At 65.0% G+C, this 196661-nt stretch carries 190 protein-coding genes, 2 tRNA genes and 1 other RNA gene (1 of these 193 only partly in view); 114 read left to right on the top strand and 79 right to left on the bottom strand.

Annotated features, from left to right (window positions below):
• The 4 genes from EAE28_RS04610 to EAE28_RS04595 form a co-directional block, all read right to left on the bottom strand.
• Positions 1–407 (bottom strand): MBL fold metallo-hydrolase (locus EAE28_RS04610; protein ID WP_484237548.1); only part of this gene is annotated, 407 nt, incomplete at its 3' end.
• A 26-nt stretch (positions 408–433) separates the two neighbouring features.
• Positions 434–1765: a TRAP transporter large permease gene (locus tag EAE28_RS04605; protein WP_127104625.1), complete on the bottom strand. Its 1332-nt coding sequence runs from the start codon at positions 1763–1765 to the stop codon at positions 434–436.
• The gene (locus EAE28_RS04600) at positions 1765–2328 is read right to left on the bottom strand and encodes a TRAP transporter small permease subunit (protein WP_127104624.1); all 564 of its coding nucleotides are present in this window, start codon (positions 2326–2328) and stop codon (positions 1765–1767) included. Before EAE28_RS04600 ends, EAE28_RS04605 begins: the two co-directional genes overlap by 1 nt.
• Positions 2329–2406: 78 nt before the next feature.
• On the bottom strand, positions 2407–3447 hold the full coding sequence (locus EAE28_RS04595) for a TRAP transporter substrate-binding protein (RefSeq protein ID WP_127104623.1): 1041 nt from the start codon (positions 3445–3447) through the stop codon (positions 2407–2409).
• 199 nt (positions 3448–3646) lie between these two features.
• Between EAE28_RS04595 and EAE28_RS04590 the strand changes: the two genes are divergently transcribed.
• From EAE28_RS04590 to EAE28_RS04550, 9 genes are all read left to right on the top strand, one after another.
• Positions 3647–4399: an SDR family NAD(P)-dependent oxidoreductase gene (locus tag EAE28_RS04590; protein WP_127104622.1), complete on the top strand. Its 753-nt coding sequence runs from the start codon at positions 3647–3649 to the stop codon at positions 4397–4399.
• 14 nt (positions 4400–4413) lie between these two features.
• On the top strand, positions 4414–6123 hold the full coding sequence (locus tag EAE28_RS04585) for an FAD-dependent oxidoreductase (RefSeq protein ID WP_127104621.1): 1710 nt from the start codon (positions 4414–4416) through the stop codon (positions 6121–6123).
• Positions 6116–7033, top strand: coding sequence for a DMT family transporter (locus EAE28_RS04580; protein ID WP_127104620.1), 918 nt, complete (start codon positions 6116–6118; stop codon positions 7031–7033). Before EAE28_RS04585 ends, EAE28_RS04580 begins: the two co-directional genes overlap by 8 nt.
• A 19-nt stretch (positions 7034–7052) precedes the next feature.
• Complete coding sequence (locus tag EAE28_RS04575; RefSeq protein ID WP_127104619.1) at positions 7053–7850, top strand: IclR family transcriptional regulator; 798 nt, start codon at positions 7053–7055, stop codon at positions 7848–7850.
• A gap of 36 nt (positions 7851–7886) precedes the next feature.
• Entirely contained in the window at positions 7887–8345 is a 459-nt protein-coding gene (locus tag EAE28_RS04570; RefSeq protein ID WP_127104618.1) for a MaoC family dehydratase, read from the top strand.
• Between the two features lie 185 nt (positions 8346–8530).
• A complete protein-coding gene (locus EAE28_RS04565) occupies positions 8531–9982 on the top strand; it encodes an aminomethyl transferase family protein (protein WP_127104617.1) in 1452 nt (483 codons plus the stop codon).
• A gap of 56 nt (positions 9983–10038) precedes the next feature.
• Positions 10039–11460: a phenylacetate--CoA ligase family protein gene (locus tag EAE28_RS04560; protein ID WP_127104616.1), complete on the top strand. Its 1422-nt coding sequence runs from the start codon at positions 10039–10041 to the stop codon at positions 11458–11460.
• On the top strand, positions 11460–11873 hold the full coding sequence (locus tag EAE28_RS04555) for an acyl-CoA thioesterase (RefSeq protein ID WP_127104615.1): 414 nt from the start codon (positions 11460–11462) through the stop codon (positions 11871–11873). The genes EAE28_RS04560 and EAE28_RS04555 overlap by 1 nt, the downstream gene beginning before the upstream one ends.
• A complete protein-coding gene (locus EAE28_RS04550; protein ID WP_127104614.1) occupies positions 11873–12349 on the top strand; it encodes a GFA family protein in 477 nt (158 codons plus the stop codon). The genes EAE28_RS04555 and EAE28_RS04550 overlap by 1 nt, the downstream gene beginning before the upstream one ends.
• Here the strand turns inward: EAE28_RS04550 and EAE28_RS04545 are convergent.
• From EAE28_RS04545 to EAE28_RS04500, 10 genes are all read right to left on the bottom strand, one after another.
• Complete coding sequence (locus EAE28_RS04545; RefSeq protein ID WP_127104613.1) at positions 12346–12858, bottom strand: MarR family winged helix-turn-helix transcriptional regulator; 513 nt, start codon at positions 12856–12858, stop codon at positions 12346–12348. The two genes, EAE28_RS04550 and EAE28_RS04545, sit on opposite strands and share 4 nt — an antisense overlap.
• Before the next feature lie 41 nt (positions 12859–12899).
• Complete coding sequence (locus EAE28_RS04540; RefSeq protein WP_127104612.1) at positions 12900–13616, bottom strand: ABC transporter ATP-binding protein; 717 nt, start codon at positions 13614–13616, stop codon at positions 12900–12902.
• Positions 13609–14355 (bottom strand): ABC transporter ATP-binding protein, encoded by a 747-nt coding sequence (locus EAE28_RS04535; protein WP_127104611.1) that lies wholly within the window; start codon positions 14353–14355, stop codon positions 13609–13611. Before EAE28_RS04535 ends, EAE28_RS04540 begins: the two co-directional genes overlap by 8 nt.
• Positions 14352–15311 carry a branched-chain amino acid ABC transporter permease gene (locus tag EAE28_RS04530; RefSeq protein WP_127104610.1) on the bottom strand — a complete coding sequence of 320 codons (960 nt, stop codon included), beginning with the start codon at positions 15309–15311 and terminating at the stop codon, positions 14352–14354. The genes EAE28_RS04535 and EAE28_RS04530 overlap by 4 nt, the downstream gene beginning before the upstream one ends.
• Positions 15308–16171 (bottom strand): branched-chain amino acid ABC transporter permease, encoded by an 864-nt coding sequence (locus tag EAE28_RS04525; RefSeq protein WP_127104609.1) that lies wholly within the window; start codon positions 16169–16171, stop codon positions 15308–15310. The genes EAE28_RS04530 and EAE28_RS04525 overlap by 4 nt, the downstream gene beginning before the upstream one ends.
• Positions 16172–16228: 57 nt before the next feature.
• On the bottom strand, positions 16229–17395 hold the full coding sequence (locus EAE28_RS04520; RefSeq protein ID WP_127104608.1) for an ABC transporter substrate-binding protein: 1167 nt from the start codon (positions 17393–17395) through the stop codon (positions 16229–16231).
• A gap of 92 nt (positions 17396–17487) precedes the next feature.
• Positions 17488–18759, bottom strand: coding sequence for an aminomethyltransferase family protein (locus EAE28_RS04515; RefSeq protein ID WP_127104607.1), 1272 nt, complete (start codon positions 18757–18759; stop codon positions 17488–17490).
• A gap of 38 nt (positions 18760–18797) precedes the next feature.
• On the bottom strand, positions 18798–19529 hold the full coding sequence (locus tag EAE28_RS04510) for a GntR family transcriptional regulator (protein ID WP_127104606.1): 732 nt from the start codon (positions 19527–19529) through the stop codon (positions 18798–18800).
• 132 nt (positions 19530–19661) lie between these two features.
• On the bottom strand, positions 19662–20048 hold the full coding sequence (locus tag EAE28_RS04505) for a DUF302 domain-containing protein (RefSeq protein WP_127104605.1): 387 nt from the start codon (positions 20046–20048) through the stop codon (positions 19662–19664).
• Between the two features lie 120 nt (positions 20049–20168).
• On the bottom strand, positions 20169–20498 hold the full coding sequence (locus EAE28_RS04500) for a hypothetical protein (RefSeq protein WP_127104604.1): 330 nt from the start codon (positions 20496–20498) through the stop codon (positions 20169–20171).
• 141 nt (positions 20499–20639) lie between these two features.
• Between EAE28_RS04500 and EAE28_RS04495 the strand changes: the two genes are divergently transcribed.
• Positions 20640–21122, top strand: a complete 483-nt coding sequence (locus EAE28_RS04495) for an REP-associated tyrosine transposase (RefSeq protein ID WP_220443880.1) — start codon at positions 20640–20642, stop codon at positions 21120–21122.
• Positions 21123–21285: 163 nt separating this feature from the next.
• Here the strand turns inward: EAE28_RS04495 and ettA are convergent, their stop codons facing one another.
• Positions 21286–22941, bottom strand: a complete 1656-nt coding sequence (gene ettA, locus EAE28_RS04490) for an energy-dependent translational throttle protein EttA (RefSeq protein WP_127104603.1) — start codon at positions 22939–22941, stop codon at positions 21286–21288.
• A 185-nt stretch (positions 22942–23126) separates the two neighbouring features.
• On the opposite strand from ettA, the gene EAE28_RS04485 reads away from it, so the two are divergent.
• From EAE28_RS04485 to EAE28_RS04475, 3 genes are read left to right on the top strand one after another with little or no spacing between them, the layout of a single operon-like run.
• Entirely contained in the window at positions 23127–24008 is an 882-nt protein-coding gene (locus EAE28_RS04485) for an SPFH domain-containing protein (protein WP_127104602.1), read from the top strand.
• Positions 24008–24295 carry an NfeD family protein gene (locus tag EAE28_RS04480; protein WP_127104601.1) on the top strand — a complete coding sequence of 96 codons (288 nt, stop codon included), beginning with the start codon at positions 24008–24010 and terminating at the stop codon, positions 24293–24295. Before EAE28_RS04485 ends, EAE28_RS04480 begins: the two co-directional genes overlap by 1 nt.
• Before the next feature lie 51 nt (positions 24296–24346).
• On the top strand, positions 24347–24967 hold the full coding sequence (locus EAE28_RS04475) for a LysE family translocator (RefSeq protein ID WP_127104600.1): 621 nt from the start codon (positions 24347–24349) through the stop codon (positions 24965–24967).
• Here the strand turns inward: EAE28_RS04475 and EAE28_RS04470 are convergent.
• The gene (locus EAE28_RS04470) at positions 24964–25569 is read right to left on the bottom strand and encodes a sugar transferase (RefSeq protein WP_127104599.1); all 606 of its coding nucleotides are present in this window, start codon (positions 25567–25569) and stop codon (positions 24964–24966) included. The genes EAE28_RS04475 and EAE28_RS04470 overlap by 4 nt on opposite strands.
• Positions 25566–26387 carry an NAD-dependent epimerase/dehydratase family protein gene (locus EAE28_RS04465; protein ID WP_127104598.1) on the bottom strand — a complete coding sequence of 274 codons (822 nt, stop codon included), beginning with the start codon at positions 26385–26387 and terminating at the stop codon, positions 25566–25568. Before EAE28_RS04465 ends, EAE28_RS04470 begins: the two co-directional genes overlap by 4 nt.
• Before the next feature lie 121 nt (positions 26388–26508).
• Here EAE28_RS04465 and paaG point away from each other — a divergent pair, with 121 nt between their 5' ends.
• The 4 genes from paaG to EAE28_RS04445 all read left to right on the top strand — a co-directional run bounded on the left by paaG (position 26509) and on the right by EAE28_RS04445 (position 29740).
• The gene (gene paaG, locus EAE28_RS04460) at positions 26509–27297 is read left to right on the top strand and encodes a 2-(1,2-epoxy-1,2-dihydrophenyl)acetyl-CoA isomerase PaaG (RefSeq protein WP_127104597.1); all 789 of its coding nucleotides are present in this window, start codon (positions 26509–26511) and stop codon (positions 27295–27297) included.
• On the top strand, positions 27294–27737 hold the full coding sequence (gene paaI, locus EAE28_RS04455) for a hydroxyphenylacetyl-CoA thioesterase PaaI (protein ID WP_127104596.1): 444 nt from the start codon (positions 27294–27296) through the stop codon (positions 27735–27737). The genes paaG and paaI overlap by 4 nt, the downstream gene beginning before the upstream one ends.
• Positions 27738–27740: 3 nt before the next feature.
• Positions 27741–29051: a phenylacetate--CoA ligase PaaK gene (gene paaK / locus EAE28_RS04450; RefSeq protein WP_127104595.1), complete on the top strand. Its 1311-nt coding sequence runs from the start codon at positions 27741–27743 to the stop codon at positions 29049–29051.
• 95 nt (positions 29052–29146) lie between these two features.
• Entirely contained in the window at positions 29147–29740 is a 594-nt protein-coding gene (locus tag EAE28_RS04445) for a TetR-type transcription factor C-terminal domain-containing protein (RefSeq protein ID WP_127104594.1), read from the top strand.
• Between the two features lie 118 nt (positions 29741–29858).
• On the opposite strand, the gene EAE28_RS04440 is transcribed toward EAE28_RS04445, so the two are convergent.
• The 10 genes from EAE28_RS04440 to EAE28_RS04395 all read right to left on the bottom strand — a co-directional run bounded on the left by EAE28_RS04440 (position 29859) and on the right by EAE28_RS04395 (position 39741).
• A complete protein-coding gene (locus tag EAE28_RS04440; protein WP_127104593.1) occupies positions 29859–30548 on the bottom strand; it encodes an ABC transporter ATP-binding protein in 690 nt (229 codons plus the stop codon).
• Positions 30545–31294, bottom strand: coding sequence for an ABC transporter ATP-binding protein (locus EAE28_RS04435; protein ID WP_127104592.1), 750 nt, complete (start codon positions 31292–31294; stop codon positions 30545–30547). Before EAE28_RS04435 ends, EAE28_RS04440 begins: the two co-directional genes overlap by 4 nt.
• Positions 31287–32264, bottom strand: a complete 978-nt coding sequence (locus EAE28_RS04430) for a branched-chain amino acid ABC transporter permease (RefSeq protein ID WP_127104591.1) — start codon at positions 32262–32264, stop codon at positions 31287–31289. Before EAE28_RS04430 ends, EAE28_RS04435 begins: the two co-directional genes overlap by 8 nt.
• A complete protein-coding gene (locus EAE28_RS04425; RefSeq protein ID WP_127104590.1) occupies positions 32257–33174 on the bottom strand; it encodes a branched-chain amino acid ABC transporter permease in 918 nt (305 codons plus the stop codon). The genes EAE28_RS04430 and EAE28_RS04425 overlap by 8 nt, the downstream gene beginning before the upstream one ends.
• Before the next feature lie 66 nt (positions 33175–33240).
• On the bottom strand, positions 33241–34398 hold the full coding sequence (locus tag EAE28_RS04420) for an ABC transporter substrate-binding protein (RefSeq protein WP_127104589.1): 1158 nt from the start codon (positions 34396–34398) through the stop codon (positions 33241–33243).
• A 364-nt stretch (positions 34399–34762) separates the two neighbouring features.
• Complete coding sequence (locus tag EAE28_RS04415) at positions 34763–37213, bottom strand: hypothetical protein (RefSeq protein WP_127104588.1); 2451 nt, start codon at positions 37211–37213, stop codon at positions 34763–34765.
• On the bottom strand, positions 37213–38082 hold the full coding sequence (motA, locus tag EAE28_RS04410) for a flagellar motor stator protein MotA (protein WP_127104587.1): 870 nt from the start codon (positions 38080–38082) through the stop codon (positions 37213–37215). Before motA ends, EAE28_RS04415 begins: the two co-directional genes overlap by 1 nt.
• A 66-nt stretch (positions 38083–38148) precedes the next feature.
• Positions 38149–38733, bottom strand: a complete 585-nt coding sequence (locus tag EAE28_RS04405) for a MotE family protein (RefSeq protein WP_127104586.1) — start codon at positions 38731–38733, stop codon at positions 38149–38151.
• Positions 38733–39164: a DUF6468 domain-containing protein gene (locus EAE28_RS04400; protein WP_127104585.1), complete on the bottom strand. Its 432-nt coding sequence runs from the start codon at positions 39162–39164 to the stop codon at positions 38733–38735. The genes EAE28_RS04405 and EAE28_RS04400 overlap by 1 nt, the downstream gene beginning before the upstream one ends.
• Positions 39165–39174: 10 nt before the next feature.
• Entirely contained in the window at positions 39175–39741 is a 567-nt protein-coding gene (locus EAE28_RS04395; protein WP_127104584.1) for a flagellar basal body-associated FliL family protein, read from the bottom strand.
• A gap of 137 nt (positions 39742–39878) precedes the next feature.
• Between EAE28_RS04395 and fliF the strand changes: the two genes are divergently transcribed.
• The 4 genes from fliF to fliP are packed head-to-tail and all read left to right on the top strand — an operon-like array spanning position 39879 to position 43075.
• Positions 39879–41459 carry a flagellar basal-body MS-ring/collar protein FliF gene (gene fliF, locus EAE28_RS04390; RefSeq protein ID WP_181954475.1) on the top strand — a complete coding sequence of 527 codons (1581 nt, stop codon included), beginning with the start codon at positions 39879–39881 and terminating at the stop codon, positions 41457–41459.
• A complete protein-coding gene (locus EAE28_RS04385) occupies positions 41459–42055 on the top strand; it encodes a hypothetical protein (protein WP_127104582.1) in 597 nt (198 codons plus the stop codon). The genes fliF and EAE28_RS04385 overlap by 1 nt, the downstream gene beginning before the upstream one ends.
• The gene (locus EAE28_RS04380; RefSeq protein WP_127104581.1) at positions 42048–42341 is read left to right on the top strand and encodes a FliM/FliN family flagellar motor switch protein; all 294 of its coding nucleotides are present in this window, start codon (positions 42048–42050) and stop codon (positions 42339–42341) included. The genes EAE28_RS04385 and EAE28_RS04380 overlap by 8 nt, the downstream gene beginning before the upstream one ends.
• Positions 42342–42343: 2 nt before the next feature.
• Complete coding sequence (gene fliP, locus EAE28_RS04375) at positions 42344–43075, top strand: flagellar type III secretion system pore protein FliP (RefSeq protein ID WP_127104580.1); 732 nt, start codon at positions 42344–42346, stop codon at positions 43073–43075.
• A 180-nt stretch (positions 43076–43255) separates the two neighbouring features.
• On the opposite strand, the gene EAE28_RS04370 is transcribed toward fliP, so the two are convergent.
• From EAE28_RS04370 to EAE28_RS04360, 3 genes are read right to left on the bottom strand one after another with little or no spacing between them, the layout of a single operon-like run.
• A complete protein-coding gene (locus EAE28_RS04370) occupies positions 43256–43960 on the bottom strand; it encodes a response regulator transcription factor (RefSeq protein ID WP_181954474.1) in 705 nt (234 codons plus the stop codon).
• A gap of 25 nt (positions 43961–43985) precedes the next feature.
• The gene (locus EAE28_RS04365) at positions 43986–45947 is read right to left on the bottom strand and encodes a hybrid sensor histidine kinase/response regulator (RefSeq protein WP_127104579.1); all 1962 of its coding nucleotides are present in this window, start codon (positions 45945–45947) and stop codon (positions 43986–43988) included.
• Between the two features lie 52 nt (positions 45948–45999).
• Entirely contained in the window at positions 46000–46524 is a 525-nt protein-coding gene (locus EAE28_RS04360; RefSeq protein WP_127104578.1) for an SH3 domain-containing protein, read from the bottom strand.
• 157 nt (positions 46525–46681) lie between these two features.
• Between EAE28_RS04360 and EAE28_RS04355 the strand changes: the two genes are divergently transcribed.
• The 4 genes from EAE28_RS04355 (at position 46682) to rpmG (ending at position 50341) form a co-directional block, all read left to right on the top strand.
• The gene (locus tag EAE28_RS04355; RefSeq protein ID WP_127104577.1) at positions 46682–47668 is read left to right on the top strand and encodes a 2-hydroxyacid dehydrogenase; all 987 of its coding nucleotides are present in this window, start codon (positions 46682–46684) and stop codon (positions 47666–47668) included.
• 279 nt (positions 47669–47947) lie between these two features.
• Positions 47948–48383: RNase P RNA component class A (rnpB, locus tag EAE28_RS04350), an RNA gene on the top strand.
• Positions 48384–48533: 150 nt separating this feature from the next.
• Entirely contained in the window at positions 48534–50063 is a 1530-nt protein-coding gene (locus tag EAE28_RS04345; RefSeq protein ID WP_127104576.1) for an undecaprenyl-phosphate glucose phosphotransferase, read from the top strand.
• 110 nt (positions 50064–50173) lie between these two features.
• Positions 50174–50341 (top strand): 50S ribosomal protein L33, encoded by a 168-nt coding sequence (rpmG, locus tag EAE28_RS04340; RefSeq protein WP_127104575.1) that lies wholly within the window; start codon positions 50174–50176, stop codon positions 50339–50341.
• A gap of 71 nt (positions 50342–50412) precedes the next feature.
• Here rpmG and EAE28_RS04335 read toward each other — a convergent pair whose 3' ends face one another.
• Positions 50413–51330: a DMT family transporter gene (locus EAE28_RS04335; RefSeq protein ID WP_246022264.1), complete on the bottom strand. Its 918-nt coding sequence runs from the start codon at positions 51328–51330 to the stop codon at positions 50413–50415.
• Positions 51331–51456: 126 nt separating this feature from the next.
• On the opposite strand from EAE28_RS04335, the gene EAE28_RS04330 reads away from it, so the two are divergent.
• Both EAE28_RS04330 and EAE28_RS04325 read left to right on the top strand, forming a co-directional pair.
• A complete protein-coding gene (locus tag EAE28_RS04330) occupies positions 51457–52017 on the top strand; it encodes a bifunctional transcriptional activator/DNA repair enzyme AdaA (protein WP_127104574.1) in 561 nt (186 codons plus the stop codon).
• Positions 52014–52496, top strand: coding sequence for a methylated-DNA--[protein]-cysteine S-methyltransferase (locus tag EAE28_RS04325; RefSeq protein WP_127104573.1), 483 nt, complete (start codon positions 52014–52016; stop codon positions 52494–52496). Before EAE28_RS04330 ends, EAE28_RS04325 begins: the two co-directional genes overlap by 4 nt.
• Before the next feature lie 52 nt (positions 52497–52548).
• Here EAE28_RS04325 and EAE28_RS04320 read toward each other — a convergent pair whose 3' ends face one another.
• Together EAE28_RS04320 and EAE28_RS04315 are read right to left on the bottom strand one after the other, a co-directional pair.
• Complete coding sequence (locus EAE28_RS04320; RefSeq protein WP_127104572.1) at positions 52549–53352, bottom strand: Bax inhibitor-1/YccA family protein; 804 nt, start codon at positions 53350–53352, stop codon at positions 52549–52551.
• A gap of 129 nt (positions 53353–53481) precedes the next feature.
• Positions 53482–53706, bottom strand: a complete 225-nt coding sequence (locus EAE28_RS04315; RefSeq protein ID WP_127104571.1) for a DUF1127 domain-containing protein — start codon at positions 53704–53706, stop codon at positions 53482–53484.
• A 156-nt stretch (positions 53707–53862) separates the two neighbouring features.
• On the opposite strand from EAE28_RS04315, the gene EAE28_RS04310 reads away from it, so the two are divergent.
• Positions 53863–54747 carry a LysR family transcriptional regulator gene (locus EAE28_RS04310; RefSeq protein ID WP_127104570.1) on the top strand — a complete coding sequence of 295 codons (885 nt, stop codon included), beginning with the start codon at positions 53863–53865 and terminating at the stop codon, positions 54745–54747.
• Between the two features lie 3 nt (positions 54748–54750).
• Here EAE28_RS04310 and EAE28_RS04305 read toward each other — a convergent pair whose 3' ends face one another.
• Positions 54751–55716 (bottom strand): NADPH:quinone oxidoreductase family protein, encoded by a 966-nt coding sequence (locus EAE28_RS04305; RefSeq protein ID WP_127104569.1) that lies wholly within the window; start codon positions 55714–55716, stop codon positions 54751–54753.
• A 465-nt stretch (positions 55717–56181) separates the two neighbouring features.
• Here EAE28_RS04305 and EAE28_RS04300 point away from each other — a divergent pair, with 465 nt between their 5' ends.
• Together EAE28_RS04300 and hisN are read left to right on the top strand one after the other, a co-directional pair.
• A complete protein-coding gene (locus EAE28_RS04300) occupies positions 56182–56544 on the top strand; it encodes a helix-turn-helix domain-containing protein (RefSeq protein WP_127104568.1) in 363 nt (120 codons plus the stop codon).
• 90 nt (positions 56545–56634) lie between these two features.
• The gene (gene hisN, locus EAE28_RS04295; RefSeq protein ID WP_127104567.1) at positions 56635–57438 is read left to right on the top strand and encodes a histidinol-phosphatase; all 804 of its coding nucleotides are present in this window, start codon (positions 56635–56637) and stop codon (positions 57436–57438) included.
• A 93-nt stretch (positions 57439–57531) separates the two neighbouring features.
• Here the strand turns inward: hisN and guaD are convergent, their stop codons facing one another.
• Positions 57532–58827 carry a guanine deaminase gene (guaD, locus tag EAE28_RS04290; RefSeq protein WP_127104566.1) on the bottom strand — a complete coding sequence of 432 codons (1296 nt, stop codon included), beginning with the start codon at positions 58825–58827 and terminating at the stop codon, positions 57532–57534.
• A gap of 114 nt (positions 58828–58941) precedes the next feature.
• Here guaD and mgtE point away from each other — a divergent pair, with 114 nt between their 5' ends.
• Together mgtE and EAE28_RS04280 are read left to right on the top strand one after the other, a co-directional pair.
• Positions 58942–60372, top strand: a complete 1431-nt coding sequence (gene mgtE / locus EAE28_RS04285; protein WP_127104565.1) for a magnesium transporter — start codon at positions 58942–58944, stop codon at positions 60370–60372.
• A complete protein-coding gene (locus tag EAE28_RS04280; RefSeq protein ID WP_246022263.1) occupies positions 60369–60923 on the top strand; it encodes a 5-formyltetrahydrofolate cyclo-ligase in 555 nt (184 codons plus the stop codon). Before mgtE ends, EAE28_RS04280 begins: the two co-directional genes overlap by 4 nt.
• On the opposite strand, the gene EAE28_RS04275 is transcribed toward EAE28_RS04280, so the two are convergent.
• Positions 60920–61432, bottom strand: a complete 513-nt coding sequence (locus EAE28_RS04275) for a DUF2239 family protein (protein ID WP_127104564.1) — start codon at positions 61430–61432, stop codon at positions 60920–60922. The genes EAE28_RS04280 and EAE28_RS04275 overlap by 4 nt on opposite strands.
• Positions 61433–61531: 99 nt before the next feature.
• Between EAE28_RS04275 and EAE28_RS04270 the strand changes: the two genes are divergently transcribed.
• The 3 genes from EAE28_RS04270 to lepA all read left to right on the top strand — a co-directional run bounded on the left by EAE28_RS04270 (position 61532) and on the right by lepA (position 65014).
• On the top strand, positions 61532–61849 hold the full coding sequence (locus EAE28_RS04270) for a GIY-YIG nuclease family protein (protein WP_127104563.1): 318 nt from the start codon (positions 61532–61534) through the stop codon (positions 61847–61849).
• Positions 61850–61916: 67 nt separating this feature from the next.
• Positions 61917–63068: a mandelate racemase/muconate lactonizing enzyme family protein gene (locus EAE28_RS04265; protein ID WP_127104562.1), complete on the top strand. Its 1152-nt coding sequence runs from the start codon at positions 61917–61919 to the stop codon at positions 63066–63068.
• Between the two features lie 146 nt (positions 63069–63214).
• Complete coding sequence (lepA, locus tag EAE28_RS04260; RefSeq protein WP_127104561.1) at positions 63215–65014, top strand: translation elongation factor 4; 1800 nt, start codon at positions 63215–63217, stop codon at positions 65012–65014.
• 67 nt (positions 65015–65081) lie between these two features.
• Here the strand turns inward: lepA and EAE28_RS04255 are convergent, their stop codons facing one another.
• The 17 genes from EAE28_RS04255 to EAE28_RS04175 form a co-directional block, all read right to left on the bottom strand.
• On the bottom strand, positions 65082–65603 hold the full coding sequence (locus EAE28_RS04255; protein WP_246022262.1) for an REP-associated tyrosine transposase: 522 nt from the start codon (positions 65601–65603) through the stop codon (positions 65082–65084).
• Between the two features lie 182 nt (positions 65604–65785).
• Positions 65786–66949, bottom strand: coding sequence for an AI-2E family transporter (locus EAE28_RS04250; protein ID WP_127104559.1), 1164 nt, complete (start codon positions 66947–66949; stop codon positions 65786–65788).
• Between the two features lie 69 nt (positions 66950–67018).
• Positions 67019–67666, bottom strand: coding sequence for a DUF1638 domain-containing protein (locus tag EAE28_RS04245; protein WP_127104558.1), 648 nt, complete (start codon positions 67664–67666; stop codon positions 67019–67021).
• A 1-nt stretch (position 67667) separates the two neighbouring features.
• Complete coding sequence (locus EAE28_RS04240) at positions 67668–68210, bottom strand: DsbE family thiol:disulfide interchange protein (protein ID WP_127104557.1); 543 nt, start codon at positions 68208–68210, stop codon at positions 67668–67670.
• A 1-nt stretch (position 68211) separates the two neighbouring features.
• The gene (ccmD, locus tag EAE28_RS04235; protein WP_127104556.1) at positions 68212–68364 is read right to left on the bottom strand and encodes a heme exporter protein CcmD; all 153 of its coding nucleotides are present in this window, start codon (positions 68362–68364) and stop codon (positions 68212–68214) included.
• The gene (locus EAE28_RS04230) at positions 68364–69098 is read right to left on the bottom strand and encodes a heme ABC transporter permease (RefSeq protein ID WP_127104555.1); all 735 of its coding nucleotides are present in this window, start codon (positions 69096–69098) and stop codon (positions 68364–68366) included. The genes ccmD and EAE28_RS04230 overlap by 1 nt, the downstream gene beginning before the upstream one ends.
• 52 nt (positions 69099–69150) lie before the next feature.
• Positions 69151–69807 (bottom strand): heme exporter protein CcmB, encoded by a 657-nt coding sequence (ccmB, locus tag EAE28_RS04225; protein WP_127104554.1) that lies wholly within the window; start codon positions 69805–69807, stop codon positions 69151–69153.
• Complete coding sequence (gene ccmA, locus EAE28_RS04220) at positions 69804–70421, bottom strand: heme ABC exporter ATP-binding protein CcmA (RefSeq protein WP_127104553.1); 618 nt, start codon at positions 70419–70421, stop codon at positions 69804–69806. The genes ccmB and ccmA overlap by 4 nt, the downstream gene beginning before the upstream one ends.
• Positions 70422–70606: 185 nt before the next feature.
• Complete coding sequence (locus EAE28_RS04215; RefSeq protein WP_127104552.1) at positions 70607–71968, bottom strand: glutamine synthetase family protein; 1362 nt, start codon at positions 71966–71968, stop codon at positions 70607–70609.
• 23 nt (positions 71969–71991) lie between these two features.
• Positions 71992–72681, bottom strand: coding sequence for a type 1 glutamine amidotransferase (locus EAE28_RS04210; protein WP_127104551.1), 690 nt, complete (start codon positions 72679–72681; stop codon positions 71992–71994).
• Positions 72682–72688: 7 nt separating this feature from the next.
• Positions 72689–74023 (bottom strand): glutamine synthetase family protein, encoded by a 1335-nt coding sequence (locus tag EAE28_RS04205; RefSeq protein WP_127104550.1) that lies wholly within the window; start codon positions 74021–74023, stop codon positions 72689–72691.
• A gap of 3 nt (positions 74024–74026) precedes the next feature.
• Complete coding sequence (locus EAE28_RS04200; protein ID WP_127104549.1) at positions 74027–74878, bottom strand: ABC transporter permease; 852 nt, start codon at positions 74876–74878, stop codon at positions 74027–74029.
• Positions 74875–75756, bottom strand: a complete 882-nt coding sequence (locus tag EAE28_RS04195) for an ABC transporter permease (protein WP_127104548.1) — start codon at positions 75754–75756, stop codon at positions 74875–74877. Before EAE28_RS04195 ends, EAE28_RS04200 begins: the two co-directional genes overlap by 4 nt.
• 53 nt (positions 75757–75809) lie before the next feature.
• Complete coding sequence (locus tag EAE28_RS04190; RefSeq protein ID WP_127104547.1) at positions 75810–76544, bottom strand: transporter substrate-binding domain-containing protein; 735 nt, start codon at positions 76542–76544, stop codon at positions 75810–75812.
• A gap of 37 nt (positions 76545–76581) precedes the next feature.
• Positions 76582–77364 (bottom strand): ABC transporter ATP-binding protein, encoded by a 783-nt coding sequence (locus tag EAE28_RS04185; protein ID WP_127104666.1) that lies wholly within the window; start codon positions 77362–77364, stop codon positions 76582–76584.
• Positions 77365–77487: 123 nt separating this feature from the next.
• A complete protein-coding gene (locus EAE28_RS04180; RefSeq protein ID WP_127104546.1) occupies positions 77488–78156 on the bottom strand; it encodes a rhomboid family intramembrane serine protease in 669 nt (222 codons plus the stop codon).
• Between the two features lie 50 nt (positions 78157–78206).
• The gene (locus EAE28_RS04175) at positions 78207–78974 is read right to left on the bottom strand and encodes a sugar transferase (RefSeq protein ID WP_127104545.1); all 768 of its coding nucleotides are present in this window, start codon (positions 78972–78974) and stop codon (positions 78207–78209) included.
• A 486-nt stretch (positions 78975–79460) separates the two neighbouring features.
• Between EAE28_RS04175 and EAE28_RS04170 the strand changes: the two genes are divergently transcribed.
• From EAE28_RS04170 to EAE28_RS04160, 3 genes are all read left to right on the top strand, one after another.
• The gene (locus EAE28_RS04170) at positions 79461–80306 is read left to right on the top strand and encodes an ExeA family protein (RefSeq protein ID WP_127104544.1); all 846 of its coding nucleotides are present in this window, start codon (positions 79461–79463) and stop codon (positions 80304–80306) included.
• A gap of 77 nt (positions 80307–80383) precedes the next feature.
• A complete protein-coding gene (gene aspS / locus EAE28_RS04165; protein ID WP_127104543.1) occupies positions 80384–82159 on the top strand; it encodes an aspartate--tRNA ligase in 1776 nt (591 codons plus the stop codon).
• A gap of 120 nt (positions 82160–82279) precedes the next feature.
• Entirely contained in the window at positions 82280–82975 is a 696-nt protein-coding gene (locus tag EAE28_RS04160) for a GNAT family N-acetyltransferase (protein ID WP_127104542.1), read from the top strand.
• Here the strand turns inward: EAE28_RS04160 and EAE28_RS04155 are convergent, their stop codons facing one another.
• The gene (locus EAE28_RS04155; RefSeq protein ID WP_127104541.1) at positions 82976–83440 is read right to left on the bottom strand and encodes a disulfide bond formation protein B; all 465 of its coding nucleotides are present in this window, start codon (positions 83438–83440) and stop codon (positions 82976–82978) included.
• Entirely contained in the window at positions 83437–84015 is a 579-nt protein-coding gene (locus tag EAE28_RS04150) for a YqaA family protein (protein ID WP_127104540.1), read from the bottom strand. Before EAE28_RS04150 ends, EAE28_RS04155 begins: the two co-directional genes overlap by 4 nt.
• Positions 84016–84156: 141 nt before the next feature.
• Between EAE28_RS04150 and EAE28_RS04145 the strand changes: the two genes are divergently transcribed.
• Both EAE28_RS04145 and EAE28_RS04140 read left to right on the top strand, forming a co-directional pair.
• Positions 84157–84242 (top strand) — tRNA-Leu (locus EAE28_RS04145).
• 419 nt (positions 84243–84661) lie between these two features.
• Complete coding sequence (locus EAE28_RS04140) at positions 84662–85066, top strand: DUF2852 domain-containing protein (protein ID WP_127104539.1); 405 nt, start codon at positions 84662–84664, stop codon at positions 85064–85066.
• A gap of 125 nt (positions 85067–85191) precedes the next feature.
• On the opposite strand, the gene EAE28_RS04135 is transcribed toward EAE28_RS04140, so the two are convergent.
• A complete protein-coding gene (locus EAE28_RS04135) occupies positions 85192–87228 on the bottom strand; it encodes an NADH:flavin oxidoreductase (RefSeq protein ID WP_127104538.1) in 2037 nt (678 codons plus the stop codon).
• A 233-nt stretch (positions 87229–87461) separates the two neighbouring features.
• On the opposite strand from EAE28_RS04135, the gene EAE28_RS04130 reads away from it, so the two are divergent.
• From EAE28_RS04130 to EAE28_RS04115, 4 genes are all read left to right on the top strand, one after another.
• Complete coding sequence (locus tag EAE28_RS04130; RefSeq protein WP_127104537.1) at positions 87462–88055, top strand: nicotinate-nucleotide adenylyltransferase; 594 nt, start codon at positions 87462–87464, stop codon at positions 88053–88055.
• Between the two features lie 133 nt (positions 88056–88188).
• Complete coding sequence (gene dacB / locus EAE28_RS04125) at positions 88189–89718, top strand: D-alanyl-D-alanine carboxypeptidase/D-alanyl-D-alanine endopeptidase (RefSeq protein ID WP_127104536.1); 1530 nt, start codon at positions 88189–88191, stop codon at positions 89716–89718.
• A gap of 75 nt (positions 89719–89793) precedes the next feature.
• Positions 89794–91245 (top strand): OmpA family protein, encoded by a 1452-nt coding sequence (locus tag EAE28_RS04120; protein WP_127104535.1) that lies wholly within the window; start codon positions 89794–89796, stop codon positions 91243–91245.
• Positions 91246–91258: 13 nt separating this feature from the next.
• On the top strand, positions 91259–91777 hold the full coding sequence (locus EAE28_RS04115; protein WP_127104534.1) for an NADH-quinone oxidoreductase subunit E: 519 nt from the start codon (positions 91259–91261) through the stop codon (positions 91775–91777).
• Here the strand turns inward: EAE28_RS04115 and EAE28_RS04110 are convergent.
• On the bottom strand, positions 91774–92196 hold the full coding sequence (locus EAE28_RS04110) for a tellurite resistance TerB family protein (RefSeq protein WP_127104533.1): 423 nt from the start codon (positions 92194–92196) through the stop codon (positions 91774–91776). The two genes, EAE28_RS04115 and EAE28_RS04110, sit on opposite strands and share 4 nt — an antisense overlap.
• 116 nt (positions 92197–92312) lie before the next feature.
• On the opposite strand from EAE28_RS04110, the gene EAE28_RS04105 reads away from it, so the two are divergent.
• Both EAE28_RS04105 and EAE28_RS04100 read left to right on the top strand, forming a co-directional pair.
• Entirely contained in the window at positions 92313–93893 is a 1581-nt protein-coding gene (locus tag EAE28_RS04105; protein ID WP_127104532.1) for a lysine--tRNA ligase, read from the top strand.
• A gap of 103 nt (positions 93894–93996) precedes the next feature.
• On the top strand, positions 93997–94740 hold the full coding sequence (locus tag EAE28_RS04100) for a DUF4336 domain-containing protein (RefSeq protein ID WP_127104531.1): 744 nt from the start codon (positions 93997–93999) through the stop codon (positions 94738–94740).
• On the opposite strand, the gene EAE28_RS04095 is transcribed toward EAE28_RS04100, so the two are convergent.
• Entirely contained in the window at positions 94737–95438 is a 702-nt protein-coding gene (locus EAE28_RS04095) for a DUF1194 domain-containing protein (RefSeq protein ID WP_127104530.1), read from the bottom strand. The two genes, EAE28_RS04100 and EAE28_RS04095, sit on opposite strands and share 4 nt — an antisense overlap.
• Positions 95439–95545: 107 nt before the next feature.
• Here EAE28_RS04095 and EAE28_RS04090 point away from each other — a divergent pair, with 107 nt between their 5' ends.
• The 11 genes from EAE28_RS04090 to EAE28_RS04040 all read left to right on the top strand — a co-directional run bounded on the left by EAE28_RS04090 (position 95546) and on the right by EAE28_RS04040 (position 109000).
• The gene (locus tag EAE28_RS04090) at positions 95546–95950 is read left to right on the top strand and encodes a DUF4864 domain-containing protein (RefSeq protein ID WP_127104529.1); all 405 of its coding nucleotides are present in this window, start codon (positions 95546–95548) and stop codon (positions 95948–95950) included.
• A 117-nt stretch (positions 95951–96067) separates the two neighbouring features.
• A complete protein-coding gene (locus EAE28_RS04085; protein ID WP_127104528.1) occupies positions 96068–98359 on the top strand; it encodes a glycosyl hydrolase family 28-related protein in 2292 nt (763 codons plus the stop codon).
• A 458-nt stretch (positions 98360–98817) separates the two neighbouring features.
• Positions 98818–100779 (top strand): acetate--CoA ligase, encoded by a 1962-nt coding sequence (acs, locus tag EAE28_RS04080; RefSeq protein ID WP_127104527.1) that lies wholly within the window; start codon positions 98818–98820, stop codon positions 100777–100779.
• 7 nt (positions 100780–100786) lie between these two features.
• On the top strand, positions 100787–101467 hold the full coding sequence (locus EAE28_RS04075) for an adenylate kinase (RefSeq protein ID WP_127104526.1): 681 nt from the start codon (positions 100787–100789) through the stop codon (positions 101465–101467).
• Positions 101468–101564: 97 nt separating this feature from the next.
• Positions 101565–101819 (top strand): DUF4212 domain-containing protein, encoded by a 255-nt coding sequence (locus tag EAE28_RS04070; RefSeq protein ID WP_127104525.1) that lies wholly within the window; start codon positions 101565–101567, stop codon positions 101817–101819.
• A gap of 15 nt (positions 101820–101834) precedes the next feature.
• Complete coding sequence (locus EAE28_RS04065) at positions 101835–103598, top strand: sodium:solute symporter family protein (protein WP_127104524.1); 1764 nt, start codon at positions 101835–101837, stop codon at positions 103596–103598.
• A gap of 70 nt (positions 103599–103668) precedes the next feature.
• Complete coding sequence (locus EAE28_RS04060) at positions 103669–105492, top strand: DUF294 nucleotidyltransferase-like domain-containing protein (RefSeq protein ID WP_127104523.1); 1824 nt, start codon at positions 103669–103671, stop codon at positions 105490–105492.
• Between the two features lie 15 nt (positions 105493–105507).
• Positions 105508–106062 (top strand): hypothetical protein, encoded by a 555-nt coding sequence (locus tag EAE28_RS04055; RefSeq protein WP_127104522.1) that lies wholly within the window; start codon positions 105508–105510, stop codon positions 106060–106062.
• Positions 106037–106468, top strand: a complete 432-nt coding sequence (locus tag EAE28_RS04050) for a response regulator transcription factor (RefSeq protein WP_425466755.1) — start codon at positions 106037–106039, stop codon at positions 106466–106468. The genes EAE28_RS04055 and EAE28_RS04050 overlap by 26 nt, the downstream gene beginning before the upstream one ends.
• Complete coding sequence (locus tag EAE28_RS04045) at positions 106461–108542, top strand: 3'-5' exonuclease (protein WP_127104520.1); 2082 nt, start codon at positions 106461–106463, stop codon at positions 108540–108542. Before EAE28_RS04050 ends, EAE28_RS04045 begins: the two co-directional genes overlap by 8 nt.
• 38 nt (positions 108543–108580) lie before the next feature.
• Entirely contained in the window at positions 108581–109000 is a 420-nt protein-coding gene (locus EAE28_RS04040; protein ID WP_127104519.1) for a DUF1330 domain-containing protein, read from the top strand.
• Positions 109001–109055: 55 nt separating this feature from the next.
• On the opposite strand, the gene phaZ is transcribed toward EAE28_RS04040, so the two are convergent.
• Positions 109056–110345 (bottom strand): polyhydroxyalkanoate depolymerase, encoded by a 1290-nt coding sequence (gene phaZ, locus EAE28_RS04035; protein WP_127104518.1) that lies wholly within the window; start codon positions 110343–110345, stop codon positions 109056–109058.
• Between the two features lie 127 nt (positions 110346–110472).
• On the opposite strand from phaZ, the gene phaC reads away from it, so the two are divergent.
• The 4 genes from phaC (at position 110473) to EAE28_RS04015 (ending at position 114564) form a co-directional block, all read left to right on the top strand.
• The gene (phaC, locus tag EAE28_RS04030; protein WP_127104517.1) at positions 110473–112260 is read left to right on the top strand and encodes a class I poly(R)-hydroxyalkanoic acid synthase; all 1788 of its coding nucleotides are present in this window, start codon (positions 110473–110475) and stop codon (positions 112258–112260) included.
• A gap of 124 nt (positions 112261–112384) precedes the next feature.
• The gene (locus EAE28_RS04025) at positions 112385–112864 is read left to right on the top strand and encodes a phasin family protein (RefSeq protein WP_127104516.1); all 480 of its coding nucleotides are present in this window, start codon (positions 112385–112387) and stop codon (positions 112862–112864) included.
• Between the two features lie 265 nt (positions 112865–113129).
• Positions 113130–113696 carry a polyhydroxyalkanoate synthesis repressor PhaR gene (gene phaR / locus EAE28_RS04020; RefSeq protein WP_127104515.1) on the top strand — a complete coding sequence of 189 codons (567 nt, stop codon included), beginning with the start codon at positions 113130–113132 and terminating at the stop codon, positions 113694–113696.
• A gap of 31 nt (positions 113697–113727) precedes the next feature.
• A complete protein-coding gene (locus EAE28_RS04015; RefSeq protein WP_127104514.1) occupies positions 113728–114564 on the top strand; it encodes a glycosyltransferase family A protein in 837 nt (278 codons plus the stop codon).
• Here EAE28_RS04015 and EAE28_RS04010 read toward each other — a convergent pair whose 3' ends face one another.
• Complete coding sequence (locus EAE28_RS04010; protein WP_127104513.1) at positions 114565–116601, bottom strand: ASKHA domain-containing protein; 2037 nt, start codon at positions 116599–116601, stop codon at positions 114565–114567. It lies immediately after the preceding gene.
• 97 nt (positions 116602–116698) lie between these two features.
• On the bottom strand, positions 116699–117028 hold the full coding sequence (locus EAE28_RS04005) for a DUF6477 family protein (protein WP_246022261.1): 330 nt from the start codon (positions 117026–117028) through the stop codon (positions 116699–116701).
• A 279-nt stretch (positions 117029–117307) separates the two neighbouring features.
• On the opposite strand from EAE28_RS04005, the gene EAE28_RS04000 reads away from it, so the two are divergent.
• Positions 117308–118330 (top strand): DUF6456 domain-containing protein, encoded by a 1023-nt coding sequence (locus EAE28_RS04000; protein ID WP_127104512.1) that lies wholly within the window; start codon positions 117308–117310, stop codon positions 118328–118330.
• 219 nt (positions 118331–118549) lie between these two features.
• Here the strand turns inward: EAE28_RS04000 and trpD are convergent, their stop codons facing one another.
• Positions 118550–119566, bottom strand: coding sequence for an anthranilate phosphoribosyltransferase (gene trpD, locus EAE28_RS03995; protein WP_127104511.1), 1017 nt, complete (start codon positions 119564–119566; stop codon positions 118550–118552).
• Positions 119563–120144, bottom strand: a complete 582-nt coding sequence (locus EAE28_RS03990) for an anthranilate synthase component II (RefSeq protein WP_127104510.1) — start codon at positions 120142–120144, stop codon at positions 119563–119565. The genes trpD and EAE28_RS03990 overlap by 4 nt, the downstream gene beginning before the upstream one ends.
• Positions 120145–120312: 168 nt before the next feature.
• Here EAE28_RS03990 and EAE28_RS03985 point away from each other — a divergent pair, with 168 nt between their 5' ends.
• Positions 120313–122223, top strand: a complete 1911-nt coding sequence (locus EAE28_RS03985) for a divergent polysaccharide deacetylase family protein (RefSeq protein WP_127104509.1) — start codon at positions 120313–120315, stop codon at positions 122221–122223.
• 6 nt (positions 122224–122229) lie between these two features.
• Positions 122230–123903 (top strand): cation:proton antiporter, encoded by a 1674-nt coding sequence (locus EAE28_RS03980; protein WP_127104508.1) that lies wholly within the window; start codon positions 122230–122232, stop codon positions 123901–123903.
• A 56-nt stretch (positions 123904–123959) separates the two neighbouring features.
• Here the strand turns inward: EAE28_RS03980 and gpt are convergent, their stop codons facing one another.
• Genes gpt through fabI form a run of 3 tightly spaced genes read right to left on the bottom strand, consistent with a single transcriptional unit; the run spans position 123960 to position 125932 of the window.
• Positions 123960–124478: a xanthine phosphoribosyltransferase gene (gene gpt / locus EAE28_RS03975; protein ID WP_127104507.1), complete on the bottom strand. Its 519-nt coding sequence runs from the start codon at positions 124476–124478 to the stop codon at positions 123960–123962.
• A 10-nt stretch (positions 124479–124488) separates the two neighbouring features.
• On the bottom strand, positions 124489–125103 hold the full coding sequence (locus EAE28_RS03970; protein WP_127104506.1) for a LysE family translocator: 615 nt from the start codon (positions 125101–125103) through the stop codon (positions 124489–124491).
• A 7-nt stretch (positions 125104–125110) separates the two neighbouring features.
• The gene (gene fabI / locus EAE28_RS03965; protein ID WP_127104505.1) at positions 125111–125932 is read right to left on the bottom strand and encodes an enoyl-ACP reductase FabI; all 822 of its coding nucleotides are present in this window, start codon (positions 125930–125932) and stop codon (positions 125111–125113) included.
• A 144-nt stretch (positions 125933–126076) separates the two neighbouring features.
• Between fabI and pdxH the strand changes: the two genes are divergently transcribed.
• The 5 genes from pdxH (at position 126077) to EAE28_RS03940 (ending at position 128774) form a co-directional block, all read left to right on the top strand.
• A complete protein-coding gene (gene pdxH / locus EAE28_RS03960) occupies positions 126077–126715 on the top strand; it encodes a pyridoxamine 5'-phosphate oxidase (protein WP_127104504.1) in 639 nt (212 codons plus the stop codon).
• Between the two features lie 94 nt (positions 126716–126809).
• Positions 126810–127340 (top strand): cold-shock protein, encoded by a 531-nt coding sequence (locus tag EAE28_RS03955; protein WP_127104503.1) that lies wholly within the window; start codon positions 126810–126812, stop codon positions 127338–127340.
• Positions 127341–127346: 6 nt separating this feature from the next.
• The gene (locus EAE28_RS03950) at positions 127347–127823 is read left to right on the top strand and encodes a DUF192 domain-containing protein (protein ID WP_127104502.1); all 477 of its coding nucleotides are present in this window, start codon (positions 127347–127349) and stop codon (positions 127821–127823) included.
• 43 nt (positions 127824–127866) lie between these two features.
• Positions 127867–127943: transfer RNA gene (locus EAE28_RS03945), tRNA-Pro, on the top strand.
• Positions 127944–128252: 309 nt separating this feature from the next.
• On the top strand, positions 128253–128774 hold the full coding sequence (locus tag EAE28_RS03940; RefSeq protein WP_127104501.1) for a nuclear transport factor 2 family protein: 522 nt from the start codon (positions 128253–128255) through the stop codon (positions 128772–128774).
• 4 nt (positions 128775–128778) lie between these two features.
• On the opposite strand, the gene EAE28_RS03935 is transcribed toward EAE28_RS03940, so the two are convergent.
• Together EAE28_RS03935 and EAE28_RS03930 are read right to left on the bottom strand one after the other, a co-directional pair.
• Positions 128779–129576, bottom strand: coding sequence for a flavin reductase family protein (locus tag EAE28_RS03935; protein ID WP_127104500.1), 798 nt, complete (start codon positions 129574–129576; stop codon positions 128779–128781).
• A gap of 4 nt (positions 129577–129580) precedes the next feature.
• A complete protein-coding gene (locus EAE28_RS03930; RefSeq protein ID WP_127104499.1) occupies positions 129581–130654 on the bottom strand; it encodes an LLM class flavin-dependent oxidoreductase in 1074 nt (357 codons plus the stop codon).
• Positions 130655–130761: 107 nt separating this feature from the next.
• Here EAE28_RS03930 and EAE28_RS03925 point away from each other — a divergent pair, with 107 nt between their 5' ends.
• Together EAE28_RS03925 and EAE28_RS03920 are read left to right on the top strand one after the other, a co-directional pair.
• Positions 130762–131694, top strand: coding sequence for a LysR family transcriptional regulator (locus tag EAE28_RS03925; RefSeq protein WP_127104498.1), 933 nt, complete (start codon positions 130762–130764; stop codon positions 131692–131694).
• A 57-nt stretch (positions 131695–131751) separates the two neighbouring features.
• Positions 131752–132375 carry a TetR/AcrR family transcriptional regulator gene (locus tag EAE28_RS03920; protein WP_127104497.1) on the top strand — a complete coding sequence of 208 codons (624 nt, stop codon included), beginning with the start codon at positions 131752–131754 and terminating at the stop codon, positions 132373–132375.
• A gap of 74 nt (positions 132376–132449) precedes the next feature.
• On the opposite strand, the gene EAE28_RS03915 is transcribed toward EAE28_RS03920, so the two are convergent.
• On the bottom strand, positions 132450–133427 hold the full coding sequence (locus EAE28_RS03915; RefSeq protein WP_246022260.1) for a tripartite tricarboxylate transporter substrate binding protein: 978 nt from the start codon (positions 133425–133427) through the stop codon (positions 132450–132452).
• A 184-nt stretch (positions 133428–133611) separates the two neighbouring features.
• Here EAE28_RS03915 and EAE28_RS03910 point away from each other — a divergent pair, with 184 nt between their 5' ends.
• From EAE28_RS03910 to EAE28_RS03855, 12 genes are read left to right on the top strand one after another with little or no spacing between them, the layout of a single operon-like run.
• On the top strand, positions 133612–134385 hold the full coding sequence (locus EAE28_RS03910) for an enoyl-CoA hydratase/isomerase family protein (RefSeq protein ID WP_127104496.1): 774 nt from the start codon (positions 133612–133614) through the stop codon (positions 134383–134385).
• 7 nt (positions 134386–134392) lie between these two features.
• Positions 134393–136522, top strand: coding sequence for an acetate--CoA ligase family protein (locus EAE28_RS03905; protein WP_127104495.1), 2130 nt, complete (start codon positions 134393–134395; stop codon positions 136520–136522).
• On the top strand, positions 136519–137703 hold the full coding sequence (locus EAE28_RS03900) for an acyl-CoA dehydrogenase family protein (protein ID WP_127104494.1): 1185 nt from the start codon (positions 136519–136521) through the stop codon (positions 137701–137703). The genes EAE28_RS03905 and EAE28_RS03900 overlap by 4 nt, the downstream gene beginning before the upstream one ends.
• Before the next feature lie 3 nt (positions 137704–137706).
• Positions 137707–138708 carry an acyl-CoA dehydrogenase family protein gene (locus tag EAE28_RS03895; RefSeq protein WP_127104493.1) on the top strand — a complete coding sequence of 334 codons (1002 nt, stop codon included), beginning with the start codon at positions 137707–137709 and terminating at the stop codon, positions 138706–138708.
• Complete coding sequence (locus EAE28_RS03890) at positions 138698–139450, top strand: SDR family NAD(P)-dependent oxidoreductase (RefSeq protein ID WP_127104492.1); 753 nt, start codon at positions 138698–138700, stop codon at positions 139448–139450. The genes EAE28_RS03895 and EAE28_RS03890 overlap by 11 nt, the downstream gene beginning before the upstream one ends.
• Before the next feature lie 8 nt (positions 139451–139458).
• Positions 139459–140712: an SDR family oxidoreductase gene (locus tag EAE28_RS24020; protein WP_220443879.1), complete on the top strand. Its 1254-nt coding sequence runs from the start codon at positions 139459–139461 to the stop codon at positions 140710–140712.
• 31 nt (positions 140713–140743) lie between these two features.
• Positions 140744–141190: a tripartite tricarboxylate transporter TctB family protein gene (locus tag EAE28_RS03880; protein ID WP_127104491.1), complete on the top strand. Its 447-nt coding sequence runs from the start codon at positions 140744–140746 to the stop codon at positions 141188–141190.
• Position 141191: 1 nt separating this feature from the next.
• On the top strand, positions 141192–142709 hold the full coding sequence (locus tag EAE28_RS03875) for a tripartite tricarboxylate transporter permease (RefSeq protein ID WP_127104490.1): 1518 nt from the start codon (positions 141192–141194) through the stop codon (positions 142707–142709).
• On the top strand, positions 142702–143619 hold the full coding sequence (locus tag EAE28_RS03870) for an SMP-30/gluconolactonase/LRE family protein (protein ID WP_127104489.1): 918 nt from the start codon (positions 142702–142704) through the stop codon (positions 143617–143619). Before EAE28_RS03875 ends, EAE28_RS03870 begins: the two co-directional genes overlap by 8 nt.
• On the top strand, positions 143616–144824 hold the full coding sequence (locus EAE28_RS03865) for a CaiB/BaiF CoA transferase family protein (RefSeq protein ID WP_127104488.1): 1209 nt from the start codon (positions 143616–143618) through the stop codon (positions 144822–144824). The genes EAE28_RS03870 and EAE28_RS03865 overlap by 4 nt, the downstream gene beginning before the upstream one ends.
• A gap of 10 nt (positions 144825–144834) precedes the next feature.
• Entirely contained in the window at positions 144835–145635 is an 801-nt protein-coding gene (locus tag EAE28_RS03860; protein WP_127104487.1) for an oxepin-CoA hydrolase, alternative type, read from the top strand.
• 3 nt (positions 145636–145638) lie between these two features.
• Positions 145639–146799 carry an acyl-CoA dehydrogenase family protein gene (locus tag EAE28_RS03855; protein ID WP_127104486.1) on the top strand — a complete coding sequence of 387 codons (1161 nt, stop codon included), beginning with the start codon at positions 145639–145641 and terminating at the stop codon, positions 146797–146799.
• Positions 146800–146827: 28 nt separating this feature from the next.
• Here the strand turns inward: EAE28_RS03855 and EAE28_RS03850 are convergent, their stop codons facing one another.
• Complete coding sequence (locus tag EAE28_RS03850) at positions 146828–147382, bottom strand: helix-turn-helix transcriptional regulator (RefSeq protein ID WP_127104485.1); 555 nt, start codon at positions 147380–147382, stop codon at positions 146828–146830.
• A 67-nt stretch (positions 147383–147449) separates the two neighbouring features.
• On the opposite strand from EAE28_RS03850, the gene EAE28_RS03845 reads away from it, so the two are divergent.
• The 10 genes from EAE28_RS03845 to EAE28_RS03800 all read left to right on the top strand — a co-directional run bounded on the left by EAE28_RS03845 (position 147450) and on the right by EAE28_RS03800 (position 159048).
• Complete coding sequence (locus tag EAE28_RS03845) at positions 147450–148760, top strand: acetylornithine deacetylase/succinyl-diaminopimelate desuccinylase family protein (RefSeq protein ID WP_127104484.1); 1311 nt, start codon at positions 147450–147452, stop codon at positions 148758–148760.
• Complete coding sequence (locus EAE28_RS03840; protein ID WP_127104483.1) at positions 148760–150235, top strand: ABC transporter substrate-binding protein; 1476 nt, start codon at positions 148760–148762, stop codon at positions 150233–150235. Before EAE28_RS03845 ends, EAE28_RS03840 begins: the two co-directional genes overlap by 1 nt.
• 114 nt (positions 150236–150349) lie before the next feature.
• On the top strand, positions 150350–151297 hold the full coding sequence (locus EAE28_RS03835) for an ABC transporter permease (RefSeq protein WP_127104482.1): 948 nt from the start codon (positions 150350–150352) through the stop codon (positions 151295–151297).
• Positions 151298–151299: 2 nt separating this feature from the next.
• Positions 151300–152115 (top strand): ABC transporter permease, encoded by an 816-nt coding sequence (locus EAE28_RS03830; protein WP_127104663.1) that lies wholly within the window; start codon positions 151300–151302, stop codon positions 152113–152115.
• Positions 152112–153716 carry an ABC transporter ATP-binding protein gene (locus EAE28_RS03825; RefSeq protein WP_127104481.1) on the top strand — a complete coding sequence of 535 codons (1605 nt, stop codon included), beginning with the start codon at positions 152112–152114 and terminating at the stop codon, positions 153714–153716. The genes EAE28_RS03830 and EAE28_RS03825 overlap by 4 nt, the downstream gene beginning before the upstream one ends.
• On the top strand, positions 153706–155154 hold the full coding sequence (locus EAE28_RS03820) for an aldehyde dehydrogenase family protein (protein WP_127104480.1): 1449 nt from the start codon (positions 153706–153708) through the stop codon (positions 155152–155154). The genes EAE28_RS03825 and EAE28_RS03820 overlap by 11 nt, the downstream gene beginning before the upstream one ends.
• 4 nt (positions 155155–155158) lie before the next feature.
• On the top strand, positions 155159–155896 hold the full coding sequence (locus EAE28_RS03815) for an SDR family oxidoreductase (protein ID WP_127104479.1): 738 nt from the start codon (positions 155159–155161) through the stop codon (positions 155894–155896).
• Positions 155880–156902 (top strand): P1 family peptidase, encoded by a 1023-nt coding sequence (locus tag EAE28_RS03810; RefSeq protein WP_127104478.1) that lies wholly within the window; start codon positions 155880–155882, stop codon positions 156900–156902. Before EAE28_RS03815 ends, EAE28_RS03810 begins: the two co-directional genes overlap by 17 nt.
• Positions 156902–157705, top strand: coding sequence for an alpha/beta fold hydrolase (locus tag EAE28_RS03805; protein WP_127104477.1), 804 nt, complete (start codon positions 156902–156904; stop codon positions 157703–157705). The genes EAE28_RS03810 and EAE28_RS03805 overlap by 1 nt, the downstream gene beginning before the upstream one ends.
• Positions 157702–159048 (top strand): tetratricopeptide repeat protein, encoded by a 1347-nt coding sequence (locus EAE28_RS03800; RefSeq protein ID WP_127104476.1) that lies wholly within the window; start codon positions 157702–157704, stop codon positions 159046–159048. Before EAE28_RS03805 ends, EAE28_RS03800 begins: the two co-directional genes overlap by 4 nt.
• A 4-nt stretch (positions 159049–159052) precedes the next feature.
• Here the strand turns inward: EAE28_RS03800 and EAE28_RS03795 are convergent, their stop codons facing one another.
• Both EAE28_RS03795 and EAE28_RS03790 read right to left on the bottom strand, forming a co-directional pair.
• Positions 159053–161038, bottom strand: coding sequence for a glycosyltransferase 61 family protein (locus EAE28_RS03795; RefSeq protein WP_127104475.1), 1986 nt, complete (start codon positions 161036–161038; stop codon positions 159053–159055).
• Positions 161039–161266: 228 nt separating this feature from the next.
• Positions 161267–162184, bottom strand: a complete 918-nt coding sequence (locus tag EAE28_RS03790; protein WP_127104474.1) for a LysR family transcriptional regulator — start codon at positions 162182–162184, stop codon at positions 161267–161269.
• 160 nt (positions 162185–162344) lie between these two features.
• Here EAE28_RS03790 and chvE point away from each other — a divergent pair, with 160 nt between their 5' ends.
• The 13 genes from chvE to EAE28_RS03725 all read left to right on the top strand — a co-directional run bounded on the left by chvE (position 162345) and on the right by EAE28_RS03725 (position 176395).
• Positions 162345–163394, top strand: a complete 1050-nt coding sequence (gene chvE, locus EAE28_RS03785) for a multiple monosaccharide ABC transporter substrate-binding protein (protein ID WP_127104473.1) — start codon at positions 162345–162347, stop codon at positions 163392–163394.
• A gap of 80 nt (positions 163395–163474) precedes the next feature.
• Positions 163475–165019, top strand: a complete 1545-nt coding sequence (gene mmsA, locus EAE28_RS03780; RefSeq protein ID WP_127104472.1) for a multiple monosaccharide ABC transporter ATP-binding protein — start codon at positions 163475–163477, stop codon at positions 165017–165019.
• A complete protein-coding gene (gene mmsB / locus EAE28_RS03775) occupies positions 165006–166208 on the top strand; it encodes a multiple monosaccharide ABC transporter permease (RefSeq protein ID WP_127104471.1) in 1203 nt (400 codons plus the stop codon). Before mmsA ends, mmsB begins: the two co-directional genes overlap by 14 nt.
• Positions 166209–166236: 28 nt before the next feature.
• Positions 166237–167979 carry an L-arabinonate dehydratase gene (gene araD, locus EAE28_RS03770; RefSeq protein ID WP_127104470.1) on the top strand — a complete coding sequence of 581 codons (1743 nt, stop codon included), beginning with the start codon at positions 166237–166239 and terminating at the stop codon, positions 167977–167979.
• On the top strand, positions 167979–168908 hold the full coding sequence (locus EAE28_RS03765) for a Gfo/Idh/MocA family protein (protein WP_127104469.1): 930 nt from the start codon (positions 167979–167981) through the stop codon (positions 168906–168908). Before araD ends, EAE28_RS03765 begins: the two co-directional genes overlap by 1 nt.
• A gap of 7 nt (positions 168909–168915) precedes the next feature.
• Positions 168916–169950 (top strand): aldose epimerase family protein, encoded by a 1035-nt coding sequence (locus EAE28_RS03760; protein ID WP_127104468.1) that lies wholly within the window; start codon positions 168916–168918, stop codon positions 169948–169950.
• Positions 169947–170864 carry a dihydrodipicolinate synthase family protein gene (locus EAE28_RS03755; RefSeq protein ID WP_127104467.1) on the top strand — a complete coding sequence of 306 codons (918 nt, stop codon included), beginning with the start codon at positions 169947–169949 and terminating at the stop codon, positions 170862–170864. Before EAE28_RS03760 ends, EAE28_RS03755 begins: the two co-directional genes overlap by 4 nt.
• A gap of 5 nt (positions 170865–170869) precedes the next feature.
• On the top strand, positions 170870–172390 hold the full coding sequence (locus EAE28_RS03750; protein WP_425466754.1) for an aldehyde dehydrogenase (NADP(+)): 1521 nt from the start codon (positions 170870–170872) through the stop codon (positions 172388–172390).
• A 3-nt stretch (positions 172391–172393) separates the two neighbouring features.
• Positions 172394–173296: a 2-dehydro-3-deoxygalactonokinase gene (locus tag EAE28_RS03745; protein ID WP_127104465.1), complete on the top strand. Its 903-nt coding sequence runs from the start codon at positions 172394–172396 to the stop codon at positions 173294–173296.
• Complete coding sequence (locus tag EAE28_RS03740) at positions 173293–173898, top strand: 2-dehydro-3-deoxy-6-phosphogalactonate aldolase (RefSeq protein ID WP_127104464.1); 606 nt, start codon at positions 173293–173295, stop codon at positions 173896–173898. Before EAE28_RS03745 ends, EAE28_RS03740 begins: the two co-directional genes overlap by 4 nt.
• A complete protein-coding gene (locus EAE28_RS03735) occupies positions 173895–174740 on the top strand; it encodes an SMP-30/gluconolactonase/LRE family protein (RefSeq protein WP_127104463.1) in 846 nt (281 codons plus the stop codon). The genes EAE28_RS03740 and EAE28_RS03735 overlap by 4 nt, the downstream gene beginning before the upstream one ends.
• A 127-nt stretch (positions 174741–174867) precedes the next feature.
• Complete coding sequence (locus EAE28_RS03730; RefSeq protein ID WP_127104462.1) at positions 174868–175251, top strand: response regulator; 384 nt, start codon at positions 174868–174870, stop codon at positions 175249–175251.
• 205 nt (positions 175252–175456) lie between these two features.
• Entirely contained in the window at positions 175457–176395 is a 939-nt protein-coding gene (locus tag EAE28_RS03725; protein WP_127104461.1) for a response regulator, read from the top strand.
• Between the two features lie 24 nt (positions 176396–176419).
• Here EAE28_RS03725 and EAE28_RS03720 read toward each other — a convergent pair whose 3' ends face one another.
• The gene (locus tag EAE28_RS03720; RefSeq protein WP_164736544.1) at positions 176420–178291 is read right to left on the bottom strand and encodes a PAS domain-containing sensor histidine kinase; all 1872 of its coding nucleotides are present in this window, start codon (positions 178289–178291) and stop codon (positions 176420–176422) included.
• 473 nt (positions 178292–178764) lie between these two features.
• Here EAE28_RS03720 and EAE28_RS03715 point away from each other — a divergent pair, with 473 nt between their 5' ends.
• On the top strand, positions 178765–179766 hold the full coding sequence (locus tag EAE28_RS03715) for a response regulator transcription factor (protein ID WP_127104459.1): 1002 nt from the start codon (positions 178765–178767) through the stop codon (positions 179764–179766).
• A 4-nt stretch (positions 179767–179770) separates the two neighbouring features.
• Positions 179771–180166: an Hpt domain-containing protein gene (locus EAE28_RS03710; RefSeq protein ID WP_127104458.1), complete on the top strand. Its 396-nt coding sequence runs from the start codon at positions 179771–179773 to the stop codon at positions 180164–180166.
• 87 nt (positions 180167–180253) lie between these two features.
• Here the strand turns inward: EAE28_RS03710 and metA are convergent, their stop codons facing one another.
• Genes metA through EAE28_RS03695 form a run of 3 tightly spaced genes read right to left on the bottom strand, consistent with a single transcriptional unit; the run spans position 180254 to position 184621 of the window.
• Positions 180254–181183: a homoserine O-acetyltransferase MetA gene (gene metA, locus EAE28_RS03705; protein ID WP_127104457.1), complete on the bottom strand. Its 930-nt coding sequence runs from the start codon at positions 181181–181183 to the stop codon at positions 180254–180256.
• 38 nt (positions 181184–181221) lie between these two features.
• Entirely contained in the window at positions 181222–182094 is an 873-nt protein-coding gene (locus EAE28_RS03700; RefSeq protein WP_127104456.1) for an ATPase, read from the bottom strand.
• Positions 182095–182131: 37 nt separating this feature from the next.
• On the bottom strand, positions 182132–184621 hold the full coding sequence (locus EAE28_RS03695) for a penicillin acylase family protein (RefSeq protein ID WP_127104455.1): 2490 nt from the start codon (positions 184619–184621) through the stop codon (positions 182132–182134).
• Between the two features lie 99 nt (positions 184622–184720).
• Between EAE28_RS03695 and EAE28_RS03690 the strand changes: the two genes are divergently transcribed.
• Both EAE28_RS03690 and ade read left to right on the top strand, forming a co-directional pair.
• Complete coding sequence (locus EAE28_RS03690; RefSeq protein WP_127104454.1) at positions 184721–185602, top strand: NAD(P)-dependent oxidoreductase; 882 nt, start codon at positions 184721–184723, stop codon at positions 185600–185602.
• Positions 185589–187283 (top strand): adenine deaminase, encoded by a 1695-nt coding sequence (ade, locus tag EAE28_RS03685; RefSeq protein ID WP_127104453.1) that lies wholly within the window; start codon positions 185589–185591, stop codon positions 187281–187283. The genes EAE28_RS03690 and ade overlap by 14 nt, the downstream gene beginning before the upstream one ends.
• 237 nt (positions 187284–187520) lie before the next feature.
• On the opposite strand, the gene EAE28_RS03680 is transcribed toward ade, so the two are convergent.
• Positions 187521–188423 carry a metal ABC transporter solute-binding protein, Zn/Mn family gene (locus EAE28_RS03680; RefSeq protein WP_127104452.1) on the bottom strand — a complete coding sequence of 301 codons (903 nt, stop codon included), beginning with the start codon at positions 188421–188423 and terminating at the stop codon, positions 187521–187523.
• Between the two features lie 156 nt (positions 188424–188579).
• On the opposite strand from EAE28_RS03680, the gene EAE28_RS03675 reads away from it, so the two are divergent.
• From EAE28_RS03675 to EAE28_RS03660, 4 genes are all read left to right on the top strand, one after another.
• The gene (locus EAE28_RS03675) at positions 188580–190997 is read left to right on the top strand and encodes a GcvT family protein (RefSeq protein WP_127104451.1); all 2418 of its coding nucleotides are present in this window, start codon (positions 188580–188582) and stop codon (positions 190995–190997) included.
• 104 nt (positions 190998–191101) lie between these two features.
• Positions 191102–191989, top strand: a complete 888-nt coding sequence (locus EAE28_RS03670; protein WP_246022259.1) for a homocysteine S-methyltransferase family protein — start codon at positions 191102–191104, stop codon at positions 191987–191989.
• Between the two features lie 10 nt (positions 191990–191999).
• On the top strand, positions 192000–194429 hold the full coding sequence (locus EAE28_RS03665; RefSeq protein WP_127104449.1) for a GcvT family protein: 2430 nt from the start codon (positions 192000–192002) through the stop codon (positions 194427–194429).
• Positions 194430–194566: 137 nt separating this feature from the next.
• Positions 194567–196114 carry a trimethylamine methyltransferase family protein gene (locus tag EAE28_RS03660; protein WP_127104448.1) on the top strand — a complete coding sequence of 516 codons (1548 nt, stop codon included), beginning with the start codon at positions 194567–194569 and terminating at the stop codon, positions 196112–196114.
• 6 nt (positions 196115–196120) lie between these two features.
• Here EAE28_RS03660 and EAE28_RS03655 read toward each other — a convergent pair whose 3' ends face one another.
• Both EAE28_RS03655 and EAE28_RS03650 read right to left on the bottom strand, forming a co-directional pair.
• Positions 196121–196531, bottom strand: coding sequence for a universal stress protein (locus EAE28_RS03655; RefSeq protein ID WP_127104447.1), 411 nt, complete (start codon positions 196529–196531; stop codon positions 196121–196123).
• A 30-nt stretch (positions 196532–196561) separates the two neighbouring features.
• Positions 196562–196661, bottom strand: partial view of a Pr6Pr family membrane protein gene (locus tag EAE28_RS03650; protein WP_127104446.1) — the final stretch only. Its footprint extends 542 nt past the window's final position; the window shows 100 of its 642 coding nt (coding positions 543–642); the start codon falls outside the window, past its right edge; the stop codon is at positions 196562–196564.

Raw genomic sequence — 196661 nt, 5'->3', positions numbered from 1 at the left:
CAGGTCAGGCCGGGGATTTCCTCATGGCCCTGAAACAGGCGCGGGAAGCGGCCGAATTCGCTGTCCCAGTCTTCCTGTCCGCGCTCGACGACCATGGCGCGGGCGGTGTCGGACATGATGATTTCGGGCGCGCCATAGGCTGAGGCGCCGAGCACGCGGACGGCGTGGTAGTGGGTCAGCACGAGGTGGCTGATCGGCTTGTCGGTGACCGAGCGGATGCATTCCACCACCTTGCGCGCCAGACGCGGGGTGGCCTGCGCTTCGATCACCATCACCGACTCGTCGCCGATGATGACACCACTGTTGGGATCGCCCTCGGCGGTGAAGGCATAGAGGCCCTCACCCACTTGCGTGAAGGAAATCGCTTTTTCCGCCATGTCGCCGGCAGAGGCAAAGGCTTTGGACATAGGTCAAGTCTCCGGTCTTGAAGGGGTCAGCGCAACGCGATGGGAAGCCAGAGCGCGATGGCAGGGTAGAAGATCACCAGCAACAGCGCGGTGATCTGGATGATTACGAAAGGAATAACGCCACGGTAGATCGTCGAGATCGGCAGATCGGGCGCGACGCCGCGCAGGTAGAACAGCGCATAGCCGAAGGGCGGCGTCAAAAAGCTGGTTTGCAGGTTCACGGCCAGCGCAATGGCGAACCAGATCATCACCTGATCACCCGGCAGCCCGAAATCAAGCTGTGCGACGATCGGGGCGACGATGGGCACCACGACGGCGGTGATTTCCACCCAGTCGAGGAAAAAGCCCAGAATGAACACCAGAAGCATGATCATGAAGAGAACGGCGTGGGGGCTGGTCTCGTGGATGTTGAACAGATCGAGGATCATCGCATCCCCGCCCAGCCGCCGGAATACCACCGAAAAGATCGACGCGCCGATCATCACGAAGACGATCATGGCGGTGGTCTTGGTGGTCTCGTACAGCGCGCCGCCCAGCGTCGGCAGCTTCAAATTGCCAGACAGCAGCGCAAGGATCAGCGCGCCCGCCGCGCCGATGGCAGCGGATTCGGTGGGGGTGGCGACACCGGCGATGATCGTGCCCAGAACGGACAGGATCAGCACAAGAGGGGCCACCAGATCGCGCGTCAGTGCCCAGACCGTCTGGCCAAGGCTGGTCTTTTCGATCCGCTCGGGCGCAGGCACCCGGTGCGGGGCAAAGATCGCCACGCCGCCGATATAGAGGAAATACAGCCCCGACAGCACCAGACCCGGCACGATGGCGGCCATGAACAGATCACCGACCGACACGCGCAGCTGGTCGCCCAGAATGATCAGCATGATCGACGGCGGCAGCAGGATACCCAGCGTGCCGGACGAGGCGATCAACCCGCTGGCCAGCTTCATGTCGTATTTCGCCTCGCGCATGGCGGGCAGGGACATCATCCCCATCATAACCACCGACGCGCCGATGATGCCGGTCGAGGCAGCCATGATCACGCCGATGATCATCACCGAAAACGCATAGCCACCCGGCGTCGAACGAAACAGCGAGGCGAGCGAGCGCATCAGGCGCTCGGCGATGCCCGAGCGTTCCAGCATCAGGCCCATGAACACAAAGAGCGGGATCGCCACCAGCAGCCAGTTCGTCAGCGTGCCCGAATAGATCCGCTGCACGCCCATCGACAGAAACAGGATCGGAATGCCGTTCAGGAACGAAAAGATGATGCCGATGCCTGCCAGCACAAAGGCCACCGGATAGCCGGTGAAAATCCCGGCGATCAGGCCGATGAGCATGAAGGCGGGCCAGATATGTTCCATTAGCGGATATCCTCGGTCAGGTCGCCCTTGGCCAGCTGGATCGCTGTGCCGATGGCGCGGGTCAGCCCCAGCAGGGCGAGCATGCCAAACGACAGCGGCACCACGGCCTTGATCAGCCAGCGGCTGTTGAGTCCGCCCTGGGTCGAAGCCTCGGCGGTACGCCAGGCGACACCGGCAAAGTTCCAGCCATACCAGGCAATGATCACGCAGAAGGGCAGAAGGAAAAACAGATCGCCCAGCATGCGCACCCACAGCCGTTGGCGAGGCGACATCATCAGCGACAGGAAATCGACCGATACGTGACGGTCATCGCGCAGGGCCCAGACCCCGCCAAACAGCACCAGCAGCGCAAAAATGTACCATTGCACGTCAAACAAGCTGTTCACGGTCAGCCCGCGACCCAGCACCGGGATCGGATCATCCCATGCAATCAGCGAGTTCTGGCCCATCTTGGCCAATACCACAGACAGCAGGATCGTCACGATAAGCGGCAGCGTCAGCCAGCTGACCCAGCGCGCGGGCCAGCACAGAACGGCCATCACATGTTTGAAGAATACCGGCATTGCGTCGCCCCCTTTTGACGCCCACGGGCGGCACCTTGGCCGCCCGTGGGTCAGTGTCTTGCGATCAATACACGCTGATCAGCGCGCGGGAAGAGCCTGCAGCGTGCTCCATTCGCCGACGCTGTCCATGTAGGAGCGCAGCGAGGCCAGCGCCTCGGCGAAGATCGGGTCTTGCGCAGCTTGCTCGTCGAGCACTTCGTCCGATGCTTCGCGCAGGGCAACCAGCACTTCATCGGGGAAGCGGCGCACATCGGTGCCGGCTTCGCGGATCGTCGCGATGGCGGCAGCCTGGCTGTTGACCTGATCGCCAAGGTTGTAGGCGATGTTGGCCTGGCAGGCCTCGGTCATGATGTCCTGGGTGCGCTCATCAAGGCCGTTCCAGACGTCCATGTTGATGATGATGCTGTCCCAGCTCGACGGTTGGTGCCAGCCCGGGAAGTAGTAGTACTGCGTCACGCGCTGAAAGCCGAAGCCCACGTCAAGCTGCGGAGCCGAGAACTCAGCCGCGTCGATGCGCCCGGTTTCCAGCGACAGGAAGATCTCGCCAGCCGGAACCAGCTGGGTGTTGGCCCCCAGACGCGCCATGGCCATGCCGCCCAGACCGGCGATGCGCATGTTCAGGCCTTGCAGGTCGGCGGGGGTGTTGATCTCGCGGTTGAACCAGCCGCCCGCTTCAGCGCCGACCAGATGGCAGGGCAGAACCTTGACGTTGAACGGGTCATAGGCGCGCTGGATGATCTCCAGACCGCCGCCCTGGAACATCCAGCCCAGTGCGATATCCGGGGTCGGGCCGAAGGGCATCGAGCCGATCAGGTTGGCGACCGGGATCTGTTGCGCCCAGTAGCCGATCCAGTCGAAGCCCATTTGCAGAGCGCCCGAGCTGACCGCGCCGAACACCTCGAACGGCGGCACGAAATCGCCCGCGCCATGCACGTTGATGGTCACGGCACCGTCGGTCATCTCATTGACGCGCGCGGCCCACAGTTGCGGGCTGGGGCCGATCGACGGCACGTTCAGGCCGAAGACGCTTTGTAGATCAAAGGTTTGCGCGTTGGCAACACCCGATGCCGCGGCAAGCGCGGCTGCTGCCAGAACTGGCAGTTTGGTAAATTTTGACATGTCTGTCCTCCCACAGATTGCGGCCCGCGTGTCGGGCCCTTCCCTCCGGCGTCGCGACGGGTTGCGTCCGGCACTGTCTGGACGTTAGGTATAAACAAATCGGTTTGCAACAAACAAATTTTATGCGAGACGCAGAGAAGAGGGCTCCACTCGATCTTGGGTCGTGTCGGGCCACGTTGGATGCAACGGGAGGATGAGTATGCAAGGAATTCAGGGCACCGTCGCGGTGGTGACAGGGGCCGCGCAGGGCAATGGACGCGCGATTGCGCTGGGTCTGGCCGCTGCGGGCGCGAAGGTTGCGTGCTGCGATGTGCAGGGCGACGCGGTGCGCGAACTGGCCGCCCGAATCATCGCCGAGGGTGGTCAGGCCATCGGCCTGACGCTGGACGTCACCGACCCCGCCTCCTGCGCGGCGGCGGCGCAGGCGGTTGCAGACGGCCTTGGGAACGCGGCGATTCTGGTCAATAACGCGGGCATCATCCGCCGCACCTTGCCCGACGCCGACACCTTCGCCGCCGACTGGGACGCGGTGATCGCGGTCAATGCCACCGGCACGATGCAGATGATCCGCGCCTTTCTGACCCAGTTGCGCGCCACCAACGGGCGTATCGTCAACCTTGGCTCGATCATGTCGGTGACGGCGGGGCCGGGGCTGGCGGCCTATGCCGCGTCCAAGGGCGCGGTGCTGCAACTGACCAAGGTGCTCGCGCATGACCTTGCCCCCGATGGCATCCGCGTCAACGCGATCGCGCCCGGCGTGATCGAAACCCCCATGACCGAAGTGACCCGCGCCGATCCCGACGCGATTGGCCGCTTCATGGCCCATACCCCGTTGCGCCGTCCGGGCCGCCCCGAGGAGCTGGTCGGACCGGTCCTGTTCCTGGCCTCGGACGCTTCGAGCTACATGACGGGCGCGCTGCTGCCCGTCGATGGCGGCTATCTGGCCGCGTGATCAAGGATAAGACGATGAAACGACAAGAGGTTGATGTTCTGGTAATCGGCTCGGGCGCGGGCGGTCTGTCGACGGCGGTGGCCGCGGCGCACCGGCGGCTGGACGTGCTGGTGGTCGAGAAAGAGCCGGTCTTCGGCGGCACCACGGCGCGTTCGGGCGGCTGGATGTGGATCCCCGGCAACGGGCCTGAACTGCGCGCCGGGATTGAGGACAACGCCGAAAAGGCGCGGATCTACCTGCAACACGAGGCGGGCGAGCATTTCGACGCCGAGCGCGTCGATGCGTTTCTGGAGGCTGGTCCCAAGGCGGTGACCTTCTTCGAGGAAAACACCTCGCTGCAGTTCGACCTTGGACCCTTCTTTGCCGACTATCACCCCGATGCCCCCGGCGGCATGGACGGCGGGCGTTCCATCGTCGCGCGTCCCTTTGACGGGCGCGAACTGGGCGACGAGATCAAACGCCTGCGCCCGCCGCTGCAAGAGATCACCTTTCTGGGCATGATGATCGGCTCGGGCAAAGAGCTGCTGCACTTTTTCAACGTGATGCGCTCGCCGGTCTCGGCGTTCTATGTCGCCAAACTGTTCTTCAAGTTCCTGCGCGATATGGCTTTTCACGGCCGACCCATGCGCCTGATGAATGGCAACGCCCTGGCCGGGCGCTTGGCTAAATCTGCCTTTGACAAGAATATCCCGATCTGGACCCATGCCCCCGTCCGCGCCCTGCTGCGCGATGACGCGGGCAATGTGATCGGCGCGCGGGTCGAGCGGCGCGATGGCCCGGTCGAGATCATCGCACGCAAGGGCGTGGTGCTGGCCGCCGGTGGGTTCCCGCAAGACATGCTACGCCGCAAAGAGCTGATGCCGCACGCACCGACGGGCTATGAGCACGTCTCGCCTGCGCCTCCGGGCAACACCGGGGACGGGCTGCGTCTGGGCGAATCGGTGGGCGCGGTGGTCGATACCACGTTGCCGCATGCCGCCGCCTGGGTGCCGATCTCGCGCCCGGTCAAGGCAGACGGCACGCTGGGCACCTTCCCGCATTTCGTCGACCGCTCGAAACCCGGTGTCATTGCCGTGACCCGCTCAGGCCGTCGGTTTGTGAACGAGTCGAACTCGTACCACGACTTCTGTCAGGCGATGGTCAAGCGCTGCGCCGAGGAAGGCCCCGAGGGGGCCGAGCCCGCCGCGTGGTTCATCACCGATCATCGCGCGTTCCGCAAATACGGGCTGGGCTATGCCAAACCCGCGCCGGTGCCGTACAAGGCCTTGATCAAGAACGGCTACCTGCTGCGCGGGCAAACGCTGGCCGAGCTGGCGGCGCAGATCGGTGCCGATCCGGCGCAACTGGAGCAGACGGTCACCGAGTTCAACGGCCCCGCCGCACGCGGCGAAGATCCGGCCTTTGGCAAGGGTACGACCAGCTACAACCGGTCGCTGGGCGATCCCGAGCACGGCCCGAACCCGTGTCTTGCGCCGATCAAGGACGGCCCGTTCTACGCCGTGCGCCTGTATGTCGGCGATCTGGGCACCTTTGCGGGGCTCAAAACCAACGGCAACGCGCAGGTTCTGGACGATGAGGGCAAGCCGATGCGCGGGCTCTATTCGGTCGGCAACGACGCGGCCTCGATCATGGGCGGCAACTATCCCGGCGGCGGCATCACGCTGGGACCGGCCATCACCTTTGGCTATATCGCCGCGCGGCATATGTCGTCGGCGAATGACTGAACCGGCGCGCCATGGCGTCCTGTTCGGGCTGCTCGCGGCGCTCAGCTGGGGTGTCTATAACGTCGGCGCCGAGATCGGACAGGCCAGCGGGTTCCGGCCCGTTGACCTGACCCTTCTGCGCTATGGCGGGGCGGCGGTGCTGATGCTGCCGCTGCTCATTCTGGCCCGCCACCGCCTCCCGCCATTCCGGCAGGTGGCGGTTTTGACGCTGCTGGTCGGGCCGGTTTTTGCGCTGTGTTTCAATCAGGGCTTTCAGTACGCGCCGCTGTCGCATGCGGTGGTGATCGGGCCGGGCATGTCGATGCTGGTGGCCAATCTGCTGGTCCGCTGGCGCGACGGGGTGCGGCTCAGCTGGAACCGGCGCATCGGGATGGGCATCCTGATCTGCGGGCTGCTGACCATCGCCGCCGATGCGCCGCCGCCCCGGCAGGCGGGCGGCTCGGTCCTGCTGGGCGATCTGTTCTTCGTCACCTCGGGCTCGCTCTGGGGGTGCTACGTCTATGTCATGGGCCGCTGGCGCTTGCCGCCGGTTGAGACCACGGCGGCAATCGCCGCGCTGGCGACGGTGGTGTTCTTCCCGCTCTACCTGCTGATCTGGGGTTTTCCCCGCATGGCACCGGGCCTGTGGGCCGAGCAGGTCTTCTATCAGGGCGCGGTCGGTGGCTGTCTGGCTTTCGTCATCTTCGCCGCCACGGTGCAGCGCTTGGGGGCAGGGCGCGCGGCGCTGTTTTCCGCGCTGGTGCCCTCGACCGCCGTGCTGCTGGCGATCCCGCTGACCGGGAACTGGCCCAACGCGCTGCAATGGACGGGCGTTGGCGTCACCACGCTGGGGCTGATCGTGTCGCTGGATCTGCGCCGCTCTGGCGCTGCGCGATTGCCCGAGGCGGGCCAAGGCGCTAGCAGAGGGTAAGTGTTTGGAGGGGGTTGGCGTGGACGCAGCGGGTGAGAAACAGGGCAAGGCGCAACGCGGCATCCGGTCGCTGGAAACGGCAGGCGCGATCCTGCGCGTGATGGCCGAGGCCACCGGCCCGTTGAAACTGCGCGATCTGGCCGAGTCGGTCGATGTCGCCCCCGCCCAGCTGCACCCCTATCTTGTCAGCCTGCGCGCCATGCGCATGGTCGAGCAGACGGACACCGGCCTTTACGGGCTGGGGCCGTTCGCGTTGGAGGTCGGCCTCAGCCGGTTGCGCGCGCAGGACGCCTATCACGAAGCCTTTCTGCGGGTCAGCGCGCTGGCCGAGGATTTGCGCATGATGGTCGCGTTGTCGGTCTGGGGGCTGCACGGCGTGACCATCGTGCATGTCCGCGAAAGCATTGCCCGCATCCATGCCAACGTGCGGGCGGGCGGCGGGTTCGGGCTGACCAACACCGCAACCGGACGGCTGTTCGCCGCCTATCTGCCCGAGGCCGTGACCGCCCCGCAGGTAGAGCGCGAATTGCAAGAGCGCGCCAGTTCCGAGCTGCGCTTCGCCTTTGACCGCGAAGGCTTTCGCAAGTCGCTGGACAGTATCCGCGCACAGGGATTCGAGATCACCATCGACCTGCCGATCCCCGGCATCAGCGCCGTTACCGCGCCAATTTTCGATTATACCGGCGAGATGAAGCTGTCGGTCACGGTGATCGGCCCGACCGAAGCCATCGACCTGCGCCAGTCCGGCCCGGTGGTGCAGGCGACGCTTAACTTTACGCAAAGTCTCTCGGCGGATCTGGGCTATCGCCCGGCCTGACAGGATGGTTTGATCCTTCCCAATAGGGAGGCTGCGATGATTCTGGACGATCTGAAGACCCGTATCGGTCAGGAACTGGGTGTCTCGCGCTGGCATCTGCTCGATCAGTCGCGCATCGACCGCTTTGCCGATGTGACCGAGGATTGGCAGGACATCCACGTCGATCCCGCCGCCGCTGCGCAGTCCGAGTTTGGCGGCACCATTGCGCACGGGTTCCTGTCGCTGTCGATGATCTCGGTGATGCTGTATGACGTCTGGGCCGATCTGGCGATTGCGGATATGGGCACCGGGGTGAATTACGGCTGTGACCGGCTGCGGTTTCTGGCCCCGGTGCGCAGCGGCACCCGGATACGGGGCCGGTTTGTGCTGGCGGATATGGTCGAAAAGCGGCCCGGCCAGTTCCTTTTGCACACTGACATCACAATCGAGGCCGAGGGCCGCGAGCGCCCGGTGCTGGCGGCGCGCTGGCTGAGCCTGATCTACCGCAAGGGTTAAAATCCGGTCTGCAACTTGGCGCGCGAAATGAGTTGACATAACAACACGTATCGGCAACAACAGACGTGTTGACATAACAACTAAACGCGCGTTCCATCACCGTCCGAGGAGGAGCTCTGGTCCCGACCAGACACGGCGATGAGACAAGACCACCGCGCGCACGGCCCCGGAGGAGGATGACCAAGATGACCCAGACCACTGCCCCCAAGTCGCTGAGCGATCTGCTGTTGCAGGTGCCCAGCGTGACCGATCACCTGTTCCGCAACGCCCCCAAGAACGCGCTGACCATCTACACCCAGATGATGCCCGGCGATGGCGTGCGCCCCGAATTCACCACCTGGCGCGACGAGCAATGGGCCTGGCGCAACACCATCGCGGTGCATGACCAGAGCTATCACATGCAGTCGCTGCACGTGCGCGGTCCCGATGCGCTGGCCTTCACGCAATACCTGTCGGTCAACACCTTCAAGAACTTCGGCATCGGGGCGGCCAAGCAGCTCGTCTGCTGCTCGCCCGAAGGCTATCTGATAGGCGACGCGATCCTCTACCGCATGGCTGAGGATGACTACATGGTCGTCGGCAACCCGGCGACGACCGAATGGGTCGAATACAACGCGCAGGCGCTCGATTTCGACGTCACCACCGAGCTGGACGCGATGTGGACGCTCAACCCGGCCAAAAAGCGAGAATTCTACCGCCTACAGGTCGAAGGCCCGCGCGCCTGGGAGCTGCTGGAAGAGCTGAACGGCGGCCCGCTGCCCGAGATCAAGTTCTTCAAATCGGCTGAAATCAACCTTGGCCAGTTCAAGGCGCGCGGCATGCGGCATTCGATGGGGGGCATGCCGGGGCTGGAAATCTATGGCCCCTGGGCGGATTACAAGGACGTCAAACGCCTGCTGCAATCGGCGGGCAAGAAATACGGCCTGCGCATGGTCGGCTCGATCGCCTATTTCACCACCGTGATCGAGAGCGGCTGGTGGGCGGTGCCGGTCTCGGCGGTGTATACCGGCGAGGGGATGAAGGGCTATCGCGACTGGTGCTCGGCCAAGAACGCGGCGATGCGGATGTCGCTGGGCGGCAGCTTCTACAGCCCTGATATTCAGGACTATTACCTGACGCCCTATGACGTGAACTATGGCCATATCATCAAGTTCGACCACGACTATATCGGCCGTGCCGCGCTGGAAGCGATGAAGGATCAGCCGCACCGCAAGAAAGTAACGCTGGTGTGGAACGCCGACGATGTGCTGGCGGTCATGCAGTCGCAGTTCGAAGATGCCGAAGGCGACAAGCCGCTGCCGATCACCCTGCCTTTGGCCGCCGCCGGGCGGATGCACTACGACCGCGTGACCGACACCGAGGGCAAAACCATCGGTCTGGCCACCTATCCGGGCTATACCGCGAATGAGCGGGCGATGATGTCGCTGGCCTCGCTCGACGCCGGGTTCACCGAGCCGGGCACCGAAGTGGTTCTGCTCTGGGGCGAAGATGGCGGCGGCGACCGCAGCGCTGGCAACATCGAGAAGCACAAGCAGGTCAAGATCCGCGCGACGGTGGCACCCAGCCCGATCAGTCAGGCGGCGCAAAGCTACCGCACCGACATCGGCATCAAACGCGGCTCGACGCTGGACGTGTAAGAACAGTGCCCCGCCCGGGGGGAGCCGGGCGGGGCCATCTGCGGGGAGGAGAGATCATGACGCATCCCACAAATCGGGCCGAAGAAACCCGGCGCGCCTGGCATGGCGTGCTGGAGAAATATCTTGAGGACCGATCGACACCGTTGAACGCGCAGTACTGGTCACCGATGGACACCTGGTCGCGCGACCAGATCCGCGCGGTTCAGGATGAGAAAATCGCCTCGGTCGCGCCGTTTCTCTATGAAAACAGCGATTTCTACCGTCGCCGGTTTGACGGGCTGGGGCTGGCCCCGACCGCGCTGAAATCGGTCGATGACCTGATCGCCAAATGGCCGGTGATCACCAAGCAAGAGATGATGGAAGACGCCATCGCCCATCCGCCCTTTGGCACCTATACCGCCTGCGGGCCGGACGAATGGGCCGACCGGGGCTGGATGCATTTCTCGTCCTCAGGCTCGACCGGGGTGCCGCGCGTGTTCCGCTACACCCATTTCGACCGCAAGTTCTGGGAGCAGGCCAACGCCCGCGCGCTCTATTCCGGCGGGCTGCGCAAGGGCGACACGGCGTTCCCGATGGTCGGCTTTGGCCCGCATGTGTTTGCCTGGGGCGTGCAATACACGCTGGCCGCGATGAACCTGCCGGTGATCCCCGGCGGCGGCATGGATGCGAAAGCGCGCGCGACGATCATCGAGCGGTTCAAGCCGACGACGCTGGTCTGCACGCCGTCCTATGCGTTTTACCTCGGCGGGGTGATGCGCGAGATGGGCCTCGATCCGGCTGCCAGCTCGGTCAAATGGCTGGTCACTGGCGGCGAGCCGTTCTCGGGCGTCGCCGGGACGGTTGAGAAACTGCAGGACCTGTGGGGCGCGATGTCGGTCGAGTTCTACGGCTGCACCGAGGTCAGCCCGCATTGCGGCGGCTATTCCTGCCCGGAATACCAGACGGGGGATGAGAACTTCATTCACCTGATGGAGGATATTCAGGTCTGGGAAACCGTCGATCCTGACACGCTTGCCCCGGTGCCGATGGGCGACAAGGGCATCACGGTTTGCACCAACCTCAACAGCGAATCCTCGCCGCAGCTGCGGTTTTTGGTGGGGGATTATACCCGCCTGTCTGATGCCCCCTGCGCCTGCGGGCGCAATCATATCAAGGGCATGGGCTGCCTGACCGGGCGCTCGGACGATCTGATCAACCTGCGCGGCATCAAGTTTTTCCCGGTGCAGATCGAAGAGGCCGTGCGCGCGATCAAGGGCACCGGCGACGAGTTCCAGATCCGCCTGACCACGATGGATGACGGGCTGGACGTGATGACCGTGCTGGTGGAACACACCGACAGCGCCGTCGCCGATGTGGTGGCCAAAGAGATCCGCTCGCGCTGCGAAATCCGCTGCGCGGTCGAGGTGCGCACCCCCAACTCGCTGCCGAAATCGGAAATGAAGGCCAAGCGCGTCTTTGACGAAAGGAACAAGGGCTGATGCTGTCGAGCACCCTCAAACGCCGCGTGGAATGGGGCGATTGCGACCCTGCTGGGATCGTCTTCAACCCGCAGTTCTTTCGCTGGTTCGACCACGGCACGACTATGCTCTATGAGGCCGCAGGCTGGCCCAAGCAGGAAATGCTGGCGCGCTTCAACGCCGCCGGTTGCCCGCTGGTCGATACCCGCGCGATCTTCAAGGCACCCTGCCGCTATGGCGATGATGTCGAGATCACCACCGAGATCGCCGAGATCAAGGACCGCAGTTTTGACATCCGCCACACGCTGACCAAGGACGGCAAGCTGTGTGTCGAGGGGTTCGAGACCCGCGTCTGGACGATCAAGGACGTTGAGCGCGGCTTGAAATCGGCGCCGATCCCGGCTGAACTGGTGGCGCGGTTCAGGGGGGAGTGATGCAGGGACGCTGCCTGTGCGGGGATATCGCCTATGAGGCGGACGGCCAACCGGCAACGGTGACCGTCTGTCACTGCCGGTTTTGCCAGCGGGCGACGGGCGGGGCCTATCTGGTGGACGCGCTGTTCAGGCGCGACCACTTCCGCCTCCTACAGGGCACACCCCGCGTCTATGACCAGCTGTCCGAGGGCAGCGGCAACCTCGTGCATATCCAGTTCTGCGAGCGCTGCGGCACCAAGCTGTGGCTGGAATTCCAACGCTTTCCCAGCCTTGTCGGTATCTTTGCGGGCACGCTGGACGATCCCAACGCCTTTGACCGCAGCCCGGCGCGGACGCATTACATCTTTGCCGATCAGGCGGCGGACTGGACGGTGATGCCCCCCGGCGCGCGGGTCTATCCCGGCGATACGGCGCATCCCGATGGCACCCGCGCGGTGCCGCTGTGTCTGGACGCGGTACGGATCGTTGGCGCTTAGTCCATCTGCGCCAGATTGCCGTGCATCTGGCGCATGACCTTCAGGAAGATTTCCAGATCCTGCGGCTCAACCCCGCTGATCAGCGTATTCTCGCGGTCCAGCGCGACGGCCAGCACGGCATCGTGCAGCGCATAGCCCTTGTCATTCAGCGCCCATGTCCGGCGGCGGATGTCCTGTTCCGAGATCTCGTGATCCAGAATGCCCTGTTCCGACAATTTGCTCAGCGAGCGGCTGGTCGCGGCCTTGTCCAACTCGACAACCTGACAAATCCGCGCAGCGGCGATCCACGGTTCGATCGCCAGCATCGAAATCACCCGCCAGTCAACAATGCCGATCCCGAAACGCTCAAGGTAGAGCTGTGACGCGCCGCGTGACAGCTTGTTGTTCACCGCCGACAGGAAATAGGGCGTGTACTGGTTAATGTCGACGACCGCGCGGCCATTGCGTTCGGTCGTCGGGCTGGAAATCCGCGCCTCGGGGCAGGTTTGGGCCGGGGTCTTGTCGGTCACGGTGCGTCCCTGTCTGGTGCTCAAGGGCCCGTGCCCGGTGTTCAAACCCCGGTCGGCAGCCCGATGCCTACATGGCGTTCGACGATTGTGGGGTCAAGCCGCAACGCAGCGGCGGGACCGCTATGCACCACTGACCCTGCGTCCAGGATCACCACATGCTCGGCAAAGCGCAAGGCCAGGTCGGTGTGCTGCTCGACCAGCAGGATGGTGTGGCGGCCGTCATCGGCCAGATGCTCGAACGTCTCCATCAGCTGATCGCAGATCACCGGGGCCAGCCCTTCGAGCGGTTCGTCCAGCATCAACAGCGACGGGCGGCCCATCAGCGTGCGCGCGATGGCGAGCATCTGCTGCTCGCCGCCCGACAGTTGCCCCCCGCCATTGCGGCGGCGCTCCTTGAGGCGGGGGAAGAGCGTATAGGCTTCCTCCAGCGTTGCATCGCCGCGCATGCCCGCGATCAGGTTTTCTTCCACACTCAGGGACGGGAAAATGTCGCGCGTCTGCGGCACCAGCCCCAGCCCAAGGTGTGAGCGCCGGTGCGGGGGCAGGGCGCGCAGGTCTTGGCCCTGAAAGCGCAGCGAGCCCGCGTGCTGCTTTGTCAGCCCCATGATCGTGGCCAGCAGCGTCGTCTTGCCCACCCCGTTGCGCCCGATGATGGCGACGCGCTGGCCCTTGGGCACGCTGAGCGAGATGCCCTGCAACACCGTCGTGTCGCCATAGCCCGCGATCAGGCCGTCGAGTTCGAGAACCGGCTCAGTCATGATGCGCTCCCAGATACAGGTCGCGGACCTGTTGGTTGGCGGCGATTTCGGGCGGCGTGCCTTGGGTCAGGATCGCGCCATTGACCAGCACGATGATCGAGCGGGCGACCTGAAACACCAGTTTCATGTCATGCTCGATGATCAGCACGGCCAGATCTGCAGGCAGCGCCTCGATCGCGCCGGTGATCAGGTGGCTGTCGGAGGACGGCACACCGGCAGCGGGTTCATCGAGGATCAAAACGCGGGGTTTCAGCGCCAATGTCATCGCCATTTCGACCAGCCGCTGCTGGCCATAGGCCAGGTCCTGCACCGGCCTGTCGGCAAGGCCCAGCAGGTTGAAGGCGCTGAGTTGCGCCTCGATCTCGGCCTCAACCCCTTTGTCGCGGTCCGCCCGATGCCAGAACCGCAGCGCGCGGCGCTCGCGCTCTAAGATCGGCAGGCGGATGTTTTCGCGCACGCTCAGGTGCTTGAACAGCGTGGTGATCTGGAACGTCTTGGCGATCCCGGCGCGCACCCGCGCGGCTTCACCCATGCCGCCAATGTCGCGCCCGTCCAGCAGGATCTGGCCCGAGGTGGGTTTGAGGATGCCGGTGATCAGGTTGGAGAACGTGGTTTTCCCCGCGCCGTTCGGCCCGATCAGCGCCGTGCGGTCGCCCGGTTGCAGGCTCAGCGTGATGTCGCGCGCAACGACCAGCCCGCCGAAGCTTTTGTTCAGCCCCTTGGTTTGCAGCCCCTTCATTTGCCACCCCCGATCAGGCGCTTCAAAGCCGTGGGCACGCCCAGCAACCCTTGCGGGACAAAGAACACCACCCCCAGCACCAGCGCGCCGATAATGAACAGCCAGTTGAACGGATCGACCGAGGCCGCCAGATGGTGCACCACCATGAAGATCACCGTGCCGATGATCGCACCGTAAAGCTTCCCGGCACCGCCAAGGATCAGCATGATCACCGCCTCGGCGCTGTGGGAAAAGTTGAAGACCTCAAGGCTGACCAGCTGCGTGATCTGCGCGGCCAAAGCGCCCGCGATCCCGGCGATTGCTCCGCCCAGCGTGTAGAGGATCAGGCGGCGCTGGTAGACCGGCGCGCCGATGGCGCGCATCCGCGCCGGGCTTTCATGGATGCCGCGCGCCATCAGGCCCAGCGGCGAGGCTTTGAGCACCTTGAGTGCGAAGAGCACCACGAATAGGACGCAACAGACATAGATATACCCGGTCTGCCCGATGAAATCGAAGCGCCACAGCCCAAGGATCGGGTCCATGCGGATACCGCGCATCCCGTCCGCGCCGCCGGTCCAGTCTCGGGCGCGGTTGGCGATCTCTTGCAGCACCAGCGCGACGGCGATGGAGAGCATGATCAGTGTCAGCCCCTCGGCGCGCATCAGCAAAAGGCCCGAGAGGAAGGCAATCGCCGCCCCGGCCAGCATACCCACCGCCAGCCCCAGCAGGGGGTCGCCCGAGATATGGATAGCGAACAGCCCGGCGGCATAAGCGCCCGAGCCATAAAGCGCGGCCTGTCCCAGCGTGACGATTCCGCCAAGGCCAAGGATCAGGTCAATCGACAGCACGAGGATCGCCATGATGACGATACGGGTCAGAAAGGCGAGGTCATAGGGGAAGGCATAGAAGGCCACGACAGCCGCGATGATCAGCAGCGCATCGGCCAGCAGGCCCTTGGTGAGCGGGGTCAGTTTCATGCGTGGCCCCGTCCCATCAGCCCATGCGGGCGCAGTGTCAGCAGCAGCATCATCGCGGCGTAAAAGGCGATGGTGCCGAAATCGGGCACCAGATAGCGCGCGGCGGTGTCCAGAATGCCCAGACCCAGCGCCGCCACGAACGAGCCGGTGATCGAGCCCATGCCGCCCACGGCGACCACGGTCAGGAACAGCACCATGTAGCGAAGGGGGTAATAGGCGTCGATCGGCAGCAACTCGGCCCCCAGCACGCCACCCAAAGCGGCCAACCCCGCGCCCAGCATGAAGGTCAGCGCGTAGATGGCGGCGGTGTTGATGCCCAGAACCGAGGCCGTCGCGCGGTGATCCACGGCGGCGCGCAGGCGGATGCCGAAGCGGGTACGCTCGATCAGCAGGAAGAGCAGGGCGATGACGATCAGCCCGGCGATGATCACGACGATGCGGTGATAGGGCAGGGTGCGGAACCCCAGATCCAGCGCACCGCGCAGCAGCGGCGGGGTCGGGATCGGCAGGATGGTCGACCCCAGCCATAGATTGACCGAGGCGATCATCAGAAAGGCGATGCCGATGGTGGCCAGCACCTGCTGCAGCTCTCCCATCCGGTAGATGCGCTGATAGAGCAGGCGTTCCAGCGGCAGGGCGATCAGCATGGTGCCCGCCACAGCCAGCGCCATGGCCGACCAATAGTCCAGACCCGCCGCGATCAGCCAATGCGCCAGCGCGCCGCCCAGCATGGCAAAGCCGCCATGGGCCAGATTGATCACCCGCATCAGACCCATCGTCACCGACAGCCCGACCGAGATCATGAACAGGATCATGCCGTAAGCAATCCCGTCCACAAGAATGGAAAGAAACGTGTTCATGCAATGCTTCCGCCGGTGAAGGGCCGCCCTTGCGCGGGCGGCCCCGGGGTCAGGGCGTTACTGGCTCAGGCCGAGATCCGGCACGGCCTCGATCGTGGCAATCTCGCGGTTGATCAGGCGACCGTTCTCGTCGTGATCGACTTCGCGGATATAGACGTTCTGGGTGATGTGACGGGTGACGGGGTCAATCGACACCGGCCCGCGCGGGCTTTCCCAGGCATAGCCACGGGCCGCTTCGATCGCCGCGGGGCCATCGCTGCCCGCCACGTCGACCATGTGATAGATCAGCGCGGCGCCGTCATAGGCCCCGACCGAGGCAAGGTTCGCCACGCTGTCAGGATACATCTCGGCCAGCATCGCGGTGAACGCGTGGTTCATCGCCGAGTCATGCGCGGCCGAGTAGTGATAGGCCGTGTGCAGCCCCAGCGCCTGATCGCCAAGCGCGTCGAGCGTGGTCTCGTCGGTCTCGCCGGTGCCAAGGAAAGTGATCCCGGCGCCCTGCAGATCGTTCTCGTTATAGGCGCGGGTGAAGGCATAGGTGGGCGGGCCTGCGGGCAGGAAGCCGAAGACGGCCTGCGGCGACTGATCGCGCACACGCTGCATGAAGGGCGCGAAATCGGTGGTCGAGATCGGCATGCGGATCTGGTCCAGCACGGTGCCGCCACCGGCCTCAAAGGCCGAGCGGAAGGCGTTCTCGGCGTCGATGCCGGGGCCATAATCGGTCACCGCCGTAACCGCCGTGGTGATCCCCTGCTCAAGCGCCCAGTCGGCCATTGGTACCGTCACCTGCCACAGCGTGAAGCCGGTGCGCACGAAATAGTCGGACTGCTGGGTGATGATCGACGTCGCGGCGTTGAAGATCACGCCGGGCGTTTCCGACTGTGTGAGCAGCTCGGCCACGGCCAGAGCGTTGGGTGTAAAGACCAGCCCGCCGATGTAATCGACCTGCTCGCGGATCAGCAATTCCTGCGCCATGGCGCGGCTCTGATCGGGGTTCGGCCCGCCCGAGTCCCGGTACAGGAACTCGATCGTGTGATCGCCGACCTCGGTGCCGTTCTGGGCCTGAAAGACCTCGATGGCTTGCTGGAACTGTTGACCCCAGATCGCGAAGGGGCCGGAAAGCGGGGCGATAACACCGACCCGGATGGTATCTGCCGGTGCGCTGCCTGCCATCAGGGCAAGCAGGATCGGCGCGGCCAGAAGCCGCTTTGATGGTGTGTTCATGAAGTCCTCCCAATGTCTGCGGTCGCTGACCGTTGACGATTTCAGCATGGCGGATCGAGTTGTTTTGTCAACACATATCTTGCCGCTCTGGTTCAGTAGGAAGCGCGCCGGTTGTCTTGCTTGAAAGGGGCCTGCGCGATGGTTGCGCGGATGGCGATCTGGGGTCTGCCGGGCGCGCCCCACAGCACGCTGACCGCGCTGCCGATCTCGGCCTCGCCGACATCGATGGTGGCCAGCGACAGCATTTCGCGGAATGAATACGAATACCCGCGCGAGGTGGTCGCGCCGATGTCCCGCCCTTCGCGCATCACCCGGTCGCAATACATGAACCCGCGCTGATCCCGGGGCATTTCCATCCAGTCGTAGGGCAGGCCGTCCTTTTGGAACAAAGAGGTATAGACCGTCGATACATCCTCGGGATTCCACACCAGCGTGCGGATCACCCGGCGCGGGTTGGCCTTTTCTGCGGCCAGCGCGTCCCGCCCGATAAAGTCGTGACCCAGATGGATGCGGTTGGCCCAGCCCAGCTCGACCGGGCTGCGATACCAGTCGGAAATCCGGTCGCCTTCAAAGCTGCCCGCGACATTGAAGGTCGAGGCGAAGGCGGGCAGGGCTGCGCGGAATTCATCGAGATAGGCCTGCATAGACGGCTCGAAGATTGCGGGCAGATAGTCGGTGACGATGGTGGGAAAACACGCCTCAAGATGGTTGATGAACGCGGTGCGCCCGCCCAGCCGCCGGATACCGAAGTCACGCCCGGCGTCGAGAATCGCCTCATACACCTCGGCGCTGCGGTTGATGTCGCCTTGCAGCTCGAACCCCAGCTCGCCCGCCATGCCCTGCCGCAGCGCCAGCACCTTGCACCCGGCGATGGTGATATGGCCGTTGTGCATGAACTTCACGTCGCGCAGCGACTGGCCGCTGGCCTTTTCCACGACATGGATCGCGTCCGGCCCCTGAACCTGAAAATTGAACCAGTCGTCGGCCTGCGATTGCACGTTGTACGAGCCATGCCGCAGCTTGTGGTCCACCCAGAAAGTGCCGCGCCCGAACAGCATCACCTCATCGTCGCTGAGCCGGGTCAACACACCCTCGGCGATGATCTTGCCGAACTCCTCGGTGTGGATCACGTGCTTGGACTGGTCGATGGCGAAAGTGTCGAAATTGTTGACCGAGACGTCCGAGAACAACTTCAACACATCCGGCCCCCGGAACCGGCGCTCCCACAGGAACGACCAGTCGCCGATGTAACAGCCCTCTTTCCACGACAGACTCTCGTCCTGCCAGTCGGTGTATTCGGGCTGTCCCCAGCGCGTGGTGAAATAGCCTTCGGGCGTGCGCCGAAGGGCCTGCAGGTCAGTCATGACCGCCTCCTTGTTGTCAGACTAGGTTTGGTGCGGCCTTAGCCGTCGGTGCCCGCAGCCACCCAGGGGATCGCGTGATCGCGGGCTTGCAGCAATTCCAGATAGCGCGCGGCGCAGAAGGAATGCTCATGCGCCAGCGCTTGCGCGCGCGCGCCATGGCCCTGTGCAATCGCCTCGACAATGGCGCGGTGCTGCTCTTGCGCCATGATCAGCACCTTTTTGACCGAGGCATGATCCAGCGCCAGCGACTGCACAAAGGCATTGGGCGCGGCGAAGGGCAGCGCCTTGATCCGGTCGAGCGAGCGCGCGACCATCTCGCTGCCCGAAGCCTCGATCAGCAGGCGATGAAATTCGTCGTTCAGGCGGACGTAATCGCTTTGGTCCACATCCGCCGACAGGTTGCCGACCACGTCATCCAGTTCGGCCACACAGGCGCGCATCCGCATCAGCAGCGCCTTGGGCACCGTGCCCTCGGCGGCATAGCGGGCGGCGAGGCCTTCCAGCGTGCCGCGGATCTCGATGGCCTGAAAAATATCCTGCGCGCTATAGGCCTTGACGGCAAAGCCCGAGGTTTCGCGGCGCTCCAGCAGTCCCTCTTCCGCCAGTTGCGCCAAAGCGGCGCGGGCCGGGGTGCGCGAGACGCCGAAACGCTCGACGATCATCGGCTCGGCCACCCGCGCGCCGGGGGCCAGCAAGCCGTCGATGATCAGCCCGCGCAGGCCAAGCACGGCCCGAAGTGTCTGCGACTGGGTGTTGTCCTGGTCCTGCATAGCGGCCTCCTTGTGCTGCACGCTAGGGCGGCACAGGGAGGTCTGTCAACGATTCGTATACGTTTTTGGATTTATTTGCGTCTTATTGCGCTCATTCCGTGATGATCACAAAAAAGCGTATACGTTTCTGACTCAGATCGCCGCGATCGCCTCGGCCAGCATGTCGCGGACCTTGCCGGCGACCGCGTGCAACTCGGGGTTCTCGATCGCCGACATCGAGGCCACCGGGTCAATCGCCGAAACCTCGACCCCGCCCTCGACCTCGCGCAGGATCACATTGCATGGCAGCATCGCGCCGACCTTGGGCTCAAGTCCGATGGCAGCCCAGGCCATGCCGGGGCTGCAAGCCCCCAGGATGCGGTAGCCCGACATGTCCTTGTCCATCTTGGTTTTCATGGTCTGCTTGACGTCGATTTCGGTCAGCACGCCAAACCCTTTGGTTTGCAAGGCCGAGCGGGTGCGGGCGTCGATATCGGAAATGGCGGCGCCGGGGAACAGACGGTCGATGGTATAGGGCATGATGAGCCTCCTCTTCACAGTAGAAGATGGGGGGCGAGGGGGCGCAGCACAAGCCTTGCGCCGAAATGCAAAACGCCGCGCAGGGGTGCTGCGCGGCGGAGACAGTCGAAGGCGACCGACTTATTCGTCGACGATGGTGTAATCGCTCGTCTCGCACAGGTTGATCGAGTCGGTCACTTCCGTCTCGTCCGCGAAAACCGCGCGCAGATCGTAGTCGCAGCCACGGTCGCCCTGTATGGTGACCTCGGCCGACTGACCGGCACCAAGGATGTCGGCACCCAGAATGTCGTCTTCCCAATCGTCAGCCGAGGTCGGCGACGCGTAGAATTCCATCACGTCGGTCGCGGTGGCATTGTTGAGGGTGAAGACGATGTCTTCGGCAAACACCGGAGCGGCAAACGCCGCAAGAATGGCAGCCGCAGTAGCAATACGCATTGAGCGCAGGGACATGGGATAACCTTTTGGAACGAGGGGATAACTCGATTGGCATAGAGCCTGCCGGGCGTTGCCGGAAGAGGGATTCGGCGGCGTCGCAGAAATATCTTCTGGCGCGATAACGCTTTGTTCATTGCGGGCTGAAACGGTGGAGCGATGTCATGCTATCACCGCCCCTTCGCCACCGGCGCCCGTATCTTTTTCACCGTCTCCTTGGCGCAACAGGGGGGCGACCTGCTGCTGCGAGAGGTGGATCGCCTGCGCGCAGCCGTCTTGCAGACACGCAACCAACGGCCCTTTGGCATTGACGCGTTTGTCGTGCTGCCCGACCACCTGCACGCGCTGTGGACGCTGCCGCCGGGGGACGGCGATTACAGCCTGCGCTGGGCAGCGATCAAGACGCGCTTCTCGCGCGGGCTGGCGGTTGGCGCGCAGCGCGCAAGCCATGCGGCGCGGCGGGAAAAGGCGATCTGGCAGCGGCGGTTCTGGGAGCATCACATCAGGGATGAAGCGGATTACGAGCGGCATATGCGCTACTGCTGGGACGATCCGGTCGCGCATGGGCTGGTGGCGCGGGCGGTCGACTGGCCGCTGTCCCTCAGTGCACCGCGACCTGCGGTGCGGCATGGTGCCGCCTGATTGGCTGGTTGCCGGTGAAGGCGGGGTAGGGTGCGCTTCAGCGCACCGTCTGCGCCTGCCGTTCCACGATACGGTGCGCTGAAGCGCACCCTACCCGGATCCCCAAAAGCAAAACGGCCCCGCTGGGATCACACCCGCGGGGCCGTCAAGCCGTCAGCCCAGCTCAGCGCGAGAAGCGCTTGTATTTGGCGCGCTTGGGTTCCAGCGCGTCGGGGCCAAGGCGGCGGATCTTGTCTTGCTCGTAGTCTTCGAAGTTGCCCTCGAACCACTCGACATGCGCGTCGCCCTCGAAGGCGAGGATGTGCGTACACAGACGGTCAAGGAAGAAACGGTCGTGCGAGATGATGATTGCGCAGCCGGCGAATTCGTCGATGGCCGATTCCAGCGCCTGCAGCGTCTCGACGTCCAGATCGTTGGTCGGCTCATCGAGCAGCAGCACGTTGCCGCCCGAGCGCAAGAGCTTGGCCATGTGCACGCGGTTGCGCTCACCGCCTGACAGCAATCCGACCTTCTTCTGCTGGTCGGTGCCCTTGAAGTTGAACGCCCCGGTATAGACCCGGCTGTTCATCTGCATGTCGCCCAGCTGGATGATCTCGGACCCGCCGGACACTTCTTCCCAGACAGTCTTGGCCGGATCGAGCGCATCGCGCGACTGGTCGACATAGGACAGCTGCACCGTGTTGCCCAGTTCGATCGTGCCTTCATCGGGCGCTTCGCCGCCGGTGATCATGCGGAACAGCGTCGATTTCCCGGCGCCGTTCGGGCCGATCACCCCGACGATGGCCCCCGGCGGCACGGTGAAGCTGAGATCTTCGATCAACAGCTTGTCGCCCATGTGCTTTTTCAGGCCGACGACCTCGATCACCTTGTTGCCCAGACGCTCGCCGTTGGGGATGATGATCTGCGCGTTGGTGGCGCGTTCCAGCACGGTCTGACCGGCCATATCGTTGTAGCGCGCGATACGGGCCTTGCCCTTGGCCTGACGGGCCTTGGCACCCGAGCGGATCCACTCGAGTTCCTTCTCCAGCGCTTTTTGCTTGGATTTGTCCTCGCGGGCTTCCTGCTGCATGCGCTTGGCCTTCTGGGCCAGCCACGCGGAATAGTTACCCTCGTAGGGAATGCCGCGCCCGCGATCCAGCTCAAGGATCCACGAGGTGATGTCATCGAGGAAATAGCGGTCGTGGGTGACGATCAGGATCGTGCCTTTGTAGGCGATCAGGTGTTTTTGCAGCCAGGCGATGGATTCCGCGTCAAGGTGGTTGGTCGGCTCATCGAGCAGCAGCATGTCGGGCGCTTCCAGCAGCAGCTTGCACAGCGCCACGCGGCGACGTTCCCCGCCCGAGAGCGACTCGACATCCGCGTCATCCGGCGGGCAGCGCAGCGCGTCCATGGCGACGCCAACGGTGGCTTCCAGCTCCCACAGGTTCTGCGCGTCGATCTCGTCCTGCAGCGTTGCCATCTCGTCGGCGGTCTCGTCCGAGTAGTTCATCGCCAGTTCGTTGTAGCGGTCCAGAATGGCCTGCTGCTTGGCGACGCCCAGCATGACGTTGCCCTTCACGTCCAGCGCCGGGTCCAGATACGGCTCCTGCGCCAGATAGCCGACCTTGGCGCCCTTGGCGGCCCAGGCTTCGCCTTTGAAGTCCTTGTCCATGCCGGCCATGATCTTCAGCAGGGTGGATTTACCCGAGCCGTTGACGCCGACGACACCGATTTTCACACCGGGCAGGAAGTTCAGGTTGATGTCCTCGAAGCACTTCTTGCCGCCGGGATAGGTCTTGGACACACCATCCATGTGATAGACATACTGATACGAGGCCATGACGGTCACTCCAAAAATAACGGGGATTTGCACCGTTCCCTATAGGGACGCGGCCAAACCTGCAAGCGCCGCCTCTTCCCCTTTGCCCCCGCAGCGCCCATACTGCTGCCGTTAAGATCAATTTTGGCCGTGATGTGAAACCAGACGACGTTCCGATCCCACAGCCCTTGACCCCGGAGCCTTTCATGCCCCTCGATTTCATTGGCGGCGGTAGCATTGTGCTGCTCTTGCTCGCGCTCTTCATTATCATTTCGATTTTTCTGGGCGTCCGTATCGTTCCCCAGTCGCAGAAATACGTCGTTGAACGCTTTGGCCGCCTGCGCGCCGTGCTTGGCCCCGGCATCAACCTGATCGTGCCCTTCGTGGACACCGTGGCGCACAAGGTGTCGATCCTTGAGCGTCAGCTGCCCAACCAGCGCCAGGACGCGATCACCACGGACAACGTGCTGGTGCAGGTCGAAACCTCGGTATTCTACCGCATCATGGAGCCGGAAAAGACCGTCTACCGTATCCGCGACGTGGACGCCGCGATCCTGACCACGGTGGCGGGTATCGTCCGTTCCGAGATCGGCACGATGGAGCTGGACGAGGTGCAGTCGAACCGCGCCCGCCTGACGCAGAAGATTGGTGCGGCGATTGCCGATGTGGTTGACGACTGGGGCATCGTCGTCACCCGCGCCGAACTTCTGGACGTGAACCTTGACGAAGCCACCCGCGCCGCAATGCTGCAACAGCTCAACGCCGAACGCGCCCGCCGCGCCGCGGTGACCGAGGCCGAGGGCAAGCGTCGCGCGGTCGAGCTGGCCGCCGATGGTCAGCTCTACGCCGCCGAGCAGGAAGCCAAGGCCAAGCGCGTCACCGCCGATGCCGAGGCTTACGCAACCGGCGTGATCGCCGAGGCGATCGCCAAGAACGGGCTTGAAGCCGCGCAGTATCAGATCGCGCTGGCGCAGGTTGAGGCGATGAAGAAGGTCGCCGAGGGTCAGGGCAAGCAAACCGTGATCCTGCCCGCCGCGCTGATGGATTCCTTTGGCGATGCCTTCAAGATGCTGAAAGGGAAGTTCTGATGCTGGAATCGCTCTGGTGGGTCTGGATCGCTGCCGGTCTGGCGCTGGCGATTCTTGAGGTGCTGGTGCCCGGCTTCCTGTTTGCCGGCTTCGCGGTCGGTGCCGTCGCAACCGGTGCGCTGATCGCGCTGGGCCTGCCCGGCATGGGCTGGCTGTCGGTGTCGCTGATCAACGCACTGCTGGTGTTTGCGGTGATCTCGGTCATCGCCTGGCTGGCGATGCGCGCGCTTCTGGGCGTGCGCAGCGGGCAGCTGAAGAAGATCGACCACGACATCAACGAAGACTGAAACGGGGGCCGAAAGGCCCCTTTTTGCTGACAGGCGCATCGCGGGTTTGACATGCAGCTCGACGCTTTCTTGCTGGCCTTCATTGCCTATCTGTTCGCCGTTGCCAGTCCGGGCCCCAGCACGCTGGCCATCATCAGCACGGCAATGACGCAAGGGCGCATCCCGGCCGTGGTTCTGGCGCTGGGGGTGATGACCGGCAGCATGGTCTGGGCAGGGCTGGCCGCAACAGGGCTATCGGCGCTCCTCACCACCTATGCGCAGGCGCTTGTCGCGATCAAGATCGCCGGCGGGGTTTACCTGCTGTTTCTTGCCTATAAATCGGCGCGCTCGGCACTGTCAGCCAGCGCACCGTCGCAGCTGCCGTCCGCGCGGATGACTGCGGGCGCGTTGTACCGACGGGGCGTGTTGTTGCACCTGTCCAACCCGAAATCCGTTCTGGGATGGGTCGCGATCCTGTCGCTGGGCCTTGGGCCTGCTGCCCCTGCACACAGCGCGCAGATCCTCATCGCGGGCTGTGCGGTTCTGGGTGTCGCGGTCCATGTCGGGTATGCGCTGCTCTTTTCCATGCCGCAGGTGACCCGGGCGTACCGCGCCGCGCGGCGCTGGATCGACGGCGCGCTGGCGCTGCTGTTCGGCCTTGCGGGCCTGCGGCTGCTCGGGGCGCGGGCTTAACGCGCCGACGGGAACAGCGTCTTCCGCACCACGTTGAGATCAAAGCAGAACGTCCAGTTCCGTTGATACATCAAGTCGATGCGTGCTTTGCGCGGCACGCAGTTGCCAGCATATATCGCGTCGGTTTCCTGCGGCGTTTTCGCCCGTGCCAGCAGGTGCTGCTCGTGCTTCGAGTAATAGATCGAGGCCAGCCCGGTCAGCCCCGGACGGCTTTTCAGCACCTCGTTATACACCTCGGGAAACCGCTCGACGTATTCGCGCAGGGGCGGGCGCGGGCCGACCACCGACACATCCCCGACCCACAGGTTCCACAGCTGCGGCAGCTCGTCAAAGCGGCGGCGGCGCAGCCATGCGCCAACCGGGGTGATGCGCCGCGCCTTGTCCCCGCCCGAGACGCCCCGGTCACCCGCATCCACCGTCATCGTGCGGAACTTCCACAGCCGGAAGCCGCGCGTCGGCGTGGTCATCCGCTCACCGCCGTAGAAGATCGGGCGACCGTCCTTGATCAGGATCATCAGCGCAATCACGATCACCATGGGCACGACAAAGGGCGTGATCATGGCAGCGGTCCAGAGGTCGAAGGCGCGTTTGGAGGGGTTCATGCGTCGTCCTTGCAGGCGCGCCACTCGGCGATCATTGCGGGCGCTGTGCTGTCGGTATGTTGCAGCCGGACAAGGGATTCAAGCCGTCCGGTGGCCAGCGTAAGGCGCGCGATCGCTTGGGGCGGTGCAGGCTGACGCGCGACCGGCAGACCCGCCGCCGCCGCCAGATCGGCCATATCCACCGGCTCGGGCGTGCCGATGTTCAGCACCGGCGGCAGGGAAGGGGCCAGCGCCAGCGCCATCAGCACCCGGCCCAGTGTTTGCGGGCCGATGTAGCTGCGCACAGAGCCGCTGCCATCGGCGAACTGGTCCAGTAGCAGCGGGCGACGCGGGTTGGTGAGCAGCGCATCGGCTCCGGCGACATTGCCGATGCGCAGATGCGTCACGTCCGGCCCGGTGCAGGCCTGTTCCATCGCCAGCTTGGCGCGGCCATAGTCGTTGGCGGGGTAGCAGGCGTCGTCCTCATCCCACGGCTCGGCCCGCCCGGATCCATAGACTGCCGACGACGACGCCAGCAGCACCCGCCCGATCCCCGCGTCGCGCGCGGCGCGCAGCGTCGCGATGCCGAGGGCGACATTGTCGTCCAGCCGCGCGTCCGGTCTCGGCGTCACCCCCGCCAGCATGACCAGAGCGCGCGGTCGCCCGTTGGCCGCGCACCAGTCGAGCAGTGGATCAGGGCCGTCCAGCGGCGACCACGCCAGATCATGTCGCGCGCCGCGTCCGGACCAGGCCACCGACGCCAAACCCGCTGCCTGCAACAGCCTTCCGACCCGCCCGTTCGCGCCCGTGATCAACAAGGTTTTGCTTTGCTCACTCATCCCGCCTGATTGCCACGGGCGGAGCGGTAAAACCAGCCGCGACGCCGCGCATAATTCATTGACTGAACGGTCGGTCTATGTAAGTTTTCTGTCGTCGGCCATGCCGTCAAGGGAGGATTCCATGAGCGATTCGGACACCATTCTGGTGAGCCTTTCCGACGGCGTGCTTGAAGTCACGCTCAACCGGCCCGAGCGGCTGAATTCCTTTACCGAAAGCATGCATCTTGCCCTGCGCGCCGCGCTGAACCGTGCGCCGTCCGAGGCGCGCTGCGTGCTGCTGACGGGCGCGGGTCGGGGCTTTTGCGCCGGGCAGGATCTGGGCGACCGCGACCCGCGCACGATGGACGGCCCGCCCGATCTGGGCGACACCGTGCGCCGCCTCTGGGCGCCTCTGGTGCGCCAGATCAAGGCGCTGGAGATGCCGGTGATCTGCGCGGTGAACGGCGTGGCGGCGGGCGCAGGCTCGTCTCTGGCGCTGAACTGCGACCTGACCCTTGCCGCGCAGAGCGCCAAGTTTATCCAGTCATTCTCAAAGGTTGGCCTGATCCCCGACACCGGCGGCAGCTGGCACCTGACCCAGCTGCTGGGCGCGCAGCGCGCCATGGGTCTGGCGCTGACCGCGCAACCCTTGCCCGCGCAACAGGCCGCCGACTGGGGCCTGATCTGGCAATGCCTGCCCGATGACGCGCTGATGACCGAGGCGCGCGCGCTGGCCAAACGCTTCGCCTCCGGCCCGACCTTCGGCTTTGCGCAGACCAAACGCGCCCTGCAGGCCGCCGCCACCAACACGCTGGACGCGCATCTTGAGCTGGAGGCCGAGCTGATGAAAGCCTGCGGCGAAAGCGCCGATTACGCCGAGGGCGTCGGCGCCTTCCTCGACAAACGCCCGGCGGAGTTCACCGGCAAATGACCCTGACCCCGCAAGAGCTTGCACAGGCCTGCGCCGATTCCATGTGGGCGCAGGACGAGGCCACCAACGGGCTGGGCATGGTGCTGCAAAGCGTCGCCCCCGGTCAGGCGGTGATCACCATGAGGGTGATGCGCGACATGACCAACGGGCTGAAGACCTGCCACGGCGGGTTCATGTTCACGCTGGCCGACAGCGCCTTTGCCTTCGCCTGCAACACCTACAACCAGCGCACCGTCGCGCAGATGGCGCAGATCACCTTTCTCGCCCCGGCGTTCGAGGGCGATGTGCTGACTGCCTCAGCCCGCGAGATCTGGAAACAGGGCCGCAGCGGCATCTACGACATTCAGGTCACGAACCAGTCCGGCCAGCCGGTCGCCGAGTTCCGGGGCCATTCGCGTACCGTCAAGGGCACCCATCTGCCCGAATTCTCTGAGGAGTGAGCCATGGAAGACCTCTCGCCCCGCCCCGGTGATCTGGAGCCGATCGAAACCGCCTCGCGCGATGAGATCAGCGGCCTGCAGCTTGAGCGGCTGAAATGGACGCTCACCCATGCCTATGAAAACTCGCCGTTCTACCGCAAGCGCTTTGACGAAAAGGGCGTGCACCCGGATGATCTGAAGACCCTTTCCGATCTGGCGAAGTTCCCGTTCACGGTGAAAACCGACCTGCGCGATACCTATCCGTTCGGCATGTTCGCCGTCCCGCGGGAGAAAATCGCCCGCATCCATGCCTCGTCCGGCACCACCGGCAAACCCACCGTTGTGGGCTACACTGCCAAGGATATCGACACCTGGGCCGGACTGACTGCCCGCTCGATCCGCGCCTCGGGCGGCCGGGCTGGGGACATTTTGCACGTTGCCTATGGCTATGGGCTCTTCACCGGGGGCTTGGGCGCGCATTACGGGGCCGAGAAACTCGGTTGCACCGTGGTGCCGATCTCGGGCGGGATGACCGAGCGGCAGGTGACGCTGATCCAGGACTTCAAGCCGCGCGTGATCATGGTCACACCCAGCTACATGCTGTCGATCCTCGATGAATTCCGCCGCCAGGGGATCGACCCGCGCGAAAGCTCGCTCGCCGTCGGCATCTTCGGCGCCGAACCCTGGACCAACGCCATGCGCCGCGAGATTGAAGAGGCCTTCGATATGCACGCCGTCGATATCTACGGCCTCTCCGAGGTCATGGGGCCGGGTGTGGCCAATGAATGCGTCGAAACCAAGGATGGGCTGCACATCTGGGAGGACCATTTCTACCCCGAGATCATCAACCCCGAAACCGGCGAGCCGGTGGCGGATGGCGAGATGGGCGAGCTGGTGTTTACCACGCTCACCAAAGAGGGCCTGCCGATCATCCGCTACCGCACCCGCGACCTGACGCGCCTGCTGCCGGGCACCGCGCGCTCGATGCGGCGGATGGAAAAGATCACCGGGCGCTCGGATGACATGATCATCCTGCGCGGGGTCAATGTATTCCCGACGCAGATCGAGGAACAGATCCTGAAATGCTCGGGCCTCGCCCCGCATTTCCAGATCGAACTGGTCCGCGCCGACCGGATGGACGCGATGGTCGTGCATTGCGAGGCAACCGAGAGCAGCGCCGGGGCAGAGGCGCGCGCCGCTTCTGCCAAGGAACTGGCGCATCACATCAAATCGGTGGTGGGGGTGTCGACCAAAATCACCGTGCACAACCCCGGCGGCGCCCCGCGCTCGGATGGCAAGGCCAAGCGCGTGGTCGATAACCGGCCCAAAGCCTGAGCCCATCATCTTGTCGGAAATACTCTGGGGGGTGAATGGCCGGAACGGCCAGAGGGGGGCTAGCCCCCCTCCCTCCGCCAGCAAGGAGCCGGACCATGGCCCGTACCCGCGCCCTCGACTTTGAGGACAAGCAACGCGCGATCCTGACCAGCGCCGCGGCGGTGCTGGCCGAGCAGGGCATGGACAAGGCCTCGATGGCGCAGATCGCGGGGCAGGCGGGGGTCTCGAAGGCGCTGCTGTACCACTATTACCCGGGCAAGGACGCGCTGATTTTCGGTATCATCCGCACGCATCTGTCCGAGCTGGACGACGCAGTGAGCGCAGCCGATGACGCAGCCTTGCCGCCCCGCGCGCGGCTCAGGGCGCTGGTTGGCGCGGTGCTGGAAACCTACAGGGACGCCGATAATTTCCACAAGGTTCAGCTGAACGGCACGCCGACCCTCCCGCCGGATCAGAAGGAGCAGATCCACGCCATCGAGCGCCGTATCGTGCGGCGGTTCTCTGAGGTCTTGCGTGCGGTGCGGCCAGAGCTGGAAGCGCCGTTGTTGATGCCGGTGACCATGTCGCTGTTTGGCATGATGAACTGGGTCTACATGTGGTTCCGCGACGGCGGGGCGGTCACGCGCGAGGATTACGCGGATGTCGCGACGGCGCTGGTGCTTGACGGGATCGCAGGGGTGGGCCGGTAGGGGCGGCGCTCGGGGGCATCGAGCCCCCTCGCGCCGCGCCGGGGCCAGCCCCGGCCCCCGCCGGGGGACGCACGCGTCCCCCGGACCCCCCTGTGAGTATTTGAAACAAGGTGAGAGGTCAGAGGCCGAGGTAGCGGTGTTCGATGTCGGGGGTGATCGCGGACGGGGGGCCGGACCAGACGCTTTGGCCGCGTTCCAGAATGACGCAAGCGTCTGCGACGGGTTTGAGTTCGCTCAGGGTTTTGTCGACCACGAGGATGGACAGGCCCTGCGCTTTGAGCGCGCGGATCGCGGCCCAGATTTCCTGACGGATGACGGGGGCGAGGCCCTCGGTCGCCTCATCCAGCACCAGCAGGCGCGGGTTGGTCATCAGGGCGCGCCCGATCGCCAGCATCTGTTGTTCGCCGCCCGACAGCGTGCTGGCCTGTTGACCGGCGCGCTCGGCCAGCCGGGGGAAGAAGCTTTGCACTCGTTCCAGCGTCCACGCGCCGGGGCGGGCGGCGGCGATCAGGTTCTCGGTGACGGTGAGCGTGGCAAAGCAGCGCCGCCCCTCGGGCACCAGCCCGATGCCAAGCCGCGCGGCCTTGTAGCTGGGCAGGGTGGTGATCGTCTGCCCGGCGAACCAGACCTGCCCGCGGTACGCCGTGTGCAGGCGGCACAGCGTGCGGATCGTCGTCGTCTTGCCCATCCCGTTGCGGCCCATCAGGGCGACGGCCTGGCCCTCTTTCACTGTCAGATCGACGCCGAACAGTGCTTGCGAGGCACCGTAGAACACCTCGATCCCCTCGACCCTGAGCAGGTCAGTCATGCCGGGTCTCCCAGATAGGCTTCGCGTACGCGCGGGTCATGGCGGATTTCCTCGACGCTGCCCGAAGCGATGATCTGCCCGTAAACCAGCACCGTGATGCGGTCGGCCAGCGCGAACACTGCGTCCATGTCGTGTTCGACCAGCAGGATCGGTGCCTGTGCTTTGAGGTCTTGCAGGAAGCTGACCAGCTTGCCCACCCCTTCGGTCCCCATGCCTGCCATCGGCTCATCCAGCAGAAAGCACGCCGGTTCCAGCGCCAGCGCCATGGCGATTTCCAAGAGCCTGCGCTCGCCGTGGCTGAGTTCGGCCGAGGGGACGCTGGCGCGGCCTTCCATCCCCACACGGGTCAGGATGGCCTGCGCGCCCGCGATCAGGCCGCGGTCGCGCTGCACGGGTTTAAGAAAGCGGAACGGGTGGCCCTGGCGGGACTGCAGCGCCAGCATCACATTGCGGCGGGCAGAAAATTCCGGGATCAGCGAGGAGATCTGAAAGCTGCGCCCCAGTCCCAGACGCGCGCGCTGGGCGGTGCTCAACTGGGTGACATCGCGGCCGCGAAAGGTGATCGTGCCGCTGTCGGGCGCGATCTTGCCCGCGATCTGGCCGATCAGCGTGGATTTGCCTGCGCCATTTGGGCCAATCAGCGCGTGGATTTCGCCCGGTATCAGCGTCAGCGACACGTCATCGGTCGCCTTGAGCGCGCCGAAGGACTTTTTCAGGTGGGACAGGGTCAGGACCGGCTCAACCATGGCGTTCTTTCCCCGCGATCAGGCCGATCAGACCGCCGCGCGCAAAGAGCACGGCGCCCAGCAGCACGAGGCCCAGCCAGAGTTTCCAATGCTCGGTCATGCCACCGAACGTGACTTCAAACCCGACCAGAATGGCCGCGCCGGCAACCGGGCCGAACAGCCGCCCCGTGCCGCCCAGAATGATGATCACGATCAGCTCGCCTGACATCGGCCAAGCCATCATCGACGGCGAGGTGAAGCGCGTCAGGTCCGCCATCAGCGCGCCCGCCAGGCCGGTGATCATCCCCGAAATCGCGAAGGCAGTGAGTTGGACCCCGTAAGGGTTAATGCCGACGGCCGCTGCGCGTTCGGGATTCTGGCGGATCGCCATCAGAGCCGCACCAAACCGCGAGCCGCGCAGCAGGGCTGAAAACGCCAGCCCAACCATCAGCACACCGAAGGCGACAAGGAACAGATCCCACGGCCGCATGGTGTTAAGGCCGGGGAACTGGTTGCGCACGTAGATCGGCAACCCGTCCTCGCCGCCGTAAGCGGGCCAGGAAATGGCGAAATAGAACACCATTTGCGCGAAGGCGAGGGTGATCATGATGAAGAAAATGCCAGAGGTCCGCAGGCTCAGCGCGCCTATTGCCGTTGCCATAACGCCGGAGATCAGCATGGCAACCGGCCAGATGGTCAGCATCTGATTGCTGCCGGGCAGACCCAGCACCGGGGTGTTCAGAAAAGCGTGTTGCGCAAGGATTCCAGCGACATAAGCGCCGATGCCAAAGTAAGCGGCATGGCCGAAGGATACCATGCCCCCCAGCCCCAGCGCGATGTTCAGGCCAACCCCGGCCAGCGCCAGAATAGCAATCCGGGTCGCCAGCGTGATGGTAAACGGCTCACCGGCCCACAGCGCCCAGAGCGGCACCAGCAGCAGGCCCAGGGCCAGGACCGCGTTGACGGCGTATTCGCGGGATTTTTCAGGCATGTGCGGGGAACAATCCCTTGGGGCGGATGACCAGCACGGCGGCCATCAGCACATAGATCAGCATCGAGGCAAGCGCGGCACCGATGCCGGCGGCCTGGCTTTGCTCCATGAAATGACCAAAGAGCCGGGGCAGCAGGAAGCGACCCATGGTGTCGATCACGCCGACCATCAGCGCCCCGACCATCGCGCCCTTGATCGAGCCGATGCCACCGATCACGATAACCACGAAGGCGAGGATCAGCACTGGTTCGCCCATGCCGACCTGCACCGATTGCACGGCCCCGACCAGCGCTCCGGCCAGACCCGCCAGACCGGCCCCCAGCGCAAAGACCAGCGTGTACAGTGCGCGGATGTTGACGCCGAGCGCCGCGATCATCTCGCGGTCATTCTCACCGGCGCGAATGCGGATACCCAGACGGGTGCGCGCGATCAGCAGCCACAATCCCAGCGCCACCGCCAGGCCAAAACCGATCAGGGCCAGCCGGTACAGGGGGTAATGCGCGATGCCCAGATTGACCGTGCCCGACAGGATCGGCGGCACATCCAGAAACAGCGGAAAGGGTCCGAACCCTATCTTGGTTAATTCCGACAGCACGAGGATCAGCGCAAAGGTGGCCAGCACCTGATCCAGATGGTCGCGGTCATAGAGACGGCGCAGGACGGTGACCTCGATCAGGGCGCCCGCAGCCGCAGCGGCAGCGGTGCCCGCGATTAGGCCCAGCCAGAAATTGCCGCTGGCAGCGGCTGCGGCGGCGCAAAAGAACGCGCCGATCATATAGAGTGAGCCATGCGCCAGATTGATCAGTCCCATCACGCCAAACACCAGCGTCAGGCCGGCGGACATGAGGAACAACATCAGGCCCAGCTGCAGGCCATTCAGCACTTGTTCCAGAAAGAGGGCAGCGGTCACGGCGATCCCTTCGCGGGTCGTTGCAGAGGAGGGGGGCGCGCCGTCGTGCCGCGCGCCCCGGTCAGGTCATTCCATCGCGCAATCGGTGGCGTAGACGTCCTGATGATCCTCGAATGCGGTGCCGACCATGCGGTTGGTCAGGACGCCGTCGACCGAGACGACCTCACGCGCATAGTAGTTCTGGATCGGGTGCTGGTTGTTGCCAAAGCGGAAGGCCCCGCGCACCGAGTCAAAATCCGCCGCGCGCATCGCCGTGCGGAAGGCGGGCAGGTCATTGATATCCGCAGCGGCCAGCGCCGACAGGATCAGGTTGGCCGAGTCGAACGCCTGCGCGGCATAGACCGAGGGCAGACGGCCGTAAGCCTCCTGGAAACCGGCGACAAAGGCCTGGTTGGCGGCGTTGTCCATATCGGGCGACCATTCGGCGGTGTTGATCACGCCCAGAGCGGAATCGCCCACGGCGGGCAGCACGTCTTGCGAGAACGAGAAGGCGGCCGAAATGATCGGCAGGTCGATGCCCGATTGTGCGTATTGGCGCATGAAGCTGATGCCCATGCCGCCCGGCTCGAAGATAAAGATCGAATCCGCGCCCGAAGCCCGGATCTGCGCGATCTCGGCGGCGAAATCGGTCTGGCCCAGTTGCGTGAACAGTTCGCCGGCCAGCGACCCTTCGAAATAGCGTTTGAAGCCGGTCAGCGCGTCGATCCCGGCGGGATAGTTCGGCGCCATGATGAAGGTGTTTTCATAGCCCAGAACATTGGCGTATGCCCCCGACGCTTCGTGCATCGTGTCATTCTGATAGGCTGCGTTGAAATAGTTCGGGGTGCAGCCCGCACCGGCCAGTTGCGAGGGGCCGGCGTTGGGCGAGACGTAGATCACGTCTTGCGCGGTTGCCGAGGGCACCACCGCCATGGCGAGGTTCGACCAGACGATGCCGGTCAGGATCTGCGCGCGCTCGGACTGGATCATGCGGTCGGCGATCTGGACGGCCTGTTCGGGGCGTTGAGCGTCATCCTCGACCACCAGATGGATCGCATCCGACCCGGACATGGAGAGGGCCAGCTGAAAACCGTCGCGGATATCGACGCCCAGACCCGCGCCACCGCCCGACAGCGTGGTGATCAGGCCGACGGTCACGGGGTCCGCCAGGGCGGTGCTGGCGCCGAGGGTGGCGGTCAGGCTCATCGCGGCAAGGCCTGCCGAAAGCGTGGTGCGGATGGTCATGGTGAAACTCCCAGTCTGGTTACCGTCTGACGCGGCGAATAGAGCGGAGGTTAGCAGAGCGTGACCGGCTTGCAATCATTTTAAACTTCAAGCATCCAAGTTATTCACGCTTGAATGTGCAGGGTAATAGCGGTGGTTTCGGGGGTCTTGTGCGGGCTCCATCCGCTGGCTGAGCCGCTGTTGTCGTATGAGTCGATGGCTGAGAGTTCATGCCAGTATGGGGCGTTACAGGCAGCCAAAATCGAACGCGGGGTGGCCGTATGTCGGTTTGCCACGCTCTGACCGTTTCAAGCGTCGTCTCGGTTGACGCGCGGGACAACCCGGGCCGCTTCTTGGGAGCGTAGTGTGTGTGCAGAGCCTTGTTTCAATTGCGTACTTCTACCAGAGGGGTCAGCGCTTCACGCAGACGCTCGCTTTCGGCCAGCAATGTCGAACTGCGCCGAACCAATCCAAACCTGTTGAAAATCGCACCCGGATCGTCGGGGGTCGAGCCCGTTGCCATGTCAGCCACGCTTGAGGGGCCACCGTCGGCGATGGGTGGTGGCTCGGCTATCGGCGTGTCGCCAGTGGGCGCGTCGGAAGCCGCGCGCGCATCGGGCTGTTGCGGCGACAGGCTATGGTCAGCCGTGGCGGGATCCGGGGTTGCGTGTTCTCCGCCCGTGGGCGCCGCGTCTTGCGTCACCGCCTCATGCGCTTGGGGTGCCGATTGATCCGCCTGCGTGCGGGCCACTTCCGCATGGCCGGGCGCACGGCCCAGAATTTGGCCGAGCTCCGCCGCTTCGGCCGTCAATGGAGCCTCTGCGCCGTGCAGGGTTTCCAGCCGTCGCCAATCGCCCGCAAGAATGGCGGCGCGCGCTTCGGCATCGGTCACCCCGAGGGAAGCGAATTCCGCTGCTGCGCCGGCGTAATCGCCGATCTGGCCGAGCGCTGCGGCACGGGTCTGGCGTGCGTCGGTGGTGGGGTCGTCGCCGAGCAGGGCAAGGGCCTGTTCAGGATCGCCTTCAGACACCCAGGCGCGGGCCCGCAGCACGCGCGCGCCGGGATCGTCGAGGGTTCCGACCAGGGTGTGCACCGGCGTCGCGAGGCCAAGATCGAGCAAACGCCTGGCCAGTTTGCGCCGCGTTTGCGGTGTAAGACCTGGCGCGCGCCAGTCTTCACGCGCGAGGACCGTCTCGACGATACCGAAATCGCTGCCCGTTTCGGCCAGCGCGGCCCAGACTTCGTCACGCAGCGTTTCGATCAATCGGCGGTTTTCGCCGGTTTCCTGCACCCAGCTTTCCAGCCGGTCGAGCGCGGCAAACGCGTCCGGGCTGGAACCCGAGCGCGCATGAAGCCGGATCACCGACGCCATGAGTTCCGCGCCTTCGGATTCTGTGCGCGCTGCAGCGGCCAGCGCGGCGGCTCCCTCGAGCGTTTCGGCGTCCAGGCCGTTATGGGTTTGCAAGGCAAGGTCAAGACGGGTCTGAACCGTTTCCGCGTCGCTGCCGCCCTCATGCTCAAGCCGCGCCGCCGCGTCGACAGGGTGGCCGCGGGCGCGATCGAGCAGGGCTTCGGCCAGCGCGACATCCTGCGGCACCGTCCAGGACGAGCGGCGCAGGCTGTCGGCGACGATGCGCGCGGCGTCGAGCGCGCCGACCTCTGCGAGACGCTCGGCAAGGGGCAGGCCGACGCGGGCGCGAAGCGATGGCGAGAGCAGGCTATAGGTGAGGGCGATGGCGTCACCGTTCTGACGCACCGCGTCGGCGTCGGCCCCGGCCAGAACCGCCATGAGCGCCGCTATGCCGCCGCAGTCGATCGCCTGCGCCAGCCGCATGCGCGAGTTGGTGGCGCGGTCCTCCAGCACATCCGCAACACCAAGCGCGAAGTCGCGCCCGGCGACGATGTCCTGACCGTTTACCAACAACGCGTGGGCCTCTGCGCCGAAACCGGCAGAGAGGTAGAGCCCGACCAGGGCCGCGCGCGCGGCGGGATCCGGTTGATCGAATTCGCCATAGAGTGCGCGCGCCAGCCTGCCATGCTCGGCGGAGAAATCTTCGGTGTTCTGGGTTAACAGCGTTTCGAGCCGGTTTGCCCCCTGACAGAACTCTGGCGGTTGGGCCACCGTCAGGGCATCAGGATCCGCGCGATCCATCACCGTGGTGACCCGCATGTTCGCGGGCAGATCGGGGGTGGGCGTGCTGCTGAGCAGCCCAGCGTCAGGGACCGGTGCGTCGATTGCGGCGTCCAGAATCCCCTGACCCAACGCCTGCGCGACCGTGCGGCCGAGATCCTCCGAAAGGGTGGCGAGCCGGGGATCTTCGGCGACAGGCTCCTCGGGCCCGGTTGTCAGAAGCGGCATCGCCCGGGCAAGCTGAGTGCCGGCGCTGCGCGCAGTCGCTATCGGATCGAGGGGCGGCGGGCGACGTGGCGGGCTGGTGGGCAACGCGGGCGGAACCGGGGCGTCTTGGGCGGGTGTTTCGGGAGGCGGATCGCTGATATCGAGCACGATCAGGCCGGGGCGTTCCTCCCACGCGGTGACAGGGCAGGCGCAGTCCATCGTCAGGGTCAGGACCGGCCCTTCGGCGGAGGCATCGGACAAGCGTGTTCGCGGGATGCGGCGAAAGAGCTGCGAAAGGTCGAAGCGGGTGCCTGTGCGCTCAATGGTCAGCGTCCGGCTGCGTCCGTCGGGCGAGAGTCGCCAGCCGGTACCCGCGGCCACAGCCAGAACAAGCCGCGTAAAATCAGCATGTTCGCCCGCCCTTGGGGTGACCACTTGCGCCGAAACCGGCGCGGTGAGCAGGCATAAGGCTGCGACCAGCCGGATTAAGATGCGCATCAGCCCGCCTCTCGTTTGAGGCTGCGCATCGCTTCTTCGAGGTCGCCGTAGCTGGGGCGCAGATGGTGTGGCGTGTTCTGGCGCCCGACCTCGATACACATGTTGGCAGGGTGGTTGTGCAGATTGGCGATCAGAACTTCGCGGATGAGTTTGTAAAAATGCGCATCATCCTGAACCACCGTCCCCATTTTCGACGCGAAAGGGCCGACGAAGCCATAGGCCAGGAACACGCCAAGGAAGGTGCCTACCAGTGCCCCGCCAATCAGCCCGCCGAGCACTTCGGGCGGCTGGTCGATGGCCGCCATTGTCTTGATAACGCCCAGAACCGCCGCCACGATACCCAGCGCAGGAAGCCCGTCGGCCACCGTCTGCATCGCATGGCTGGAATGCATCGCGTGTTCGAACGACGCTTCCATGCGTTTGTCGAGCACCTCTTCGACCTGCATCGGGTCGTCATAGCTGAGGGTCATCGAGCGCAAGGTGTCGCAGATCAGTTCGATCGCTTCATGGTCCTTCTGGATCTTGGGATAGCGGCTGATGATTTCAGAGCTGTCGGGCGCTTCGATATGCTCTTCCAGCGCGACGGGGTTTTGCCGGGCCAGCCGAATCAGTTCAAACAGCAGACAGAGCAAGTCATTGTAGTCTTTGGGTTTCCAGCTGGCCCCCTTGAATACCTTGCCGATGTCTTTGAGCGTATGCTTCACGCCCGCGCCATTGTTGGCGATGAGAAAGGCCCCCACCGCAGCGCCGCCGATCATGGTCATTTCATAGGGCAGGGAGTGCAGGATGATGTCGAAGTGGCCGCCGGCCATGACAAAGCCGCCGAACACCATCACGAAAACCACGACGATGCCGATGATGCCGATCATGAATCGCTCCGTTTCTCTCTGGGTCGAGGCTGACAGGGAGGTCTTAAAAAATGCTTCACCGCAGGGTCATTCACGCGGGACAAGCGCATTGCGCCCGGCAAGAATCGCGCTCAGCCCATAGGCTTGGCGCGGGTCCAGGCCGGCGAGGATGTCGGCGGCCACCTGCGAGTCGAGCCGGGCCAGAAAACCTGCCGCGAATTGTGGGTCCATTTCGGTAAAGACGGCCGCCGCATCCTCGGGCTTCATGACCGCAAACACCGACACCAGTCGGGAGATGTCATCCTCGGCGGCGCGGTCGGCCAGCGCCATGGTCGCGGTCAGGTCGGCTTCGGCCCCTTGCAGCGCTTCGATCTGGGCCTGAACCCGCTCCTGCGCGGCGGCGAGCAGTGCCTCACGCTCGTCAAGTGTGGCCTCGCGTTGCGCAACCTCTTGTTCGCGTTGCCGGATTTCAAGCGACAGTTGCGCGTCGCTCACCGGGCTGGAGCGCAGGGCGCCAGAGGTGCTTGTGGCACCGGCAGGCTCGGGGTCCTGGGCCAACGCCTCACCCATGCCTGAGGCAAGACGCAGCCCTGCGCCCATGAAGAAAGCCAGTGCCAGCAAGGGCAGCACGCGCGCCCGGCGGTTTCGGCGGGGCGGGGCGGGGCGCGCCATCACGACGCCTCGGTCGCTTGTCGCCGCCGCAGGACGCGGGCGCGCGGCGGGGATTCGGGTTCAGCCACGCGGGCCGGGGCGCGCTGCGCCGCCTCGGTCGGCCAGGGCGAGGGCGGGCGCACGCTATGCGGCTGTGCGACGGGCTCGTCGGGAAGATCATGCATCGAGGCGACCAGCAATTGCAGCTTGCGCGCGACGGTTTCGGCCCGCGCGGTCTGCCCCTCCAACTGCGCGCCACTGCGCCCCGCCGTCTCCTGCGCGGCTTTGAGCGAACGCGCCAGATCGTCGACCTGCGCCGAGAGCATGGCAATCGCGCTGCCCATTCCGCCCTCAAGCGAGCCGAGCGCGCTGAGCCGCCGCGACAAGACCACGCAATACAGACCGGCCCCAAGGGCAGCGGCGGCCAACAGCAGATCGGAGAGAAAATTCATCACAAGCCCCTCAATTAAAAACGAATTCGATGACCAGCAGATCATTGACCAGACCCGGCCCGGTGACGATCTGCACCCGGCGCAGCATCTGTGCACGCAGCCGCATCAGGGCGGCGGGCTCTTCCAGCTCATGCGGGTCCAGCGCCCGCAGATAGATGTTGAGCACATCGACGATGCGCGGCATCAGGCGCTGCACCTCAGCCGCCGCACCGCGGCCGACCTCAAGCTGGGCTGAGAACCGCAGATGCCGCGCCTCACCCCGCGTGCCCAGATTGACGGTGATCGGATCGACCGGGACGAAAGCGGTGCTGCCCGCCGCCCCCTCACCATGCCCGCCCTCAGGTGGCGCGCTGGCGCCGTGGCCCTCCGCCGCGGGGGCGCCATGGCCGGTGGCGGGGGCGGCACCATGGCTGTCGGCTGCGGCGGCGTCGCTGCCGCCCAGAAGCGAATCGAGCAGCCCCGAATATGTCGCATAAAAGCCGCCGCCGCCCCCGGCCAGCGCAAGGACCAGCCCAATCAGAAGCGGGAGTTTTGATGTCTTCGCAGGGGGTTGGTCGGTTTCGGCGCTGGTGGCCATGGCAAGGTGCCCTCCGGTTGGGTCGAATCGTGTTCGTCGCATGTTCCGGGGACTGTTTTCGCACCATGTGGCTAACCGATTGTTAATCGAAACAGGGCAAGGATCGATTCAACCGGGCAGAACGTCCGCGAAAGGGAATGGTCTTGGAACAGCTCCTCTCTGTGTGGAACACCTTGGAACCGCGCCGCCGCGTGATCGCCGTTGTGGCCAGTCTGGGCGTCTTTGCCGCCGTGCTCATGCTGGCGCGCGCGGCAACCGCGCCGGGGATGTCACTGCTCTATGCCGGGCTTGAAGGCGCGCAGGCCGGTGAGGTGATTCAGGCGCTCGATCAACGCAATGTCGGCTATGAGGTGCGCGGCGATGCGATCTATGTCGAGGCAACGCAGCGCGATGAAATGCGCATGGCGTTGGCGGCGCAGGGCCTGCCGGCGAATTCCTCGACCGGATACGAATTGCTCGACGGGTTGACCGGCTTTGGCACCACGGCGCAGATGTTCGACGCCGCCTATTGGCGGGCGAAAGAAGGGGAACTGGCGCGCACGATCATGGCCAGCCCGCATATCCGCTTTGCCCGCGTGCATATTTCCCAAGGCGCGACGCAGCCTTTCCGGCGTGACCAGCAGGCCTCGGCCTCGGTCACGGTAACCCCGGCCGGCCCGCCGCTGACACCGGCGCAGGCGCAGGCGCTGCGGTTTCTGGTGGCCTCGGCGGCGGCCGGGCTGCACGCCGAGGATGTCGCGGTGATTGATTCCAATGGCGGGATGATCGTGGCCGATGATACCGGGCCGGGGGCGCAGGCGAACGACCGCGCCGAGCTGATGCGTCATAATGTCGAGCGTCTGCTGGAAGCCCGTGTCGGCCCCGGCCGCGCGGTGGTCGAGGTGAACATCGAGACCGTCACCGACCGCGAAACGATCACCGAGCGGCGAATCGATCCCGAAACCCGCACCGCTGTCAGCCAGGAGACCGAAGAGCGCAACGCGACCTCCAGCGATACCGGCGGGTCGGGCGTGTCAGTGGCGTCGAACCTGCCCGACGGTGCCGCGGCTGCGACCGACGGGCGCTCGGAATCGCGCGAACAGCTCTCGCGTGAGCGCATCGACTGGGAGGTGAGTCAGACCAGCCGCGAATTCGAGCGCGGACCGGGCTCGATCCGCCGCCTGACCGTCGCGGTTCTGGTCGATGGCGTGCGTAGCCTCGACGCCAACGGCGTCGAACAATGGACCGCGCGGCCAGAAGAGGAACTCGAGGCGTTGCGCGCGCTGGTGTCCTCGGCCGTGGGTCTGGATGAGGCGCGCGGCGACGTCATCACGCTGCGCTCGCTGCAGTTCGAGCCGGTTCTCGATCAGAACGGCACGGTTGGCGTGGCCAGCTGGGTATCGCAGCTCGACCTGATGGGCCTGATCCGGCTGGGTGCGCTGAGTGCTGTGGTGCTGTTCCTTGCGCTGTTCGTGCTGCGTCCGTTGCTCAAGGGAGGCGCGGCACGCAGCAGCGGCGGGTTTGATGAGGAAGACAATAATCTGATGTCCGGCTTTGCGCCGATGATCGCCATGAGCCCAAGCCTGACCGGCGAGATCGACAGCGATTTCGGCGGCAGTTCCAGCGATGAAGAGGCCCCCGATCCTGTTGAGCGCATGCGCCAGCTGATCTCCGAGCGCCAGGACGAAACGCTTGAAATCCTGCGCAGCTGGATGGAAGAACCCGAGGAGCCGCGCTGATGCCGCACCCCCTGAAGCTTGAGGTCTTTGAAACTGCCGACACGCCGGAAGGCCCGGCGCTGCTGATGCCCGAAGAGATCGAGGATATTCGCCTCAACGCCTATGAGCGCGGGTATCTGGCGGGATGGGATGATGGCGGTCAGCAGGTGCAAACCGATGAGTCCACCCGCCGGGAGGCCATCGAGCGTCAGGCCGAACAGCTCAATTTCACGTACCATGAGGCGCGTGGCCATGTGCTCAAGGCGCTGCTTCCGATGCTTGAGGGCATGCTGAGTTGTGTGCTGCCGACGCTGGCGCGCGCCTCCATCGTCCCGTTGGCGATCGAACATCTCACGCCGCTGGCCCATGGCGCGGCGGACGCGCCGCTTACCCTGCGCGTCCCGTCAGGCAGCCGCGACGCCTATCTCGCCGCGTTCGAGGGGCTCGTGCTGCCGCCGCTCGATCTGGTCGAGACCGACGATCTGGCCGAAGGACAGGCGCTCTTCGTGCTGGGTGAGGCCGAGACGCATATCGACCTGACCCACGCAGCCGAGGAAATCCGCCGCGCCATCGACCGTTTTTACCTGATCCAGACCGAGGAGAGCCAGCTTGCCTGACACCGAAACCGCCACTCCCGCCGCCAGCCTCGGCAGCGGCGCGTTCACCCAGGTTCCCATCGAGATCGTCGTCGCGGTGGGACGTGCCCGGCCGCTGGTGCGTGATCTGCTGCGCCTGCAACGCGAGTCGGTGCTGCCGCTGGACCGCCGGGTCGAAGACCCGGTCGAGCTTTATGTCGGTGACCGCCTGATCGCGCGCGGCGTGCTTGAGGAGCTCGAGGGCGATCAGGCCGGGCAGATGGCCGTCCGCCTGACCGAGGTCGCCGATCTGTCGAACGGGCTGTGAGCATGGCGGCGCGGGGCATCCTCGCCGTGCTGCTGGCGGCACTGGTGCTGGTCTTGCCCCTCGCGGCCACCGCGCAGGAACTGACGCTCTCGCTGGGCGAGGGGGGCGGTCTGGCCGTGCGCTCGGTGCAGCTGCTGGTGCTGCTCACCCTGCTCAGCCTCGTGCCCGGGCTGCTGATCATGGTGACCTGCTTTCCCTTCATCGTCACCGTGCTGGCGATCCTGCGGCAGGCCATCGGCCTGCAGCAATCGCCACCGGGCATGCTGCTGACCACGCTGGCAATGTTCCTGACCTATTTCGTCATGGAGCCGGTCTTCACTGCCGCCTGGACCGCCGGTGTCGTCCCGCTGGAAGCCGGGCAGATCGGCGTCGAGGAAGCCCTCACCCGGGCCATCGAACCGTTCCGCATCTTCATGGCCGCCCGCGTGGATCCGGGTACCTGGGAGGGGCTGGCGCAGCTGCGCCCCGATGCGCCGCTCTTCTCGCCCGACGGTCCGCTGTCGGTGCTGGTGCCCAGTTTCCTGCTCTCGGAACTGTCGCACGCATTCGAGGTCGGCTTCGTGATCTTCCTGCCGTTCCTGATCATTGATCTGGTGGTCGCGGCAGTGCTGATGTCGATGGGGATGATGATGGTGCCGCCCGCGGTGGTCTCGCTGCCGTTCAAGCTGGCGTTCTTTGTGGTGGCCGACGGCTGGACCCTGGTCAGTGCCTCGCTTGTCCGGGGCTACTTCTGAACGCGCCATCATCTGTCCCCAAATATCCACGGGGGGATTTTCAAGGGGGGCGCGTGCGTCCCCCTTGAAGCGGGTGTGGGTGGCAACCCACCCGGCGCGAGGGGTGAGGAGCGATTAGGCAAATTCCAGTGGAGGTTTGCCCGCGACGCAAGATGCCCCCTCGCGCCGGTCTGCCTTGGCTCAACTCCAGCTTACATCGCCCAGAAAGATATACCCGGCCCCATAGATCGTCTTGATCAGGCGCGGGTTCTTGGGATCTTCCCCCAGCTTGGCCCGCAGCCGCGAGATGCGCACATCCATCGCCCGGTCGAAACTTTCACCCGCCGCGCCGCCCAGCGATTCCTGCATCTGCGTGCGCGAGATCAGGCGTTTGGGCGCTTCCAGAAACATCCGCAGCACCTCGCCCTCGGCGTGGCTGAACGGCGTCTCCACGCCGTCGCCGCCGCGCAGCATGTAGCGGTCGAACTGCGCCTCCCAGCCGTTGAACCGCGCCACCGACCCGGCACTGTCCGGCGTCGGGCGCGATTTGCGCAGACGGGCGCGGATGCGGGCGACGACCTCGGCGGGCTCGAACGGCTTGATGATATAGTCATCCGCCCCCAGCTCGAGCCCCGTCACCCGGTCGTTGATGTTGGCGCGGCCCGAGATGATGATGATCGTCGCACCCGATTCCAGCGCCAGCCGGTGCACCAGCGCCAGACCGTCCCGGTCGGGCAGGCCCAGATCGACCAGACACACATCGGGCGCGGTGCGCTTGAGCGCCGCCTCGAATTCGGTCGCGCGCGAATAGGTCGAGGTGCGAAACCCGGCCTCGCTCAGCGCATCGGCCAGAATGCGGCGGATTTCGGCCTCGTCATCGAGAATGGCGACATGGGGTTGCGACATCAGGCGTCCTTGTGAAACGGGTCGGTCAGGGGCCGCTGACGGCGGGATGGGTAACGCGGCGCAGGAAGTTTTCCAGATCGCCCGGATCGAAGGGTTTGGGCAAGACCCCAACCGAGGCCGCTTGCACATGCAGCGGATGCGCGGGCGGCAACGACGTCATCAGCCCCACGGCCAGCCCCGGTCGCGTGGCCGCCAGCGCCGTTTGCAGGTCAAGCCCGGTCGCACCGCCCTTGAGCTGGATGTCCGACAGCACCAGCCCGACCTCGGGCAGCAGTGCCAGCGCCTCGGCATCGGCGGCGGTTTCGGCCTCGATCACCTGATGCCCCAGCCCCATCAGCATCTCGCGCACATGGGTGCGGATCTCGGGGCTGTCCTCGACCAGCAGCACCAGCCGCGTCTCGGCCGCGCAGGCTTCGGTTGCCGGACGCAGGGGCAGGCGCAACACCACCCGCGCGCCGCCACTGTCGCGGTTGCTCAACCGCACCGACCCGCCCGAGAGCGTCGCCAGATCGAACACCATCGCCAGCCCCAGCCCCGAGCCTTCGCCGCCCTTGGTGGTAAAGAACGGATCGAGCCCGCGTTTGAGCGCCTCGTCGGAAAAGCCCGGGCCGTCATCCTCGACCTCCAGCTCCAGCCAGGTGTCCTGTACCAGACGCGCGCTCAGCCGGATCGCCCCGTGCTCGCTGCGCGTCGCAATCGAATCGCGGGCGTTCAGGATCAGGTTCAGCAGCGCATCCTGTACCGCGCCCGCGTCCAGCATCAGGCGGCCCAGACCGGGCTCCAGATCAATCAGCAGCCGGGTCTGCTCGGGCAGCGAGGGCGAGGCCATCATCTGCAAATCATCGAGCAACGGCTCCAGATCGGTCGGCTCGGCCCGCAAGGTGCGCGCGCCGGATATCTCGCCGATCCGGCGCAGCAGCGTCCCGCCACGCCGGGCGGCGGCCAGCGTGGCGCGCACCAGATCGGCACCCTCGGGCGGCAGGTCAGGCAGGCGGTCCAGCTTGCCCTGCAATCCCAGAATGATGGTCAACAGATTGGCGAAATCATGCGCCAGGCCTGACGTGAGCTGCGCTGCCAGCTCGCGCTTGCGGGTCTGGGTCAGCGCCGCGCGCGCCTGTGTCTCGCCGGTGATGTCGGTCGACAGGATATAAACCCCGCCGCCCGCCTCGCGTCCTGCGGTGTCGCGTCCCGGGTCCGGGGTCAGCGCCACCCGCACCCGGCGTCCGCTGTCTTCGTGGGTGATCTCGCAGACCGCGCTTTCCCCGTCCAGCGCCGTGAGCAGATAGGGCAGGATGCGGCCAAAGGTCACCGGCCCCAGCGCGACCGACGCATGCAACCCCACCACGCTCGAGGGCGTACCCGGCATCACTGACGACAGCCGCCGGTTCGAGTAGGTATAGACCAGACTGCGGTCCACATGCGCGATATGGGCGGGCATCATTTCCGTGACCAGCCGGGTGCGCGCTTCCATCTCGGTCAACTCGCGCTGGGTCTCCTCCAGCATCATGTTGGCCGAGGCAAGCTGCCGGTTGGCCAGACCCAGCCGCTCGGCATGGGCAACAAGCTGGCCCGAGAGTTCCTCGGACCGCGCGCGCAGAAGTTCCTCTTGCAGCTTGATCTCGGTGATATCGGTGTAAACCGTCACCCAGCCACCCTGCGCCAGTGGCGCACCCTCGACCGCGACCCACCGCCCGCTGGCGCGCTGGCGCTCCATGTAATGCGGGCGAAAGTCGCGGGCGATCTCGACGCGTTGGCGGACGGCCTCGTCAGCGTCGTCTTGCGGACCGTATTCGCCCGCATGGACCAGATAATGGATGGTGTCGTGGAAACTGGCACCCGGACGGACCAGCGCATCGGGCAGGCCGAACATCTCCTGATAGCGCTGGTTGCACACCGCCAGACGCAGGTCGCTGTCAAAGATCGACAGGGCCTGCTGGATCAGGTTCAACCCGGCGCGCGTCAGCTTTTCGGTCACGTCATTGTGCATGGCGGCACCGTAGCGGGACGGGGGCAGGGGCGTCCACTGCGCCGTTACGTGATCAGTTCAGAACCTCGCCGGGGTCCACCCCCCAAAGCACCGTGCGATCAACCCAGCCGCGCGTCCCGTCGATCGACACGCGGCACCATAACGGGTCGCATTCCATGATCCGGGCGACAACCCCGGCTTCCAGATAGGCCAGTTCCGGCGCATTCGGCGCCGGGCGAGCACGCATCGGCGTCATGTCCTGCTGGACCAGAACCGTCCGCACGCCGGACAGCAGCGCATAGTTGATCCAGCCGCCTTCGCCTTCGGAATCCTCGACCCGCCGCCAATGCTCGAACTCACCGGTAACGCGCAGCGGCAGGTCGCGGCGGGTATAAACCCAGTCGACACGGTGCGTTTCAGACGGGCCTCGCCGCGCCCGCGCGCGGGACGTCTTGAGCGAGACATAGCGGGGGAGGGGCAAGCCGGTTTCTGAGCCGACAACCTGCGTCGGCGCGGCGGTCGGGGCGTCCTGGGCAAAAGCACTGCCGCAAAGCGCAGCACCTGCCGCCACGGCGATAATACGGAGTGCTGCTCGCATCCTGTCCTGCCCGGCCCGCTTGCGGCGGGTCTGTCTGTGCCGTCCGCTCCCGGGTAATTTTATTTCGTCTCGGGTTGCGCGGAGAGCTTGTGCCTCGGTTCGCTCTGAGCCACTTTGCCAGCAAGTGGCCTGATTTGAAAGACCCAAGGAGGTTTCCATGCCCCTCAAACGCCTGTGTGTTGTCGTGACGCGACGCCTGCCCGATCCCGTCGAGACCCGGCTCAAGGAATTGTTCGACGCCGAGCTGCGCGACGACGAGACGCCGATGACCCGCGACGAGCTGATCGCGGCGATGGAGCGCGCCGATGTGCTGGTGCCGACGCTGACCGACCATATCGACGCCAGCATGCTGGCCCGCGCGGGCGAGAAGCTGAAACTGATCGCGAATTATGGTGCCGGTATCGACCATATCGACGTGCAATCGGCCCGCCAGCGCGGGATCCTGGTGTCGAATACGCCCGGTGTGGTGACCGAGGATACCGCCGATATGACCATGGCGCTGATGCTGTCGGTGACCCGGCGCATCCCCGAAGGGCTGGCGCTGATGCAGGCGGGGGACTGGCCGGGCTGGTCGCCGATGGCCAATCTGGGCAGCCGGATCGGTGGAAAACGGCTGGGCATTCTGGGCATGGGGCGCATCGGTCAGGCGGTAGCGCGGCGCGCGCAGGCCTTCGGGATGCAGATCCACTATCACAACCGCAAGCGCCTGCGCCCTGAGGTCGAAGCGCCGCTCGAGGCGACCTATTGGGAAAGCCTCGACCAGATGGTCGCGCGGATGGATGTCATCTCGATCAACTGCCCGCATACGCCCTCGACCTTCCATCTGATGAACGCGCGGCGCCTGAAGCTGATGAAACCGACCTCGGTGATCGTGAACACCTCACGTGGCGAGGTTGTGGACGAAAACGCCCTGACCCGCATGCTGCGCGCCGGTGAGATCGCCGGGGCCGGGCTCGACGTGTTCGAACGCGGCCACGAGGTGAACCCGCGCCTGCGCGAGCTGCCGAATGTGGTGTTGTTGCCGCATATGGGCTCGGCCACGCTGGAGGGCCGGGTCGAGATGGGCGAGAAGGTGATCCTGAACATCAAGACCTTCGCCGACGGCCACCGCCCGCCCGATCAGGTGTTGCCAGGAATGCTGTGAGGGAGCGGCGGCGCTCGGCCCCCGTTGAGGGGGCCTCGCGCCGCTCTGGGCTGCCGCCCAGACCCGCCCGGGAGGATTTTCCATCCTCCCGGACCCTCCTGGAGGATATTTGAGGCATAAAGTTGGGGCTTAACCCTTCGTTAACCCTGCAACTTTATGCCTCAAATATCCTCGGGGGGTGAATTTGGCGTAAGCCAAAGAGGGGGGCTGAAGGCCCCCCTTGCCCGGCTACGCAACGGGCGTTGACGGTTGGCAAGCGCGCGCGTAGGAGAAGCGGGTGCGGATGGCTGGACGGCCGCGGGTCTTGCGATCCGAGGAAAGTCCGGACTCCATGAGACAACGGTGCCGGGTAACGCCCGGCCGGGGCAACCCGAGGGAAAGCGCCACAGAGAACAGACCGCCCCCGCCCGCCGAACCAGAGGTTCGCTTTTGGCGCGGCAGACGTGGGTAAGGGTGAAACGGTGGGGTAAGAGCCCACCGCGGGACGGGCAACCGGACCGGCAAGGCAAGCCCCACCAGGAGCAATGCCGAATAGGGGCCTCGCGCGGGCATGATCGACCCGGTCTTCGGATCGGGACCGATATCGCCGCAGGGACGTCTCAGCCCAGAGGCCCGGGTTGGCAGCTTGACCCCTCCGGTAACGGATGGGGCAGAGGAATGGTCGTCGCCGGGGGCAACCCCGGTACAAAATCCGGCTTACAGGCCATCCGCGCACTTTCAAATCGCCACATTTGCGCCTCATCGCGCCGCTAGCGTCTGGCTCGAAGAAGGGCCCGCCGGATCGCGCGGGTCCGACGTGTTGATATCTGCGGAACGCGCCGGGTGGCCCGGCGCGTGTGTCCGCGACGGAGGTGGTGGGCCTTTTATGCCTGAGAGTCTTGCGCGCAAACGCCTGTTTTCCGAGAACCACCGCCGCCGTCCCTGGACCGGCGGCGCGCGCTCCCGGCTGCTGGGAGGTCAGGCGATGGCGGCGGCGCAGCGGTTGAGCCGGCCCTCGATTCGCCCGGCGGTGCTGGGCTACGCGCAGTTTGCGCTGGATCTGTTGAGTGTGGCCGTGGCCGGGATGATCAGCCACAGGCTGGTTGGCGAGGTGATACTTGAGGGAACCGACCGCGCCGGGGCAATCTGGATGGGGGCGCTGTGCGTGGTGCTGGCCGCAAGGCTGTCGGGGGGCTACGGCTTTCGCCTGATGCGCAGCCTGTGGCGCAGCGTTGTGGTCGGTGGTGTGTCTCTGATCATCGGTATGGGGGCGGTGTGCCTGCTCTTGCTGTCCGTCGATCTGGTGAACCGCGTGGCCTTTGGTTGGGTCGGCCTGTGGGTGCTGATCGCGGCGGTCGCCATGCTGGCCTCGCGCATCGCTCTGTCGGTGCGGATCGCGGTGCTGGTGCAGACCGGGCGGCTGGAGCATCGCATCGTGCTGGTCGGCGGTGGCGAAGATCTGGAGCCGCTCTTGCGGGAGATCGTCAGCGAGCATGGCAAGGGCCGGCGGATGTGCGGCTTTTTCGATGAGCGTGGCGGCCCGCGTTCTCCGTCCATGGTCGCCGGGTACCACAAGGCCGGGGACATCGACGATCTGGTGGAATTCGCCCGGCTTGCCAAGATCGACACGGTGATCATCGCGATTCGGGGGGCCTCGCAAGAGCGGATCCGCGAGCTGCTGGCCCGGCTCTTCGTCTTGCCGGTGGATATTCGCGTCACCGAAGGCACCGAGATCCCCGAGTTCAGCCGTAAACGGCGCTCACATATCGGCCCCTTTCGGCTGATCGAGATCTACAAGCGCCCGATTGATGGCTTCGCTGCCTTCCGCAAACGGGTGTTTGACGTGGTGTTCGCGTCGATTCTGCTGGTCGCTTTCTCGCCGCTCTTGCTGCTGGTGGCGTTGGCTGTGCGGCTGGAATCGCCCGGACCCGCGCTGTTCCGGCAAAAGCGGCACGGCTACAACAACAAGCCGATCGAGGTGCTCAAGTTCCGCTCGATGTATGTCGATCAATGCGATCCGACCGCCGTCAAGGCCGTGCGCCGGGGCGATGCGCGGGTGACACGGGTGGGGCGGTTCATCCGCCGGACCTCGATCGACGAGCTGCCGCAGTTCATCAACGTGATCAAAGGCGATCTGTCACTGGTCGGACCGCGCCCGCATGCGTTGACCGCGCGCACCGGCGATATCGTCTATGACCAGATCACCGAGGCCTATTCGGCGCGCCACAAGGTCAAGCCGGGCGTGACCGGCTGGGCCCAGATCAACGGCTGGCGCGGTGAGATGAACTCGCCTGAAAAGATCCGCGCGCGTATCGAGCATGACCTCTATTACATCGAGCACTGGTCGCTGCGGCTGGACTTCAAGATCGCGCTTTTGACGCCCTGGAGCCTTGTTACCACGAAAAATGCCTATTGAGCGGAAGAAGCCCGAAAGGGGCGTTGACTCTGCCCGTGGTATGCGTAAAAGGCGGGCTTCATAGGAATATACAGGCTGCCCTTCTGGCCGCCGTGCGCAGGAGATAACCCATGGCGAAGCCGACGACGATCAAGATCCGTCTGAATTCGACGGCGGGGACTGGCCACTTCTACGTGACCAAGAAAAACGCCCGGACGATGACCGAAAAGATGACCATCCGGAAATTTGACCCGGTGTTGCGTCAGCACGTGGAATACAAGGAAGGCAAGATCAAGTAAGATCTGCCGACCCCGGTCCACCGGATTTGAGCCACCCTTTGGGGTGGCTTTTTCCATTTCTGCCGGGCGCCTCATTTCGGCTTGGCCGCCGTTCCGAGCAGGCGATCTATGACCCGCCCGTCGATCGCCAGCAACCCGGCGGCGATCAGCGCCATGCCCAGATAATGCCGCCCCGCTAATGCTTCGCCCAGAACCAGCGTGCCCAGCAGGATCGCGCTGACGGGGACCAGCAGCGTCACCAGCGCGGCATTCACCGCCCCGGCCGAGGCGAGGATGCGGAAGAAGATCACATAGGCCAGCGCCGTGGACAGGATCGCCAGCGCCAGCACCGCCGCGATCACCGGCAGGCCGGGGGCGGGCAGCGTCCAGGGCCGGTCGATCAGGCCCACCAGCGGCAGCGCCATCAGCGTGGTCGCGACCAGCTGGCCAAAGGCCACCTGCGTCGCCGTCAGCCGCAGGGCCTTGAACCTGCGGCCGTAGACCCCGGCAAACCCGTAGCTTAGCGCCGCGCCCAGACAGGCGAGCATGCCCAGCATGGCGATGCTCGCCCCGCCCAGCAGATCGCCACCCAGCAGCACCACCACGCCGAGGAACCCGAACAGGATGCCGACCGCCTTGTTCGGTGCCATACGCTCATCCGCCAGCAGGAAATGCGCGACGGTGATCGAAAAGATCGGCGTCGTCGCGCTGAGGATCGAGGCAAGGCCGCTGGGGATCATCGTCTGTGCCCAGAACAGCAGGCTGAACGGCAGCAGGTTGTTCAGCAGCCCCAGGATGAAGAACGCCAGTATCGCGCCCCGCGCAAACGGCCAGCGCTCGCCCCGCAGCCGCAGGACCGCGCTCAGCGCCAGCGCGGCGATGCCGGTGCGCAGCGCGACGATGGTCAGCGGGGGCAGGGCCTGCACGGCGATGGCGGCAAAGAAAAAGCTGCCGCCCCACAAGAACGACAGCGTAAAGAGCAGCGCCCAGTCCTGAAATGTCATGCGCATGATGCGTCCCGCGTTGTGTTGATCCGCCCGACACCTAGCGCGTTCCGCGCCCCGCGACTGGTCCTTTTCGGACCTCATCATCCGCGCGATCTCGCCTTGTGCGGCATTCGGTCCTAGTCTCGGGTCATGCTCGATTTCGACACTTGCAACCAAGCCCGCCTCCGGCGCGATCCCGCGTTTGATGGCGTGTTCTTCACCGCCGTGCGCACCACCGGGATCTACTGCCGTCCGGTTTGCCCGGTGAAACACCCGCTCAGCAAGAACGTCAGCTATTACCCCAGCGCTGCCGCTGCCGAGCAGGCGGGCTATCGCCCCTGCCTGCGCTGCCGGCCCGAGACCGCACCCTTCTGCGCGGCGTGGAAGGGCACGCAGACCACGGTCGAGCGGGCGCTGACGCTGATCGAGGCGGGTGCGCTGGATACCGGCAGTGTCGAGGCGCTGGCCGACCGGCTGGGCATCGGCACCCGGCATCTGTCGCGCCTGTTTGCCGACCACATCGGCGCCTCACCGCTGCAAACGGCGCAGACGCTGCGCATCGGGCGGGCCAAACGGCTGCTGAGCGACACCACGCTGCCGATCAGCGAGATCGCCTTCAAGGCAGGGTTCGGCAGCGTCCGGCGCTTCAATGCGGTGTTCCTCAAGCTTTATGGCCGCCCGCCCTCGTCGATCCGCAGGCCCAAGGGATGAGCGCGCTCAGCTATACCCATATCTCCAGCCCGGTCGGCGACCTGCTCGTTGCGGGGACCGATAAGGCGCTGCACTTCCTCAGCTTTCCGAGCGGTCACAAATCCTTCGGCCCGCGCCCGGACTGGAGACCTGCCGACGCGCCGTTCCGCGCGGTCAAAGAACAGCTCGCCGCTTATTTCGCTGGTGAACTCAATCGCTTCGACTTGCCCCTGCACCTGTCCGGCACCGCCTTTCAGACCTCAGTCTGGCACTACCTCGCAACCATCCCCCGTGGTGAGACGCGTACCTATGGCCAGATCGCCGCGTTGCTGGGGCGGCCCAAGGCCAGCCGGGCGGTGGGTGCGGCAAACGGCAACAACCCGATCCCGATCATCCTGCCCTGCCACCGGGTGATCGGGGTCAACGGGTCGCTGACCGGCTTCGGCGGCGGGTTGCCGGTCAAGGACTACTTGCTGCGGCTCGAGGGCGTTCTGGCATAGCAAAAGGGCCGGTCTTGCGACCGGCCCTTGGGTTTCAGGCCAAGGGGCCTGATTATTCGCGGTTGCCCATGAAGTAGAGCAGGAACTGGAACATGTTCAGGAAGTCCAGATAGAGGCTCAGCGCGCCCGAGATCGCGGCTTTGTCCATCCACTCCTGATCACCCTGCGCGGCGTGGGCGACATAGGTCGATTTGATCGACTGGGTGTCATAGGCGGTCAGGCCTGCGAACAGCAGCACACCGATCCCCGAGATCGCGAACATCATCGCCGGCGATTGCAGGAAGATGTTGATGACCATGGCAACCAGCAGGCCGATCACGCCCATCACCAGGAACGTACCCATGCCCGACAGATCGCGCTTGGTGGTATAGCCATAGAGGCTGAGACCGGCGAAGGCGATCGCGGTTACCAGGAAGGTCTGGACGATGGAGAAATCGGTGTAGACCAGAAAGATCGAGCTGAGCGAGACGCCGATCATCGCGGCGAAAGCGAAGAAGCCGACCTGGACGGCGGCTGCCGACGCGCGGGTCATCAGCGTGCTGAACCCGAAGAAGATGAAGGCGAGCGGCGCGAACATCACGACATAGCGCAGCGGCGTCGTGTAAATCAGCGCCCCGAACGAGGTGAGGAATTCACCGTCACGCACCGCCATGACGAGGCCATCGGCATTGGTGGCCGCAGCGTTCATGTCACCCGTGACTGCCAGACCCGCGATGGCCCAGGCGCCCAGTGCGGTGATCAGCATGCCCACGGACATCGTGCCGTAGACTTTGTTCATATGGGCGCGCAGGCCCGCGTCGATCCGTGCGCCCAATGCGCCGGTGGTCGACGTGTTTGCCGTCTGGTAGTTGGCCATGAAACCCTCCGATGGAACAAGTTGAGCCGCAGGGCCTGCAAAGTGCCCTGCGATTGCGTCCAATATCGGTATTCTGGCCCGTCAGTTCAAGACGTTGCTGGTCACATAGACGCCAGATCTGCGCCGGTTTCAGCGCCAGTAGGTCGGGCCGTCCCAAAACGGGCGTTCTGCCTCGATCCGGGCCTGTTCCGGCGTCAGTCCGATGTCGGACAGGCGCGCCTCGTCCAGCTCGGCCAGCATGCGGCGCTGGCGGGCCAGCGCCGGGGCGTTGAGTAGCGCGCGCAGGAACGGACGCAGGCCCTTGCCACGAACGAGAGGCGTGGTGTTGCAGACGGTGGGCGTGGTCGTGGTCATGATCGCTCTCCTCGGTAGGGGATCGGGCCGCAAAGGGCGCTGGTTAACGGGTTCGCTATGAGTGCATGCTTTCGCATCACCGATGTTGATCTGTTACGGAGTTTCGGCGTATGATGTAAACGAATGTTTCTTATGGATGTCATCAGGGATTGTGATATGCGCCGAAACCTCGATCTCTCCGCCCTGCGCGCCCTTGCCGCCATTGCCGATTTCGGCGGCGTCACCCGGGCGGCACATGTGCTCAACCTGACGCAATCGGCGGTGTCGATGCAGATCAAGCGGCTGGAAGAGTCGCTCGATGTCACGCTGCTGGACCGCACGGGCCGGGGCGTCGCGCTGACCGCGACCGGGGATCAGCTGCTCGCCTATGCGCGGCGCATTCTGGCGCTGAACGATGAGGCGGTCGAACGTCTGACCGATACGGATTTCGAGGGCGAGATCGTCATCATCGTCCCGCATGACATTGTTTACCCACATATTCCGCAGGTTCTGCGGCACTTTCAGACGATGTACCCGCGCATGCAGGTGCAACTGCAGGCCCGCAACACGCGCAAAGCCAAAGAGGCTTTCAGCAAAGGCGATTGCGACCTGATCCTGACGACCGAGAGCCATTGCGAGCCGGGCGGCGAGACGCTGACCCGCCTGCCGCTGATCTGGATCGGCGCGCCGGGCGGGCTGGCGTGGCGCCAGCGCCCGCTGCGGCTGGCGCTGGGGCGCTACTGTGTGTTCCGGCCCGGCATTGTCGCGGCGCTCGACCGCGCAGGGGTGCCATGGGAAGCGGCGGTCGAATCAGAGAGCGACCGCACACTGGATGCCGCCGTCAGCTGCGACATGGCGGTGCATGCGCTGCTTGCCGGAACCGAGCCGCCCCATGCCGAGCGAATCGCCCATGGCGGCGCGTTGCCCGAGCTGAGCAGCCATCTGGTTAACCTCTATGTCCGCCCCGGCAGCCCCAAGCCCGGCGTCACTGCCCTTGCCGACCTGCTGCGCAAGGCGTGGGACAGTGACGGGCGGGCTTCGATGGGGCTGGCGGCGGAATAACCCTCAGTCGTCCATCGTCACCACGACTTTGCCGGTCGAGGCGCGGGTGCGCATCAGCTCCATCGCCTCGGCCGTGCGCTCCAGCGGCAGGGCGTGGCTGACATGCGGGTGCAGATCGCCCTTGGCATACATCGCGATCAGATCGGCCAGAGATTGGGTGATGACGTTCGGCGCAAAGACCGAATAGCCGCCCCAATAGAGGCCGATCACGTCGATATTCTTGACCAGCAGGATGTTGGCCGGGAACTGGGGGACGCCGCCCCCGGCAAAACCGATCACCACATAACGCCCTTGCGGCCGCAAGGCGCGCAGCGCGGCCGATGCCGCCGGTTCGCCCACCGCGTCATAAACCACATCGACGCCGCCCAACGCCTTGAACGCGGCTTTCAGATCGGCGCCTTCGCTGTCGATCAACACTGTTGCGCCTGCGGCCTCGGCCACCTTGAGCTTCTCAGGGCCGCGCGCCACGGCCACGACCTTTGCCCCCAGCTTCGCGCCGATTTCCACCGCCGTCAGCCCGACGCCACCGGCCGCGCCCAGAACCAGCAGCGTCTCACCCGCCATCAGCCGGGCGCGGTGCACCAGCGCGACATGCGAGGTGCCATAGGCCACCATGAAGCCCGCCGCCTGATCGAAGGGCATGCTGTCGGGCAGGGGCAGGCAGCGCTCAACCGGGAAGCAACCGTACTCGGCCAGCCCGCCCTTGCCCGCGAAACCCGCGACGCGCTGGCCGATGGTGAAGCCGGTGACACCCTCGCCCAGCGCATCGACGGTGCCCGCGACTTCCATTCCCATGACGAAAGGAGTCGGCGGCGTTTCCTGATAGGTGCCCTTGGCCATCAGCAGATCGGCAAAATTCAATCCGCAGGCCCGGATCCGCAGCCGGATCTCGCCAGCAGCGGGTTGGGGAATCGGCAGATCGGTCAGGGCAGGGGGGGTATCAGTCGAGGCCAGGACATAGGCGCGCATCGGGAACTCCGGCGAATTTCAGGGACGATTTGAGAGGGCAGAGTGGGGGCAGGGTTGCGCCAGAACAAGCGGAACCTAACGGCGAAACTCTGAAATTGCGTTTTGCAAAACGAGAATACACGTTTTGGTTGATGCGTTTTGCATTGCAGATTGCAAAACACGTCTTGATGGAAAGCGCTGAGGGTGCTTACATCGCAATGGGAGCATGCGTTGCAACGCAGGCTTGTCGTGACAGCAATCGATGCGCGCTTGGGGGGCGTGCGGCACATCCGGAACGCGAAACGCTCGCGACGCCCCTCACGCGGCGTTCAGGAACCCCTGTTTTCGGAATTAAACGGTGGTGAATGAAGAAAAATGGATCCTATGTCGAACGTTGGCACGAATATTGCTTCTGGCTCTGGTGATGACTTGGGTGAACGGCGGGATCTTCCGCCAGACTCCCGGAATGACAAGAGGAGTGAAGACGTGAAGCACCCTGTGGACGTGCATGTCGGCAAACGCATTCGCCATCGTCGCTGGATGGTGGGAATGACCCAACAGCAATTGGCCGATTCCGTTGGCATCAAGTTCCAACAGATCCAGAAGTACGAGACCGGCATGAACCGTGTCAGTGCCTCGCGTCTTTGGGATATCGCCCGTACGCTGGCCGTGCCGATTGGCTTCTTCTTCGAAGGCCTGTCGGGTGACGGCGCGGATGCGCCGGCGGTCGAAGCGGATCTGCTGGCCAACAAAGAGGCGATGGAACTGATCCGCGCCTATTACGCGATCCCCGAGGCGCAGCGCAAACGCCTGTTCGATCTGGCGCGCGTTCTGTCCGAAGCGGCCTGATCGTTGATCATAAGCGCCGGGCAGGCCTTGCCCGGCGCTTGTGGCGCTCCTAAACAGGGCGAGCCTGCCCCCGGTCCAGGAGACGCCGATATGCGCACCCCGCTTTCCCCCCCCGCCCGCGCCGAACTGTGGCGCACAGCGCATGCGCTTGCCGATGCGGCACGCCCCGCCGTTCTGGCGCATTTCCGCGCGACCGGACTCGAGGCGGACAACAAGGACGCCGCCGGGTTTGACCCGGTAACCGCCGCCGACCGCGCCAGCGAAGAGGCGATGCGCGCGGTGCTGGCCGAACTGCGCCCGCAAGATGCCGTGCTGGGCGAAGAACAGGCGGCGACGCCGGGCACCTCGGGGCTGACCTGGGTGCTGGACCCCATCGACGGCACGCGTGGCTTTCTGTCGGGCACGCCCACCTGGGGCGTGCTGATCGGGCTGGCCGATGACGAAGGGCCGCTGCTGGGCATCATCGACCAACCCTATATCGGTGAACGCTTCTGGGGCGGGCAGGGCGAAGCCATCGTCGAGGGGCCGATGGGCCGCCGCACGCTGCGCGCCCGCGCCCCGCGTCCGCTGAGCGAGGCCATCGTGTTCACCACCTTCCCAGAAGTCGGGACCGAGGACGAGGGCGCCGCCTTCCGCCGCGTTTCGGCCAAGGCGCGCCTGACGCGCTATGGCACCGATTGCTACGCCTATGCGCTGATCGCCTCGGGCCAGATCGATCTGGTGATCGAGGCGGGACTGCACCCTTATGACGTGATGGCGCCGATTGCCGTGGTTCAGGCGGCGGGCGGCGTGGTGACAAACTGGCAGGGCGGCCCGGCGCATCAGGGCGGACAGATCATCGCGGCCGCGAATGCGGCGGTGCATGCCGAGGCTTTGGCGCTGCTCAACGGGTAGCGGCGCGCCTCGGGGGGCATTGAGCCCCCGCTCGGCGCGCGCGGGGGGCGCTGCCCCCCACCGGGCCGTTCCGGCCCGCCCCCCGGGATATTTTCAGAGCAAAGAGGGGCGGGTCGGTTTGCCGGCCACCCAGGTGGCGGTGATCGCCCGGTCGTCGCCCATCATGAGGGTGGGAAAGAGCGCCTCCCAGAAGCTTTCGGCGCGCGCGGCGCGTTGGGCGATGGCGGGGGTTGAGGCGAGGTTGATGATCGCCAGATCCGCCTCGAACCCCGGCCTCAGCGTGCCGATGGTGTCACCCAGTCCCAGCGCCTGAGCCGAGCCCGCCGTTGCCAGCCACCACAGCTGCGCCGGGTGCAGGGCGGTGCCGCCAAGCTGGCCGATCTCATAGGCCGCCGCCATCGTGCGCAGCATCGAAAAGCTGGAACCGCCGCCGATGTCGGTGGCAAGCCCGACGCGCTGTCCCTCAGCCTTGAGACCCGCCATGTCGAACAGGCCCGAGCCAATAAAGGCGTTCGAGGTCGGACAATGCACCAGCGCCGCGCCGACCTCACGCAGGCGGGCGCGTTCGCGTGCTGTCAGGTGAATCGCATGGCCAAAGAGAGCATTCCGGCCCAGAAGTCCGAAGCTTTCGTACACGTCGAGATAGTCGCGCGCCTGCGGGAAAAGATCGCCGACCCAGGCGATTTCCTCATGCTGTTCGCTCAGATGCGTCTGCATCAGCGCCGACGGATGCTCGGCCCAGAGCGCCCCCAGCGCCGCCAGCTGATCGGGCGTCGAGGTGGGCGCGAAGCGGGGGGTGATCACATAGGACAGCCGGTCGACCCCGTGCCAGCGGTTCAGCAGGGTTTTGGACTGGTCATAGGCCGCCTGCGCCGTGTCGCGCAGCGTGTCGGGCGCGTTGCGGTCCATGCATGTCTTGCCGCCCAGCACCCGCATGCCGCGTGCCTGCGCGGCGGCAAACAGCGCGTCGACGCTTTCAGGATGGATGGTACAAAAGCTGCACACGGTCGTCGTGCCCTGCGCCAGCATCAGGTCAAGGCAGGTCTCGGCGGCCGTGGCCGCATAGGCAGGATCGCCAAAGCGCGATTCTTCGGGGAAGGTATAGGTGTCGAGCCAGTCAATCAGCCGCTTGCCCCAGCTGGCGATGATGCCGGTCTGTGGGTAATGCGCGTGGGCGTCGATAAACCCCGGTGAAATCAGCGCGCTGCCATAGTCGTGGATCGTCGCCTGTGGATGCTGCGCGCGCAACACCTCCGCCGGGCCGACCGCCTGAATGCGGCCGCCGTCGATCAGCACCGCACCGTTGCGCTCATGCTGCGCGGCGTCGGGGCCGCTCAGAAACGGGTCATCGGTAAAGGTGAGGGTCTGGCCAAGGAGCAGGTCGGGCATGGGGGGCTTTCACAGATCGGACAAGTCTTTATCGCAAGACTGTTTGCGCATAACAACCAGAGGCACGGGGCGATTCGGCACCGGGCGCTCACAGAGAAAATCCGGGAGGGCGCGATGACCGAGTTTGACCGCGACGACGAAAACGCACGCCAGACCCCGGAGCCCGGCATCCCGCTGCCCCAGGATCCGCGGTCCGAGGAGGAGAGCCTGAGTTCGGAGCGGTTCGATACCGTGCTCGAGGCCGTCGAGGCGGGCGATGCCGAGGCGATTGCCGCCGCGCTCGAACCGATGCACCCGGCCGATATTTCCGACATGCTGGAACAGATCAGCGCCGGCCAGCGTCAGGCGCTGGTGACGCTGTATCCAGAAGGCATCGACGGCGACGTGCTGTCGGAGCTCGAAGAAGGCGTGCGCGAAGAGGTCATGGACGCGCTGCCCCGGCAGGCGCTGGCCGAAGCCGTGCGCGAGCTCGATACCGATGACGTCGTCGACATCATCGAGGACATGGAGGACCACGATCAGGCCTTCATTCTGGGCGCGCTGGAAAGCGACGACCGGGCTGCCGTCGAAAGCTCGCTGGCCTGGCCTGAGGGCTCGGCGGGGCGTCTCATGCAGTCCGAGACCGTGGCCGTGCCGCAGGACTGGACCGTGGGGCAGACCATCGACCATCTGCGCTCGGCCGAATGGTTGCCCGACCAGTTCTACCACGTCATTCTGGTGGATGAACGCCACCGCCCGACCGGCTATGCGACGCTGGGCCGGGTGCTGGCGGCCAAACGCGACGTGTTGATGGCCGCGATCACCGAGGACAGTTTCCGCGCCGTCATCGCCACCGAAGAGCAGAGCGAGGTGGCGTTGATGTTCAACAAGTACCACTTGATCAGCACGCCGGTGGTTGACGGCTCGGGTCGGCTGGTCGGTGCGATCACCATCGACGATGCGATGATCGTGCTCGATGAAGAGCACGAAGAGGACATGCTGCGCATGGCCGGCGTCGGCGACGAATCCAGCCTGTCGGACGGTGTCTGGGACACGCTGCGCCAGCGCTTTCCGTGGCTGGCAGTGAACCTTGTGTCGGCCAATATCGCCGCCGGGGTGATCGGCATGTTCGAGAGCACGATCGCCCTGATCGTGGCGCTGGCCGCGCTGATGCCGATCGTGGCCTCGATGGGCGGCAACGCGGGCACGCAGTCGCTGACCGTGGCCGTGCGGGCGCTGGCAACGCGGGACCTGACGCCCTCGAACGCGGGGCGGGTCGTGCGGCGTGAGATCTTTGTCGGTCTTTTCAACGGGCTGGCCTTTGCTGTGATCATGGGCGGCATCGCCTGGGCGCTCTATGGACGCGACATCTGGCTGGGTGTCGTGATCGCGGCGGCGATGGTGATCAATCTGGTGGTCGCGGCGCTGGCCGGGGTGTTGGTGCCGCTGGTGCTGAGCCGCCTCAAGCTGGACCCGGCGCTGGCATCGGGCACCTTTGTCACCACGATGACGGATGTGGTCGGCTTCTTCTCGTTCCTTGGGCTGGCCACGCTGGTGCTGGTGTGAACAGCGTCGATCTGAGCAAAACCGAGGCGCGCAAACGCGCCTTCGCCGCGCGCAAGGCGGTGTTTGGCACGGGGCTGGATGCCGCCGCGCAAGCGCATCTGCGCGCGGCGCTGGCCGAGTTCGGTGCCGTGACGGTCTCGGGCTATCTGCCGATCCGCACCGAGATTGACCCGGTCCCGGTGATGGCCTCGCTGCCCGGTCCGGTCTGCGTGCCGGTCATTCCCGGCGCGGGCCAGCCGCTGAACTTCCACCTGTGGACGCCGGAAACCGCTCTGGTGGACGGGCCTTTCGGCGCGAAAGTGCCCGCCGAGGGCATAGCGGTGACGCCGCGCGTGCTGATCGTGCCCATGCTCGCCTTTGACAAACGCGGCTACCGGCTGGGCTATGGCGGCGGGTTCTATGACCGCACGCTGGCCAGGCTGCGCGCCGCGGGGCCGGTCACCGCGCTGGGCTTTGCCTTTGACGCGCAAGAAGCTTACGACGTGCCGATTGACGCCTACGACCAGCCGCTCGACGGGATCGTCACCGAAGGCGGGCTGCGGCGGTTCTAACCCAGCCCGGCGGCGCTGATCCGTTCCAGCACATAGGTGCGCAGGTCTTCAGGCCATCCGGCAATTTGTGCCGCCACGCCCGCCGCATCCCCGGCATAAAGCGCGCGTGTCGCCTCTTCAAATCCCGGCCGGTCGCCGCCCAGCACCTGCATCGCGCGGTAAATGGCATCGCGGCGCTGGGCCGCGCCGCCCTCGGCCTTGCGCGCCGCCGCCACCAGCCGCCGTAGCGTGGCCGAAGCCCCGCCGCGCTGCGTCGCCAGCCAGTCCCAGTCGGCCTGCAACAGCGTTACCTCGCGCGGGATCACCCCCAGCCTGGGCCGTCCCCGGCGCGGGGTAGGCGGGGTGCCGTCCCAGTCGCGCGGGTCCAGATCCACGATCCGGCCTGACGCATCGTCGAGCACCTGCACGGCACCCTCCAGCGCGCCCTGCGCCAAAGCGACGGGGGCGACCTGCGCGAGCGGGCCATGGGCGATACGGTCGGGGCCGCGAAAGGCTGTAACATGGGTCATGGGACGTACAAACACCAACACGGCACCCTTGTCAATATTACCCGGGTAATATTGACAAGGCCCGCGACTCTGCTATGACCGCCGCAAAGGAGACCCGCCATGGACCGCCAACAGCGCAAAGCCGCCCAGACCGATTACCGCGAGCGCAAGCCGCAGCTGGGCATTTATGCCCTGCGCGCGGATGGGCGGGTCTGGGTCGGGGCCAGTCCGACGCTCGACAAGATCGAGAACCGCCTGCGCTTCACGCTCTCGCAGGGCAGCCACCCCAACGCCGCGCTGCAGGCAGCGGCGGGGCAGGGGTATACGTTTGAGGTGCTCGAAGCGCTCGACCCCGAGACCCCGGCACTGTCGCGTGACCGGCTGCTCAAAGAACGGCTGGCGCATTGGGTGGCACAAACCGGCGGGCAGGGGATCTGAGCCGGTGGACGGCGCAGGGTTGGGGAGATAGCCTGCGCCTCAATCCCCTGTACCTTAGGTAAATCCCATGCGCCTGACCCGGCTTGAGACTTTTCACAACGAATTCGTCTGTTTCGTCAAAGCCACGGCCGAGGATGGCACCATCGGCTGGGGCCAGACCGCGACCTATAACGCCGACATCACCGCCGCCGTCTTTCACCGCCAGATCGCGCCCTGGGCGCTGGGGCAGGAATGCACCGAGATCCCCGCCCTGCTGGCCCGGATCGAACGGGCCGAGCACAAATTTCCCGGCAGCTACCGTAACCGCGCGTTGGCCGGGCTGGACACGGCGCTGTGGGACATGGCGGGCAAGCGCGCGGGCCTGCCGGTGGCGGCGCTGATCGGCGGCAGCGCCGGGCTGGTGCGCGCCTATGCCAGCTCGATGCGCCGCGACCTGACGGCGCAGGAAGAGGCCGAGCGCCTGACCCGGATCTGCGCCGAGCAGGGGTTCACGGCTGCCAAATTCCGTATCGGGGCCGAGTGCGGTCAGGACGTGGACCAATGGCCGGGCCGGACGGAAGAGATCATCCCGGCGGTGACCGGCGCGCTCAGGGGGCTTGAGACGCTGGTCGATGCGAACTCGGGCTTTTCGGTCGCGCGGGCCATCGCGGTGGGCCGGATGCTGCAAGACCACGGCGTCGGGCATTATGAAGAGCCGGTGCCATGGTGGGACCACATCGCCACCGCCCGCGTCACTGCCGCGCTGGAGATCGACGTGGCGGGCGGCGAGCAGGATGTCGAGGTGTCCAGCTTCGCCCGCATGATCGCGCAGAAGACCGTCGATGTGATCCAGCCGGACGTGATGTATCTGGGCGGGCTGACCAAGACGCTCCACGTCTGCGGTCTGGCCGCGACGGCGGGCGTACCGGTGACGCCCCACGCGGCCAATCTGGGGCTGGTGACCATGGTGACGATGCATTTGCTGCGGGCGATCCCGAATGCCGGCAAGTATCTGGAATTCTCGATCGAGGGCGACGACTACTACCCGTGGCAGCGCGATCTGTTTCTGGGCGACCCTTTTGCGGTCGAGGCCGGACATCTGCGCGTGAGCGAAGCACCGGGCTGGGGGGTGGAGGTCAATCCGGCGTGGCTGGAGCAGGCGATCTATCAGGATGCGGGAGAGGGCGCGCAGACCGCCTATGCCAAACTGTACCATGGGACGATGGCGCAGGGGCTGTGAGCCTGTTGGTGCCGGGGGGCTGCCGCCCCCCGGGCCCCCTGCTTCAAGGGGGACCCACGGGCCCCCCTTGAAAATCCCCCCGTGAGTATTTCCTGACAAGGTGAGGCAGGCATTGACGGGCCAAGCAAACCTGCTCATATGCGGCCATGACCGACCTTGACAGAATCCGCAATTTCTCCATCGTGGCGCACATCGACCACGGTAAATCCACGCTTGCCGACCGGCTGATCCAGCTCACTGGGACAGTCGCCGAGCGGGACATGAAGGCGCAGATGCTCGATACGATGGATATCGAGCGCGAGCGCGGGATCACCATCAAGGCCAACTCGGTGCGGATCGAATATCCGGCCAAGGATGGCAAGACCTATATCCTGAACCTGATCGACACCCCCGGCCACGTCGACTTTGCCTATGAGGTCAGCCGCTCAATGCGCGCCGTTGAGGGCTCACTGCTGGTCGTCGATGCCTCGCAGGGTGTCGAAGCGCAGACGCTGGCCAATGTGTATCACGCGCTGGACGCAGGCCACGAGATTGTCCCGGTGCTCAACAAGGTCGACCTGCCGGCGGCCGAGCCTGAGCGGGTCAAGGAACAGATCGAGGACGTGATCGGGCTGGACGCCAAGGACGCGGTGCTGATCTCGGCGAAATCCGGTCTGGGCATCCCCGACGTGCTGGAAGCCATCGTCACCCGTCTGCCCGCCCCCAAGGGCGACCGCAATGCGCCGCTGAAGGCGATGCTGGTTGACAGCTGGTACGACAGCTATCTCGGCGTTGTCGTCATGATCCGCGTCATGGACGGGGTGATCCACAAGGGCGACCGCATCAAGATGATGCAAACCGGCGCGGTCTACGGCGTCGACAAGCTGGCCGTGCTCAAGCCGCAGATGGTCGATATTGCCGAACTGGGACCGGGCGAGATCGGCATCTGGACCGGCTCGATCAAGCAGGTGCGCGACACCCGCGTCGGCGACACGATCACCACCGAGAAGAAGGGCTGCGAGACCCCGCTGCCGGGCTTCAAACCCGCGCAACCCGTGGTGTTCTGCGGGTTGTTCCCGGTCGATGCCAATGATTTCGACGATCTGCGTCAGGCGATTGAGAAGCTGCAGCTCAACGATGCCAGCTTCAGCTCGGAAATGGAAACCTCGGCCGCGCTGGGCTTCGGGTTCCGCTGCGGGTTCCTGGGGCTGTTGCATCTTGAGGTGATCCGCGACCGGTTGGAGCGGGAATATGACCTAGACCTGATCACCACCGCGCCCAGCGTGGTCTACCACGTCTTCATGCGCGACGGCACGCAGCAGGATCTGCACAACCCCGCCGATATGCCCGACCTGACCTATGTCGATCATATCGAAGAGCCGCGCATCAAGGCGACGATCATGGTGCCGGATGAGTATCTGGGCGATGTGCTCAAGCTGTGTCAGGACCGCCGGGGCATCCAGCTGAACCTGACCTATGCCGGCGCGCGCGCCATGGTCGAATATGACCTGCCGCTGAACGAGGTGGTCTTTGACTTCTACGACCGGCTGAAATCGATCACCAAGGGCTACGCCAGCTTCGACTACACGCTGACCGAGTACCGCGAGGATCATCTGGTTAAGATGTCGATCCTGGTGAATGACGAGCCGGTCGATGCGCTGTCGATGATGGTCCACCGCGACCGTGCCGAGATGCGCGGGCGCGCGATGGTGGAAAAGCTCAAGGATCTGATCCCCCGGCACATGTTCAAGATCCCGATTCAGGCAGCCATCGGTGGCCGGGTGATCGCCCGCGAGACCCTGTCGGCGATGCGCAAGGACGTGACGGCGAAATGCTATGGCGGCGACGTGACGCGGAAGAAAAAGCTGCTCGAGAAGCAGAAGGCCGGCAAGAAGAAGATGCGGCAATTCGGCAAGGTCGAGATCCCGCAGACGGCGTTTATTGCGGCGTTGAAGATGGATGATTGAGCGGCGTAGGGTGGGGTTTCACCCCACCTTTGCGCTTGCGTGAGTGGGGGTGGGGTGAAACCCCACCCTACGCTTGACCGCGGGCCCGATCCCGGTGAATTGACGAGAACGGCCATTCTTCCGGTTGTCCGACCAGCCCATGCTTCACCGGATTGTTCCAGCAATACGACAGATGCGCGTGGTAATCCGCATCGTCGCGGATGTGGTGCTCCCAGAACCGCCGTTGCCAGATCCCGGCGTCGCCCTTGGCGATCTTCGAGCGTGAGCGCCGTAGGGTGGGGTTCCACCCCACCGCTTTTCCCATGCGCTGCGCCTCGGTGGGGTTGAACCCCACCCTACATCCGTCGCGCAGCTGCCGCGTGAACCGCGACTTGATCGCGCCCCACCGCACCGAATAATCCGAGTCGCGCGCAGGCAAGGTCCAGACGCAGTGCAGGTGGTCGGGCAACACGACAAAGGCGTCGATGGTGAAGGGGCGTTCGCGCTGCGTTGCTGCGACCGCAAGGCGAAGCCGGGCGACTTCGTCGGCCAGCAACGTGCTGCCACGCTCTTCCAGCCTGACGGTGAAGAAGAGGGTGGCGCCGGGCAATCGAGGGCGACGACACGAAGGCATACCTCGTATCAGGGCACAAACAGGTTGCGGGGTTGTTAATGGGTTCGAGGCCGCGCCTGCAGGCGCCAACGAACGGCGAGAACCGTTGCCAAAAGGTTACCATCGCCGGCTAACCCCCTGAAACCATTTACCCGCAGAATTGTCCCATCGTGGGACGCTCACTCTGCCGCCTGCCGCACCACCGGTTCGACTCCGGCGACCGATCCCATTTCTTCGATCTCGGGCAGCCCCTCGCGCGAGAGCAGCACCGCGACCGGACGGGCCGAGGGGATATGCGAGCACACGATCATCGCCGCCACCATGATCGGCACCGCGAGGAACATGCCCGGGATGCCCCACAGCGCGCCCCAGAAAGCCAGCGAGATGATGATGCCGAAGGATGACACCCTCAGCGCCTTGCCCATCAGCATCGGGTCGATCACCGACCCCAAAACGAACTGGATCATCCCGGCGATCACGAAGACCAGCAGCGCCGTGGCGGGGTCGTTCACCTGAATGAGCGTGATCAGCCCCAGAATGATCGTCGCGATGATCGACCCGACCGAGGGGATATAGTTCAGCACGAAGGTCAGCACGGCCATCGGCCCGGCGAAGTCCAGCCCGAAGCCTTCCATCAGCACATAGACCGCCAGCGCCGTCGCCAGGCTGACGCCGGTTTTCACCAGCAGATAGTGGTTCACCCGGCGCACGATGGAATGGATGATCCGCCCCACCCGCTGCGCCTGCGCCTTGTCGTGCAACAGGTTTTCCAGCTTGGTGTTGAACCACAGCCGTTCGGCAAACAGGAACCCGACGAACAGGATCACCAGCGTCGTCGCCGACAGCAGGTTCGAGGCTTGCCCGGCCAGCGTGCTCAGATAGCTCGACACCTGAATAGAGCGGATCGAGGTTTCAACCATCGCCTCGGCCTCGGGCGAGAACCACGCCGCCAGCCGGGCAATCGCCGTGATGCCCTGATCGGTATAGGCCGCCGTGGTCGTCACCACCGTGTTGACCTGAGAGATCACCAGCCCCGAAAGGGTCAGCAGCAGCACGGCGATCAGGGTGAATGCCGCCATCGAGGCGACCCAGTTGGTCAGCTTCCACGATCCGATCCTAAGCCGCGAAAACGCGTTGATCGCATCCGCTGTCATGGCGAAGAGGATGATGGCGATGACCAGCGAGATCAGGATGAAGCGGGCGGCCACCAGCATGAACAGGATCATCGAAAAGGCGATGATCCCCAGAAACCATGTCTGCAGCCGGTAGCGGTCAACCACCGACAGGCGGTGCGGGGTGACGCTTTCGGCGGCGGCGGCGTGTTCGATCTCGTGCGGGGTCATCGTCGCTGCTTTTTGGGGCTATAGGGTAGAGTAGGGTGCGGCGGCGCGCGTTACAACACTCGGTTCCACTCAGGCACCGCTCACAGCGTCGCGCAGGGCTTGGGTGAGGTCGCCGTAACCAGTCACGCGGCGTTCGTAGGCAAGCGAGAGACGCGCGGCGCAGGCCTGCGCGCGGGCATCGAGCGCCGGGTCGTCGATCTGGGCCAGATAGACCAGCTTTTCGTAATTGCCGAACATCATCTGGATCAACTCGGGGTGTTTCTCGAACCCCATCGGCTTCCAGACGAAGGCGTCGAATTGTTTGACCAGAAAATCGGTCAGGTAGAACGACGTGATCTCATGCTCGGCCCGCTCAGCGAAATCGGCATTCCCGGCGAAGAAGGAATAGCAATGCGGGCCCTCGACCATCTCGACGCCCAGTGTCGCGCAGCGCGCCTGCAACAGCCCGCCGGTGCCGCAATCGGCGTAGACGACGAAGATGCTGTCATAGGCCGGGCGGAACTTCTCGACAGCCGCCTCGACCGCGTCGGGGATGCGGTTAGGCCACAGATGCAGGTTGGCGGGCAGGCAGTGCAGATCCAGATGCGTCCAGCCGTTCGCCGCCTTCAGCGCCAGGATCTCATGCGCCAACGCGCCGCAGGCCAGCGCCAGCACCTTGCCGCCGCTGCGGGCCGAGAGCCCGTCGCTGGTCAGTCGGGCATCATCGGGCTGGGTCATCTCAGCTGCCGCTGGCCGCGCGGGCCAGCGCCGGGCGCAGGCGGCTTTCCACGATCTCATCGGTCAGCGGGCCGGCGTGGCGCATCAGGATATTGCCCTCGCCGTCGATGACAAAGGTCTCGGGCAGCCCGACGACGCCCCAGTCCAGCCCCATCCGCGCGCGCGGATCGGCCCCGATGGCGGCATAGGGGTTGCCCAGCTCGTCGAGGAAATCCATCGCCCGATCCGGCTCGTCGCGGTAGTTGACCCCCAGCACGGTGATCCCCTCATGCGCGAGCGCCTCGACCACCGGTGCCTCGGCCCGGCAGGGCGGGCACCACGAGGCCCAGAAGTTCACCAGCACCACATCGCCCGAGCGCAGCATGGCGTCGGTGAACAGCGGCTGGTCCTCGAGCGGTGCCAGTTCCACCGTCGGCGCCTGATGCCCGGCGCGGGCCGAGGGCAGGTCATCGCGGTCCTCGCGGAAATTGCCCACGGCGACGAAAGCGACGAAACCGGCCAGCAGCACAGGGGGGAGGATCAGAAGGGGGTTGATTTTGGGCATGTCAGACTCGGGTTACGCGCGCTTCAAGCGCGGCAAGGTCACGGCGAACCCGGCGCGACCGCGCCCAGGTCCAGGTGATGAGCAGGGCCAGGAGCCCCAGCGAGACCGCGTAGGCCAGCAGCACCTCGGTGGCATAGGTTCCAAGATCAGGCATCAGGCACGGGCCCTTTCGCGGGTCATCAGGGCACGCGAACGCCGCGCGCGGATTTCGGTACGGGTGCCGGCCAGCACCAGCGCCACAAACAGCAAAACGAAGCCGATCATGCACAGATAGAGCGGGCCCTTGTACGACCAGTCCATCCGCGTGCCGGGCGCAACGCTAAGTGACGCGCCCTGATGCAGCCCTTGATTCCAGAACAGCGCTGCATAGCGCGACAAGACGGCAAAGACCGATCCGACAAGGCACAGAACGGCGGTCAGATCAGCGGCGGTGTCGGGGTCCTCGATCGCGGACCACAGGGCGATATAGCCGACATAGAACAAGAACAGGATCAGGAACGAGGTCAGCCGCGGATCCCACGCCCACCACGTTCCCCACATCGGCTGGCCCCAGATCGCCCCGGTGATCAGCGCGATCAGCGTCATGGTCGCGCCGATAGGCCCGGCGGCCTTGGCGGCCAAGGCGCTGACATGGTGGCGGCGGATCAGCCAGATCAGCGAGGTGACCAGCATCATCGCCCAGGCGTTGATCGCCATAAGTGCTGCGGGCACGTGTAGGAAGATGATCTTGATCGTCGCGCCCTGGCGGTAGTCATCGGGCGTCAGGAAAAACCCCCAGTACAGGCCCACAGCGATCAGCGCAGCCGCCAGCACGGCACTCACCGGCATAAGCCAGTTCGAGAGCCGCATGAACTTGACCGGATTGGCGTATTCCCAGAGCGATGCCATTCAATTTTCCTAATGCGTACGGGGTCGGGTCTCAAAACACAGCGGCGTGAACCTAGCGCAGATTGATGCGTAAAGCGAAGGCTGCGGCGAAGGGTAGCAGGGCGGTAGACCCGGCGGTGATCCCGGCGAGCAGGACAAGCGGGGTGGTGGGGTCAAGGCCTTGCGCCGCGCGGGTCACGGCTTGGGCGCCAAACACCAGCGTAGGCATGTACATCGGCAGCACCAGCAGCGACAGCAGCAACCCGCCCCGCTTCAGCCCCACGGTCAGCGCCGCGCCAAAGGCGCCGATCATGCTGAGTGCGGGCGTGCCAAGGATCAGCGACAGCATCAGCGTGGCGTAGGCCGCGCCGGGCAGGTTGAGCAGGATGCCCAGCACCGGAGCGGCCAGCGCCAGCGGCAGTCCCGTCGTGCCCCAATGCGCCAGCGCCTTCACGGCCACCACCCCCTCAAGCGGAATGGGCGAGGTCGCCAGCAAATCCAGCGAGCCATCCTCATGGTCCAGCGCGAACAGCCGGTCGAGCGAGAGCAGACAGGCCAGCAGCGCGCCGACCCACAGGATGCCGGGCGCGATGATCCCCAGTGTCACCGGGTCCGGCCCCACGCCCAAGGGCACCAGCACGGCGAGGATCAGAAAGAACCCCAGCCCCAGCCCAAAGCCGCCGCCCGCGCGGAACGCCAGTCGCAGGTCGCGGATCAGCAGCGCGATCACAGGAAGGCCTCGTCAAAACCGAGATCCGCTGGCAGCCCCGCCTTGTAGGGCGCCAGTTCCAGCACCCGTGCCTCTGCCAGCCCCAGATCGATATGCGTCGCCATCAGCGCCGCGCCGCCCTGCGCCAGATGCCCGCGTACCACGGCGGCGAACAGCGCGACCGAGTCCGCATCCAGCGATACCGTCGGCTCATCGAGCACCCACAGCCACCGCCCGGTCACCAACAGCCGCGCCAGGCCCAGCCGTCGCTTTTGCCCGGCCGACAGGCTTTGCGCCGGACGCTCGGCCAGATCGGCAAGGTTCATCGCGTCGAGTGCCGGGGCAATATCCCGCTGCCCGTGGATCGCCGCCCAGAACGACAGGTTCTCGGCGACGCTCAACGTCGCCTTCAACCCGTCGGCGTGCGCAGCATAGGTCATTTGCTCGGGCGGACAGGAAATCTCGCCGCTCAGCGCCGGTTGCAACCCGGCCAGCGTGCGCAACAGCGTCGTCTTGCCTGAGCCGTTCGGCCCACGCAGTACCAGTGCTTCACCGCCCGCGACGGTAAAACTCAGCCCCTCGATCAAGGGCAGCCCTCCGCGGGCGCAGGCCAGATCCGTGACACGCAATTCCATGTCGCCCGTCCTAGCGCCTAAGCGCCTCTGCTGCAAAGAAAAGCCGCGGCCTGCGTCGCCTTGCCCCAAAGCGCGCATCATCTGTCCTCAAATATCCACGGGGGGATCCCCAAGGGGGGAGCGTGCTCCCCCCTTGGGCGAGGGGGTTCGGGGGGCGAGCAGCCCCCCGACGCTTCGCCCGACACTCAGACGTTCATCAACAGATGCTCGCGCTCCCACGGGCTGATCACCTGTTGGAATTCCTTGTACTCGTGCCGCTTGACCGAGGCATAGAGCGCCACGAAATCCGGCCCCAGCACCTCGACCATCGCGTCATCGGCGACCAGCAGATCAATCGCGTCGCCCAGCGTCAGCGGCAGTTCATCCTCACCCATATAGGCGTTGATGCGGCATTCAGGCCGGGGATCGGTGCGTTCTTTCAGGCCCAGATAGCCACAGGCCAGCGAGGCGGCGATGCCCAGATACGGGTTGCAATCCATGCCCGCGATGCGGTTCTCGACCCGGCGCGCTTCCGGCCCCGCGATGGGCACGCGCAGCCCGGTGGTGCGGTTGTCGCGGCCCCATTCCAGATTGATCGGCGCGGCAAAGTCGGGAACGTAGCGCCGGTAGCTGTTCACATAGGGCGCCAGCAGCGCGATGGCGGCGGGCAGGTGGTTCTGCATGCCCGCGATGAAATGCAGGAATTCCGGCGTTTCCGAGCCATCCGCCGCGCTGAAGATGTTCTTGCCGGTTTTGATATCCACCACCGAATGGTGGATGTGCATTGCCGAACCCGGCTCACCCTCGATCGGTTTGGCCATGAAGGTCGCGTAGCAATCGTGGCGCAGCGCGGCTTCGCGGATCATCCGTTTGAAGAAGAAGATGTGATCCGCCAGATCGACCGGGTTGCCATGGGCAAGGTTGATCTCGACCTGACCCGCGCCGCCTTCCTGCAGGATGCCGTCGATCTCCAGCCCCATCGCCTCGGCGTAGTCGTAGATGTCGTCGATAACCTTGCCGTATTCATCCACCGCCGACATCGAATAGGCCTGTTTCGCGGCGGCCTTGCGGCCGGAGCGCCCCATCGGTGGGACGATCGGCATGTTCGGGTCGGTGTTGCGGGCGACGAAGTAGAACTCCATCTCGGGCGCAACCACGGGTTTCCAGCCTTCGGCGGCGTAGAGGTTCAGGATGTGTTTCAGGACGTTGCGCGGTGCGGTCGGCACCGGCTCGCCCTTCTGGTTCATCGCGTCGTGGATCACCTGCAGGGTGATGTCGTTGGTCCAAGGCGCGGCGGTCGTGGTGCTCATGTCGGGCACCAGCGTCATGTCGGGCTCTTTGTATTCCTCATCGCCGCCGGGGGCGTTTGCCCATTCGCCGGTGATGGTCTGCAGGAAGATCGAGGTCGGCAGATAGAAATGCGTCTGTTTGTCGAACTTGAAGGCGGGCATCGCCTTGCCGCGCGCGACACCGGCGATGTCGGGCAGGATGCATTCGACCTCATCCAGCCGCCGCCCGGCCAGAAAGTCACGGGCCGCTTCGGGGATCTTGCTGGTCCAGTTGGTCATGGGAAAATATCCTTGGTGCTCGGTTACGAGACAGCGTGGGGAACGGCAGCTTTGAAGAAACCGGCGATCTGGTCGGCAATCGCCGCGCTGTCCAGCGGCGTGCCCAGTTTCGCGCGGGCCTCGGCCAGCAGCGCATCGGGGACAACGCCGCGGCCGCGCGTTTCGATCAGCGCGCCGACGAAGGCGTCGCCGAATTCCGGATGCGCCTGTACGGAATAGCCGGTCTTGCCATAGGCAAGCCCTGCGTATTGGCAGAACGATGACGAGGCGATGGGCACCGCACCCGGCGGCAGTTCGACAACCTGATCCTGATGCCAGGCGTTCAGGGTCAGGGTCTGACCGCCAAAGTCATAGGTGGTCGGGCCGGCGGACCAGCCGTCCTTGTATTTCTCGACCTTGCCGCCCAAAGCCTGCGCCATGATCTGATGACCAAAGCACACGCCCGCCACCGGCACGCCCGCGGCAAAGGCATCACGGATGAACTGTTCGAGCGGCGCGATGAACGGGTGGTCCTCATAAGCGCCATGCTTCGAGCCGGTGATCAGCCAGCCGTCGCAGTCGTGGACGCTGCCGGGGAATTCCATCCCCAGCACGCGGTAGCGGGCGAAATCAAAGCCGTGTCCGGCCAGCAGGGTCTCGAACATGTCGGGATATTGGCCCAGATGCTCAAGCCCTTCGGGCGCGTCGCCGGTTTGCAGAATTCCGATTTTCATGTCTGCCTCAGACGGTATCGATATAGAGATCGAGGATTTCCTCTGGCGACAGCTCGGCCATGTAGTGAATCTCTTGCCGCTTGGTCCGCACGAGGTTGTCGATCAGGAGCGGCGCAAAGATGCGTTTCATGTCGGGGCTGTTTTCAAAGGCGTCCAACGCATCCTGCCATGTTGTCGGCATCTGCGGAAGATCGAGTTGATAGGCATTGCCGGTAATGGGCGGCGGCGGGGTCAGTTCGTCCTCGATCCCGATCAGCGCCGCGCCCAGCACGCCCGCCATCATCAGATAGGGGTTGATGTCGCCCCCGGCCACGCGGTGTTCGATGCGCCGTGCTTTCAGGCTGCCCGACGGGATACGCAGCGCCGCCGTGCGGTTCTCATAGGCCCAGGCGATGCCGCTGGGGGCATGGGCTTCGGGCACCAGACGGTCATAGCTGTTGGCATGCGGGGCCAGCAGCAGCGTGGTGCCAGCCATCGCTTTCAGGCAGCCGGCAACCGCGTTGTGCAACAAGGGCGAGCCGCCATGCGTGCCGTCGTCGAACTGGTTTATGCCATCTTCATCGGTGATCGAGAAATGCATGTGCATGCCATTGCCCGGCCAGTCTTCATAAGGTTTGGCCATGAAACTGGCCGCAAAGCCATGTTTGCGGGCCAGCCCACGCACCAGCATCTTGAAGAGCCAGGTGTCATCCGCGATCTTGAGCACGTCGTTCGAGTGCAGCAGGTTCACCTCGAACTGGCCCGGCCCGGCCTCGGAAATCGCGGTGTCGGCGTCGATGTCCATCGCTTCGCAGGCGTCGTACAGATCGGTGAAGAACCGGTCGAACGCATCGAGCGCGCGCAGGGCCAGCGTATCCGCGCCGGGGCGACGTTTGCCCGAGCGGGGCGAGGGGGGCACGCGGAATTCGCGCCCCGAATCGTCGATCAGATAGAATTCCAGCTCGGTCGCGCAGACCGGATACAGGCCGCGCGCGTGGAATTTGCGCACCACATCCGCCAGCGCATGGCGCGGATCGCCCGCATAGGGCGTGCCATTGTCGTGGAACATCCAGATCGGCAGCAGCGCTGTCGGGGCCTCAAGCCAGGGCATCGGCAGAAAGCCGCGGCCCGTGGGCTTGAGGACGCCATCGGCGTCGCCAGAGTCAAACACCAGCGGGCTGTTTTCGATATCCTCGCCCCAGATGTCGAGGTTCATCACCGAGAACGGAAAGCGCGTGCCTTCCTTGACCAGCTTTTCGGCGAACCGGACGGGGATGCGTTTGCCTCGGGCCTGACCGTTCAGATCGACGGCGGCAACGCGGATGGTTTTAACGTCGGAGTGATGGCGGAGCCAATCACGCATAGATCACCTGATATAGTGCGGTCTGAACCGGAGCCGGGCACGCGCCGCCCGCGGTAGATGCCGGTTCAACCGCCGATTGACCACGCCGAAACCCCCGATCAGCACCAGAGTCATGAGGACAAAGTAGAGCCCCACGATCGGATAGGCGATGAACGGGTTGAAGGTCTGCGCGGCAAAATAGTTCGCGTAATAGAGAGCGTCCCCCATCTGTTGCCAGGCGGGAAAGGCCGAGAAGAACACCAATGTCGTGGCGTGCAGCAGAAAGATAGCCTCGTTCGTGTAGCTGGGCCATGCCAGCCGCAGCATCGTCGGCCATGTGACACGGCGAAACTTGGTCCAGCCGGTCAGGCCGTAGGCATCGGCGGCCTCAAGATCGCCCTTGGGCACGGATTTGAGAGCGCCGTGGAAGATCTCAGCCGTATAGGCCGAGGTGTTGAGAAAAAGCACAAACAGCGCTCCGGCCCACGCGCGGGTCATCCATTGGGTGTCCAGCGTAATCGGGCCGATCTCAATGCCCGCGCGCGGCAGCAGTACCAGCGCTTCGTAAACAAAGAAGAACTGCACAAACAGCGGCGAGCCGCGGAAGATGAAGACAAAGGCTTCGGCAGGAGAGCGTAGCCAGCGGGTCTCGCTGCTTTTGGCCAGCGCGATGGCGGTGGCCAGAAAGAAGCCGAAGAACAGCGCCAGTGCGGCCAGATACACGTTCCACACCAGACCCGAGGCGATCAGGAATACCTGATCGCACACGTTGATCTCCAGCCCGCGCGGCAGTAGCCGGTCGCCAAAGTCACGACCCAGCGAGCGCAGAATCAGGCCGTGGAAGCTTTCGGCGCAGGTGGCGAAATCGACGCTCATATCGCAGCCTTTCGCTGGGCTTCACCGCCTGCGGTGGCCTGCCCGTGGTTGAGCTTGCGCATCAGCCGGTCAAAGCCGCGCTGGCTGACCCATGTCAGCGTGAGGTAAAACACCAGCACCCCAAGGAAGTACCACACGCGCCAATCGGGGTGGGTGTATTCGTAATGGCCGGTCTTCTGTCCGCCCAGCTCGCGCGCCCAGAACACAACGTCCTGAATGCCCAGCAAGAACAGCAGCGGCGTCGCCTTGGTCAGGATCATCCACAGGTTCGACAGGCCGGGCAGGGCGTAGACCCACATTTGCGGCAACAGGATGCGGCGGAAGGTCTGGCGGCGGGTCATGCCGTAAGCCTCGCCCGTCTCGAGCTGCGCGCGGGGTACGGCATTCATCGCGCCGTTCAGCGTGTTGGCGGCGAAAGCGCCGAACACCAGCGCAAAGGCAAACAGCGCCAGCGAGAAACCCCAGACGTTGTGAACCCAGAGCGGATCGGTCGCCAGAGGCATCTTGGCAGCCGCGCAAACGATGAAATCATTGCCCTGCCGCACAGGTTGGTCCCAGTCGGGGCACAAAATACGGTGGCGGGCGTATTCAACGCCTTGGTCAATCGCGAAGGGGACGAAGAGGAAAAAGATGATGTCGGGCACACCGCGCACCATCGACACATAGATCGTGCCGATGCTTTTGAGCAGCAGATTGCCCGAGCGCACGGCAAGAGCGCCGAGAAAACCCATGCCCAACGCCAGAGGGGCGGCCAGTGCCAGCAAGAGGAGCACCACCAGAACCGACCGATACAACGCGAAATGCGAGCCGGTGGTCAGGTAGCAGGCCATCCATTGCCATTGAGGCAGGGTGGCAGGGTCTGAGCAAAACGCGAACATGCGACACCGGGGGTTGGCCCCCCGATGCAGAATCAGGGGGCCGGATTGTCAGATCATTCGAAGACATCGACCTCGTCGCCGAACCACTGCACCAGCAGGGCGTTCAGCGAACCGTCGGCTTTCATCGAATCGATCGCCGCATCAAAAGTGGCGCGCAGCTCGGTGTCGGACTGACGCAGTCCGATCGACACGCCGGCACCCGGAGGGGTCACGTTGGCCAGGAATTCCAGCTCGCCGTTCGATTCCTCGACATAGGTGACCAGAAAGTCGCGGTCAGCCAGAACCGCATCGGCGGTGCCGTTGCGCACGGCGGCGATGGTTTCATCGGCGGTCGGGAATTCGATCAGCGTGGCCGAGGTATCGGAAACCATGCTGGCCTGCATCGTGTTCGACTGCGCGGCGATGACGCCATCTTCCATCACTGACATATCGGTGCCAGCCAGCGCCATATAGGCGGACGGGTCGGGCAGCTTGTAGGCCTGGCTGAAGGCGATGACCTCGGCGCGGGCCTCGGTTGCGTTCATGCCGGCCATGATGACGTCATAGTTGCCGCCAACCAGGTTCGGGATGATCGAGTCCCAGTCGTTTTGCACCCACTCGCAGGTCAGCTGGGCGCGGGCGCACAGTTCATTGCCCAGATCGATCTCGAACCCGACCAGCTGGTTGGATTCGTCAAGGTAGTTATACGGAGGGTAGGCGCCCTCGGTGCCAAGACGGGTCACGGTCTGGGCCATCGCGGTGGACGAGCCAAGCGCGAGAAGGGCAGCGGAAAGAACAAGTTTTTTCATGGGAGTTTCCCTTTGTTGGACTTGGGTTCTTATTGCCTCAGGCCGAGTGACCGGCGCTGAGGAATTGTTGCAGGCGTGTAGACTTCGGCGCGCCAAACAAGGTTGCGGGCGCGCCTTCTTCTTCGATCAGGCCCTGATGCAGAAAGATGACGTGATCCGACACATCTGCTGCCAGCCGCATGTCATGCGTCACGATCAGCATCGTGCGGCCCTCATCGGCCAGCGCTTTGATGACGCGGACAACCTCTTGCTCAAGCTCGGGGTCCAGCGCCGAGGTCGGCTCATCGAACAGAAGCGCGCGCGGTTCCATGCACAGAGCGCGGGCGATCGCGGCGCGCTGTTGCTGGCCGCCCGACATCTGCGCCGGGTAGACGTCGCATTTGTCGCCGATGCCGACCTTGTCGAGCAGCGCGCGGGCGCGCGCCTCGACCGTGGCGCGGTCTTGTTTGAGCACGGTGAGCGGGGCCTCCATTACGTTCTGCAGAACCGTCATATGCGACCACAGGTTAAAGTTCTGGAACACCATCGACAGGTTGGTGCGGATCCGGGCGACCTGTGCGCGGTCGGCGGGGTGGCGGCCCAGCCCGTCGCCGCGCCAGTGCACGGCTTCGCCCTCGAACAGGATCTCGCCGCGCTGGCTGTCTTCCAGCAGGTTCGAGCAGCGCAAAAGGGTGGATTTGCCCGAACCGGACGAGCCGATCAACGAGATGACCTGACCCGGCAGCGCCTTGACGTCGACGCCCTTAAGCACCTCGAGATGGCCGTAAGCTTTGTGCAGCCCCCGGATTTCGATCACTGGCACAGGAGCCGAGGGTGAGATCGGAGCGGCGGGGGCAGACGAGGCGGTGGCGGCGGTGGTCAAGGCATCTCCGTCATCATTTGATCATATTCAGCCAATAGGGCGTATTTCAGGATCGAATGCAATGACGGATTGGCGGTCCTGTCAACGGGTTCCGCTGCGCACCCTGTGGCGATGACCCGGTGTCGGGGTGACAACACGGGCCAGCAGCGCTCCGGTGATAAAACCGCCAAGATGTGCCTGCCAGGCGAGCATTCCGCCAACAAGCGCCCAAAGAATGACGTTCATCACCACCAGACCAAGGGTCAGCCGGATCGGTTGCTCGATCGAGAGACCGCGCGCGCGGCGGGCCTGAATGTCCCAGTAGACGGACGCACCAAAGAAGCCGAACACGGCACCCGAGGCACCCAGCATCGGTGCATCCGAGGTGCTGAGCAGGCCATAAACCGCCCCGCCACCGATAGCGCTGAGCACGAAAAGCAGCAACACGCCGCCCTGACCCAGCCGCAGAACCGCTTCACGGCCCAGCCCCAGCAGGATCAGCATATTGAAGGCCATGTGCAAGAAGCCGCCATGCAGGAAGGCGTGGCTGAGGAACATGGTGAAGCGCTGGCCGGGGAAAACCTCGTCCCAGCCGCCCAGCAGGCCGGGCCAGAAGGCGCCGTAAACCATCGCGGTGCGGCGCAGCACGCTGAAGTCGGCAAAGGGCGTGTCGGCCAGCGTGAAAACCGTCTCAAGCAGGGCGCAGAGGCCGACGATAGCCAGCAGAACCGGGGCGTGACGGGCAACGGGAGGGGTGAAGTTCGTGTTCATGCGACAGGCATGGCAGCGGGGCGGCGGCTTCGCAAGGGCGAAGGTCGCGCTCAGTATCCGGTGGCGAACAGCACGGAACCGAAGGTTGCGCCGATGATCCTGAGGTCGCCCATAAATGACAGCCGTTGCGCATACCGCAGGTCGATGATCGCGCGCAGATCGAAGCTTTCCTCATTGCGCGCGGTCACTTGCCACAACCCGGTGATGCCGGGGCGCAGGCCCAGATAGGCGGGCGGGTTCAGATAGAGCGGCATCTGCTCGGGCAGCATCGGACGCGGGCCGACCAGGCTCATGTCGCCGCGCAGGACGTTGAAGATCTGCGGCAGCTCGTCCATCGAGGTTTTGCGCAGCAAGCGCCCGATTGGCGTGATGCGCGGGTCGCGCTTGAGCTTTTGCGTCAGCTCCCACTCGACGCGCAGCGCGGGGTCGCGGTCCAGAAACTCGTTCAACCGCTGTGCCGCGCCGGGCACCATGGTGCGCAGTTTGAACATGCGGAAGCGTTGGCCGTTCAGGCCCAGTCGCTCTTGCGTGTAGAAGGGGTTGCCGCTTTCAAGCCAGAGCGCAGCGGCCAGCAGCACCAGCAAGGGGGCCGACAGAATCAGGGCAATGCTGGCCAGAACCACATCCAGCACCCGCTTGCCATAGACCGCATAGTCCGAGCCCAGTTTGGGCAGGATGTCGGACGGATGCAGAGCAGGCAGCGGAATCAGAGCGTAAGCGGGAAAACCACTTTTCCACGGCTCCAGAACACTCGAGGCGTGTACCGGTCCGAGATCGACCCCGGTAACATCGGGGAGCGAGCGATAATGCAGGGTCATTCGGCAGCACTCGAAAATCGTTGGGGCCGATTGACACCCCCCCAGGCATCGTCCGGCGTACTCGTGACGTGATTAACCCTTTTTGGGTCATGAAAAAAACAAATTGCGGCGATTTTGCCTTATTTCGTCGGTAAACTGTTTGTTTCCAAACGGGCATCGCTGCGCCGCGTGTCATACTGCATTGCTGGGTGCAAAGAACGTGAAAAAATGCGAGAATCGTCTCAAATTTGGCAACGGTTCCGCAACGTCAGGTCCGCAGGCACCGCGCATGCTGGGGTGAGGCGCACGGACCAATGCGGGTGCAGAAAGTGACGATGCAACCAAGGGATGTGGGTGTGACGAATCACTTTGCCCGTCGGCCGGTCGCCTTCGTGCCCCGAAAGCGCCGCGAGAATTTGGTATTGGTGACAAACTTGCCCTATATCCCCTTCGCAGAACGCCGCGCCCTGTTGTCAGGGACGGGGCGCAGGAATAACCGGACCGGGCATGGCACAGGCATTGAACTTTTATCTCGATCATTTCGGGCTGCGCGAGAGACCCTTCGCGCTGGCCCCTGATCCCGAGTATCTGTTCTGGTCGCCCGAACACCGGGGTGCCTATGCGATGCTGGACTACGGCCTGTCGACCCGCGCGCCCATCACGCTGCTGACCGGCGAGATCGGGGCGGGCAAGACGACGCTCTTGCATCATTTCATCGACAGTCTGGACGATGCGGTCACGATTGGCATGATCTCGAATGCGCGGCCCGGCGTGAATGACGTGATGCGGCGGGTCTGTGCGGCGCTGGGTCTGAGCGCGCCCAAGGGGGGCGACGGCGATCCCTTTGGGGTGATTCAGGATTTCCTGCTGGCCGAGCACGACGCGGGCAACCGCGTGCTCTTGGTCATCGACGAAGCGCAGAACCTCAACCGCGACGCGCTGGAAGACCTGCGCATGCTCACCAACATCAACGCAGGCCGCGACGAGGTGCTGCAACTGCTGCTGGTCGGGCAGCCTGAGCTGCGCGCGATGGTGCGTCGCCCGGATCTGGTGCAATTCGCCCAGCGGGTCGCGGCCAGCTATCATCTGCCACGGCTCGATGCCGCTTCGACGGGGGGCTATATCGCCTCGCGTATCCGGCATGCCGGGGGCAATCCCAACATCTTTTCACGTCAGGCCGCCGAGCTGATCCATCAGGCAACCGACGGCGTGCCACGGCTGATCAACCAGCTGTGCGATCTGGCGCTGACCTATGCCTATGCCGGCCAGCAGCCAATGGTGAAGCGCGAGACCGTGGCGCAAGTGCTCGACGACGGCGTGTTCTTTGGTGCCAGCCCGCCGCCGCAGGCCTGAAGACGCCCTCGGGCTTGACTTCCAACGCCCGACACTGTGTATCCGGGCAGTCCAATTGCCTTGACCCGGAGTCCGTGATGCACGCCTATCGCAACCATACTTGCGCCGATCTGAACACTGCGCATGTCGGCGATACCGTTCGCCTCGCGGGGTGGGTGCACCGCGTGCGCGACCACGGTGGCGTGCTGTTCATCGACCTGCGCGACCATTACGGCATCACGCAGCTGATCGCCGACAGCGACAGCCCGGCCTTTGCAGCGCTGGAAAAGGTGCGTTCGGAATGGGTCATCTCGATCGACGGCACGGTCAAGGCGCGCGACGCGTCGCTGGTCAACGCCAAGATCCCGACGGGTGGCATTGAAGTCTATGTGCGTGAGATGCGCATTCTGGGCGAAGCGGGCGATCTGCCGCTGCCGGTTTTCGGCGAGCCGGATTACCCCGAAGAAACCCGCCTGACCTACCGCTTCCTCGACCTGCGCCGCGAAGGGTTGCACAACAATATAATGTTGCGTTCGAACGTGGTGCGCTCGATCCGCAACCGCATGTGGGACATCGGCTTCAACGAGTTCCAGACCCCGATCATCACCGCGTCGAGCCCCGAAGGCGCGCGCGACTTTCTGGTGCCGTCGCGCCTGCATCCGGGCAAGTTCTATGCCCTGCCGCAGGCCCCGCAGCAGTTCAAGCAGCTGATCATGGTGTCGGGCTTCGACAAATACTTCCAGATCGCGCCCTGCTTCCGCGACGAAGACCCGCGCGCTGACCGCTCGCCCACCGACTTCTACCAGCTCGACGTCGAGATGAGCTTTGTCGAGCAGCAGGACGTGTTCAACGCCGTGCAGCCGGTGATTCAGGGCGTGTTCGAGGAATTTGGGCAAGGCAAGAAGGTCGATACCGACTGGCCGCTGATCGCCTACAAGGATTCGTTGCTGTGGTACGGCTCGGACAAGCCCGACCTGCGCAACCCGATCAAGATGCAGGTCGTGTCCGAGCATTTCGCCGGTTCCGGCTTTGCGATCTTCGCCAAGCTGCTGGAAAACGAAGGCACCCAGATCCGCGCAATCCCCGCGCCAACTGGCGGTTCGCGCAAATTCTGCGACCGGATGAACGCCTTTGCCCAACAGCAGGGGCTGCCCGGCATGGGCTATATCCTGTGGCGCAAGGGTGAGAACGGCGAGACCGAGGCGGCGGGCCCCTTGGCCAAGAACATCGGGCCTGAGCGCACCGAAGCGATCCGCGTGCAGTTGGGTCTGGGCGAAGGGGATGCTGCCTTCTTCCTCGGCGGCAAGCCCGAGCAGTTCGAGGCCGTCGCGGGCCGGGCGCGCAACGAGATCGGGCGCGAGCTGGGTCTGACGGAAACCGACACCTTCCGCTTCGCGTGGATCGTCGATTTCCCGATGTACGAGAAGGACGACGAGGGCAAGATCGACTTCAGCCACAACCCGTTCTCGATGCCGCAAGGCGGGATGGAGGCGCTGCAAGGCGATCCGCTGGACGTGCTGGGCTATCAGTATGACCTTGCCTGCAACGGGTACGAGCTGGTCTCGGGCGCGATCCGCAACCACAAGCCGGAGATCATGTTCAAGGCGTTCGAGCTGGCGGGCTATCCGGCATCAGAGGTCGAGAAGCGTTTCGGCGGCATGGTCAAGGCGTTCAAATACGGCGCGCCGCCGCACGGCGGTTGTGCTGCGGGCATCGACCGGATCGTCATGCTGCTGGCCGACACCGCCAACATCCGCGAGGTCATCATGTTCCCGATGAACCAGCGCGCCGAAGATCTGATGATGAACGCGCCCTCGGACCCGACCAACGAGCAGCTGCGCGAACTGCGCCTGCGCGTGGTGCCGAAAGACTGATCCGGCCTCTGGGCCGAGCGAGCGGGGGCGCGGCCAAAGGGCCTGCGCCCCCGTTCGCGTTTTCGCGTGACGCGGCGCGCGCGCTGGATAGGATGGGCGCACAAAGCCCGGAGCATCGCCATGACCGACCTGTCAGACTGGACCCCGCCACAACTGCCCAGCCGTACCGCGATCACCGGGCGCTATGTGACGCTTGAACCGTTGGGCCGCGAACACGCCGCCGATCTCTTCGACGCTTACGCCGAGGATGCCAGCGGCGGGATGTGGGACTATCTGCCCAGCGGTCCGCACAAGGATCTGGCCGCCTATACCGCGTGGCTGGACGGGGCGCGACTAGGCTGGGACCCGTTGCATTACGCGATCCGCATGGGGGACGGGCGGCTCGGCGGGACGCTCAGCCTGATGCGCATCGATCCGCGGGCCGGTTCGGCCGAGGCGGGCTGGCTGACCTTCGCCCCCCGGCTCCAGCGCACGCGCGAATCGACCGAGGCAGTCTACCGGCTGATGGAGTGGAGCTTTGAGGCGGGCTACCGGCGGTTCGAATGGAAGTGCCACGCGGCCAATATGCCCTCGCGCCGGGCAGCGCAGCGGCTCGGGATGAGCTTTGAGGGCGTCTTCCGGCAGGCGGGCGTGGTCAAGGGCGGCAACCGGGATACCGCGTGGTATGCGGCGATCGATCTGGAATGGCCGGCGCTGAAAGCGGCGTTCGAGATCTGGCTCGATCCGGCGAATTTTGACGCGGACGGCCAGCAGCGGCAACGGCTGATGGACCTGACGCGGCCCGTTCTGGCCGCGACAGATCCGCTTGTAGGGTGATCAGGCGCGGCGGCGCATGGCGATCAGCCAGACGCCGACCAGCCCAAAGGAAAAGATCGCGTTCCAGCTGGCCATCGACAGGCCCAGCATTTCCCACGCAACGTCGGTGCAGCGCACAACCGGGGCGGCCATCACCTGATCCAGCAGTTGCTGGGGCGTCAGCGCGCTGATATCCCCGCCGCCCGAGCAATGGGTCGGGCCTTCCCACCAGCCGCGCTCGACGCCGGTGTGGTAAACGCCCAGACCGCCCGCGGTGGCCGCGGACAGCGCGCCCAGACCCATCAGCCAGACCGAGGGGACGAACCAGACGATCAGCCCGATGATGAAGGCGACCAGATGCGGCCAGCGCTGCAAAATGCACAGCTCGCAGGGGGCGAGGCCCACAACGTATTGAAAAAACAGCGCGCCGCCGAGCAGCGCTGCTGAACCAAGTCCCGCCAGGGATGCCAGAGCCCAGTCTCTCACAGATACCTCACAGCCATGAAACCGCCGATCAGTAGTACGACGAAGATCACGGTCATCAAGCCCAGACGCTTCTCGATGAAGTCACGAATGGGTGCGCCGAAGTAATAGAGCAGCCCGGCGACGAGGAAAAACCGGCCCGCCCGCGCAACAATCGAGGTGATGATAAAGGTCCCCAGCGGCAGGCCGGTCCAGCCCGACATGATGGTGATCACCTTGTAGGGGAAGGGCGTCAGCCCGGCGATCAGTACCGGCCAGAAGCTGAGATCGGCGAAACGCTGGTTGAACTCGATCATCGCGTCGGCCTTGCCCAGCGAGGCAAGGATCGGCTGGCCGATCTGTTCATAGGCCAGCGCGCCGATCGCATAGCCCAGCAAGCCCCCCAGAACCGAGGCGATGGTCGCGACCGCAGCAATGGTGAAGGCGCGTCGCGGCATGGCGATGATCATCGGGATCATCAGCGCGTCAGGCGGGATCGGAAAGACCGAACTTTCAAGGAAAGCGACGAAAGCCAGTGCCCACAGCGCGCGCGGATGCGACGCCAGCGACAGGGTCCAGTCATAGAGCGAACGCAGCATATAGGGGCTTCCGGTTGGGCGGTTGTTCCCCTCGTGCCCCAGCCCATGTGGTACGTCAAGGGCGGCTTGGCGCGGAAGCGGGCCGCAGATCGCGTCTGCCCCGTTGACCCTGCACGCGCGCCGCGCTAAGTCGATTTTCGGGCCCGAGTGGCGGAACGGTAGACGCAGGGGATTCAAAATCCTCCGCCCTAACGGGTGTGCGAGTTCGAATCTCGCCTCGGGCACCATTTTCCGTTTATTTCCTGTAAAGACAATGGCTTGCGGTTTCGTTGCCGCGCGGCCTGCATGCTGGTGCGCAGCGGCGAAACGGTTTTAGCCGCAATGGTGAAGAATCATGATCGCCGTTGATCGCGCGCTGCCGACGCGGGTGCAACACCACGGGCTGCGGGTCAGCTTGTTGAATGTCGACTTAATTCATCACAGCTTTCGCCGCCGCTCGCCGTTTCGCTGATCGCCTTTGCACCGCGATTAGGCCGCTGGCATACGCCCGACGACCGGCGGCGAGGGGGGGAGTGCCACGCGCCCCGTCGAACATTTCGAAGAAAAACGACACGCAATCGTTCGCAGCCTCTTGAAGAAGACGCTTGCCTTCTCCACCTATGTAAATGTAAATAACATTAACACTGCAGCAAAAGGAGACCCTGCAATGACTGCCATCGCCTCTTGGCCGGGCCGCGCGGAAGACTGGCTTGACGATCGTGGCAAAGGTGCCTGGATCGCCGCCATGGTCCTCGGCTTTATCTTTTTCTGGCCTGTGGGCCTTGCTCTTCTCGCTTACATGATCTGGGGAAAACGTATGTTCGGCAAATCTTGCAACCGCTCGCACCGCAGCCATCGCCACGCCTGGGCGGCGCACCAGCCGTCAGGCAACGCGGCTTTTGACGCCTACAAAAGCGATATGCTCAAGCGTCTGGAGGACGAGCAGTCGGCTTTTACCGACTTCCTCAAGCGGCTGCGCGAAGCCAAGGACAAGGCAGAATTCGACCAGTTCATGGACGACCGCGCCCGTCGTCGGGCGGATGAGGCCCGCTCGGTCGAGCCGTCAATGTAACAGGTGCCGGGGGGCTGCCGCCCCCCGGACCCCCTGCTTCAAGGGGGCCACGGCCCCCTTGAAAATCCCGGTGAGTATTTAAGACAAGATGATAACACGCGGTGGCATTGGCTGCCGCGTCTTTTTCAATTCACGGCCATCAGGCGCAGGGCATCAAGGATGGCGGCATGGGTGTTGCGGGATGCAACGGCATCGCCGATGCGCCAGAGTTGAAAGCGTCCCAAGGGGTTCGGCGCGAGGGTTTGCGGGCGCTGGGCGACGAGCGCTTCGTGATCCACCGCGCCAAGGTTACGTGACAGCGGTTTGAGCGAGAAATAGAGCTCGTCGAGCGGCAAGGTGCCATGGTTTACGATGACATGATCGACAAGCCGCTCTTGCGTCGCGGGGCCATAGTCGCTGCCCAGAAGGGCTTTGAGCTGGTTGCCCTGCCGTTCGACGCGCAAGAGTCGCCAGGTCACGGTAAAGGTGACATCCAGCGCCTGCATCGCGCGCATATAGGGGGTCAGGTTCATCCCCATGACCTCTGGTGCAAAGCTGCGGTCGGGAGTGATGATTTCGACGTTCGCGCCGCTTTGCGCAATGATTTCAGCAGCCTGCATGCCCGCGTGGTCGCCGGCATCATCGAAGACAAGCACGGTGCGGCCCGGCTTCGCGTCGCCGGACAGAATGTCCCAGGCAGAGTGGGTCAGATCGTTTCCGGCCTGCAACACCGCTGTGTTGGGCAATCCGCCGGTGGCTATGATCACGATGTCCGGGGATTGGGCGAGGACGGTTTCTTCGTCGGCGAGTGTGTTAAACTGAAAATTAACACCTGTCGCCGAACATTCGGCCATGCGCCAGTCAATGATCCCCATCATTTCCTTCTTACGATGGCTTTGCGCCGTCAATCTGATCTGGCCACCGGGATGGCTGGCGGCCTCGAACACGGTCACGCTGTGGCCGCGCTGGCTGGTCACGCGTGCGGCCTCCAGCCCGGCGGGGCCGGCGCCGACAATGACGACGTGCTTCTTGGCGCGGGCCGGGGCGATTGTCTGTGGCAAGGTTTCCTCGCGGCCGGTGGCAGCGTTGTGGATGCACAGGGCCATGCCGCCCTGATAAATGCGGTCCAGACAATAATTTGCGCCGACACAGGGGCGGATGCGGTCCTCCTGCCGGGTGATGATCTTGTGCAACAAATGCGGCTCGGTCAGATGCGCGCGGGTCATGCCGATCATGTCGACCTTGCCGCTGGCGATGGCGTGGCGGGCTGTTGCAACATCGGGCACGCGCGCAGCGTGAAAGATCGGGATGTCAATGGCCTGACGGACCTCGCCCGCGAAATCGAGATGCGGTGCGGATGGCATGCCCTGGATCGGGATGACGTCAGTGAGGCCCGGGTCAGTGTCGATATGGCCGCGGATCACGTTGAGGAAGTCGATAAGGCCGGAAGCCTTGAAGCGGCGGCCAACCTCGATCCCTTCGGGGGCTTCGACGCCGCCGGGCAGGCGCTCGTCTGCCACGTAGCGGACACCCAGAAGGAAGTCGGGGCCGACGCGGTCGCGGCAGGCCTGCAGCACGGCCAAGGGAAAGCGCATCCGGTCGTCCAGCGTGCCGCCCCAAGGCGCGGGCAAGTGGTTGGTCAGCGGCGAGATGAACTGGTCCATCAGATGGCCGTAGCATTCGAATTCGACCCCATCCATGCCACCGGCCTGCATGCGCTCGGTGGCGTCCGCATAGTCGCGGATGACGCGCTCGATGTCCCAGTCTTCAAGCTGCTTGGTAAACGCCCGGTGCGCCGGTTCACGCTCGAAGCTGGGCGACAGGACAGGCAGCCAGTCGCCTGAATCCCAGCGCGTGCGGCGGCCCAGATGGGTGAGCTGGATCATCACCGTTGCACCCTCCTCATGCACGGCGTCGGTGAGATCGCGCAGGTGGGGGACGACTTCGTCCTTCCACGCGAGGATGTTGTTGAATGCAGGCGGGCTGTCACGTGACACGCTGGCCGACCCAGCCGTCATGGTCAGCGCGACACCGCCGCGTGCCCGTTCGACGTGATAGGCGCGGTAGCGGGATTTGGGCATGCCGTCCTCGGCATAGGCGGGTTCATGCGATGAAATGAAGATCCGGTTCCTGAGGGTCAGGTGCTTGAGCTGGAAAGGCTGCAACAGGGGATCGCTGGACATGGGAGGCTCGCCATTGGGGTGCTACCAGACTGACCCGCCCGCGCGCGGCCGCTCAACCGCAATTGCGACATTGCGAGGGTGAGGAGAGACCTTCAGGGCGCCGCGGCGTTCAAACCGGCACGGGTGAGCGGTCGAAGGCAGCGCGTGAAAACAGCGGCTTGCCGGTACGTGGCCCCCTTGGCGCGCGCTGCGATCCGGGGCATGGTGCGCGCTTGCCAGCGAGGAGGGACCGCATGGGCAGACCCTGGGCCGCGCCCGGACAGGTGATCGGATTGCTCGGCGGGTCCTTTGATCCGCCGCATGAAGGGCATGTGCATCTGACGCTTGAGGCGCTCAAACGGCTGGGGCTGGATCAGATCTGGTGGATGGTGAGCCCCGGCAACCCGATCAAGCCCAACCCTCCGGCGCCGCTGGCACAGCGCATGGCGGCTGCGCGCGCGCTGATGCAGCATCCGCGCGTGAAAATCACCGATCTTGAAGCCGGTTTCGGGACGCGGGCGACGGCGGACACGCTGAAAGCGCTGCAACAGGCGTATCCGCTGTTGCGGTTTGTCTGGCTGATGGGCGCGGATAATCTGGCCAGTTTTCACACCTGGGACCGCTGGCCCGAGATCATGGAACGGGTTCCGGTGGCCGTGCTGGCGCGCCCGGGACAGCGGCTGCGCGCGCTGACCTCGCCAACGGCGCAGACATTTCGCAAGTGGCGGTTGCCGACGCGTGATGCAAAACGCCTGGCCCACAAGGGAACACCGGCATGGGTTTACCTGGACATGCCGATGCGGCATGACTCGTCTACGGCCTTGCGGGCGAGGCGTGCGGACCGGTAAGTGCCGCCGAAGCGTCCCGTTCGCGCCGGTTTTGCGCCGCGAATTAACCGATTTACACTGAGATATTTGGTCTAAACTTGGTGTGGCGGCCCGAAAGAGGGCAGGTTGCATCGTTTCAAGGCAAGGGTTTCGTATGTTTCGCGACCGAACCGAGTTGAGCCGCCGGGCCCTTTTGGCCGGTGCTTTCGCCAGTCTGGCGGCACCCGCCATGGCCTCGGCCCCGACGCGCTCGCCGCGCCCACCCGCGCGGCCGGCGCCGGGTCATATTGCGGCACTGTCGGGTGAACCTGCGGCGCTCGTCGCGCCCAGCGGTTCACTATCATCGCTGATCGAGCGCGCCAATCTGAGCGGAGAGACCGCGATGGTCGCGCTCGACGCCGAGACCGGCGCGGTGATCGAAGAACACCGCGCGGATCTGCGTATGCCGCCGGCGAGCACGGCCAAAGCGGTGACGACACTCTATGCGCTACAGACGCTGGGGGCTGAGTATCGGTTCATCACGCGGGTTGAGACGCGGGGCGGGGCGATCGCCAATGGCACGCTGAGCGGTGATCTGGTTCTGCGCGGGGGCGGGGATCCGACATTGCAGACCGCCGAACTGGCGCGCCTGGCCGATGAGCTGATCGAGCGGGGCCTGCGCCGGATTGACGGTCGGTTTCTGGTCGACGACAGCGCTTTGCCCGACATTCATCAGATCGACAACGGCCAGCCTGTGCCTGCTGGCTATAACCCTGCAATCGGCGGCCTGAACCTGAATTTCAACCGCGTCTATTTCGGCTGGGAGGTTGCCAACGGTCGCGCCGCGCTGTCGATGGATGCGCGCTCGAACACCGAAGCGCCGGGCGTGTCGATGATCGATATCGAGGCGGTCGCGCGCAGTATGCCGGTCTACACCCATGACGTGCGCGGTGAGCGCGAACACTGGACGGTTGCCGCCAACGCACTGGGGACGCCGGGGTCGCGATGGCTGCCGGTGCGTCGACCGGGTGCCTATGCGGGCGATGTTTTTCGCGCATTGCTGGCGGCGCGGGGCTGCCAACTGCCCGAGCCGCGCCGCGCAACCGTTGCGCCGGGGCAGGTTCTGGCCGAACATCGTTCGGATCCCTTGACCAGCATATTGCGCGAAATGTTGAGGTATTCCACCAATATCACCGCTGAGTGTGTCGGCATGACCGCCTCGCAGCGGCTGGGTCCGGGGGTGCAGGCGCTGGCCCCGTCGGCGTCGCGGATGAACGGATGGATCCGCGAACGCTATGGGGCTGCGGGCCTTGGTTTGCTGGATCATTCGGGCCTGTCCGAAGGGTCGCGTATCGCGCCCCGAACGATGGCACAGTATCTGCTGGCCGCCCGGCGCGAAGGTATTTTGCCCGATTTGCTGCGCGCGCATCCCATGCGCGACGCTAACGGCCGCGAGGTTGCCTCGCACCCGGTTGAGGTGCGCGCCAAGACCGGCACGCTGAATTTCGTCTCGGCACTGGCAGGCTATGCGCAGTTGCGCGGTGGGCGGGCGGTGGTGTTCTCGATCGTCAGCGCAGACCTGCCGCGCCGGGCCGCCTTGAGCGATGACACGCGGGAGCGTCCGGTTGGGGCGCGCTCGTGGTCCGGTCGGGCGCGGGGTTTGCAGCAGGATGTGATCGAGCGTTGGTCGGCAATGCACAGCTGATTGGTTCCGCCGTCCTGCGATTGAGTCTGTATCCTTGTGTGCTAGGCATAGGGGGCGGCGATTGTGGGGTAGGGTATGCGTCTGGCGACGGGGCTGGCGATTTTGGCAACGGGCGTGGTGGCGCTGGGCTGGTGGGCGCGGGCTGAATACGCGCCGTTCATGCAGGAGCGCATCGCGTTATCCGCGCAGACAGTCGCCGCAGCCTCGGTTCACGGGGTGCAGGTCACTGTGTCAGGGCGTGACATTACCGTTTCCGGGCTGGCCGATGGTCCCGTTGAACAAGGCGCGTTGATCGCTGCCCTGGATGGATTGCGCGGTCGGCGGGTGGTGGTGGACCAGCTTGAGGTGTTGCCGGTCGCCGATCCCTACGTTTTGCATGTGGCGCGGCGCGGTGGGACGTTGAGCACGCGCGGCTCGGTGCCGACCGAGGCGGCGCGGGCGATGCTGGAGGGCGAGGGCGTCAGCGGGCTGACGCTGGCTGCCGGTGCTCCTGATGCGCATTGGCCCGAGGCGGCGATGGCCGGGCTGGGCGGGTTGAATGCTCTGGAAGAGGGGCATTTCGATCTGTCCGGGCGCAGTCTGTCGCTGTTGGGACTGGCGCGCACGGCGGTCGAAGAGCAGGCCGCGCATGCCGCCGTCGCGGATATTCTGCCAGAAGGGTATGATTTCATTGCGGCGATTGACGTGCTCGATGACGGAACGCCGCCCGCGTATCAGCTGCACTATACAGCTGAGGCGGGGCCTTGGCTGCAGGGCAAGCTGCCCTTGGGCGTGAGCGCAGGCGATGTGGCGGCGGCGCTGGGGCTGGACGACATCGACGATGGCGCGCGGGTGGCTTTGCTGGGCGAGCCGGGGCAGGTCTCGCCGGTGGTAAGTGCGCTGGCGCCATGGCTGGGCGAGGTCGAGACGCTGGACGTGGCGGTATCGCCCGGCGGGACGGTGGTGGATGCCGGGTTCGGGGCCGGGGCGGATCTGGATCTGCTGGGTGCTGCGCTGGGGGCGGATCTGGCGCGGGCCTCGGACGGGCTGACCCTGCATCTCAATCAGGTGGTGCCCGAGGCGGCGGAGGGCAGCGAGCGGGTACATGCGCTCAGCGGGCGGACTGAGGTGCTGTCGGGCGGGTACTGGCTGCCCGTCGCAGGGTTTGCGCCGACGGTGCAGAACTGTGCCGAGAACACCGATGCCACGCTGGCGGCGAACCGTATCGGCTTTGTGACCGGCTCGGCGCGGCTCGATGCGCGCGCCCGCAGTGCGGTGAACGCGGTGGCGGGGGTGATGCGCGCCTGCGTGATGGCGGGGCTGCGGGCCGAGATTGGCGGGCATACCGATGCGACCGGGGCGGCTGCGGCCAACCTGACGCTGAGCCAGAGCCGGGCCGAGGCGGTGCGCACCGCGCTGGTGGCGCGGGGCGTCCCGGCCGAAGGGATGACAGCGCAGGGGTACGGCGCGACGCAGCCGGTCGGCGAGAACAACACCGAAACCGGCCGGGCGGCCAACCGGCGCACGGCTGTGCGCTGGATCGAATGACGGGAGAGGGCGGATGTTTCGCGGCTGGAATTTTCTCTTGGGTGAAATCTGGGTGCTGATCGCGCTCGCGGCCCTGCTGGGGCTGGTGGTCGGCTGGCTGATCTGGGGACGGCGTGAGGTGGTCACGGTGTCAGGCGATGTCACGGCTCCGGGCGATGACGGCGAGGCGCGGCGACTGGCGGGCGAGCTGGAGGTGTCCCGTGCGCAGGGTCAGGAGGCTGCGGCCCGGATCGCCGCGCTTGAAACGCAACTGGCCGCCGCGCAGGTCGCGCCGGTCGAGGCAGGCCCCGTGCGCCTGTCCGCGCCGAAGGGCGGGCAGGCGGATGATCTGAAACTGATCAAGGGCGTCGGGCCCAAGCTTGAGGGCTTGCTCAACCAGCTGGGCTTTTGGCATTTCGACCAGATCGCCAGCTGGACCGAGGCCGACATCGCCTGGGTCGATGAAAACCTTGAGACCTTCAAGGGCCGCGTGACCCGCGACGATTGGGTTGCGCAGGCCAAGGTCTTGGCGGCGGGTGGCGTGCCCGATTAGGGGTGCGCGAAGCGGGCGCGCGCGCCGCGCTCGATGGCGGCGGCGTGCAGCCGGTCGATGGCCAGTTCGTCGCGCATCTCTTCGAGCAGGCGCAGCTCGGCCTGTTTGAGCGCACCATCCGAGGCGGCAATATCGCAGGCCAGCGCATAGGCGGTCTCGAACAGCCGTTCGGGCAGCGTGTCGCGCACCAGACCGAAGAGAGCATCAAGGCCGTCCTCAACCTCCATCAGCTCGAACACCGATTGCGCGACGACCTTGATCCGGTCAGGGTCATAGCCAGCAAAGACCGGCAGCGAGTTGACCACCTGCTCTATGGCCAGCAGTTCTTCGGTGCGGATCGCACCATCAGAGACCGACACCGTCAGCATCAGGGCGACGAGCGCATCTTGCGGCGTCAGGGAAGGGGCAGCGTCGGTCATAAGGTGTCCTGTTCTGGTTTGGGTGCAGAATATTGACGCGAGCGTGGGCGGGCAATAGGAAGCCGGGGTTCCCTCGGGTATTCCTGCGGATGCCCGCCAATAGAAAAGAGCGTAACATGACTTCTCTGCGCGACGCTGCGATGACCTCCAAGGCCTGGCCTTTTGAAGAGGCACGCCGCCTGCTCAAACGCTATGAGAAGGCGCCACCCGAAAAGGGCTATGTTCTGTTCGAGACCGGCTATGGCCCCTCGGGTCTGCCGCATATCGGCACCTTTGGCGAGGTGGCGCGCACGACGATGATCAAGCGCGCGTTCGAGGAAATCTCGGATATTCCCACGCGGCTGATCTGCTTTTCCGACGATCTGGACGGGATGCGCAAGGTTCCGGGCAATGTGCCCAATCAGGACATGCTGCGCGACTATCTGCAAATGCCGCTGACCAGCGTGCCTGATCCTTTTGGCACGCATGACAGCTTTGGCGCGCATAACAACGCCATGCTGCGCCGGTTTCTGGACACGTTCGGGTTCGAGTACGAGTTCTACTCGGCCACCGAATTTTACAAGACCGGCCAGTTCGACGCGACCCTGCGCCTTGCGGCTGAGCGCTATGACGCCATCATGGCGATCATGCTCAAGTCGCTGCGCGATGAGCGCCAGCAGACCTATTCGATTTTCCTGCCGATCCATCCCGAGACGGGGCGCGTGCTCTATGTCCCGATGAAAGAGGTCAACGCCAAGGACGGCACGATCACGTTTGACGACGAGACGGGCCGCGAATGGACGCTGCCGGTGACTGGCGGCAATGTAAAGCTGCAGTGGAAGCCGGATTTCGGCGCGCGTTGGGCGGCGCTGGGCGTCGATTTCGAGATGTACGGCAAGGACCATTCGACCAACACGCCGATCTATGACGGCATCTGCAAGGTGCTGGGCCACCGCGCGCCCGAGCATTTCAGCTATGAGCTGTTTCTGGATGAGAACGGGCAGAAGATCTCGAAATCCTCGGGCAACGGGGTCAGCATTGACGAATGGCTGACCTATGCCTCGACCGAGAGCCTGTCGTATTTCATGTACCAGAAGCCCAAGACGGCCAAGCGGATGCATTTCGATGTGATCCCCAAGGCGGTGGACGAATACCACCAACAGTTGCGCGCCTATCCGACGCAGACGCCCGAGCAGCAACTGGCGAACCCGGTCTGGCACATCCACGGCGGCACCCCGCCGGTGTCGCATATGGTCGTGCCTTTCGCGATGTTGCTCAATCTGGCGGCTGTGGCCGGGGCGACGGACAAATCGGCGCTGTGGGGCTTCATCAAGCGCTACGCGCCCGATGCAACGCCCGAAACGCACCCGGATCTGGATGCAGCAGCCGGGTTTGCCGTGCGCTACTTCAACGATTTCGTCGCGCCCAAGCGGGTTTTCCGCCTGCCCGACGATCAGGAACGCGCCGCGATGCAGGATCTGGCCGAGCGGCTCAAGGTCTGGGACGGCGGTCTGGATGCCGAGGCGTTGCAGTCGATGGTCTTTGCCGTGGGCAAGGACCACGGGTTCGATAACCTGCGCGCGTGGTTCAAGGCCCTGTACGAGGTGCTGCTGGGCGCGTCCGAGGGGCCGCGTTTCGGCGGGTTCATCGCGCTCTATGGCATCAACGAGTCGGTGGTGCTGATCGAGCAGGGGCTGGCGGGAACGCTGAGCGCCTGAGCTTTGCGGCGGCGAGATTGGCGGCGCGCTCCGAAGGGGCGCGCCGCTTTTTTTTGTGCTCAACGACTAAAATCTGACATCGGGACTGTGCTAGGCTTGGTCCATGACACGCCCTACTGGCTACGAGCCGCTCAACACGCTGAAACCCGTCGCGCCCGATCTGTGGATCGTCGATGGCCCAATCATCCGCTTCTATGGCCTGCCGTTTCCGACCCGGATGACGGTGATACGCCTGCCGGATGGCGGGCTGTGGGTGCATTCCCCCATTGCGCCCGATCCCGGCGTGATGGCCGAGATACAGGCGCTGGGCCCGGTCGCGCATCTGGTCGCGCCGAACTGGATTCATTATGCCTCGGTCGGCGCGTGGCAGGGGTTGTTCCCGCAAGCGCGGACATGGGCGGCACCTGGCGTGGCCGAGCGCGCGGCCTCGCGCGATGTGGCGATCCGCGTTGACCAGACGCTGGGCGATGGCGCGCCTGAAGACTGGGGCGGGGCGATCGAGGCACGGGTCGTGGCAGGCAGCAGCGTTCACCATGAGGCGGTGTTCTTTCACCCCGCCAGCAAGACCCTGATCCTGACTGACCTGATCGAGAATTTCGAGCGCCGTGCTGTCCCGGTCTGGCTGGTTCCGGTGCTGATGGTGGTCGGCAATCTCGATCCCAAAGGCGGCACCCCGCGCGACATGCGGGCGACGTTCCGCAAGGGGCGGGCGGCGGCGCGCAGCGCGGTGGAATGGATGATCGCGCAGGAGCCCGAGCGCGTCGTGCTGGCGCATGGGCGTTGGTATGAGCGTGACGGGGCGGCCGAGCTGCGCCGGGCGTTTCGCTGGCTGCTGGACCGCGACTAGCCCTGCGTGGCGGGGACTTCGGTCATGCCCAGCATCGGCTCGGTCAGCTCGCGAATCAGTTTGCGCAGGAAGGCGTCGGCAAATTCGGCGTGGGTGACGGCGTATTCGGCAAAGGCGCCGGGGCCGTGCAGGACATGGCGCTCGTACCACGCGCGCACCTCGGGGTCGTGCTCGCCGATCACCAGCCCATTGACGACAATTCCGTCAAAGCCCCCCTCGGCATAGATGCGCGCGGGCGCGTAGCCGTCGTTGTTCTGGCCGTCGCCGGCCAGATCCAGCGTGTGCCATGGGCAATCCTGAGGCGCGCGGCTCAGCAGGTCGCGGCCATAGACCAAGGCACTGCCAACGGCGGTCAGGCTGTTGTCCACGCGGTGATGGGTCTCGATCCGTTGGGCCAGCGCGTCGATGGTTTCGGCGCTGTCGAGCAGTACCCAGTCGGCCAGCAGGGTCTGGCGATACTGCCCGGCCCATTCGTACACAGCCACAGCGACGGGCTGCTCTGGCCGCAGCAACAGGTCGCGCACGACCGGATTGGCAAAGGCGGCGATGATGCCATCGGTCTGGTTGCGGTAATCCGCCCCATCGACCGAGCGCGAGACATCAAAGCCCAAGGCCAGCGCCAGACGGCAGGCCGAGGCGGAACTGGCCGAAAGACCAAGGGCGAGGAGGGCAATAAACGGCAGACGAAAGCGGCTCATGCCCGCACCCTGCCACAAGCCGCAGGCGCTGTCGCCTGTTCGTAAACGCCGCGTGGTGATCCGATTGCGGTGCGCGTGCGTAGCCCTAAGACAGCCAGGAGATTGCCATGCGACACCTGCTTTTGTCCGCGCTCCTTGCCGCCGGCGTTGCCGGGGGCCTGCAGGCGCAAGAGAGCCAACCCATTCCCGACCTCATCACATCCCAGATTGACGCGTTCCGCGCACAGGATTTCGACACGGCCTTTGGCTATGCCTCGGACAGCCTGCGCCGGATGTTCGGCTCGTCCGACAATTTCGGCCGTATGGTGGCGCAGGGCTATCCGATGGTGCTGGACCCGGCCGAGGTGCGCTTTGTGGGCCTGTCCGAGCGTGCGGGCCTTCAGGTGCAGCGCGTGCTGATCCTTGATCAGGCCGGGCGCTCGTACCTGTTGGAATACACGCTGATCGGTGAGGGTGAGGCGCTGCGCATCTCGGCCGTGCAGCTTTTGCCCGATACCGGGACCGGCGTCTGAGACTGCGCAACGCGCGCTGACCTCAAGCCGCTTTAAGCCCCGCTTGATACCCCCTGTCGCCGCAGGACCGTGCGCATTGCGGTCACAGCGTCGTGGTTTCCAAGACAGGGGTCTGACATGAACAAGGCAGTGACCGAGGGGCTGATCCTGATGCCTCCGCCCTTCGCCGACGGGTTGAATGTGTGGTCAAGCGGCGATGGCACGCCCGGCTCGCCCACCTATGACGGCGCAGCGAATGCGGCCTTTGTGCCGTCGGACCCGGATTTTGAGGGCTGTCTGGAGCTGCTCAAGACCTCGACCACGCAAAAGCTGCGCTGGAAAGGTGAGACGCCGGTGATCAACGGCCTCTATCTGCGGGTCACGGCGCGGGTCAAGGCGATGTCAGGGGCGCTGCCGTCGGTGCGTATCGCAGGTTTTGCGGCCAATGGCAGCGACGGGGCGGTTTCGGGCGTCACGCTCAGCGGGCCCAGCGTGGCACTGACGACGTATGGCGAGATCGTCGAGGTCAGCGCGATCATCGCCACCGCCGCCCGTGGCGGTGTGGATATGCCATGGGCCGGGGTGGATCATGGCCATGTCGGGCTGGATCTGACCGGGGCGAATGGCGGTGTGGTGCGCATTGACGACATCACCATCGAGGATGTCACCAGCTACTGGCTGCGCGACATGATGGATTGGGTCGATGTGCGCGACTATGGCGCAGTCGGCAATGGCGTTGCCGATGACTACGACGCTTTCGTCGCTGCGGCCAATGCGGCCCAGTCCTCGGGACGAGAGCTGCTGGTGTCGGCGGGCGCGTATTACATCGGTCAGACCCTGACGATCGAGGTTCCGGTGCGGTTTCAGGGGCGCTTGTCGATGCCCTCGGACGCGCGGTTGCAGCTGACCAAGAACTTCGATTTCCCGTCCTATGCCGCGGCGTTCAACAGTGAGGGGCTGGGTCTGCGCAAGGGGTTGCAGGCGCTGTTCTTCTACACCGATCACGACACGTTCGACCTGATGGGCCGCCGCGTGCAGCTGGATGCGCCGATTGATCTGGCTGCAACGACGGGCCTGAACTACTATGCAATCCGCCGGGTTCTGCGCAACGGGCTGATCGAGGCCAGCGATGGCGCGGCGTGGAATACACAGGTTTCCTATTCGCAGGGCACGTATTCGACCGGCCAGCAAAGCCAGCTGACCAACGTCACCAACATCGCGAATATTCCGGTGGGTGCCCGCGTCGAAGGCAGCGGCGTGGGGCGCGAGGTCTACGTCAAGGCGCGCAATGTCTCGGCGCAGTCGCTGACGTTGAGCCAGCCGCTGTTCAACGCGCAGGGCACGCAGAACTACACGTTCCGCAAATTCCAGCACATTCTGGACATGTCCGGCTTCGGCACGCTCGAGCGGTTCGAGATCGACAGCGTCGAGTTCCAGTGCCGGGGCATCTGCTCGGCGCTCAGTCTGTCCACGGACGGGCCGATCTTTACCGTGCGCGACTGCACGTTCAACAAGCCCAAGGACAAGGCGATCACCTCGATTGGTCGGGGCTGTCAGGGCATGCTGGTCGACCGCTGCACCTTTCTGTCGTCGGAATCGCCGGAACGGGCGCAGGACCGGGTGTCGGTGGCGATCAATGTGAATGCCAATGACGTCAAGCTGCGCTCGAACCTTGTGCAGCGTTTTGGCAAATTCGCGGTGATGGCCGGCACCTATCACCTGATCGAGGGCAACCATTTCTACCACGGCGACAATGAGCAGAACGCGGTACGTCAGGCCGGGATCGTGTTGACCTATCCCAACACGGTGACCTCGATCACCGGCAATTACGTGGACAACACGTTCTTCGAACACACCAATGAACATGACGCGACGCCGAACTGGAACGGCGAGTACAGCTTTGGCGGGCTGTCGGTCACCAACAACATCTTTCTGGTGTCGAATGTCATCTCGAGCTTTCGCTTCATCGTGGTCAAACCGTATGGCACCGGGCATTTCCTGTCCGGGCAGGTCGTCAGCGGCAATGTGTTTCGCACCGTCAATGCCACGCCCAGCCGGGCGGATGGGGTGAACACCAGCTATGCGGACCTCGACTACAGCCGGTTTCGCAACGTGATCTGGCAGCACAACACCTACAATGGCATCCAAACGCAGACCGAGAGTCCGCTCGTGCTACGCCATACGCAAAGCTCCGAGGCCGCCAACTGGACGATCTCGACCGGTGGCAAGTTGCCGTATGACGGCTGGGCGCGCACGGTCAGTTCGATCGTGATGGAAGGACAGGCGAATGGGGGCGGCAACGAAGTGCGCACTTCGTGGCCCTATGTTGTGGTGCAGCAAGGCAGCAACCGCAATCAGGTGCGGCTGACCTGGCCCAGCGCGACGCGGGGCCGGGTGGTGGTCACGGTTCGGGGCGATAATCCGCTCTGACCGGCGGCGTCTTGGCGCAGGGACGGGGTCGGCACCAAAGGGTGCCGGCCCCGTTTCGGTTCAGGCCAAGGCGTTGATTCGCGTCAGGGGCGAATCACGACGCGGCGGACGCTCTGCCGGACGCAACGTCGGGCAGCTGTGACGCTGCGTCGCAGCAATCGCCGGATGCGCATCGTGCGCTGTTCGCCCCTGTTGGCGCTGCCATCTGACCGTAGGTCACGGCATTAACATTTCCGTTACCGGCAGGCGGCTGAAAAAATTGGCGGAATTGAAATCTGATCTTGGGAATTTACAAAAAGCCCCGGCTTTCGGTGAAGGAATTTACAAAAATCTCGTTGTAAAAAAAAGAGTTACAAAAAAATTGACCAATGCGCTATTGTTACCGCGGATGGAGGAGGCCTGAGCAGCACGACGCAAGACGCGCGCTGCCGCTCGGCCCGTTTGCAGGAGGAGCGCCCATGTCGGATCAGGCTCAATCGGGGATTTACCCCGCGTCGGCGGAGTTCACCGCCAACGCGCATATCGACGCTGATACCTACGAGGCGATGTACGCCGCGTCGATCAATAACCCTGAGGCGTTCTGGGGCGAGCACGGCAAGCGCGTTGACTGGATCAAGCCGTTCACCAAGGTCAAGAATACCAATTTCGACTATGGCAATGTCTCGATCAAATGGTTCGAGGACGGCACACTGAACGTCTCGGCCAACTGCATCGATCGCCATATCGCGACACGCGGCAACCAGACCGCGATCATCTTCGAGCCCGACGATCCCAATGGTCAGGCGCAGCACATCACCTATGCGCAGCTGCTTGAGCAGGTGAGCCGCATGGCCAATGTGCTCAAGGCCAATGGCGTGGGCAAGGGCGACCGGGTTGTCCTGTATCTGCCGATGATCCCCGAGGCCGCCTATGCGATGCTGGCCTGCGCGCGGATCGGCGCGATCCACTCCATCGTCTTCGCCGGTTTCTCGCCGGATGCGCTGGCCAACCGGATCAACGATTCCGAAGCCAAGGCCGTCATTACCGCCGACCACGCCCCGCGCGGCGGCCGCAAGACGCCGCTGAAGTCGAACACCGACAAGGCGCTGTTTGACTGCTCGGAAAAGGTGAAATGCTTTGTCGTCAAGCACACCGGCGACCAGACCACCTGGGTGCAGGGCCGCGACATCGACATGAAGGCCGAAATGGCCGAGGCCAGCCCTTATTGCCCCTATGCCGAGATGGGCGCCGAAGATCCGCTCTTTGTGCTCTACACCTCGGGCTCGACCGGGCGTCCCAAGGGCGTTGTGCATACCTCGGGCGGCTATCTGGTCTATGCGTCGATGACGCATCAGCTGACCTTCGATTACCATGATGGCGATGTGTTCTGGTGCTCGGCCGACGTGGGCTGGGTTACGGGCCACAGCTATATCATCTATGGCCCGCTGGCGAACGGCGCGACGACGCTGATGTTCGAGGGTGTGCCGACCTATCCCGACGCAGGTCGGTTCTGGGCGGTGTGCGAAAAGCACAAGGTCAACCAGTTCTACACCGCCCCCACCGCCATTCGCGCGCTGATGGGGCAGGGGCCCGAGTGGGTCGAGAAATACGATCTGTCCTCGCTCAAGCTGCTGGGGTCGGTCGGCGAGCCGATCAACCCCGAGGCGTGGAACTGGTACAACACCCATGTCGGCAAGGGCAATTGCCCCATCGTCGACACCTTCTGGCAGACCGAAACCGGCGGCCACATGCTGACCCCGCTGCCGGGCGCGATCCCGACCAAGCCGGGTTCGGCCACCAAGCCGTTCTTTGGCGTGAAGCCGGTCGTTCTGGACGCCAACACCGCCGAAATTCAGGGCGAGACCGCCGCCGAGGGTGTGCTGTGCATCGCCGACAGCTGGCCGGGCCAGATGCGCACCCTGTGGGGCGATCATGAGCGCTTTCAGGAAGCCTATTTCGCCCAGTATCGCGGTTACTACTTCACCGGCGACGGCTGTCGCCGCGATGAGGATGGCTATTACTGGATCACCGGGCGCGTCGATGACGTGATCAACGTCTCGGGGCACCGCATGGGCACGGCCGAGGTTGAATCTGCACTGGTGGCGCATGAGGTGGTCGCCGAGGCCGCTGTCGTCGGCTATCCGCACGCGATCAAAGGGCAGGGCATCTATGCCTATGTCACGCTGATGAACGGGATCGAGCCGTCCGAAGACCTGCGCAAAGAGCTGGTCAAATGGGTCCGCACCGAGATCGGGCCGATTGCCTCGCCGGATCTGATCCAATGGGCGCCGGGCCTGCCCAAGACGCGCTCGGGCAAGATCATGCGTCGCATCCTGCGCAAGATCGCCGAGAACGACTACGGCGCGCTGGGTGATACCTCGACGCTGGCCGATCCCTCGGTGGTCGATGACCTCATCGAAAACCGCATGAACAAGGGGTGAGGGCACGATGAGCGAGACGATGACCCACGCCGCCGTTCTGATCCTGCTGGGCCCTCCGGGCGCTGGCAAGGGTACGCAGGCCCGGATGCTGGAGGAGCGTTTCGGGTTGGTGCAGCTGTCAACGGGTGACCTGCTGCGCGCGGCTGTCGCGGCGGGGACCGCCGCCGGTATGGCCGCGAAATCGGTGATGGAGTCGGGCGGGCTGGTCTCGGACGAGATCGTGCTGGCGATCCTGCGCGACCGTATGGCCGAGCCGGACACCGCCAAGGGCGTGATCCTCGACGGTTTCCCGCGCACCCCCGGTCAGGCCGAAGCGCTGGATGCGCTGCTGGCCGACCAAGGGCTGAAGATCAGCGCCGCGATCTCGATGGAGGTCGATGACGCGGCGATGGTCGAGCGGGTCTCGGGCCGTCACACCTGCGAAGGGTGTGGCGAAGGGTATCACGACAGCTTCAAGCAGCCGGCCCAGGCGGGCCGCTGCGACAAATGCGGCGGTACGGCGTTCAAGCGCCGCGCCGACGATAACGCCGAGACGGTGGGGGCACGGCTGACCGCCTACCACGCGTCAACGGCCCCGCTGATCGCCTATTACGCGGCTCGCGACGTTCTGCGGTCGGTCGATGGTATGGGAGCCATCGACGCCATCGCCGCAGAACTGGGCGGGATCGTCGCTGAGGTGACAGCCTGACACAGCGGCTCTGCCCCACCGGGCAGGGCCGTTGTTTTTTGACAAGCGGGCATCCCGTCGCGGGGTGCCGGCAGGAGGAAAAACCGGGAGGACAACCATGTCTGACAAATCGGCCAGCGCCTATTGGGCGGCGAATATCCGGCTCATCACCATTTGCTTGGTGATCTGGGCCCTCGTCTCCTTCGGCTTCGGCATTCTGCTTCGCCCTCTGCTCGCGGGTATCACTTTCGGCGGTACGGATCTCGGCTTCTGGTTCGCCCAGCAAGGCTCGATCCTGACCTTTATCGTGCTGATCTTCTTTTACGCCGCGCGGATGAACTCGATCGACCGCGACTTCGGCGTCGACGAATAACAGGAGCAGGGACAGATGGATCAATTCACTCTTAACCTGATCGTGGTGGGCCTGTCGTTTGCCCTCTACATCGGGATCGCGATCTGGGCCCGTGCGGGTTCCACGTCGGAATTCTACGCCGCCAACCGCGGCGTTCACCCGGTTCTCAACGGGATGGCCACGGCGGCTGACTGGATGTCGGCGGCCTCGTTCATCTCGATGGCGGGGATCATCGCCTTTGTCGGCTATGACAACTCGACCTACCTGATGGGCTGGACCGGCGGCTATGTGCTGCTCGCACTGCTGCTGGCGCCGTATCTGCGCAAGTTCGGCCGCTTCACGGTGCCCGACTTCATCGGTGACCGTTTTTACAGCCAGACCGCCCGGATCGTTGCGGTGATCGCGCTGCTCGTCATCTCGATCACCTATGTGATCGGCCAGATGTCGGGCGCCGGGGTTGCGTTCTCGCGCTTCCTCGAGGTCCAAAGCTCGACCGGTCTGTGGATCGCCTCGGCGATCGTGTTCTGCTACGCCGTTCTGGGCGGCATGAAGGGCATCACCTATACGCAGGTTGCGCAGTATTGCGTGCTGATCGTCGCCTATACCATCCCGGCGATCTTCATCTCGCTGCAACTGACCGGCAACTTCCTGCCGCAGATCGGTCTGTTCAGCAATGACACGACCGGCGTTCCGCTGCTGGCCCACCTTGACGGGCTGCTGACGGATCTGGGCTTCCGCACCTATACCGAGCATCACCAAAGCACGCTCGACATGGTTCTGTTTACCCTGTCGCTGATGATCGGTACCGCTGGTCTGCCGCACGTCATCATCCGCTTCTTCACCGTGCCCAAGGTGTCGGATGCCCGTGCCTCGGCCGGTTGGGCGCTGGTGTTCATCGCGCTGCTCTACACCGTGGCTCCGGCCGTTGGTGCGATGGCGCGTCTGAACATCATCACCAGCATCTATCCCAACGGTCTGGACCAGCCCTCGCTGGCCTATGACGCGCGCCCGGACTGGATGCATAACTGGGAAAACACCGGCCTGCTGGCGTTCGACGACAAGAACGGCGACGGCATGATCCAGTACTACAACGATGCCAACGCTCCGGCGATCGCCGCCGAGGCAGGCTGGGCCGGTAACGAGATGGTCACCTTCAACCGTGACATTCTGGTTCTGGCGAACCCGGAAATCGCCGGTCTGCCGGGCTGGGTGATCGCGCTGATCGCTGCCGGTGGTCTGGCTGCCGCCCTGTCGACGGCAGCGGGTCTGCTGCTGGCGATCTCGTCGGCCATCTCGCATGACCTGATCAAGTCGGTGTTCAATCCGAATATTTCGGAAAAGGGCGAAATGCTGGCGGCACGTGTGTCGATGGGCGTTGCGATCCTTGTGGCGACGATCCTTGGCCTCAACCCTCCGGGCTTCGCGGCTCAGGTTGTGGCCATCGCGTTCGGTCTGGCAGCAGCTTCGCTGTTCCCGACGATCATGATGGGGATCTTCTCGAAGAAGATGAACTCGACCGGCGCGGTCGCGGGCATGCTGGTCGGTCTGGGCGTGGAGATGGTCTATATCTTCACCTATGTCGGCTGGTTCTTCATCCCCGGCACCAACATGCTGGGCAACACCCCTGACAACTGGCTGTTCGGCATCTCGCCGGCGTCCTTTGGCTCGGTGGCGGCGGTTCTGAACTTTGCGGTGGCCTATGTCGTCCTCGGGATGACCAAGCCTGCGCCGCAGGAGATCCAGGACCTGGTGGAATCGATCCGTGTTCCCCGGGGTGCCGGTGTCGCTCGCGCGCACTGAGACCTGAGCAAACCAACCGGAGGGGCGCGCCTTTGCGCCCCTCCACCCTCTCTCGCAGTCGGGTGCAGCCATGGATAGCCAGATCGAAACGATCCTCGCCTTCCTCGAGTCCGTGCACCCTTATGACAGCCTGCCGCGAGACGAGCTGACGCGCGTCGCCCGCTCTTTTGGCCGCAGGGAATATCTTGCCGGGGATCAGATCTACGCCGTCGGCGAGCCGATCCTGGGCCTGTACCTGATCAAGCGCGGCTCGGTCGAGGTCAGCGACCGCAACGGCGCTTTGGTGTCGATCCTTGGTCCGCGCAATTCCTTCGGCGAGCGGGGCTTGCTGCGCGACGGGCTGGCGATGACCACGGCCAGCGCCGTTGTGCCCTCGGTCGTGTTGGTCCTTCCCGCCGCCGAGTTGCGCCACCTGATCGCCACCGCCCCCTCGTTCGAGCGGTTCTTCAACCGCTCGCGGCCCATCGAGACGCGGGGCACGGATCTGACCACGCTCAAGGTCGCCGACCTGATGGCGCGCACCCCGGTGGCGCTGCCGCCCGAGGCAACCGTCACTCAAGCCGCGCAGCTGATGCGCGAACGGCACATCAGCAGCATCGCCGTCACCCGCGAGCAGACGCTTCTGGGGCTGGTCACCACCCGCGACCTGACCGAGCGCGTGCTGGCCGATGGCCTGTCCGGCGATACGCCGCTGGGCACGATCATGACCCGCGATCCGCTGACCCTGACGCCCGATGCGCTGGGCTCGGACATCCTGCACACGATGCTGGAACGCCGCGTCGGCCATCTGCCGGTGGTGCAGGACGGCACGCTCAAGGGCATGGTCACGCAGACCGACCTGACGCGCTTTCAGGCCGTCAGCTCGGCCCAACTGGTCCGCGACGCGGCCAGTTGCGAAACGCCGCAGGAAATGGCCGAGGTCACCGCCCGCATTCCGCGCCTGCTGATGCATCTGGTGGCGGCCAACAACGCGCATGAGGTGGTCACGCGACTGATCACCGATATAGCCGACACCGTTACCCGCCGCCTGCTGAAACTGGCCGAGGCCAAGCTGGGCCCACCGCCGGTGCCCTACCTGTGGCTCGCCTGCGGCTCTCAGGGGCGGCAGGAACAGACCGGCGTGTCGGATCAGGACAATTGTCTGATCCTCGACGATGCCGCGACGGCGGAAGACCGGCTCTATTTCAAAGCCTTGGCGACCTATGTGTCCGACGGGCTGGACAAGGCAGGCTATGTCTATTGCCCCGGCGACATGATGGCCACGGCGGACCGCTGGTGCCAGCCCAAGCGCGTCTGGCGGCAGTATTTCCAAGGCTGGATCGACACCCCCAGCCCCGAGGCGCAGATGCTGGCCTCGGTCATGTTCGACCTGCGGCCCATCGGCGGCACGGTCTCGCTGTTTCGCGACCTGCAGGACGAGACGCTGGCCAAGGCCGCCAAGAACTCAATTTTCGTCGCCCACATGATTTCCAACGCGCTCAAGCACCAGCCGCCCTTGGGCCTGCTGCGCGGTTTCGCCACGATCCGCTCGGGCGAGCACAAGAACCACATCGACATGAAGCACAACGGCGTCGTGCCGGTCACCGACATCGCGCGGATCTATGCGCTGTCGGGGCAACTGACCGAGGTTAACACCCGCGCCCGGATCGAGGCAGCCGAGGCGGTCGGCATCGTCTCGGTCTCAGGCGCGCGCGATCTGATCGAGGCCTATGACCTGATCGCCCGCCTGCGGCTGGAAAATCAGGCCGCGCTGGTCAAGGCCGGGCGCAAACCGGACAATTTTCTGGCGCCCTCTGATCTGTCGGATTTTGAACGCAGCCACCTGCGCGACGCCTTCGTCGTCGTGCGCACAATGCAATCGGCGCTGGGACACCGCAGCGGCGCACTGGGATAAATGGGGAGAGGCTGAATGCTGATCGACTTCGTCGGATCACTGGCTACGGGGTTCGGCCTGATGGGGATCGTGCTGCTGGTCAACCGGCTGATCCTGCGCAACCGTATTGACCGCTGGATCTATCCGGCGACGGTCGCCTTCGGGATGGTCGCGTTTACCATCTGGGCCGAATACACATGGCCCACGCGCACGATTGAGGCGCAGCCGCAACTGACGCTGGCCAGCGAGAATGGCGAGGCGGTGTTCTACCGGCCCTGGACCTACATCTGGCCGCAGGTCACGCGGATGACGGCGATCAATCTGGCCGAGACGCGTACGCACCCCGACCAGCCCGGTATGGTGATGACGCAAGTGGTGTTCATCGGCCGCTGGGAGCCGACGCGGGGCGTGGTGGTGATCTACGATTGCGTCAACAACGCCCGTGCCGATGTGGTCGAGGGCGTCGCGATGAATGGCGACGGAACGCTTGAGGGGGCCGAGTGGTTTCCGCTGGAGGCTGACAACCCGGTTCTGCGCACGGCCTGCGCGGCGGTCGAGGAGGGGAATGATGGGCGAGCAAGCGGCGCGTAAGCGTATTCTGGTCGTCGAGGACGAGGACAACATCGCCATCGCGCTGGACTATCTGATGACCCGCGAAGGCTATGACCAGACCCGCATCGCCACCGGCGCGGGCGCAGTCGAGCTGATCCGCAAGACGCAACCCGATCTGGTGCTGCTGGATGTCATGCTGCCCGAGGTATCGGGCTATGAGATCTGCCAGAACGTGCGTATGGACCCCGGCCTGAACGGGGTGAAGATCCTGATGATGACCGCCCGTGGCTCGGCGATGGAGCGGCGCAAGGGGTTGGCGATGGGGGCGGACGGGTTTATCTCGAAACCGTTTGAATTGAAGGTTTTAAGAGCGGAGGTCCGGCGCATACTGGCTGGGGAACCCGCGCTTGAGACGCCGCCACCGGGTGCCGCCCGGCATGCTTGACCGCCTAAGCCTGCGCCTGCGGATCCTGCTGTTCTTTGCGCTGCTGGCGCTGGGGGCGGTGGCGGCTGTGGGGGCCGGGCTGTGGGTGGCGCTGCGCCATTCAGGCAGCGCCGCACCCGAGGTGGTGCAGGGCGCACTGGTCGCCGGGTTCGCGATTGTCGGGCTGGTGGTCTGGGTTTGGTTTCTGTTCGACACCCATGTCGCGCGGGCGATCGATCAACTCGCCTCGGCCATCCGCGCGCGCGCACACGCCGGGATCGGGCACGGGCTGGAGACTGAGGCGCGCGGCGCGCGGTATCTGGGCGATCTGGCCCCCGCGGCCGAGGCCGTCACCCGCGCACTGATCGAAACCCGCAGTGCGCTGGCTGAATCCGTCGCGCGCGAGACCACACGGCTGGCGGCGGAAAAGGCGCGGCTTGAGACGTTGCTGGCCGATGTCCCCGTCGCCGTGCTGCTGTGTTCCGCCGAGCATCAGCTGGCGTTCTACAATGGGCAGGCGGTGGATATTCTCGGTGGTGGCACCGCGCCCGGGCTGGACCGTAACCTGCTGGATTATCTGCGCGAAGGCCCGATCCGTCACGCCTATGACCGCTTGGCCGGGGCGGGCGATCCTGACATGGCCTCGGACCTGCTCTGCGCCACGGCGAACGGGACACGGCTGTTGGCCGGGCGGATGCGCGTGCTCAGGCGGCGCGAAGAGGGTGTCGCACCCGGTTATGTGCTGACCCTGCGCGACGTGACCGCCGACATCGCCGCCCACACCAGCCGCGACGCATTGCTGGCCGATGTGTTCGACCGTGTGCGCCGTCCGGCGGCGAATTTGCAGACGGTGATCGGTGTGATGGCCGAGCTGGAAGGCGACGGCGACGCGCCCGATCTGCGCACCGCGCTGCTGTCTGAGGTAGCGGCCTTGACCGAAGCCGTCACCGAGCTTGGCGCGCGCTATGACGCGATCCAGACCGACTGGCGACCCTTGGGTAATACGCGCTCGGGCGATCTGCTCGACGGGCTCAAGGGGCGGTTTCAGGCGGACGGGCTGGCGTTGGAGACCGAAAGCCTTGACCTTATCGTGCAGCTCGACGGGTTCGAGATCGTGGCGTTCTGGGCATGGCTGGCGGGGCGCATCGCCGGTGAGGGGCTGGCGCGCGCCTTCCGTATCGAGATCGAGGAAGAGGATGGCCCCGGCGCGGTGATGCGCTTGTGCTGGCAGGGCGCGCCGCTGTCGGTGGGGCGGCTGGACAGCTGGCTGGCGGGAACGCTGGGCCGCGACACCGGCGAGCTGACGGCGCGCGCGGTGTTGCTGGCGCATGGGACCGAGGCGTGGCCCGAAAGCGGCGACGGCTGCAACGCGGTGGTCATGCCGATCCGCGCCGCCCGCCGGGCCGGTCGCCGCCCGCCGCCGATCAGCCGCGCTGTGGTCTATGATTTCGACCTGCTGTCAAAGGCCCGCACCGCCGCAGTCGCGGACACGCGGCTTGAAGATCTGACGGTCGTGGTCTTCGACACCGAAACCACGGGCCTCAACCCCGCTGGCGATGCCATCGTGCAGATTGCGGCGGTGCGGCTGGTGAACGGGCGGCGGGTTGAGAGTGAGGTGTTCGACACGCTCGTCGACCCCGGTCGCCCGATCCCGCCATCCTCGACCGATGTGCATGGGATCACCGACAGCATGGTCGTCGGCGCGCCGGATGTGATCGAGGCCGGGCGGCAGTTTCATAAGTTTGCCCAAGGTGCCGTGCTGCTGGCCCATAACGCCCCGTTCGATATGGCCTTTCTGCGCCGGCAAGAGGCGGCGATCGGGCACGTGTTCGACCATCCGATTCTGGATACGGTGCTGCTGTCGGCGGTGGTTTACGGCCAGCTGGAACAGCATTCGCTCGACGCGCTGACCGCCCGGCTGGGGATCACCATCCCCGATGAGGCGCGCCACACCGCCATCGGCGACACGGTGGCGACGGCTGAGGCATTCCTGAAGCTGGTGCCGATGCTGCGCGCACGCGGGTTCGAGACGTTCGGACAGGTGGTGGCCGAGGTGCGCAAGCACGGGCGGTTGCTCAAGGATCTCAACGCCTGAGCTTGCGCGGGCCGGGGGGCGGGGACTAGGCTGGCGCGATGGACACAGAACACACCAACCCCGACCGCGCCCGGTTCGCCCTGTTCAAGGATCTGCCGCGCGACCAGCCGATCCATATGCTCAACCTCGTCCGCCTGCGCGAACAGGCGGTTTACGACGACGGGCGGCAAGCGACGGGGGCTGAGGCCTATGCCGCCTATGCCCGTGAAAGCGGGCCGGTTTTCCAGCGTTTGGGCGGGCACATCCTGTGGAGCGGGAAGCCTGAGCTGATGCTGATCGGTCCCCAGACCGAGCTGTGGGACAAGGCCTTCATCGCCGTGTATCCAACCGGCCAAGCCTTCATCGACATGATCCGTGACGCTGACTACCAAAAGGCCGCGCAGCACCGCACGGCGGCGGTGCAGGACTCGCGGCTGCTCAGACTGTCGCCCGGCAAAGCCGAGGCGGGCTTTGGCTGAAACGCAAACGGCCCCGCCGCAGGGGCAGGGCCGTGTGTTCAACTCAAGCCGTCAATCAAGAGTTCGAGGCTGCCAGTTTAACAGCCGGTTCCGCCTTGGTTTTCTTGGCCTTGCGCTCGGCATGGGTGTCCATGAAGTTGAACACCAGCGGGCGGATGTTGTTGCGCCAGCTCGACCCGGCGAAGATGCCGTAATGGCCTGCGCCTTCCTCAAGATGCTGCGCTTTCAACTCGTCCGGCAGGCCGGTCAGCAGCGCCAGCGCGGCGAGGCATTGGCCGGGGGCCGAGATGTCATCCTTGGAGCCTTCGACAACCTTGACGGCGACATTGGTGATCTTGCCGATGTCGACCATCTTGCCGTTCACTTCAAAGGCGTTCTTGGCGATCTCACCGTTCTTGAAGATGCGTTCGACTGTCGACAGGTAAAACTCGGCCGTCATGTCCATCACGGCGAGGTATTCGTCGTAGAAGCGGTTGTGTTGATCGCTCTCGCTGTCCTCACCCCGCGCGGCGGCGGTGATCTTGTCGGTGAACGCCTGTGTGTGGCGGTCAAGGTTCATCGACAGGAACCCGGCCAGCTGCAACAGACCCGGATAGACCAGACGGCCCACGCCCGCATATTTGAAGCCGACGCGCTGGATCGCCATGTCTTCCAGTTGTCCCATGGTCACGCGGCGCCCGAAATCCGTCACGTCGGTAGCGGCGGCGTCGGGATCGATAGGACCGCCGATCAGCGTCAGCGTCAGGGGCTGGGCGTCGGGGCTTTCCTCGGCCAGCATCGCCGTTGCGGCCAGCGCCAGCGGGGCGGGTTGGCACACGGCGATGACATGGGTGTCAGGGCCGAGGTGCTTCATGAAATCGACAAGATACTGGGTGTAGTCTTCGACATCGAACTTGCCAGCGGACACCGGAATGTCGCGGGCGTTGTGCCAGTCGGTGACCCACAGCTCGGCGTCGGGCAACAGGCTGGTCACGGTCGAGCGCACCAGTGTCGCGTAATGGCCCGACATCGGTGCGCAGAGCAGGATGCGGCGGGCTTTTTCGGGACGGTTGGGGATATGAAAGCGAACCAGATCACCAAAGGGGCGCGCGATTTCGACCTTGGTTTCGACCATGTGGTCGCGGCCATCTTCACCGACAACCGAGCCGATGCCCCAGGCCGGTTTGGTCACCATCCGGGCAAAGCTGCGTTCGGTGACTTTGCCCCAGGCCGCAATCATTTCGACCATCGGGTTTGGAACCATGCCAAACACCGGATATGACGCCATCGCACGCGCAGAGGCACCAAGCCATTCGTTGGTGTTCCGCATCGTCTCCATCAGGTCGTATGTCGCCATCTGCTTCATCGGAATCTCCGCGATTTCGCCGGATGTCTGCACAGTTTCCGGGGTTTCAACACTGTTGGCGCCGGGCTATGCTGTCAGACAAGCTGAACTATGCTGCACTGCAGTAGTTTAGGGGGGGAGACATACAATGGCAACTTCTGAATACGAAAATTCAGAGGGACTTGAGGCCCTGAACGCCAATCTGGCGCGCATCGAGACGCTGACACAACGTCTGATTGCGGGGTTTGCCCAGCAGAGCCCGCAGCGCCCGGACCTGCAAGCGCCCGATCCTTCGCTTTATATGAAGGCGGCCTCGGCCTACTGGACCGAGATGGTGCAGAACCCGTCCAAGATCCTTGAGCAACAGGTCGGCTATTGGGGCAAGACGCTCAAACATTTCGTCGAAGCCCAAGAGGCCCTGCGCGCCGGTCAGCTTTCCGCGCCCGAGGATCACACCCCCGACGACAAGCGTTTCACCAATCCGCTGTGGAAGACGCACCCCTATTTCAACTACATCAAGCAGCAGTACATGCTGTCCTCGGCGGCGATTCAGTCGGCAATTGATGAACTCGACGCCATCGAGCCGCGCGAAAAGCGGCGGCTGGAGTATTTCGGCAAGCAGATCATCGACATGATGGCGCCGACCAATTTTCTGGGCACCAACCCAGACGCGCTGATGAAAGCGGTCGAGACCGAGGGCGAGAGCCTGGTCAAAGGCTTGGAGAACCTCGTGCGCGACATCGAGGCCAACAAGGGCGATCTGCTGGTCACGCTCGCCGACCGCGACGCGTTCAAGGTCGGCGGCAATATCGGCACGACCGAGGGTGCGGTGGTCTACCGCAACCGCATGTTCGAGCTGATCCAGTACAAACCGACGACCGAAAAGGTCCACGAAACGCCATTGCTGATCTTCCCGCCGTGGATCAACAAATTCTACATCATGGATCTGAAACCCCAGAACAGCCTGATCAAGTGGATCGTCGATCAGGGCTATACACTGTTCGTGGTCAGCTGGGTGAACCCGGATGCCAGCTTTGGCGATGTCGGCTTGGACACCTATGTCGAAGAGGGCTATCTGGAAGCCATCGGCAAGGTGAAAGAGCTGTGCAGCGTCAAGGCGATCAACGTGATCGGCTATTGCATCGCGGGCACCACGCTCAGCCTGACGCTGGCGCTGATGGACAAGCGCAAGGACAAGTCGATCAAGTCCGCGACCTTCTTTACCACGCTCACCGATTTCTCGGATCAGGGCGAGGTGGGGGTCTTTCTTGACGATGATTTCGTCGACGGGATCGAGGCCGAGGCGAAGCTCTCGGGCTATCTGCGCTCGTATTACATGACCAAGACGTTCAGCTATCTGCGCTCGAATGACCTGATCTACGCGCCCGCGATCCGCAGTTACATGATGGGCGAAGCTCCGCCCGCCTTCGATCTGCTGTATTGGAACGGTGACGGCACCAATCTGCCCGGCCGCATGACGGTCGAATACCTGCGCGCGCTGTGCCAGCGCAACGAACTGTGCGACGGCGGGTTCGAGCTGCTGGGCGAAAAGCTGCATATCTCAGGGGTGAAAGTCCCGCTGTGCGCCATTGCCTGCGAGACGGACCATATCGCCGCCTGGCGCTCAAGCTTTCGGGGCGTGGGGCAGATGGGGTCGACAAACAAGACCTTCATCCTGTCCGAGTCGGGCCATATCGCCGGGATCATCAACCCGCCGAACAAGAAGAAATACGGCCACTATACCTCGGACGCGCCGGTCGATGGCGATGCCGACGCGTGGCGGGCGCAGTCCGAGTACCATCAAGGCTCGTGGTGGCCCCGCTGGGAAGAGTGGCTGCGCAGTCGGTCGGGCAAGCTGATTTCTGCTCGCCCTCTGGGTGATTCGGCAATGGAGCCTGCACCCGGAACCTATGTGCTGTCGAATATAGAAGCCTGATCAAACGCTTAGAGGAAATGCTGCGGCGCAGCATAAATATCTTGATTTTCTGCGCTGCAGCATCCATATTCTCCTCATACGCAAAGCCCCGGGATGGTTCGGGACGCGAAACAGGAGACGTGCGATGACCAAGAACGATTTCACCAAGACCATGCAAGACATGATGGGCGCTTTTCCGGTCGACACCAAAGCGATGCAGGACGCGTTCAAAACCCAGGCTGCTCTGGGCGAGAAGATGAGCAAAGTTGTGCTGGAAGCCGCTGAGAAGTCGGCTGAAGTCTCGACCAAATGGACCAAGTCGACGCTCGCCAAAATCGGCGAAGTTTCGACCGTCAAGGCCGAGCCCGCCGACTACGCCAAAGCCTACACCGATTTCGCCTCGGCTTCGGCTGAAATGGCCTCCGAGCACATGTCGGCCTTCGCCGAGATCGCCAAGCGCGTGCAGATGGACACCGTCGAGCTGATGCTCGCCGCTGGCAAAGACATGTCGGCTGAAGCCACTGCCGCTGTGCAGAAAGCGACCACGGACATGACCGCCGCTGCGAAAAAAGCGACCGACGAAGTCACCGCTGCCGCCAAAAAAGCTGGCGCTGCTGCGAAGTAAGCGGGCAGGGCGGGCCCCTGGGTCTGCCAGACCAACGCTAGACCGTCCGGGTTCCTCCCCCCGGATGGTCAATGGGGCGAGCTTCGGCTCGCCCCTTTTGCTGCCTGAGGGAGAGTTGGCCGAGCGAATGCGCGCCTAAGGCATTCCCGGACCAACCCTGCCCATTTGCTGTGCGTCTTTCGACGCCGCAGACAAGAATCCTGTTTCCTGAATGGTTTTCGCGGTCTAGTCTTGCTGCAACGCAATATGAATGGAGAGCACAGCCGTGTCCGAGACCGAAAAGCCGCTCTTGATCAAACGTTATGCCTCGCGCCGCCTCTACAACACGGAAAGCAGCGATTACGTTACTCTGGAGGATATCGCCGGGTTCATTCGTGCCGGGCGCGAAGTGCAGATTGTTGATCTCAAGACGGGTGATGACCTGACCCGCCAATACCTGCTGCAGATCGTTGCCGAGCATGAAAGCCGCGGCGAAAATGTCCTGCCGCTGGACGTTCTGACCGATCTGGTGCGCAGCTATACCGCGCAGGCGCAGAGCGTGGTGCCGCAGTTTCTGGCGATGTCGTTCGATATGCTGCGCGAAGGACCCAACAAACTGGCCGCGATCAACCCGATGATGGCGCAGATGTCCAAGATGCCGGGCTTTGACGCGATGCAGCGTCAGCAGCAGGCGTTCATGGAGCAGATGATGGTCGGCTGGCAGAAGATCCCCGGTTTTGCCGAGGGTGAGGCCGAGGCCGAAGCCTCGACCGACAGCGCCGACGAAGACCTCAGCGCGATCCGCCGTCAACTGGCCGCACTGGAAGCCAAGCTCAGCAAGATGGGCAAGTGAGCGGGGCCTTCGGCCTGCGCTTCTAACCGGGATGCCAGACGCCCCCAGTGTCATTACGCTGACCACGATCCCGCCCCGTTTCGGGGCGCTTGGTCCCACGCTCGCCAGCCTTGTGGCGCAAGATGTGCCCGCGCCGGTCGAGCTGTGGATACCGGAAACCTATGCCCGGTTCCCCAAATGGGACGGCAGTTTGCCCACCGTGCCAGCGGGCGTCACCATTCGACGGTGCGCGCGTGACTGGGGACCGGCGACCAAGGTCGTTCCCGCCGCGCTCGAGCGTGCGGGTGAGGCCGTGGATCTGCTGTTTTGCGATGACGATTCGATCTATGCACCCGACTGGCACCGGCGTTTCAAGGCATTGCGCCGAGAGCGCCCCGGTGACGCCCTGGCTGCACTGGGTCGCCACCTGCCGGGCCGCGCACAAGGGCCGCGGCTGCGCGATGACCGCATGCCCCGGATGCGTCGCCTGTCCCCCACTGTCGTGGCGCCGATTTTTGCAAGGCAGGGCTACGGCGACGGGCCGCCTGTCGCGCTGGTCGGCAAGAGCGGCTATGCCGATCTGCTGGGCGGCTGGTGCGGCGTGATGGTGCGCCCGTCCTTCTTTGCGCCGCAACTGGCCGAAGGGCCGGGCCGCTGGTGGCCGGTCGATGACGTCTGGCTGTCGGGAATGCTCGAACTCGGCGGCACGGCCATCTGGGTCGACGCAAGCATCCTGCCACCCGGACGGCGCAACGTCGGGGGCACCGCCGACCTGACCCGACTCAGCGTGGAAGGTGACGGGCGTGTCGCGCTGGACACGGGCTGCGCAGCCGACCTGATGTCACAACATGGCATCTGGACGGCCGAGTCGCTGGGGATGCCCGGCTGATCAGCGCCGCCGCCGCCGACCGCCGCCATCGCCACTGCTGCCCATGTTGTGATTGACCTCAGGCAGGGTCAGCACCGTGCTGAGATGCGGGAAGCTGTCCACTGCGTGCGGCATGGCCGAGGCGTTGACGAAATGCTCTTGAAAGCGCGGTTCGATGGCGGTTTCGACCTTGTGGATCTGCTTGACCTGCGCCTCGATCCCGGCCCGCGCCGCGATGTTGCACAGCGCGATCCGCGCGCCGGTGCCGGCGGCATTGCCCGCGCTGGTGACGTTATCGAGCGGGCAATCGGGGATCATCCCCAACACCATCGCATGCTTGGCGCTGATATGCGCGCCAAAGGCCCCGGCCAGCACGACATGGTCGACATGGTCCACGCCCATCTCATCCATCAACAGCCGCGCGCCCGCATAAAGCGCTGACTTTGCCAGCTGAATCGCCCGGATATCGCCCTGCGTGACGGTGATGCGGGGGCCGTTCTGCGCTGTGCCGTCGTGGATCAGATAGGAATACGTGCGCCCCTCGGCCACGCTGCGCGCGGTGCCGGTCTGCGCCGGAGCGCCCATTAGGCCCGCCGCATCGACGATCCCGGCCATGCGCAATTCCGCCACCGCCTCGATGATGCCCGATCCACAGATGCCGGTGATCCCGGTGTGCGCGGTGGCCTCGGCAAAGCCGGGTTCATCCGACCACAGGTCGCTGCCGATGACGCGGAAGCGCGGTTCCTTTGTTTCTGGGTTGATCTCGATCCGCTCGATGGCACCGGGTGCCGCGCGCTGGCCGCTGGAAATCTGCGCGCCCTCGAACGCCGGTCCGGTGGGCGAGGAACAGGCCAGAACCCGCTCCTTGTTGCCCAGCAGGATCTCGGCATTGGTGCCGACATCGACGATCAACACCAGCTCGTCGCGCAACTGCGGTGCCTCGGATAGCGCGACGGCGGCGGCATCGGCACCGACATGCCCGGCGATGCAGGGCAGGGTGTAGAGCCGCGCTTCGGTGTTAATGGCACTCAGTCCCAGATCGCGCGCGGGCAGCGACAGCGACGACGACGTGGCCAGCGCAAACGGGGCCTGGCCCAGCTCAACCGGGTCGATGCCCAGGAAAAGATGGTGCATCACCGGGTTGCACACGACGACGGTTTCCATGATCGCCCGTGGGTCGATTACGGCCTCTGCCGCAACCGAAATTGCCAAGGCGTTCAAGGCGTCGCGCACCGATGCCGTCATCTCGACATCGCCGCCGGGGTTCATCATCGCGTAGGAAACGCGGCTCATCAGATCTTCGCCAAAGCGGATCTGTGGGTTCATCACCCCGCCCGACGCCAGCACCCGCCCATCGCGCAGATCGCACAGATGCGCTGCGATGGTGGTTGATCCCAGATCAATCGCCAGCCCCGCCAGAGGGCCGTCATAAAAGCCGGGGAACACGTCGAGAAGCTTCGCGGCACCGCCATGGTGGTCGCGGAATACCGCCGCCGTCACACTCCACTGTCCCTTGCGCAGCACAGGCTGGAGCTTGCGCAACACTGGCGGTCCGGCCTCGATCGCCTCAATCTGCCACTGGTCCTTAAGCGCCTGCGCCAGCCGCTCCATATCGCCCGAGGGTTCGTGCATGTCGGGTTCGGCCACTTCGACGTAGTAAAGCCGCGTCGCCGGGTCCATCTGAACGGCCCGCGCGCTGGCTGCCTTGCGCACCACCTGCCGGTGCAGCTGGCTTTCCGGCGGCACGTCGATGACCACATCGCCCATGACCTTGGCCTGACAGCCCAGTCGCCGCCCGTCCAGCATGCCGCGCTTGTCCTTGTAGCGCTGCTCGACGGCGTTCCAGTCGCTCAGCGCATCGGCGGCGACGGTGACGCCGTGCTTGGGGAAAGCCCCGACGCCGGGCGAGACCTGGCATTTCGAGCAGATCCCACGCCCGCCGCAGACCGAGTCCAGATCGACCCCCAGCTGCCGCGCCGCCGTCAGCACGGGAGTCCCCAGCGCAAACCGCCCCCGCTTGCCCGAGGGGGTAAAGATCACCAGTGCGTCGCTTGCCATGAGAGTGTCCTGTCCGCCTAACTTGAGCTGCACCATAGCGTGACGCCGCGCAGCCGAAAGGGGGCAAGCGACCCGGGCAGGGCGGAAAGCGACCGGCTCACGGCGTTGCGGCCTGTGCCAACAGCCGGGCCTCGGCGATCAGCGCGATCAGCACCTCGACATGACGCGGCGCGCGCCATGGATTGCCCGCTTCGTGGGGCGCGCGCGTGCGCAGGTCATCGTGCTGTGCCTCCAGCGCGATCAGGTGGCGCAGCGTTGCCACGCCGGGGGCGGGCGTGGCCGGCAGGCGCAGGATACGGCGCAGATCGGTCTCGCGGACATAGTCCATGGCTCCATGCCGCGCCGTGCGCATCAGCAGTTGCGGACGGCGGATGGCGGTCAGCTCGGACAGGACCATCAGGATCGAGTCACGGGGGGTGCAGCTCATGGGCGATTCCTTTCGAAGGTTGGAAAAGTGACGCCCCGATCATCTCACGACCCTTGCAGGTGTTGCGTTGCGGAGCCGGGCACCGCGCGGTCCGTTCAACGTTCCTTTGAGGTTGGGCCGCACAGTGAACCGGCTGCAAGGTTAACGATCCGGTAACAAAGAGGGTCATAGGTTGAGAATGTTGACGTTATCGAAACGTGCTTTTCCGAGGAGGACCGAGGTTGTCGCGTTGGCCACCCGCCGGAAGGACGGGGTCGCACCATGGCCAAAGGGGATCCGATGACCGCCAATCTTTCGCCGATCACGCATCTGCCCGAGTGGGTACCCTCGGCAGTCCGGCTCTATCTGACGCATACAGAAAGCGGGCGTTCGCTGCGCGACATCGCCCGGGCCGAAGGGGTGCATGCCTCGACGGTGCTGCGTCAGGTACGCCGGTTCGAGAACCGCCGTGACGATCTGCTGGTGGATTGCGCGCTGGGACGGCTGCGTCAGAGTGACAGGATAGTGCCCCTGATCGGTGATGGCGGTCCCGAAGCACCGCCGCCGCCTTGTGAAGAAACGCTTGATGCCGAGGCGCGGCGGGTTCTTCCGCGTCTGGCCGAAGAGGGCGCATTGCTGGTTGTCGCCCCGGACATGGAGCGCGCGGTTGTGCTGCGGGACGGGGCGTCGGGAACAGCGCGGCTGGCAGTGCTCGACCGGCCGGTGGCCGAAGCCTTCGCGCTGCGCGACTGGATTGCCTGCGTGCAGGCGGGGCGGGTGCTGCGCTACGAACTCACCACTACCGGGCGTGCGGCGCTGCGGCGGTTGGTGCAGGGCGATGACCCTCAGGCGGCAACGCTGCGCGCGTCCGAGGATGACGAGTGCCGGGGTACCCGCCCGATAACCGTGGAATCGCCGGTGACGGCGCTCGCCCGACGGCGGGACAAGGACGGCAAGCCCTTCCTGACGCCCGATCTTGTCGCCGCCGCCGAGCGCCTGCGCGAAGATTTCGAGACCGCGCAGACCGGCCCGCGCGTGGCGCAGGACTGGGAGCGGCTGCTGACAGGGCCGCAGAAATCGGTCGGCGGCAGCAGCCGGGGGGCATCGGGCGCACGCAACCGGGTGCTGTTGGCACTGGCCGAGCTAGGGCCGGGTCTGGCCGATATGGCGCTGCGGTGCTGCTGTTACATGGAGGGGTTAGAGACCGCCGAGCGCCACATGGGCTGGTCCGCGCGCTCGGGCAAGATCGTCCTGCGCATCGCTCTGCTGCGATTGCAGCGGCACTATGAGACGCTCGGCGACGCAGGAAAGATGATCGGCTGATTGCCTGACATTTGTAGCGGGCGCACCCGAAGCGACGCGCAAGCTACTGCCGTTAAAGTCGGAAAAGTAACATTCTGCAGCATAAAACGGCACCAGAATTGCCGCGAAATGTCAGAAAATGAACCGTTCGCCCATCATCTGTCTTCTCAATATCCACGGGGATTCTCAAGGGGCGCGTGCGCCCCTTGAGCGGCGTGTGGGGCTGGCCCCACCACGCCCTCACCCGATAGGCACCAGCCGTGCCAGCCCCGCGACCTTGGCCGCCGCCGCCCCCGACATGATGCTCTCGCGCGCCATGGCCACGCCGTCTTTCAGCGTCGTTGCCTTGTCGGCCACCATCAGCGCCGCCGCCGCGTTCAACAACACGGCGTCCCGGTATGCCGCGCGACCACTGCCCGCCAGAACAGCTTTCAGTTCGACCGCATTCTCGGCCGGGTCACCGCCCAGCAGATCCTCGAACGGATGCACCGCCAGCCCGGCATCCTCGGGATGCACGGTGAACTCGCGCAGCGCGCCGTTCTCCAGAGCCACCACCATCGAGGGCGCGGCAATCGACAGCTCGTCCGTGCCGTCGCCGCCATGCACCAGCCATGCTTTCTCCGACCCCAGTGCCAGCAGCACCTCGGCCATCGGCCGCACCAGCGCGGGCGCGAAAACCCCGGTCAGCTGCCGCTTGACCCCGGCTGGGTTGGTCAGCGGCCCCAGAATGTTGAAGATCGTCCGCGTGCCCAGTTCGGTGCGCACCGGGCCGACGTGGCGCATCGCCGGATGGTGCATCGGCGCCATCATGAAGCCGATGCCGACATCCCGGATCACGCGCTCGACCTCGGCGGCACCGACCATCACGTTGATCCCCAGCGCGCCCAAAGCATCCGCCGCGCCCGATTTCGACGACAGGTTGCGGTTGCCGTGCTTGGCGACGGTAACCCCCGCACCGGCAACGACAAAGGCCGTCGCGGTCGAGATGTTCAGCGTCCCCTTGCCGTCACCCCCCGTGCCGACGATGTCCATCGCCCCCTCAGGCGCGCGGACCTTGACGCAGCGTGCGCGCATCACGGCGGCGGCGGCGGCGTATTCATCCACGGTCTCGCCGCGGGTGCGCAGGGTCATCAACAGCCCGCCCATCTGCGCCGGGGTCGCATCGCCCGCGAACAGGATCGAGAAGGCCTGCTCGGCCTCGGCGCGGGTCAGGGGCCGCTCGGCGGCGGTGGCGATCAGGGGTTTGATGCTGCTCATGCCGGAACCTTCGCGCGCTCAAGAAACGTTTTCAGCATCGCGTGGCCATGCTGCGAGGCGATGCTTTCGGGGTGGAACTGCACGCCCTCGATGGGCAGTTCGCGGTGGCGCAGCCCCATGATCATGCCGCTTTCCAGCCAGGCGGTGACCTCAAGGCAGTCGGGCAGGCTGTCACGCTCGACGATCAGCGAGTGATAGCGCGTCGCCTCCAGCGGTGAGGGCAGGCCCGCGAAGACCCCGCCGTCAGCGTGGTGAATGGTGCCCATCTTCCCATGCACGATCTCGCCCGCGCGCACCACCTTGCCGCCAAAGGCCTGTCCGATGGTCTGGTGGCCAAGGCACACCCCCAGCAACGGCGTTTTCGTCTCGGCGGCGGCGGCGACCAGGGCCAAGCAGATCCCCGCCTGATCGGGATCGCAGGGGCCGGGGCTGAGCACGATGGCCGAGGGGTTCAGCGCCATGGCTTGCTGGACGTCCAGTGCGTCGTTGCGCCTGACCACCACCTCGGCGCCGAGTTCGCCAAAATAATGCACGAGGTTGTAGGTAAAGCTGTCGTAGTTATCAATCAGGAGCAACATGGCGCGGATCCGGGCGTTTTGGGGCGTCCCTTACATGCAACCGCGTGCCGCATGGGGTCAAGCCCGTGTAAGCGGTGCTCTGTGCGCGACGGCGGGGGTGCACGCCTTGCGCCGACGCAGTATAAGGGGGCAAGCGGGCAGGCTGAGACCAAACAAAAAGAGGGGCGAATGAGCGGGTTCATCAAGGGAATCGTCGTTGGCTTGGGCAGTTTCGGGCTGGGGTTCGTTGTGCTCTCGGTCGTGCTGCCGGTTGACGCGCCGGGCAGGCTGCAACCAAGCCCCGCGCAGGTCGAGGCCGAGCGGCAGGCCGAGGTCGATCTGGTGCCCGCGACGGTCGAGCCGGTCGGGGCTGACCTTGCGCCCGAGGCGGAGCCGGTCATTGAGCAGACGACCGCGGTTCCTGACCCTGCTGAGCCTTCCCTTGACGCTGTGCCGGTAAGCCCGGTTGATGCTGCCAATCTGCCGATTGAAGCGGAAGTTCAGGCTCAGGAGCCTGCCGAACCGCTGGTCGAGGCGCAGGAATCCGTCCCGACGGCCGCCGCCGATCCCGCCGCTGCCGCACCGTTGCCTGAGGCGACAGATGCGGCACCCGCCGAGGTGGTCGAGCCGGTTGCTGCACCTGACAGTGCGGAACCGCTCGCCGACGGTGCGCCCGAAGAAATGTCGGTCACCGAGATGCCTGTTGCCGAGATACCTTCCGCCGAGATCACCGTGCCAGAGGCCGCAGTTCCCGACGCGCAACCCGCCCCCGTTGCCAGCGCTGAGCCAGAACCCCAGGCTGCGCCTGCCGCCGGTGAGATGGAAGCGCCCGCTGACGCCCCCGTGGCAGCCGAGATCGCGACCGAAGCCCCCGACGCCGGGCCTGCGCCCGACGTCGATCTGACCCCTGCGCCGGACGCCGGGCCGCTGACCGCCGGAGCAGCGGACACGCCGGGCGGGGTGCGGGTCGCCGCAGCCGATGCCTCGTCGCTTGCACAGGCAGGAACCGCGCTGGATCAGGCGCGCGCGTCGCTCGCGCCGATCGAACAGGCGACGGGCGAGGCAGCGCTGCCGCAAACCACCGCGCCCACCGTCCCTGAACCCGAACCGCCTGCGCCTGTTGCCGTCGAACCTGCGCCGCAACCGGCCCCTTCGGTCGAACAGGAAGCGTCCCTCGCACCCGTTCCAGCCGCGCGCGTCCCGCTGTCCGAGCCGCTGTTGCCGCGTGCGCCGGGCTTTGCGACCGAGCGGCCGCCAGTGCAGACCATGCCCACCGGAGCGCCGCAGATCGCCGTGCGCCGCGGGGCGACGGCTGACGCGGCCCCGCGTCAGGTAGAAGGCGTGACCGTCGGCCGCCTCGCGCGTATCGGGGTGCCGGCGTCCGAGCCGGCCACTGCTGAACCAACGCCGGCTCCTGCCGACTCCGGCCTGCCCGCCGCGCAACGCTTCGCCGCGCTGCCCGCGATCACCGGTGACGAGCGGCCGCTGGGCGTGGTGTTGACCGACAGCGCCGCCTCGCAAACCGCGATTCTGGCGTTGGGGGTGCCGGTGACCGTCGCGCTGGACCCTTATGACGCGGATGCGCCGCGACGCGCTGCAGACTATCGCCGCGCCGGGCACGAGATCGCCTTGCTGGCCGCGCGGATGCCCGCTCTGGCGACGCCTGCGGATCTGACGGTGATTCTGGACGCATGGATGCGCGATTTCCCCGAAACCGTGGCGCTGATGGACGTGCCGTTGAACGGCGTAGGGGCGAACCCGACGCTGGCGCGCGATCTGACGGCGATGCTGGCGGTCGATGGCTACGCCGCGATTGCGTTGCGCGGGGGGCTGGATGCGTTCCTGCAAGCGGCTGAGGACAGCGACCTGCCGGCGGTGGCGGTGTACCGTGAGATCGACAGCACCGGTCAAAGCGAGATCGCGGTGCGCCGGATGATCGACCGCGCCGCGTTTGAGGCATTGCGCCGTCCCGGTATCCTGATCGCCGGGTCCGCCGATGATAGCGGCCTGATGACTGAGCTTGCCGATTTCGCCCAAGGCCGCGGGCGCGATGGGGTGGCGCTGGCCCCGGCCTCGGCTGTGTTCAGCGAGGCGCGCTGAGGGCATATGCACGACACTTCGCTCGCGCCGGTCTTCTTTGAGATCGCCCTGTTGGTGCTGATGGCGGCGGGGCTGGGCCTGATCGGGCTGGCCCTGCGCCAGCCGCTGATCGTGGCGTTCATCGCCACCGGGATACTGGCCGGGCCGGATGTGCTGGGGCTGGTGCAGTCCGAAGCCTTCATCGCCCTGCTCAGCCAGATTTCCATCGCTGTCTTGCTGTTTCTGGTCGGGTTGAAGCTGGATGTCGGGCTGATCCGCAACCTCGGCGCGGTGGCTGTGGCGGCAGGTGTCGGGCAGATGGCCCTGACTGGCGTTCTCGGCGGCGCACTGGCGCTGGCGCTGGGCTATGACCTGCTGGCGGCGGTCTATATCGGCATGGCGCTGGCGATTTCGTCGACGATCATCATCGTGAAACTGTTATCCGACAAGCACGAGATCGATGCGCTGCATGGGCGTATCGCGCTGGGTATTCTCATCGTGCAGGACATCGCGGTGGTCGCGGCCATGGTGGTGGTCGCGGCGGTCGGCGGGGCAGGCGAGGCGGCGCACGCGAGTGATCCGCTGCTGATGCTGGGCGGTGCGGTCGGGATGTTGGCCGTGGTCTGGGTCTTTGTGCGCTGGCTGGCCGCGCCGCTGCTGTCGCGCATCGCCCGCGCGCCCGAGCTGGTGGTGATCTTCGCCGTCGGCTGGGCGGCGGGCTTTGCGGCGCTGGGCGATGAGATCGGCCTTGGCAAAGAGCTGGGCGGGCTGGCCGCCGGGATTTCGCTGGCCTCGACCCCGTTTCGCGATGCGATCGGCGCGCGGCTGGCGCCTTTGCGCGATTTTCTGCTGCTGTTCTTCTTTCTCAGCCTTGGGGCCGGTGTCGATCTGGGCGGGCTTGGCGCGCAGATCCTGCCGGCGCTGGTGCTCTCGGTCTTTGTGCTGCTCGGAAAGCCTGTGATCGTGCTGCTGCTGACCCGCGCGCTGGGCTACCGCACGCGCACCGGGTTTCTGGCCGGGGTGACGCTGGGCCAGATCTCGGAATTCTCGCTGATCTTTCTGGCCATGGGCGTGGCGGCGGGGCATGTCGATGAGGGGACAGGCGCGCTGATCACGCTGGTCGCCCTGATCACCATCGCGCTGTCGGTCTATGGCATCGCGTCCTCGCACAGCCTGCTGGCATGGGCAGAGCCCCTGCTCAAACGTTTCGAGCGCCGCGACATGACCCGCGAGGAAGAGGGCGACAGCCCCGACCAGCCGGGCCGGGGTTATGACGTGGTGATTCTGGGGCTGGGGCGCTATGGCCAGCGGATCGGGCAGGGGCTGAAGGCGCGCGGGTTCCGGCTGCTGGGCGTCGATTTCGACCCCGAGGCGCTGCGCCACTGGCGTGCGCTAGGGCTGGATGCGCGCTTTGGCGATGCGACGGACCCTGAGTTCATCGCTCATCTGCCGCTGCGCCGGGTGCGCGCGGTGATCTCGACCGTGCCGCCGATCCGGGGCGCGCTGGCCCAGGCTGATCCGCATCCCGTCTTCCTGCAATCGCTCCGCGATGCGGGCTATACCGGCGCGGTCGCGGTGACGGTCAACCACCGGTCCGAGGCCGACGCGGCCCGTGTGCTGGGGGCGACGCTGGTGCTCTCTCCGTTCGAGGATGCCGCCGAGCGCGCGGTGGACAAGATCGCTGACGAGTGCCGCGGCTGAGCAACGCAAAACCCCCGGCGCGGGGGCCGGGGGCTGAAGGGCGCGGGCAGGGCGGCTCAGTCGCGGCCGCGGAAGGGCTCGACGTATTGCAGCGCCATGTCCCAGGGGAAGAAGATCCAGGTGTCCTGGCTCACGCCGGTGATGAACGTGTCCACCATCGGCTCACCCATCGGCTTGGCATAGACGCAGGCGAAATGCGCCTTGGGATAGAGCGAGCGCACCAGTTCCAGCGTCTTGCCGGTATCGACCAGATCGTCGACGATCAGAATACCCTCACCGTCGCCCATCATCTCGGCGTCGGGCGACTTGATCACCTGCGCCTCACGCCGCTTGTCGGCCTTGCCGCCGCCTGCGTGGTAGGATTTCACGCTGATCGTATCGACCGTGCGGATGTCCAGCTCGCGCGCGACGATCATCGCCGGGGCCATGCCGCCGCGCGTGATGGCGACGACGGCTTTCCAGTGCCCTTCATCGGGGCCATGGCCCTGCAAGCGCCATGCCAGCGCGCGCGCGTCGCGATGTAGCTGGTCCCAGCTGACGTGAAAGCCTTTTTCATGCGGCAGGCGGTCGGTCATGGCAAACTCCTCAGGTCGCGGCGATCTTGACGCCCAGCAACGCCAGCAGGGCGCCGAAGCCGCGGTCGATCATGGTCTTCAGGCTGATATACCGCGTGCGCGTCCGATCAAGCGAGAAAAGCCGCGCGACCGCCATGTTCCACAGGGATTCGTTGAGAAACACCACCGCCAGCAGCGCAACATAGACCCAGGCGGGGGTTTGCGGCGGGACCGTTCCCAGAAAGATCGCCGAGAACATCACCGCCGGTTTGGGGTTTGCCAGCTGGGTAAACAGCCCCAGACGGAACGCCGCCGCGCCGCTGCGCGGCACCGGGCGATCGTCGCCCACGGACAGCGGCAGGCGCGCGTCGCGCCACATCTGCCAGCCCAGCCAGACCAGATACACCGCCCCGCCCAGCTTGAGCGCCCAGAGCAGCGCCGGAGCCACCGCGAACAAAAGGTTCAGCCCGAACATCGCCGCCGAGGCCCAGAAAACCGCCCCCGCCGCAATCCCCAGTGCCATCAGTGCGCCGGTGCGAAAGCCCTCGGTCAGCCCGGTGCGGGCCGACATCAGCACGGCAGGGCCGGGGCTGACCGCTGCAAACAGCGTCAGCCCGGCGAAGGCCAGAAAAGCGGCGAGCGTCATCGCGGGCTCAGTCTTTGCGGCCCGTGACCACGTCAATATCGGGCGCGTCCACGGCTTTCATGCCGACGACGTGATAGCCCGCATCGACGTGCAGGATCTCACCCGTGGTGCCCGAGCCAAGGTCCGACAGCAGATAGAGCGCGGCCTTGCCGACCTCTTCCTGCGTCACGTTGCGGCGCAGGGGCGAGTTCAGCTCGTTCCACTTCATGATATAGCGGAAATCGCCGATGCCGCTGGCGGCCAGCGTCTTGATCGGCCCGGCCGAGATGGCGTTGCAGCGGATGCCGTCCTTGCCCAGATCCTCGGCGATATACATCACCGACGCTTCAAGTGCGGCCTTGGCGATGCCCATGACGTTGTAATGGGGCATGACTTGCTCGGCGCCGTAATAGGTCAGCGTCAGCAGCGAGCCGCCCGCCGGCATCATCGCGGCAGCGCGTTTGGCCACGGCGGTGAAGGAATAGACCGAGATGTCCATCGTCATCAGGAAGTTGGCGTGCGACGTGTCGACGTAGCGGCCGCGCAGCTCGTTCTTGTCAGAAAAGCCGATGGCGTGGACCAGAAAGTCGATTTCGCCCCATTGCGCCTTGAGGTCGTCGAACATGGTGTCCACCGACGCCATATCGGCCACGTCGCACTCGAACAGACGCGGGGTGCCCAGTTTTTCGGCCAGCGGAACCACGCGTTTTTTCAGTGCTTCGCCCTGATAACTGAAAGCCAGCTCTGCGCCTTGGCTGGCAAGAGCTTGGGCGATGCCCCAGGCAATGGATTTGTCATTGGCGAGGCCCATAATGAGGCCTTTTTTACCCGCCATAAGTCCTGCTGACATCGCGGTCTCCGGATAAGACGTTTACGTTACGGCCAGCTTTAGGCCAAACCCCCCAGCGCATCAAGGGCGCGCGCTCTTGCTCGCGGGGGTGAAAACCTGACAGTGTCCGTACCAACACCTCTCTTGCCTGCAAAGGGTCCAGCCATGACCACTTCCGACTCAGACGCTTCGCGCTCTGGCATCTTTGCCGGGGACGACCCCTTCGCCATTGCCCAACGCTGGCTGCGCGAGGCCGAGGCGAGCGAGCCCAACGATCCCAATGCCATTGCCCTGTCGACCGTCGATGCCGACGGGCTTCCTAATGCTCGCATGGTATTGCTCAAGGAGATTGAACAGTTTGGTGACGGTACGGGGGCTTTTGTTTTCTATACAAACTATCGCAGCGCCAAGGCCCGCGAAATCGAAGGCGCGGGCAAGGCCGCTTTTGTGATGCACTGGAAATCGCTGCGCCGACAAATCCGGGTGCGGGGTCTGGTCGCGCGTGAGGACGGGCCGCAAGCCGACGCCTATTACACCAGCCGTTCGCTACAGTCGCGCCTTGGGGCCTGGGCTTCTCAACAATCCCAACCGCTTGCCTCGCGCGGGGCCTTGATGGCCGAGGTTGCCAAGATGTCTTTACGTTACGGCACCAACCCGCCGCGTCCCCCGTTTTGGGGTGGGTTTCGGATCACGCCGGTCGAGATCGAGTTTTGGGCGGACGGCGCCTTCCGGTTGCATGATCGCTTCCGGTTTACACGTCTAAATGATGCCGAGCCTTGGGTCATTTCCCGCCTGAACCCCTGAATTTCACGCTTCGTGAAACGCCCGCCTCTTGCCATTGCTGCAAAATGCGAAGATGCTGCTGCAAGGTTGGCGATGTTAATGGTTGGGAATATAAATGGTCGAGATAGAACGGGGCCTTCCGCGAGTGCGCGGGAGTGTCAAATGGTTCGACCCCACGAAGGGCTTTGGCTTTATCGTTGCAGAAGCGGGCGGTCCCGACATCCTTCTGCACGTCAACGCCTTACGCAATTTTGGCCAGAGTTCGGTCTGTGACCGCGCCGGCATCGAAGTGAGCGTCCAGCAGACCCAACGCGGTCTTCAGGCGGTCGAAGTCTTTGAAATCACGCCGCCGCCTGACACCATCGTCGAAACCGACGATGTTCACGAGGCCGAAGACCCGGCGATTGCCGATCTTCCGCTTGAGCCTGCGCGCATCAAATGGTTCGACAAGATCAAGGGGTTTGGCTTTGCCAACTGCTTTGGTTTGCCCGACGATGTGTTTATTCACATGGAAGTGCTGCGCAAATCCGGCTTTGCCGAGTTACAACCGGGCGAGGCCGTGGGCTTGCGCATCGTTGAAGGCGAGCGTGGCCGCATGGCAGTTGCCATCGCATCGTGGGAAACTGCGCTGCACAACAAGGGTTAAGGGTTTATGGTGCGGAACGGGTTTGTCGGCGTTGTTTTGGCTTTGGTTATTGGGGCGGGCCAAGCCTCGGCCAGCGCCTGTTCCGAAGATCATGTGCAACTGCGCGGCGACTTCGGGCAGGCAGCCTTCACCGTTGAAGTGGCTGATACCGAGAACGAGCGCGCACTGGGCCTGATGCACCGCGAGTCGATGCCGCGCTTCTCGGGCATGCTTTTTGTCTTCGACGCCCCTCAGCGGGCGGTTTTCTGGATGGAAAACACCCTGATCCCGCTGGATATGCTGTTTCTGGACGCCGAAGGCGTGGTGCAAACGGTGCATGCCAACGCGATCCCGCTGGACCGCACGGGCATCGATGGCGGCTTTGGCATCCAGTATGTTCTGGAAATCAACGGCGGCATGGCCGAGCGTCTGAACATCGAAGAGGGTGCCGTTCTGCGCCACCCGGCGATCGCGCAGGACACGGCAGCATGGCCTTGCGATTAATCGCTCTTTCCAGCCGCGCAAAGCTGGTCTAAGAGGCACCTGTCGGGGCGTGGCGCAGCTTGGTAGCGCGACGGTTTTGGGTACCGTAGGTCGTAGGTTCGAATCCTATCGCCCCGACCATTCTCTGTAATCAGTGTCTTTTCCATCGCCCGTTCATCGGGCGATTAAGGGCTGTTGCGCTATTCGTTGATCAGACAGCGCAGCGCCGCCGCCGACACCGGTGCTGACAGCCAGAACCCGGCGGGCTGGCTGGACGTGCTCGGGTCACATGGGCCCCCGAAACGCGCTTCCTTACCGCCCTGTGTACGCCCGGGTGCTGGCAACCGTAGTGCCGTTGCGGCATAAACGGCGCATTCGGTGACGCTTGCTTCTGGTGGGACTGCAACCACTGGCCGTCACCTCAGTCATCCCGGGAAACGGAGCAGAGACATGAGCATAGCCGGTCTGGACGAATACCTGTCGCGTGAGGCGATCAAGGACTGCCTCTACCGCTATGCGCGCGGCATTGACCGGGCTGATGAGGCCGCGCTCCTGTCCTCGTACTGGCCGGACGCCTATGACAGCCACGGCGCGACCGCGGGGCCGGTATCGGAGTTTTACGAAAGGGTCCGGGGCGCCTGGGCGCGTGAGCCGCGCAATGTGCACCATGTGACGAACATCCTGATCACGTTCCGCGACGCATATAGCGCCGAGGTCGAGAGCTATTTTCTGGCGCTGCAACGCGGCGCTGGCCCGGATGGCGTGGTGCGGCAGGTGATGATGAGCGGGCGCTATTGCGACCTGTTCGAGCAGCGCGACGGTGAATGGCGGGTGGCGCGCAGGACCGTAGTCTATGACTGGGTGGACCCGCAGCCGGTGCCGCAGGGCTCCGAGGCTGAACGCTTCGGGCCGCGCCAGCCGGTTGGCACAGCGTGGCCCGGTGATCCGGTGTACCGGATCGGCAAGGACTGAGCGGTCAGGAAGCGCGGTCGAACCGGCCCAGCGCGCCGTCATAATTGACCAGCGCCGCGTCGGGCGATCCTGCCGTCACCGACACAACGCGACCGATCAGCACCGTGTGGCTGCCGGCCTCGTGCTGGGCGAGGCTGGTGCAGATCAGGCTTTGCAGCGCGGTCTTTAGGACCGGGGCGCTGTGGTCCCCGGCCTCCCAGTCTTCATCGAAGCGCGCAGCCCCATGGCGGACCCGCTGCCCGGCGAAGAGCATCGCTTCCTCGGTCTGATCGGCGCGCAGGATGTTGATGCTGAAACTCGGCGCGCTGGTGACGCAGGCATGGGCGGCGGCGCGCCGGTTCAGGCAGACCAGCACGATGGGCGGCTCGGCCGAGACGGATGAAAAGGCCGAAACCGTCATCCCGCAGCGCGCCTCACCGCTGCCTGCTGCCACGATGCACACACCCGACGCAAAGCGCCGCATGGCTTGTCGGAACGCGTCGGCATCGACCGGGGGTAGTGCCTCGATCTCGTCGATATGCGCGCGGATACGGCCCTGGGCATCAACCCAGCCGTGCTTGACGGCAAAGCCGAGCATGGCGGCAAAGCCGTTCTCCCAGTCGGGCTGGCCGGCGAAGGGCGAGATGGCCCTGATCGCATCCGGCCGAACCCAGGCGTGATCTGCGTCATCGAGCTCAGCCACCGGGGCGACGGCTGCGCTGCGGTTTGCGGTCAGCGTGCCATCAAGCGCAATCGAGAAGCGCTTGAAGTCCTCGGCACTTTCGAGGCGAGGTGCCGCTCCGGCGGTGAGAACGATCCGCATGGTCTTACTCGGCCGCCGCGGAGACTTTGGTCGTGCTGCCGACCGCTTTCTGAACCGCCGGGATGATCGTGTCGCCCCAGAGCTCCATCTGCTTGAGCATGGTCTTCTGATCAAAGTCACCCAGCTGGGTCTGCAACGCGATATGGTCGGGGCGCAGCACTTCGATTTCCTCGATCAGCCGCTCGATTACCCGGTTCACGCTGCCGACCGGCAGGTTGCGGCGCAGGTCTTCGATGGTCGGATCACCCTCAGAGGGGACCTCTTTCATCATGTAGCCGTCGTCGGTGGTCTGGGTGCGGTTCTTCAGGCTGAACGACAGGCGGCGCTGGAAGATGGCGTTCTCCAGATACGAGTCGATCTCGGCATCATTGTCGCTGGCATAGCCGCAGCGCAAAAAGCCGATGCGGGACTTGCTGCCGTCGGTGCCAGACTCCTCGATCGCCTGATCCAGCTGCCCGCGGACATGACGCACCGAGTCCATGCCGTTGAGCAGGGCGGTCACAAACATGTTGTAGCCTTCGCGGAAGGCATGGGCGCGGATCTTGGGGTTGCCGGTGGTGATCCACAGCGGCGGCATCGGGTCTTGCATGGGCCGGGTCGCGATCGAGCTGGGCGGGATGTTGAGATACTCGCTGTGGTGCTCAAAGATCTTTTGCGTCAGCGCCTTGGGGATGACTTCGAGGTATTCCTCAAAGATTTTCCCGGCATCGGCCAGATTGGTATCAAAGCGCTGGAACTCGAAATCCTGATAGCCAACGCCGATGCCCAACTCCAGACGGCCGTTCGACAGCGTGTCGACAAAGCCGACCTCGGCCAGAAAGCGCGGGGCGTGGTAGAGCGGCAGGATACAGACCGCCGAACCAAGGCGGATCGTGCTGGTCTTGCCGGCGCAATGCGCCACCATCATCAGCGGCGAGGGCGACAGCGAGTAGTTGTTGAAATGGTGTTCAGCGTACCAGGCGTTTGAAAAACCGGCCTTTTCAGCCATGACCGTTTGCTCGACAGCATTCGCGATCACCTGATGCGAAGACTGATGGTAGCCGCGCTGCTGCGCAAGAATGAAGGCGCCGAAGTCCATGGTATTTTCCTCCCGTCAGAACATCTGCCTCCAGTGTAGGTTATTGCAATTTTGGTGATAACCGGGCAGTTTCGCAGCTCAGCTTTGCAAGAAATGAAAAGGTGGTAATGGACAAGCTGCGGGCGATGGAACTCTTGGTGGCGACCGCCGAAAGCGGCAGCTTCTCTGCTGCCGGGCGGCTTTATGGCCTGTCCCCGGCCAGCGTCTCGCGCCATGTGAACGAGCTTGAGGCCAGTCTGGGCGTCACGCTGATCCACCGTTCGACCCGCGCGCTGACCCTGACCGAGGCCGGGCAGCGCTATCACCGGGATGCCAGCGACATTCTGGCGTCGGTCAAGGCGGCAGAGAATGCGGCCAGCGATCAGAATGAATCCCCGCGCGGCATACTGCGGGTGCATTCGCGCACGATGTTCGGGGTGTCGGTGCTGTCACGGCTGCAACCGTCGTTCTCGCAACTCTATCCCGATCTGGTGGTCGATCTGCATCTGTCCGAGCAGCCGGTACGCCTGCGTGAGGACGGGTTCGACCTTGATTTCCGCATCGCACCGCCTGCCGAGCAAGGATTGGTGCGGCGGCGTTTGTTTCTGAGCCAGCGTATTCTGGTGGCCTCGCCCGCGTATCTGGCGCGCACGCCCGCCATTACCTGCCCGCAAGACTTGTCAGCGCATGACTGTCTGACCTACTGGACCAGTCACGAACGGGTCTATTGGCGGTTCCGCGACGGCGAAACCGAGCATGAACTTGCGATCCCCACCGTGTTCAGTTCCAACAACGGATTGGTGCTGCTGAACATGGCGCTCGCAGGGCAGGGCATCGCGTTGCTCGATGACTACACGGTTGCCGATCAGATCGCGTCGGGTGCGCTGGTGGTCGTTCTGCCGGACATGCGGGTGACCAACGCGACGTTTGAGGAAGGGATCTTTGTCACCTATCCCGAAGCGCCGTTTATTCCCGCCAAACTGCGGCTTTATATCGATTTTGTCGTCGCACATTGGGGGCGCGCCCTGCGAGAGGGCAGTTTGCCGGGGCGCAGGCCTTGACCGATCGGTCAGGGGCCGTCACTTTGCGGTAACGCAGACGGCTTCGGGGCAACAACGATGAATGAGCAAGACAGCCGGGCAGACGACAGTGCCGATTCGGGGACGGATGAGGGCAGCGCGCGGGTGCAGGAGTTGCTCGAAGTCGGCACCCGGATCTTTGCCGAAAAAGGCTATGAAGGCACGTCGATGCGCGACATCGCGATGGCGGCGGGCGTGTCAAAAGCGCTGCTGTACCATCATTTTGTCAGCAAGGACGAAATCTACGCGCGGATTTCGTTCAACTCGACGCGCAATCTGTATGAGTTTGTCGAAGCCCGCATCCCTGAAACCGGCACGGCGTCGGAGAAGATCCTTGCCTTCATGACCGCTGCCGCCACGTTCTTTGCCGATCATCGCTCGTCGTGGATCGCCGCCAGTACGGCCTTCTGGACCGATCCTGACCGCCACCGCATGGCGCGCCGCGTCGCCCGTCGGCGGCTGTTCGAGCAACGGTTGCGCGATCTGATCCGCGAAGGCGTCGACTCGGGGGAGTTCCGCGAGGTCGATCCGGCGGCGGCGGGGCGTTTGATCCTGTCAGGCATCAACTGGATGCAGCGCTGGTTCGACCCGGCGAAAAGCCTGAGCGCTGAAGACATCGTCAGCCAGTACGCCGATATTATCCTGAACGGACTGAAAAGCTGAGTGTTCGCAGCTCAAGCGCATGGCAAAAGGCCCCGTCTTGCGACGGGGCCTTTGCGTCGGCGTAAACCTGAGGCTTACTCGAGACGGATGTTGTTCCGGGTAATCACGCCCCCCCAGAAGTCCATGTCCCAGTCCAGTTGAGCCTGCATCGCATCGGCGCCGCCAACTTCGGGCGTCATGCCGACGTTGTTCATGCGTTCTTGCAGATCCGCGCTGTTCAACGCGGTTTGCAGCGCTTCGCTGACACGGGTGATGTCGCTGTCGGGCGTGCCGGTCGGGGCCAGAAGGCCGAACCAGAACGAAGACACCAGCTCAGGGTAGCCAAGCTCGGTCGTGGTCGGCAGGTCGGGGAAGCGCGGGTGGCGCTCGGGCGAGGAAATCGCCAGCATCACCAGATCGCCCGACTCCTGATGCGCGACCAGCGAGATCGGCGTCGAGAAGTTCAGGTCATTCTGCCCGCCGATCAGGTCGGTAATCGCCGAGGGGTTGTTGTCATAGGCGACGTCAACCATGTCGACGCCCAACCGGTCCTGCAAGACCATGCCGAACAGATGGGTCACGCTGCCCGGTCCCAGCGTTGCGTAGCGCAGCGGCGTGCCGCGCTCGTGGGCATAGGCCACCAGACCGTCGATATCCTCGCCGCCCATCGACGCGGGGACAGAGATCGTCAGCGGTCCGCTCATCATCGTGCCGACCGGCGCAAAGCTGTCCATGCTGTAATCAAGGCCGTCGCGCAGCAGCACGTTCAGCGACAGCGGGCCGGTTGCGCCGACGAAATAGGTCAGGCCATCGGGCGCGGCATGGGCCGCAAGGGTGGCGCCGATGATGCCATTGGCACCCGGCTTGTTCTCGACAAGCACCGGCTGGCCAAGGGTTTGCGACATCGAATCGGCGATCTCGCGCACCAGCCCGTCGATCAGCCCGCCGCCGCCATAGGGCACGATAAGGGTGATCGGCGCACCCGATTGCGCGAATGTTGCGACCGGTGTCAGTGCGGTGGTCAGTGCAAGCCCTGCTGCGGCAAGCACACCCCTGCGGTTCATCGTCATCATGGTGCTGTTCCTCCCTGAACGTCGCGCGGCCGGCAAAGCCATGCGTGTCTTCAGCCTAGGCACTGACCGACCGGTCAGTCAAGGGGGGATTTTCCGGCAAAAAGTCATTGTGGGCTGTGGCAACTCTTGCTAGCGTGAGGCTGACTGACCGATCGGTCAGGGCGCTTCGGAGGGGGAATCGACCGTGTTTGACAAGAAGAATGTGCGCGTAGAGCTGCAGGGCATGGTGGCGCTTGTGACGCTTGACCGGCCGCCGGTGAACGCATTGGACCGGGCCACCCGCTATGAACTGGTCGAGGTCTTCGACGCGATTTCCCAAAGCGATGACGTGCGTTGCGCGGTCCTGACCGGCAGCGGCAAGATGTTCTGCGCCGGGGCCGATCTCAAGGATCGCCCGGACGCCGACAAGCCCGGCGACTTTCTCGAACACAACCGAATCACCCGCGAAACCGGCAATGCCATCCGCGAATGCGCCAAGCCGGTGATCGCTGCGGTCAACGGCCCGGCGCTGGGTGCGGGTCTGGGGCTGATGGCCTCGTGCGACATCTTCTATGCTTCGGACAACGCTGTGTTCGGCATGCCCGAGATCAACGTCGGCCTCGCCGGGGGCGCGTCGATGCTGCATTCGCTGTTCGGGCGCTCGACCACCCGCCGGATGTTCTTTTCCGGTGTGCGCCTGACCGCTGACGAGTTGCTCGCCCGCTCGGTGATTGAAAAGGTCACCACGCCCGAGGCGCTTTTGCCCACCGCGATGGAACTGGCGCAGGAAATCGCCCAGAAGGCGCCGCTGGCGATCACCTACGCCAAGCAGGCCGCGAATATGGTCGAGAACATGCCCCAGCGCGACGCCTATCGGCTTGAGCAGAACTACACGATGGCGCTGTCCAAGACCGAGGATGCCAAGGAAGCCCGCATGGCCTTTCTTGAAAAGCGCGATCCGGTGTTCAAGGGGCGCTGAGATGGACATGACGTCGCCCGCAAAGGGCCTGAACGCGCTGTTCTCGCCGCGCTCCATCGCCATTGTCGGCGCATCCTCCGAGCCGACGAAGACCGGCGGCCGTCCGATGCACATGCTGCTCAAATACGGCTATGCCGGGGCGATCTGGCCGATCAATCCCAAAGCGGATGTCGTGCAGGGCCTGCCTGCCTTTGCGTCGGTCGATGACCTGCCCGGCGTGCCCGACCTTGTGCTGGTTGCTGTCCCCGGCGCGGGCGCTGTCGCAGCACTTGAGGCAGCAGCCGCCAAAGGGGCAGGGGCGGCTATCGTGCTGAGCGCCGGGTTTGCGGAAAGCGGCCCCGAGGGTGCGGCGCGGCAGGACCGTCTGACGGCGCTCGCCCGCGAGACGGGTATGCGCATTCTGGGGCCGAACTGCCTTGGCGCGCTCAGCGTGCGCGAGCGGGCCATCGGCACCTTCTCGGTCGCGCTGGAAAACGAGATGCCCAAGACCGGCGGCGTCTCCATCGTCTCGCAAAGCGGCAATATCGGCAGCGCGGCCCTGCGCCAGCTCAAGGACAGCGGTGCGGGCCTTGCGCGGTTCATCGCGACGGGGAACGAGGCCGATCTGCAAGCCGCCGATGCGCTTGAATGGCTGGCGACCGACGAGGAAACCAGCGTCATCCTGTGCTGTATCGAAACCTGCCGCGATGCCCCGCGCCTGACGCGGGCGCTTGACCGCGCGCGGGATGCGGGCAAGCCGGTGATCGTGCTCAAGATCGGCACTTCCGAGGCGGGCCAGAAAGCGGCGCAGTCGCATACCGGCGGGCTGGCGGGCAGCGACCGGGTGTTTGACGCGGTGTTCCTGCGTCACGGCGCGGTGCGGGTGCGCTCGCTTGAAGAACTGGTGCAGGTCGGCGCTGCGGTCGAAGCTATCGGGACGCGCAGCGTCGGCACGGCCCCGTCGGCGGCGATGATCGCTGCCTCGGGCGGGTTCGGCATCATGATGGCCGATGCGGCGGCGCAACACGGCGTGGGCGTGAACCCGTTGACCGCCGCCACGCAGGCGCGCATCCGGGCGGCTTTGCCTTTGGCGGCAACGGCGAACCCGGTCGATGCGACGGCGCAGATGTCCGCCAGTCCCGACATTCTGGAAAAGCTGGTCGATGCCGCGCTGGCGGATGAGGCAAACAGCACGGTCTGTCTGATGCTGGCGCTGGGCATGGAAATTCCCCGTCTGCGCACGGTCTTTACCCAAGCGCTGTCACGGGTCACGGCCCGCCATCCGGGCAAGACGCTGGTCGCCTGCCTGTCCGGCCCCAGCGACGCCATCGCCGAGCTGCGCAGCTTCGGCATCGCCTGTTTTCCGACCATCGACGCCGCGATGGGCGGGATCGCCGCCCTTGCCAAGGTCGAGGCGATCCGCGCGGCGGGGGCGACCGCGCTGCCGTCCATTCCTGCGGCCCCGCTGCCCGCCGGTGCCACGCGCAACGAGGCATCGGCTAAGGCGGTGCTGACCGACGCGGGCCTGACCTTCGCGAATGAGATCACCGTCACCTCGGCCAGCGACGCGACGGACGCTGCCAGCAGGATCGGCGGGCTGGTCGCGATGAAGGTTCTGTCGCCAGACATCCAGCACAAAAGCGATATCGGCGGGGTCGAGCTGGGCATTGACCCCTCAGGCGCTGCTTCCGCCTACACGCGCATCCGCGACGCCGTGGCGCGCCACGCGCCCGACGCCGCGTTCGACGGCGTGCTGGTCGCGCCAATGATCAACGGCGGGACCGAGATGATCCTTGGCACCGTGACCGATCCGATCTTTGGCCCGGCGGTCATGGTCGGTCTGGGCGGGGTGTTTGCCGAAATCTTCAAGGACACGGCCCTGCGGCTGGCTCCGGTGACCGAAGCCGAGGCGGCCGAGATGCTGCGCGAACTGCGCGCCTATCCGCTGCTCGATGGTGCGCGCGGCCGCGCCCCGGCTGACAAGGCCGCGCTCTGCACGGCCATCGCCGCGCTGTCGCGCTTTGCCGTGCGCCACGCGCAGGACGTGGCCGAAATCGACATCAATCCCGTGCTGGTCCGGGATGACGGGCAGGGCGTGCTTGCGCTCGACGCGCTGATCATCCCGCACCAGACCGCCCAGCAAGAGGCCGCCCAATGACGCCCACAGCCCCAGCGGACGCTTTCACGCCCGGCGCCTATGCGGCCCGTGCCCGTGCCTGGCTGCACGACAACCTCACCGACGCCCTGCGCACCGACCGCGCGTTGAGCGAGCCTGCATCGCTGGCCGAGCGGGTCGCGTTCGAGGCCGAGATGCACAAGGCCGGACTGGCCGGGATCACCTGGCCCAAGGCCTATGGCGGCCACGGGCTGACCCTGCGCGAACATCTTGAGGCAAACCGCGAGATCGGGCGCGCGCCGGTGCCCAATTCGGTCAACTCCATCGGCAAGGAACTGGCCGGGCCGATCATCATGGCCGTCGGGACGCCGGCGCAGCAGGCCGAGTACCTGCCCGAGATCCTGAACATGCAGACCATCTGGTGTCAGGGCTTTTCCGAACCCGGCGCGGGCTCGGATCTGGCCGCGCTGCGCACCAAGGCTGAAGCCACGGCGGACGGCTGGCGCGTTAATGGGCAGAAGATCTGGACCTCGGGTGCCTCCAAGTCGCAGCGCTGCCTGCTGCTGGCGCGCACCGGCAGCGTGCAGGATCGTCATCGCGGTCTGGTCATGTTCGCCGTGCCGATGGACAGCCCCGGCGTCAGCGTGCGCGAGATCCGCTCGATTGATGGCGCGCGCTCGTTCTGCGAAGTGTTCTTTTCCGATGTGATCGTCGATGAGGCGAACATGCTGGGCACGCCGGATGAAGGCTGGGCGGCGGCAACGCGTGTCTTGTCCATTGAGCGCGCCACGAACCGCATGTACCGGCCCTGGCGCTTTCAAAGCGAGCTTGAGCATCTGGTTGCGGTCTGTCGCAGCGACAAGGCTGCCTATGCGGTCCTGAAATCCCACGCCCGCGAGCTGGCCGAGATCCGCACCGAGATCGAGCTGCTCAAGGGCCATGTCGAAACGCTGGTCGACAGCCTGCTGGCCGGTGAGGAAATCGGCCCGCGCGGCAGTTTCCCCAAATTCTTCTGGTCCGAGGCGCATCAGCGCTTCACGCGTCTGGCCTTTGACATCGTCTCGCGCTTTGCGCCGGGGGTCGACGGCCCGCTGCGCGACGTGCAGGCGCGGATGCAGGAGGCCTACCTGTCAAGCCGGGCCGAGACGATCTACGCCGGCACGACCGAGATCCAGCTCGACATCATTGCCAACCGCATCCTCCATCTCAAGAAGGTGGCCTGATCCATGTATGATGACCTAAAACCCGCGGATTTCGAGGCGACGGCCCTCATGGCCGTCGAGGCCTGCGCCAAGGCGGGCACAACCGCCGAGCGCGCGCAGCTGTTGGCCGAGGCCGGGCTGCTGGGCGTTCTGGCGCCCGACGACTGCGGCGGGCTTGGCCTGTCGATGCGTTTTGGCGTGCCGATTGCCAGCGCTGCGGGCAAGGGCCTGCTGGCCTATCCGCTGATCGAGACGATGGTGCTGGCCCGCGCGCTGGCCGGTGTAGCGCCCGACATGGCGACGGCACTGTGCGAGGGCAGCGTGATCGCCAGCATCGCCTGGGCGGGCTTCGGTGACGACGGCGTCGTCGGTCGTGCGCCGCTGGCGCACGAGGCGGCGCAGGTGCTGGTATTCTTGGCGGATGGCCGCGCGGTGCTGGTTGCAACCGACGATCAGGTCAGCGTCGACGCAGCACCGGAATTCGACCTTGATGTGCCCGAAGCGACACTGCGCCTGTCCGCACCGCCGCAAGGCATCGTGCTGAGCGCGGCCCTGGTGGCCACCCTGAAGGCCGAGGCGCAATTCCTGCGCACGGCGGTGGTTCTGGGGTCTGTGTCGGCCTGCCTTGGCCTGGCGTCGGACTATGCGCAGGACCGGGTGCAGTTCGGCAAGCTTTTGTCGGCAAATCAGGCGCTTCGGCACCGGATGTCGCGCGACGCCGTGGTCGCCGAGACCCTGCGCAGCGGGCTGGCGCGGGCGCTGACCGCCCCGCGCGAAGGGGCCGGGATGGCGCGTGACGCGCTGTGGTGCTGGGCGGCGCAGGCCGGACCTTCGGTCGCGGAAAGCGCCATTCAGGTGCTGGGCGGCATGGGGTTCACCTGGGATGTGCCGCTGCACCGGCACCTGCGCCGGATGCGCGCACTGGCGCATCAAGGGGCCGCGCGAGAGCGCCTCGACGAGATCGCGGATGCGGTGCTCGGGTCCACAGACAACGAATGGTATGGAGACATCGCCGATGCCCGCTGAGCAAAAATCCCTTCTCATCACCGGTGCCGGTCACGGCATCGGCCGCGCCACGGCTCTGCTGGCGGCGTCCCGCGGCTGGACCGTTGGCGTCAATGACCTGAAAGACGACTTCGCCGCCGAGGTCGTCGCGGAAATCCGTGCAGCCGGGGGGCAGGCCTTTGCGGTCGTGCAGAACGTCGGCACCCGCGAGGGGATCGGTGCGGCCATTGACACCGTGATGCAGGAAACCGGGCGTCTGGACGGGTTGGTCAACAACGCTGCCTGGGTGCGGTATCAGGCGATCCCAGACATCGCCCCGGAAACCGTGGACCGCATGCTGAACGTCGGCTTCACCGGGATCATCTGGGCGATTCAGGCCGCAGCGGCGGTGATGGACGCCGAGCGCGGCGGCGCTATCGTCAACGTGGCCTCGGCGGCCGGGTTCCGTTCGGCCCCGAACTCGCTGGTCTACAGCGCGATCAAATCGGGTGTGATGGGGATGACCCGCGCGGCTGCCGTTGAGCTCGGCCCCAAGGGGATCCGCGTCAATGCCGTGGCCCCGTCCGCCATTCCCACCGAAGGCACCGCCAAGCACCGCAACGCCGAGCGCGACGCCAAGCGCATCGCGCAGACCCCGCTGGGCCGTCTGGGCACGGTCGAGGATATCGCCCGCGCCATCGGCTATCTGCTGGGCGAGGACAGCGGGTTCGTCACCGGGCAGGTGCTGTCGACCGACGGCGGCATCGGCATCGCGATCACCTGAGGTCGGGCATGACATCCCCCATGCAGCACCGCACCGTCCTTGTCACCGGCGCAACCGGCGGCATCGGCTGGGCGATTTGTCGACGGCTGGCGCAGGACGGCTATCGCGTCGCGCTGGCCGATCTGGACGCTGCGGCGGCGCAGGCGCAAGCCCGGTTGTTGGGTGACGGGCATGTGGGCCTTGGCGCGGATCTGACCGATCCTGTGGTTGCTGCCGGCTTGCCCGCACGCGCGGCGCAGGCATTGGGGCGTCTGGATTGCGTGGTCAACAACGCCGGGATGACCGACACCAGCGGGCGCAGTCTGGTGGACCTGCCGCAAGACGCCTTCGAGCGGCTGATTGCGCTGAACCTGACGGCGGTCGAGCGGCTGAGCGCCGCGGCGATCGGACTTTTGCCCAAAGGCGGCAGCCTCGTGAACCTTGCCTCGGGCGCGTCCTACCGGCCGCTTGCCCTGCGCGGGCCGTATAGCGCGACCAAGGCAGGCATCGCCGCACTGACCAAGGCGATGGCGCAGGAGTGCGCGCCCTTGGGGATCTCGGTGAGCGCGGTCGCGCCGGGGTATACGCGCACGCCGCTGGTCTCACAGCTTGAGGCCGAGGGACGCGTCGATCTGGCCGCCGTGGCGCGGGCCATACCGCTGGGGCGGATCGCCGAGCCCGAGGATATCGCCCATGCGGTGGCGTTTTGCGCCAGTGCCGCAGGCCGCGCGCTGACCGGGCGGGTGCTGGTGGTGGATGGCGGCAGCTCGGCTGGCACGCCGGTCGCGGGCACGGCACCGGCGGCGGGGCAGGGGCTGGCCGGGGCCGATCTTTTGGCCGGGCCATTGGCGCTGCTGGACGGGCAGGCGGCACTGGACGGACCCGAGGGTCTGAGCGCGCAGACCGCGCTTGGCTCGGTCATTGACGCGCGCGCGCTGGCCGGGTTGGCCCCGGTATCGGACCAACTGTCCGCCGCGCGGCAGATGGCGCAGGCCTGCGCCGCGCATAGCGGGCGCACTGCTGCGTTCTCGCTGCTGTTCGTGACCCCGGTGGGCACAACGCCAGCCGAACAGGCAACCAGCGCCGCGCTGGGCATGCTGGCCCGAACGCTGGCGCTGGAATTTGCCCCCGCCGGGCTGCGCGTCAACTGCGTCCGCTGGGACGGCGATGACACCACAGACCTTGCGTCCCTGTGCCGTTTCCTGTCGGGAGCTGGCGCCGGGATTATAACCGGCCAGTCCATCCGGGCTGGCAGCAGGACCGCAGGCAGCGGTCAACACTGATACGACTGCGTCGTGCTCTAGGGAGGGGTTCATGCACTATCTGAAGGACCGGGCGGAGGATCTGATCGCCGCGTTCGTAACCGGCGGCATCGGGCTGTTCATCGTCATCGAGTCGATGAGTTATCGACTTGGCACCTTGCGCAGCATGGGGCCGGGGTATTTTCCCGCCATTATCGGCGGCACCATGCTGGTGCTGGCCGTGATCATGCTGCTGACGGCACAACGCAGCGAAAGGCTGTTCTCGCTCGAGCGGGGGCAGGTGCGCGGTGTGCTGTTTCTGACCGCCGCGTTCGGGGCCTTCGCGCTGACCATCGAGTCGCTGGGTTTGCTGGTGTCGGTGACATCGGCGGTGTTTCTGGCCGCGCTAGCCAACCCGAACACCAAATGGCCGCTGGCGCTGATCCTTGCGGTCTGCACGGCGGTTGTCTGCGTGCTGATTTTCCGCGTCGGGCTTGGCTTGCAGATGAGGGCTTACTGAGATGTCATCGCTTATTTCCGATATTGCGCTGGGGCTGAGCGTCGCCGCGTCGTGGGAAGGGCTGATGTATTGCTTCATCGGCGTGTTCCTTGGCACGCTGGTCGGCGTGCTGCCCGGCATCGGCATCATGGCCACGCTGGCCATGTTGATGCCGATCACCTTCCACATTGATCCGACCTTCGGGCTGATCATGCTGGCCGGGATCTATTATGGCGCTGATTTCGGCGGCTCGACGGCGGCAATCCTGATGAACCTGCCGGGCACGGCCACCAGTGCGGTGACCGGGATCGAAGGCTATCCCATGGCGCAAGCCGGCCGTGCCGGACCTGCGTTGTTCATGAAGGCCATCGCCTCCTTTGTCGGCACCATGTTCGGCGTTGTGCTGCTGGTCGGCTTTTCGGTGCCGCTGGCGCGCGTGGCCCTGCAGTTCGGGCCGCAGGAATACGTCGCGCTGATGTCGCTGGGGCTGGTTGCGGCGGCGGTGATCGGCACCGGGCGCTCGATCCGATCGCTGGTGTCGGTGACGCTTGGCCTGGCGCTGGGGCTGATCGGGCTGGACCTGAACAGCGGCGTCGGGCGCTTCACCTTTGGCATGACCGAGTTCTACGACGGCCTGCCGCTGGTCGCCGTGGCCATCGGCCTGTTCGGCCTGCCCGAGATCATCGCCAACGCGGGCCGCTCTGAGCTGCCCAAGGTGCAAGAGGGCAAGATCCGCATGCGCGACATGATGCCCACGCGCGAGGACTGGCGCCGTTCGGCCCTGCCGATGGTGCGTGGATCGGCCATCGGCTCGTTCTTTGGCGCGTTGCCGGGCACCGGCGGGCTGGTGGCGACTTTCGTGTCCTACGCGGTCGAGCGCAAAGTCAGCAAACATCCCGAAGAGTTCGGTCATGGCGCAATCGAAGGCGTCGCCGCGCCCGAGGCGGCCAACAATGCCTCGGTTCAGGCGGCGTTCATCCCGACGCTGAGCCTGGGCATTCCGGGCGATCCGGTGATGGCGATCATGCTGGGCGTGATGATGATCCACGGCATCATTCCGGGGCCGAACGTGATCCAGTCCAATCCTGATCTGTTCTGGGGGCTGATCGTCAGTTTCATCATCGGCAACTTCATGCTGCTGGTGCTGAACCTGCCGATGGTGGGTCTTTGGGTCAAGTTGCTGAAGATCCCTTACAATCTGTTGTTCCCGGTGATCGTCGCCTTCACCTGTATCGGCATCTACAGCGTGCATTATCAGGTCATGGACATCGCCATTCTGGTCGCCTTCGGCTTCCTCGGCGTGGGCATGAAGGCGCTGAAATTCGAGGTGGCGCCGTTGCTGCTGGGCTTTGTGCTTGGACCGATGATCGAGCAGTTCTTCCGCCGCTCGCTGATCGTCGCCAATGGTGATCTGGGCACGTTCTTTGAACGCCCGATTGCCGGGACGATCATGACGATCCTGATCGCAATCATCCTCGTTGCGGTCGCGGCGAATATCCGGGGCAAGATGCGCGCCCGCCGTGAGGTCAGGAATGCCTGAGCAGGCGCAAAAGCGGCTTGCGGATAGCCTGACCGCCACCCGCCTGTCTGAGCGCCCCGCCGCGCTGGGCGAGAGCCCGGTGTGGGACGCCGAGGGCGGGTGCCTGTGGTGGATCGACGGGGTGGCGGGCGAGATCCGCTGCCACCATCCGACCCGGCCCGAAGCCGAGGCTGTGCGGATCGGCGGGCATATCGGGTCGCTGGCGCTGGCCGAAGCCGGGCAGCTTCTGGTGGCGCGCGATCATGCATTCTTGCTGGTCGATCCGACTGCCGGGGCGGCGCAGATCCTGCTGACCCTTGCCGGGGCCGATCCCGCGATGCGGCTGAACGATGGGGCAACCGACCGGCAAGGGCGGTTCCTTTGCGTCGGGATGGGGCGCTCGGGCGCGCCGCTGGGGGCCGTGCATCAGCTCAGCGCGGACGGGCGGCAGCGTATCCTTGCCAGCGGCATCCGCATCGGCAACGGCGTCTGTTTCAGCCCCGATGGCGCGACGCTCTATTTCACCGACACGCCCGCGCGCAAAACCTATGCCTGTGACTATGACCCTGCCAGCGGCGAGGCGTCGGAACCACGCGTGCTGGCCGATACGGCACCGTTGGGTTCGGGTGTCGACGGGCAGACCGTGGACCGCGACGGCAACCTGTGGGCCGCGATGATCCACAGCGCCGAGATCGGCTGCTTTGCGCCGGACGGACGGTTGTTGCACCGCTTCAAAGCCCCTGTCGATCTGCCCTCAAGCCTGGCCTTCGGCGGCGCGGACAGCGGCACGCTGTTCGTGACCTCGATCCGCGATTCCGGCACCGGGCGTGCGGTGTCAAAGCATCCCGACGGCGGGCACCTGTTCGCCATCGACGGCACTGGCGCGACCGGCATCCCGGAGACGCGCTTTCCAGCAAGGATTTCCCTATGACCGCTCCCGACGCCCCGTTCGGCCCGCTTGCCGGGCTCAAGGTTCTCGACATTGCGACGATCATCGCGGCCCCCTTCGCCGCCTCGCTGCTGGCCGATTTCGGCGCGGATGTCACCAAGCTGGAGATCCCCGGTCGCGGCGACGGGCTGCGCAATTTCCCGCCGTTTCGCGACAACAAGCCGCTGTGGTGGAAAGTCACCAACCGCGGCAAACGCTATGGCACGCTGGATCTGCGCCAGCCCGAGGGGCTGGCAGTCATCAAGCAGATCATCGCGCAGAGCGATGTTCTGGTGGAAAACTTCCGCCCCGGCACCTTGGCGAAATGGGGGCTGGACCGCGAGACGCTGTGGCAGATCAACCCCAGGCTGGTGATCCTGCGCGTCTCGGCCTTCGGCCAGACCGGGCCCACGTCGAAACAGGGCGGCTTTGCCCGGATCTTCGAGGCGATGGGCGGGCTGACCCATATCACCGGCACCAAGGACGGCGATCCGGTGCATCCGGGCTATCCGATTGCCGACGCCATCGGCGGTCTGTTCGGCGCGTTCTCGATCTGCGCCGCGCTGCTGGGCATCGCGCGCAATGGCACGCAGGGTGAGGAGATCGACCTTGCGCTGACCGAGGCGACCTTCCGGCTGCTGGAAAATCTGGCAATTGAATACGATCAACTGGGTCAGGTGCGCGAGCGCGACGGCAACAACAACCAGTACACCGCCCCGGCGAATGTGTTTCGCACGGGTGACGGGCGGTATGTCACCGTGACCGGCTCGACCGACTCCATGTCGGCGGCCAACATGCGCGCCATTGGGCGCAGCGATCTGATCGACGATCCCCGCTTCAAGACCAACCGCGACCGCATGCGCTATCGCGAGGAGCTGGATGGCGTGTTTCGCGCCTATATGGAGAGCCACACGCTGGAGCAGGTGCTGGCCGATTTTACCCGCGAGAACGGGGCCATCGGGCCGATCTATTCGGTCGAGCAGATCTTTGCCGACGCCCAGATGCAGGACCGCGAGGCGATCACCCCGGTGGCGGATGAGGATTTCGGCACCGTCCGGATGCAGAACGTGGTACCGCGCCTGACGCGCAATCCGGGCAAGATCCGCTGGGCGGCCAAGTCGCTGGGCGCGGATAATGAGGCGATCTTCCGAGATCTTGGCCTGACCGCCGAGCAGGTCGCCGGTCTGCGCGCCAATGGCATCGTGTGACGAGGGCAACATGACAAGCACCACCGAAATCCGTATCGAGACGCGCGGCGCGGTCCGTATCCTGACCATGGATGGCCCCAGTTCGCGCAACTCGATCAGCCGCCCGCAGTATGAGGCGCTGACCGCCGCCGTGATCGACGCAGGAAAGGACAGGGCGGTGCGCGCCATCGTCCTGACCGGGGCGCAGGGGTTCTTTTCCTCGGGCGGCAATGTCGCCGCGCTGCAGGAAAGCCGCCAGTTGCCGCTGTCCGAGGTCAGTCGCAACACCGACGCGCTGGCGGCGATGATCTTGGCGATCCGTGCCTGCCCGACGCCGCTGATCGCGGCGGTCGAGGGTGGGGCGGCGGGCCTCGGTGTCGCGGTGGCGCTGTCGTGTGACATGGTTACCGCCTCGGCCGGGGCGAAATTCACCGTCGCTTACGTGAAGATCGGGCTGACGCCGGACGGCGGCACCACCCATTTCCTGCGCGAGGCCTTGCCGCGCCAGCTGGCATCCGAGCTGTGCATGCTGGGTCGCCCGGTGAGTGCCGAGCGGTTGCACGCCGCCGGTGTGGTCAATGTGGTGGCCGACGCGGGCGGCGCGCTCTCTGCGGCCTTGGAATTGGCCGAGGCGCTCGCCGCCGGGGCCAGTGCGGCGATTGAAACGATCAAATCCCAACTCGCCAGCGCGCCGCAGAACGCCTTGGCCCAGCAGGTCGATATCGAGGGCCGGGGCATCAACGCCGCGCGCTATGGCCGTGAGGCGGGCGAGGGGCTGGCTGCGTTCCTTGAAAAACGCCGCCCGGATTTCAGCAAGACAGGACGGGATTAAGCGATGATCCGCGATCAGAACCGGCTCGACGCTCTTCTGGGCGATGTCCACGACTGGGTGCGCGCGGTGGCACATCCGGCCGAGGACCGCGTGGCCGAAACCGACGAGGTTCCCGCCGAGATCGTCGCCGACATGGCCGCGCGCGGCTTTTTCGGCTGGTCGATCCCGCAGGCCTATGGCGGGGCAGGGTTCACCACCGAGGAGTTGGTGCTGGGCGCGATGGAGTTGTCGCAATGCGCGGTGGCCTTTCGCGCGCGGGTCGGCACCAACACCGGCATCGGTTCGGAAGCGCTGGTTGCCGATGGGACCGAGGCGCAAAAGGCCGACTACCTGCCGCGACTGGCGCGCGGCGAAATCACCGGCTCGTTCGCGCTGACGGAACCGGACGCCGGGTCCGATGCCAGTTCGCTCACCACCTCGGCCCGCAGGGATGGCGATGACTACATCCTCAACGGCCGCAAATGCTATATCACCAACGCGCCGATTGCGGGCCTGTTCACCGTCTTCGCCCGCACCGATCCCGACAGCAAGGGCGCGCGCGGCGTTTCGGCGTTTCTGGTTGAGCGGGGAGAGCCGGGCCTGTCCACCTCCGCGCCCTACACGATGATGGGGCAGCGCGGCTCGCCGGTGGGCGAGGTGCTGCTTGAAGACGTCCGTGTACCCGCCAGCGCTGTCATCGGCGGGCTGGAAGGGCAGGGGTTTCGCACCGCGATGAAGGTGCTCAACAAGCAGCGCGTCCATCTGGCGGCGCTGTGCACTGGCCCCGCGATCCGCATGCTGGATCTGGCGATGGACCACGCCGAAACGCGCCGTCAGTCGGGGCAGGCGATCATCGACTTCCAGCTTGTCGCCGCGCTGCTCGCCGATTGTCAGACCGAGATCGAAGCGGCGCGCGCGCTGATCCTGCAGACCGCGCGGGCGCGCGATGACGGCAAGGATATCGCGCTCGAGGCGTCGATCTGCAAGTACTTCGCCTCGGAAGCGTGTGGGCGCATCGCGGACCGCTGCGTGCAGGTGTTCGGCGGCGCGGGCTATGTCGCCAATGCGTCGACCATCGAGCGGTACTACCGCGATGTCCGGCTGTTCCGACTGTACGAAGGAACCAGCCAGATCCATCAGCTGAACATCGTCAAGCAGATGCGCAAGCGGCGACACACGGCATAGTGTCCAGCCAGCGGCGGCGGCCCCATGCTCAGCCCTGACGCCCGCTTAACCGACCCAGCAGATCCTGCGCGCGGCGCACGCCGAATCGTTTGATCAACCGGCTGCGCACATCGTCGATGGTGCGCGGGCTCAGGCCCAGTTGTTTGGCGATCTCCTTGCTGGTCAGGCGGCGGTTCATCAGCTCCAGCACCTGACGTTCGCGTTTGGACAGGGTGATCGGCTCGGCGTCGTTGATCGGTGCAAAGCTCATCACCACGCGTTCCAGCGGTGCCTGCGGCACCAGCGTGCGGGCGCGAAACCGGCACCAGATGCCATGCCCCGCCCGGTGCCGCACCAGCCGTTCATCAATGTATTGCCCGGTCTGCTGCAACAGGATCAGGCCGATGTCGCGAATATCCTCGAATTCTTCATCCGACCCATAGAGGACACGGAACGATTGCCCGACCAGCTCGTCCACCTGGTAACCCAGCAGTTGGGCGAAGGTCGCGTTGCAGGTGCGGATCACGCGCTGTTCGGTCAGCACGATGCCGGTGGGGGCAGAATCATAGGCGAGGCGGGCGAGATCGGGGGGCGGGGTATCCATGCCGTATTCATACGGTATTGATACCGTATTTGTCTCGCGCCAATCTGCGCGGATGGAGAACCCTGTCATGCCCCAAACGCAGCACGCCGCCCTGACCGAAGCCCTTCATGCGCGGCGCGACGACCTGATCGCCCTGACGCAGGATCTGATCCGCATTCCGACGCTGAACCCGCCGGGCGAGAATTATCGCGATATCTGCGAGTATCTCGACCGTCGCCTGCGCCGCATGGGGTTCGAGACGCAGCTGATCCGGGCCTATGGCACGCCGGGCGACTGCGACGCCTACCCGCGCTGGAACGTCGTGTCGCGGCGCGAAGGGAAGATGCCCGGCGATTGCGTGCATTTCACCAGCCATATCGACGTGGTGGATGTGGGCGCAGGCTGGACGGTGGACCCGTTCGGCGGCTTGCTGCGCGACGGCAAGATCTATGGCCGGGGCGCTTGCGACATGAAGGGCGGGCTGGCTGCTTCGATCGTCGCGGTCGAGGCGTTTTTGGAAATCTTCCCCGATTTCGCGGGCGCGATCGAGATTTCGGGCACGGCCGACGAGGAATCGGGCGGCTATGGCGGCGTGGCCTATCTGGCCGAGAAGGGGTTCTTCTCGCCTGAGCGGGTCCAGCACGTGATCATCCCCGAGCCGCTTCAAAAGGATCGCGTCTGTTTGGGCCACCGTGGAGGCTGGTGGGCCGAGATCGAAACCTTCGGCGAGATCGCCCATGGCTCGATGCCGTTCCTGGGCGACTGCGCCGTGCGCCACATGGGCGCGGTGCTCGACGTGTTCGAAGACAGGCTTTTCCCGGCGATGGCAGCGCGGCGCACCGATATGCCCGTGGTGCCCGAAGGTGCGCGCTCGTCAACGATGAACATCAACTCGATCCACGGTGGCCAGCCCGAGCAACAGCCCGGCTCGACCGCGCTTCCCTCGCATTGCGTACCTGACAGCTGCCGGATCGTGATCGACCGGCGCTATCTTGTCGAAGAAACCCGCGACAGCGTTCAGGCCGAGATCACCGATCTGCTGGACGGGCTGAAACGCGACCGGCCGAACTTTGACTATGCGATGAAAGAGCTGAACCATGTCATCCCCTCGATGACCGACCGTGACGCGCCGATTGCGCGCACCGTGGCCGCAGCCATTGAATCGGTGATGGGCAAGACCGCAGAATTCGTAGCGTCCCCCGGGAGTTACGACCAAAAGCACATCGATCGTATCGGCAAACTGAAAAACTGCGTTGCGTATGGGCCGGGACTGCTGGAACTTGCGCACAAACCAGACGAATATGTCGGCGTTGACGATATGATGGACAGTGCGGCGGTCATGGCTCAAAGCCTCGTGTCGCTGCTTCTGCCTGATACTACAAACGGGGAGACCAACTGATGAAACATCTGACGGCGCTTATCCTGGCCAGTTCAACGGCCCTGTTCGCGACCGCTGCGGCGGCCGACCAGACCAATATCCGCGTGGCGATGCAGCTTGAGCCGCCAAACCTTGATCCGACCGCCGGGGCTGCGCAGGCCGTCGACTCGGTCGTGTATTCGAACATCTTTGAAGGGCTCACGCGCTTCATGTCGGATGGCTCGGTGGTTCCCGGTCTGGCCGAGAGCTGGGAGATTTCCGACGACGGGTTGGTCTACACCTTCCACCTGCGGTCGGGCGTGACCTTCCACGACGGCTCGACCATGGACGCTGAGGATGTGAAGTTCAGCCTTGACCGCGCCCGGGCCGAAGACAGCACCAACGCACAAAAGGCCCTGTTCGCCGGGATCACCGACGTAACGGTGGTTGATCCGCTGACGGTGCAGATCACGCTGGGTGAGCCCAATGGCGCGATGCTGTTCAACCTCGCCTGGGGTGACGCGGTGATCGTGGCACCCGAGAGCATCGCTGATGCGGCGACGCATCCCATCGGCACCGGCGCGTTCATGTTCGACAACTGGGTGCAGGGCGATCACATCGACATCGTGCGCAACCCCAACTACTGGGGCACGCCCGCCGCGCTGGAATCCGCGACCTTCCGCTTCATCTCGGACCCGACCGCTGCCTTTGCGGCGATGATGGCCGAAGATGTCGATGTCTTCGTCGGCTTCCCGGCCCCCGAAAACCTGCCGCAGTTCGAAGCGGATCCGCGGTTCCAGGTGCTGGTCGGCAACACCGAGGGCGAGACGATTCTGGCGATGAACAACGCGCAGGCACCGTTCGACAACGTGCTGGTGCGCGAGGCCGTGGCGCATGCCATCGACCGTCAGGCGGTCATCGACGGGGCGATGTATGGCATCGGCACGCCGATCGGCACGCATTTCGCGCCGCATAACCCCGACTACGTCGATCTGACCGCGCTGTCGGCTTATGATCCCGACCGTTCGCGCGAACTGCTGGCCGAGGCCGGCTTCCCCGATGGGTTTACCACCACGCTCAAGCTGCCGCCGCCCTCTTACGCCCGTCGCGGTGGTGAGATCATCGCGTCCCAGTTGCGTGCGGTCGGCATCAACGCTGAAATCGAGAACCAGGAATGGGCGCAGTGGCTGGAGAACACCTTCCGCGGCTATGACTTCGGCATGACCATCGTCAGCCATACCGAACCGATGGACATCGGCATCTACGCCAACCCCGAGTACTATTTCCAGTACGACAACCCGGACTTTCAGGCGCTGATGACGACGCTGACCTCGACCACCGATCCCGAGGAACGCTCAAACCTGCTGGCTCAAGCGCAGACGATGATCGCCGAGGACTACGTGGTAGGCTTCCTGTTCGAGCTGGCCGTGCCGACGGTCGCCCGTGCAGGCATCGAAGGGCTGTGGCTGAACCAGCCGACCGCCGCCATCGACCTGACCGGCGTCAGCTGGCCGTGAGTTGACAGACGGCGCCCGGAGCGATCCGGGCGTCGTCCCTCCGGGGCAGGGCGCGCAGCGCCTTTGCCGTCCCGCACCGTTCCCCCTGCCTGACACCTCTGGAGCTGCCCGGCGATGATCCGATACACAATCGGTCGACTGACCTCGCTTTGCCTGAGCCTGCTCGTGGCTTCGATGGTGATCTTCGCCGTGGTCGAGGTCGTGCCCGGCGACCCGGCGGCGTATATGCTGGGCGTCAACGCCCGGCCCGACACCGTAGCCGCGCTGCGCACCGAACTGGGCCTCGATGTGTCCAAGCCCGAGCGCTATCTGGCGTGGACCACTGGCATGCTGAGCGGCGATTTCGGACAGTCGTATACCTACCGCACCCCTGTGTCGCAGATGATCCTTGACCGGGTCTGGGTTTCGGTCCCGCTGGCGCTGTTTGCCTTGACGCTGACCATTCTCATCGCCTTTCCCGCCGGGATCTACGCCGCCAGCCGCCGTGGCCGGGCGGGGGACATGACGGTTATGGGGGCCACGCAATTCGGTGTCGCGGTGCCGAACTTCTGGTTCGCGATGATCCTTGTGCTGATCTTCGCCATCAAACTGCGCTGGTTTTCCGCCGGAGGCTTTCCGGGCTGGGAGAACGGTCTCTTCACCGGCCTGAAGGCGCTGCTGCTGCCCGCCATCGCGCTTGCCTTGCCGCAGGCTGCCATTCTGGCGCGGGTCATGCGCTCGTCCCTTCTGGACATGCTGAACGAGGATTTCATCCGCACCGCCCGCGCCAAGGGCCTGAACCGGCGGCAGGCGCTTTGGCGCCACGCCGTGCGTAATGCGCTGATCCCGGTGCTGACCATCATCGGGCTGCAATTCTCGTTCCTGCTGGCCGGGGGCATCGTCATCGAACAGGTGTTCTTCCTGCCCGGTCTGGGCCGCCTGATCTTTCAGGCGATCTCGTCGCGCGATCTGATCGTGGTCGAGAGCGTGGTGATGCTGCTGGTGTTCCTTGTCATTGTCGTCAATTTCGCGGTTGATCTGGCCTATGCGCTGGTCGACCCCCGCCTGAGAACCCGCTCATGACCCTGCCACGCAGCCTGATTTTGGGCACCTTCCTGTCCGTCCTGTTTCTGGGGGCGGCGTTGCTGTCCTTTGTCTGGACCCCCTACGACATCCAGACCCTCTCGATCCCCTCGCGCCTGCAGACCCCGAGCCTGACGCATTGGCTGGGCACCGACCAACTGGGCCGCGATATCCTGTCGATGATCATGATGGGCGCGCGCACCTCGATTGCCGTGGCCTTGCTGGCCGTCGGTATCGGCATGGGGCTGGGCGTGCCGCTGGGGCTGCTGGCAGCCGCGCGGCGCGGGTCGCTGCTGGACGAGCTGATCATGCGCGGCAACGACCTGATCTTTGCCTTCCCCTCGCTGGTCATCGCCATCCTGATCACCGCTGTTTTTGGCGCAAGCGCGATGAACGCGATTGTCGCGATCGGGATTTTCAACATCCCTGTCTTTGCCCGCCTGACGCGCGGCGCGGCGCTCAGCCTGTGGTCGCGCGATTTCATTCTTGCGGCGCGGGTGTCGGGCAAGTCGGCGACGCGCATTTCGGTCGAGCATATCCTGCCCAACATCGCCAATCTGATGATCGTACAGGGCACCATCCAGTTTTCACTGGGCATTCTGGCCGAGGCCGCGCTCAGCTACATCGGCCTTGGCGCGCAGCCGCCGACTGCCAGCTGGGGCCGGATGCTGGCTGACGCGCAGACCCTCGCCAGCATCGCGCCGCATGTCGCGCTGATGCCGGGGCTGGCGATCGTGTTCATGGTGCTGGGACTGAACCTGATGGGCGACGGGTTGCGCGACCTGCTCGACCCCCGTTTGCAGGTGGCCCGGACATGAGCCTTCTTTCGATCCAAGACCTGACCCTGTCGATCGGCACCTATCCGATTCTGCACGATGTGTCGCTGACCGTCGCGCCCGGCGAGATCGTCGCCATCACCGGCGAAAGCGGCTCGGGCAAGTCGATGACCGCTTTCGCCACGATGGGCCTGCTGCCCGCCCGCGCGACAACCACCGGGCGGATCTTGCTGGAGGGCACCGATCTGCTGGCGCTGTCCGAGGCCGAGATGTGCAAGGTGCGCGGGCGGCAGATCGGCATGGTGTTTCAGGAACCGATGACCGCGCTGAACCCGGTGCAGACCATCGGCGCGCAAGTCGCCGAGACGATCCGCATCCACGAGGGCGTCTCCAAGGACGACGCGCTGGCACAGGCCCGCGCGATGCTTAACCGTGTCGGCCTGCCCGAGGACCGATTCCCGCTGGGCCGCTACCCGCACGAGTTGTCGGGCGGCCAGCGGCAGCGGGTGGTGATCGCCATGGCCATCGCCCTGCGGCCCAAGCTGTTGATCGCGGATGAGCCGACCACCGCGCTGGATGTGACCACGCAAGCGCATATCCTCGACCTGCTCAAGGATCTGACGCAAGAGTTCGGCATGGGCCTGCTGATGATCACCCATGACCTTGCGGTGGTGGCCGATATGGCCGACCGCATCGTGGTGATGCAGCACGGGCGGGTGGTCGAGACCGGCAAGACAGCGGACCTGTTCCGCGCCATGCAGCACCCCTATACCAAGGCGCTGTTTGCGGCCTCGGCCCACAAGGTCACCTTGCCCGTCGCGCCCCCGCCGCAAGCGTTGCTTGAGGTGAAGAACGTCGTGCGCAGCTACCGCCAGCCGCGCAAGGGGGTGTTCGGGCCGCGCCCGGAAATGCAGGCGGTCAGGAACGTGTCCTTCACCCTGAACCGGGGCGAGCGGCTGGGGCTGGTCGGTGAATCCGGTTGCGGCAAATCCACCCTGACGCGCGCCATTCTGGGGCTGGAGCCGGTGCAATCGGGCTCGATCACGTTGGGCGGTGCGCCGGTCTGGACCGACAGCCGCGCCAATCTGGACGTGCGCCGGCAGATGCAGGTGGTGTTCCAGGACCCCTACGGCAGCTTCAACCCGCGCCACCGCGTCCGTCGCCTGATCACCGAGCCGTTCCATCTGCTGAGCGACCCGCCCACCGGCGAGGCCCGCACGCAGAAGATCGCGCAGGCGTTGACGGATGTGGGGCTGACGCCGGCGGATGCCGACAAATACATTCACGAATTCTCGGGCGGGCAGCGCCAGCGCATCGCCATCGCCCGCGCGCTGATCAACGATCCGGCGCTGATCGTGTTTGACGAGGCGGTCTCGGCGCTGGACGTGTCCGTGCGCGCGCAGGTGCTGGATCTGCTGGCCGAGCTGTGCCGCAAACGCCCGCTGAGCTATCTGTTCATCAGCCACGATCTGAGCGTCGTGCGCACGATCACCGACCGGGTGATGGTCATGCAGGCCGGTGAGATCGTTGAACAAGGCCCGACCGAGCAGGTCTTCTCCGACCCGCAACACCCCTACACGCGCACGCTTCTGGCCGCAGCCCCGCAACTCCCTGACATGAAGAAGAACGCCGATGCCTCTTGAATCCTTCGCAATTCCCGTTGCCTGTCATTTGATCGGCGGGCACTGGACGCAGGGCGCTGAACGCCTGACATTGAGCGACCCTTCGACCGGCGAAACCCTGACCGAGATCGCCCGCGGCAGCGCCGGCGAGATCGACGCGGCTGTCGATGCCGCCCACGCCGCTCGCGCGGGCGACTGGGGCCGGATGACGGCGCTGGAGCGCGGGCGCATCCTGACCCGGCTGGGTCAGCTGATCCTGACCAGGACCGAGGAACTGGCGCAGCTGGAGGCCCGCGATGTCGGCAAACCGCTGACGCAGGCCCGCGCCGATGCGGTGGCACTCGCGCGCTACATGGAATTCTACGGCGGGGCCGCCGACAAGATCATGGGCGAGACGATCCCCTATCTGGACGGCTACACCGTCTACACCCTGCGCGAACCGCATGGCGTGACCGGCCATATCATCCCGTGGAACTACCCGATGCAGATCATCGGGCGCTCGGTCGGGGCGGCGCTGGCGATGGGCAATGCCTGCGTGCTCAAACCCGCCGAAGAGGCCTGCCTGACCGCGCTGGCCTTCGCGCAACTGGCGCTCGATGCCGGGCTGCCCGCCGGGGCGCTCAATGTGGTGACCGGGCTGGGGGCCGAGGCGGGGGCGGCACTGGCCGGGCATCCGCGCATCCAGCATGTGTCGTTTACCGGCTCGGTCGGGGTTGGGTCACTGATCCAGACCGCAGCGGCGAAGAACGTCGTGCCGGTGACGCTGGAACTGGGCGGCAAGTCGCCGCAGATCGTGTTTGACGACGCCGATCTGGACCGCGCGCTGCCGTTTCTGGTCAACGCGGGCATCCAGAACGCCGGGCAGACCTGCTCGGCCTCGTCGCGCATTCTGGTGCAGCGCGGGGTTTATGACGCGGTGCGCGAGCGGATGGCGCAGGCGTATGGCGCGCTGACCGTCGGTCCGGCGCTGTCGGACCCCAAGGTCGGTCCGCTGATCTCGGCCCGCCAGAAGGACATCGTGCAAGGCTATCTGGCCAAGGGTGCCGACCTGACCATCGCCGCCGAGGGCGTGCTGACGCCTGAGGCCGGGAACGCCGGCCACTACGTCCGCCCGACGCTGTTTGCCGAGGTGCCCTCGGATCACGCGCTGGCCCAGCAGGAAATCTTTGGCCCCGTGCAGGTGCTGATCCCGTTCGAGGACGAGGCCGAAGCCCTGCGGATCGCCAATTCCACCGACTACGGGCTGGTCGCCGCCGTCTGGACCCGCGACGGTGCGCGGCAGATGCGGTTGGCCAAGGCGCTGCACGCGGGGCAGGTGTTCTTGAACAATTACGGTGCCGGGGGCGGTGTGGAACTGCCCTTCGGCGGGGTTGGAAAATCCGGTCACGGGCGCGAAAAAGGCTTCGAGGCGCTCTACGGGTTCTCGCAACTCAAGACAGTCGCAGCATGGCATGGGTGATAAGATGAGACTTCAGGGCAAAATCGCGATCGTGACCGGCGCAGGCTCGGGCTTTGGTGCCGGGATCGCGCGCAAATTCGCGGCTGAGGGCGCGCATGTCATCGTCGCCGACATCAACGGCGACGCGGCGGCAGAGGTGGCGAAAGAGATCGGCGGCACGGCGCAGACCTGCAACGTCGCCGACCGCGCCAGTGTTGAAGCGATGCGCGATGCGGCGCTGGCGATCGGGCCGGTGGATATCGTCGTCAACAACGCGGGCGTCACGCATTTGCCGACGCCCACCGATGCCGTGAGCGAGGCTGACTTTGACCGCATCGTCGCGGTCAACATGAAGGCCATCTACCTGATGACGCAGGTTTTTGTGCCGGGGTTCAAAGAGCGTCGTTCGGGCAATATCCTGAACATCGCCTCGACCGCTGGCGTCTCGCCGCGCCCGAACCTGAGCTGGTACAACGCGTCCAAAGGCTGGGTGATCACCGCCACGCGCTCGCTGGCCGTTGAACTTGCGCCCTTCGGCATCCGGGTCAATGCGCTGAACCCGGTGGCCGGAGAGACCCCGCTGCTCAAGTCCTTCATGGGGCAGGACACGCCGGAAATCCGCGCGAAATTCCTGTCCACCATCCCGCTGGGCCGGTTCTCGACCGCCGAGGACATGGGCAACGCCGCGTGTTTCCTATGCTCGGACGAGGCGTCGATGATCACCGGTGTGGCGATGGAGGTTGACGGTGGCCGCTGCATATAAGCCCGGACCGCGCAACCTGATCACCGATGTGGCGGGTCTGCGGGTCGGCAATGCGCAGGATGCGGGGCTGAAATCAGGCGTCACCGTGCTGACCGGCGACGCGCCGTTCGTGGCCGGGGTGCATGTCATGGGCGGCGCACCGGGCACGCGCGAGACGGATCTGCTGGCCCCCGACAAATCCGCCGTGGCGGTGGATGCGCTGGTGTTGTCGGGCGGCTCGGCCTTTGGGCTCGATGCCTGCTCGGGCGTGATGGACGGGCTGCGGGCCGCCGGGCGTGGCGTGCAGGTCGGCCGGGCGGTGATCCCGCTGGTGCCCGGCGCGATCCTGTTCGATCTGCTCAACGACGGTGACAAGGACTGGGACGAGAACCCCTACCGCGCTCTGGGTCGCGCGGCGCTGGCAGCGGCCGGGCAGGCGTTCGATCTGGGCACTGCCGGTGCCGGAACGGGTGCGCTGGCGGCGATGCAGAAGGGGGGCCTTGGCTCGGCGTCGCTGGTGCTTGAGGATGGCACCACGGTTGGCGCGCTGGTCGCGGTGAACCCGGTGGGAAGCGTCACCACGCCGGGCGAGCGGCACTTCTGGGCGGCTCCCTTTGAACTGGACGGCGAGTTTGGCGGTGCGGGGCCGGATCCCGAGGGCGGATACTGCGGCCCGCTGGTCTCGGCCAAAAAGGACGCGCTTTTCGGCACCATGACCGCGCCGCCCCTGACCAATACCACCATCGCTATCGTCGCCACCGACCGCGCGCTGACCAAGGCGCAATGCCACCGCCTGAGCGTCGCCGCGCATGACGGCATAGCCCGCGCCATTGTGCCCGCGCATACGCCCGGCGACGGCGATCTGGTCTTTGCGCTGTCGACCGCCACGGGCACCACGCCGACGGATTTCGAACTGGCCGACATCGGACACGCCGCTGCCCTGTGCCTGAGCCGCGCCATCGCCCGTGCGGTGTATGAGGCGACACCCGCCCCGGGCGATCTGCTGCCCTGTTACCGGAGGTCCTGATGCCCACGCTCGCGCTGTCCGACGTCACCCTGCATTACGAGATCGACGGCAGCGGCCCACCCCTGATGCTGATCGCCGGGACCGCCAGTGACAGCGCCAGTTGGGGTCCGCTGGTCGCGCCGCTGGCCGAGCACTTCACCGTCATCCGCCCCGACAACCGCAGCACCGGGCGCACCACGCCGCAGGACGCGCCGCTGTCGCTGGAGCATTGGGCGGATGACGCGCTGGCGCTGGCCGCGCATCTGGATCTTGGCCCGGTGGCGGTGGTCGGGCATTCGCTGGGCGGGATGATCGCGCTGCGGATGGCGGCAACGGCCCCGGAAACGGTGGCACGCCTGGGCTTGCTGGCCAGCGCGCCGGTCTCGGCGGGGCGCAACGTCGCACTTTTTGATCTGATGCTGCGCCTGCGGGCCGAGGGCCAAGCGCCTGACCTCTGGCTGCGGGCGTTCCTGCCGTGGCTGTTCCACCCCCGGTTCTTCGATGTCCCCGGTCAACTGGACGCCGCCATCGCGCAGTCGCTGGCCTATCCGCACGCGCAATCCCCCGCCGCCATGGCCGCACAGGTCGCCGCGTTGCACAAGACCGACGCCAGCGAACTGCCCGCGCTGGTGCGCTGCCCGACGCTCTCGGTTCTGGCGGGCAGCGATCTGCTGATCCCCGAGGCGGCGGCGCGGGCAGCCCTTGCCCCGATTGCCGATCTGACCATCGCCACGATCCCCGAGGCCGGGCATTCAATCCACTGGGACGCGCCCGCCGCGACGCTCGCGGCGCTGCTCCCGTTTCTGACGGAGACCGCGCAATGACCCGCGACCAGCTTGGCAACGAGATCACCGACACCGCCCCCGCACTTGTCGCGGCGATCAACGATTTCCTGCAGGGCGTTCTGGCCTATCAGACGCAGGCAGTGACCCTCATGGGCCTGATCGAGGACCATCCGGGCAGCTGTCTGGGCAACACCTATACTGGCTTTTTGTGGATGTTCCTTGAATCGCCCGCGGCTCCGGCGCTTGCCGCGCCCTATCTGGAGCGCGCGCTGAAAGCGGCGGGAACGCCGCGCGAAAAGGCCAATGCGCAGGTGCTGGCGGCGTGGGTGGCGGGCGACATTCCCGAAACCATCCGCCGCTGCGAGGCCATCGCGCGCGAATACCCGACCGATCTGGCGATCATCAAGCTGGGGCAGTACCACCTGTTCAATCTGGGCGATGCCACGGGGATGCTGCGCATGGCCCTGCACGCGCTGCCCGCCTGCGCCCAGATGCCCTATGTCCATGGCATGATCGCCTTTGGCTATGAGCAATGTCACCTGATGGCCGACGCCGAGGCCTCGGCCCGCTGCGCCATCGCCATCGAACCGACCGACCCGTGGGCGCATCACGCGCTGGCGCACGTGATGCTGACGCAAGCGCGGGTGGATGAGGGGATCGCCTTTCTGGAAGAGGTTGCGCCGACGTGGCAGGGCCTCAATTCCTTCATGCACACGCATAACTGGTGGCATCTGGCGCTGTTCTACATCAGCCGCGACCGGCAGGATGACGTGCTGGCGACCTATGACGCACATGTCTGGGCCTGTGAGAAAGACTACTCGCAGGACCAGATCGGCGCGGCCTCGCTGCTGGCGCGTATGGAGTTTGCCGGGATCGACGTCGGGGATCGTTGGGCCGATGTCGCGGACCGGATCGCGGCGCGGGGGGCGGACACGGTGTCACCGTTCCTGACGTTGCAGTACCTCTATGCGCTGGCGCGCGCGGGTCGGCCCGAGGCTGAGACGCTGATGGAGGCAATCCGCAACCGCGCCGCCACAACGGCCCATGATCAGGCGGCCTGGGCGGATGTAGCGCTCCCGGCAGCGACGGGCATCATGGCCCATGCGGCGGGTGACGCGGTCACGGCGGCGCGTGAACTGGGGCGCGCGTTGCCGCGGCTACAGGAAATCGGCGGCTCGCACGCACAGCGGGACTTCTTTGACCAGATCCACCTTGATGCGCTGATCAAGGCAGGCGAGGCGTCAACCGCGCAGCAGGTGCTTGAAATGCGCCGCACCTATGACCCGGACGGCATCCCGCTCAACCGGCTGCTGGCGCAGGTCTATGAGCAGGTCGGTTTGCCCGAACAGGCCCGCCAGGCCCGCGCACGGGCAGGCGGCTGAGGCGTCAGGCCTCGAACCGCTTGAGCGCCCCAAGATGCAGCTCCATCTTGGGCCTGTCTCCCAAGGCGCGCGCGGCCTCATACGCCTTGCGGCGGCGGAACCCGTTGTCGCCGGCGTGCAGCGCGATCTCGTAGCACGACAGCGCCAGCTCAGGCTCGGCACCGCGTGTGCACAGATCGCCCAGCAGGCGCATCGCGTGACCCGTGCTGTCGCGCGTACCGGCGGGCCATTGCTGCATCGCGATCCATTGCGACAGCACCGCAGTCACCCGGCGCGCGACCTGTACGCCCACGCTTATCCGGTTGAAATTATAGAGCAGAGCCACGGGGGCAGACAGGGCACCCGGATGATTGGACAGGCTTGCAATCACCCGGTTGAGCTGCTCCAGGAAGTGTTGTGACGCGGCGTCCGCTTCTTGCCATGCCAGAAAGAACGCCGCGTATTGCAACAGGCTGTTCCCGCTTTCGCCGTGCCCGGCGCGGGGCCAGGCAGAGGCGTCGGTCAGTGAAAAGCTTTGGCTCAGCGCCGCGTCCTGCGCAAAGGCTTTGGCCAGACGGGCCAGGTCGCGCGCATCGCGCCTGTGCGTCGGTTCGTGCATCTGCACGCTGGCGACGCCCCCGATGTCGACAACCGTCGCAAGGCACAGATAGCGCGGGCGATTTGCGCCCACGTCCTCCAGCCGGGTGAAGATATCTACGCCTGCCTCTCCGCGAATGGCAAAGTCGGTTGTCCCCGGCGCGGCAGCGGGCTGCGCCTTTGTTGCGGGGGGCGAAGCCGGGGTGCCTTCGGGGCGCATCAGACGGATCAGCGCATGGATCGGTGTGCGCAGATGACCCAGACCCAGCGGTTCCAACTGGTCGAGGAGGTAGGCGTCGGTGTTGTGGGGCTTGAGCCAGCTAAAGACCTTCGGGTCGTACATCGCCCCGACCCAGGCCATGACATCGGCATCACGCGCGCGGTTGTATGCCGCCCAGTCCCATACAGTCCTCAGCGGCACGCCGAGGCTTTCGAAATGCTCAATCACCGGCGCGACGGCATAAAACGACATCATCGAATGATCGATTTTTCGCCCGTCCTCGTCGGTCGTCAGCAGAGAGCCGCCAAAACTGCCGACATAGGTGAGCGACGCGCTGCGCGGGGCGATCTGGTGCTGTGCAATGGTGCTGCGCAGGCGACGACGCAGGATTGAGATATGCTGATCGATCCGCCCCAGCAGCTGGCGGCCATGAAGTGCGGAACCTTCAGAAAACACAAGGTATTTTGCCGAAGCATAGGCCTTCATCTGCTCGTGCAGAGTCAGGTTCTCGGGATACACGACACGCACCCCAAGACCGTCGAGGCAGTCGGCCAGATAGCGCTCTCCGGCGTGACGACCCTTTTCCGGTGCAAGCGCGGCGCGGCTGACAAAAGCGATCCCTTCGGGACGCGGCATGTCGAGTTGTCCGGCAATGCGCGCCTCGAGCAAAGGCAGGTATTCTTCGGCGGTCGGCGGTCCGTCAAGGTGTTCGGCCTGCATCGCGATCGTCAGGTCGCGAAACTCGGTGGGGTGGCCGATGAACCGGATCTGGTCCAGAGGGACGTTCAGCCAGCCCAGAACACTGCGAAACATCGGGCTGACGTTGGCCAGTCCAAACCCCGCGCGCGCGCTGAAATACAAGGGCAGATCCGGGGCTTCCGCCAGTGATTGCGGGATGCGCGGGATGGTTTCGGCGACCATGTGACCAAAGTGATTGTCATACATCGACACGAACAGGCCCGGCTCGGTGATCCGCGTGCTGCCGTCATGCTGGATCTCGGGCAGGGTACACACACGCCGACTGCCACGCCACAGGCGCGCATGGGTCTGGTTCTCGAAATCGGGCCAATGGACACCGGGCGTCATGCGGTTGGGCGAGGGGCCGGCGAGGACATTCTGAAACGACTGAAGCGGGGCCAGCCTGCGCGTGGCGGGTACTTGCCGCGCGGCGGTGTCGCTTTCCGAAGGGCTCACGGCTTTCTCCTTTTCAGGCAACGGAAGAGTAAAAGCCGTTACGGGTTAATCGACGGCCAACATACCCAAGCGGGCCAAGCGGTCCTTATGGGTCAGCCATTCTGTGCAACTGAAGACGCTCAAGGATAAAACTGATAGAAAACAGCTGTCAAGGCTGCGCTTGGGCCGTTGCGAGACAATCGCCACGCGAAACCCGTTTGCCCGTTTCGCGCGGGCGTGGCCCGCCGGTCAGATTTCGCGCAGCAGGGTTTCCAGCACGATTTCAGCGATCCGTGACAGTTTGCGACCCTCAAGCTGGATCAGGAAAAAGGGCGCGACAAAGATATCCTGATCGATATCCAGCATGCTCAGCCGGGCGTTCAGCCCGTCGCGGGTGAGCAGCTGCGCAACCTCCCGGGACTGCGGCGAGATGGCGTCGGATTTCTCCAGAATCGCCAGCGCCACCAGCAAGGACGAGCTGTTGGTGATATGCGGCGGCATCGCCAGCCGGTTGGCGTGGAACGCCCCGTCCACCGCGCGGCGGATGGGCGAACCGCGTTCCTGAATCACCCATTCATAGCCGGTCAGGTCGCTCAGGCTGACGTTCTGGCGGCCCGCCATCGGGTGATCTTGTCGCACCACCAAGGTGACCACCTCGTCGCGGGCCGGGTAGACGCGGAAGTCGCGGCTGTCGGCATCGGGGGGCAGGCGGGCAATGATGAAGTCGAAGTTTCCCTCCACCAGCCCCCGCACCAGCGAGACCGAGGGCGCGACCTCGATGGTGATCTCGATGGTCGGCGCACGGGTTTTCACCTGACGGATCGCGGGCACCAGCGATCCCGCAACCGGCCCGGTCACCGAGCCAATGCGCACCATCCCGCCGCGCCCGCTTTTCAGGTCTGACACCTCAAGGTCAAGGCGGTCAAAGCCCTGCACGATCACCCGCGCATGGCGGACAAAGGCGGCGCCGGCCAAGGTGGGGGTCATGCCCTTGGCGTGACGCTCGAAGAGTTCGGCGTCGGCAAGGGTTTCGATCTCGGACAGCATGCGCGAGGCGGCGGGTTGCGACATGGCCAGACTGGTGGCGGCCGTCTGCAATTTGCCGGTTTCGGCGATCTTCAGGATCAGGCGCAGATGCGCGGGTTTCAGGCGATGAGCAAGGGTCATGCCGCAGAGCATATCACAAATGATATGCAGATGAGCAATAATCAAATTTTACACGCATACAACCGGGAGCTATCACAGTCGCGGGGTCACAAGACCCGGGGAAACGGAGTTCGCGTACCGCCACGCTTTTTGCTGCGGGCGCGCCTTTGGGGAGGAAAACATGAAATTCACCGCGCTTCTGGCGTCGGTGGCGACGTCGCTTGTGCTGACAAGCGGCGCCTATGCCACCACCATCGGCATCGCCATGCCGACCCAATCATCGTCTCGCTGGATTTCGGACGGACGCTCGATGGTCGAGTTGTTCGAGGCCGCCGGCTATGACACCGACCTGCAATATGCCGAAGATGACATTCCCAACCAGCTGGCGCAGATCGAGAACATGATCACGCGCGGCGTGGACGTGCTGGTGATCGCCGCTATCGACGGCACCACCCTGTCCAACGCGCTGGAAAACGCCGCGGCCTCGGGCATCCATGTCATTGCCTATGACCGCCTGATCCGCGACAGCGGGCATGTGGACTACTACGCGACCTTCGACAACTTTCAGGTCGGTGTGCTGCAGGCCACTTCGCTGGTCGAGGGCCTGCACGAGCGTTTTGGCGACGGCCCGTATAACGTCGAACTTTTCGGCGGCTCGCCGGACGATAACAACGCCTATTTCTTCTACAACGGCGCCATGTCGGTGCTGCAACCGCTGATCGACGCGGGCACGATCAATGTCGCTTCCGGTCAGGAAGGCATGGAAACCGTCGGTACGCTGCGCTGGGACGGTGCGGTGGCGCAGTCGCGGATGGATAACATCCTGTCGGCGTATTACACCGAAAATCAGGTGCATGGCGTGCTCAGCCCTTACGATGGGCTGTCCATCGGTATCCTGTCGTCGCTGCGTGGTGTCGGCTACGGCTCGGGCGATCTGCCGATGCCGATCGTCTCGGGGCAGGACGCCGAGATCCCCTCGGTCAAGTCGATCATCGCCGGTGAGCAGTACTCGACCGTGTTCAAGGACACCCGCGAACTGGCCCGCGTGACCGTCGGGATGGTCGAAGCGCTGATCAACGGCACCGAGCCCGAGATCAACGATACCTCGACCTATGACAACGGCGTGCTGGTGGTGCCCTCGTACCTGCTCTCGCCGGTGTCGGTCGATGCGTCGAACTGGGAAGAGGTGCTTGTCGGCTCGGGCTATTACACCGCCGACCAGCTGAACTGACGCAAAAGCAAGGCTTTGGCCCAAGGATCCGCCCGTGTCACCGGATGCGGGCGGATCCGTTGCATCTATGGAGGACGAGCATGCCTGCGCTGCTTGAGATGCGGTCGATCACCAAGACATTTCCGGGCGTCAAGGCGCTGGATAGGGTGACCCTGTCGGTGCGGCAGGGGGAAATTCACGCGCTGGTCGGGGAGAACGGCGCGGGGAAATCAACGCTGATGAAGGTGCTGTCGGGGGTCTATCCCGCAGGCAGCTATGACGGCGAGATCCATTACGACGGCGCGCTGGCGCAGTTTCGCTCGACCGCGGACAGCGAGGCGCGCGGGATTATCATCATCCATCAGGAGCTGGCGCTGGTGCCGCTCTTGTCGATTGCCGAGAACCTGTATCTGGGCAACGAACTGGCGCGCGGCGGGGTCATCAACTGGCATGAAACCAACAAGCGCACCGAAGCCCTGCTCAGGAAAGTCGGTCTGACCGAGCCGCCGACCACGCTGGTGGATACGCTGGGCGTCGGCAAGCAGCAGCTGGTCGAGATTGCCAAGGCGCTGTCCAAAGAGGTCCGCCTGCTGATCCTCGACGAACCGACCGCCGCGCTCAGTGAATCCGACAGTCAGGCACTGCTGGACCTGATGCTGGAGCTGAAAGCGCAGGGCGTCACGCAGATCATCATCAGCCACAAGCTGAACGAAATCCGCCGGGTGGCCGATACGATCACCGTGATCCGCGACGGCTCGACTGTCTCGACACTGGACGCCACCACTCAGGCGGTCAGCGAAGCCCAGATTGTGCGCGACATGGTCGGCCGGGATATGGCCAACCGCTACCCTGAGCGCGAGCCGCGGGCAGGTGAGATGCTGCTTGAGGTCAGCAACTGGAACGTCTGGCACCCTGACCATGCCGATCGTCAGGTCATCCGCAACGTGAGCTTCAACGTCCGCGCCGGGGAAGTGGTGGGGATCGCGGGGCTGATGGGTTCGGGGCGTACCGAACTGGCGATGAGCCTCTTTGGCCGGTCTTACGGGCGCAACATTTCCGGCGACGTGCAGCTGCATGGTCAGCCGGTCAATGTCTCGACGGTGACCGGGGCGATTGCCGCCGGGCTGGCCTATGTCACCGAGGACCGCAAAAGCCTGGGGCTGGTGCTGGATGAGACCATCGAGCGCAACATCACCCTGGCCAATCTGCCCGCCGTTTCCAGCGCCGGGGTGCTGAACATGGCCGAGGAAACCCGCGTGGCTGAACGCTACCGGGCGGCGATGAACATCCGCACGCCCAGCGTGTTTCAGCATGTGGTGAACCTGTCGGGCGGCAACCAGCAAAAGGTCGTGCTGTCAAAATGGCTGTTCGCCGGGCCTGAGGTGCTGATCCTCGACGAGCCGACGCGCGGCATTGATGTCGGTGCGAAATTCGAGATTTACGGAATTATCAACGACCTGAGCCGCGACGGCAAAGGGGTGGTGATGATCTCGTCCGAAATGCCCGAACTGCTGGGCATGTGCGACCGGATCTACGTCATGAATGAGGGGGCGCTGGTCGGCGAGTTGTCCGCCGCCGAGGCCAGCCAGGAGCGCATCATGTCGCTCATCGTGAACACACAGGAGAACAGCCATGCAATCGGCTGAAACCGGCACCGTGCGGGTGCAAAAGAACTTCGGCCATTACCTGAAGACCCATGTGCGCGACTACGGCCTGCTGTTCGCGCTGATCGCGATCATGCTGTTCTTTCAGGTGGTCACCGATGGCACGCTGTTGCGGCCGATCAACATCACCAACCTGTTCTTGCAAAACAGCTATATCATCGTGATGGCGCTCGGCATGCTGGTGGTCATCGTCTCGGGCAACATCGACTTGTCGGTGGGGTCCGTCATGGGGTTCATCGGGGCGGTGGCGGCGGTGATGGTCGTGCAGTGGCACTGGCCGATCTATATCGCCATGCCCGCCTGTCTGGTCGTTGGCCTGTTTATCGGTGCCGCGCAGGGCTATTGGGTCGCCTATTGGAAGATCCCGTCCTTCATCGTCACGCTGGCCGGGATGCTGGTGTTCCGGGGCCTGTCGCTCTGGCTGCTCGAAGGCCAGTCCGTCGGCCCGTTCCCCAGCAATTTTCAGGCGCTGTCGACCGGTTTTGTGCCCGACATCTTCGGGTTCGAGCGTCCCACGCCCAACGGCACCGCCGTTTCTGCGGGGATCATCGCGGCGGGCACCATCGTCTGGCTCAGCCTGCGCGCCCGTTTCCGCAAGCAGCAATACGGCATGGAGACTGAGCCGACCGCCTTCTTCGTCGCCCGCGTCACCATCGTTGCCGGGGCGCTGGTGTTCGTGGCCTACAAGCTCGCCACCTTCCGGGGTCTGCCCAATGTGCTGATCTCGATGGCCGTGCTGACGGTGATCTACGCCTTTCTGACCGAGAATACCGTGATCGGACGGCGCATCTATGCGCTGGGCGGTAACCAGAAAGCCGCCAAACTCTCGGGGATCAAGACCGAGCGCCTGACCTTTCTGGCCTTCGTCAACATGGGGATGCTGGCCGCGCTGGCCGGGCTGATCTACGCCGCCCGGCTGAACTCGGCGACGCCCAAGGCGGGCTTCGCCGTCGAGCTGGACGTGATCGCGGCGGTGTTCATCGGCGGGGCGTCAATGTCCGGCGGGGTCGGCAAGATCGTCGGGGCGGTGGTCGGTGCCTTCATCATGGGGGTGATGAACAACGGCATGTCGATCATGGGCATCGGCATTGATTATCAGCAGGTTATCAAGGGCTTGGTCCTGCTCGCCGCTGTCTGTTTCGATGTTTACAACAAGGGCAAGCAGAGCTGAGCGCAGCCGCTTTTCCAAGGGGATCAAGATGACGTTTCAACCAGCATCATGGCCAAGAAAGCTGCGCAGCCAGGAATGGTACGGCGGCACCTCACGCGACACGATCTATCACCGCGGCTGGATGAAGAACCAGGGCCACCCGCACGACCTGTTCGACGGCCGCCCGATCATCGGCATTCTGAACACCTGGTCGGACCTGACGCCCTGCAACGGGCATCTGCGCGAACTGGCGGAAAAGGTTAAGGCCGGCGTGTGGGAGGCCGGAGGATTTCCGGTCGAAGTGCCGGTCTTCTCGGCCTCGGAAAACACGTTTCGCCCGACGGCGATGATGTTCCGCAATCTGGCTGCGCTCAGCATCGAGGAACAGATGCGCGGCCAGCCTATCGACGGCGCCGTTTTGCTGGTCGGCTGCGACAAGACCACGCCCAGCCTGCTGATGGCGGCGGCCTCGACGGATCTGCCCTCCATCGTGGTGACTGGCGGGCCCATGCTGAACGGGTATTTCCGCGGTGAGCGGGTCGGATCGGGCACGCATCTGTGGAAATTCTCGGAAGCCGTGAAGGCAGGCGAGATGACGCAGGAGGAATTTCTCGAGGCCGAGGCGTCGATGTCCCGTTCCTCGGGCACCTGCAACACGATGGGCACGGCCAGCACCATGGCTTCGATGGCCGAGGCGCTGGGCATGGCCCTCTCGGGCAACGCCGCGATCCCGGCCGTCGACAGCCGCCGCCGCGTCATGGCGCAACTGTCGGGGCGGCGCATCGTGCAGATGGTCAAGGATGACCTGAAACCGTCCGACATCCTGACCAAACAGGCCTTCGAGAACGCGATCCGCACCAATGGCGCGATTGGCGGGTCGACCAATGCGGTGATCCATCTGCTGGCCATCGCGGGCCGGGTCGGCATCGACCTGACCTTGGATGACTGGGACCGCTGCGGGCGCGATGTGGCAACGATCGTCAATCTGATGCCATCGGGCAAGTACCTGATGGAAGAGTTCTTTTATGCCGGTGGCCTGCCCGTGGTGCTCAAACGTCTGGGCGAGGGCGGGCAGTTGCACAAGGACGCGCTGACCGTATCCGGGCAAAGCATCTGGGATGAGGTCAAGGACGTCATCAACCACAACGACGATGTGATCCGGCCGCTGGATCAGGCGCTGGCGGCGCAGGGGGGCATCGCGGTGCTCAAGGGCAATCTGGCCCCGCGCGGCGCGGTGCTGAAGCCGTCGGCGGCGTCGAAACATTTGCTGGTGCACCGGGGCAGGGCGGTCGTGTTCGAGGACATCGACGACTACAAGGCGCGCATCGAAGACCCCGATCTGGACATCGACGAAACCTGCGTGATGGTGCTCAAGAATTGCGGACCAAAGGGCTATCCGGGCATGTCCGAGGTCGGCAATATGGGCCTGCCCTCCAAGGTGCTGAAAAAGGGCATCACCGATATGGTACGCATTTCCGACGCGCGCATGTCGGGCACCGCCTATGGCACCGTGGTGCTACACACCGCGCCCGAAGCGGCGGCGGGCGGGCCACTGGCCGTGGTGCGCGACGGTGATATGATCGCGCTGGATGTGCCGGGGCGCAGCCTGCATCTGGATATTTCCGACGCGGAACTGGCCGAACGGCTGGCCGCGTGGCGGCCCAACCACGAGCGCCCCGAGAGCGGCTATGCGTGGCTGCATCAGGCGCATGTCGAGGGGGCGGATACCGGGGCGGATCTGGATTTCCTCAAGGGTTGCCGGGGTTCGCCGGTCGGAAAGGATTCGCATTGATGGACATCGCCCTGATCGGCATCGGCAAGATCGCGCGGGACGCGCATGTGCCCGCCATCGCCACCAGCCCGGATTGGGAGCTGGCGGCGACGGTCTCGCGTCACGGGCGGGTTGAGGGTGTGCAGGACTACCCGGATCTGGACACGCTGTTTGCGCAGCGCCCGGATATTCGCGTCGTCTCGCTTTGCCTGCCGCCGGTGCCGCGCTTTGAGTATGCAGTGCAAGCGCTTTCTGCCGGTCGGCATGTGATGCTGGAAAAGCCGCCGGGCGCGACGCTGGCCGAGGTTCACGCGCTCGAAGCGCTGGCCCGTGCCCACCGCGTTTCGCTGTTCGCTACGTGGCACTCGCGCGAGGCCGCAGGCGTGGCGGCGGCGAAAAGCTGGCTGGCGGAGCGGGCGCTGCGCAGCCTGCGCGTGATGTGGAAGGAAGACGTGCGCCGTTGGCATCCGGGGCAGGACTGGATCTGGGAACCCGGCGGGATGGGGGTTTTTGACCCCGGCATCAACGCGCTGTCCATCGTGACCGAGATCCTGCCGGTGCCGATCCATGTCACGTCGGCGGTGCTCGAGGTGCCAGAAAACCGCCAGACGCCGATTGCCGCACGGCTCGACTTTTATCATCCAGGCGGGGCCGAGATCGCCGCGGATTACGATTTCCGCCACGAGGGCGAGCAGACCTGGACCATTGAGGCCGAAACCGACGCCGGGCTGATGCGCCTGACCGGGGGCGGGGCGCATCTGTCGGTGGACGGGGGTGATCTGGTGGACCCCAATGTCCCGGCGCTCGCCGGCGAATACCCGCGGCTCTACGCCAAATTCGCCCAGTTGATCCAGCGCGGCGGCTGCGATGTGGACCTTGCGCCCATGCGGCTGGTGGCCGACGCTCTTGCACTGGGGCGGCGCGTTGCGGCCGACCCGTTCAATTGGTGAGGGTGCGATGCAGCAAGACACAATCCAACAATTTGGCACGGCACCCGATGGCAGCCCGGTCTGGCGCGTCCGGCTGGAGAATGGCGGCACAACCGTCTGGGTGATGAGCTGGGGTGCCAGCGTGCAGGATTTTCGCATCGCAGGCGTGGCCGAGGCGATGGTTCTCGGCAGCCCCGATTTCACGCCCTATCTGGACGAGATGATCTATTTCGGCGCCGTCGTCGGGCGCGTTGCCAACCGCATCGCGGGGGGGCGTGCGGTGCTGGACGGGCGCGTGCTGGCGCTGGATCGCAACGAGGCGGGGCGCACCACGCTGCACGGAGGCTCGCACGGCACGGGGCAGGCGAACTGGCGGTTTGACGGCCACGATGCCACCAGCTGCGCGCTGTCGATCCGGCTGCCCGACGGGCTGGACGGCTTTCCCGGCACGCTCGACCTGACCGCCCGCTACAGCCTTGATGACGAGGGCGCGCTGACCCTGTCGCTCGACGCACAGACCGACGCGCCGACGTTCTGCAACTTCGCGCCGCATTCCTACTGGACCCTTGGCGCAGCCGACGGGCTGACAGACCATCGCCTGCGGGTCGCGGCTGAGACATACCTACCCACCGATGCCGCCGAAATCCCCCTTGGCGTTCAGGCACCGGTTGCTGGAACCCGCTTCGATTTCCGCTCTCAGCGCGCTGTCATGGCGGCGGGGGATGCGCCCCTTAACCATAACCTTTGCCTGCCGGGCACACCCGCGCTGCGCCCGGTTTGCTGGCTGAGCCATGGCGAGGTGACGCTGGAAATTGCCACCGACGCCATCGGCCTGCAGCTCTATGACGGCGTGCATATCAACACCGGTGCGCTGCGCACGCACACCGGCCAGCCGTACCGCCCGCACGCCGGTCTGGCCATCGAGCCGCAAGCTTGGCCCGACGCCCCCAATCAACCCGATTTTCCGCCCATCACGCTCAGACCCGGCGCGCGCTGGACGCAGGTTTCGCGCTATGCGGTGACCCGCCGGCCGGGTTCGGATCAGGAAAGGACCAAACCATGAAGCATCCGTTAACAGGTATCCTGCCCGTCGCGCCAACCCCCTTCCACGCCGATGGCCGGGTCGATGAAGAGGGCATGCGCCGCGTGCTCGATTGCATGATCGATCAGGGCGTCGATGCGATCTGCATCCTCGCGAACTACTCGGAACAGTTCCTGCTGTCGGATGACGAACGCGCGCTTTTGATGCGCGTCAGTCTTGAGCATGTCGCCGGGCGCGTGCCGGTGATCGTCACCATCAGCCATTTCCACACCGGCATCGTCGTCGAGCGTGCCCGCGCCGCGCAGGCGATGGGGGCCAGCATGGTGATGATGATGCCGCCCTATCACGGCGTTGGACTGGTGCCGGGAGAGCTGGGGATATGGGAGCATTTCGCGGCGGTGTCGGACGCTATTTCGATCCCGATCATGGTGCAGGACGCGCCGCTGTCAGGGGTGACATTGTCGGTGCCGCTGCTGGTCCGCATGGCGCGCGAGATTGAGAATGTCAGCTATTTCAAGATGGAAACGCCCTTTGCCGCCGACAAACTGGCCGCGCTGATCGCCGCCGGGGGCGCCGATATTGTCGGGCCGTTTGATGGCGAGGAAGCCGTAACCCTGCTTGCCGATCTTGACGCGGGCGCGACGGGCACGATGACCTCGGCCCTGCAGCCCGAGAGGATCCGTCCCATCGTCACCCGCTACCGCTCGGGCGATACCGACGGCGCGCTGGCGCAGTGGAAGCTGTGCCTGCCGCTGATCAACCACGAGAACCGCCAATGCGGGTTGCGGGCGGCCAAGACGGTGATGAGGGCGGGCGGGGTGATCGGCAGCGATGCCGTGCGCCATCCGTTGCAGCCGATGTCCGAGCGCACACGCACACGGTTGTTGCAACTGGCGGGTGAGCTGGATCTGATTGCACTTCGGTGGGGGAAGTAAGGGGGATGGGCGTGACTTATGAACCGCACGGCAAACACCTGATCGCGGGAGCGTGGGTGGGGGCAGAAACAACCTTCTCCTCGGCCCCGTCCACCGGCCCGGCCTATCGGTTTTCTGCCGGGTCGGCGGTGCTGATCGACGCTGCTTGTCAGGCCGCTGAGGACGCCTTCTGGTCCTATGGCTACGCGTCGCGTGAGACCCGCGCCGCGTTTCTTGAGGCGATTGCCGAGGAAATCGAGGCACGCGGCGCGCTGCTCACCGCCACCGGCAACGCCGAGACCGGCCTGCCCACCGCCCGGCTTGAGGGCGAGCGCGGGCGCACCACCGGCCAGTTGCGCCTCTTTGCCAGCCATATCCGCGCGGGCGATTACCTCGACCGGCGCGTCGATCCCGCCTTGCCCGACCGCCAGCCCGCCCCACGCCCCGAACTGCGGATGATCGAACGCCCTGTCGGCCCGGTCGCGGTGTTCGGTGCGTCGAACTTCCCGCTCGCGTTCTCGACCGCCGGGGGCGACACGGCCTCGGCCCTTGCCGCGGGCTGTCCGGTGGTCGTCAAAGGGCACGAGGCGCATCCCGCCACCACCGAACTGGTCGCCGAGGCGATCCTTGCGGCGATCACCCGATGCGGCGTGCATCCCGGTACGGTTTCAGTCGTGCACGGTGGCAGTATTGAGGTCGGCGGCGCGCTGGTGCGGCATCCGCTGATCACCGCGGTCGGCTTTACCGGCTCACTGGGTGCGGGGCGGGCGCTGTTTGATCTGTGCGCAGCGCGGCCCAACCCGATCCCGTTCTTTGGCGAGCTGGGCAGCGTGAACCCGATGTTCCTGCTCCCCGCCGCGCTGGCCGCGCGCGGCGCGCAGATCGCGGCGGGCTGGACCGGGTCGCTGACCATGGGCGCGGGGCAGTTCTGCACCAATCCCGGCGTGGTCGTGACGCTCAGAGGCCCGGACACCGAAGCCTTTATCGCCAAGGCCACCGCCTCACTGGACGGGGCCGCCGCGCAGACCATGCTCACCGACGGCATCGCGAACGCCTACCGCAAGGGCCGCGACCAGATCGCGGGCTCGGCGGGGGTACAGGCGGTGCTGACCTCGGTCTGCGACCGTCGCAACGCGACGCCCTATCTCTTTATGACCACCGGTGCCGACTGGCTGGCGAATGAAGCGCTGGGGCATGAGGTCTTCGGTCCGCTGGGTCTGATCGTGCAGGTCGCGGATCTGGAGGAGATGCGCGCCGTTGCCCGTTCGTTGCAGGGCCAGCTGACCTGCACGCTGCATATGGACGAGGCCGACACCGATCTGGCGTTGGGCCTGATGCCGATCCTCGAGCGCAAGGCGGGGCGGCTGCTGGTTAACGGCTATCCCACCGGCGTGGAGGTCTGCGACGCAATGGTGCACGGCGGGCCGTACCCGGCCAGCACCAATTTCGGCGCAACCTCGGTCGGTACGCTGGCGATCCGGCGGTTCCTGCGACCGGTGTGCTACCAGAACCTGCCCGCCGCGCTGCTGCCACAGGATCTGGAGTGAGCCATGGCCAGCGCTGACTGGATCGCAGCGGATTGGGGCACCTCGCGCTTGCGGGTCTGGGCGATGGACGCGCAGGACCGGGTGATTGCCAGCGCCGCGTCGGATCAGGGCATGGGCGGGCTGACGGCAGAGGGGTTCGAACCCGTGCTGGCCGCGCTGATTGCGCCATGGCGCGGGGCGGGCCAGCGGCTTGAGGTGCTGATCTGCGGGATGGCGGGCGCGCGGCAGGGGTGGGTTGAAGCGCCTTATGCCGCTGTGCCCTGTGCGCCTGCGGGCAGTCTCGGTGTGACCGCGCCTACCCACGATCCGCTTTTGTCGGTGCGTATCCTGCCGGGGCTGTGTCAGCGCGATCCGGCGGATGTGATGCGCGGCGAAGAAACCCAGATCGCGGGCTTTATTGCCGCTGATCCGGGCTATGACGGGACGATGTGCCTGCCCGGAACGCATGCCAAATGGGTGCGGGTCGCGGGCGGCTCGGTCCAGAGGTTCAGCACGGCGATGACCGGCGAGATGTTCGCGCTGCTCGGCCAGCAGTCGGTGCTGCGTCACTCTTTGGACGGGGAGTGGGACGCGGATGCGTTCGCGGCGGCCGCCGCCGAAGCCCTCGCCGAACCACAGGGGCTGAGCGGGGCCTTGTTTGGCATCCGCGCCGCCTCGTTGCTGCATCCCGTGTGCGCGGGGGCCGCGCTCGCGCGGCTGTCCGGGCTGCTGATCGGCGCGGAACTGGCGGCGATGCGCCAGTATTGGCAGGACGCCCCGGTCACCGTGATCGGCGATGCGGCACTGGCGAGCGCTTATGTCCAGGCACTTGCCAACGCGGGCTGTGCGGTGCGCCAGCAAGACGGTGCAGCGCTGGCACTGGGGGGGCTGATCGCGGCCCGCAGATTTGGGAGGGACAACACATGAGCCGAAAGATCGTCGCCATTCTGCGCGGCGTCACCCCCGACGCGGTCGAGGGGATCGCCGGGGAACTGCTCGACGCCGGGATCGAGATCATCGAGGTGCCGCTCAATTCGCCCGAGGCGCTGCGCTCGGTCGCGCTGCTGGCCACCCGCTTTGGCGAACGCGCGCTGATCGGCGCGGGCACCGTGCTGACCCCTGAGGATGTCGCGGCGGTGCAGGCGGCGGGCGGGCGGCTGGTCGTGTCACCTGACACCAACCCCGAGGTGATCCGCGCCACAAAGGCAGCGGGAATGCGCTCGTATCCCGGCGTGATGACCCCCAGCGAGTGCTTTGCCGCGCTGCGGGCGGGGGCTGACGGGTTGAAACTGTTCCCCGGCTCGCTGATCGGTCCCGCCGGGTTGAAGGCGATCCGCGCCGTGCTGCCTGCGGGGACACAGGTGCTGGCGGTCGGCGGGGCCGGGGCGGAAAACTTCGCCCAATGGAAAGCCGCGGGGGCGGACGGCTTTGGCATCGGCACCGCACTCTACCGGCCCGGCGATGATGCCGCCACGGTCGCCACCCGAGCCCGCGCCATCGTGCAGGCCTATGACGCGGTGTTCCCATGAGCACGGTCTATGACACACGGCGCTGCGCGTTGGGGGAAGGGCCCTTGTGGCACCCCGAACGCGGTCAGCTCTTCTGGTTCGACATTCTGGGTAAGCGACTGCTCTCGCGTGACGGTGCCAAGCCACTGGAGTGGCGGTTTGATGACATGGTCTCGGCAGCCGGTTGGGTGGACCGTGACACGCTCCTGATCGCGTCCGAGACCGGGTTGTGGCGTTTCGATCTGACATCGGGCAACCGCATGCTGGTGATCCCGCTTGAGGCTGACAACCCGCTCACCCGCTCGAACGACGGGCGCGCCGACCGGCAGGGCGGGTTCTGGATCGGCACGATGGGCAAGGGGGCGCAGCCCGGCATGGGCGCGCTCTATCGCTATTATCGAGGCGAGTTGCGCAAGCTCTTTGCGTCAATGACCATCCCCAATGCGCTGTGTTTCTCGCCGGACGGCACGCTGGCCTATTTCTCCGATACCGACGCCCAGCGTCTGTTTCGCGTGGCGCTGGATGCGCAGGGCTGGCCGAGGGGCGCGGCGGCACCGTTTGTCGATCTTGCCCCCAAGGGCCGCTACCCCGACGGCGCGGTGTGCGATTCCGAGGGCGGGATCTGGAACGCACATTGGGGGGCAGGCTGCGTGGAGCGGTTTCTGCCGGACGGCAGCTTTGACCGCTCGATTGCGGTTGCCGGGCTGCACAGCAGTTGCCCGGCTTTCGGTGGCGCTGATCTGGCGACGCTGTTCGTCACCAGTGCCTATGACGGGCTCGACAATCCTGACGCCGACCAGGGATGTGTCTTTTCGCTGCCGGCGGGTGTCGCCGGACTGGCGGAGAATCGCGTCGATTTGTGACCGCCGAGGCCGAAAACCCCGCATTTTACGGTGTTTCGTGGACTTCGGCCTTGTTCTCGGCTGCTTGCGTGGTCAACTTCATACCCCTATAGGACCAAGACGGTACAGCGTCCGAAAGGATCAGTTCATGACACGTTTGCGGATTTTGCAGGTTGAAGACGACCACGATATTCTGGACATCTCCAAGATCGCTTTGGAGGCCATCGGCGGCCATGAGGTGTTCCAATTCTCGGATGGCAACGAGGCGATCGCCAAAGCGGAAGAAATCTCACCAGATCTGATTCTGCTTGATGTGCTGATGCCGCGGCTGTCGGGACAGGAAACCCTGGAGCAGCTGCGCAGTCTGCCCAAGTGCAAACAGGTTCCGGTCATTTTCATGACCGCCAAGACTCAGGAAGAGGTGGTCAACCGGCTGCGCGATATCGGGGCGGCGGGGATTGTGATAAAGCCTTTCGACCCGATTGCGCTTTCGGCTGACATTGCCAATATACTGTCATCCACGGCTGTTTGATCCTGAACGCCGATTGTTTTCTGGTTATCGACGATAACCATTACTTGAGCCAATTGGTGACGATTTGTTTACATTGCGCGCGGTTTCGCGGGGATGGAATTCTACATATTGTCATGGTTCCACATCTGTGAGAATCAGCTAGAAAGACTTGGTAGCGTATTGTTTGCAACTCAGAGGTGACAAGTCCGGCGTCACGGAGCGTTCTATGAAGATTCTGGCCGTCGATGATGACGCATTTATTCTTGAGCTTTTGGGCTTGTTCACCGCGAAGGTGGGCTTTCCCAATGTGACCAAGGCCGCATCCGGCCCCGAAGCGCTTGCGCTGTTGAACGAATCCTCAAACGGTTATGACTGCATACTGTTGGACATCAGCATGCCCGAGATGGACGGTATCGAGCTGTGTGGCCGCATCCGGGCGATGCCGGCCTATAGCAAGACGCCGATCATCATGCTGACCGCGATGCGCGAAAAAAGCTATGTGGACGGGGCGTTTAAGGCTGGGGCGACGGACTATCTGACCAAGCCGCTCGACGTGACCGAACTGGGCGCGCGGCTGCGTGTGATCGCTGAACTGGTCGCGGCCCGCCGCAGCGTTCAGGCTTTGACCCACGATACGGTGACGCTGGCCAGCAACACCCCTGCGATCCCGCTCGAGCGCGAAATTCCGATCGAAGGCGTGCCGGGGCTGATCGAATACACGGCCTTGGGCAACTATATCCTGCAGCTGTCGGACTCTGGTCTGGGCACGGCGCAGGTTGTTGCGGCCAAGATCAACGACATCGAAGAGATCTATGAAAAGGCGTCGCCGGCCGAGTTCCAGCAACTGATTGCCACCATCGCCGCCGCCCTCAGCGCCGTGTTTCGCGAGTTTGAGGGCGCACTGGCCTACTCTGGTAACGGCGTTTTCCTGGTGATGTTCTACAAAGAGTCGATGGAGCCTTCGGCGGGCCTTGAACGGACCTTGCAGCTGTTGATCGACAAGAAAGGTCTCAAGTATGTCGATGGCACGCAGCTTGATGCCATCGTCACCATTGGCAACCCGATCCGTCCCAATCCGGGCAAGGCGCGTCGAATCAGCAAGACCTTTGATCGCGCCGTAGCGCGTGCCGAGAGCCGCATGAGCAAGCGGGCAGCGTCGGACTAACCCGCGCTGCCCTTGGCCTTCTGATCAGCTACCGCTTTCGTAAATCGTTTCATCGCGCACAGTGCTGGTCCGAGGGGCCGGGCGCTTTGTCGGAATGGTGAACCAAAAGGTCGTGAAACCGTTGGGCACGCTGTCATAGCCAACCTCGCCGCCCGACTGCTCGACGATCTGTTTGACGATGCTCAACCCCAGCCCTGTCCCGCCGCGGCTGCGGGTGGCCGACTGCTCGGCCTGCGAGAAGGGTTTGAAGATACGCTTGCGGAAGGCATCCGAGATGCCGACGCCCTGATTCTTCACCGCGACGCGGACAAAATCGCCGGTTCGTTCCACCATGATATCCACGACGCTGCCCTTGTTGGCGAATTTCGTCGCGTTGGACAGCAGGTTCGCCATGATCTGATGAAAGCGCTTCTGATCGGTATAGCCGTTCAGACGGCGGCTCAGGCTAATGACATTGCAGGTGACATCGTACTTCTCGGCAATAGGCGTATTCGCCATGACTGCATCCTCGATCAAAGGCAGGATCGGGGTTTCGGTCAGGGTAAAGGTCACTTGTCCCGAAGAATACTTTTCGAAATCCAGAATATCATCGATCAGGGCGCGCAGACGGTTTCCATTCTGTTGGGCAATATACAGAAGGCGCTGTGTCTGGTCCGAGTAATTCTCGTCGGTGAACGATGTTAAAAGCGAAAGAGCCCCGACGATGGAGGTAAGAGGCGTGCGAAGCTCGTGACTTACAGTCGCGACAAATTCGTTCTTCAATTCGATCAGGCGGCGGTGCTCTGTTACGTCGACGATCTGAACGATAAAAGCCTCAGGGTCGCCATTCATTGCCTTGATCAGAGCGACGCTCATCAATCCCCAGACAATGGCGCCATCGCCGCGGATCAATCGCTTTTCGATCCGGTAGGAGGGAATTTCACCGGCCTTGAGCAGCACCAATTGGTCCACGTCGCTATCGACATCTTCATGAAGCAGGAACGAGTTGAATTCCTTGTCCACCAACATGGTTTCGCTGTAACCGTAAAGCGAACAGAACGCTGTATTAACAGAATGAATCGTTCCATCCAGATTAACGATGGCCTTGCCGATGGGGGCGTTATCAAAGGCAAGACGGAATTGCTCGTTGCTGCGCACGAGTGCAAGTTCGTGGCGTTTTCGTTCGGTTACGTCGATCAGCGTGCTGGCCACGATGCGCGGCGTTCCGCCCGGTTTGCGTTCCGTCACGAACAACCCGGCGCGGATCCAGCGCCATGATCGACCGTCGGGGGTGAGAAAGCGATACTCGCACGACGCCTGATCCAGATTCGAGGTCATCAGGATCTTGGTGGGCGACAGGGCAATTTCCAGATCGTCGGGATGCACCCGCGACCGCCATTCCTGACGCATCTCGGCCGGATCGGTCGCCTTGAGTTCAAGAATATCCTGCGCAATCGAAGACGTCGAAACAACCATCGAGTCGGGGAAGAATTCGACAACCCCAATGCCCGCCCCCCGGATTGCAAGGTCGGACAGCATCAGGTCATGATGCAGCTTTTTCAACGGCTCGGCTGCATCGCCAATATCATGCACAACCAGCGTGAAATGCGAGGGTCCGACCGGATTTTTCACCCGTTTGATGAAGTATTGCAGGTTGAGTTCGATTCCGTCCTTGCGCCGGCCTAAAACCCCGCTGGCCGACGCGTCGTCAATCACCCGGCTTATCACGCTGCGCGCGCGTTCGAGGGCTATATCGGGGAGAAGTCTGGCCAAAGGCAGACCACGCATTTCGTCACGCGTATAGCCGAACAACTGCGCCGCTTCAGGGGTGCATTTGTCGATCGTTCCGCCGGCATCAATGGTCAGCAGGCAAATGCCGAGGGTCTGAAAGGCGTCGTCGGCATATTGGGCGTCCATGAACTCTCCTACGTCTTGAGCGCCAGCTTGGCCGAGCCCACCAGTGTATCTTGGCATTTTGCAACGGGCTTATTTTCGCCATCTTGTCGCAGTGCCGTTGTGTCTGCGCGGGTTCACGGCGTGTGATCGCGTTTCCCTTGCATGTGCATTCTCGCCGCAAGCTTGGCGCGAAAGGGTCGCCAGCGCAACGGGTTGCGCAAGGAGCATGTCACAGCAAGTAGGCAGATTTAGGGCCGACTTCCGATTGGGCGCAAGATTCTGCGCCCTTGCCGACCCTTCGTGCACGATGCTTGCAGCCGCTGATCAGGGCGATTTGTTACCGCTAATTCGAGCATGGAAAGACCGCTGTATGGTCACATTCCTGCCGCGTTCCTTGGACAAATTGTTAACGATGAACAGGGGCTCATGCCCGATGCGGTGCCAACCATCTGTCGGTGTCGCTGTGTGAGATCCAAACGAAGGTAGGCAGTGACATGAAGATTCTTGCCGTCGATGACGACGAAATGGTTCTGGAGATTTTGTTCTCCGGCTTGCGGGCGTCTGGGTATACGGACGTTGATCTTGCACCTTCCGCCAAGGCCGCGATGAAGAAGATCGAAGAGGCGACAACGCCCTACGATTGTTTCATGTTTGATATTCAGATGCCAGAGATGGATGGCATCGACCTGTGTTCGTGGGTGCGCAAGCGCCGTGAGTATGAAAGCGCGCCCATCCTCATGGTGACCGCCATGACCGAGCGCAGCTATATCCAGCGCGCGTTCAACGCCGGGGCGACGGATTACGTCACCAAGCCGTTTGACCCGCTGGAACTGAGCACGCGGATCAAGATGGCTGATCGTCTGGTGCGTGACAGCGCCCGTGCGAAAAGCGCCGCGTTCGAGATCCAGGATCTGCGCGACAAGATGGAGAATGACTTTCGCGTCCCCTTCACCGATCCCGTGACGATTTTTGGCGTTCCCAGTGTCATCGGGCGGCTGAACATGGAGAACTACCTGCGGCAGCTGTCGCGCTCGGGTCTGTTCTCGACCTCGGTTTTTGCGGTGCATGTCACCGGTCTGGAAGGGTACTACCGCACGCTCTCGGCGTCGGATTACTACTTCCTGCTCGTCGATGTGGCCGAGAGCCTGTGTGCCGCTCTGGGTGACCGTGAGTATTTCGTTTCCTATGCGGGGAGCGGATCGTTCCTGATCACCGTGCAGCACGCAAATGCGATCACGCCGTCCATGGTGGAACGTCAGGCTTCGGAGGCGCTCAACAAGATGGGCGCAACCCAGGGGTTCGATGGCCGCGCCTTGTTGCAATACCGTTGTGGCGAGCCGGTGCGTATCGGGGTGCTCTTTTCGGGCGGCTCGGTCGAGAAGGCTCTGGATATGGCTTTGGAAAAGCTGGAGCGCACCCTGTTGGCGCGCAATGAAGGCGCTTATGTCTCTGCACGCACGCCGGGCCTTGGCTTGGCGAGTCTCTTTGTGAAATAAAAAAATGCACAACTCAAACTCCACCCAAACAACCTGGGAGTCGCCCCGCGACATCCCTCTCGTCAGCCCGCAAGACGCTGTTGAGGCAGCGATCGAAGAACTGCGCCCGCGCTATCAGATTGCTTTGGGCGAGTATCACAAGCGGCTTGAGGGCGCGTTCTACGCCTTGCTTCGCGGTGCCGGTTCTGCCGAGGATCTGCGCGACGTTGTCTATATCGCGCACCGGATCGCGGGTACTGCGGGGAACTTTGGCCTTGATGACCTGGGCCAGCGTGCCCGTGAAGTCGACGAAGCGCTGGGGCCGATTGCCGACGCCCCGAAACAGGCGCTGCGCCATCTGGGTCTGGTTGCCCGGCTGATTGCGGCGCTGTCATCGACGGTGAACAAGAAGGCGTCCTGAGCCGGGCGCCGGATGTGATCGAAAACCAATAAAAAACCCCGGACGGCCTGTCGGCTGACCGGGGCTTTTTCGTTGCATGGGCGGCGGTTAACTCGCCGATGACGCGCCGATCTTGGCGGTGTCGTAAGGCGTGGTCTGGTAGATTTCGTTGATCCAGTTGCCGTAGAGCAGATGCGCATGGCTGCGCCAGCGGTTCATCGGCTGCTGGGTCGGATCGTCGCCGGGATAGTAGTTGACCGGCACCGTGATCGGTTTGCCCGACTGCGCGTCACGGTCGTATTCTTCCTTGAGCGTGCCCGAGTCATACTCGAAATGGTTGAAGATATAGAGCGCGCGATGCGCCGGGTCTTCGACCAGACAGGGGCCAACCTCGTTCGAGCCCAAGAGCGTGGTCAGGCCGGGCACCGCGTCGACCTCGGGCGCGCGCATCTCGGTCCAGCGGCTGACCGGGATCAGCACATCATCCGAGAAGCCGCGCAGATAGGGCGAGGCAGGCGCGAGGTTACGGTGGCGGAAGCAGCCGAAGGCCTTGTCGCTCAGGATATGCTTGGGCACGCCGTGGAAGTAGTTGATCATCGCCATGCCACCCCAGCACACGCCGAAGGTGGAATGCACGTTGGTCTGCGTCCACTCAAAGACCTCGCGCAGCTCATCCCAGTAGGTCACCTCCTCGAACGGCAGGTGTTCGATGGGCGCGCCGGTGATGATCAGCCCGTCCAGCTTTTCGTCCTTCACGTCCTGAAAGGGACGGTAGAACTCTTCCATATGCTCTGCGGCGGTGTTCTTGGTCAGATGCTCGGTCATGCGGATCAGTTTGAGATTGATCTGCAACGGTGTCGCGCCGATCAGCCGGGCGAACTGGTTCTCGGTCTGGATCTTTTTCGGCATCAGGTTGAGCAACCCGATGGTCAGCGGGCGGATGTCCTGAATGGCGGCGCGGCTGTCGTCCATGACCATGACGCCCTCACGCGAGAGGACGGAATAGGCGGGCAGGTTTTCGGGCAGGGTGATAGGCATCGGATAAATCCGTCGATTGGGTGCGGGATCGGGGGCCGTCAGGCCGCCCGTGAGGCGCGCTTGGCTAGGGCCTCGACGATCAGCTCCCTGAAGTCATCGGGGGTCTGAACGCGGGCGATATCGTCGGCGGCGACCGTCAGACCCCAGTTGCGTGCCATCGCCTCGTAGCGGGGCTGGCGATGTGCCAGCGCACGGGCGTAGGTCCAGCGCACAAAGGCGTCAGGGTCCACCGCCCCGGGCATTCGCCCGGTTTCCGCCAGATAGGCGTTCCAGCATTCGAGCAGGAATTCTGGCCGATAATACATCGGCTTGGGCGCGCGGTCGAAACGCTCGATCAGCGCCTGCATGTGCTCGTCCGAGCCTTCGATCCAGACCAGCAGCAGGTGGCGCGAGAGCACGCTTAGCACCGGGTCCACGCGGCTGTCAGGGTTCACCACCTCGCAGATGGAACCGCCCGAGTCGCAGACGAAATTGTCGTAGCCATACAGCTCTTGCGCCCGCGTCACGAACTTGGGCGTGTCCATCAGCGCCGCTATCTCGGCCTCGCGGTGCTCGCCCTGACGGCGGCGGTATTCGTCGAAGGGCAACCCACCCTTGGCCGGGTCGCCGGGCTTGCCCAGATAGGTGCTCAGCGGCGACAGGTTATCAAAGGTGATGTTCGAGCCGATATAGACGGAATCCGACAACAGCAGCTCACGCAGCAGCGGAACCTTCATCGCCTCGCGCTTGAAATTGTCGGTGATCGCCTCGCCCATGTAGCGCGTGCCGATGCGGTAATCGACCGAGTAGTGGAACCACCCGCCATCGCGCAGAATAGCCGAGATCCGCGTCTTGCCCAGACCGGACATGCCGAACAGCACCACACGTTTATGCGCGGCGTCGGACCATTCGGTGGGCGTCTCATAGATCATTGCGGTTCTTTCTGCCTTGGCGGTCAATATGGCGCGCTCAGGGCCGGGGTTCAAGGCGGGTCACCCCGACACCCCCGGCGCGGGCCAGATCGGGGTCCAGGGTCATCGGGATATACTCGCCACGCCGCCAGAGCACGCCAAGGTCATCGTAATGCCGGCTCAGCGGGTGGCCCGACTCGCCGGTCGAGATGATGAACACGCTCGCCTCAGGGTCGCCCATGTCATAGACCCCGCGATAGCCTGCGCCATGCACGTTCAGATACGGCTCGCGTGCGCCCGGAGGGCCGCCGCGCGTCAGTCCGCGCATCAGCGTGTTGTCGCCCCCGCTGGTCGATTGGCGGATGTTGACGAAATGGCGCAGGATCGGCACGTCGCCCAGCACCGGATGGTCATGCGTCGCCTGATGCGCATCGCCCCAGCGCCAGCTTTCAATCGCCGGGCCATAGGCCTGTTCCAGCTCCAACAGTGCCGCATCCAGCGCCGTGCGCGCGATGTCGACGCAGCTTTCCACCACCGCCGACTGCACCACGTCGCACCAGACGCCTGCGCCGTCGGTGTTGCGGAACACGCGCTCGATGAACTCGGGCTCCATATGGGTGAACATGTCGGTCGAGGGGCCAAGCTCGTCGCGGATCAGGCGGAACTGCAACTCGCGCATCCAGGCGGCGTAGATCAGCGGCTCGGGCAGATGCTCGGACATCTCGCCGTTCCAGTCGGCCAGCAGTTGCAGCGCCAGCTGGCGCTGCGCCTCGGGCGTGCCGGGGTTGGCGGGCGTGTCCTGGAACCACAGTTCCGCCCCGACCAGCGGCAGCAGTGTGCGCGCGGCCTGACTGACGGTATCGAGCTGCGCCTCGATGAAGCTTTCGCGCGTGTGGACCGAGCGTTGGCGCATCAGCCGCACCCAGCGCTGAATGCGCGTGGTATCGCCCCAGTCAAAGCTGACATGCAGCGGGAAGGGGCGGTCGAGCGGCTTGTTGTTGGTATTGCCCAGCAGGCCGGTCAGCGGATCGACAAACCGCGGGTTCGAGGCATAGGGGAACGTCCCCTCCCAGCGCGCGTTAGGGTCGGCACCGGGGGCGGGCATGCGCCCTTGCGTCGGATGCAGCGCATTGCGGCGGGGCATGCGGCCGATCATCTGCATGGCGATATGGTCGTGGTCGATCAGCGTCAGGTTCTGCGACGGCGCGACATACATCTCGCCTGCGTCCAGCGCTTCATCCACCGACTGCGAGCGCATGATGCCGATCGCCGCGCTCATCGAGGTGTCATCGCCGGTCAGCGCCGTCCAGCTCAGCGCGGCGACCTGACCGGGCGGGGTGATCGCGGCCAGTGAGTAATGCGAACCGGGCAGGATCGGGCCATTCTCGGACCAGCGCAGGGTGATCGTCACCGGGTCGCTGTCGGCGACCTGAATGATTGAGCGACGGGTTTCGAATTCGGCCCAGCCGGTCGGCGTGCGATAGCGCTGGGTGGTGTCGGGGTCCAGTTCCTCAAGGAAAAGATCCTGATCGTCCATGTAGCTCGAGGTCAACGCCCAGCCCAAAGCCTCGGACCGGCCGACCAGCACTGCCGGGATGCCGGGGATGGTGCCGCCGGTGACCGCGCCCGTGCTCAGCTCAAGCCGCGCCAGATACCAGATTGTCGGTGCGGTGAAGCCCAGATGCGGGTCATTGGCCAGCAGCGTGCCGCCATTCGCCGCGCGCTGCGGTCCCGCTGCCCAGACGTTCGAGGCCCCCGCCATGGCAGACGACGTGAAAGGCGAAAAATCCTCCCCCGGTGCCTGTCCGGGGACCGACGGGGCCATGGCCAGTTGCGTATCGGTCAGCGTCGGGAACAGGCTGGCGAAATCGGGCAGGGCGGCAAGGCCCGAACCGTCGTCGATCGGCATCAGATCATTGGTGCGTTCCTCGCCGATCAGGGCGGAGAGGCGCGCGTGTTGCACCTCATTTTCCAGATGACCCGACAGTTGCACCGCCATCAGCTTGATCATCGCAATGGAATCAGCGGGTTGCCACAACCCGATCTCACCGGGGAACAAGAAATATTCCGGCGCACCCCGGCCCAAAGCCCGGTCATTGACCAGATTGATCCACGCGTTCACACCGCGCGCATAGGCATCGAGCGCCGCCAGCGTGTCGTCGTCCTGTGCGCTGACCGATTCCTGCGCCAGCCCGTACAGATCCAGCCGACGCATCAGCTCGTCCGTGCGGATCGTGCGCTCGCCGAAAATCTCGCTCAACCGGCCCTGCACCGTGCGGCGCATCAGCGTCATCTGCCACAGGCGGTCCTGCGCATGTGCAAAGCCCAGCCCAAAGAACACATCCGCGTCGTTATCAGCGAAAATATGCGGCACGGCCCAGGTGTTACGGGCAATCTCGACGGTGCCTGAGACGCCCCGCACGCGCCAGTCGGCGTCATAATCGGGCAGTGAGCGCGACAGGAAATAATACACCCCGACCACCACCACGACGGACAGCACGACGAGTGCGGTCGCGATGCGCAGCAGCCAGCGGAACAGGGTGATCATGGGGGGCGGCCTCGTTGTGTTGACCTCGGAACCAGGTTCGTTTCCTATGATCTTGGGCGCGCGAGCGCAATTCAAACCAGCGGCAGTAAGGGGACGGACATGGCCAAGGTGGCATTTCTGGGCTTGGGGGTCATGGGCTATCCCATGGCGGGGCATCTGGCAAAGGCCGGGCATGAGGTAACGGTGTATAACCGCACCGCCGCCAAGGCAGAGAAATGGGCCGCCGAGCAGGGCGGCAAGGCTGCGCCGACTCCGCGCGAGGCCGCGCAAGGCGCTGAATTCGTGCTGTGCTGCGTGGGCAATGACGCCGATCTGGCCTCGGTCTGCCGGGGCGAGGACGGGGCGTTCGCAGGGATGCAGGCGGGCGCGATCTTTGTCGATCACACAACCGTGTCAGCCAAGATCACCCGCGAGCTGAACGCCGAGGCACGTGAGGCCGGTCTGGGCTTTGTCGACGCGCCGGTGTCGGGCGGGCAAGCGGGGGCCGAGAATGGCGTGCTGTCGGTGATGTGCGGCGGGGCCGAGGGCGACTATGCCGCCGCCGAGCCGGTGATGCAGGCCTACGGGCGCACGGTGAAGCGGCTGGGCGAGTCGGGCTCGGGGCAGATCGCCAAGATGATGAACCAGATTTGCATCGCGGGTCTGGTGCAGGGTCTGGCCGAGGCGCTGCGCTTTGGCGAAAAGGCCGGGATGGATGGCAAGGCAGTGGTCGAGGTCATTCAGGGCGGCGCGGCGGGCAGCTGGCAGATGGTCAACCGCCACGCCACCATGCTGGACGGCAAGTTCGACTATGGCTTCGCCGTTGACTGGATGCGCAAGGATCTGGGCATCTGCCTGCAAACCGGCGACGAAATCGGCGCGCCGCTGCCGATGACGGCCATGGTCGATCAGTTCTACAAGGACGTACAAAACATGGGCGGCGGGCGCTGGGATACCTCGTCGCTGATCGCGCGCCTGCGTCGGGTTGATGGCGATGCTTGAGACCCGCATCGCGCAGGGCAGGGGCGACGAGCCTGCCGATCTGGTGCTCAAGGGCGGCGTGGTCTGGGATATGGTCACCGGCGCGAAGATCGCGGGCGATGTCGCGATCTGCGGTGACCGGATCGTGGGGATCGGGGCCGACTACAGCGGCAAGCGCGAGATTGACGTCTCGGGCAAGCTGCTGGTGCCGGGGTTCATCGACACGCATCTGCATATCGAATCGTCCTGCATCACGCCCTATGAGTTTGACCGCTGCGTGCTGCCGCGCGGCGTGACCACGGCGATCTGCGACCCGCACGAGATCGCCAATGTCGCCGGGCTGACCGGCATTGAGTATTTCCTGAACGCCAGCACCCGCACGGTGATGGACATTCGGGTTAACCTGTCCTCGTGTGTGCCGTCCACGCACATGGAGACCTCGGGCGCGGTGCTGACGGCGGCGGATCTGTTGCCGCTGGCCGATCATCCGCGCGTCATCGGGCTGGCCGAATTCATGAACTATCCCGGCGTGATCTTCCGCGATCCGGGCTGCATGGAAAAGCTCAAGGGGTTCGAGGGGCGTCATATCGACGGCCACGCGCCGCTGTTGTCAGGGCGCGATTTGAACGCCTATGTCACGGCGGGGATCCGCACGGAACATGAGGCGACCTCGGCTGCCGAGGCGACCGAGAAGCTGCAAAAGGGGCTGCGGGTGCTGATCCGCGAAGGCTCGGTTTCCAAGGATCTTGAGGCGCTGGCCGAGGTGCTGACACCCGTGACCTCGGCCTATATGTGCCTGTGTACCGATGACCGGAACCCGCTGGACATCGCCGAACACGGGCATCTGGACTACATGATCCGCCGCCTGATCGAAAAGGGCCGCGACTCGCTGTCGGTCTACCGCGCGGCGTCGCTGAGCGCAGCCGAGGCGTTCGGTCTGAAGGATCGCGGTCAGATCGCCCCGGGCAAGCGCGCCGATATCGTGGTGCTGGACGATGCCGCGCAATGCCGCGCGACGATGGTGTTCTGCGGCGGCGTGCTGGCCGACGATGCAGCCTTCGCGGCGCGTGAGGTGATCGAGCCTGTGGCACGCGCCTCGGTCCATGTACCGCCGCTGACGCCCGAGAGCTTCCGCTACGCTGGCAACAACCCCGAAACCCCGGTCATCGGCATCTGGCCCGGCAAGATCCTGACCGAACACCTGCGCCTGCAGATCCCGGCGACGGATGGGGACAAACGCCCTGATCCGTCGCAGGATCTGGCGCGGATCACGGTGATCGAGCGGCACGGCAAGAACGGCAACATCGCCAATGGCTTCGTGCGCGGCTTTGCGCTGAAACGCGGGGCGATTGCCTCGACGGTCTGCCACGATCACCACAATATAGCGGTGGTCGGCTGCGATTACGCCGATATGGCGCTGGCCGCGCAGCGGCTGGGCGAGATCGAGGGCGGGTTTGTTGTGGTCGAGGGCGGGCGCGTGCTGGCCGAACTCGCGCTGCCGGTGGCCGGGCTGATGTCGTTGGAACCCTTCGAGTTTGTGCGTGACCGGCTGGTGGCTCTGCGCGAAGCCGCCCGGTCGCTGGGTGTCGAGCTGGAGGAGCCTTTCCTGCAACTCGCCTTCGTCGCGCTGCCGGTCATTCCCCATCTCAAGATCACCGATTTTGGCATGGTCGACGTCGATAAATTCGAAGTGATCGGGTGAGCGGGTGGCGGCGGTCAGGGGCATCGAGCCCCCGCCCGCCGCCCGCGCGTTCCGCGCGCAACAGAGAGGGGGGCTAGCCCCCCTCGGGCCGTTCCGGCCCTTCACCCCCCAGGATATTTCAAGAGCAAAGAGGCGCGGTTTCTTTGCTCTTTTAAATATCCACGGGGATTTTCAAGGGGAGCGTGCTCCCCTTGAAGCAGGGGGTCCGGGGGGCGGCAGCCCTCCGGCACCTGCGGGTCAAGGCAAGACAGCGGCGGGAAGCGGCAGAACCGTGCCGCCGAGCGCTTCGGTTATCGTGGTGACATTGGCGACGATCATGCCCGGCCATGTGTCGGCCCCCGATCCCGTTTCGCCCAGCGCGTCGGAATAGAGCGAGCCGCCGATGCTGAGTGTATGGCCCTTTGACGCCGCCGCCTCGACCAGCGCGCGGATGGCGCGGGGGTTGAGGGTGGTTTCGATAAAGGCTGCGGGCACTTGCCGGTCGGCGGCCAGCTGCGCGGTGGCATCGATGTCGGCGATCGAGGCTTCGGATTCCGTGGAAATCCCCTGAATCGCTGCGTTCTCAAGCCCATAGGCGCGCGAGAAATAATGGAACGCGTCATGCGCGGTCAGCAGCACGCGCTGCGCTTCGGGAATGGTGGCCAGCGTTTCGCGCGCCCAGATGTCCAGCGCCTCGGCCCGGGCGATTTCGCTGTCGCGCCCTGAGGCGATTTGCCCGGCACAATCGGGTGCGAGGTTGGTGAGCACCTCGGCCAGCGCCGGGAAGGTCGTCGCCCATAGCCCCGGGTCCATCCAGATATGCGGGTCAGGTGCGTCGCCGTGCAGCAGCAACCGTTCGGGCTCAACCGAGGGTCCCAGCACCGCCGCCCCGACGCGCTCCAGAATCGCCCCCAGCCGTCCCTCCAGACCCAGCCCCAGCGCGACGATGCCATCGGCGCTGCGCAGCAGGGCCACATCCGAAGGGCGTGCCTGATAGAGGTGTGGGTCCAGACCCGGCCCGATCAGCACTTCGACCTGCACGCAGTCACCCGCCATGCGCTGGGCCGGGTCGCCGATCATGCCGATCGTGGCCAGCAGGACGGGTTGGGCAGCGACGGGCGAGGCGATTAACAAGGCGAGGGCGGTGAGGGTCTTGCGCATGAAGGCTCCAGGGTTGTCGTGCAACAGGTAGGGGGTTCGGAGCAGCGCGACAAGGCAACGCCTGCTGATCGGAATTTCCGATCAATTGGCCGCGAAAATGCGAATTGCCAGCGCGCGCGGGCTGCGCTCATATGAAGGCGAAGATCGGAGGTCGGCATGGTCGAGACAGCGCGCGTCGTGATCATCGGGGGAGGGGCCGTCGGCGCCTCGGCGCTCTATCATCTGGCGCTGGCGGGCTGGACCGATTGCCTGCTGCTGGAGCGCAACGAGCTGACCGCAGGCTCGACCTGGCACGCGGCGGGCAATGTGCCGACCTTCTCGTCCTCATGGTCAATCATGAACATGCAGCGCTATTCGGCCGGTCTTTACCGCGGTTTGGGCGATGCTGTCGGCTATCCGATGAACTATCACGTCACCGGCTCTGTACGGCTGGGCCACAGCCAAGAGCGGCTGCGCGAGTTCCACAAGGTTGTCGGCATGGGCCGCACGCAGGGTATGGATCTGTCGATCCTCAGCCCCGGCGAAATCCGCAGCCGCTATCCGTTCCTCGAAACCCACGACCTGACTGGAGCGCTCTATGACCCTTATGACGGCGACATCGACCCCGCCCAGCTGACACAGGCGATGGCCGCCGGTGCGCGCCAGCTGGGTGGGCGGATCGAGCGGTTCCGCCCGGTGACCGCCGCGCGTTGGGAGAAGGGCGAATGGGTGCTCGACACGCCCAAGGGTGAGGTGCGCTGCGAATATGTCGTGAACGCAGCGGGCTATTACGCCGCGCGCGTGGGCGCGCTGTTCGGGCGCCGGGTGCCGATGATGGTGATGAGCCACCAGTATCTGCTCTTCGACACCATCCCTGAACTGGAAGCGTGGTCCAAGGAAACCGGCGGCAAGCTGCCGCTGCTGCGCGACGTGGACAGCTCGTATTACCTGCGGCAAGAGAAAATGGGCTTCAACCTTGGCCCCTATGAAAACCCCTGCCGCGCGCATTGGGCCACGCCCGATGACCCGATGCCCGAGGATTTCAGCTTTCAGCTGTACCCCGATGATCTGGACCGGCTGGAATGGCACATGGCCGACGCCATGGCCCGCGTGCCGCTCTTGGAAAAGGCCAAGCTGCAGAAGGTGATCAACGGTCCGATCCCCTATACCCCCGACGGCAACCCGCTGATCGGCCCGATGCCCGGCGTGCCCAATGCGTTCGAGGCCTGCGTCTTCACCTTCGGCATCTGTCAGGCCGGGGGCGCAGGCAAGGTGCTGGCGGAATGGGTGACCCAAGGCGGTACGGAATGGGACATGTGGTCCTGCGATCCGCGCCGCTTTACCGGGTTCGAGGGGCATGATTACTGCGTTGCCAAGGGGATGGAGGTCTATGGCCACGAATACGGCATCCATTTCCCGATGGCGCGCTGGCCCGCCGGGGCGGACCAGAAGCGCTCGCCCGTGCACGAGCGCGTGGTCGCGCTGGGCGGCCAGATGGCGCCCTACAATGGCTGGGAGCGCGCCGAGTGGTTCGCGCAGCCCGGCGACGACACGTCATGGGAGGCCACGCAGACCTTCCGCCGTGACGGTCCGTGGACCGAGCGGATCAAGGCGGAATGCGAGGCCGTGCGCGATGGCTGCGGTGTGCTGGACCTGCCGGGCTTCACCCGCCTGCGCGTCACCGGGCCGGGCGCGCGCGATCATGTCGCGGCGCTGATCAGCGGCAAGATGCCCGCGCCGGGCCGCATCGGGCTGGCCTATTTCCCCGACCATCGCGGCCGCATCCTGACCGAGATGACGGTGATGAACGAGGGCCCCGACGCGGTCGGCCTGATCACTGCCGCCGTGGCGCAACTGCATGACCGCTCGGTGCTCGAACGCGGCCTGCCCGCGGGCTGCCAGATCGAAGACCACACCGACGCCGCCACATGCTTCATCGTCACCGGCCCACTGGCCCGCAGCCTGCTGACCCCGCTCACGGATGCCGACCTGACGCTGCCCTGGCTCTCGGTCCAGCACGCCACCGTGGCAGGACAGCCCTGCGCGCTGGTCCGTGTCTCCTTCGCGGGGGAACTCGGCTGGGAGTTGCACGCCAGCCTCACCGACGCCCCCGCGCTCTACGACGCCCTCCTCACCGCCGGGGCCACGCCCTTCGGCATGAAAGCCCTGAACGCTCTGCGCATCGAGAAAGCCTACCGCGCATGGAAAGGCGACCTCTCCACCGACTACTCCCTTCTACAAGGCGGGCTTGAGCGTTTCATCGACTGGAGCCACGACTTCCCCGGCAAAGCCCCGCTCGAGGCCGAGCGCCAGCAAGGCCCGGCGAAACGCTTCACCACCCTCACCGTCGACGCCCCCGATTTCGACCCGCCCTATATGGCCAATATCTGGCTCGGCGATCAGATCGTCGGCGAAGTGACCTCGGCCGCCTGGGGGCACCGCGTCAACGCCTGCGTCGCGCTTGGCATGATCCGCGCTGACCTTGCAACCCCCGGAACAGACGTGCAGATCGAGATCTATGGCGAGCGCCGCCCGGCCACCATCCAAGGCCCCGGCCCGCTCTGGGATCCATCGAACGAAAGACTGCGCGCATGAGCATTTTCTGTCCTGAAATATCCACGGGGGTTTCCAAAGGGGGAGTGTACTCCCCCTTTGGCGAGGGGGGCTCGGGGGGGCGAGCAGCCCCCCCGCTTCCCACCGTGACGCTGCTCGACGGCGGCATGGGGCAGGAACTCATCCGCCGTGGCGGCGATAATCCCTCGCCGCTCTGGGCGACGCGGGTGATGATCGACCACCCCGGTCTGGTGCAGGCGATCCACGCCGATTACTTCTCCGCCGGGGCCAGCCTTGCCACCACCAACACCTACGCGATCCACCACGACCGGCTGGTCAATAACGCGATGGATCATCGCTTTGCCCAGCTGCATGAGGCCGCACTTGATGAGGCCGCCGCCGCGTGCAAAGCGCATGGCGTGGGACTGATCGCTGGCTCCACCGGCCCGCTGGGGGCTTCGTACCGCAGCGACCTGATGCCACCGCCGCAAAAAGCCGCGGCCCTCTATGCCGAGATCGCCGCGATCCTCGCTCCCCGCGTGGACGTGATCATCGGCGAGACGCTGGCCACGCTTTCCAACGTCCGCGCCTTCCTCGACGGCACCGCACAGGCCGCGCCGCACACGCCGCGCTGGATTTCCGTCACGGTCGAGGATCGTGACGGCACCCTCCTGCGCTCGGGCGAGCCGCTCACCGATCTGGCCGACTTTGCACAGCAGGCAGATGCCGTGCTGGTCAACTGCTCATCGCCCGAGGCGATTGATCAGGCCATGCCGATCCTTGCCACTTTCGGCAAACCCTTCGGCGGGCAGGGCAACGGCTTCCAGCAGATCACCTCGGATTTCCTGAAAGCCAATCCGACCGTCGACGCGCTGACCAACCGGCCCGAGATGACGCCGGAACGCTACGCCGACTTCGCCATGGGCTGGGTCGCGCAGGGGGCCACCCTGATCGGGGGCTGCTGCGAAACCGTGCCCGACCACATCGCCGCCATCGCCCACCGCCTGCGCGCGGCGGGTTATCCCATCGCCTGAGGTAACGCCCATGCCCCTGCCAACTCATGCCCGTGTGGTGATTATTGGCGGGGGCATATCGGGCTGCTCGGTTGCCTATCATCTGGCCAAGGCTGGCTGGACCGACATCGTCCTGCTGGAACGCAAGCAACTGACCTGCGGCACCACCTGGCACGCGGCGGGGCTGATCGGCCAGCTGCGCGGCTCGCTGAACATGACCCGCCTCGCCAAATATTCCGCCGATCTCTACGTCCGGCTCGAGGAGGAGACCGGCATCGCCACCGGCATGCGCCAGACCGGCTCGATCAGCGTCGCGCTGACCGAGGCGCGGCGAGAGGAACTCTATCGCTCGGCCGCGCTGGCCCGCGCCTTTGACGTCGCCGTCGATGAGATCAGCCCGGCGCAGGTCAAGGCGATGTACCCGCATCTCAACGTCGGCGATGTGGTGGGGGCCGTGCATCTGCCGCTCGATGGCCAATGTGATCCCGGCAACATCGCGCTGGCGCTGGCCAAGGGCGCGCGGATGCGCGGCGCGCAGGTGCATGAGGGCGTCAAGGTCACGAAGGTGTTGGATGATGGCGCGCGGGTCACCGGCGTCGCCTACGAGGCGGCGGGCGAGGCCGGGGTGATCGCCTGCGAGCATGTGGTGAATTGCGGCGGCATGTGGGGCCGCGATCTGGCGGCGGCTTCAGGCGTCACGCTGCCGCTGCATGCCGCTGAGCACTTCTATCTGGTGACCGAACCGATCGAGGGCTTGGGCCGCCTGCCGGTGCTGCGCGTGCCCGATGAATGCGCCTATTACAAGGAAGACGCCGGGAAAATGATGCTGGGCGCGTTTGAGCCCAAGGCAAAACCCTGGGGCATGGCGGGCATTCCTGAGGATTTCTGCTTCGACAGCCTGCCCGAGGATTTCGAGCATTTCGAGCCGATCCTCGGCATGGCGATGAACCGTATGCCGCTGTTTGAAACCGCCGGCATCCACACGTTCTTTAACGGTCCCGAAAGCTTTACGCCGGATGATCGCTACTACCTCGGCCCCGCGCCGGAATTGGGCAATTACTGGGTCGCGGCGGGGTATAATTCGGTGGGGATCGTGTCGTCCGGCGGGGCGGGGATGGCGCTGGCGCATTGGATGACGCAAGGCGAGGCGCCGTTTGATCTGTGGGACGTCGACATCCGCCGCGCGCAGCCGTTCCAGCGCAATCGCCGCTATCTGAAGGAAAGGGTGACCGAGACGCTGGGCCTGCTCTATGCCGATCACTTCCCGTATCGGCAGGTCGAAACCGCGCGCGGCGTCCGTCGCTCGCCCCTGCACACGCATCTGGAGGCGCGCGGCGCGGTGTTTGGCGAAGTGGCGGGATGGGAGCGTGCGAACTGGTTCGCCAACCCGGGGCAGGAACGCGAATACCGCTATGCCTGGGGGCCGCAGAACTGGTTTGGCAACCAGAAGGCCGAACATCTGGCGGTGCGCACCGGCGTCGGGCTGTTCGATATGACCTCGTTCGGCAAGATCCGGGTCGAGGGGCGCGATGCGTGCGCGTTCCTGCAACGGGTCTGCGCCAATGATGTCGATTTGGCGGCGGGGCGCATCGTCTATACGCAGATGCTCAACGACCGCGGCGGGATCGAGAGCGACCTGACCGTGACGCGCCTGTCCGAGAGCGCCTTCCTGCTGGTTGTCCCCGGCGCGACGCTGCAGCGCGATCTGGCCTGGCTGCGGCGGCATGTCGGCGATGCCTTTGCGGTGATCACCGATGTGACGGCGGGCGAGGCCGTGCTCTGCCTGATGGGCCCGCAGGCGCGCGATGTGCTGGCGCGGGTCAGCCCGGCGGCGCTGGACAATGACACTTTCCCCTATGCCACCGCGCAAACAATCGAACTTGGCCTTGGTCTGGCCCGCGCGCACCGGGTGTCTTACGTGGGCGAGCTGGGCTGGGAGCTCTATGTCAGCACCGATCAGGCCGCGCATGTGTTCGAGACGCTGGTCGAGGCTGCGCCCGAGATGGCGCTCTGCGGTCTGCACGCGCTCGACAGCTGCCGCATCGAGAAGGGCTTTCGGCACTGGGGCCACGACATCACCGATGAGGATCACGTGCTTGAGGCCGGGCTTGGTTTCGCGGTCAGGACGGGCAAGGGCGATTTCATCGGCCGCGACGCGGTGCTGCGCAAGCGCGAGGCCGGGCAGACCCGCCGGATGGTGCAATTTCTGCTCTCGGACCCCGCCGCGATGGCCTATCACAACGAGCCGATCTGGCGCGACGGGCGGATCGTGGGCACGGTCAGCTCGGGCAATTACGGGCATGCGCTGGGGGCTTCGGTCGCCATGGGCTACGTGCCCTGCGCGCCGGGCGAGGATCTGCTGGCCGGGGCGTATGAGATCGACATTGCCGGGCGGCGGGTGGCGGCGCGGCCGTCGCTGGCGCCGCTCTATGACCCGAAGGCCTTGCGCGTTCGCATGTGACGAAACCGGGGGGCTATTCGGCCCCCCGCCACAAAGCAAGATCCGGGGGGGCTGCTCGCCCCCCCGGGCCCCCCTCGCCCAAGGGGGGCGCACGCACCCCCCTTTGGAAACCCCCCGTGGATATTTGGAGCATAAAGTTGGCAAACGATCACTGTGCGCCTGCAAAGGCGCGGCGGAATGGGGGGCGCGGGGCGCGGGTTGCGCTGCGCGCGGCACCTTTGGAAGAGACGCTGCGCCCGGTACGGGCGGGGATGTCAGGCGGGCAATACAACCCGCTGAGCGCGGCCTCGGTACAGCGCCTCCATGCGGCGGCGCTGGAGGCGCTGGAGGTCATCGGGCTGGCCAATGCGCCGCAATCGGGCATCGAGATCATGACGCGGGCCGGGGCCATTCTGGGCGGTGACGGGCGGCTGCGCTATCCGCGCGCGCTGGTCGAGGACATGCTGGCCAAGGCGGCGCGCGGCATCACCCTGCATGGTCGGGATCCGCGCTACGATCTGCATCTTGAGGGCACGCGGGTGCATTACGGCACGGCGGGCGCGGCGGTGCATGTGGTCGATCTGGAGACCAACAGCTACCGCGAGTCGACCGCGCAGGATCTGCACGACGCGGCGCGGCTGGTGCACCATCTGGACAATGTGCATTTCTTCCAGCGGATCTGTGTCTGCCGCGATGTGGTCGACAATTTCGACATGGATATCAACACGCTTTACGGCGCGCTGGCAGGGACGACCAAGCATGTCGGCACCTCGTTCAGCGACCCTGCGCATGTGGCGGGGAGCTTTGAGCTGTTGCATATGGTGGCGGGCGGCGAAGAGGCGTGGCGCGCGCGGCCTTTCGTGAGCAACTCCAACTGCTTCGTCGTCCCGCCGATGAAATTTGCCGAGGAAAGCTGCGTCACCATGGAGGCCTGCATCCGCGCGGGCATGCCGGTGCTGCTGCTGTCAGCCGGGCAGGCGGGGGCGACTAGCCCCGCGCCGATCGCCGCCACCATCGTGCAGGCGGTGGCGGAATGTCTGGCGGGCGTGGTCTATGTCAACGCCATGTCGCCCGGCCATCCGGCGGTGTTCGGCACATGGCCCTTCGTCAGCGATCTGCGCACCGGGGCGATGTCGGGCGGCAGTGCCGAGCAGGCGCTGCTGACAGCGGGCTGCGCGCAGATGCACCGGTTCTACGGGCTGCCCGGCGGGGCGGCGAGCGGCATTTCCGACAGCAAACTGCCCGATATGCAGGCGGGTTGGGAGCAGGGCATCACCAACACGCTGGCCGGGCTGGCCGGGCTGAACCTGTGCTACGAGGCGGTAGGCATGCATGCCTCATTGCTGGGGTTCAGCTTTGAATCGATCACGCTGGGGGATGATCTGCTGGGACAGGCGCTCAGATGCGTGCGGGGCATCGACGTTACCGAGGACTCGGTATCGCTGGAGGTGATGAAAGAGGTCTGTCTGGGCGGGCCGGGGCATTATCTGGGCACCGATCAGACGCTGAAACTGATGCAGACCGAATACATCTATCCGGCGGTCGCCAACCGAATGAGCCCCAAGGAATGGGGCGAGGCGGGGCGGCCGATGCTGCTGGACGCCGCCAAGAAGCGCACGGCGGATATTCTGGCGATGGCACCCAGCCAGATTGACCCGGCCACGGACCGAGCGGTGCGCAGCCGGTTCAACATTCACTTCACCTGATGCCGCTCAGCGCGAGATCAGCACCGAGCATTGCGCATGCCGCACGACGCGGGCGGCGGTCGAGCCGATGAAATAGTCGCTCAAGCCCGGACGGTGCGAGGCGATCATGATCAGGTCGGCACCGGTGTCATCGGCGCATTGCAGGATCTGGCTGGCAGCCGCCCCAGTGCGGATCTCGGTCTGGATCGAGGCCGATTTGCCGTCAGAGAGCAGCGCCAGTTCGACCTTGGCCTCGGCCTGACGGCGGTCGTTCAGATCTCGCGGCAGTTCGGCGGCGATATAGGTCGGCACATCCTCAAGAACGTGCAGAAGGCGGATCACGCCGCCGTCGTCCAGCAGCTGTTCGGCCTTTGCGATCAGGGCCTTGCCTGCCTCGCCATGGCTCAGATCGACGGCGACGATGATGTTGGTGTACATGGTGGTGCTCCGTGTTCGCGTGTGAGGGGATTATAGCGCGGGCGGTGACGGGCTGCGTTGATCTGGGTCAAGGCCGCGCATGAGACGGGCGATGCCCAGCAGGGCCAGCCCGCCAAGCGCAAAGGCCATG

The organism is Pararhodobacter zhoushanensis (assembly GCF_003990445.1).
GTDB lineage: Bacteria > Pseudomonadota > Alphaproteobacteria > Rhodobacterales > Rhodobacteraceae > Pararhodobacter > Pararhodobacter zhoushanensis.
The sequence above is the reverse complement of the archived record's forward strand: the minus strand, read 5'-3'. Positions and strand labels throughout refer to the sequence as shown.

Excerpts from the sequence above, each read along its gene's own strand:
- EAE28_RS04385 (WP_127104582.1), top strand. The coding sequence starts at position 41,459 with ATGCCGCACCCCCTGAAGCTTGAGGTCTTTGAAACTGCCGACACGCCG.
- EAE28_RS03745 (WP_127104465.1), top strand. The coding sequence starts at position 172,394 with ATGGCCAGCGCTGACTGGATCGCAGCGGATTGGGGCACCTCGCGCTTG.
- EAE28_RS04445 (WP_127104594.1), top strand. The coding sequence starts at position 29,147 with ATGGCCCGTACCCGCGCCCTCGACTTTGAGGACAAGCAACGCGCGATC.
- mmsB (WP_127104471.1), top strand. The coding sequence starts at position 165,006 with ATGCAATCGGCTGAAACCGGCACCGTGCGGGTGCAAAAGAACTTCGGC.
- EAE28_RS04325 (WP_127104573.1), top strand. The coding sequence starts at position 52,014 with ATGAGCGCGCTCAGCTATACCCATATCTCCAGCCCGGTCGGCGACCTG.
- EAE28_RS04515 (WP_127104607.1), bottom strand. The coding sequence starts at position 18,759 with ATGACTGACCTGCAGGCCCTTCGGCGCACGCCCGAAGGCTATTTCACC.
- gpt (WP_127104507.1), bottom strand. The coding sequence starts at position 124,478 with ATGACCGACCGCCTGCCGCATGAAAAAGGCTTTCACGTCAGCTGGGAC.
- hisN (WP_127104567.1), top strand. The coding sequence starts at position 56,635 with ATGCGCACCCCGCTTTCCCCCCCCGCCCGCGCCGAACTGTGGCGCACA.
- acs (WP_127104527.1), top strand. The coding sequence starts at position 98,818 with ATGTCGGATCAGGCTCAATCGGGGATTTACCCCGCGTCGGCGGAGTTC.
- EAE28_RS03905 (WP_127104495.1), top strand. The coding sequence starts at position 134,393 with ATGACGTCGCCCGCAAAGGGCCTGAACGCGCTGTTCTCGCCGCGCTCC.
- EAE28_RS04100 (WP_127104531.1), top strand. The coding sequence starts at position 93,997 with ATGACACGCCCTACTGGCTACGAGCCGCTCAACACGCTGAAACCCGTC.
- EAE28_RS04600 (WP_127104624.1), bottom strand. The coding sequence starts at position 2,328 with ATGCCGGTATTCTTCAAACATGTGATGGCCGTTCTGTGCTGGCCCGCG.
- EAE28_RS04265 (WP_127104562.1), top strand. The coding sequence starts at position 61,917 with ATGCGCCTGACCCGGCTTGAGACTTTTCACAACGAATTCGTCTGTTTC.
- EAE28_RS03735 (WP_127104463.1), top strand. The coding sequence starts at position 173,895 with ATGAGCACGGTCTATGACACACGGCGCTGCGCGTTGGGGGAAGGGCCC.
- EAE28_RS03940 (WP_127104501.1), top strand. The coding sequence starts at position 128,253 with ATGAGCATAGCCGGTCTGGACGAATACCTGTCGCGTGAGGCGATCAAG.
- EAE28_RS04495 (WP_220443880.1), top strand. The coding sequence starts at position 20,640 with ATGTCATGCTATCACCGCCCCTTCGCCACCGGCGCCCGTATCTTTTTC.
- EAE28_RS04480 (WP_127104601.1), top strand. The coding sequence starts at position 24,008 with ATGCTGGAATCGCTCTGGTGGGTCTGGATCGCTGCCGGTCTGGCGCTG.
- EAE28_RS04000 (WP_127104512.1), top strand. The coding sequence starts at position 117,308 with ATGACCGCCAATCTTTCGCCGATCACGCATCTGCCCGAGTGGGTACCC.
- phaZ (WP_127104518.1), bottom strand. The coding sequence starts at position 110,345 with ATGAAGCAGATGGCGACATACGACCTGATGGAGACGATGCGGAACACC.
- EAE28_RS03880 (WP_127104491.1), top strand. The coding sequence starts at position 140,744 with ATGCACTATCTGAAGGACCGGGCGGAGGATCTGATCGCCGCGTTCGTA.
- EAE28_RS04065 (WP_127104524.1), top strand. The coding sequence starts at position 101,835 with ATGGATCAATTCACTCTTAACCTGATCGTGGTGGGCCTGTCGTTTGCC.
- EAE28_RS04530 (WP_127104610.1), bottom strand. The coding sequence starts at position 15,311 with ATGAAACTGACCCCGCTCACCAAGGGCCTGCTGGCCGATGCGCTGCTG.
- EAE28_RS04210 (WP_127104551.1), bottom strand. The coding sequence starts at position 72,681 with ATGAAAATCGGAATTCTGCAAACCGGCGACGCGCCCGAAGGGCTTGAG.
- EAE28_RS03840 (WP_127104483.1), top strand. The coding sequence starts at position 148,760 with ATGAAACATCTGACGGCGCTTATCCTGGCCAGTTCAACGGCCCTGTTC.
- EAE28_RS03655 (WP_127104447.1), bottom strand. The coding sequence starts at position 196,531 with ATGTACACCAACATCATCGTCGCCGTCGATCTGAGCCATGGCGAGGCA.
- EAE28_RS04105 (WP_127104532.1), top strand. The coding sequence starts at position 92,313 with ATGACTTCTCTGCGCGACGCTGCGATGACCTCCAAGGCCTGGCCTTTT.
- EAE28_RS04330 (WP_127104574.1), top strand. The coding sequence starts at position 51,457 with ATGCTCGATTTCGACACTTGCAACCAAGCCCGCCTCCGGCGCGATCCC.
- motA (WP_127104587.1), bottom strand. The coding sequence starts at position 38,082 with ATGATCGGCATCATCGGCATCGTCGTGGTTTTCGTGATGGTGTTCGGC.
- ccmA (WP_127104553.1), bottom strand. The coding sequence starts at position 70,421 with ATGGAATTGCGTGTCACGGATCTGGCCTGCGCCCGCGGAGGGCTGCCC.
- EAE28_RS04605 (WP_127104625.1), bottom strand. The coding sequence starts at position 1,765 with ATGGAACATATCTGGCCCGCCTTCATGCTCATCGGCCTGATCGCCGGG.
- EAE28_RS03980 (WP_127104508.1), top strand. The coding sequence starts at position 122,230 with ATGCACGACACTTCGCTCGCGCCGGTCTTCTTTGAGATCGCCCTGTTG.
- EAE28_RS04415 (WP_127104588.1), bottom strand. The coding sequence starts at position 37,213 with ATGCGCATCTTAATCCGGCTGGTCGCAGCCTTATGCCTGCTCACCGCG.
- EAE28_RS04230 (WP_127104555.1), bottom strand. The coding sequence starts at position 69,098 with ATGGCATCGCTCTGGGAATACGCCAATCCGGTCAAGTTCATGCGGCTC.
- EAE28_RS04405 (WP_127104586.1), bottom strand. The coding sequence starts at position 38,733 with ATGGCGCGCCCCGCCCCGCCCCGCCGAAACCGCCGGGCGCGCGTGCTG.
- EAE28_RS03825 (WP_127104481.1), top strand. The coding sequence starts at position 152,112 with ATGAGCCTTCTTTCGATCCAAGACCTGACCCTGTCGATCGGCACCTAT.
- EAE28_RS03920 (WP_127104497.1), top strand. The coding sequence starts at position 131,752 with ATGAATGAGCAAGACAGCCGGGCAGACGACAGTGCCGATTCGGGGACG.
- EAE28_RS04135 (WP_127104538.1), bottom strand. The coding sequence starts at position 87,228 with ATGTCCAGCGATCCCCTGTTGCAGCCTTTCCAGCTCAAGCACCTGACC.
- EAE28_RS04400 (WP_127104585.1), bottom strand. The coding sequence starts at position 39,164 with ATGAATTTTCTCTCCGATCTGCTGTTGGCCGCCGCTGCCCTTGGGGCC.
- EAE28_RS04215 (WP_127104552.1), bottom strand. The coding sequence starts at position 71,968 with ATGACCAACTGGACCAGCAAGATCCCCGAAGCGGCCCGTGACTTTCTG.
- EAE28_RS04310 (WP_127104570.1), top strand. The coding sequence starts at position 53,863 with ATGCGCCGAAACCTCGATCTCTCCGCCCTGCGCGCCCTTGCCGCCATT.
- EAE28_RS03690 (WP_127104454.1), top strand. The coding sequence starts at position 184,721 with ATGGCCAAGGTGGCATTTCTGGGCTTGGGGGTCATGGGCTATCCCATG.
- EAE28_RS03805 (WP_127104477.1), top strand. The coding sequence starts at position 156,902 with ATGCCCACGCTCGCGCTGTCCGACGTCACCCTGCATTACGAGATCGAC.
- EAE28_RS03715 (WP_127104459.1), top strand. The coding sequence starts at position 178,765 with ATGAAGATTCTTGCCGTCGATGACGACGAAATGGTTCTGGAGATTTTG.
- fliF (WP_181954475.1), top strand. The coding sequence starts at position 39,879 with ATGGTCTTGGAACAGCTCCTCTCTGTGTGGAACACCTTGGAACCGCGC.
- EAE28_RS04315 (WP_127104571.1), bottom strand. The coding sequence starts at position 53,706 with ATGACCACGACCACGCCCACCGTCTGCAACACCACGCCTCTCGTTCGT.
- EAE28_RS03865 (WP_127104488.1), top strand. The coding sequence starts at position 143,616 with ATGACCGCTCCCGACGCCCCGTTCGGCCCGCTTGCCGGGCTCAAGGTT.
- EAE28_RS04200 (WP_127104549.1), bottom strand. The coding sequence starts at position 74,878 with ATGAGCGTCGATTTCGCCACCTGCGCCGAAAGCTTCCACGGCCTGATT.
- EAE28_RS03875 (WP_127104490.1), top strand. The coding sequence starts at position 141,192 with ATGTCATCGCTTATTTCCGATATTGCGCTGGGGCTGAGCGTCGCCGCG.
- EAE28_RS04270 (WP_127104563.1), top strand. The coding sequence starts at position 61,532 with ATGGACCGCCAACAGCGCAAAGCCGCCCAGACCGATTACCGCGAGCGC.
- trpD (WP_127104511.1), bottom strand. The coding sequence starts at position 119,566 with ATGAGCAGCATCAAACCCCTGATCGCCACCGCCGCCGAGCGGCCCCTG.
- metA (WP_127104457.1), bottom strand. The coding sequence starts at position 181,183 with ATGCCTATCACCCTGCCCGAAAACCTGCCCGCCTATTCCGTCCTCTCG.
- EAE28_RS04370 (WP_181954474.1), bottom strand. The coding sequence starts at position 43,960 with ATGTCGCAACCCCATGTCGCCATTCTCGATGACGAGGCCGAAATCCGC.
- EAE28_RS03760 (WP_127104468.1), top strand. The coding sequence starts at position 168,916 with ATGCAGCAAGACACAATCCAACAATTTGGCACGGCACCCGATGGCAGC.
- EAE28_RS04320 (WP_127104572.1), bottom strand. The coding sequence starts at position 53,352 with ATGGCCAACTACCAGACGGCAAACACGTCGACCACCGGCGCATTGGGC.
- EAE28_RS04565 (WP_127104617.1), top strand. The coding sequence starts at position 8,531 with ATGACCCAGACCACTGCCCCCAAGTCGCTGAGCGATCTGCTGTTGCAG.
- EAE28_RS04365 (WP_127104579.1), bottom strand. The coding sequence starts at position 45,947 with ATGCACAATGACGTGACCGAAAAGCTGACGCGCGCCGGGTTGAACCTG.
- EAE28_RS04110 (WP_127104533.1), bottom strand. The coding sequence starts at position 92,196 with ATGACCGACGCTGCCCCTTCCCTGACGCCGCAAGATGCGCTCGTCGCC.
- EAE28_RS03700 (WP_127104456.1), bottom strand. The coding sequence starts at position 182,094 with ATGATCTATGAGACGCCCACCGAATGGTCCGACGCCGCGCATAAACGT.
- EAE28_RS03955 (WP_127104503.1), top strand. The coding sequence starts at position 126,810 with ATGGTCGAGATAGAACGGGGCCTTCCGCGAGTGCGCGGGAGTGTCAAA.
- EAE28_RS03740 (WP_127104464.1), top strand. The coding sequence starts at position 173,293 with ATGAGCCGAAAGATCGTCGCCATTCTGCGCGGCGTCACCCCCGACGCG.
- EAE28_RS04305 (WP_127104569.1), bottom strand. The coding sequence starts at position 55,716 with ATGCGCGCCTATGTCCTGGCCTCGACTGATACCCCCCCTGCCCTGACC.
- EAE28_RS04175 (WP_127104545.1), bottom strand. The coding sequence starts at position 78,974 with ATGACCCTGCATTATCGCTCGCTCCCCGATGTTACCGGGGTCGATCTC.
- EAE28_RS04015 (WP_127104514.1), top strand. The coding sequence starts at position 113,728 with ATGCCAGACGCCCCCAGTGTCATTACGCTGACCACGATCCCGCCCCGT.
- EAE28_RS04115 (WP_127104534.1), top strand. The coding sequence starts at position 91,259 with ATGTTTCGCGGCTGGAATTTTCTCTTGGGTGAAATCTGGGTGCTGATC.
- EAE28_RS03860 (WP_127104487.1), top strand. The coding sequence starts at position 144,835 with ATGACAAGCACCACCGAAATCCGTATCGAGACGCGCGGCGCGGTCCGT.
- EAE28_RS04190 (WP_127104547.1), bottom strand. The coding sequence starts at position 76,544 with ATGAAAAAACTTGTTCTTTCCGCTGCCCTTCTCGCGCTTGGCTCGTCC.
- EAE28_RS04395 (WP_127104584.1), bottom strand. The coding sequence starts at position 39,741 with ATGGCCACCAGCGCCGAAACCGACCAACCCCCTGCGAAGACATCAAAA.
- EAE28_RS03815 (WP_127104479.1), top strand. The coding sequence starts at position 155,159 with ATGAGACTTCAGGGCAAAATCGCGATCGTGACCGGCGCAGGCTCGGGC.
- lepA (WP_127104561.1), top strand. The coding sequence starts at position 63,215 with ATGACCGACCTTGACAGAATCCGCAATTTCTCCATCGTGGCGCACATC.
- EAE28_RS04060 (WP_127104523.1), top strand. The coding sequence starts at position 103,669 with ATGGATAGCCAGATCGAAACGATCCTCGCCTTCCTCGAGTCCGTGCAC.
- EAE28_RS04250 (WP_127104559.1), bottom strand. The coding sequence starts at position 66,949 with ATGACCCCGCACGAGATCGAACACGCCGCCGCCGCCGAAAGCGTCACC.
- EAE28_RS03790 (WP_127104474.1), bottom strand. The coding sequence starts at position 162,184 with ATGACCCTTGCTCATCGCCTGAAACCCGCGCATCTGCGCCTGATCCTG.
- EAE28_RS03930 (WP_127104499.1), bottom strand. The coding sequence starts at position 130,654 with ATGGACTTCGGCGCCTTCATTCTTGCGCAGCAGCGCGGCTACCATCAG.
- EAE28_RS04505 (WP_127104605.1), bottom strand. The coding sequence starts at position 20,048 with ATGCCCTATACCATCGACCGTCTGTTCCCCGGCGCCGCCATTTCCGAT.
- paaK (WP_127104595.1), top strand. The coding sequence starts at position 27,741 with ATGGAAGACCTCTCGCCCCGCCCCGGTGATCTGGAGCCGATCGAAACC.
- guaD (WP_127104566.1), bottom strand. The coding sequence starts at position 58,827 with ATGCCCGACCTGCTCCTTGGCCAGACCCTCACCTTTACCGATGACCCG.
- EAE28_RS03935 (WP_127104500.1), bottom strand. The coding sequence starts at position 129,576 with ATGCGGATCGTTCTCACCGCCGGAGCGGCACCTCGCCTCGAAAGTGCC.
- EAE28_RS03665 (WP_127104449.1), top strand. The coding sequence starts at position 192,000 with ATGCCCCTGCCAACTCATGCCCGTGTGGTGATTATTGGCGGGGGCATA.
- EAE28_RS03695 (WP_127104455.1), bottom strand. The coding sequence starts at position 184,621 with ATGATCACCCTGTTCCGCTGGCTGCTGCGCATCGCGACCGCACTCGTC.
- EAE28_RS04435 (WP_127104592.1), bottom strand. The coding sequence starts at position 31,294 with ATGGTTGAGCCGGTCCTGACCCTGTCCCACCTGAAAAAGTCCTTCGGC.
- EAE28_RS04580 (WP_127104620.1), top strand. The coding sequence starts at position 6,116 with ATGACTGAACCGGCGCGCCATGGCGTCCTGTTCGGGCTGCTCGCGGCG.
- aspS (WP_127104543.1), top strand. The coding sequence starts at position 80,384 with ATGCACGCCTATCGCAACCATACTTGCGCCGATCTGAACACTGCGCAT.
- EAE28_RS04570 (WP_127104618.1), top strand. The coding sequence starts at position 7,887 with ATGATTCTGGACGATCTGAAGACCCGTATCGGTCAGGAACTGGGTGTC.
- EAE28_RS04355 (WP_127104577.1), top strand. The coding sequence starts at position 46,682 with ATGCCCCTCAAACGCCTGTGTGTTGTCGTGACGCGACGCCTGCCCGAT.
- rpmG (WP_127104575.1), top strand. The coding sequence starts at position 50,174 with ATGGCGAAGCCGACGACGATCAAGATCCGTCTGAATTCGACGGCGGGG.
- EAE28_RS03680 (WP_127104452.1), bottom strand. The coding sequence starts at position 188,423 with ATGCGCAAGACCCTCACCGCCCTCGCCTTGTTAATCGCCTCGCCCGTC.
- EAE28_RS04560 (WP_127104616.1), top strand. The coding sequence starts at position 10,039 with ATGACGCATCCCACAAATCGGGCCGAAGAAACCCGGCGCGCCTGGCAT.
- EAE28_RS04520 (WP_127104608.1), bottom strand. The coding sequence starts at position 17,395 with ATGAACACACCATCAAAGCGGCTTCTGGCCGCGCCGATCCTGCTTGCC.
- paaI (WP_127104596.1), top strand. The coding sequence starts at position 27,294 with ATGACCCTGACCCCGCAAGAGCTTGCACAGGCCTGCGCCGATTCCATG.
- paaG (WP_127104597.1), top strand. The coding sequence starts at position 26,509 with ATGAGCGATTCGGACACCATTCTGGTGAGCCTTTCCGACGGCGTGCTT.
- EAE28_RS04240 (WP_127104557.1), bottom strand. The coding sequence starts at position 68,210 with ATGCCCAAAATCAACCCCCTTCTGATCCTCCCCCCTGTGCTGCTGGCC.
- EAE28_RS03675 (WP_127104451.1), top strand. The coding sequence starts at position 188,580 with ATGGTCGAGACAGCGCGCGTCGTGATCATCGGGGGAGGGGCCGTCGGC.
- EAE28_RS04275 (WP_127104564.1), bottom strand. The coding sequence starts at position 61,432 with ATGACCCATGTTACAGCCTTTCGCGGCCCCGACCGTATCGCCCATGGC.
- EAE28_RS03710 (WP_127104458.1), top strand. The coding sequence starts at position 179,771 with ATGCACAACTCAAACTCCACCCAAACAACCTGGGAGTCGCCCCGCGAC.
- EAE28_RS04070 (WP_127104525.1), top strand. The coding sequence starts at position 101,565 with ATGTCTGACAAATCGGCCAGCGCCTATTGGGCGGCGAATATCCGGCTC.
- EAE28_RS04170 (WP_127104544.1), top strand. The coding sequence starts at position 79,461 with ATGGCACAGGCATTGAACTTTTATCTCGATCATTTCGGGCTGCGCGAG.
- EAE28_RS04120 (WP_127104535.1), top strand. The coding sequence starts at position 89,794 with ATGCGTCTGGCGACGGGGCTGGCGATTTTGGCAACGGGCGTGGTGGCG.
- EAE28_RS03755 (WP_127104467.1), top strand. The coding sequence starts at position 169,947 with ATGAAGCATCCGTTAACAGGTATCCTGCCCGTCGCGCCAACCCCCTTC.
- EAE28_RS04555 (WP_127104615.1), top strand. The coding sequence starts at position 11,460 with ATGCTGTCGAGCACCCTCAAACGCCGCGTGGAATGGGGCGATTGCGAC.
- EAE28_RS03820 (WP_127104480.1), top strand. The coding sequence starts at position 153,706 with ATGCCTCTTGAATCCTTCGCAATTCCCGTTGCCTGTCATTTGATCGGC.
- fliP (WP_127104580.1), top strand. The coding sequence starts at position 42,344 with ATGGCGGCGCGGGGCATCCTCGCCGTGCTGCTGGCGGCACTGGTGCTG.
- dacB (WP_127104536.1), top strand. The coding sequence starts at position 88,189 with ATGTTTCGCGACCGAACCGAGTTGAGCCGCCGGGCCCTTTTGGCCGGT.
- EAE28_RS04075 (WP_127104526.1), top strand. The coding sequence starts at position 100,787 with ATGAGCGAGACGATGACCCACGCCGCCGTTCTGATCCTGCTGGGCCCT.
- EAE28_RS03855 (WP_127104486.1), top strand. The coding sequence starts at position 145,639 with ATGATCCGCGATCAGAACCGGCTCGACGCTCTTCTGGGCGATGTCCAC.
- EAE28_RS03900 (WP_127104494.1), top strand. The coding sequence starts at position 136,519 with ATGACGCCCACAGCCCCAGCGGACGCTTTCACGCCCGGCGCCTATGCG.
- ettA (WP_127104603.1), bottom strand. The coding sequence starts at position 22,941 with ATGGCCTCGTATCAGTATGTCTATCACATGGATGGTGTGTCCAAGACC.
- EAE28_RS04485 (WP_127104602.1), top strand. The coding sequence starts at position 23,127 with ATGCCCCTCGATTTCATTGGCGGCGGTAGCATTGTGCTGCTCTTGCTC.
- EAE28_RS04090 (WP_127104529.1), top strand. The coding sequence starts at position 95,546 with ATGCGACACCTGCTTTTGTCCGCGCTCCTTGCCGCCGGCGTTGCCGGG.
- EAE28_RS04085 (WP_127104528.1), top strand. The coding sequence starts at position 96,068 with ATGAACAAGGCAGTGACCGAGGGGCTGATCCTGATGCCTCCGCCCTTC.
- EAE28_RS04245 (WP_127104558.1), bottom strand. The coding sequence starts at position 67,666 with ATGACCCAGCCCGATGATGCCCGACTGACCAGCGACGGGCTCTCGGCC.
- mgtE (WP_127104565.1), top strand. The coding sequence starts at position 58,942 with ATGACCGAGTTTGACCGCGACGACGAAAACGCACGCCAGACCCCGGAG.
- EAE28_RS04550 (WP_127104614.1), top strand. The coding sequence starts at position 11,873 with ATGCAGGGACGCTGCCTGTGCGGGGATATCGCCTATGAGGCGGACGGC.
- EAE28_RS04040 (WP_127104519.1), top strand. The coding sequence starts at position 108,581 with ATGGACACAGAACACACCAACCCCGACCGCGCCCGGTTCGCCCTGTTC.
- EAE28_RS04055 (WP_127104522.1), top strand. The coding sequence starts at position 105,508 with ATGCTGATCGACTTCGTCGGATCACTGGCTACGGGGTTCGGCCTGATG.
- EAE28_RS04345 (WP_127104576.1), top strand. The coding sequence starts at position 48,534 with ATGCCTGAGAGTCTTGCGCGCAAACGCCTGTTTTCCGAGAACCACCGC.
- EAE28_RS04005 (WP_246022261.1), bottom strand. The coding sequence starts at position 117,028 with ATGAGCTGCACCCCCCGTGACTCGATCCTGATGGTCCTGTCCGAGCTG.
- EAE28_RS04595 (WP_127104623.1), bottom strand. The coding sequence starts at position 3,447 with ATGTCAAAATTTACCAAACTGCCAGTTCTGGCAGCAGCCGCGCTTGCC.
- EAE28_RS04095 (WP_127104530.1), bottom strand. The coding sequence starts at position 95,438 with ATGAGCCGCTTTCGTCTGCCGTTTATTGCCCTCCTCGCCCTTGGTCTT.
- EAE28_RS03800 (WP_127104476.1), top strand. The coding sequence starts at position 157,702 with ATGACCCGCGACCAGCTTGGCAACGAGATCACCGACACCGCCCCCGCA.
- EAE28_RS03750 (WP_425466754.1), top strand. The coding sequence starts at position 170,870 with ATGGGCGTGACTTATGAACCGCACGGCAAACACCTGATCGCGGGAGCG.
- EAE28_RS03895 (WP_127104493.1), top strand. The coding sequence starts at position 137,707 with ATGTATGATGACCTAAAACCCGCGGATTTCGAGGCGACGGCCCTCATG.
- EAE28_RS04130 (WP_127104537.1), top strand. The coding sequence starts at position 87,462 with ATGGGCAGACCCTGGGCCGCGCCCGGACAGGTGATCGGATTGCTCGGC.
- EAE28_RS04180 (WP_127104546.1), bottom strand. The coding sequence starts at position 78,156 with ATGAACACGAACTTCACCCCTCCCGTTGCCCGTCACGCCCCGGTTCTG.
- EAE28_RS04360 (WP_127104578.1), bottom strand. The coding sequence starts at position 46,524 with ATGCGAGCAGCACTCCGTATTATCGCCGTGGCGGCAGGTGCTGCGCTT.
- EAE28_RS04010 (WP_127104513.1), bottom strand. The coding sequence starts at position 116,601 with ATGGCAAGCGACGCACTGGTGATCTTTACCCCCTCGGGCAAGCGGGGG.
- EAE28_RS04430 (WP_127104591.1), bottom strand. The coding sequence starts at position 32,264 with ATGCCTGAAAAATCCCGCGAATACGCCGTCAACGCGGTCCTGGCCCTG.
- mmsA (WP_127104472.1), top strand. The coding sequence starts at position 163,475 with ATGCCTGCGCTGCTTGAGATGCGGTCGATCACCAAGACATTTCCGGGC.
- EAE28_RS03990 (WP_127104510.1), bottom strand. The coding sequence starts at position 120,144 with ATGTTGCTCCTGATTGATAACTACGACAGCTTTACCTACAACCTCGTG.
- EAE28_RS04045 (WP_127104520.1), top strand. The coding sequence starts at position 106,461 with ATGCTTGACCGCCTAAGCCTGCGCCTGCGGATCCTGCTGTTCTTTGCG.
- fabI (WP_127104505.1), bottom strand. The coding sequence starts at position 125,932 with ATGTCAGCAGGACTTATGGCGGGTAAAAAAGGCCTCATTATGGGCCTC.
- ccmD (WP_127104556.1), bottom strand. The coding sequence starts at position 68,364 with ATGCCTGATCTTGGAACCTATGCCACCGAGGTGCTGCTGGCCTACGCG.
- EAE28_RS04500 (WP_127104604.1), bottom strand. The coding sequence starts at position 20,498 with ATGTCCCTGCGCTCAATGCGTATTGCTACTGCGGCTGCCATTCTTGCG.
- EAE28_RS04585 (WP_127104621.1), top strand. The coding sequence starts at position 4,414 with ATGAAACGACAAGAGGTTGATGTTCTGGTAATCGGCTCGGGCGCGGGC.
- EAE28_RS03845 (WP_127104484.1), top strand. The coding sequence starts at position 147,450 with ATGCCCCAAACGCAGCACGCCGCCCTGACCGAAGCCCTTCATGCGCGG.
- EAE28_RS03970 (WP_127104506.1), bottom strand. The coding sequence starts at position 125,103 with ATGACGCTCGCCGCTTTTCTGGCCTTCGCCGGGCTGACGCTGTTTGCA.
- EAE28_RS04195 (WP_127104548.1), bottom strand. The coding sequence starts at position 75,756 with ATGTTCGCGTTTTGCTCAGACCCTGCCACCCTGCCTCAATGGCAATGG.
- EAE28_RS04420 (WP_127104589.1), bottom strand. The coding sequence starts at position 34,398 with ATGACCATCCGCACCACGCTTTCGGCAGGCCTTGCCGCGATGAGCCTG.
- EAE28_RS04475 (WP_127104600.1), top strand. The coding sequence starts at position 24,347 with ATGCAGCTCGACGCTTTCTTGCTGGCCTTCATTGCCTATCTGTTCGCC.
- EAE28_RS03985 (WP_127104509.1), top strand. The coding sequence starts at position 120,313 with ATGAGCGGGTTCATCAAGGGAATCGTCGTTGGCTTGGGCAGTTTCGGG.
- EAE28_RS04465 (WP_127104598.1), bottom strand. The coding sequence starts at position 26,387 with ATGAGTGAGCAAAGCAAAACCTTGTTGATCACGGGCGCGAACGGGCGG.
- EAE28_RS04525 (WP_127104609.1), bottom strand. The coding sequence starts at position 16,171 with ATGAACACGTTTCTTTCCATTCTTGTGGACGGGATTGCTTACGGCATG.
- EAE28_RS24020 (WP_220443879.1), top strand. The coding sequence starts at position 139,459 with ATGACATCCCCCATGCAGCACCGCACCGTCCTTGTCACCGGCGCAACC.
- EAE28_RS04535 (WP_127104611.1), bottom strand. The coding sequence starts at position 14,355 with ATGAAGGGGCTGCAAACCAAGGGGCTGAACAAAAGCTTCGGCGGGCTG.
- EAE28_RS04140 (WP_127104539.1), top strand. The coding sequence starts at position 84,662 with ATGACTGCCATCGCCTCTTGGCCGGGCCGCGCGGAAGACTGGCTTGAC.
- EAE28_RS03950 (WP_127104502.1), top strand. The coding sequence starts at position 127,347 with ATGGTGCGGAACGGGTTTGTCGGCGTTGTTTTGGCTTTGGTTATTGGG.
- phaC (WP_127104517.1), top strand. The coding sequence starts at position 110,473 with ATGGCAACTTCTGAATACGAAAATTCAGAGGGACTTGAGGCCCTGAAC.
- EAE28_RS04025 (WP_127104516.1), top strand. The coding sequence starts at position 112,385 with ATGACCAAGAACGATTTCACCAAGACCATGCAAGACATGATGGGCGCT.
- EAE28_RS04590 (WP_127104622.1), top strand. The coding sequence starts at position 3,647 with ATGCAAGGAATTCAGGGCACCGTCGCGGTGGTGACAGGGGCCGCGCAG.
- EAE28_RS04050 (WP_425466755.1), top strand. The coding sequence starts at position 106,037 with ATGATGGGCGAGCAAGCGGCGCGTAAGCGTATTCTGGTCGTCGAGGAC.
- EAE28_RS03765 (WP_127104469.1), top strand. The coding sequence starts at position 167,979 with ATGGACATCGCCCTGATCGGCATCGGCAAGATCGCGCGGGACGCGCAT.
- EAE28_RS04540 (WP_127104612.1), bottom strand. The coding sequence starts at position 13,616 with ATGACTGAGCCGGTTCTCGAACTCGACGGCCTGATCGCGGGCTATGGC.
- EAE28_RS04205 (WP_127104550.1), bottom strand. The coding sequence starts at position 74,023 with ATGCGTGATTGGCTCCGCCATCACTCCGACGTTAAAACCATCCGCGTT.
- araD (WP_127104470.1), top strand. The coding sequence starts at position 166,237 with ATGACGTTTCAACCAGCATCATGGCCAAGAAAGCTGCGCAGCCAGGAA.
- EAE28_RS04160 (WP_127104542.1), top strand. The coding sequence starts at position 82,280 with ATGACCGACCTGTCAGACTGGACCCCGCCACAACTGCCCAGCCGTACC.
- EAE28_RS04440 (WP_127104593.1), bottom strand. The coding sequence starts at position 30,548 with ATGACTGACCTGCTCAGGGTCGAGGGGATCGAGGTGTTCTACGGTGCC.
- EAE28_RS03925 (WP_127104498.1), top strand. The coding sequence starts at position 130,762 with ATGGACAAGCTGCGGGCGATGGAACTCTTGGTGGCGACCGCCGAAAGC.
- EAE28_RS03730 (WP_127104462.1), top strand. The coding sequence starts at position 174,868 with ATGACACGTTTGCGGATTTTGCAGGTTGAAGACGACCACGATATTCTG.
- EAE28_RS03915 (WP_246022260.1), bottom strand. The coding sequence starts at position 133,427 with ATGATGACGATGAACCGCAGGGGTGTGCTTGCCGCAGCAGGGCTTGCA.
- chvE (WP_127104473.1), top strand. The coding sequence starts at position 162,345 with ATGAAATTCACCGCGCTTCTGGCGTCGGTGGCGACGTCGCTTGTGCTG.
- EAE28_RS04510 (WP_127104606.1), bottom strand. The coding sequence starts at position 19,529 with ATGCAGGACCAGGACAACACCCAGTCGCAGACACTTCGGGCCGTGCTT.
- ade (WP_127104453.1), top strand. The coding sequence starts at position 185,589 with ATGGCGATGCTTGAGACCCGCATCGCGCAGGGCAGGGGCGACGAGCCT.
- EAE28_RS03720 (WP_164736544.1), bottom strand. The coding sequence starts at position 178,291 with ATGGACGCCCAATATGCCGACGACGCCTTTCAGACCCTCGGCATTTGC.
- EAE28_RS03870 (WP_127104489.1), top strand. The coding sequence starts at position 142,702 with ATGCCTGAGCAGGCGCAAAAGCGGCTTGCGGATAGCCTGACCGCCACC.
- EAE28_RS03725 (WP_127104461.1), top strand. The coding sequence starts at position 175,457 with ATGAAGATTCTGGCCGTCGATGATGACGCATTTATTCTTGAGCTTTTG.
- pdxH (WP_127104504.1), top strand. The coding sequence starts at position 126,077 with ATGACCACTTCCGACTCAGACGCTTCGCGCTCTGGCATCTTTGCCGGG.
- EAE28_RS04470 (WP_127104599.1), bottom strand. The coding sequence starts at position 25,569 with ATGAACCCCTCCAAACGCGCCTTCGACCTCTGGACCGCTGCCATGATC.
- EAE28_RS03835 (WP_127104482.1), top strand. The coding sequence starts at position 150,350 with ATGATCCGATACACAATCGGTCGACTGACCTCGCTTTGCCTGAGCCTG.
- EAE28_RS04335 (WP_246022264.1), bottom strand. The coding sequence starts at position 51,330 with ATGCGCATGACATTTCAGGACTGGGCGCTGCTCTTTACGCTGTCGTTC.
- EAE28_RS04150 (WP_127104540.1), bottom strand. The coding sequence starts at position 84,015 with ATGCTGCGTTCGCTCTATGACTGGACCCTGTCGCTGGCGTCGCATCCG.
- EAE28_RS03890 (WP_127104492.1), top strand. The coding sequence starts at position 138,698 with ATGCCCGCTGAGCAAAAATCCCTTCTCATCACCGGTGCCGGTCACGGC.
- EAE28_RS03850 (WP_127104485.1), bottom strand. The coding sequence starts at position 147,382 with ATGGATACCCCGCCCCCCGATCTCGCCCGCCTCGCCTATGATTCTGCC.